At 39.1% G+C, this 230686-nt stretch carries 227 protein-coding genes, 10 pseudogenes and 4 riboswitches; of the genes and pseudogenes, 156 read left to right on the forward strand and 81 right to left on the reverse strand.

Annotation, left to right across the window (positions count from 1 at the left end; translation table 11 throughout):
- Positions 1–232: 232 nt before the first annotated feature.
- Positions 233–1096 carry a serine hydrolase gene (locus ACESZG_RS04315; RefSeq protein ID WP_173698259.1) on the reverse strand — a complete coding sequence of 288 codons (864 nt, stop codon included), beginning with the start codon at positions 1094–1096 and terminating at the stop codon, positions 233–235.
- Between the two features lie 393 nt (positions 1097–1489).
- On the opposite strand from ACESZG_RS04315, the gene ACESZG_RS04320 reads away from it, so the two are divergent.
- The 3 genes from ACESZG_RS04320 to ACESZG_RS04330 are packed head-to-tail and all read left to right on the forward strand — an operon-like array spanning position 1490 to position 3190.
- The gene (locus ACESZG_RS04320; protein ID WP_373217645.1) at positions 1490–2215 is read left to right on the forward strand and encodes a hypothetical protein; all 726 of its coding nucleotides are present in this window, start codon (positions 1490–1492) and stop codon (positions 2213–2215) included.
- A gap of 8 nt (positions 2216–2223) precedes the next feature.
- The gene (locus tag ACESZG_RS04325) at positions 2224–2802 is read left to right on the forward strand and encodes an SOS response-associated peptidase (protein ID WP_373217647.1); all 579 of its coding nucleotides are present in this window, start codon (positions 2224–2226) and stop codon (positions 2800–2802) included.
- Positions 2803–2818: 16 nt separating this feature from the next.
- Positions 2819–3190 (forward strand): DUF4186 domain-containing protein, encoded by a 372-nt coding sequence (locus ACESZG_RS04330; protein ID WP_062807667.1) that lies wholly within the window; start codon positions 2819–2821, stop codon positions 3188–3190.
- A gap of 13 nt (positions 3191–3203) precedes the next feature.
- Here ACESZG_RS04330 and ACESZG_RS04335 read toward each other — a convergent pair whose 3' ends face one another.
- Positions 3204–3398, reverse strand: a complete 195-nt coding sequence (locus ACESZG_RS04335) for a hypothetical protein (RefSeq protein ID WP_008704297.1) — start codon at positions 3396–3398, stop codon at positions 3204–3206.
- 182 nt (positions 3399–3580) lie between these two features.
- Between ACESZG_RS04335 and ACESZG_RS04340 the strand changes: the two genes are divergently transcribed.
- Positions 3581–4972: an MATE family efflux transporter gene (locus tag ACESZG_RS04340; protein WP_330380932.1), complete on the forward strand. Its 1392-nt coding sequence runs from the start codon at positions 3581–3583 to the stop codon at positions 4970–4972.
- On the opposite strand, the gene ACESZG_RS04345 is transcribed toward ACESZG_RS04340, so the two are convergent.
- Positions 4960–5685 (reverse strand): LysR substrate-binding domain-containing protein, encoded by a 726-nt coding sequence (locus ACESZG_RS04345; protein ID WP_368210886.1) that lies wholly within the window; start codon positions 5683–5685, stop codon positions 4960–4962. The genes ACESZG_RS04340 and ACESZG_RS04345 overlap by 13 nt on opposite strands.
- A gap of 53 nt (positions 5686–5738) precedes the next feature.
- Positions 5739–6674, reverse strand: coding sequence for an AEC family transporter (locus ACESZG_RS04350; protein ID WP_055058694.1), 936 nt, complete (start codon positions 6672–6674; stop codon positions 5739–5741).
- Between the two features lie 143 nt (positions 6675–6817).
- Here ACESZG_RS04350 and ACESZG_RS04355 point away from each other — a divergent pair, with 143 nt between their 5' ends.
- The 6 genes from ACESZG_RS04355 to ACESZG_RS04380 all read left to right on the forward strand — a co-directional run bounded on the left by ACESZG_RS04355 (position 6818) and on the right by ACESZG_RS04380 (position 10209).
- Entirely contained in the window at positions 6818–7747 is a 930-nt protein-coding gene (locus tag ACESZG_RS04355; RefSeq protein WP_008704291.1) for an AEC family transporter, read from the forward strand.
- A gap of 351 nt (positions 7748–8098) precedes the next feature.
- Positions 8099–8563, forward strand: a complete 465-nt coding sequence (locus tag ACESZG_RS04360) for a nucleoside deaminase (protein WP_195990784.1) — start codon at positions 8099–8101, stop codon at positions 8561–8563.
- Positions 8564–8578: 15 nt separating this feature from the next.
- Complete coding sequence (locus tag ACESZG_RS04365) at positions 8579–8800, forward strand: response regulator (protein ID WP_373217726.1); 222 nt, start codon at positions 8579–8581, stop codon at positions 8798–8800.
- A 593-nt stretch (positions 8801–9393) separates the two neighbouring features.
- Positions 9394–9531 carry a hypothetical protein gene (locus ACESZG_RS04370; RefSeq protein WP_182437640.1) on the forward strand — a complete coding sequence of 46 codons (138 nt, stop codon included), beginning with the start codon at positions 9394–9396 and terminating at the stop codon, positions 9529–9531.
- Positions 9532–9555: 24 nt separating this feature from the next.
- Positions 9556–9771, forward strand: coding sequence for a hypothetical protein (locus tag ACESZG_RS04375; protein WP_055059027.1), 216 nt, complete (start codon positions 9556–9558; stop codon positions 9769–9771).
- Positions 9772–9792: 21 nt separating this feature from the next.
- Complete coding sequence (locus tag ACESZG_RS04380) at positions 9793–10209, forward strand: hypothetical protein (protein WP_195990780.1); 417 nt, start codon at positions 9793–9795, stop codon at positions 10207–10209.
- 50 nt (positions 10210–10259) lie between these two features.
- Here the strand turns inward: ACESZG_RS04380 and ACESZG_RS04385 are convergent, their stop codons facing one another.
- Positions 10260–10775, reverse strand: coding sequence for a helix-turn-helix transcriptional regulator (locus ACESZG_RS04385; protein ID WP_195990781.1), 516 nt, complete (start codon positions 10773–10775; stop codon positions 10260–10262).
- Between the two features lie 386 nt (positions 10776–11161).
- Here ACESZG_RS04385 and ACESZG_RS04390 point away from each other — a divergent pair, with 386 nt between their 5' ends.
- The 18 genes and pseudogenes from ACESZG_RS04390 (at position 11162) to ACESZG_RS04475 (ending at position 28324) form a co-directional block, all read left to right on the forward strand.
- The gene (locus ACESZG_RS04390; RefSeq protein WP_243283643.1) at positions 11162–11476 is read left to right on the forward strand and encodes a hypothetical protein; all 315 of its coding nucleotides are present in this window, start codon (positions 11162–11164) and stop codon (positions 11474–11476) included.
- A 49-nt stretch (positions 11477–11525) separates the two neighbouring features.
- On the forward strand, positions 11526–11744 hold the full coding sequence (locus ACESZG_RS04395) for a hypothetical protein (RefSeq protein ID WP_055054355.1): 219 nt from the start codon (positions 11526–11528) through the stop codon (positions 11742–11744).
- Positions 11745–12085: 341 nt separating this feature from the next.
- Positions 12086–12733, forward strand: coding sequence for a flavodoxin family protein (locus ACESZG_RS04400; protein WP_055054354.1), 648 nt, complete (start codon positions 12086–12088; stop codon positions 12731–12733).
- Between the two features lie 99 nt (positions 12734–12832).
- The gene (locus tag ACESZG_RS04405) at positions 12833–14755 is read left to right on the forward strand and encodes an ATP-binding protein (protein ID WP_270401581.1); all 1923 of its coding nucleotides are present in this window, start codon (positions 12833–12835) and stop codon (positions 14753–14755) included.
- A 193-nt stretch (positions 14756–14948) separates the two neighbouring features.
- Positions 14949–15083 (forward strand): hypothetical protein, encoded by a 135-nt coding sequence (locus tag ACESZG_RS04410; RefSeq protein ID WP_265107675.1) that lies wholly within the window; start codon positions 14949–14951, stop codon positions 15081–15083.
- On the forward strand, positions 15071–15241 hold the full coding sequence (locus ACESZG_RS04415; protein WP_008371604.1) for a helix-turn-helix domain-containing protein: 171 nt from the start codon (positions 15071–15073) through the stop codon (positions 15239–15241). Before ACESZG_RS04410 ends, ACESZG_RS04415 begins: the two co-directional genes overlap by 13 nt.
- A 24-nt stretch (positions 15242–15265) precedes the next feature.
- The gene (locus tag ACESZG_RS04420) at positions 15266–15550 is read left to right on the forward strand and encodes a hypothetical protein (RefSeq protein ID WP_173698237.1); all 285 of its coding nucleotides are present in this window, start codon (positions 15266–15268) and stop codon (positions 15548–15550) included.
- 16 nt (positions 15551–15566) lie between these two features.
- Positions 15567–16478: an ABC transporter ATP-binding protein gene (locus ACESZG_RS04425; protein WP_120062653.1), complete on the forward strand. Its 912-nt coding sequence runs from the start codon at positions 15567–15569 to the stop codon at positions 16476–16478.
- Complete coding sequence (locus ACESZG_RS04430) at positions 16478–17380, forward strand: ABC transporter permease (RefSeq protein ID WP_055057976.1); 903 nt, start codon at positions 16478–16480, stop codon at positions 17378–17380. Before ACESZG_RS04425 ends, ACESZG_RS04430 begins: the two co-directional genes overlap by 1 nt.
- 239 nt (positions 17381–17619) lie before the next feature.
- Positions 17620–17695, forward strand: a riboswitch (cyclic di-GMP riboswitch).
- Positions 17696–17873: 178 nt separating this feature from the next.
- Entirely contained in the window at positions 17874–20741 is a 2868-nt protein-coding gene (locus ACESZG_RS04435) for a response regulator (protein ID WP_368211072.1), read from the forward strand.
- Positions 20742–20811: 70 nt separating this feature from the next.
- On the forward strand, positions 20812–23643 hold the full coding sequence (locus ACESZG_RS04440; RefSeq protein ID WP_368211073.1) for a transporter substrate-binding domain-containing protein: 2832 nt from the start codon (positions 20812–20814) through the stop codon (positions 23641–23643).
- Between the two features lie 179 nt (positions 23644–23822).
- A pseudogene (locus ACESZG_RS04445) lies at positions 23823–24125 on the forward strand (Hpt domain-containing protein); the annotation flags it as partial.
- A 279-nt stretch (positions 24126–24404) separates the two neighbouring features.
- Complete coding sequence (locus ACESZG_RS04450; RefSeq protein WP_120062651.1) at positions 24405–24617, forward strand: DUF6219 family protein; 213 nt, start codon at positions 24405–24407, stop codon at positions 24615–24617.
- Between the two features lie 3 nt (positions 24618–24620).
- Complete coding sequence (gene bcp, locus ACESZG_RS04455) at positions 24621–25076, forward strand: thioredoxin-dependent thiol peroxidase (protein WP_055057979.1); 456 nt, start codon at positions 24621–24623, stop codon at positions 25074–25076.
- Positions 25076–25837, forward strand: a complete 762-nt coding sequence (gene yaaA / locus ACESZG_RS04460; protein ID WP_120062650.1) for a peroxide stress protein YaaA — start codon at positions 25076–25078, stop codon at positions 25835–25837. Before bcp ends, yaaA begins: the two co-directional genes overlap by 1 nt.
- A 42-nt stretch (positions 25838–25879) precedes the next feature.
- A pseudogene (locus ACESZG_RS04465) lies at positions 25880–26062 on the forward strand (transcriptional repressor); the annotation flags it as partial.
- A gap of 48 nt (positions 26063–26110) precedes the next feature.
- On the forward strand, positions 26111–27163 hold the full coding sequence (locus tag ACESZG_RS04470) for a GGDEF domain-containing protein (protein WP_161234089.1): 1053 nt from the start codon (positions 26111–26113) through the stop codon (positions 27161–27163).
- A 378-nt stretch (positions 27164–27541) separates the two neighbouring features.
- Positions 27542–28324, forward strand: coding sequence for an EFR1 family ferrodoxin (locus tag ACESZG_RS04475; protein ID WP_373217654.1), 783 nt, complete (start codon positions 27542–27544; stop codon positions 28322–28324).
- A 280-nt stretch (positions 28325–28604) separates the two neighbouring features.
- Here the strand turns inward: ACESZG_RS04475 and ACESZG_RS04480 are convergent, their stop codons facing one another.
- Positions 28605–28808: a hypothetical protein gene (locus tag ACESZG_RS04480; RefSeq protein WP_020993865.1), complete on the reverse strand. Its 204-nt coding sequence runs from the start codon at positions 28806–28808 to the stop codon at positions 28605–28607.
- An 83-nt stretch (positions 28809–28891) separates the two neighbouring features.
- Between ACESZG_RS04480 and ACESZG_RS04485 the strand changes: the two are divergent.
- Both ACESZG_RS04485 and iadA read left to right on the forward strand, forming a co-directional pair.
- Positions 28892–28975, forward strand: a pseudogene (locus tag ACESZG_RS04485) (ATP-binding protein); the annotation flags it as partial.
- 175 nt (positions 28976–29150) lie between these two features.
- Entirely contained in the window at positions 29151–30290 is a 1140-nt protein-coding gene (gene iadA / locus ACESZG_RS04490; protein WP_008704262.1) for a beta-aspartyl-peptidase, read from the forward strand.
- A 78-nt stretch (positions 30291–30368) separates the two neighbouring features.
- Here iadA and ACESZG_RS04495 read toward each other — a convergent pair whose 3' ends face one another.
- On the reverse strand, positions 30369–31211 hold the full coding sequence (locus tag ACESZG_RS04495) for a MurR/RpiR family transcriptional regulator (RefSeq protein WP_008704261.1): 843 nt from the start codon (positions 31209–31211) through the stop codon (positions 30369–30371).
- 204 nt (positions 31212–31415) lie between these two features.
- On the opposite strand from ACESZG_RS04495, the gene ACESZG_RS04500 reads away from it, so the two are divergent.
- From ACESZG_RS04500 to ACESZG_RS04535, 8 genes are all read left to right on the forward strand, one after another.
- Complete coding sequence (locus ACESZG_RS04500; RefSeq protein WP_118409680.1) at positions 31416–31664, forward strand: hypothetical protein; 249 nt, start codon at positions 31416–31418, stop codon at positions 31662–31664.
- Positions 31665–33143 (forward strand): sodium/pantothenate symporter, encoded by a 1479-nt coding sequence (locus ACESZG_RS04505; protein WP_118409679.1) that lies wholly within the window; start codon positions 31665–31667, stop codon positions 33141–33143.
- A gap of 21 nt (positions 33144–33164) precedes the next feature.
- Positions 33165–33926: a creatininase family protein gene (locus ACESZG_RS04510; protein WP_008704256.1), complete on the forward strand. Its 762-nt coding sequence runs from the start codon at positions 33165–33167 to the stop codon at positions 33924–33926.
- Positions 33927–34219: 293 nt separating this feature from the next.
- Entirely contained in the window at positions 34220–34405 is a 186-nt protein-coding gene (locus ACESZG_RS04515) for a hypothetical protein (protein WP_020993868.1), read from the forward strand.
- A gap of 15 nt (positions 34406–34420) precedes the next feature.
- Positions 34421–36106 carry a recombinase family protein gene (locus ACESZG_RS04520; protein ID WP_008704253.1) on the forward strand — a complete coding sequence of 562 codons (1686 nt, stop codon included), beginning with the start codon at positions 34421–34423 and terminating at the stop codon, positions 36104–36106.
- A gap of 98 nt (positions 36107–36204) precedes the next feature.
- Positions 36205–37494 carry an SANT/Myb-like DNA-binding domain-containing protein gene (locus ACESZG_RS04525; protein WP_008704252.1) on the forward strand — a complete coding sequence of 430 codons (1290 nt, stop codon included), beginning with the start codon at positions 36205–36207 and terminating at the stop codon, positions 37492–37494.
- A 317-nt stretch (positions 37495–37811) separates the two neighbouring features.
- Positions 37812–41234 carry a hypothetical protein gene (locus ACESZG_RS04530; RefSeq protein ID WP_008704251.1) on the forward strand — a complete coding sequence of 1141 codons (3423 nt, stop codon included), beginning with the start codon at positions 37812–37814 and terminating at the stop codon, positions 41232–41234.
- Between the two features lie 468 nt (positions 41235–41702).
- Positions 41703–41793, forward strand: a riboswitch (cyclic di-GMP riboswitch).
- Positions 41794–42475: 682 nt separating this feature from the next.
- Positions 42476–42622 (forward strand): hypothetical protein, encoded by a 147-nt coding sequence (locus ACESZG_RS04535; protein ID WP_167338145.1) that lies wholly within the window; start codon positions 42476–42478, stop codon positions 42620–42622.
- Between the two features lie 106 nt (positions 42623–42728).
- On the opposite strand, the gene ACESZG_RS04540 is transcribed toward ACESZG_RS04535, so the two are convergent.
- Positions 42729–43082 carry a cupin domain-containing protein gene (locus tag ACESZG_RS04540; protein WP_020993869.1) on the reverse strand — a complete coding sequence of 118 codons (354 nt, stop codon included), beginning with the start codon at positions 43080–43082 and terminating at the stop codon, positions 42729–42731.
- Positions 43083–43222: 140 nt separating this feature from the next.
- On the opposite strand from ACESZG_RS04540, the gene ACESZG_RS04545 reads away from it, so the two are divergent.
- The 5 genes from ACESZG_RS04545 to ACESZG_RS04565 all read left to right on the forward strand — a co-directional run bounded on the left by ACESZG_RS04545 (position 43223) and on the right by ACESZG_RS04565 (position 47134).
- Positions 43223–43555, forward strand: a complete 333-nt coding sequence (locus ACESZG_RS04545) for a helix-turn-helix domain-containing protein (RefSeq protein ID WP_020993870.1) — start codon at positions 43223–43225, stop codon at positions 43553–43555.
- Between the two features lie 321 nt (positions 43556–43876).
- Positions 43877–44113: a DUF6061 family protein gene (locus ACESZG_RS04550; protein WP_008400163.1), complete on the forward strand. Its 237-nt coding sequence runs from the start codon at positions 43877–43879 to the stop codon at positions 44111–44113.
- A gap of 464 nt (positions 44114–44577) precedes the next feature.
- Positions 44578–45252 (forward strand): response regulator transcription factor, encoded by a 675-nt coding sequence (locus tag ACESZG_RS04555; RefSeq protein ID WP_044944580.1) that lies wholly within the window; start codon positions 44578–44580, stop codon positions 45250–45252.
- The gene (locus ACESZG_RS04560; RefSeq protein ID WP_055156874.1) at positions 45240–46562 is read left to right on the forward strand and encodes a HAMP domain-containing sensor histidine kinase; all 1323 of its coding nucleotides are present in this window, start codon (positions 45240–45242) and stop codon (positions 46560–46562) included. The genes ACESZG_RS04555 and ACESZG_RS04560 overlap by 13 nt, the downstream gene beginning before the upstream one ends.
- Before the next feature lie 56 nt (positions 46563–46618).
- Positions 46619–47134: an immunoglobulin-like domain-containing protein gene (locus ACESZG_RS04565; protein ID WP_008400157.1), complete on the forward strand. Its 516-nt coding sequence runs from the start codon at positions 46619–46621 to the stop codon at positions 47132–47134.
- Positions 47135–47503: 369 nt separating this feature from the next.
- Here ACESZG_RS04565 and ACESZG_RS04570 read toward each other — a convergent pair whose 3' ends face one another.
- From ACESZG_RS04570 to ACESZG_RS04590, 5 genes and pseudogenes are all read right to left on the reverse strand, one after another.
- The gene (locus ACESZG_RS04570; protein WP_117677647.1) at positions 47504–48214 is read right to left on the reverse strand and encodes a DUF6040 family protein; all 711 of its coding nucleotides are present in this window, start codon (positions 48212–48214) and stop codon (positions 47504–47506) included.
- The gene (locus ACESZG_RS04575; RefSeq protein ID WP_026076987.1) at positions 48192–49913 is read right to left on the reverse strand and encodes a MobA/MobL family protein; all 1722 of its coding nucleotides are present in this window, start codon (positions 49911–49913) and stop codon (positions 48192–48194) included. Before ACESZG_RS04575 ends, ACESZG_RS04570 begins: the two co-directional genes overlap by 23 nt.
- A pseudogene (locus tag ACESZG_RS04580) lies at positions 49883–50241 on the reverse strand (hypothetical protein). Before ACESZG_RS04580 ends, ACESZG_RS04575 begins: the two are co-directional and overlap by 31 nt.
- On the reverse strand, positions 50241–50555 hold the full coding sequence (locus tag ACESZG_RS04585) for a relaxasome subunit MobC (protein WP_072522126.1): 315 nt from the start codon (positions 50553–50555) through the stop codon (positions 50241–50243). Before ACESZG_RS04585 ends, ACESZG_RS04580 begins: the two are co-directional and overlap by 1 nt.
- A gap of 140 nt (positions 50556–50695) precedes the next feature.
- Complete coding sequence (locus ACESZG_RS04590; RefSeq protein WP_004843519.1) at positions 50696–50926, reverse strand: helix-turn-helix domain-containing protein; 231 nt, start codon at positions 50924–50926, stop codon at positions 50696–50698.
- Between the two features lie 171 nt (positions 50927–51097).
- Here ACESZG_RS04590 and ACESZG_RS04595 point away from each other — a divergent pair, with 171 nt between their 5' ends.
- The 7 genes and pseudogenes from ACESZG_RS04595 (at position 51098) to ACESZG_RS04625 (ending at position 57487) form a co-directional block, all read left to right on the forward strand.
- Positions 51098–51727 carry a helix-turn-helix domain-containing protein gene (locus tag ACESZG_RS04595; RefSeq protein WP_072522125.1) on the forward strand — a complete coding sequence of 210 codons (630 nt, stop codon included), beginning with the start codon at positions 51098–51100 and terminating at the stop codon, positions 51725–51727.
- 86 nt (positions 51728–51813) lie between these two features.
- Positions 51814–53108: pseudogene (locus ACESZG_RS04600) on the forward strand (tyrosine-type recombinase/integrase).
- Between the two features lie 243 nt (positions 53109–53351).
- Complete coding sequence (locus tag ACESZG_RS04605) at positions 53352–53789, forward strand: radical SAM mobile pair system MarR family transcriptional regulator (RefSeq protein WP_008704238.1); 438 nt, start codon at positions 53352–53354, stop codon at positions 53787–53789.
- Positions 53786–54475 (forward strand): radical SAM mobile pair protein A, encoded by a 690-nt coding sequence (locus tag ACESZG_RS04610; protein ID WP_008704237.1) that lies wholly within the window; start codon positions 53786–53788, stop codon positions 54473–54475. Before ACESZG_RS04605 ends, ACESZG_RS04610 begins: the two co-directional genes overlap by 4 nt.
- Positions 54463–55371, forward strand: coding sequence for a radical SAM mobile pair protein B (locus tag ACESZG_RS04615; protein ID WP_118759675.1), 909 nt, complete (start codon positions 54463–54465; stop codon positions 55369–55371). Before ACESZG_RS04610 ends, ACESZG_RS04615 begins: the two co-directional genes overlap by 13 nt.
- A 191-nt stretch (positions 55372–55562) precedes the next feature.
- Positions 55563–56507 (forward strand): annotated as a pseudogene (locus ACESZG_RS04620) (ABC-three component system middle component 6); the annotation flags it as partial.
- Positions 56508–56935: 428 nt separating this feature from the next.
- Entirely contained in the window at positions 56936–57487 is a 552-nt protein-coding gene (locus ACESZG_RS04625; protein WP_118568899.1) for a prolyl-tRNA synthetase associated domain-containing protein, read from the forward strand.
- A 389-nt stretch (positions 57488–57876) separates the two neighbouring features.
- Here the strand turns inward: ACESZG_RS04625 and ACESZG_RS04630 are convergent.
- A pseudogene (locus ACESZG_RS04630) lies at positions 57877–58062 on the reverse strand (small, acid-soluble spore protein, alpha/beta type); the annotation flags it as partial.
- Between the two features lie 289 nt (positions 58063–58351).
- Here ACESZG_RS04630 and ACESZG_RS04635 point away from each other — a divergent pair.
- From ACESZG_RS04635 to ACESZG_RS04650, 4 genes are all read left to right on the forward strand, one after another.
- The gene (locus tag ACESZG_RS04635; RefSeq protein WP_008702973.1) at positions 58352–58747 is read left to right on the forward strand and encodes a methylglyoxal synthase; all 396 of its coding nucleotides are present in this window, start codon (positions 58352–58354) and stop codon (positions 58745–58747) included.
- Positions 58744–59295 (forward strand): 16S rRNA (guanine(966)-N(2))-methyltransferase RsmD, encoded by a 552-nt coding sequence (rsmD, locus tag ACESZG_RS04640; RefSeq protein ID WP_020993877.1) that lies wholly within the window; start codon positions 58744–58746, stop codon positions 59293–59295. The genes ACESZG_RS04635 and rsmD overlap by 4 nt, the downstream gene beginning before the upstream one ends.
- A 126-nt stretch (positions 59296–59421) precedes the next feature.
- Positions 59422–59916, forward strand: a complete 495-nt coding sequence (gene coaD, locus ACESZG_RS04645) for a pantetheine-phosphate adenylyltransferase (protein ID WP_055058006.1) — start codon at positions 59422–59424, stop codon at positions 59914–59916.
- A 58-nt stretch (positions 59917–59974) separates the two neighbouring features.
- Positions 59975–60607 (forward strand): hypothetical protein, encoded by a 633-nt coding sequence (locus ACESZG_RS04650; protein WP_008702979.1) that lies wholly within the window; start codon positions 59975–59977, stop codon positions 60605–60607.
- 107 nt (positions 60608–60714) lie between these two features.
- Here the strand turns inward: ACESZG_RS04650 and ACESZG_RS04655 are convergent, their stop codons facing one another.
- Positions 60715–61641 (reverse strand): hypothetical protein, encoded by a 927-nt coding sequence (locus tag ACESZG_RS04655; protein ID WP_055058007.1) that lies wholly within the window; start codon positions 61639–61641, stop codon positions 60715–60717.
- Positions 61642–61810: 169 nt separating this feature from the next.
- Here ACESZG_RS04655 and ACESZG_RS04660 point away from each other — a divergent pair, with 169 nt between their 5' ends.
- The 7 genes from ACESZG_RS04660 to ACESZG_RS04690 all read left to right on the forward strand — a co-directional run bounded on the left by ACESZG_RS04660 (position 61811) and on the right by ACESZG_RS04690 (position 69274).
- The gene (locus ACESZG_RS04660) at positions 61811–63262 is read left to right on the forward strand and encodes an aminoacyl-histidine dipeptidase (protein ID WP_020993878.1); all 1452 of its coding nucleotides are present in this window, start codon (positions 61811–61813) and stop codon (positions 63260–63262) included.
- A 350-nt stretch (positions 63263–63612) separates the two neighbouring features.
- On the forward strand, positions 63613–64425 hold the full coding sequence (locus ACESZG_RS04665; RefSeq protein ID WP_025576989.1) for a GTP pyrophosphokinase family protein: 813 nt from the start codon (positions 63613–63615) through the stop codon (positions 64423–64425).
- A gap of 102 nt (positions 64426–64527) precedes the next feature.
- Complete coding sequence (locus ACESZG_RS04670) at positions 64528–66474, forward strand: YgiQ family radical SAM protein (protein ID WP_025576990.1); 1947 nt, start codon at positions 64528–64530, stop codon at positions 66472–66474.
- Positions 66471–67124 carry a hypothetical protein gene (locus tag ACESZG_RS04675; protein WP_008702984.1) on the forward strand — a complete coding sequence of 218 codons (654 nt, stop codon included), beginning with the start codon at positions 66471–66473 and terminating at the stop codon, positions 67122–67124. The genes ACESZG_RS04670 and ACESZG_RS04675 overlap by 4 nt, the downstream gene beginning before the upstream one ends.
- 81 nt (positions 67125–67205) lie before the next feature.
- The gene (locus tag ACESZG_RS04680; protein WP_173704242.1) at positions 67206–68231 is read left to right on the forward strand and encodes an RluA family pseudouridine synthase; all 1026 of its coding nucleotides are present in this window, start codon (positions 67206–67208) and stop codon (positions 68229–68231) included.
- Positions 68155–68715 (forward strand): signal peptidase I, encoded by a 561-nt coding sequence (lepB, locus tag ACESZG_RS04685; RefSeq protein WP_008702987.1) that lies wholly within the window; start codon positions 68155–68157, stop codon positions 68713–68715. Before ACESZG_RS04680 ends, lepB begins: the two co-directional genes overlap by 77 nt.
- A 25-nt stretch (positions 68716–68740) precedes the next feature.
- On the forward strand, positions 68741–69274 hold the full coding sequence (locus ACESZG_RS04690; protein WP_120062353.1) for a Holliday junction resolvase RecU: 534 nt from the start codon (positions 68741–68743) through the stop codon (positions 69272–69274).
- A 167-nt stretch (positions 69275–69441) separates the two neighbouring features.
- On the opposite strand, the pseudogene ACESZG_RS04695 reads toward ACESZG_RS04690, so the two are convergent.
- A pseudogene (locus ACESZG_RS04695) lies at positions 69442–69573 on the reverse strand (DUF6783 domain-containing protein).
- On the opposite strand from ACESZG_RS04695, the pseudogene ACESZG_RS04700 reads away from it, so the two are divergent.
- The 15 genes and pseudogenes from ACESZG_RS04700 to glmS form a co-directional block, all read left to right on the forward strand.
- Positions 69523–69648: pseudogene (locus ACESZG_RS04700) on the forward strand (DUF6783 domain-containing protein); the annotation flags it as partial. The pseudogenes ACESZG_RS04695 and ACESZG_RS04700 sit on opposite strands and share 51 nt — an antisense overlap.
- A gap of 642 nt (positions 69649–70290) precedes the next feature.
- Positions 70291–71409, forward strand: coding sequence for an ATP phosphoribosyltransferase regulatory subunit (gene hisZ, locus ACESZG_RS04705; protein ID WP_118341748.1), 1119 nt, complete (start codon positions 70291–70293; stop codon positions 71407–71409).
- Positions 71410–71412: 3 nt separating this feature from the next.
- Positions 71413–72060: an ATP phosphoribosyltransferase gene (gene hisG / locus ACESZG_RS04710; RefSeq protein WP_008702990.1), complete on the forward strand. Its 648-nt coding sequence runs from the start codon at positions 71413–71415 to the stop codon at positions 72058–72060.
- A 2-nt stretch (positions 72061–72062) separates the two neighbouring features.
- A complete protein-coding gene (hisD, locus tag ACESZG_RS04715; RefSeq protein ID WP_008702991.1) occupies positions 72063–73367 on the forward strand; it encodes a histidinol dehydrogenase in 1305 nt (434 codons plus the stop codon).
- 107 nt (positions 73368–73474) lie between these two features.
- Positions 73475–74062, forward strand: coding sequence for an imidazoleglycerol-phosphate dehydratase HisB (gene hisB, locus ACESZG_RS04720; protein WP_373217664.1), 588 nt, complete (start codon positions 73475–73477; stop codon positions 74060–74062).
- A 78-nt stretch (positions 74063–74140) separates the two neighbouring features.
- A pseudogene (gene hisI / locus ACESZG_RS04725) lies at positions 74141–74467 on the forward strand (phosphoribosyl-AMP cyclohydrolase); the annotation flags it as partial.
- A gap of 193 nt (positions 74468–74660) precedes the next feature.
- Positions 74661–74838, forward strand: a riboswitch (cobalamin riboswitch).
- A gap of 200 nt (positions 74839–75038) precedes the next feature.
- Positions 75039–76436, forward strand: a complete 1398-nt coding sequence (locus ACESZG_RS04730; RefSeq protein WP_196027386.1) for a sirohydrochlorin cobaltochelatase — start codon at positions 75039–75041, stop codon at positions 76434–76436.
- Between the two features lie 324 nt (positions 76437–76760).
- Positions 76761–77780 carry a hypothetical protein gene (locus ACESZG_RS04735; protein WP_022381097.1) on the forward strand — a complete coding sequence of 340 codons (1020 nt, stop codon included), beginning with the start codon at positions 76761–76763 and terminating at the stop codon, positions 77778–77780.
- Between the two features lie 150 nt (positions 77781–77930).
- Complete coding sequence (locus tag ACESZG_RS04740) at positions 77931–79070, forward strand: ABC transporter substrate-binding protein (protein WP_120062355.1); 1140 nt, start codon at positions 77931–77933, stop codon at positions 79068–79070.
- A 172-nt stretch (positions 79071–79242) separates the two neighbouring features.
- The gene (locus tag ACESZG_RS04745; protein ID WP_370865700.1) at positions 79243–80229 is read left to right on the forward strand and encodes a FecCD family ABC transporter permease; all 987 of its coding nucleotides are present in this window, start codon (positions 79243–79245) and stop codon (positions 80227–80229) included.
- Positions 80230–80307: 78 nt separating this feature from the next.
- Complete coding sequence (locus ACESZG_RS04750) at positions 80308–81465, forward strand: ABC transporter ATP-binding protein (protein WP_008702999.1); 1158 nt, start codon at positions 80308–80310, stop codon at positions 81463–81465.
- Between the two features lie 235 nt (positions 81466–81700).
- Positions 81701–82420 carry a glycosyltransferase family 2 protein gene (locus ACESZG_RS04755; RefSeq protein WP_008703000.1) on the forward strand — a complete coding sequence of 240 codons (720 nt, stop codon included), beginning with the start codon at positions 81701–81703 and terminating at the stop codon, positions 82418–82420.
- A 298-nt stretch (positions 82421–82718) separates the two neighbouring features.
- The gene (locus tag ACESZG_RS04760) at positions 82719–82982 is read left to right on the forward strand and encodes a hypothetical protein (protein WP_008703001.1); all 264 of its coding nucleotides are present in this window, start codon (positions 82719–82721) and stop codon (positions 82980–82982) included.
- 78 nt (positions 82983–83060) lie between these two features.
- Positions 83061–84683, forward strand: a complete 1623-nt coding sequence (locus ACESZG_RS04765) for a hypothetical protein (protein ID WP_173698801.1) — start codon at positions 83061–83063, stop codon at positions 84681–84683.
- Positions 84684–84946: 263 nt separating this feature from the next.
- Positions 84947–86788, forward strand: coding sequence for a glutamine--fructose-6-phosphate transaminase (isomerizing) (gene glmS / locus ACESZG_RS04770; RefSeq protein WP_373217667.1), 1842 nt, complete (start codon positions 84947–84949; stop codon positions 86786–86788).
- A gap of 87 nt (positions 86789–86875) precedes the next feature.
- Here glmS and ACESZG_RS04775 read toward each other — a convergent pair whose 3' ends face one another.
- Together ACESZG_RS04775 and ACESZG_RS04780 are read right to left on the reverse strand one after the other, a co-directional pair.
- Positions 86876–87952: a glycosyltransferase family 2 protein gene (locus ACESZG_RS04775; protein ID WP_196049245.1), complete on the reverse strand. Its 1077-nt coding sequence runs from the start codon at positions 87950–87952 to the stop codon at positions 86876–86878.
- A gap of 60 nt (positions 87953–88012) precedes the next feature.
- On the reverse strand, positions 88013–88504 hold the full coding sequence (locus tag ACESZG_RS04780) for a collagen-like protein (protein ID WP_195284565.1): 492 nt from the start codon (positions 88502–88504) through the stop codon (positions 88013–88015).
- An 869-nt stretch (positions 88505–89373) separates the two neighbouring features.
- On the opposite strand from ACESZG_RS04780, the gene ACESZG_RS04785 reads away from it, so the two are divergent.
- From ACESZG_RS04785 to spoIVA, 20 genes are all read left to right on the forward strand, one after another.
- Positions 89374–90969 (forward strand): AAA family ATPase, encoded by a 1596-nt coding sequence (locus tag ACESZG_RS04785; RefSeq protein WP_195284571.1) that lies wholly within the window; start codon positions 89374–89376, stop codon positions 90967–90969.
- A 206-nt stretch (positions 90970–91175) separates the two neighbouring features.
- Entirely contained in the window at positions 91176–91976 is an 801-nt protein-coding gene (locus ACESZG_RS04790) for a DUF4866 domain-containing protein (protein ID WP_008703013.1), read from the forward strand.
- Between the two features lie 68 nt (positions 91977–92044).
- Positions 92045–93376, forward strand: a complete 1332-nt coding sequence (locus ACESZG_RS04795; RefSeq protein WP_196049219.1) for a threonine/serine exporter ThrE family protein — start codon at positions 92045–92047, stop codon at positions 93374–93376.
- 264 nt (positions 93377–93640) lie between these two features.
- Entirely contained in the window at positions 93641–94591 is a 951-nt protein-coding gene (locus ACESZG_RS04800; RefSeq protein WP_008703016.1) for an L-lactate dehydrogenase, read from the forward strand.
- A gap of 596 nt (positions 94592–95187) precedes the next feature.
- Positions 95188–95982, forward strand: a complete 795-nt coding sequence (locus tag ACESZG_RS04805) for a CoB--CoM heterodisulfide reductase iron-sulfur subunit B family protein (RefSeq protein WP_118521581.1) — start codon at positions 95188–95190, stop codon at positions 95980–95982.
- Complete coding sequence (locus ACESZG_RS04810) at positions 95979–96368, forward strand: 4Fe-4S dicluster domain-containing protein (RefSeq protein WP_008703021.1); 390 nt, start codon at positions 95979–95981, stop codon at positions 96366–96368. The genes ACESZG_RS04805 and ACESZG_RS04810 overlap by 4 nt, the downstream gene beginning before the upstream one ends.
- A gap of 6 nt (positions 96369–96374) precedes the next feature.
- Positions 96375–98363 (forward strand): CoB--CoM heterodisulfide reductase iron-sulfur subunit A family protein, encoded by a 1989-nt coding sequence (locus tag ACESZG_RS04815; protein ID WP_022380681.1) that lies wholly within the window; start codon positions 96375–96377, stop codon positions 98361–98363.
- Positions 98354–98797 carry a hydrogenase iron-sulfur subunit gene (locus ACESZG_RS04820; RefSeq protein ID WP_008703025.1) on the forward strand — a complete coding sequence of 148 codons (444 nt, stop codon included), beginning with the start codon at positions 98354–98356 and terminating at the stop codon, positions 98795–98797. Before ACESZG_RS04815 ends, ACESZG_RS04820 begins: the two co-directional genes overlap by 10 nt.
- On the forward strand, positions 98785–99759 hold the full coding sequence (locus tag ACESZG_RS04825) for a 4Fe-4S dicluster domain-containing protein (protein WP_022380682.1): 975 nt from the start codon (positions 98785–98787) through the stop codon (positions 99757–99759). Before ACESZG_RS04820 ends, ACESZG_RS04825 begins: the two co-directional genes overlap by 13 nt.
- Positions 99760–99762: 3 nt before the next feature.
- A complete protein-coding gene (locus tag ACESZG_RS04830; protein WP_196049220.1) occupies positions 99763–100794 on the forward strand; it encodes a 4Fe-4S dicluster domain-containing protein in 1032 nt (343 codons plus the stop codon).
- Positions 100794–101648, forward strand: coding sequence for an FAD/NAD(P)-binding protein (locus ACESZG_RS04835; protein ID WP_022380684.1), 855 nt, complete (start codon positions 100794–100796; stop codon positions 101646–101648). The genes ACESZG_RS04830 and ACESZG_RS04835 overlap by 1 nt, the downstream gene beginning before the upstream one ends.
- 178 nt (positions 101649–101826) lie before the next feature.
- The gene (locus ACESZG_RS04840; RefSeq protein WP_008703029.1) at positions 101827–102504 is read left to right on the forward strand and encodes a 2Fe-2S iron-sulfur cluster-binding protein; all 678 of its coding nucleotides are present in this window, start codon (positions 101827–101829) and stop codon (positions 102502–102504) included.
- 14 nt (positions 102505–102518) lie between these two features.
- Positions 102519–104132, forward strand: a complete 1614-nt coding sequence (locus ACESZG_RS04845; RefSeq protein ID WP_025576996.1) for an FAD-dependent oxidoreductase — start codon at positions 102519–102521, stop codon at positions 104130–104132.
- Between the two features lie 170 nt (positions 104133–104302).
- Entirely contained in the window at positions 104303–105145 is an 843-nt protein-coding gene (locus tag ACESZG_RS04850) for a fumarate hydratase (protein WP_118521580.1), read from the forward strand.
- Position 105146: 1 nt separating this feature from the next.
- The gene (locus ACESZG_RS04855) at positions 105147–105713 is read left to right on the forward strand and encodes a Fe-S-containing hydro-lyase (protein ID WP_022380686.1); all 567 of its coding nucleotides are present in this window, start codon (positions 105147–105149) and stop codon (positions 105711–105713) included.
- A 322-nt stretch (positions 105714–106035) separates the two neighbouring features.
- The gene (locus tag ACESZG_RS04860; RefSeq protein ID WP_025576998.1) at positions 106036–106737 is read left to right on the forward strand and encodes a YoaK family protein; all 702 of its coding nucleotides are present in this window, start codon (positions 106036–106038) and stop codon (positions 106735–106737) included.
- 323 nt (positions 106738–107060) lie between these two features.
- Positions 107061–107540: an NAD(P)H-dependent oxidoreductase subunit E gene (locus ACESZG_RS04865; protein WP_008703034.1), complete on the forward strand. Its 480-nt coding sequence runs from the start codon at positions 107061–107063 to the stop codon at positions 107538–107540.
- Positions 107537–109408: an NADH-quinone oxidoreductase subunit NuoF gene (locus ACESZG_RS04870; protein WP_055199478.1), complete on the forward strand. Its 1872-nt coding sequence runs from the start codon at positions 107537–107539 to the stop codon at positions 109406–109408. The genes ACESZG_RS04865 and ACESZG_RS04870 overlap by 4 nt, the downstream gene beginning before the upstream one ends.
- Positions 109409–109423: 15 nt before the next feature.
- Entirely contained in the window at positions 109424–111112 is a 1689-nt protein-coding gene (locus ACESZG_RS04875; RefSeq protein WP_055058024.1) for a [FeFe] hydrogenase, group A, read from the forward strand.
- A gap of 125 nt (positions 111113–111237) precedes the next feature.
- A complete protein-coding gene (gene spoIVA / locus ACESZG_RS04880) occupies positions 111238–112707 on the forward strand; it encodes a stage IV sporulation protein A (RefSeq protein WP_008703041.1) in 1470 nt (489 codons plus the stop codon).
- A gap of 81 nt (positions 112708–112788) precedes the next feature.
- Here spoIVA and ACESZG_RS04885 read toward each other — a convergent pair whose 3' ends face one another.
- Positions 112789–113160, reverse strand: coding sequence for a NusG domain II-containing protein (locus ACESZG_RS04885; RefSeq protein ID WP_173680806.1), 372 nt, complete (start codon positions 113158–113160; stop codon positions 112789–112791).
- A gap of 370 nt (positions 113161–113530) precedes the next feature.
- On the opposite strand from ACESZG_RS04885, the gene glpK reads away from it, so the two are divergent.
- The 15 genes from glpK (at position 113531) to ACESZG_RS04960 (ending at position 128759) form a co-directional block, all read left to right on the forward strand.
- Entirely contained in the window at positions 113531–115027 is a 1497-nt protein-coding gene (gene glpK, locus ACESZG_RS04890; protein ID WP_025577002.1) for a glycerol kinase GlpK, read from the forward strand.
- Positions 115028–115206: 179 nt separating this feature from the next.
- Complete coding sequence (locus ACESZG_RS04895; RefSeq protein ID WP_020993888.1) at positions 115207–116076, forward strand: phosphoribosylaminoimidazolesuccinocarboxamide synthase; 870 nt, start codon at positions 115207–115209, stop codon at positions 116074–116076.
- A 216-nt stretch (positions 116077–116292) separates the two neighbouring features.
- Entirely contained in the window at positions 116293–117273 is a 981-nt protein-coding gene (locus tag ACESZG_RS04900; protein WP_173680805.1) for a transglutaminase domain-containing protein, read from the forward strand.
- Between the two features lie 39 nt (positions 117274–117312).
- Positions 117313–117558, forward strand: a complete 246-nt coding sequence (locus tag ACESZG_RS04905; protein WP_020993889.1) for a TM1266 family iron-only hydrogenase system putative regulator — start codon at positions 117313–117315, stop codon at positions 117556–117558.
- Positions 117559–117573: 15 nt separating this feature from the next.
- Positions 117574–118623: a [FeFe] hydrogenase H-cluster radical SAM maturase HydE gene (gene hydE, locus ACESZG_RS04910; protein ID WP_055149624.1), complete on the forward strand. Its 1050-nt coding sequence runs from the start codon at positions 117574–117576 to the stop codon at positions 118621–118623.
- Positions 118624–118750: 127 nt separating this feature from the next.
- Positions 118751–120172 (forward strand): [FeFe] hydrogenase H-cluster radical SAM maturase HydG, encoded by a 1422-nt coding sequence (gene hydG / locus ACESZG_RS04915; protein ID WP_173680804.1) that lies wholly within the window; start codon positions 118751–118753, stop codon positions 120170–120172.
- A gap of 51 nt (positions 120173–120223) precedes the next feature.
- Positions 120224–121432: a [FeFe] hydrogenase H-cluster maturation GTPase HydF gene (gene hydF, locus ACESZG_RS04920; RefSeq protein ID WP_173680803.1), complete on the forward strand. Its 1209-nt coding sequence runs from the start codon at positions 120224–120226 to the stop codon at positions 121430–121432.
- Between the two features lie 337 nt (positions 121433–121769).
- A complete protein-coding gene (locus ACESZG_RS04925; protein ID WP_008703057.1) occupies positions 121770–122045 on the forward strand; it encodes a DUF2325 domain-containing protein in 276 nt (91 codons plus the stop codon).
- Between the two features lie 194 nt (positions 122046–122239).
- Complete coding sequence (locus tag ACESZG_RS04930; RefSeq protein ID WP_008703058.1) at positions 122240–122449, forward strand: FeoA family protein; 210 nt, start codon at positions 122240–122242, stop codon at positions 122447–122449.
- A gap of 58 nt (positions 122450–122507) precedes the next feature.
- Positions 122508–122729, forward strand: coding sequence for a ferrous iron transport protein A (locus ACESZG_RS04935; RefSeq protein ID WP_025577007.1), 222 nt, complete (start codon positions 122508–122510; stop codon positions 122727–122729).
- A 166-nt stretch (positions 122730–122895) separates the two neighbouring features.
- On the forward strand, positions 122896–125055 hold the full coding sequence (gene feoB / locus ACESZG_RS04940) for a ferrous iron transport protein B (RefSeq protein ID WP_025577008.1): 2160 nt from the start codon (positions 122896–122898) through the stop codon (positions 125053–125055).
- 213 nt (positions 125056–125268) lie between these two features.
- Positions 125269–125400 (forward strand): FeoB-associated Cys-rich membrane protein, encoded by a 132-nt coding sequence (locus ACESZG_RS04945; RefSeq protein WP_025577009.1) that lies wholly within the window; start codon positions 125269–125271, stop codon positions 125398–125400.
- Between the two features lie 149 nt (positions 125401–125549).
- Complete coding sequence (locus ACESZG_RS04950; RefSeq protein ID WP_008703065.1) at positions 125550–125960, forward strand: transcriptional repressor; 411 nt, start codon at positions 125550–125552, stop codon at positions 125958–125960.
- Between the two features lie 346 nt (positions 125961–126306).
- On the forward strand, positions 126307–126663 hold the full coding sequence (locus ACESZG_RS04955; RefSeq protein ID WP_118409390.1) for a DUF6110 family protein: 357 nt from the start codon (positions 126307–126309) through the stop codon (positions 126661–126663).
- A complete protein-coding gene (locus ACESZG_RS04960; RefSeq protein WP_055058860.1) occupies positions 126663–128759 on the forward strand; it encodes a heavy metal translocating P-type ATPase in 2097 nt (698 codons plus the stop codon). The genes ACESZG_RS04955 and ACESZG_RS04960 overlap by 1 nt, the downstream gene beginning before the upstream one ends.
- Positions 128760–128995: 236 nt before the next feature.
- Here the strand turns inward: ACESZG_RS04960 and ACESZG_RS04965 are convergent, their stop codons facing one another.
- Positions 128996–129388 (reverse strand): metal-dependent transcriptional regulator, encoded by a 393-nt coding sequence (locus ACESZG_RS04965; RefSeq protein ID WP_020993892.1) that lies wholly within the window; start codon positions 129386–129388, stop codon positions 128996–128998.
- Between the two features lie 325 nt (positions 129389–129713).
- Here ACESZG_RS04965 and ACESZG_RS04970 point away from each other — a divergent pair, with 325 nt between their 5' ends.
- From ACESZG_RS04970 to ACESZG_RS04980, 3 genes are all read left to right on the forward strand, one after another.
- Positions 129714–129932 (forward strand): cation transporter, encoded by a 219-nt coding sequence (locus tag ACESZG_RS04970; RefSeq protein WP_008703069.1) that lies wholly within the window; start codon positions 129714–129716, stop codon positions 129930–129932.
- A gap of 113 nt (positions 129933–130045) precedes the next feature.
- A complete protein-coding gene (locus ACESZG_RS04975) occupies positions 130046–131911 on the forward strand; it encodes a heavy metal translocating P-type ATPase (RefSeq protein WP_173680802.1) in 1866 nt (621 codons plus the stop codon).
- Positions 131912–131970: 59 nt separating this feature from the next.
- Entirely contained in the window at positions 131971–132333 is a 363-nt protein-coding gene (locus ACESZG_RS04980) for a metalloregulator ArsR/SmtB family transcription factor (RefSeq protein ID WP_008703071.1), read from the forward strand.
- A gap of 55 nt (positions 132334–132388) precedes the next feature.
- Here the strand turns inward: ACESZG_RS04980 and ACESZG_RS04985 are convergent, their stop codons facing one another.
- Entirely contained in the window at positions 132389–132871 is a 483-nt protein-coding gene (locus ACESZG_RS04985; protein WP_008703072.1) for a Gx transporter family protein, read from the reverse strand.
- A gap of 381 nt (positions 132872–133252) precedes the next feature.
- Here ACESZG_RS04985 and ACESZG_RS04990 point away from each other — a divergent pair, with 381 nt between their 5' ends.
- The 10 genes from ACESZG_RS04990 to eno all read left to right on the forward strand — a co-directional run bounded on the left by ACESZG_RS04990 (position 133253) and on the right by eno (position 145810).
- On the forward strand, positions 133253–135229 hold the full coding sequence (locus tag ACESZG_RS04990) for an Ig-like domain-containing protein (protein WP_173680801.1): 1977 nt from the start codon (positions 133253–133255) through the stop codon (positions 135227–135229).
- A 213-nt stretch (positions 135230–135442) separates the two neighbouring features.
- The gene (locus ACESZG_RS04995; protein WP_055052801.1) at positions 135443–136039 is read left to right on the forward strand and encodes an FMN-binding protein; all 597 of its coding nucleotides are present in this window, start codon (positions 135443–135445) and stop codon (positions 136037–136039) included.
- A complete protein-coding gene (locus ACESZG_RS05000; protein ID WP_173680800.1) occupies positions 136036–136812 on the forward strand; it encodes a 4Fe-4S binding protein in 777 nt (258 codons plus the stop codon). Before ACESZG_RS04995 ends, ACESZG_RS05000 begins: the two co-directional genes overlap by 4 nt.
- Before the next feature lie 131 nt (positions 136813–136943).
- Complete coding sequence (locus ACESZG_RS05005; RefSeq protein WP_173680799.1) at positions 136944–137978, forward strand: FAD:protein FMN transferase; 1035 nt, start codon at positions 136944–136946, stop codon at positions 137976–137978.
- 250 nt (positions 137979–138228) lie between these two features.
- Entirely contained in the window at positions 138229–140118 is a 1890-nt protein-coding gene (locus ACESZG_RS05010) for a penicillin-binding Tp47 domain C-containing protein (protein ID WP_173680798.1), read from the forward strand.
- A gap of 173 nt (positions 140119–140291) precedes the next feature.
- Entirely contained in the window at positions 140292–141794 is a 1503-nt protein-coding gene (locus tag ACESZG_RS05015) for an FMN-binding protein (RefSeq protein WP_368208130.1), read from the forward strand.
- 72 nt (positions 141795–141866) lie between these two features.
- Positions 141867–142127 (forward strand): heavy-metal-associated domain-containing protein, encoded by a 261-nt coding sequence (locus ACESZG_RS05020; RefSeq protein ID WP_055059764.1) that lies wholly within the window; start codon positions 141867–141869, stop codon positions 142125–142127.
- Positions 142128–142421: 294 nt separating this feature from the next.
- Complete coding sequence (locus tag ACESZG_RS05025) at positions 142422–142808, forward strand: hypothetical protein (RefSeq protein ID WP_026648658.1); 387 nt, start codon at positions 142422–142424, stop codon at positions 142806–142808.
- A gap of 31 nt (positions 142809–142839) precedes the next feature.
- The gene (locus tag ACESZG_RS05030; RefSeq protein ID WP_373217730.1) at positions 142840–144114 is read left to right on the forward strand and encodes a M56 family metallopeptidase; all 1275 of its coding nucleotides are present in this window, start codon (positions 142840–142842) and stop codon (positions 144112–144114) included.
- A 394-nt stretch (positions 144115–144508) separates the two neighbouring features.
- A complete protein-coding gene (eno, locus tag ACESZG_RS05035) occupies positions 144509–145810 on the forward strand; it encodes a phosphopyruvate hydratase (RefSeq protein ID WP_173680795.1) in 1302 nt (433 codons plus the stop codon).
- Positions 145811–145938: 128 nt separating this feature from the next.
- Here the strand turns inward: eno and ACESZG_RS05040 are convergent, their stop codons facing one another.
- On the reverse strand, positions 145939–147795 hold the full coding sequence (locus tag ACESZG_RS05040; protein ID WP_368211171.1) for a serine hydrolase domain-containing protein: 1857 nt from the start codon (positions 147793–147795) through the stop codon (positions 145939–145941).
- A 191-nt stretch (positions 147796–147986) separates the two neighbouring features.
- Entirely contained in the window at positions 147987–149366 is a 1380-nt protein-coding gene (locus ACESZG_RS05045) for a citrate/2-methylcitrate synthase (protein WP_368211170.1), read from the reverse strand.
- A gap of 367 nt (positions 149367–149733) precedes the next feature.
- Here ACESZG_RS05045 and ACESZG_RS05050 point away from each other — a divergent pair, with 367 nt between their 5' ends.
- Positions 149734–150213 carry an acyl-CoA thioesterase gene (locus ACESZG_RS05050; protein WP_025577026.1) on the forward strand — a complete coding sequence of 160 codons (480 nt, stop codon included), beginning with the start codon at positions 149734–149736 and terminating at the stop codon, positions 150211–150213.
- Positions 150214–150246: 33 nt separating this feature from the next.
- Here ACESZG_RS05050 and ACESZG_RS05055 read toward each other — a convergent pair whose 3' ends face one another.
- Both ACESZG_RS05055 and ACESZG_RS05060 read right to left on the reverse strand, forming a co-directional pair.
- Positions 150247–151374: a ComEC/Rec2 family competence protein gene (locus tag ACESZG_RS05055; protein WP_368211169.1), complete on the reverse strand. Its 1128-nt coding sequence runs from the start codon at positions 151372–151374 to the stop codon at positions 150247–150249.
- Between the two features lie 155 nt (positions 151375–151529).
- On the reverse strand, positions 151530–152048 hold the full coding sequence (locus ACESZG_RS05060; protein ID WP_118610720.1) for a hypothetical protein: 519 nt from the start codon (positions 152046–152048) through the stop codon (positions 151530–151532).
- Between the two features lie 325 nt (positions 152049–152373).
- Between ACESZG_RS05060 and ACESZG_RS05065 the strand changes: the two genes are divergently transcribed.
- The 14 genes from ACESZG_RS05065 (at position 152374) to rsfS (ending at position 165040) form a co-directional block, all read left to right on the forward strand.
- Positions 152374–154122 carry an alpha-amylase family glycosyl hydrolase gene (locus ACESZG_RS05065; protein ID WP_368211168.1) on the forward strand — a complete coding sequence of 583 codons (1749 nt, stop codon included), beginning with the start codon at positions 152374–152376 and terminating at the stop codon, positions 154120–154122.
- Between the two features lie 165 nt (positions 154123–154287).
- Positions 154288–154662 (forward strand): RidA family protein, encoded by a 375-nt coding sequence (locus ACESZG_RS05070; protein WP_008703111.1) that lies wholly within the window; start codon positions 154288–154290, stop codon positions 154660–154662.
- A 175-nt stretch (positions 154663–154837) separates the two neighbouring features.
- On the forward strand, positions 154838–156262 hold the full coding sequence (locus tag ACESZG_RS05075; RefSeq protein ID WP_055058686.1) for a DNA/RNA helicase domain-containing protein: 1425 nt from the start codon (positions 154838–154840) through the stop codon (positions 156260–156262).
- Positions 156263–156383: 121 nt separating this feature from the next.
- Positions 156384–158255 (forward strand): TIGR03960 family B12-binding radical SAM protein, encoded by a 1872-nt coding sequence (locus ACESZG_RS05080; protein WP_347456967.1) that lies wholly within the window; start codon positions 156384–156386, stop codon positions 158253–158255.
- Positions 158239–158946: a TIGR03936 family radical SAM-associated protein gene (locus ACESZG_RS05085; RefSeq protein WP_055151199.1), complete on the forward strand. Its 708-nt coding sequence runs from the start codon at positions 158239–158241 to the stop codon at positions 158944–158946. Before ACESZG_RS05080 ends, ACESZG_RS05085 begins: the two co-directional genes overlap by 17 nt.
- Positions 158930–160144 (forward strand): ribonuclease E/G, encoded by a 1215-nt coding sequence (locus tag ACESZG_RS05090; RefSeq protein ID WP_373217684.1) that lies wholly within the window; start codon positions 158930–158932, stop codon positions 160142–160144. The genes ACESZG_RS05085 and ACESZG_RS05090 overlap by 17 nt, the downstream gene beginning before the upstream one ends.
- 285 nt (positions 160145–160429) lie before the next feature.
- Positions 160430–160735, forward strand: a complete 306-nt coding sequence (gene rplU / locus ACESZG_RS05095; RefSeq protein WP_020993901.1) for a 50S ribosomal protein L21 — start codon at positions 160430–160432, stop codon at positions 160733–160735.
- A 12-nt stretch (positions 160736–160747) separates the two neighbouring features.
- Positions 160748–161068, forward strand: a complete 321-nt coding sequence (locus ACESZG_RS05100; protein WP_008703122.1) for a ribosomal-processing cysteine protease Prp — start codon at positions 160748–160750, stop codon at positions 161066–161068.
- Positions 161069–161072: 4 nt separating this feature from the next.
- Positions 161073–161360 (forward strand): 50S ribosomal protein L27, encoded by a 288-nt coding sequence (gene rpmA / locus ACESZG_RS05105; RefSeq protein WP_008703124.1) that lies wholly within the window; start codon positions 161073–161075, stop codon positions 161358–161360.
- Between the two features lie 235 nt (positions 161361–161595).
- On the forward strand, positions 161596–162891 hold the full coding sequence (gene obgE, locus ACESZG_RS05110; RefSeq protein ID WP_173701678.1) for a GTPase ObgE: 1296 nt from the start codon (positions 161596–161598) through the stop codon (positions 162889–162891).
- A 73-nt stretch (positions 162892–162964) separates the two neighbouring features.
- Positions 162965–163261, forward strand: a complete 297-nt coding sequence (gene yhbY, locus ACESZG_RS05115) for a ribosome assembly RNA-binding protein YhbY (protein ID WP_008703127.1) — start codon at positions 162965–162967, stop codon at positions 163259–163261.
- A 13-nt stretch (positions 163262–163274) separates the two neighbouring features.
- Positions 163275–163910, forward strand: a complete 636-nt coding sequence (gene nadD, locus ACESZG_RS05120; RefSeq protein WP_025578441.1) for a nicotinate-nucleotide adenylyltransferase — start codon at positions 163275–163277, stop codon at positions 163908–163910.
- A 7-nt stretch (positions 163911–163917) separates the two neighbouring features.
- On the forward strand, positions 163918–164508 hold the full coding sequence (yqeK, locus tag ACESZG_RS05125) for a bis(5'-nucleosyl)-tetraphosphatase (symmetrical) YqeK (protein ID WP_020993903.1): 591 nt from the start codon (positions 163918–163920) through the stop codon (positions 164506–164508).
- A gap of 172 nt (positions 164509–164680) precedes the next feature.
- Positions 164681–165040, forward strand: a complete 360-nt coding sequence (rsfS, locus tag ACESZG_RS05130; protein ID WP_008703130.1) for a ribosome silencing factor — start codon at positions 164681–164683, stop codon at positions 165038–165040.
- Between the two features lie 360 nt (positions 165041–165400).
- On the opposite strand, the gene lexA is transcribed toward rsfS, so the two are convergent.
- Positions 165401–166021 (reverse strand): transcriptional repressor LexA, encoded by a 621-nt coding sequence (gene lexA, locus ACESZG_RS05135; RefSeq protein WP_008703132.1) that lies wholly within the window; start codon positions 166019–166021, stop codon positions 165401–165403.
- 371 nt (positions 166022–166392) lie between these two features.
- Here lexA and ACESZG_RS05140 point away from each other — a divergent pair, with 371 nt between their 5' ends.
- The 13 genes from ACESZG_RS05140 to ACESZG_RS05200 all read left to right on the forward strand — a co-directional run bounded on the left by ACESZG_RS05140 (position 166393) and on the right by ACESZG_RS05200 (position 178772).
- Positions 166393–167844, forward strand: a complete 1452-nt coding sequence (locus ACESZG_RS05140; RefSeq protein WP_243282958.1) for an HlyD family efflux transporter periplasmic adaptor subunit — start codon at positions 166393–166395, stop codon at positions 167842–167844.
- 15 nt (positions 167845–167859) lie between these two features.
- Complete coding sequence (locus tag ACESZG_RS05145; RefSeq protein ID WP_026648676.1) at positions 167860–168561, forward strand: YggS family pyridoxal phosphate-dependent enzyme; 702 nt, start codon at positions 167860–167862, stop codon at positions 168559–168561.
- A gap of 19 nt (positions 168562–168580) precedes the next feature.
- The gene (locus ACESZG_RS05150; protein WP_008703136.1) at positions 168581–169240 is read left to right on the forward strand and encodes a cell division protein SepF; all 660 of its coding nucleotides are present in this window, start codon (positions 168581–168583) and stop codon (positions 169238–169240) included.
- Positions 169241–169246: 6 nt separating this feature from the next.
- Positions 169247–169999: an RNA-binding protein gene (locus tag ACESZG_RS05155; RefSeq protein ID WP_196027394.1), complete on the forward strand. Its 753-nt coding sequence runs from the start codon at positions 169247–169249 to the stop codon at positions 169997–169999.
- Between the two features lie 27 nt (positions 170000–170026).
- A complete protein-coding gene (gene aroB, locus ACESZG_RS05160; RefSeq protein WP_195658903.1) occupies positions 170027–171118 on the forward strand; it encodes a 3-dehydroquinate synthase in 1092 nt (363 codons plus the stop codon).
- Positions 171115–171639, forward strand: coding sequence for a signal peptidase II (gene lspA / locus ACESZG_RS05165; protein WP_025578432.1), 525 nt, complete (start codon positions 171115–171117; stop codon positions 171637–171639). Before aroB ends, lspA begins: the two co-directional genes overlap by 4 nt.
- Positions 171640–171643: 4 nt before the next feature.
- Positions 171644–172558, forward strand: a complete 915-nt coding sequence (locus ACESZG_RS05170) for an RluA family pseudouridine synthase (RefSeq protein WP_008703141.1) — start codon at positions 171644–171646, stop codon at positions 172556–172558.
- A 66-nt stretch (positions 172559–172624) separates the two neighbouring features.
- Entirely contained in the window at positions 172625–173263 is a 639-nt protein-coding gene (locus ACESZG_RS05175; protein WP_020993906.1) for an AAA family ATPase, read from the forward strand.
- Between the two features lie 244 nt (positions 173264–173507).
- Positions 173508–174965, forward strand: a complete 1458-nt coding sequence (locus ACESZG_RS05180) for an AI-2E family transporter (protein ID WP_055052782.1) — start codon at positions 173508–173510, stop codon at positions 174963–174965.
- Between the two features lie 39 nt (positions 174966–175004).
- Positions 175005–176558: a peptidoglycan DD-metalloendopeptidase family protein gene (locus tag ACESZG_RS05185; protein ID WP_243282959.1), complete on the forward strand. Its 1554-nt coding sequence runs from the start codon at positions 175005–175007 to the stop codon at positions 176556–176558.
- A gap of 133 nt (positions 176559–176691) precedes the next feature.
- Positions 176692–177117, forward strand: coding sequence for a thioesterase family protein (locus ACESZG_RS05190; protein ID WP_173679562.1), 426 nt, complete (start codon positions 176692–176694; stop codon positions 177115–177117).
- The gene (locus ACESZG_RS05195; protein WP_334297592.1) at positions 177107–177301 is read left to right on the forward strand and encodes a DUF5052 family protein; all 195 of its coding nucleotides are present in this window, start codon (positions 177107–177109) and stop codon (positions 177299–177301) included. Before ACESZG_RS05190 ends, ACESZG_RS05195 begins: the two co-directional genes overlap by 11 nt.
- Positions 177302–177689: 388 nt before the next feature.
- Positions 177690–178772: a tyrosine-type recombinase/integrase gene (locus ACESZG_RS05200; protein WP_373217691.1), complete on the forward strand. Its 1083-nt coding sequence runs from the start codon at positions 177690–177692 to the stop codon at positions 178770–178772.
- Between the two features lie 160 nt (positions 178773–178932).
- Here the strand turns inward: ACESZG_RS05200 and ACESZG_RS05205 are convergent, their stop codons facing one another.
- The 41 genes from ACESZG_RS05205 to ACESZG_RS05405 form a co-directional block, all read right to left on the reverse strand.
- The gene (locus ACESZG_RS05205) at positions 178933–179190 is read right to left on the reverse strand and encodes a hypothetical protein (RefSeq protein ID WP_173682951.1); all 258 of its coding nucleotides are present in this window, start codon (positions 179188–179190) and stop codon (positions 178933–178935) included.
- A gap of 147 nt (positions 179191–179337) precedes the next feature.
- On the reverse strand, positions 179338–179757 hold the full coding sequence (locus ACESZG_RS05210) for a twitching motility protein PilT (RefSeq protein WP_173720287.1): 420 nt from the start codon (positions 179755–179757) through the stop codon (positions 179338–179340).
- A 382-nt stretch (positions 179758–180139) separates the two neighbouring features.
- Entirely contained in the window at positions 180140–181345 is a 1206-nt protein-coding gene (locus ACESZG_RS05215) for a tyrosine-type recombinase/integrase (RefSeq protein ID WP_368210941.1), read from the reverse strand.
- A 108-nt stretch (positions 181346–181453) separates the two neighbouring features.
- Positions 181454–181654 carry an excisionase gene (locus ACESZG_RS05220; protein ID WP_117677564.1) on the reverse strand — a complete coding sequence of 67 codons (201 nt, stop codon included), beginning with the start codon at positions 181652–181654 and terminating at the stop codon, positions 181454–181456.
- Between the two features lie 83 nt (positions 181655–181737).
- Positions 181738–182043 (reverse strand): hypothetical protein, encoded by a 306-nt coding sequence (locus ACESZG_RS05225; protein WP_368210942.1) that lies wholly within the window; start codon positions 182041–182043, stop codon positions 181738–181740.
- Positions 182044–182091: 48 nt separating this feature from the next.
- Positions 182092–189582: a hypothetical protein gene (locus tag ACESZG_RS05230; protein WP_368210943.1), complete on the reverse strand. Its 7491-nt coding sequence runs from the start codon at positions 189580–189582 to the stop codon at positions 182092–182094.
- Positions 189579–190718, reverse strand: a complete 1140-nt coding sequence (locus tag ACESZG_RS05235; RefSeq protein WP_368210944.1) for a phage tail tape measure protein — start codon at positions 190716–190718, stop codon at positions 189579–189581. The genes ACESZG_RS05230 and ACESZG_RS05235 overlap by 4 nt, the downstream gene beginning before the upstream one ends.
- A 322-nt stretch (positions 190719–191040) precedes the next feature.
- Positions 191041–191586, reverse strand: coding sequence for a type II toxin-antitoxin system PemK/MazF family toxin (locus ACESZG_RS05240; protein WP_368210945.1), 546 nt, complete (start codon positions 191584–191586; stop codon positions 191041–191043).
- Positions 191587–191671: 85 nt separating this feature from the next.
- A complete protein-coding gene (locus ACESZG_RS05245; RefSeq protein ID WP_368210946.1) occupies positions 191672–192046 on the reverse strand; it encodes a hypothetical protein in 375 nt (124 codons plus the stop codon).
- Between the two features lie 46 nt (positions 192047–192092).
- Positions 192093–192254, reverse strand: a complete 162-nt coding sequence (locus ACESZG_RS05250) for a hypothetical protein (RefSeq protein WP_347044524.1) — start codon at positions 192252–192254, stop codon at positions 192093–192095.
- 24 nt (positions 192255–192278) lie between these two features.
- Positions 192279–192428, reverse strand: coding sequence for a hypothetical protein (locus ACESZG_RS05255; RefSeq protein ID WP_373217695.1), 150 nt, complete (start codon positions 192426–192428; stop codon positions 192279–192281).
- A 285-nt stretch (positions 192429–192713) separates the two neighbouring features.
- On the reverse strand, positions 192714–195440 hold the full coding sequence (locus tag ACESZG_RS05260) for a hypothetical protein (protein WP_368210947.1): 2727 nt from the start codon (positions 195438–195440) through the stop codon (positions 192714–192716).
- Positions 195424–196275: a hypothetical protein gene (locus ACESZG_RS05265; protein WP_368210948.1), complete on the reverse strand. Its 852-nt coding sequence runs from the start codon at positions 196273–196275 to the stop codon at positions 195424–195426. The genes ACESZG_RS05260 and ACESZG_RS05265 overlap by 17 nt, the downstream gene beginning before the upstream one ends.
- Before the next feature lie 84 nt (positions 196276–196359).
- Positions 196360–196731: a hypothetical protein gene (locus ACESZG_RS05270; protein ID WP_368210949.1), complete on the reverse strand. Its 372-nt coding sequence runs from the start codon at positions 196729–196731 to the stop codon at positions 196360–196362.
- Positions 196732–196809: 78 nt separating this feature from the next.
- The gene (locus ACESZG_RS05275) at positions 196810–197526 is read right to left on the reverse strand and encodes a hypothetical protein (protein WP_368210950.1); all 717 of its coding nucleotides are present in this window, start codon (positions 197524–197526) and stop codon (positions 196810–196812) included.
- Between the two features lie 72 nt (positions 197527–197598).
- Positions 197599–198849, reverse strand: coding sequence for an ATP-dependent Clp protease ATP-binding subunit ClpX (gene clpX / locus ACESZG_RS05280; protein WP_368210951.1), 1251 nt, complete (start codon positions 198847–198849; stop codon positions 197599–197601).
- A 137-nt stretch (positions 198850–198986) separates the two neighbouring features.
- Positions 198987–199355, reverse strand: coding sequence for a hypothetical protein (locus ACESZG_RS05285; protein WP_347044531.1), 369 nt, complete (start codon positions 199353–199355; stop codon positions 198987–198989).
- A gap of 317 nt (positions 199356–199672) precedes the next feature.
- Complete coding sequence (locus ACESZG_RS05290) at positions 199673–200929, reverse strand: DEAD/DEAH box helicase family protein (protein ID WP_373217697.1); 1257 nt, start codon at positions 200927–200929, stop codon at positions 199673–199675.
- Between the two features lie 52 nt (positions 200930–200981).
- Positions 200982–201356, reverse strand: a complete 375-nt coding sequence (locus tag ACESZG_RS05295; RefSeq protein WP_347044533.1) for a hypothetical protein — start codon at positions 201354–201356, stop codon at positions 200982–200984.
- Between the two features lie 102 nt (positions 201357–201458).
- Complete coding sequence (locus tag ACESZG_RS05300) at positions 201459–202151, reverse strand: hypothetical protein (protein WP_373217699.1); 693 nt, start codon at positions 202149–202151, stop codon at positions 201459–201461.
- Between the two features lie 56 nt (positions 202152–202207).
- Entirely contained in the window at positions 202208–202444 is a 237-nt protein-coding gene (locus ACESZG_RS05305) for a cold-shock protein (RefSeq protein WP_368210915.1), read from the reverse strand.
- 77 nt (positions 202445–202521) lie between these two features.
- Positions 202522–202842: a hypothetical protein gene (locus ACESZG_RS05310; protein ID WP_368210916.1), complete on the reverse strand. Its 321-nt coding sequence runs from the start codon at positions 202840–202842 to the stop codon at positions 202522–202524.
- 70 nt (positions 202843–202912) lie between these two features.
- Entirely contained in the window at positions 202913–203563 is a 651-nt protein-coding gene (locus ACESZG_RS05315) for a hypothetical protein (RefSeq protein WP_368210917.1), read from the reverse strand.
- A 65-nt stretch (positions 203564–203628) separates the two neighbouring features.
- On the reverse strand, positions 203629–203940 hold the full coding sequence (locus ACESZG_RS05320) for a hypothetical protein (RefSeq protein ID WP_347044538.1): 312 nt from the start codon (positions 203938–203940) through the stop codon (positions 203629–203631).
- Between the two features lie 69 nt (positions 203941–204009).
- A complete protein-coding gene (locus ACESZG_RS05325; RefSeq protein WP_368210918.1) occupies positions 204010–204426 on the reverse strand; it encodes a cold-shock protein in 417 nt (138 codons plus the stop codon).
- Between the two features lie 3 nt (positions 204427–204429).
- Entirely contained in the window at positions 204430–205197 is a 768-nt protein-coding gene (locus ACESZG_RS05330; protein ID WP_368210919.1) for a hypothetical protein, read from the reverse strand.
- 17 nt (positions 205198–205214) lie between these two features.
- Positions 205215–205859, reverse strand: coding sequence for a hypothetical protein (locus ACESZG_RS05335; protein ID WP_025578420.1), 645 nt, complete (start codon positions 205857–205859; stop codon positions 205215–205217).
- 77 nt (positions 205860–205936) lie between these two features.
- Positions 205937–206638 carry a hypothetical protein gene (locus ACESZG_RS05340; RefSeq protein ID WP_368210920.1) on the reverse strand — a complete coding sequence of 234 codons (702 nt, stop codon included), beginning with the start codon at positions 206636–206638 and terminating at the stop codon, positions 205937–205939.
- 20 nt (positions 206639–206658) lie between these two features.
- Complete coding sequence (locus tag ACESZG_RS05345; protein WP_368210921.1) at positions 206659–206949, reverse strand: hypothetical protein; 291 nt, start codon at positions 206947–206949, stop codon at positions 206659–206661.
- A gap of 92 nt (positions 206950–207041) precedes the next feature.
- Positions 207042–208091: a hypothetical protein gene (locus ACESZG_RS05350; protein WP_368210922.1), complete on the reverse strand. Its 1050-nt coding sequence runs from the start codon at positions 208089–208091 to the stop codon at positions 207042–207044.
- Positions 208084–208338 carry a hypothetical protein gene (locus ACESZG_RS05355; protein WP_368210923.1) on the reverse strand — a complete coding sequence of 85 codons (255 nt, stop codon included), beginning with the start codon at positions 208336–208338 and terminating at the stop codon, positions 208084–208086. The genes ACESZG_RS05350 and ACESZG_RS05355 overlap by 8 nt, the downstream gene beginning before the upstream one ends.
- 165 nt (positions 208339–208503) lie before the next feature.
- Entirely contained in the window at positions 208504–208755 is a 252-nt protein-coding gene (locus ACESZG_RS05360) for a hypothetical protein (RefSeq protein WP_173720835.1), read from the reverse strand.
- A gap of 507 nt (positions 208756–209262) precedes the next feature.
- A complete protein-coding gene (locus ACESZG_RS05365; RefSeq protein WP_173720834.1) occupies positions 209263–211038 on the reverse strand; it encodes an N-6 DNA methylase in 1776 nt (591 codons plus the stop codon).
- A gap of 193 nt (positions 211039–211231) precedes the next feature.
- A complete protein-coding gene (locus tag ACESZG_RS05370) occupies positions 211232–211444 on the reverse strand; it encodes a hypothetical protein (RefSeq protein ID WP_243874292.1) in 213 nt (70 codons plus the stop codon).
- A gap of 36 nt (positions 211445–211480) precedes the next feature.
- The gene (locus ACESZG_RS05375) at positions 211481–211696 is read right to left on the reverse strand and encodes a hypothetical protein (RefSeq protein WP_173720833.1); all 216 of its coding nucleotides are present in this window, start codon (positions 211694–211696) and stop codon (positions 211481–211483) included.
- A gap of 8 nt (positions 211697–211704) precedes the next feature.
- Positions 211705–212247, reverse strand: a complete 543-nt coding sequence (locus ACESZG_RS05380) for a Uma2 family endonuclease (RefSeq protein WP_173720832.1) — start codon at positions 212245–212247, stop codon at positions 211705–211707.
- A gap of 314 nt (positions 212248–212561) precedes the next feature.
- Positions 212562–213968 carry a hypothetical protein gene (locus tag ACESZG_RS05385; protein ID WP_368210924.1) on the reverse strand — a complete coding sequence of 469 codons (1407 nt, stop codon included), beginning with the start codon at positions 213966–213968 and terminating at the stop codon, positions 212562–212564.
- Positions 213969–214050: 82 nt separating this feature from the next.
- Positions 214051–215115 carry a hypothetical protein gene (locus ACESZG_RS05390; protein ID WP_368210925.1) on the reverse strand — a complete coding sequence of 355 codons (1065 nt, stop codon included), beginning with the start codon at positions 215113–215115 and terminating at the stop codon, positions 214051–214053.
- 239 nt (positions 215116–215354) lie between these two features.
- Positions 215355–215522 (reverse strand): hypothetical protein, encoded by a 168-nt coding sequence (locus tag ACESZG_RS05395; RefSeq protein ID WP_368210926.1) that lies wholly within the window; start codon positions 215520–215522, stop codon positions 215355–215357.
- 233 nt (positions 215523–215755) lie between these two features.
- Positions 215756–215941, reverse strand: coding sequence for a hypothetical protein (locus tag ACESZG_RS05400; RefSeq protein WP_368210927.1), 186 nt, complete (start codon positions 215939–215941; stop codon positions 215756–215758).
- 40 nt (positions 215942–215981) lie between these two features.
- Complete coding sequence (locus ACESZG_RS05405) at positions 215982–216578, reverse strand: hypothetical protein (RefSeq protein WP_368210928.1); 597 nt, start codon at positions 216576–216578, stop codon at positions 215982–215984.
- A gap of 195 nt (positions 216579–216773) precedes the next feature.
- Here ACESZG_RS05405 and ACESZG_RS05410 point away from each other — a divergent pair, with 195 nt between their 5' ends.
- Positions 216774–217202 (forward strand): hypothetical protein, encoded by a 429-nt coding sequence (locus ACESZG_RS05410; protein WP_373217704.1) that lies wholly within the window; start codon positions 216774–216776, stop codon positions 217200–217202.
- Between the two features lie 825 nt (positions 217203–218027).
- Here the strand turns inward: ACESZG_RS05410 and ACESZG_RS05415 are convergent.
- From ACESZG_RS05415 to ACESZG_RS05465, 11 genes are all read right to left on the reverse strand, one after another.
- Positions 218028–218582 carry an HNH endonuclease gene (locus ACESZG_RS05415; protein WP_368210930.1) on the reverse strand — a complete coding sequence of 185 codons (555 nt, stop codon included), beginning with the start codon at positions 218580–218582 and terminating at the stop codon, positions 218028–218030.
- Between the two features lie 19 nt (positions 218583–218601).
- Positions 218602–219045, reverse strand: a complete 444-nt coding sequence (locus ACESZG_RS05420) for a hypothetical protein (protein WP_368210931.1) — start codon at positions 219043–219045, stop codon at positions 218602–218604.
- A gap of 83 nt (positions 219046–219128) precedes the next feature.
- On the reverse strand, positions 219129–219602 hold the full coding sequence (locus ACESZG_RS05425) for a hypothetical protein (protein WP_368210932.1): 474 nt from the start codon (positions 219600–219602) through the stop codon (positions 219129–219131).
- A gap of 114 nt (positions 219603–219716) precedes the next feature.
- Entirely contained in the window at positions 219717–220532 is an 816-nt protein-coding gene (locus ACESZG_RS05430; RefSeq protein WP_368210933.1) for a DUF6017 domain-containing protein, read from the reverse strand.
- 12 nt (positions 220533–220544) lie between these two features.
- Positions 220545–220709, reverse strand: a complete 165-nt coding sequence (locus ACESZG_RS05435; protein ID WP_368210934.1) for a hypothetical protein — start codon at positions 220707–220709, stop codon at positions 220545–220547.
- Positions 220710–220827: 118 nt separating this feature from the next.
- On the reverse strand, positions 220828–221007 hold the full coding sequence (locus ACESZG_RS05440) for a hypothetical protein (RefSeq protein ID WP_368210935.1): 180 nt from the start codon (positions 221005–221007) through the stop codon (positions 220828–220830).
- 39 nt (positions 221008–221046) lie between these two features.
- A complete protein-coding gene (locus ACESZG_RS05445) occupies positions 221047–221316 on the reverse strand; it encodes a hypothetical protein (RefSeq protein ID WP_368210936.1) in 270 nt (89 codons plus the stop codon).
- Between the two features lie 37 nt (positions 221317–221353).
- Entirely contained in the window at positions 221354–221527 is a 174-nt protein-coding gene (locus ACESZG_RS05450; protein WP_173720819.1) for a hypothetical protein, read from the reverse strand.
- A 192-nt stretch (positions 221528–221719) separates the two neighbouring features.
- A complete protein-coding gene (locus ACESZG_RS05455) occupies positions 221720–222124 on the reverse strand; it encodes a hypothetical protein (RefSeq protein ID WP_347044559.1) in 405 nt (134 codons plus the stop codon).
- Between the two features lie 110 nt (positions 222125–222234).
- Positions 222235–222441 carry a hypothetical protein gene (locus ACESZG_RS05460; RefSeq protein WP_347044560.1) on the reverse strand — a complete coding sequence of 69 codons (207 nt, stop codon included), beginning with the start codon at positions 222439–222441 and terminating at the stop codon, positions 222235–222237.
- 101 nt (positions 222442–222542) lie between these two features.
- Positions 222543–222863, reverse strand: coding sequence for a hypothetical protein (locus ACESZG_RS05465; RefSeq protein WP_173720815.1), 321 nt, complete (start codon positions 222861–222863; stop codon positions 222543–222545).
- 351 nt (positions 222864–223214) lie between these two features.
- Between ACESZG_RS05465 and ACESZG_RS05470 the strand changes: the two genes are divergently transcribed.
- Both ACESZG_RS05470 and ACESZG_RS05475 read left to right on the forward strand, forming a co-directional pair.
- Positions 223215–223472, forward strand: coding sequence for a helix-turn-helix transcriptional regulator (locus ACESZG_RS05470; protein WP_173720814.1), 258 nt, complete (start codon positions 223215–223217; stop codon positions 223470–223472).
- 187 nt (positions 223473–223659) lie between these two features.
- On the forward strand, positions 223660–224508 hold the full coding sequence (locus tag ACESZG_RS05475) for a zincin-like metallopeptidase domain-containing protein (protein ID WP_347044561.1): 849 nt from the start codon (positions 223660–223662) through the stop codon (positions 224506–224508).
- Between the two features lie 1288 nt (positions 224509–225796).
- Here ACESZG_RS05475 and ACESZG_RS05480 read toward each other — a convergent pair.
- The 3 genes from ACESZG_RS05480 to ACESZG_RS05490 all read right to left on the reverse strand — a co-directional run bounded on the left by ACESZG_RS05480 (position 225797) and on the right by ACESZG_RS05490 (position 229915).
- Positions 225797–226498: a hypothetical protein gene (locus tag ACESZG_RS05480; protein WP_347044562.1), complete on the reverse strand. Its 702-nt coding sequence runs from the start codon at positions 226496–226498 to the stop codon at positions 225797–225799.
- A gap of 67 nt (positions 226499–226565) precedes the next feature.
- Positions 226566–227894: a fibronectin type III domain-containing protein gene (locus tag ACESZG_RS05485; protein WP_347044563.1), complete on the reverse strand. Its 1329-nt coding sequence runs from the start codon at positions 227892–227894 to the stop codon at positions 226566–226568.
- A gap of 44 nt (positions 227895–227938) precedes the next feature.
- Complete coding sequence (locus tag ACESZG_RS05490) at positions 227939–229915, reverse strand: peptidoglycan-binding protein (protein ID WP_368210937.1); 1977 nt, start codon at positions 229913–229915, stop codon at positions 227939–227941.
- 78 nt (positions 229916–229993) lie between these two features.
- Positions 229994–230074: riboswitch (cyclic di-GMP riboswitch) on the reverse strand.
- Positions 230075–230277: 203 nt separating this feature from the next.
- Between ACESZG_RS05490 and ACESZG_RS05495 the strand changes: the two genes are divergently transcribed.
- Positions 230278–230496 (forward strand): helix-turn-helix transcriptional regulator, encoded by a 219-nt coding sequence (locus ACESZG_RS05495; RefSeq protein WP_082419112.1) that lies wholly within the window; start codon positions 230278–230280, stop codon positions 230494–230496.
- Positions 230497–230686 lie beyond the last annotated feature (190 nt).

The following is a 230686-nucleotide window of genomic DNA, read 5'->3' on the forward strand; positions in this document are numbered from 1 at the left end:
AGGCCCTCCTAATGATATTTATTGTATCATAGAAGAACCTTATAAACATTATTTTACAGAAAAAGTTTCATACTCTCGCCAAATCAGAATCGGGTTCTGATTGTAGTATTATTTTCTCAAATAATCGGCGATTGCCTTAAAACAGGAAATTGGATTCTCTCCGCGGAAACTCCCATATCCACTAACTCAGCATTATAGAAAGAGAAGATTGTTTTTCCGCGGAGAAAAGATATTATAATTTTGCGCAGACAAGCTCATAAACTGTCTTCAGAAGTTCGTCTCCCCTGCGACATTCTGAAACAAACGAAACGACTGCGTTTTTTTTCGGAAGGATCATAGATATCTGGGAGTATTTTCCGTCCGCCCGGAAAGAATTATATTCACCACGCCAGAAAAGATAACCATAGTATCCAACATCAGCTGCCTTTGTACTTTCTTCTATCCATTTCTCAGACAGTATCTGTTTTCCATTCCACTTGCCTTTGTTAAGATAAAACAGTCCAAATTTGTGAAGTTCAGAAAGGGTCAGAAATAATCCGCCGGCTCCAAAACTGTTTCCAAGTGGATCAGTTTCCCATGTAGGACGTTTTATTCCAAGTTTGGAAAAAAGCCTGGGTGTAAGGTAAGAAACAAGATCGCAGCCGGAGCGTCTCTGTACAAGAATGCCTGCCAGATAGGGACCAACGTTATTATACACAAAATGCGTACCCGGCTTATACTTAAAGGGAATAGCCAGAGACATTTTTACCCAGTTATCTTCTTCATAGAATGGTCGTTGTTCTCCCATCAGACTGCCCTTCTCCTGTCCAAGGCACATGGTAAGAAGATCACGAACAGTTGCTTCTTTCAGGTTCTCATCTATACACTCCGGCAAGTCACCTGAAAATGCTTCTGTTAGTTTTTCATTAAGATCGATCAGCCCTTCCTGAACAGCAAAGCCAACTGCACAGGATGTGAAACTCTTTGTTGCAGAATAAATATTCCTTCTGCATTCCGGTTCGCTGTACCACTCTGCTGCAAGTTCATTATCTTTTGAAATTTTGATTCCAAGAACATTATATTCTTTTGCTTTCTTAACAAAATCTGAAATATCCATAATATTTACACCCTTCTTGTCCTTAAATGTATTTTATTACTTTTATATTAACACAAAAATGGTGGATAAACCAGTTATTGCAGAAGGTGGTATATTACTATATTTCATCTTTAGACAAATTTCAATATTAAATATTGATTTTGTCTTTTTGTTATACCCGAATTTCAGCAAGACATTGCATCTTAATCTCTCAATATTCCCTTTTTTATCATAATTAAATCCTTCTGCTGATATTTTCATCAATGCAGTATTGGCAAATTGCTTAAGTTAATGACATTGTGTATGAACAGTAACAAAAATGTCATCAATTTTTTCGATAAAAATATATATCTTTGTCTTGCCTTGTCAATGTGTGGTATATTTAAGACAGCAAAATACAGAAAGGCGAAAGTCATGGGAAACGAAGCAGGGGAATGGATCATTCATGGAGTAACATGGGATGATCCGAAATGCATCCACGATGTGGATGAAGCAGTCGAATATATCAACCGGGTTGGTTTTCTTCCTCTTTTTAAGAACGAAATTCCGGGGTTTTCTCTGGAGGAACGGACAGTGGCAGAATATTGGTGGTCTGATGATCCGGTGAGGGATCCGTGGAGATGGAGGATTGCCATTGCCAAAAGACATGATGTTCTTTACGGAAAATTCTTTGCCAAAAAAGCCGGGTTTATTTCCAAAAAATGGCTGCCGGTATTTGCCAACTACCGCAGGGACGGCTATGATTTTGATGCTCTGTTTGAGGATGAAAAAGTACCGATTAAACATAAGAATATTATGGATCATTTTATGGAAAATGATGCAGAAATCTACTCCTACGAATTGAAAAAATTGGCTGGATTTGGAAAAGATGGCGAAAAGGGATTTGACGGAGCCATTACCAGCCTTATGATGCAGACATATCTGTGTAACTGCGACTTTCGGAAAAGGATCAATCAAAAAGGCGTGGAGTACGGCTGGGATGTGGCTGTGTATTCTTCTCCGGAACACATTTATGGATATGACCATGTTACTTCCTGTTATAAGGAAGATCCGCGGACATCCTGGGGAAAAATTGTTGATTATATGAAGCGGCTTTATCCGGAAGCTAAGGATATGCAGATAAGAAAGATTCTAAAATAGGAGAGAATATGTGCAGCAGATATTATATAGATCTCGATATGATGGAGGAGATTTCCAGAGTGGTACAGAACATAGATGGGAGGATCCGGCTGACACAAGGAGATATCCGTCCGACCGATGTCGCACCGGTCATTGGACAGTCAGAACATGGACTGGAACTGGGTATGTGCAGATGGGGATATCCCCTGTCAAAAGGCAAAAATCCGGTCATCAATGCAAGGGTGGAAACCGTCATGGATAAACCTTCCTTTCAGAACGGAATCTTATATCACCGGCTGTTGATTCCGGCAGGCGGGTTCTACGAATGGAATTCCCTGAAAGAAAAGAGTTCCTTTACCAGACCTGATTCCTCTGTGCTGTACATGGCAGGGTTCTGTGACTGGTTTGAGAATGAACGAAGATTTGTGATCCTGACTACCACAGCGAATGATTCCATGAAAAAAATCCATGATCGTATGCCTTTGATCTTGGAAAGGGAACAAATTACAGACTGGTTTGATAATAACAAAATGCCTGTACTTCTGTACCAGACACCGACTCAGCTTAATCGACAGACGGAATATGAACAGCAGAGTCTGTTTTCATAGAAAGTGGTGAGTTTTAATGACAAAGGATGAATGGTACAAGCAACTGTTCGAGAGACTTGAAAACTCCAGATTTCGGAGCAGATTTCATCTTAAGCAGAAGGATATTGATTATATTCATGAAAAAGGACTGGATACGATCCGGAAACACGCAGAGGATTTCATTACAAAACGGGAAGCTCCTGCATATATCCCCAATGATGGGAAGCAAACACCCATGCGCGGACATCCGGTATTCATCGCACAGCATGCAACTGCGACCTGCTGCCGGGAATGCATCCGCAAATGGCACAAGATACAACCCGGCCGGGAATTGAGTCAGGTGCAGCAGGAGTATCTTGTCGATGTGATCATGACATGGATTGAGAGAGAATTGGAAAACGCACGATAAAAGGGGGCTTTAATTACATGAAAAGAAAAAGAATTTCATTCCTGACAATGCTGATGCTGGCAGTCATACTACTGATGCCGGCATCCATATTTGCCTGTGCATAGCCACGGCACATTCCTGCAGTGGGGAAATCAATAACTCCTTTGCGGATCAGTTCACGAACTTTCTTTGGGGACATATCTACATAAGGTGTGATATCAAAAGCCATAATAAATTACCTCCTGTTTCGTACTTTACAATATAAAAGTATTGTACAGTAAACTGACAGGAAATGCAATGCTATAAATAGTGGCGGCTTGATTTTTATATAAAATATTTTATAATAGGAATGCCGAAGGGTGTTGCCGGACGCGTTGTGAACAGCAATAATATATGAATGGGGGAATGAGAGTGGCAGCATATGAAAAGAGTAAGAGTGTGAAGTTAAAATCGATCAGTACCATGACAGAAGGGACCATCTGGAGACAGATCCTTCTGTTTTCTATTCCATTGATACTGGGAAATCTGCTCCAACAGATGTACAATACAGTGGACTCAATTATTGTAGGAAATTTTGTGGGCAGCAATGCACTGGCTGCAGTTGGTTCCAGTACGTCGCTGATTTGTCTGCTGATTGCATTCAGTATGGGGGCATCTGCAGGTGCGGGAGTTATTGTATCCCAGTTTTATGGAGCAGGAGATGAGAATGGCGTTCAGCGTTCTGCACATACAGCCTTGATGCTTGCGCTTATTCTGGGAATTGTTCTTACTATCGCTGGAATTGTATTTTCACCTGCAATTCTCAGGTGGATGAGAACTCCGGAAGAAGTAATGAATCAGTCAGTTCTGTATTTGAGAATTTATTCTTATGGACTGGTTTTTAATGTCATCTATAATATGGCAGCGGGGATCCTGAATGCAGTAGGTAACTCCAGACGTTCGCTGATGTATCTGGCAGTAGCTTCGTTTTCCAATATTTTTCTGGATTTATGGCTTATCGGCGGAATGCACATGGGAGTCGAGGGTGCTGCAATTGCAACAGATATCAGCCAGGTACTTTCCTGCATTTTTGCATTATGGTTTTTGATGAGAGTTCCGGATATTTACCGCATAAATCCGAAGAAACTTTCCATTGATAGAACAATGGCAGGACGGATTATCCAGGTAGGTCTGCCGACTGCAATTCAAAACACGGTAATCTCCTTTTCAAATGTACTGGTACAATCTGGTGTCAATGGATTCGGAGCCAGTGCAATGGCGGGTTTTGGTGCATACCTGAAAGTAGATGGGTTTAACATTCTGCCGGTAATGAGTTTTAGTATGGCAGCAACGACTTTTACCGGTCAGAACTATGGTGCGGGAAAAACAGACAGAATCAGGAAAGGATTGAGAGTAACTCTTGGAATGAGCGTGCTTTATACGATCGTGACAGGAATTCTCCTGCTGACCTTTTCCAGACCGATCATAGGGATTTTCAGCAGTGATAAAGAAGTAATCTATTATGGGGCACAGGCAATGAAATATTTCTGCCCGTTCTATTTCCTTCTGGGAATTATGCATTCCCTGGCAGGAACCATTCGCGGAACAGGAAAGACGGTACCTCCCATGGTAGTGATGCTGCTTGCATTATGCCTGTTCCGTATTCTGTGGATTCAGTTTGTGGTTCCACATTTCACCAGCATTGATATTATATATGTACTGTATCCTGTTTCATGGGCTGTAGGAATGGTACTCATGCTTATCTATGCATGGAAGGGAAATTGGATGCCAAAAAAATATCAGAATATTAATCAGACTGTCTGATAGTATTCTTTTACATAGTGAATGAACTGGCGTACATGGGATTTCAGAATTCTATTTTTACTGTAAACAATATAAAAACTGCGTTTGTGAGCAGATTCTTCTAATGGAAACAGAAGAATCTGCTTTGTTTTTTGCAGGTCAACGACAGATCTGGCAGAAAGAATGGAAAATCCAAGCCCGTTTACAATAGATTTTTTGATTGATTCGAGGTCATTCATGCGGGCTACTACATTCAGACTGGAAGGTTCAATACCGGCATTTTCCAGAAAAATATCCATTTCCTTTTTGGTTCCGGAGCCTTTTTCCCTGATGATAACAGGATCCTTGATAGAGTCCTGAAAAACAACAGGTTGTTCTTTTTGTTTTAAGTTTAAATAATGATCATTCACAGGGGTAGCAATCACCATATTATCCTGACAGAAGGGAATAAATACACAGCTGTCGTCTCCTGTATTCTGTCCTGTCAAAGCCAGATCTACGGTCCCATCCAGTACACGGTTAATAGCGCCGGAACTGTCTGTCTGCCAGGAATGGAAATATACATCAGGATACATTCTGCCAAAACCTGCGAGAAGTTCAGGAAGGAGATAAGAAGAAGGAATGGTGGAGGCTGCCAGATCAATGATCTGCTTTCTGGAACCGGTGAAATTCTCCAGAAGATTGTTGCGGATATCCAGAATGCGGAAAGCGCTGTCGTAGAGTTGGTATACCACACTTTTTTATAAATGAAATTTATAAATATTTATAAAAAAGTATTATATTTAAATCATCCGATAAAATGAAAAATCCAGTAAATAAATGGAAGTGTAAAAACAGAACAGATAGTTGTAACAAGAATTCCACCCATTGCATAATCGCCATCTGATCCGTAGGCATTTGCCATCATTACCACAGAGGACATAACTGGCATTGCAGAAGTCAGAGCCATGGTAGTGCGGATTTCTGAAGAAACCGGAAGATATCCAAGTAATACATAGAAGAAAAGCGGAAACAAAAGCATTTTTAGGATGACAATTCCATAATAATCCAGTCTCCGGATATTTTTCAGTACATCGATACAGGCGAAAACACCGCCAAGATAGATCATTGCGAGAGGTGTGGCGGTCTGGCCGATTTTCTGAAGGGAATTGTTCAGAACTTCAGGAAGCCGGATTCCTGTCAGCACACAGATCACAGCAAGAAAGATGGAAACAGTAACAGGATTGATCAGCTTCCGGAAATCAAAACGGTTTTTTTGACTGTCTGTACCTGAAGTAAGGCGTACACCTGCTGTCCACAGCATGAGCTGATCAATAATGGTAAATACACAGATGTAGAGCATACCGTTTTCCGGATAAATACTGGTTACTATGGGAATACCCATAAATCCCACATTTCCGAATACGCTCATGGCACTGTAAAGCTGCCTGTGGTTACCATGCAGATGAAAAAAAATACCAGATATGTAGCTGAGTAAAAACAGACATATATACATAATTCCCGCAATCAGAAAAATGCTCAGTGAATGAAAAAGAGTTTTACGTTCCACTCCGTTTACAGTATTGATAAAAATCATTACAGGAAGCGCCAGTTTTATTACAAATTTTGAAATGACTTCAAGATTTTCTCTGTTCATAACCCGTGTGCGGATCAGGATCACGCCTGCAAGCATGTAGATCACGAACATTCCGATCTGAGCAGTCAGAATGCTGAAAGTATTCATTTGAGTTCTCCTTTTTTTTCGTAAATTCACATAAAATTATAACTGCAAAAAAGTGAAAATACAACAGAAAGTATAGGTGGCGAAAAATGTTTTTTTGAGTTACAATAAACAAAGCTGAGTTATATATTAGGAGGAGTAAAAAAGTGAATGTATTAGAAATTGTTCTGCCTGTACTGGTTATGATCGTGGTCGGTATGCTGTGCAGAAAATGGAAGATTCTGACCAGAGACGGAATCAATAACATGAAGGTGCTTGTAACGAATGTTATGCTTCCGGTTGCTATTTTTCATGCTCTGGCAACAGCGGAATATAATAAAGAAACCGGAATCCTGATTTTGATCATGTTTGTAATGCTGGTAGTATCCTTTGGTCTGGGCTTTTTGCTGAAGCCATTTCTGAAAGGAACCTATCAGAAATATCTACCGTTTATGGTAAGCGTATATGAAGGGGGACTTATGGCCTATCCGTTATATACAAGCCTCTGTGGCAGTGAAAATCTTTCCCGTATTGCAGTTCTGGATATTGCCGGACTGCTGTTTGGATTCAGTGTATATATGGGAATGCTGGGACAGGTGGAAAACGGTGAGAAGATTGATGTGAAAAAACTGTTTTTCAGTGCATTAAAGACTCCGGCATTTATTGCAAGTATCCTGGGAATTATTGCAGGATTATCGAAGGTGATCCTTGCAGTTTTAGACAGTCCTTTCGGAGGCGTGTACCAGAGTGTGGAAAATATTCTCACCACATCTGTGACTGCCATTATTTTACTGGTAGTGGGATACAGCATGGAACTGAATGCGAAATTATTAAAGCCATGCATTGCCACGATCATCTTACGTGTATTGCTTCAGGCAGTGATGATCGCAGGAGTTCTTGTTGCTGTACATTATCTGGTAGGTGATGATCGGCTTGTCAATCTTGCAATTATCAGTTATATGTCAGCACCGGCCACATTCAGTATGCAGACTTTTATGAAAGATGAAGAAGGAAGCGCTTATGTTTCCACAACAAACTCCATGTACTGTCTGGTATCTATTCTTGTATATATAATTATGGCAGTGACAATCTACTGATCATGAAATCTGAATAACAGAAAATGAAAATTACCGCGGATTGAAATAGACCTGGCGGTAATTTTTGTATGTCGCAGGAAATTACTTCGTAATGTACCTGTGATATATAGTGCTCCGCATGAGGCGTAGAATCCTGTAAACGGGAAAGGGGTTGCAGATATTTAAATAATTTGGTAAAAACAACTAAAATATATTGAATGATGGCAAAAAATATTGTAAAATAAAACGAAAACAAAGACTTGTGGAAAGGGAGCATACGTATGGAGAAAAGGTATACGATTGGTGTAATGATCGGAAATGTAAATTCACCGCATACGATGAATCTGATGCAGGGTACAGATGGGTAATACGATGCAGGATGAAGTATTTATGAAAAAAGCGATTGAACTCTCCAAACTGGCAGTGGAGCATGGGAATGAACCCTTTGGAGCAGTGCTGGTAAAAGACGGAAAGGCTGTGTTCTGTAATGAAAATCAGATCTATACAAAACATGATCCGACCTTTCATGGAGAAGCGGGACTGATCCGGGAATTCTGCGCACAGACAGGCATTACGGATCTGCACGAATATACGCTTTATTCCAGCTGCGAACCATGTTTCATGTGCAGTGGCGCAATGGTCTGGGTAAAATTGGGAAGACTGGTCTATGGTGCGAGCAATACGGACTTGGAACATATCCTTGGCAATGCCGGGTGTAACTGTTCCGGCATGGTGTTTAAAAATTCTTTCTGGAAACCGCAGGTGACATCCGGTGTATTACGAGAGGAGAGTCTGGCGGTTCTGAGGGAATATTTCGAGAAGCATGAGAAGGGCTGAAAAGGATATTGTAAAATATATCCGGAGATTGAGCTTGAAGATAAGATACAGGGAAATCTGTTGACAATAACAAAGTATATTGAAAAAAGTAGGGAGGTTCCTATTATTGCAATGACAGCAAATGCATTTGCAGAGGATGTACAGGCTGCCTTGAATGCCGGAATGGATGATCATGTGGCGAAGCCAATTGATATGGATATTTTAATTTTTGCTGTCGAAAAATGTGTGAAACGATGATTCATTTGATGAAGAAGATGTCTGCCCAGATTGTCATAAGAGTAATGGTAGAAGTGGGAGTATGGAATTTTGGAATTCACCTCTTTCAGATGAAGATACAAAATGATTACAAGATAATTAAGGTACAGCAGAGAAATCTGAGGTGTCTTTGGATACGAAAATTAATGAAGTTGAGAGTCTGTTGGTATTACGCTGGCAGACTTTCTTTGATTCTTAAAATAGTAAATCGTATTCTCTCCGCGGAAGCCCCCATATTCGGTAACCTGGTATTATAGAAAAGAAGAGCCTGGTTTTCCTTGGAGAAAGATATTACAGTTTTGCACAGACAAACTCATAAATAATATGAGCTTTATCACCGAAGGTTTTGCCAGTTTCCTGGATGATGCGGTTAACAGGGTAAATAGGAAGCCCAGATTTTAATATATCATTTTTCTATAATAAAAAACAACTTTGGCAGAGAATTATTAAAATAGAATTCTTGAAATTCGAGAAATATAAAGGTTCAATTCTTCATAATGGGTGTTTATTATGAAAAAATATTTTGCTATACTGACAATGTCAACAGTAAAGAAGAATATAAACGAGGTGATCAGATGGAAGCAGCACAGAGAATTCGATTGATTCGAATAATAGAAAAAATGGAGAAAAATCCGGAATTCAGTAATAAGTTTGGAATGAAGAACACATCTGAATATTTAGCAGAAAAAGAACCAAAAAAAGGCATTTATTAGAATAAGTTTCAGGAGGGGTAAAAAATGTTATCATTATTGTTTACAATTTGTATGATCTGGTTTGTAGGAAAATTTTTTGTTTTCGGGTTAAGAGCATCCTGGGGAATTATGAAATTACTTTGCACAGTTATTTTCTTCCCGGTGATATTGATCGGTATGGTTTTGGGTGGACTGATGTATATTGCTTTTCCATTGTTGATTGTCGGTGGCATTATAGCACTGGCAACCTCACATTCATAATGGATCAGGAGGAGAAGACGAATGGGGTATGATATTGAGAAAGAAAAGAGAGAAGCTATTGAAGCCGGCCGAAGAGCACTGAGTAGTCTTCGTACGGCAAAAGAAAATCTGAACAGTGCAAAGAACTGGGGTCTGGTAGATATGTTTGGCGGTGGATTTTTTACTACAATGCTAAAACATTCCAAAATGGATCAGGCGAAACGGAATATGGAACAGGCAAAGTATGATCTACGTAGTTTCAGCAGAGAATTAAATGATGTAAATATGGCATGTAACTTAAATATCAATACTGGAGATTTTCTTTCATTTGCGGATTATTTTTTTGATGGATTTGTTGTGGACTGGGTGGTCCAGGATCGGATCAATAATGCAAAAAGACAGGTAGAAGAAGCAATTCGAAGAACCGAAAGCATAGTCAGTCAATTACAGCGTATGTAAGGTAAAGGCAATGAATCAGAAATGGTCCATTGCCTTTCGTGCAGTATGGATTATTTTAGTTTTGCTTTTTCGGCATTTAAGAGTTCAAGATTGAGCGCCTGCTTCCCGGCTGTTTTATCTACCCAAAGATTCAAAGAGTCTATAGCTAAAGAAATTTCATCAAGTTTTTTACTGATATAAGCAAAATCCTTCATTTCATCATCGCTGATTTTACCGTCACGTGCAATTTGGATTAGGCGGCCGGTAAGAGGATTGATTTCATTTAAGCTGGCAATTGTCTCCAAAATGATATTTGATAAATTAGTCACTTCTATTTCAGGAACATAACGTTGACCTATTTCGCATTTGTGAGAGCAGTAATAATTGCAAAGATCTGGTCTTTTATAGGCATCTGCCATCTGGAGGATATCATAAGGCGTTGGTTCTTGTGTTTCATATTCGAATTTTTCAATTTTTGAATCAGAGACAGCAGTCATTTTTTCACTGGCCTCTGCTCTTGTAAGTCCTGCCGCTTCTCGGCAAAGCTGGTAAATAGTTTTGTTTTCCCTGGTGGATTGTTTACCCATGAGAATTCCTCCCTCGTATATCGCTAGGCATGAGGATTACCTGTCTTCCAGGCCACATGCTGCGCAGTTATTTCATAATATATTTTATTATACTTGATTTGTAAGCTAACAACAAGTAATTGATGGTATAATGTCCATAGGCGTTACTGTTCACTGGTAATATCCCGCGAGGTGTTTTTTGTGAGCGAAGGTCACAGAAAACCCGAGACATACTGCGCGAATTTATGCGATTAGCATAAATTCTGTGCATCGCGAAGCGTGTTGCTGGGAACGGAGTGAACAGTAACCCATAGGCAAATGAGTGAATGTCGCCTGTTATGCGATTTCAAAAAGAGAAAAGAGTGTTATTCTGAGATATAAGAATAAAGAATCAGGAGGAGAATGATATGAGTAAAAAAGGATATAGCAAATCAGGATTATTTGGTTGCATCAACCATTATGATGCAAATGGAAAGAAGGTAGGTGAGAGTCGACCGGGATTTTTTGGCAGTATGAATGATTATGATGCTAATGGTAATAAAATCGGACATAGTTCTCCGTCTTTTTTGGGAGGCATGAATCACTACGATAATAATGGTCACAAAGTAGGCGAGAGCCGTCCTGGATTCTTTGGCAGCATGAAGCATTATGATAATAAGGGGAATAAGCAGGGACATAGTGAGCCAGGATTGTTTGGTGGATATAATCATTACGATGAATAAGAACTGTAAAGGCGGTACAGATATGGCACAGCAGAAAGAAGGCGATAGTATGGGATTGTTCAAAAAGAAAAATGTTAAAAAATCTTATGATAGAGAATGTATGAAACCAGTAATTCGTGCAAGTATTTGCACAGGTGAGCAGGTGGCAGGATTCAAAGATATGCAGACTGGAAAACTGGAAGAAATCATGCTGATCAAGTCTCCCAAGGATTTAGATGACTTTAAAAATATGTTTGGGATAACAGAAGAAATCGAGAAAGAATACTGAATGAGGACAAATATGCAGAGGGCGGATAAAAACTATAAGGATTTAAAACAAAAACAGAAAAGTGTAATAGCTGATAAAACATACAGTATGTATTCAGATTTTTCTTTATTGCAGGTTACACTTCCGGAGGTACACCATATGGTGTCACCTGGGAAGAAATGGGGATGAAACCATGGGAAGATTTGGAAGAAAATGAGTAAACAGATAAGCGTAAAAAATCTGGAACTGTATCAAAAAAACAGCAAGACGTACGCTTATGTCCATGCGGTATAACAGGATTATATCCTATGGACGTGGTGCTTTGCCAAAACTGATAGAAAAATCAACGGAGGTTAAATTCAATGAAAGTAATGCTTGTTAACGGAAGCAGTCATCTGCATGGAACAACAATGACAGCTTTGGAAGAAATGATAAAGGTATTTCATTCAGAAGAAGTAGAGACAGAGGTTGTTCAGCTTGGAGGAAAGCCGATAGCGGATTGTCTTCAATGTAATGTCTGTCAAAAAACAGGAAAATGCGTGATTAAAGATGATGGTGTGAATGAATTTGTTGAAAAGGCCAAAACAGCAGATGGCTTTGTATTTGCAACACCAGTATATTTCGCACATCCAAGCGGACGTATTTATGATTTTTTGGACAGAGTTTTTTACAGTGCCGGAGGTTATGACGCCTTCAAATTTAAACCGGGTGCTGCTGTTGCAGTAGCAAGAAGAGGAGGAACCACGGCAGCTCTTGATGGGATCAATAAATATTTTGGGATTGCACAGATGCCAGTCGCCGGTTCTACCTATTGGAACATGGTACATGGTCTTTACGGAGAAGAAGCTTCTCAGGATGAAGAAGGTATGCAGACCATGCGGAATCTTGCACGAAACATGATATGGATGATGCGCTGTTTTAAACTTGGAAGAGAGAGTGGTATTCTGTATCCGGAAACAGAAACTGATGCTTGTACCAATTTCATAAAACGAAGTGATACGTTACGTTAAGCCGATGGCTTTAATTGGAAGTTTTGGAATTAAAAACTGCATGAAAATGTGCTATGATAAAATTGATAAATTAGGATTTAGAGGATGTGAATGAGCAGCATGAAGAAAACAAAAGAAGGAATTAATTTGAAAAAACTCCTTAGGCTGAAGAATACAGGCAGTATCTTTGTGATTGCGGGGCTTTTGATGATTTTTGTAATAGCGTCGTACACATATATTCTGCAAAGTTCTTACACTAAGACCGCCCTTGAAACAGAAATCACACGTGACACAGCGAGTGCAGATGCAGTACACAAACTTGTGGATGGAAGAATCGGCAAAGAAGATTTTGATCAAATCAAAGATCAATCTGATGAAAAGAAGCAATTATATAAGGATATTTCTTCATATTTCAATGAAATCAGAACACTGAATTCTACTCGATATATTTACACCGCTAAAAAAAATGAAGAAGGAAAACTCGTTTATGTGGTAGACGGTTTGAATCCGGATGCGGATGATGTAAGACACCCTGGAGATTATATTGAGGAAGAAATGGTTCCGTATATTGATAGGGCTATTTCTGGGGAGAATGTGTACTCTCAGGATATCATTGATACAACATGGGGTCCGATTTTTACGGCTTGCTATCCTGTAAGCGCAAATCTTGATGGGACAGGAGAAATCATTGGCGCATTTTGCATTGAAATGGATATGCAATCAGCTTATGGAATGGTTGAAAAGACGAATCATATTTCCATCATCTGCGGTTTAGTCGCAGGAGCTATATTGCTTTTAATTTGTCTATATACCTATTATGTTTACCAGAAAAGCAAGGCAGAAGAGCAAAAACAAAAACAATTATTAATGACCGCCGCTGAGGAAGCAGATGCTGCCAACAAAGCAAAATCTGCGTTTTTGCTTAGTATTAGCCATGACATCAGAACGCCGATGAATGCCATTATTGGATTTACAAACATTGCGCTTCACCAGAACACGGTTTCAGATATTCATGGTAGCTTGGAGAAAGTTCAAAAAAGTTCGAATCATCTTCTCTCTTTGTTGAATGACGTTCTGGATTTTACTCGCATTGAAAGTGGAAAAGTTACTATTTCGCCCGAGCCAATGGACATTACTCAATTGACAGATAACGTCCAGGCGATTATGAATGGACTTCTTTATAATCGAGATCTTAAGTTTGAAGTACATCGAGAAATCTCAAAGAACCCATATGTCCTTGCGGATGTTGTGCGTATCCGAGAAGTTTTGGTGAATCTTCTTGGCAATGCTGTGAAATTCACAAAGGACGGCGGAAAGATTACTTTGGATATCAGCAGTTACCCAGGAGCGGATGAGAAACATATCATAACTCGTTATGTTGTTCGAGATAACGGTATTGGCATGAGCGAAGAGTTCCAGAAAAAATTATTCGATCCGTTTTCACAAGAAGATGATGCTAATGCCAGAACCCAATATAAGGGAACCGGTCTTGGTATGGCCATCACAAAAAAATATGTGGATATGATGGGCGGTTCAATTGCTGTTGAGAGCAAAAAAGGTGTAGGTTCTACATTCACAGTGGAGATCCCACTGGAGTTGACAGAACAGGTTATTCAATCAGAACAAAAACAACATCTACATAGAGATTTGACGGGTATTCATGTTCTTATGGCTGAGGATAATGATTTAAATGCTGAACTTGCTACGATAATGCTGGAAGATGCTGGTATGACCGTAACACGCGCATCAGACGGAAAAGAAGTTGTGAATTTGTTTAAAAATCATCCACGAGGCACATACGATTTTATTTTGATGGATATTATGATGCCAAACATGGATGGACACCAAGCAGCAAAAGCCATTCGAGCCTTGGGTATAGAGCGGTCTGATGCAGTTACGATTCCAATTGTAGCTTTGTCTGCAAATGCTTTTATAGATGATATTCAGGAATCCCTGGATTCAGGCATGAATGACCATATTTCCAAGCCGATTAACATGGAGGAATTAATCGATACTATCACTAAATACATTAAACACGATTAGGAAAACAAAGAAGTTAATTCTGATGAAAAGTTTGCACTGGTCTTGCACTGACTTTTCTATTTCGATGTGATATTATTATAATCGCCAGAAAAGCAATGAGGGTCTACGGAGTTTTCCGTAGGCTCTTTTTTCTTGGCCGGATGCGTCTTTCATCCTTTCACGCATCCGTACATACGAAAGGAGGATTTTTTTTGTGAAAATCTTAGAAAACAATAACAAATCAAACAACCTAGAAGAAAACTTAATTTTGGTTGAAACTATTCCGATAAAAGAATATACTTATAATAGGCTTGTTGTATCGTTTGGAGGAAAATTATGGATTATATAACAACGATCGAAATGTCAAAAATATGGGGAATTTCATCTAGAAGAATTTCTCTTTTATGTAGCCAGGGAAGAGTGCCTGGAGCAGAGAAAAAGGGAAAGACTTGGCTAATACCAAAAGATGCGGTAAAGCCAACAGATCCTCGAAAGAAAAATAGATGACGTATTGGAGGTTATAATGCTTATGTGAAGACCAGAACATTGGTATATTTTAAGGATAAAATTTGTGAAATAAAGAATAAGCTTGTGAAGGCTATTTTTTATTATATAACAGTAATTATGCTGGTATTGGATCCAATATATTTGTGTTTACTCAGTGGAGCATTTGGTGGTGGAGATGTAAACGGAATCCTTTATTTAATGCCACAGGCATGGATATGGACGATTTTCGCCTTCATATTACTTTTTAACATATGGATTCTATTAAAAAAGGTAAATCCAACGTATACTGCGTCATTTAAGGAAAGATGAAACAAAAGGAGAAGATATGGAATCAGATATCATTAAAATCAGTCATCTGAATAAAAGCTTTAGCGAAGTAAAAGCGGTAAATGATTTGAGCTTTCGTGTGAAAAAAGGAGAATTGTTTGCGTTTCTTGGAGTAAACGGTGCAGGGAAAAGTACAACCATTTCCATTCTCTGCGGATTGCAGAAAAAAGACAGCGGAACGGTTCAAGTAAACGGAATAGAAACTGACAAAGTCGGCGCACAGACAAAAAGAATGCTTGGTGTTGTGTTTCAGGATAGCGTACTTGATAAACCGCTTACGGTGAAAGAAAACCTAAAGAGCAGAGCTGCTTTATACGGCATTACAGGAAATGCCTTTGATAAGAGATTACAGGAGCTGGTCGAGATTCTGGATTTTGACGAGTTTTTAAACAGACCTGTAGGTAAGCTGTCGGGAGGTCAGAGAAGAAGAATTGATATTGCCCGTGCATTATTGCACAGACCGGAGATTTTGATTCTTGACGAGCCTACTACAGGGCTTGATCCGCAGACAAGGCAGTTAATCTGGAATGTTATCGAGAAACTTCAGAAAACTGAAAATATGACAGTATTTCTGACTACACACTATATGGAAGAGGCTGCTAATGCCGGGTATGTTGTGATTCTTGACAAAGGAAGTATTGCAGCGGAAGGTACACCATTTGAACTTAAAAATGATTATGTACAGGATATAGTGTCTGTTTATGGTATTTCCGAAGATGAAATAAAGTCATTGAACAGAGAATATAAAAAAATACGTGACGGATATCAGATAAAAGTAAGAAATACGAAAGAAGCTACGAAGCTTATTGTAGAGCATCAGGACCTATTCACGGATTATGAAGTAGTAAAAGGCGGTATGGATGATGTATTTCTTGCAGTCACAGGAAAGAAGCTTGGAGGTGAACGCTGATGAGAACAGTATTGGCATTAATGGACAGGAACAGGAAACTGTTTTTTAAAGATAAAGGTATGTTGTTTACATCAATGATCACACCAGTTATTCTAATTGTTCTGTATGCTACATTTCTTGCAAAGGTTTTCAAAGATTCTTTTACAGCAGCAATTCCGGATATGATTACAATTTCGGATAAGCTTATTAATGGAACCGTGGCAGCACAACTGACAGCATCACTTATGGCAGTGAGCTGTATCACTGTAACATTTTGTGTGAATCTGACTATGGTGCAGGACAAGGCAAATGGAACAAGGAAGGATTTTAATGTTGCACCGGTCAGCAAGGAAAAAATTTATTTGGGATATTTTCTGTCAACAGTAGCTAATTCATTGATGGTCAATGGACTTGCGTTTGTATTATGCCTGGGATATTTACTTAAAATGGGATGGTATATGAATACAGCAGACATATTATGGGTTTTATTTGATATGATATTGCTCGTCCTATTTGGAAGTACGCTTTCAAGTATCATTAGCTTTCCGTTGACAACACAGGGACAGCTTTCGGCTGTAGGTACAATTGTCAGCGCAGGATATGGTTTTATATGTGGTGCTTATATGCCGATTTCAAATTTTGGACCAGGTCTTCAGAAGGCACTGTCTTATCTTCCGAGTACATATGCCACTTCATTGATTAAGAATCATATGCTTCACGGAGTTTTCAGAGAGATGGAGAGAAAAAATTATCCGGATGAAATGGTTGAAGCGATAAGAGACACGCTTGATTGCAATCCGGTATTTCATGGAAATGTGGTGAGTATAAATCAGATGATTGGCATTATGATGGGAAGTATAGCTGTATTTGGAATTATTTACTATGTGGTTACATTGTTGTTAGCGGGTGAAGGCAGACGATAGGAAATATTGTTTTTAGCGGGTGAAAGTTCTAGGGATATGGAACGATCTGAGTACAAATGAGCAGGAAACAGTAATGTCAATGCTGCGTGGTCTTCGGAAGTAGAAGAACAGTTCGAGTATATGTATCGGCTGTTCTTTTTTTTATTTTTTGGCGTTAAAACGGTAATGTTTTTCTTGTGTACAGTAGAGTGCTATAGTATAATAAAACCAGTTTTTTTGCATAAGTATTAAAGCTATAATATGGAAATTGGCAAACCAGATGAAAGTCTGGGACGCAAAGCTACAGGGCCTGTAAAATGGCAGCCAGTTGCATGAAATGAGGTGCACTGTCTGTTTGACAGTGCTTTTTTATGGTAGAGCACTTGAATAAGTAATACAGAAGCTGTTTGGAAAAATATTGTGAAAAATAGTGTGGAGGTTATTGATAATTAATGAATGTAAAATTAAAATCTGGAAGCAAGCAAGCAACTGTAGCCTAGAGGAGGGGAGAAAGATGAAGAAGTGCAAATTAGTACAGAATATAATGAATTTCAAATTTTGTTACATTATATTTTGCACAATTATATGTTTTATTGTTTTATCCGTTCCTGCATCTGCCAAAGAAAACTCTGACAATGTTATCCGGGTAGGATCTTTTGAGGAAACTTATAATGTAGTCAATGAAAAGGGAGAAAGAAGCGGCTATGGTTATGAGTATCTTCAAGATATTGCAGGTTATGCAGGATGGACATATAAATACATAACAAGTGATTGGAAAAACTGCTTTACACAGTTGGAAAATGGAGAGATTGATATTCTTGGTGGCATTTCCTATACAGACGAACGTGCTGAAAAAATGCTTTTTTCCGATATGCCTATGGGGGAAGAGAAATATTACATCTATACGGATGCATCCAATATGGATCTTACAGCAGGAAATTTGGATTCTTTTGAGGGAAAAAATATTGGTGTGTTTAAAGATAATATAGTGGAGGATGTGCTTAATGAATGGGAATCAAAATATGGTCTGTATACGAAGCATATCAATGTTTCTACAAACACAGAAATTATGGACAAACTGTCGAACCATGAAATTGACTGCTTCGTTTCGCAAGAAGACCCCCGTTGGGAAGAATCGGATATTTCACCGCTTACAAGTATTGGAGAGACAGAAATCTATTTCGCTATAAATCCAGAACGTCCGGATATCAAAGAATCACTGGATAGTGCTATGCGCAGAATCAAGGATGACAACCCATTTTACACAGATGATCTCTACAGGCGTTATCTTTCTGCACAGAGCAGCTCGTTTCTTTCAAAAGAAGAAAGTGAGTGGATCGGGCAGCATGGTGCAATCCGGATAGGGTATTTGAATCAGGATGGAGGTATCAGCAGTGTAGATCCATCAACAGGTAAACTGACAGGTGTTATTACAGATTATGTGGATCTTGCAGAAAATTGTCTGCAAGGTCAGACTCTGGAATATGAATTAAATGGATATGAGACAAGAAGTGAACTGCTTCAGGCATTGCAGGATGGAAAAATAGACCTGATTTTTCATGCAAACCAGAATCCATACTTTGCAGAAACAAATGGATTTGCTTTGTCGGATACGCTATTGACTCTGAATATGGAAGCAATTACGGCAAAGGATTCTTTTGATGAAAATAAAGAGAATATAGTTGCCGTTGAAAAAGATGATTTTGCATTGAAAGCATATCTTTCATACAATTATCCGCAATGGAAGGTTGTGGAATATGAAACATCAGATGCAGCAGTAAAAGCAATGCAGAAAGGGGAGACGGATTGTATTGTAAGCAATTCAGGTACTGTTTCAGACTATTTGAAAAATAATAAGCTTCATAGTGTTTTCCTGACAAAAGAAGCTGATGTTCCATTTGCTATTCAGCAGGGAGAACCGGTTCTTTTGTCCATTCTGAATAAAACACTGACATCTATGCCTACAACTCAATTTTCAGGTGCAGTAGTTTCGTATAATGTTTCCTCACGAAAAGTTACAGCGAAGGATTTTATTCAGGACAATTTACTGACAGTATTACTTATCGCTGGAATTTCTTTTTTCGTTGTCCTGTGTATAATTCTTGATTCTTTGAAAAAATCAAAACGTGCGGAAGAAAAATCCAAGAAGTCTGCTGAGCAGGCATTGAAGCTGAATCAGGAGCTTGAAGAAAAACAGCAGGAATTACAAAATGCACTTGTAGGAGCACAGAGTGCCAATAAGGCTAAGACTTCCTTTTTAAATAACATGTCTCATGATATCAGAACACCGATCAATGGTATTATTGGTATGCTTACGATTCTTGAGAAAAGCGGAAATGATGCTGAGCGGGCAAAGGATTGCATGAATAAAATATATGAGTCATCGAAGCTGCTACTATCATTGATAAATGATGTTTTAGATATGGCAAAGTTAGAATCAGATACAGTGGTTTTTGGTGATGAATCCATCAATCTGGATCAGGTATGTCAGGAAATCACGGAGTCACTATCTTTTCAGGCAGAAGAAAAAGGACTTCATGTTATAGGAGAACATGATGATTACAGTGGTATATATGTTTGGAGCAACGCAGTTCATCTGAAAAAAATATTGATGAATCTGTTTACAAACAGCATGAAGTACAATAAGGTGAATGGTTCTATTTACATGAGTATGAGAACGATTGAAAGATCAGAAGATCACATGACATGTGAATTTAAAATAAAAGATAATGGAATTGGAATGTCAGAAGAATTTATAAAAAATGAATTGTTTACTCCATTTGTACAGGCAGATAATTCCCCACGTTCTGATTATAATGGGACAGGTCTGGGAATGCCTATTGTGAAACAACTTGTAGAAAAGATGGGCGGAACCATAACAGTTGAAAGCAAGCTTGGTGAAGGGAGCTGTTTTACTGTAGTACTTCCATTTAAAATTGATACGAATGCACGGCCGGAAGAAAAAGAAGATTTCAATGCAGATATATCAGGTGTCCGGATATTATTGGTTGAAGATAATGAGCTGAATGCGGAAATAGCAGAATTTATACTGACGGAAAATGGGGCTAAAGTAGAAACAGTGAAAAATGGGTTAGAAGCTGTTCAGCACTTTGAAGCCTGCGAATCAGGAACATACGATGTTATTTTAATGGATGTCATGATGCCGGTGATGGACGGGCTTACTGCCACAAAAACAATAAGATCCCTGGAACGGCAGGATGCAAAAACAATCCCTATCATTGCTATGACTGCAAATGCATTTAGGGAAGATGCAGAAAAGTGTATGGAAGCAGGAATGAACGCACATCTTGCAAAGCCATTAGATGATAAAACAATCAAGCAGACTATATGCGAAGAATTGAGAAGCAGTAGGGACAGGTGAAAATTTATTAAACCAGGAGGTTGACAAGGAGACGTATAGAGAAATATATTTGACAGACAGGAGATTTAATATGATTTCGAGAGCAAAGAAATATGTGGCAGTGTTACTGGTTTTTGTATGCGTGTGTATGATATTTTCTCCCCAGACTGCATATGCAGCCGAGGACAGTTCGCAGCATGAAACTGTCAAAGTCGGTTTCTTTGCCATGGATGGATACCATATGATGGATGAAGAGGGGAACCGCAGCGGTTATGGCTATGATTTCCTTCGGCTGATGGCCCGTTATTGGGATGTAGATTACGAATATGTCGGATACGATCAGAGCTGGGATGATATGCAGCAGATGCTTGAAGATGGCGAGATCGACATGGTAACATCTGCCCGCAAAACACCGGACAGAGAAGAAAAGTTTGATTTTTCACGTCCGATCGGAACCAATTATGGGATGCTGACCGTCCGCAGTGACAACAGCACGATTGTGGACGGCAATTACAGCACTTACAACTGTATGCGTGTGGCGCTTTTGAACGGAAACACCCGGAATGAAGAGTTTGCGGATTTTGCAGACAACAAAGGATTTACATATGTTCCATCTTATTTTGATACGACCGCAGAGATGGAGGAAGCCCTTCAGAGCGAAAAAGTTGATGCGATTGTTACCAGTTCTCTGAGAAAAACAAACAATGAGCGAATCGTGGATAAATTTGGCAGCAGCGATTTCTATGTCATTGTTAAAAAGGGCAATACAGAATTGCTGAATGAGATCAATTATGCAATCGATCAGATGAATGCGGTTGAGGGTGACTGGAAAACGACGCTTTACAATAAAAATTATGAAAGCATAGAAACTAAGAATCTGGAATATACGGAGCAAGAAAAAAGTATTATTGCACAATATTCCAAGGACAACCCAATTCGTGTTCTGTGTGATCCGACCCGTTATCCATATTCTTATAATGAAAATGGTGAGATGAAGGGGATTATCCCGGATTACTTCCGGAAAATTGCAGACTATGCCGGGATTTCCTATGAGTTTCTTACACCTGCCACCAGAGATGAGTATATTGCTTATCAGAAAAATAAGGAAGCCGCAGATATGAGTATCGATGCACGCCTGGAAACAGATAACTATGCTGAGACGAAAAAATGGGGGCTTACTGCACCTTTCATTACAATGCAGCTGGCAAGGGTGACACGGCGTGACTTTGATGGAGAAATCAATGTTGTTGCTACGGTTGACCAAACAGCATCAAATTCAATTGCAGATGCAATGGCACCCGGCGCAGAAAAGCTGATGTGCAGTACCCGGCAGGAAATGATGGAAGCTGTCCGTAAGGGTAAAGCCGATGCTGCCTTCGTCTACTATTACATGGCACAGGCGTTTGTGAATAGTGACACTACGGGCACCATGACATATACGCTGCTGGGACAGCCTACATTCACCTACCGCATGGTAGTTTCGTCAACAGAGAACCATGCGCTGGCTGGTATTCTGACGAAAGCAATGTATGCCATGCCAAAAAATCTTGTCGAAGATCTAGCAGCACGGTATACCACATACAAAGCAGCAGAGCTGACATTTGTTGACTGGATCCGTCTGCATCCTGTTGCTACTGTTTGGGTTCTTCTTATTTTCGGATGGCTGCTGACTACTATGGCTATGATAGCAATGCGTCTCAGTGCAAGAAAAAAAGCTCAGAAGGCAGCCCAGGAGAAGGCTGAGGAAATGGCGGAACTGGCAGAGCATGCGCAGGCTGCAAACAAGGCAAAAACAGCATTTCTGTCACATATGTCCCATGATATGAGAACACCGATGAATGCAATCATGGGATTCACCGGTATTGCAATGAAAAATAATCCGTCAGACGAAGTGAAAAATTGTCTGGAAAAGATTGATGAAAGTTCAGAGCATTTACTGTCGCTGATCAATGATGTATTAGATCTGACTCGTGTGGAAAGTGGAAAAGTGAAATACAATCCGGTACCGACAGATTTGAAAAGTATCACAGATTCTGCACTGGATATTACAAAAGGCTTTCTTACGAACAGGGATATCAGCTTTAAGATCCAGCGTGAAGAAGCAAAGATCCCCAATGTACTTGTGGATCCTGTACGTCTGCGAGATGTGCTGGTTAATATTCTGAGCAATGCCGTGAAGTTCACTCCGGATGGAGGGACGATTACATTTGAAGCCCGGTGTCAGGAAAAGGGCGGGGATGGATATATAAATATGCATTACCGCATTTCGGATACTGGTATTGGCATGAGTGAGGAATTTACAAAAGAAGTTTTTGAGAAATTTGCACAGGAAGATTCCGATGTGAGAACGCAGTACCATGGAGCTGGACTGGGGATGGCTATCGTAAAGAAGTATGTAGATATGATGGGTGGAACCATTTCCGTGCAAAGCAAAAAGCATGAGGGAACCACTTTTACTGTGGATATTCCTCTGGAAATTACTGATAAGGAATGTAATAAGTCAGACACAGGTTTTTCTGAAAAGGTAAATCTTACAGGTGTGAAAGTCCTTCTTGCAGAGGATAATGAGCTGAATTCAGAAATTACGACCGTGCAGCTGGAAGAGTTTGGAATGAATGTAGAAAGAGCTGTAGATGGAAAGAATGCTGTTGAGATTTTCAGAAATCATCCGGAAGGTACATTTGATGTAATCCTGATGGATATCATGATGCCTGAAATGAACGGTTATGAAGAGGCAAAAGCAATCAGGACGATGAATGACAGACCGGATGGAAAAAACATTCCTATTATAGCAATGACAGCCAATTCATTTGGTGAAGATGTTCAGGCATCACTGGATGCAGGAATGAATGCACATTTGTCAAAGCCGATTGTGATTGAGGAAGTTATAAAAACGATTTTAAGGTATGTTCATAATGATTAGCAGAGGTTCATGAATTAGTGGAATACAATTGACAGGGCTAAAAGATGACAATGCAGGAGTGCTATAAAGCTATCGGAGGAAACTATGAGGCTGTTTTGGGACGCCTTCACAGCGAAGCACTGATTTAGAGATTTACATTAAAGTTCCTTGAAGACCAGAGTTATCTACAGTTAAAACAGGCATTGGAAAATAAAAATTATGAAGATGCTTTCCGCAGTGCGCACACATTGAAAGGGGTGTGTCAGAATCTTTCCTTTGACCGTCTGTATGAGGTTAGTGATAAATCCTTACCGAACCAGATTTATTCACAGAATCTTATCAAGGTTATGCAGGAAAAAATCGATTTCTTCAAATCGAACAGTGGCATAAATTCGATTGATTACAATGCAAGTTCGGGGCAATTAACTATAATAAATGAAAAACAGAAGATAATATACCAGAGAGAAGATCCGGGATTTGATGTATTCAAAGTGTTTGAATAACTGCGCGTCGCATTCTCGTTACTTCAGTAATAGATAAGATTCTATAAAAGATAATACTATCTGATTTAAAATAATTCAACTACTTTCGACATTACTATAAATCAAAACAAATTGATTGACAAAGAAAACCTAGAGTTTATGCGGGATTAATGGACTTTATAATCGATGTAACTGTCAAAGACCCGGCTGCCCTGATTGTTTCATTATCAAATTGACATCTGATTATTGTATAGTATAATTACAATTAAAAACACCGAAGATAAAAGACGGAGGAATTATATGAAAGCACATAAATATTGGTCAGTAGGAGCATTGATCACAATGATTGGTACTTTTTACACTGGACATAAAGGGTTAAAATCAAGCCACAAATACTTTGCGTTAAGCTCTATACTATGTATGACAATGGCGATATATACAGGGCATAAAATGATTTCCGGGAATAGGAAGAAAAAGGTGAATAAAGAGAAAGTTACAGAGAGGGAGGAATAATTAATGTTGGAAGTAGGGGTCAAGGCACCTGATTTTGAGTTGCCAGATCAAAATGGAAAAATACACAGATTATCGGATTATGCAGGAAAAAAAGTAGTATTATATTTCTATCCCAAGGATAATACAGCGGGATGTACGAAACAGGCATGTGGTTTTTCCGAGAGATATCCTCAGTTTATTGAAAAAGGTGCAGTTATTCTTGGGGTCAGTAAGGATTCTGTATCCTCTCATAAGAGATTTGAGGAAAAATATGGACTGGCATTTACACTTTTAGCAGATCCAGAGCGGAAAGTTATTGAAGCTTATGATGTATGGAAAGAAAAGAAAAATTATGGCAAAGTCTCTATGGGTGTGGTAAGAACTACATATCTTATCGATGAACAGGGAGTTATCATCAAAGCCAATGATAAAGTCAAAGCAGCAGATGATCCTGAAAATATGCTTAAGGAATTAGATTAATGAAGATAATATTATCCCCTGCTAAAAAGATGATTACAGATACTGACAGCATAGCGCCGGATGGATTGCCTGAATTTATTGAAAAGACGACAGAGATACAAAGTTGGTTGAAAAGCAAGTCAAAAGAAGAACTGAAGACTATCTGGAAATGTAATGACAAAATTACAGAACAGAACTTCAATAGATTGGAAAACATGGATCTTTATCATTTACTTACTCCAGCTGTCTTATCATATGAAGGAATTGCTTTTCAATATATGGCTCCATCCGTGTTTGAGGACAGTCAGTTTGAGTATGTACAAAATCATTTGAGAATACTATCTGCGTTTTATGGCGTTCTAAAACCGTTGGATGGCGTGACACCTTACCGCTTGGAAATGCAGGCAAAAGTCGGCATAGGAGATGCAAAAAACTTATATGAATACTGGGGAGATATGTTGTATTGTTCAGTGATCGACAACAGTAGGATTATAATTAACCTGGCATCAAAAGAATATTCCAAATCTATAGAAAAGTATCTGACATTACGGGATAAGTATATTACAATTGTATTTTGCGAGTTATCAGGAGATAAACTGGTGACAAAAGGTACATATGCGAAGATGGCTCGTGGTGAAATGGTTAGGTTCATGGCTGAAAATAGTATTGAAAATCCTGAGGATATAAAAAAATTTGACAGACTTGGCTATGCGTTCAGGTATGATCTATCGTCAGATACGGAATATATTTTTGAACGCAGAATAGAGATAACATCTTATTAAAAAGGTACTTATTGTAGGTATTTTTTTAATAAAGTGATTCGATTTAACTTAAAAAATCATTACAATGTCAGGTGTGTAAAATGCGGTGAGGTATCAGGTGTAGACGTGGATGAAATATCAGACTTGATAGAAATGATTCATGACACGAATGGAATAAAATATTTAGATTATGATATTTCATTTAAAGGTATTTGCCCAAAATGCAGGGAGAAAGTAAAGGAATAGCATAGTTATTGAAATGAATATTATTTAAGGTTCAGGATAAATTGCAAAATGCAGACAAACAAGAAAAAAGGTAAAAATATAATAGGTATTATACAGAGTTTCCTTATATTGATATTAGTAGTTCTTATTATTTTTATGATGATTCAGATTAGTAGGCTACAGGGGACAGCACGCGTAATAAATTATGCAGGCCTAGTACGTGGAGCTACACAGCGCGAAGTAAAATTAGAAATTACAGGAAACCAAAATGAAGAATTAATTAAATATTTGGATGATATTTTTCTTGGATTAAGATATCAGGATGGACATTATGATCTGGTAAAACTCAATGACGAAGAATATCTGGAAAAATTGCAAATTCAGAGTGATTACTGGGATAAATTGAAAAAAGAGATTGAAGCAGTAAGAAACAAGGGATACGAAAATACAGACATTGTTAATATGAGTGAAATATATTTTACGATGGCAGATGAAACTGTCTCTGCCGCAGAAAGCTATTCAGAAAAGATTGCTATAAAGATTCGTACCATAGAGCTTCTGTCGGCACTTGATATGTTGAGTCTGGTGATATTGGTTATTATGCAGACTCTAAGGGCAATGCAGATGGCAATGCAAAACAGACTGCTGGAACAGAAAGCATTCATAGATGCCTATACTGGACTGCCAAATAAAAATGCCTGTAATGAGCTACTTAATAAAAAAGATATAATTACAGATCCTACAGCATGCATAATGTTTGATTTAAATAATCTAAAAACTGTAAATGATACAATGGGACATTCCGCAGGAGATCAGTTAATATTGAATTTCGCAAAGCTTTTGCGCAGTGTTATTCCAGAAAAGGATTTTGTTGGAAGATATGGCGGAGATGAGTTTATAGCAGTCATTTATCATACAAGCGAGGCGGAAATTAAGGTGATATTAAAATCATTGTACAGAGAAAAAAACAGATTAAATAGTTATGAAAATCAAATACCAATCGACTATGCCTGCGGATGGGCATTATCCTCCGATGATATGTCGGGTACAATGCAGATGTTATTGGATGAGGCAGATGCTTATATGTATAAAAATAAACAGTTATGCAAGAAATATAATTAGCTTTCAGCTCAGAGTAGATGAATCTTCTTAAATGAGTAATCGATAGAACCCTGTTGGAAAAACCAATAGAGTTTTTACTATGTTATTGTGTGATAATATCACGAAAGTCAGTTTATAATACAGTCATAAATTAAGCAAGTAAGACTCCGAAAGATTTTTGAACAATTCCGTATTGGTATGAAGATTTGTCATGAAGTTATCGCTATACTTCCGGGCTGCACCGCAGAGAAATCTGTGGTGTTTTTTGACTTTCTGTATATGGTGAGTTTGATGGAAAACAGATCAATGATACTGGAGCAGGGCTTCCGCGGATATTGAGAAAACGGAACGAATGTGATATCTTTTTATTAGGATAAAACGGCGCGAGGAGGAAATGACATGGTTGTTTATTTTTCAGGAACGGGAAACAGTAAATATGTAGCAGAGAGGATTGCCGGCAGCTTGCAGGAAAAACTGATCTGTATGAACGAACGGATCAAATCGGGTGATACCGGGTCTGTTAAGACAGGAGAGAATCTGGTAGTGGTGGTACCGACTTATGCATGGAGGATCCCGCGTGTGGTTTCTGACTGGATCGGACAGACAGAATTTGTCGGGGCGAAGAATGTCTGGTATGTGATGAGCTGCGGAAGCGGTATTGGTGGCGCAGATATATACAATCGAAAACTGAGTGAGAAAAAAGGATTAAAGCATATGGGGACGGCACAGATCATTATGCCGGAGAATTACATTGCCATGTTTAATGCTCCTGATGTGGAGAAAGCAAAGAAGATTGTTGTGGCAGCAGGTCCTGATATTGCTAAAGCTGTGTTGGCAATCAAACATGGAGAGAAGCTTCCATCAAAAAGTGGCTTCGGTGCATCTTTTGAGAGTGGTCTGGTGAATGATATCTTCTATGCGGCATTTGTAAAAGCAAAGGCATTTTATGCAGATCAGACCTGTACCGGATGCGGCAAATGTGTAAAAGTCTGTCCGTTAAACAATGTGACAATGAAAAATAAGAAACCTGTATGGGAAAAGCATTGTACGCATTGTATGGCCTGCATCTGCTATTGTCCGGCTGAGGCAATCGAATATGGCAGGAAGAGTGTTGGAAAGCCCAGATATTGTTTTGAGAATCTGGGGCTTGAGAAATATGACTATAGCAATCCTCTAAAATAATGCATCTTAATCCAGTCCATCAGAGTGTGAAATCTGCGTCAGATATTTTTGCCTTGCGTCAGCACGCCTGCAGATATCTTCCTTGTCTTTCGCACTCTGCTGAACTGTCTTAAATGCATTATTTACGAGGATTGCTATAGACGGTCGTAAATTGTAGGCAAGATATGGAACATAAAAAAGTATCTGATAAGGGGGTATTAGATCATGTCTGCTTATCAGATACTTTGTTTATGCTTCTGGCTGTGTTCGTGTCATCAGTTGATTAGTTTGATATTTACGATCAATTCTCGAAAAATGTGACAGTAAAACCATCAGTTCCTATAGTTACGTCAGAAATAGTATCATTATCCCAGAGAGCATCCGTAATGACCGACTTTAAGGCTTCGTCCAGAATAAGATTAAATTCTTCTTCGATAAGTGAGAATGGAACCAATTTCTGGACTTCTGCACATTCCAGAATAAAATTAAGTATTTTTTCTTCCATGATAAATCCTCCTCGTAAAATTCCATACAGCATATATTACAATAGACAAAGCAATCTGTCCACCTTAGATTTTATTTTTGATAATTCATTATGGTACGATACAGGTGGCGGTATATGACAACCGATTAGAAATTACTTCTCCAGGAAAGCTGCCAATGGGACAAACATTCATATCGGATGTACCTTGATGGTGGAAATATATAGCTAATTATTCAGAACTTTCATAGACAAAACGGATTCCATCGTATATACTTTGAGTAGAAACGAAAAAAGAAAAGTAACTGTTCATGATAGTTTGGAGTATCTGCGTAATGAACAGCTACGGGAAAAAGGGGAACAGTTATGTTATTGGTAAAGAATGCAGAGATTTACGCACCGGAATATCTCGGTAAAAAGGATCTTTTGATTTGCGGGGGAAAGATTGAATGTATACAGGATTCCATCAGAGAATTGCCTGTGGAGTGCGAGGTGCTGGATGCAGAGGGCAAGATTCTTACTCCCGGATTTTTAGATCAACATGTACATATCACCGGAGGCGGTGGAGAGGGAAGCTTTCATACGCGGACACCGGAATTACAGATGTCAGAACTGGTAGAGAACGGTATCACAACAGTGGTGGGACTTCTGGGTACGGATGGTATCACCAGGAGTGTGGACAATCTTTATGCGAAGACCCGGGTACTCTGTGAGGAGGGCGTGAGTGCTTATATGCTCACAGGTGCTTACGGATATCCCAGCCCGACTATCACAGGTGAAACAGACAGGGACATCGTATTCGTGAATGAGATTTTGGGTGTGAAGCTGGCGATATCTGATCACCGGGCACCTAATGTGACTGGTGATCAGTTGGTTCAGATTGCAAGTAAAGCTCGTGTGGCGGGAATGCTCAGTGGAAAGCCAGGCATTGTGGTGCTTCACATGGGAGATGACAAAGATGGTCTTGCGCCGGTATTCCGGGCATTGGAGGTGAGTTCTGTTCCTGTACGGATTTTCCGTCCCACTCATGTCAACCGGAATGAAAAGTTGCTGGAAGAGGGCTACGAATTTCTGAAGCGGGGAGGTTATATTGATCTGACCTGCGGTATGCACACTTCACCGGGAGAATGTGTTCTGGAGGCTAAAAAGCGGGGACTGCCCACAGAGCATATCACAATGAGCTCTGACGGACACGGAAGCTGGTCTAATTATGCTGAGGACGGCAGCCTTCTGGAGATAGGTGTATCTGGTGTGGATGCACTTTATAAAGAGTTGAAATATATGGTACAGGTTCTGGGAATGACTCTGGAGGAAGCACTGCCTTATATGACCTGTCAGGTGGCAGAGGGGCTGGATTTACTGGGAATCAAGGGAACTGTGGCAGAGGGGGCCGATGCGGATCTGTTGCTGTTTGATCAGGATCTGACGCTGGATACTTATGTAGCCAGGGGAAAGATCTTTATGAAGCATGGAGAGGTGATTCGAAAAGGCACCTATGAGAAGTAAAAAGAAAATAAAAACGAAACCGGATATATGGCTTTCTGTTGGAAACCTGTATATCCGGTTTTGTTTTTGGGCTAAAAATCAGGATGGCAAAGTGTCGATAAAAATCTGCCGTTCAGATGGTGATACACTATCGATGACAAGACAGGATGCCAGAATATTGAGCATAGCCATAGGTGCAGTCATAGAGTTATAAAACAGCTTCGTAGATGTGGGACAGAGAAGCAATAGTGTGCTGTGCGCAGCTGCCGGTGAAGTATCACTGTCTGTGATGGTCAGAATCGGTACCCCTGATTTAGCTGCTTTTTTAGCAATATTTCCAATCGGAAAATAATAGCGGGGGAAAGAGAAAAAGATTACCAGGTCACCATCCGTCAGCTGTTGGATAATCTTCTGGGTGACTTCCAGATCCGATAAATCAATCAACGCAGAATTCAAGTACAGAATTTCCAAACGGCTCTGTAAAAATTTGCCGGGAACCAGAGAAATATCATGGGCAAAGATGTAGATACGGGTGCTTTTCCGGATTTCATCAGAAGCCTTTATGACAGATTCCAGATTGATGTTGGTAATAAAATCAGAGAAAACTGCGGCCTCTGTATTGCAGATTTCATGAAGCATTTGTTCCCGCTCGGTGTCTTCGCCTGAGGTACGCTCTGGCAGAAAAAAGGAAGAAGAGGAGGCCTGCTTAATCATTTTTTGGGTATAGTCCCGAAACTGCTCCTTTAAGTCCAGAAAGTTGGAGTACCCCAGTTTTTGACAAAAACGAAGCAAAGTCAGCTCGGAGGTACCGGTCTGATGGCTTAGCTGTGCCAGTGTAATGTAGCTGATTTCCTCCGGATTAGCAATTAGATAATCTGCGATTGTTTTCTGCTTTTTTGTCAGGGCAGGATAAAGTTTTTGAAGATGCTCTAAAATATCCATAGATATTACACGATGTCCTTTCTTTGCATGGCGCATGCAATGTTTTATATTTTTTTTATAAAAATATAAGTAAAAACTTTACAAATTTATTATAGCATGTATAATGGAAAATATAAAGTAAAGTATATACTTAACAAAAAATCGAAAGAAAATCATAGTATATATTACATGATTTTCTTTCGAAAGCAAAGGAGGAAAAAGGTTATGAAGAAACTTTTTGAGAAACACTTCGAACGGACATGGTTGATTATTTTTCTGGTTATGTTTGTATTCATTATGATTCCGTTCCCGTTTTTCTACAGCGAGACGTATATTCCCGCATTTGGTGGTGTTCCGCTTTATATATTCGGATGGATTGTTCACACTGCCATTACATTTGCGCTGATTATTATCTATTACCGCATGTGTATGAAGAGAAAAGAATATCACACTTATGATGAGGAGGACAAATAAATGAATGGAGCAGCAGTAATTCAGCCATCACCAATTCCTTTCTATACAGTGTTAGTACTTTATCTTGGAATTATGGCATTTATTGGTTGGTATGCAGGACGTAAGACGAATAGCATTGGCGATTTCTTTGTATTGAGCGGAAAGGCTGGTGTATTAGTAAGTGGTATTGCATATTTCTCCACCCAGTTTTCTATGGGAACCTTTCTTGGTACACCGGGAACCATTTACGGCGTAGGCTATGCAGGAATGGCTATCTCTGTACCTGGAGCTGTGTTCTGTATGATTCTTCCGGCTCTTCTTATTGGCCGTAAGCTGATTACTCTTGGTCATAAATATGGTTTCCTGACCATGGCCGATTACCTGACAGACCGTTATCACTCCAAGAAGATGAGCGGTGTTTTGGGCGTAATGATGCTCTTCTTCCTGGTTCCGATGATGGGCGCACAGATTATCGGAGCAGGCGTTATTGTACATGTATTTACCGGACTGCCTGAATGGGTAGGTGTTGTGGGAATGGGTATTATCGTTATTCTCTACTGTATGAGCGGTGGTATGAAAGGTGCCATGATGACGGATGTTATCCAGGGATCTCTGATGATTGCTACTGCAGTGGTTACATTTATTGTATCTGTAGTAATGGGTGGAGGTTTCTCTAACATTAACCATACACTTCAGAGTATGAATGAGGCTTATCTGACCTTCCCGGGTGCTAACGGTTATATGCCTTGGACTTATTATGTATCCAACATTGTGCTATGGTCGTTCTTTACCATGGGACAGCCTCACCTGTTTACCAAGTTCTTTGCCATGAAGGATCATAAGACCATGTTCAAAGCAATTCTTCTTGGTACTGCAGGTATGTTTTTCTCTGCAACTCTGATTGAGTGGGCCGGTGTAAATGGTATTGCTTCCATTCAGAATATTGAGAAGGCAGATCAGATTATTCCTATGATTCTGCAGAGAGGCATGAATCCTTTCCTGGCTTCCATTTTCATCGCAGGTATTGTGGCAGCAGGTATGTCCACAATCGATGGTATTCTGGTAACGACTACCGGTGCTGTTACCCGTGATATTTATCAGAAGATTATCAATAAGGATGCTACAGATGAGAATGTTATGAAGTTGTCCAAGGTAGTAACTGTAATCATCGGTATCATCGTAATTTGCTTTGGTGTATTCCAGCCAGGCAGTATTTTTGAAATTAACCTGTTTGCATTTTCAGGAATGGCAATTTTTGTAGTGCCGATTCTGTTTGGAATTTACTGGAAGAAAGCAACAGCGAAGGGAGCAATCGCATCGGTTATAGTAGGTATTATTTCACTGTTGCTCTTTACACTGAATCCGTCTGTCAAGGCGTTAGCTATGGGATTCCATGCACTGTTTCCAACTACGATCATTGCTTCTATTGTAATGATTGTAGTAAGTAAATTTACAAAAACTCCGCCGCAGGAGACTATTGATCGTCATTTTACAGTATAAAAGTTAGGAGGCGTATTTAAAATGTATCTTGCAAAAATGACTACAGCACAAGCAAAAGAGGCTTTTGAGAAGGATCCGATTATTGTGATTCCGGTGGGAAGCACCGAGCAGCACGGAACACAGGGTGCGTTGGGAACGGACTTTATGGTACCGTCCTATCTGGCGGATCATGTGGAGGATGTAGATAACGTAATCGTAGCACCTACTGTTCCATACGGTGTATGTCCTTATCACTTAAGCTTTGAGGGAAGTATTAATATTGGTTATGAGGGACTGTATATGGTTCTGCATGGCATTATGGACTCTTTGATGCAGCATGGCGCAAAACGTTTTGTAGTTCTGAATGGCCATGGCGGCAATACTCCATCCATTGATCGGGCGGCTCTGGAGGTATATCACAAAGGGGGCGTATGTGCAAGTGTAGACTGGTGGAGTCTGGTGGCTCAGCTGGACAAGAAATTTGATGGCGGCCATGGTGATGTTCTGGAGACCTCAGCTATGATGGCAATTGCTCCGGAATCAGTACATCTGGAGCTCAGCAAGCCTATCAATGCGCAGGATCCTTCTGAGAATATGAAAGCGGCTTATATCCAGGCAGTTAATTTCAAGGGTGGTATCGTACGTCTTGTGAGAGATACCAAAGAAATTGCTCCAAGCGGCTGGTTTGGACCTTTTGATCCGAAAGATTCTTCCGCAGAACTTGGACAGGAGGCCCTTGATTTGGCAGTATCCTATATCCGTGATTTTCTGGAAGAAATGAAGCAGATAGAACTGTCTTCCTGATATATATCTGAAGGGATGGGGGTGTCGTAAAATCATCAAATTAGATGATTGAGCGATGCCCTCGCTTTATATGTGTAAAAAACCGGAAAGAATCTTTTGAACTGTTAGATCTTTCTGGTTTTTTACGTACTTTAAGCAGTTAGTCTATGAAAAATAGGTTAGCTGCTTTTTTTTCGCCTCAAAAACAGTTATTTTTGAATCAGTTATAATTATTTTATAAAATTCATCATATTACCGCTGGATAGTTCTATGCCAAATTGCACATTATAACATACAGAACAGGAGGAATGCTTATGACATTGGAACAGGTTGTACTGACAATGATTAATGACAAAATGCTTGATAATGGACAGATTTCCGAAAAACTGCACAGCAGTATCCAGAAAGACATTATAACCTTGAGTACATTCAATACAGCAGTCGCGAAGAATGGAGAACAGATGGACAGTTCAGATGAATATTGCCAGCGAATCAGTTGATTGGAAAGGAATAAGATGGATATTTATGCAACACGTGAGGAACTGAAATCCCGGCAGAAAAATATATTTGATCTGAAACTGAATGTGGCGTATTATGCCCGAGTCAGTACGGATAAGGAGGAACAGAAAACCTCTATTGAGCATCAGTGGACTTTTTTTGAACAACTGATTTCAGACGTAAAGAATTGGACGCTTGTGGATGGTTATATAGACGAAGGAATCTCCGGTATTACCGTAACCCACAGAGAGGAATTCCAGAGAATGCTCCAGGATGCAAAAGCCGGGAAAATTGATCTTATCATAACTAAAGAGATTACCCGTTTTGCCCGAAACGTATTAGACAGTATACGATATACAAGAGAGCTTCTGGACTGTGGAACTGCTGTCTGGTTTAGGAATGACAATATCAATACATTAGATGAGGATTCGGAACTCAGGCTGTCAATTATGTCCGGTATTGCACAGGAAGAAAGCAGAAAACTTTCAAGTCGTGTGCGTTTCGGTCATGCAAGATCCATACAGAACGGTGTGGTTCTTGGTAATTCACATATATATGGATGGGACAAGCGAAACGGAAAATTGTTTTTGAATCCCGAAGAGGCAAAAATGGTACAGCTTATTTTTGAAAAATATGCTCTGGGAAACTGGTCTACCCATTCACTGGAACAATTTTTATGGGAATGTGGATACAGAAATTATAAAGGGGGAAAGATTGACAGCCATGTGATTGCCAATATTATCCGAAATCCTAAATATAAGGGTTACTATGTTGGTGGAAAAGTAAAAATAGTTGATCTCTTTACTAAGAAACAGAAATTCCTGCCTGAAGATGAATGGGTGATGTATAAAGACGATGGTACCCATGTCCCTGCAATTGTGGATGAAAAACTGTGGGAAGATGCAAACAGGATTATGGAAGAAAGAAGTAAAAATATCAAGTTGAAAAAAACTTCCTATAAGCAGGACAACCTTTTTACCGGACTTATACATTGTGCGGAAGATAAAGCTGCATACTGGCTGAAAGTCAGAACTGTCCGCGGAAAAGCTGCAAAGACCTGGGTATGCAGTCATCGCATAAAACAGGGCGCAGTTTCCTGCAGATCAAAACCGGTAAAAGAAGAAATCCTGCTGGAGATGATATCGGATGTTTATAACAATCTGGCTCAAAGCAATAAAAGTATATTGCATAAGTATCTGGAACTTTATGAGAAAGAGATTAACAAAACAGAAGGAACTGAAGAAAAAATTGACAACATACAGCATGAAATAACAGTACTGGAACAGAAGAGAGATAAGCTGCTGGATTACAATATGGGCGGCTACATTTCTGATGCGGAATTTTTAAGCAGAAACAAGGTTTTTACACAGCAGATAGCAGAGAAAAAAGCGAATCTGGAACAATTGAAAAGCATGAAACCTCTTTCAAAAACAGAATTGACAGATCAGATGGACAGGATATTAGACTATGCAAAGGAATATTCCTGCGTAAAACCCAAAGATATCACCAGGGCCATGATTGAAAACACAATCAATAATATAGAAATAACTCCGGTTAATGAAAAGAAAGCAGAAGTGATGATCGTATTTAAAAGTGGAAGTCTGCACAGCCCTGAATCTGTTATTCCGGCACTGGGACAGGAAAAAACTTATACTACGGAGACAGGGTATGAATATGTTGTACATTCAGGAATTTCTATGTAGATATTGCATTCACATATGGAATTCTTTTGCGAAGGTTACGAAAAGTAAGAAGTAGTGAATATTTCAGTTTGAAATAATATATAAAACAGGTGTAAGACATGGCAAATACGAAAAAAAGATGGACAGCCGATGAAATCGAAATATTAAGAAAGTACTATCCCGCAGAAGGAGATCAGGTCTGTGAAAGATTATCCGGAAGAACTGCAAAAAGCTGCAGGATCCAGGCATCAAAAATGGAAATATCCAAAAACATTTCCTCTTCAGCAACTGTACAGAATGATGTTAAATATGTCAGATTATGGACAGAGGCAGAGGATAAAATACTCAGAGAGTATTATGCTGCGGAGGGCAGTAAGGTACGTTATCGCTTAAATCAGAGATCAGCAGAATCCTGCAGAGGAAGAGCTGCTGCATTAGGACTTACTTATTCCGGGGCAAACAGAAAATGGAGCAGCAGCGAAGATGAAATTCTGAGAAATTATTATCCGACAGAAGGTGCTGAAGTTCAGAAAAGACTGGAGGGAAGATCCAAAGAGGCATGTAATAAAAGAGCTGCCAAATTAGGTCTTTGCATACAGGGAAGAAAAGAATGGACTGCAGAAGAAGATGAAATTATAAGAACATATTACAAAGCGGAAGGCAGGAAGGCAGCAGAACGATTGGAAGGGAGAACTCTGACTGCCTGTCAGTCCAGAGCTAAGTACTTAAATGTCAGATCAGACAATAACAGACTTCCATGGACACAGGAAGAGGATGCGATCATTTCCCGATATTATGAAGAAAAAGGTGCCGGATATGTGCATACTCTTATTCCTGAAAGATCTCTTCAGGCATGCAAATACAGAGCGATGATTCTGGGATTAAGCAGGAAAACCAATGATCCATGGACAAAAGCCGAAGAGAAGATACTGAAGAAATACTACCCGGTTGAGGGCAGCAATGTTTATAAACGTCTGAATAACCGTACCAGAAATGCTTGCATCAGCAAGGCGGCCCAATTACATCTGCAATATGGACTTCCTATGTATAAAGGACCTGTATTGGATGAATGGATCATACTGGCAGTGAAACAGGGAATCACAAAAGTAAGACAATCTATGACATACAGTGAGATAACCTTTAAACCCGGAAAACTCCCTGAACTGCATCTGAGACTGGAATGTGATGAAACCGGAAAATTCAGGGTTTATGAGAAGTCTGTTCTTTTGGATGAAAAAGAATATGACAGGCAACGGGTTGAGAATCTCGCGGATACAATGGGGCTTCAGATAGAAGGAAACAAAATTACTTTAAACAGCAGCGAAAAAGAGATAGAAGATGATATTTTCAGACTGATAGCAGGATGTTACCTGATTTATTACCTGCATTATTTTATGGAATTGCCATAATTGCTCTATTCTGTCTTATCTTGCTGTGAAATGATAAAAATTTGTCAACAGGATACTGCTTGATTTATGAGATACTTTCTCAACAGATGCAGAATAATTCTCTTGCATTTTCACGCAGGTTAGAATATACTAACCAACAGAGTTAACCAAAGCAAACTATTGCGTGATTTGATCATTTAAACTTCCACTGAAGAACTGAGATGAATCGGAGGATTTTATCCGCTTCATCTGAAATGAGATGATACACAGATAGCTTCAAGTCAGGGACGAAATATCTTTTGCCCCTGATATCATATTACAGGAGGATAAAGAAACAGATGAAGAAAAGAATGGCAATTCTGATGTCTATGGCAATTGCGGCAAACATGATTGCTTCTGTACCGGTATGTGCAGCAGACATATTTACAGATTCAATGACTACGGATTCAGCGATCACACAGGAGGCAGATGATGATTCCTTTAGTGATGGATTGGGAACACCGGATTTTGCGGATGAGCAGGAGAATGTACAGGCGGCTCAGGATGAGGGTACACAAAGTGCGAAAGAACCGCCGGAGGTGATAGCAGAATATGAAAGTGGTTCTTTTGCGAATGTTTGTAAACTAAAAACTTCTCTTAACTCAAGGTATGTTGAGCAAATTACAGGAATATCTATTAATGGAACAGAGTGGAATGAAGTAACTTATTCGTGGGATCTTACAGGAACAACATATATTAAAAAAGACTCAGACGGTTATGTTGGACTATCTCCAGATAGACTTGAAGTGGGTAATGAGATTGTAATCACCAGTACCGGATACAAGGATCTTACTTTAAAGGTAACAGGAACCGGAAAACACTGGAACGTTGAAAAAGTAACTTCACAGTCTGAACCTGAACAGACCAAAGATGCGCCAACATTTGCGGGAGATCAAGTGGAAATTTCAGGTACAGACTACAAGATCATTAAACCAGCTGATGAAAATAATGTTTCTGATTATATCAGTAAAATCAAAGAAATATCTGTAGATGGGACAGTATGGGATAAAACAGATTATGCAATAGCATTATATGGCAGAAAAGCATATTGTCCAGACAGCAGTAATAATCGTGTTGTATTTGATTCAACTGTACTTCATACTGGAAATGTCATTACAATAAAAAGTGATGGATATAAAGAACTTTATCTTAAGGTAACTGCAGAAGGAAATGACTTCAAAGTTGTTACAGCTGATTCTGGTGAAACTAATATTAACGGTGCATCTAACGGAGTGAACACTCTTCATGTCAGATTAAAAGGATACTTCGAAAGCGCTGTTACAGGGCAGCAGAAATACGATGCAGTTTCAGGGGCATCCACTTCTGTTTCATCCAACAAAAACAGTAATGTAGTTGTGGAAGCAGCTGATCTTCCGGATGGGCAGGAACCTGTTGAAGCTGACTGGAAGGAGTTAAAAGAAACAGGTGTAAAAATTGACACAAAGAATACAAAGGTAAACATTGACAGTGAAAGTGGGATGGCAGGGATGTATTCCACATATGACAGTTCTCTGTCTCTCAGCGGAACTCCTGCTAAAATCGGTACATATCCTGTCAATGTTACAGTAACTGATGAATCAGGGCGTACAGTAACAAGTAATGAGCTTACTTTCAAGGTTTACAGTACTAAGGAAAAACTGGCAGATCATCTGAAGCTTGAAAATGCAACCAAGACTGCAGATGGAAAATACATGTATGATATGGATCCATGGGTAATTCCTGATTTTAATGATACAGATGATATTGTAACAGTCCCGGCAGAGATTAAAGCCTGGTATGGCTCTCACACCAGCGGTACATATGGAGAACTGGGATATGCTGTTTCAGAGGGAGAAGCTACAACCCAGACATTGATCATACCGGCTGGATGTGATCTTACAATGGTCAATATGAAGGTTCTCAGCAGTGTGAAGATAAAAGTAGAAAATGGCGGAACATTGAATCTGAGAGATTCTTCCATATATGGACAGATTGAAGTAGAAAATGGTGGAACAATATCTGTCAATCACGATGATTATAGCGGAAAATTCCTGACAGGTACTTCCATTAATGGACAGCTGATTCTGAATGATGGAGCGACCATAAGGAATTCCATGATCTACTCCAACACTAATTTCCTTCCCAATGGAACACAGGCACGTCACAATACATCACCTGTTGTTGTGATAAGCGGAAATGTAAAGGTAGAAGGAAAAGTATATATCAAAGGTGATGAAGCTGCCACAGGAACAGATCCTGCCACAGGAAAAAGCTACAGCGGACAGCCAGCCTTGAAAGTCAGCAGCGGAACACTTACTATTGGCGAGGGCAGCCAGCTTGCAGCATACGGCGGAGGAAACATAGCAACTACTTCAGTTGGCGGTGCAGCGGTGATTCTTGACAACGGAACGATTTCCGGAGCAGGAACGTTGATTGCTGTTGCAGGACGAGGAGATGGTGATAACGGTGGCAATGCAGTTGAGGGCACCGGAAATGTAGAAATAGCAAAAGCATATCTGGAGGGAGGTTCTACTTCCGTTATGAACAAAAATGCGGAACCAGGTAAAGCATATACTGAATCTGTCACTATATCTCATTCTACAAAAGGAACAGCGGTAAATGGTAAAAAAATAACTTCCAACAGTGAATCTGCTCCGGATACATATTGGAGTGACATTACAGAAACACCGGATAATAAAATTCAGAACTGTACTATATCAGATACCACAATCATACAGACAGTAAATCCAACACCATCAGTAAATCCAACACCGTCAGTAAATCCAACACCGTCGGTAAACCCGTCACCGTCGGTAAATCCGTCACCGTCGGTAAATCCATCACCATCGGTGAATCCAACAGTAACGCCGGTACCAACTGTCGCTCCGATACCGGATACTTACCCGGAGGGAACTGAGAAAGATAAAAATGGAAATCTTGTTACACCGGAAGGAATCGTGATCAGCTCAGACGGAACTGTAACACTTCCGGATGGCACGGAGCTGACACCTGATGCAGATGGTAAAAAGCCAACTGTAAATAAGGATGAAACTGTAACCGATACCAAAGGAAATACCTACAGTACAGACGGAAGTATCACAGATTCAGACGGAAATTATACCAGACCTGCAAAAGCAGTTATAAAGAATGTATCTGTTTCCAAAAACTCCGTAAAAATGGTGCTGAATGAAGAGTGTAAGGGTGCTCTGAAATATGATTATGTGATCGGTACCTCTGAGGATATGCTCAAAACAGGACAGTATACAAAGGTCCTGAAAAATCAGGAAGAACTGAAGTCTGCGTTTGCATATATGGATAAGGGAACCTGGTATGTGGCGTGCCACGCATGGTTTAAAGGTGAAGATGGCAAAAAAGTATTTGGACAGTGGTCTGAAATCCATCAAGTAGATGTAAGTACCATTACGCCACAGACACCTGTGATCAGTAAAGTAACTGTGAAAGGTTCCACAGTGACAGTAAAATATACGAAGAGCAAAAACTCTCAGGGATATGATGTGGTTCTCAGTGACACCCTTACCAGAACTAACGGACAGAAACGCCCTGCTGTTTCAGGAGAGAATTATTACGTAAAGAAGATAAAAGGAAATACAGTAACTGTTACATTTAAGAATGTTAAATCAGGCACTTATTATATTGGTTTACATGCATGGAACCGTACTTCTGAGGATAATTCAAAAACATTCAGCGAATGGTCAAATGTCAGAAAAGTTAAAATGAAATAAAAAATTGTGAATAATGGTTGAGTAAATCAGAGGGGATACCGGCAATGCATATTATACATTGCAGTATCCCCTCTGATTTGTCAGGAATGTTGCAGAGATTTCGCTTTTAAGAAAAAAGATACCAGTTTTACTAACAGTTTATGTGGAAAACTGGAAAGAACCATACGGAATAAAAAGTGTGTATTGGAACCGTTACTGTTCAGGGGTTCACTGGACAGTAACTTTCCATGTTTATAGATTCGATTTTATTATAGGCGGTATGAAAGAGGGTATGTTGGAAATGGCGAATGGGCATTTTTTCCGCGGGATTAGAAAAATAAACAGCAGGTCCTCACCCACTGCTTATTGCTTTTCGCAATCTCCACAGGGGAGTTACTTGATTCGGTTAAAATATATGTAAATTTTCCACCAAAATATTATTGACGTAAGAAAAACCACATGGTATTTTATTTTTGGAAAAAATGAACATTATTTTAAAGGCAAACCTGTTGAAAGGCAGGGACGCAAAGCCAGAAGGGACTAAAGTCAGAAAGTTTGACCATGTCAGCCGGTTGCCACTGTTTCCATATCATCATAATATATGGAAAAGATATTTGAACAGAAGAGATTCCGATACCTTTTATACTATATAGATGTGTGATTAAAAAAATATAGTAGGGACACTGGCAGATTTTGGCAGGTGTCCTTTTTGTATGCAAAAATGGGTAACAAAACTAGTGTACCAACAAGTTGATTTCTAGAACAATCTTGCGTCTAAATTTCTTATTTCCGCGTTGTCGTCGGTCGCCGTAGCCACCGCTACGCCTCCTTCCTCCGTCTTGAAATAAAAAAATTTATCCTGCAAGATTGTTTCAAGAATCAACTTGTCGGTACACTAGCACTAAGCACTGACTATAACGGTCAGTGTTTCTTTTTTGATTTCATAAAAAATCGTCTGACATTCTTCAAAGTCACCACGTGTGCTTAGTAGGAAAATAAATTTTTCTGCGAAAGTACCGTCCAAAGATAAGGTCAATGCTATTTTAGATATCGAGAACTGGGAAAAAGTAGAGAATATAGATAAAAACATCAATCCTATATACACCTTAGAATTATATTATGATACTACGAAACGTATTATTGTTTATATTGAAGCGAATGTTACTATGAGGAGCCGTATGCGGGAAAGCCGCACGTACGGATCTGTGAGGGGCTAAGATTGAGAGGTCTTAGTCTACTCGACTGTAACGAAGGTATTTGCGATGAAAGGAATTAAGATTGAGTTATTGGGGATTACAATAATACCTTTAGGAATTGCTGTGACAACAAATAATTTTTGGGGATATGTCCTAGGTGTTCTTGGATTTGGCGTCGCTGTAGTTGGCTGTTTTCTAAAAGATAATCACTGATAACTTCTTGTTTGAAAAATTGAGAAAACGTAATATTGAACAAAAAAGAAATGCACAGTTCTTAGCTTATCGTGAACTGTGCATTTTTGTAAATAAATACTTTTAATTAGCCGATTACGGCATCCTCTGCTGTAAAATGTTCCAGAGAGTTTTCTTTTACCTGAATGCAGATATAAGTAATTCCAGAAATATCGGATGCAAAAAACTGACGCTTTGCAGTAGGTGCGATTTTTAGCCAGTCTCCAGTTGAAAGGCTAATTTCTTCTCCATCAATTATGGCTTTGCCGTTACCTGAAAGAATTCCATAGATTTCTTCATTTTCTTTATGAGAATGAACAAATGGGACATTTGCTCCTGCAGGTAGTTCGTTTAAACTGATTTCTGCACCTGTTAAAGACAACTTTTCATGCAGCTCAATTCGGTTTTCCTTTCCAATAGTTGTTTTTGTGTAATTTGCCATAATAACCTCCATAGTTAATTTGTAGTTTCTGGTTGCTTGGTATTAGTATAGTGTGAGACACATACAAAAACAAGTACGCACTTTTTTGTAACTGTACACTCAAAAATGAATGTGTTACAATAGACTCGGAGGTGAGAATTATGCGAGCAAAAGAAGAATTACCGGAATGCCCAGTTGCAACAGCAGTATCTCTTATCGGAGGAAAATGGAAACTGCTGATTTTGCGTAACTTAAAAGAGCGTCCATGGAGATTCAATGAGCTACAACGAAGTATAGATGGTATTTCACAAAAGGTTTTGACAGATAGTTTAAGACAAATGATGAGTGATGGGCTGGCATATCGCCACGATTACCATGAGCAGCCACCGAAAGTTGAATACGGCTTAACGGAACTCGGAACAAAAATGCTTCCAATTGTTAATTCACTTGCTGACTTTGGTAACTACTATAAATCAATTATTGAACAGAATTAAGGACGTTAGTATTTGAAAAGCTTGAACAATTCCAGTTGATATTTCACTTATTTTAGGAAATTTAATAACTGTTATATTTGATTATCAAATTCCTCACAAACCCTTGAAAATACTAAGTTTGTAGCAAGTGAACTTTCCCTTACTCTTTCCCTTGTATTATATTCTCTCATTGGTTTTCATGAACCTTAATATGGGAAAAATTAAGGGAAAGAAAAATTCGTACATAGTATAACATATAACAATAACGACATGGTGAACTGAATGAAATGTTTTCGATATTTAACTCTGTAAATGATTATTAAAAAATGGAGATAAGATACAATGAGAACAATTTATGCAGAATACAACATAAACCACGATAGTATTGATGTTTACACAAGTGCCGGATATATGCTTCGCATTAATTGTTGGGAAGCTGAAAAAAATTTAAAAACCACATATGGATCAGAATGTGCGCTTACTTCATTGGCTGTGGATGAGCCTTTGGAATATGCAAGATTATATCTTGATGGCAATTTACAGATGTGGGTGGATGCAGAAGATTCACTTGAATTATAGGCAATTTAAACAAAAGTTTATATCTGATTTTCGATTATCCATATGAACACTTTACTTTCAAGCATTTTGAGAAATATAGAAAAACGCTAATTTTACCACTAATAAATGAGCCTTGATATGACACTAAAAACAATATGGGAGATAGCACAATATCTGTGTATCTCCCGTTTTTCATTTTTGTAATATAATTACTTCACTCTAATTTTTATATTTTCTTATTTTTCAATAATCATAGGACTTATTTCTAAATCTGCCATAGACTGCTTTGTTTGGTATGGCTTTCGGGATATGATTACACACATCATAGTGTGGATAGTAATAGAGCATAAAACATGTAGAGTAAGGTTGCTACAACTCATATTGCCATATATAATAACTAATGACATCGAAAATTAAAGAAATTGATTAGAAATAGATTTTTGTTTGATAATCTTAAATCAGATATTCACAATGGAGGCATATTTATGGCGCAGAGTATTTTAATTGTAGACGATGAAAAAGAAATTGTATCAATGCTGTATTGCTATTTCAGCAAACTTGGATATACGGTATATACTGCAACAGCAGGAAATGCTGCATTAAAAGAAGTAGAAAAAAAACCTGACATTATTTTGTTAGATGTCAATATGCCAGATATAGATGGATTTACTGTTTGCGAAAGGATACGGGATTATGTTTCATGCCCTATAATTTTTTTAACAGCACGCATTGAAGATAGTGATAAAATAAAAGGATTTTCTATTGGCGCAGACGACTATGTAATAAAACCATTTTCTGTTGATGAATTAGAAGCTCGCATTGCAGCACATCTTCGCAGAGAAAAAAGACACAATATATCTTCAAAGGTGCAATTTGATGAAGATATGGTTATAGATTATTCCTCACGTATTGTGTTTTATCATAATAAGGATATGGCTTTTACCAAAAAGGAATTTGATATAATATCTTTCCTTTCGCAAAACAAAGGAATTGTTTTTGACCGGGAAACTATTTATGAAAAAGTTTGGGGATTAGACGGCATTGGTGATAATACAGTTGTTACAGAACATATCAGACGTATTAGGGCAAAATTTTTATCTTTAGGCGATAGACCTTACATTGAAACTGTTTGGGGGTGCGGATATAGATGGAAAAATTAAAGAGAAGCAGATTGTTCAATCGGTTAAATAGCATGAGTATTAGAATGACCTTTGTTCTTTATGCTTTGTTTTCGTTGTTGATTGGAATAATTATTTGTATACTTTTAATTTCAATGGTTGACAGATACAGAATAAATTTAAACTATAAGTATGAAAATCTGTCAACGAGGTATGATATACCGGAAAATGGCTCATTTACCGCCACTTATAGTAATGACCAAACAAAATACACAATATTTGACACGAAAGGAAACGAGATATGCAAGTTCAATGTTGATTATCAAAAAGAACGCCCAGTACACGAATATGTCTATCCGAACCATGTTTCATATATCGAAGTTTTACCTAATTTTACAAACCGGGATAGGCTTATTGACAGTGCTTTAGGTTCATTAAATATTGCAATTATTCCTATCGTATTATCTATTAGTATGATATGTTGTGTAACATTTTTTTATAAAAAAAAATTATCGAAACCTATTAAGCTATTAACTAATGCGTATCATAAAATTGAAGCAAATGACTTAGATTTTACGTTATCATATCCATTAAATGATGAAATGGGGAAACTTTGTCATGCCTTTGAAAAAATGAAAGACTGTTTGTCGAAAAATAATGAAACTATGTTTCGACAATTTGCTGAACAGCGCCGTCTAAATGCTGCTTTTTCGCATGACTTACGCACTCCTTTGACTTTACTAAAGGGTCATGCTACTATGCTGCTTTCCTTTATTCCCAAAGGCTTAGTATCACAACAAGAAATATTAGATGAAATATCAGTAATGTCAAAAAATATTTCACGTCTTGAAAAATATGTAAATGCTATGACGAACTTATACAGGTTAGAGGATATTGATATTCCACGACAACAGATTACATTTCATTCACTTATTGATAATTTTAATAACACAGCAGAAGCACTTTGTTATGACAAACATTTTTCAATTACTACAAGCGGTAATAATATAACCTTGTTTATCAATTTAGATACAGTCATGCAGATTTATGAAAACTTACTCTCTAATAGTATTAGATACGCAAAAAGTGATATTGCTATTAGCGTAGTAATAGAGAATGATAATTTAGTTATATCTGTTTCAGACGATGGTTGCGGGTTTAAAAATATTGATATTGAAAAGGCGACATTACCATTTTATAAATCATCGAAAGATATAGCTACTGAACATTTGGGGTTAGGGCTGAATATTAGTAAGATTTTAAGTGAAAGACATGGCGGAAATATCCAAATTGCTAATAATAAAGCAGGGGGAGCATGTGTTACAGTGAAAATAAATTGCAATGAAAGTTGATTGAAAATAGACATTTTATTGCTATTATAAATTTAAAAGAAAGGAGATAAGGACAAATGAAAAAAATAATATGTATGTTTCTAACCTTATTGTTATTGGTGTGTATTGTTGGGTGTAGTCAAGCAAAGGACAGTGATAATCATGTAGTACAAGATTATTCCGAAGAATATGAGGTTTCTCCTTATGGAAGTGAAGAAGCGCTTGACACTTTGGGCGATTTGAAGATTTCAATGAGTACAGAAAAGGATTTAGACTTAAAGCACCTTTCATTTCTAATAGAAAATACTTCTGATAAAGAATACCAATATTCACCAGATTATTTTGAAATAGAAGCTGAACAATCCGGCACTTGGTATCAACTTAAACAGCTTGATGACCCCTCAAAGAGCAATGAAAAGGATTGCTTTATTAAGCCTAACGAACGATTAACATTAGAAATTGATGTTAAAAGTTTTTATGGAGAATTGCCTGCTGGACACTATCGTTTGATTAAACAATTTGCGTTCTTTGAAAGTGAAAGAGATTGGGATTACGATACATATAATTTATCTTGCGAATTTACGATAAGGTAAAAATTCTCTACTTCATAAGCATGAAAAAAAACCGCTTATGAAGTAGAAAGTTCTCATGCCATTTTAACGGCGGTTTTGAAATAACAATCAAAACCGCCGTTTTCTTTTGTAAAAATGAGAATACGGAGGGTGTGTTAAAGTCGCCCTTTTTCAAGGATACGGTGGTATCAAGGAGGTATTGCCATGTCCTTTTTTATGTACCATGTGGAGCATATTTATGTCTAGGAAGAAATACAGTAAAGCATTCAAACTAAGGCTTTTAAAAAAGCATAATGAAACAGGCATATCCTACTAGAAATTGGAAAAGGATAATATAATAGTAGGGGACGATGTTTTATCCCCTGCTATTATACGTTTTTTAGCATGTTTTCACCAATATTGCTTGGTACCTAACCGATTTTTCAAATAACATCTGATTCCAAGATATACTCCCTGAGAAAGTACGAAAAGCAATAGAAGATTTACGGAAAGTGCTTTTTTAATTGCTTCTCCAAAATAAATGATGACAGCAGTACTTGTCAGTATCATCAGTAGAGTAATAACATCCCAACAGTTTTTCTTATATAATTCTATAACCTTTATTTCTATCAGTATCGCCAGTATCCCTGTCCCTGCCACACATATTCCGACAACCAATATCAGAAATAACCAATATACCATTCCGGCTATAAAAGGATTTGGAATTTTTGTGCTAATCTGTGCCACAGATTGCCCGGCATCAATTGTCCAACCGATAAAAGTTTGTAGGAATGACGCTGCATCATGGAAGAATGATTTACAATCGGAAAGGAACACATTGGACTGTACTGCCTGAAAAAGAGTGGTTGTCAGCGAATACCATGCAAGAAGGAACAAGGTTGTTTGGAACATTACCGTTTTTGCTTTATACTGTCCGGCAAGTCGCTCTTTTTGTGTTCCGTATTTCGCTTTTGCATTCTGATAGGCTGTCCGGTCACAGGATTCACATTTTTCATAGAGTACCGGCTTTTCTACCGGTATCTCTACGATTTTCTGATGTGTCCGGGCATAATCCCGTTGTTGTGTTAAACAGCGTATTTTATTTTGATATTCCCCGATCATGACGTTTGCGCTTCGCAGCTTCTCTTTCTCGTTCCGCAATGCTCTGTCTGCCAGCTTCAAGTCGTTCTTTAATGCTTGAATATTCCCGGCTCTGTTCTCTTTGTTTAATTTCTCGTTCAAGATCAGAGATTCGTTGAGCTGCGTCTTCAGTTCCACGATAAGCTGGTCTTTCTGTTCCAGTTCTTCTTGTATCTCCTCGGTCAGGAGCAGAAGCTCTTCCAACTGTTCGGCGTTCTTTAATTCTCTGGATTCGTTCATCTATATCACGTCCTTTCTCTATCTGCTGTTCCAGTTCAGCAATTCGGTGTTCTGTTTCAGTAATAAACTGTTTTCGCTGTTCAGCTTCTGTGCCAATTTCTGCCATTGCTGATTTTCGTTTTCCAAAAGTTCTATCTTCGTTTTCTGTTCTTCCATCTTGGAAAGCAGTTCCTCGGTATTTGGCAAAATGTTGAGCAGCCCGGATAACTCGTTGTTTAATTTTTGCAATTTCTGATTCTGTTCCTGCATAAGAGAGAGTTGGGTGTCCCGGTTCTGCATTTCCAGAATCATTTCTGCCATTAAGGTCTGCTGTTCTTCGATTTGCCCAATCATGGATTCCATTAAGGGTATAATTTCCCGGCTTTCTTCTAATGTCATTTAATCGCTCCTTCCATAATGATAATGCACCCGATACTTTCCCAAAGGTGTCCAGTATCTTTTGCAATAACGTGTTTTGTTGTTTTATGATTTGATTTTCCGCTACTTTCCACGAACCTTTTATTTCCTGCCCGGCAAGAAACTTTTGTTCAATCTTTCTTGCGTCAGCGCCTTCATGGATGGTAGGAATCTGGAGTTTTCCCTGTTTTTCATAAGAACGGTGATCGACCTGATTCTGCAAAGGCAGATGTTCATTACATACCTTTGCCCATTCACTCCGCCATAGTTCACAGTTTTTTGGATTGTTCCATCCAGTAGCATCGGTCAGCACCCGTTTCCATTGCAAGCGGTTTCTTGCACCAATCTTCTGGATTCCGTTTTCGTCTAATACAGGGATACGGATTCCATGACGGTCAGGGTTTTTCTTATCCTGCCACCAGTTCGGATGGGATTCATCAATCACGATATTTCCGTTTTTATCTCTGACAAATTCCCAATCCTTGACTTCTTTCTTTCCCCAAGAATGATCCGGGTTAAAAGGGCGCATAGTCAGAAGCAGATGGACATGAGGATTGCCATCCCCTTTGTCGTGGATACTCCAATCAGCGCACATTCCTTTATCCACAAATGTTTTTTGGATATAGTCGGCTGTATATTGAATCTGTTCTTGTCTGCTCCATTCTTTTGGAAGGGCAAATTCAAATGACCTGCCAAGTTGGGCATCCGCACTTTTTTCAATCTTCAATACCTCATTCCATAACCTCTGTTTTTGAAATGTGATTTTAAATTTTTTTATAGCAGCTTCTTTATCTTCTGACCTTTTGTATCGGACAGACTTTTGAAAGCGTTTTATATTTTCCTCTGGTACTATCTGCCATTCAGAAGGTGCGTTTTCGCACATCATCAGACTGGTGTAGACCACTTCTTTTTTAGAAGTGTAATAACTGATACTCCCGGTTTCTTCGTTTTTCATCACATCCCCATTGAGATATGCAGAAGCGGAGATAACAGATTTTCCTTTACTTCGTCCGACTATTTTGATTGTGTAATGAAAAATCGCCATGTCTGGATTCCTCCTTTCTGCACATCCGGCATAGATTTCCGGCAACATTGCTTTCAATTTTAGAAAAAGCAGCATTGCCGGAACGCCCTCTGCGTAAGAGTGCCCTGCGCATAGCAGTCTGCATGGAATGCGCCCCTCTGGCGAAGAGTGCCTCCTGCGGCATGAGCAGGTCTGGCTGAAAGCCCCGCCGACGGAACGAGCCCGGCAAGCGTGAGCGCAGACCGGTTGCCACTTGTGGCAAACTTATTGGGACGACCTCTGGTTGTCCATAAGTGCGCCCTTCATGAAAAAGCAATGAAGGGAATGAAAAACTCATCCCCTCCGCCATTACACTTCCTCCATATCGGTATTGGCTTCTTTCTGCATTGCCTTTGAGAAAAACTTCCCATTGGCTTCCTGCCTTTTCAGAAAACCAATCAGCTTTGGGATGTCTTCCTCCTCAATAGGTGCACCAAGAACGGATTCCACTGCACCGCCAATCTGACAGAGCCTATGGGTTCGTTTTTTACTTTCTTCGGCTTTCTTTCGTTTCAGAAGTTCTTTCTTCTGTGTTGCATATCTTTTCGCCTTTTCAAGGCTTTCCTGTTCCTTCTTTTCCATTTCAAGCATTCGTTCTTCATAACTTTTTGTTGATTTTGCCATGATTACATTCCCCTTTCTTTTGCAAACATAAGTTCTCGGTTGCGTATCAGAAGAAGCACATGGTATAATCTTCTTGCGTGTAGGTATATCATGGCTTCGGTCTGATAGAACCTTTGGCGGTTTCTTCGGAAGCCGCCTTTTTAATTTGCCGCAGTTCTTGTTACGGCTTTTACATTTCCTCTATCCCTCAAATCACGACCTTCATTAGCTTCCATAAACATTTCCAGAATATCGGTTTTAATCAGGACTTTGCGACCAACCTTTAATACTGGAAGTTTCTTCCATTCTACAAGCTGTCTTAAGGTATTTCTGCCGATTCCCGTATAGTCAGCAGCTTCTTCGATGGATAATGCAATTTTTCTTTGCGTCATATAATCACCTCCTTATAAATTGCATTATGCAATTCTTGTGATGTAAGTATATCCTTTCCAAATCTTTTTGTCAAGCGTTACGAAATATTAAAAATAATTTTTATATTGCATATTGCAATTTCGGAAAAACAATGCTATAATTCATACATACCGAAAAAGGAGGCAGTCAGCATGAAAGATAAAGAACTACGCAAGCTGATAGGCAGCAGAGTAAAACAGCGCCGTCTGGAATTGAATCTGACACAGCCTTATGTCGCAGAAAAGATGGGGGTTACCGCTTCTACAATCCTGCGTTATGAGAATGGTTCGATTGACAATACGAAAAAAATGGTGCTGGAAGGTCTTTCGGAAGCACTCCATGTATCTGTGGAATGGCTCAAAGGGGAAACAGATGAATATGAAACCGACATTACGGATAAGAGAGAGTTACAGATTCGTGATGCGATGGGAGATATTCTGGAACAGTTACCGCTTGCCCTTACCAAAGAAGAAGATGCTTTTTCAAAAGATTTATTACTGCTGATGTTAAAACAATATGGTCTGTTTTTGGATTCCTTCCAGTTCGCCTGCAAAAACTTCAAGGGAAATGCTGGTCAGACGGATATTGCCAAAACAATAGGGTTTGAATCGAATGATGAATATAATGAGATTATGTTCTTAAGGGAAATCACTCCTACCATCAATGCTTTTAATGAGATGGCAGACATTGTAAGGCTCTATTCCAAGAAACAAAAAACAGCAGAACAAAGGCTTGCAAATCTTTTATCAGAAGTCTTATACGAAGATTCCGAATCGGTATAGTAAGACAACCGGAGTTATGATATACTTACACGCACGAAGCATTTCATCAGTTCCGATTGTCTAATATCGAAAGGAGACATACGATTATGGCAAAAGGATCTGTAAGAAAAAAGGAAAGAAATGGTACTACCGCTTCTATGTAGAGGACGCAAGCGGCAATCTTGTTCAGAAAGAATGCGTTGGAACAGAAAGCAAAAGTGGAACTGAAAAGCTGCTCCGTCAGGCAATGGATGATTATGAGAAAAAGAAATTTGTTGCCAAAGCGGAAAATCTCACAGTCGGACAACTTCTGGATGTGTGGGCAGAGGAGGAATTAAAAACAGGTACGCTCAGCAATGGTACGGTGGAGAATTACCTCGGAACAATCCGAAATATTAAGAAACACCCATTGGCAGAACGTAAACTGAAAAATGTAACCTCTGAACATTTGCAATCTTTCTTCGATTTGCTTTCCTTCGGGGGAGTTCATCCCGATGGAAAAGAGAGAAAGGGTTACAGCAAAGATTACATCCATTCTTTTTCCGCAGTCATGCAGCAATCATTCCGCTTTGCAGTATTTCCAAAGCAGTATATTACGTTCAATCCTATGCAGTATATTAAACTGCGGTATCAGACGGATGAAGTGGATTTGTTTTCTGATGAGGATATGGACGGAAATGTCCAACCAATTTCACGAGAAGATTATGAAAGACTGCTTGCTTATCTGCAAAAAAAGAACCCAGCCGCAATACTTCCAATCCAGATAGCCTATTATGCCGGGCTTCGTATTGGAGAAGCCTGTGGTTTGGCATGGCAGGACGTAAATCTGGAAGAACAATGCCTTACCATAAGACGCAGCATCCGATATGATGGCTCAAAGCGCAAATATATCATCGGACCAACCAAGCGGAAAAAAGTAAGGGTTGTTGATTTTGGAGATACACTGGTAGAGATTTTCCGTAATGCCCGGAAAGAGCAGTTAAAAAATCGAATGCAGTATGGAGAACTTTATCACACGAACTACTACAAAGAGGTCAAAGAGAAAAACAGAGTGTACTACGAATATTATTGCTTAGACAGAACGCAGGAAGTCCCGGCAGATTATAAAGAAATTTCTTTTGTCTGCTTAAGACCGGATGGTTGTCTGGAACTTCCGACTACTTTGGGGACGGTATGCAGAAAGGTGGCAAAAGCATTAGAGGGATTTGAAGGCTTTCATTTCCACCAGTTACGTCACACCTATACAAGCAACCTTTTAGCAAATGGAGCAGCCCCAAAAGATGTACAGGAATTGTTGGGACACTCAGATGTCAGTACCACAATGAATGTCTATGCTCACTCCACAAGAGATGCGAAACGAAAATCGGTTCGGCTTCTTGATAAAGTGGTAGGTAATGACTAAAAAAATTCCCTTATTTCCCTTGTGATTATCTCATAAGGGCAAAAATAAGGGAAACTACATATCATTTCACTAATGGACAGGCGGAAAAGCCTGTAAAATGGGGAAAGTTAGAGGAATAATTATATAAATTCCAGTTTGGAGAATTGAAAAAAAACGGAATTTACCTATTAAGACATATAAACTGTTGACAATAAAGCTCCTATATAGTATGTTTTTAATAAACTACTATATAGGAGCTTTTGCATGGAAATGAATGGAGGATTTCTTGTTACCAAAATAAAACAGCTTGGAGACCGGATTTTCGAGAAGATTCTCAGTGAAAAGAATATTGATGCGTTTAATGGAGCCCAGGGGCGTATTCTTTATGTGCTGTGGCAGAAGGATGGTATTTCAATCAGGTCACTCTCGACTAAATGCGGATTAGCGATAACATCTCTTACTACGATGCTGGAAAGAATGGAAAATCAAGGGCTGATAAGTCGTGTTCAGTCTGAAACGGACAAAAGGAAAACGCTCCTGTTTCTGACTGAGAAAGCACATGCCTTAAAGGGCGAGTACGATTCTGTATCTGATGAGATGGGCAGTATTTACTACAAAGGTTTTTCAGAGGAAGAAATTATCCGGTTTGAGGAATGCCTCGACCGCATCAGAAAGAATCTTGAGGAGTGGCAGAAGTCATGAGTATTTGTATCAAAGATCAGATTCAGAACATGAATATCGTCATTGGCTGCACAGTGGGGTGTACATATTGCTATGCCCGCAACAACGTGAAACGCTGGCATATGATTGATGATTTCGCTGACCCTGAATTCTTTCCGGGTAAGCTCAAGATGATGGAAAAGAAACGTCCGCAGAACTTTCTTCTTACCGGCATGAGCGATCTCTCTGGATGGAAGCCGGAATGGAGAGACGAGGTATTTGCAAAGATTCGTGAAAATCCACAGCATCAGTTCCTGTTCCTTACCAAGCGACCTGATTTGCTGGATTTTGATACCGATCTGGAAAACGCATGGTTTGGCGTTACGGTGACGAGGAAAGCAGAACGGTGGCGTATCGACGCCCTTCGGAAAAACGTCAGAGCAAAACATTACCATGTTACCTTTGAGCCGTTATTTGATGATCCCGGCACAGTTGACCTTTCCGGAATCAATTGGATCGTTGTCGGCACCATGACCGGAGCTCAGAGCAGGAAGATTCATACGGAGCCGGAATGGGCATGGTCTCTGACGGACCAGGCACATAAGCTCGGCATTCCGGTGTTTATGAAGGAAGACCTTGTCCCTATCATAGGGGATGAAAATATGATTCAGGAAATGCCGGAAGAATTTAATAAAGTGTTAGAGGTACAGAAATCATGGAAGAAGTAATAAATGGAATCCTCATTCGTGAGGTGGAAACAAAGAACATCATGACTAAGTCTAGTCTGCCGGTAGGCGGTTACTCGGTCAATCCCTATGTGGGCTGTACACATGCCTGCAAGTATTGCTATGCTTCTTTTATGAAGCGCTTTACCGGGCACAAGGAGGAATGGGGCACTTTCCTTGATGTGAAGCATTGGCCGGAAATTAAAAATCCGAAGAAATATGCCGGACAGCGGGTGGTCATCGGTTCTGTGACAGATGGCTACAATCCACAGGAGGAGCAATTCGGGAATACCAGAAAACTTCTGGAGCAGCTGATCGGCAGTGACGCAGATATTCTGATCTGCACAAAGTCGGATCTTGTGGTACGGGATATTGATCTGTTGAAGAAGCTTGGACGTGTAACCGTTTCATGGTCGATCAACACACTAGATGAAAATTTCAAGAACGATATGGATTCTGCTTCGAGCATTGAGCGCCGTATCGCTGCTATGAAGCAGGTATATGAAGCAGGTATCCGTACAGTCTGTTTCGTATCCCCGGTATTCCCCGGTATCACGAATTTTGAAGCAATCTTTGAGCGGGTAAAGGATCAGTGCGATCTGTTCTGGCTCGAAAATCTCAATCTTCGAGGCGGTTTCAAAAAGACAATTATGGATTATATCGCCGGAAAATATCCTGATCTTGTACCACTTTACGACGAGATCTATAACAAGCATAACCGCAGCTACTTTGAAGCACTTGAAGTAAAAGCTGAGAAAATGGCTAAGAAGTATGATTGTGCCTTTGTGGATAATGAAATGCCTTATGGCAGAGTCCCGCAGGGGCATCCGGTGATCGTAGATTATTTCTATCATGAGGAAATCCGTGGGACAGAGAATACCGGAAAAAGAAATCGCTAACTTCCAGTTTGCCGAACTGGCGAAATACAGAAAACAGCATAAGAATAATCAACAGGCAGGTAGTCTTATAACGAGACTGCCTGCCTTCTTTTATGCCTGCAAGTGCCATTTCTCAAGGGGGTGTTCAAATGAACCCCCTTTGAACACCCCTAGGGGAAACAAGGTTAAATTGTATCAAGTTCAGTGTTCCAACGAAAGCAGATCTGTGCGAGTATTATGTGAATCTGGAAGCGAATATTTTTGATACTTTTAAGGTTGAACCGTCCCTGATGACCGTCTTTGAACAGAGTCATACATGGGATGAACTGATACAGCATTTTGTGGATTCCTATGTTATGGAAACAGATAAGAAGGCGGTATCCGCTTTTTATGACCGTGATTATATTGCAGAAAGGCTGAAGGGGCTGGAAACTGAATTGTCTTTAGAGTGTCGAATCACTCTGAATGGAGAAGAACGATGGGTTCGCAATGTGATCATACGTGGAGAGATAGAGGATTCAGAATATGCCATGATTTTCTTGCGTGATATCACAGAGGCAAAGGTAGAGAGCGCACGGCATCTGCAGATGGCAGCAGATAATGCTTCCATGGAGCAGCTGATTCAGAGTATCGTACGTCTGGTTGACCGCTTTGTTGTCTGTGATCTGGAAAATGACAGATATGAGTCCTACAACCTGAATGGACAGATGATATATAAACCTCTGGGCTTTTATCATGATTTTCAGATGCAGGTTCTTGAAAGGTATAAGACACTGGAACCACTGGAAGCTATAGATATCCTGATAGCCCCGGATAATATTCGGAAAAAACTGAAAAGTGAAAATGATATTTATAAGTTTGAATATTGCAGCCTGGATGAAAAGACTTATAAAATCGCTTCTTATATTCCCTTGGAATGGAAGAATGGAAAGCTGGAAAAGGTATTGCTGGCATCCATGGATGTGACACAGGAGAAGAAAGCAGAGATTGAATCTCGTCAGGCACTGAAAGAGGCTTACCGGTCCGCAGAAAATGTAAATCGTGCGAAAACAGAATTCCTTTCCAATATGTCCCATGTTTTGTTATGTTTAGATTGGTTGTATCTTATAGATGCGGCAGAGGTCGATAAGAAAGGGCGCATAAACTTATGTATATAAACTACTACGGCTATTGAATAGCCGATTTTGTTAAACTCTTTGATATCCGGCAGTTCCATTGCTGTGAGTACCGTTTTATCCCCATGGAGGCTTTCTATGTAAGTATCTACAGCATTGTGGATAGGATGGGGGAATAATCCATGTCAGGATGCAGGGATGCTGGCAGTAGATGCAGTTGGATGAGATGTTGTTTCAGCGGATATATAGCGGGTACTGATGGGTACTATGGAGCATCACATGATATTCCTGCTGCGGATAAACCGGTTGGTATCATAAGGTGGGGAGAGCTGGAGTGCTGGTGATCTATTCCGCGGAGGTGGTAGAATGTACAGGATACCAGAAAAATATTCTGGATATTTGCTCTTCTGTTGACATTCCGCTTACAAAAGGATTACACTTTGATAAATGAAAAAAAGGAGAGTTATGAAATGAAATTACAAAAGGGAAGACCCGAAAATACAGATAACCGTCTGAACAAAGAAATCCGCGTCTATGATTTTTTAGACAAGCTAGGTATTCAATATCAGCGTATTGACCATGAGGCTGCTATGACTATGGAAGCCTGCGAAGAAATTGACCACGCCCTTGGCGACAACACCACGATCTGCAAAAATCTGTTCCTGTGCAATCGTCAGGAGACGGATTTTTATCTTCTTCTGATGCCTGGTGATAAACCGTTTAAGACAAAAGATCTCTCTGCGCAGATCCATTCCGCCAGATTATCTTTTGCCAAACCGGAATATATGGAGAAATATCTTGATATCACCCCTGGATCCGTCAGTGTATTGGGACTGATGAATGATTCTGAGAAGAAAGTACAGCTTCTTATTGATGAAGACGTCATGAAGGAGCCATACTTCGGCTGTCATCCCTGTATTAATACCTCGAGTCTCAAATTCACAACTGAAGATCTGATGCAGAAAATTATTCCAGCACTGGAGCATGAGCCTGTCACAGTGACTCTGCCGGTTCCGGAATAAGGAAAATACATAACCAAAGACACAAGAAAGCCCTCAGCTATAGATTTTGTCTATATCTGAGGGCTTTCTGAATATGGACTATTTTAAAATGCCATAATCCTGCATGAATTCCTGCTATCCTTGATACTCCAATCGCATTAGACTCACGCACTGCGTCCAGACGATTACATATGATCACTCTGGGACAGCGAACACCAAGTTCCGGTTCCGGAAATGTCGGAGAATCTTATCATAAGACCGGCCGAGAATAAAGGCTATAATACAATTATTTCGGGGGTTATATGTCTCGGGATAGTGGTGCGTAAACAGTAACAAATACCTGGGAATGTTGTTCTGTAGTTGACAATGACTCTGGGAATGATATAAAATATAGAATTGAAATTCAGCGGTTGTTCTGATACTATTTTCTTGACCATATAACCTCCGACAGAACCATTCTGTTTAGAAGTCAGGTTACCGTTGTACCCGTCTGTAAGCGGTACGCCTAATTCATTTGCAACCTCGAATTTGAAACGGTCTAACGCACCTTTTGCTTCCGGTACAGCTGTCTGGTTAGAAGATTTTGTGTTTGACATATCAATTTCCTCCTTGGTTGTTGTTTTCTTTTGAAAGTGTTTTTGTGTTGCAATGCTAGTATATGAAGATGCAGAAATAATACACTGGAAGTTTTCGCATGGACAGGAAGAGCATGGAAACAGGAAAACTTGCATGATGACTGTAAGAAAAATATTAATAAATTATGAATTATGTATATTTTTTAAGTTTTAATTGCGTTTTATTTAGTGCTTTGTTATAATTACAGTTAGGATTGTGGATAAAAGATAAAATCCGCAAAATAAATAGGAGAAACGGAGAGGAGAAACTATGAACTTAGGTATAATCGCACATAACAGTAAAAAAGTACTGATAGAAGATTTCTGCATCGCTTATAAGAATATACTTGCCAAACATGAGGTCTATGCCACAGGTACAACCGGACGGAGAATAGAAGAAGCGACAAGCCTTCATGTGCATAAATTCCTTGCCGGCAGTATTGGTGGAGACAAGCAGTTTATGGAGATGGTAGAGCGTCAGGATCTTGATATGGTCATTCTGTTCTACAATCCGGTCATGATTGATCCTAAAGAACCGGATATCACAAGCATCGTGAGAAGATGCGACCAGTACAATATTCCTGTAGCGACAAATATTGCCACAGCAGAACTTCTTATTTTAGGGCTTGCAAGAGGAGACCTGGATTGGAGACTGAATCTGAAATGAGAGTGATCGCAGGTAAAGCCAGAAGGCTTAATTTGAAAACAATTCCGGGGATAGACACAAGACCTACTACTGACAGAATCAAAGAAACATTATTTAATATACTTCAGCCGGAGCTTTTGGAATGCCGTTTCCTGGATCTTTTTTCCGGAAGTGGCGGGATCGGAATCGAAGCTCTGAGCAGAGGAGCTTCTTATGCAGTGTTTGTGGAGAAGAATCCAAAAGCTGCTGCATGCATCAGAGAAAATCTTGCATTTACAAAACTGGCAGAAGATGGTAAACTGCTGAACATGGACGTGTTGCAGGCATTGCGTTCCCTTGAGGGAAAAGGTGTTTTTGACATTATTTTTATGGATCCCCCATATAATAATGAACTGGAAAGACAGGTGCTGGAATATCTGAAAGACAGCACAGTTGCAGATAAGAATACACTTATTATTGTGGAAGCGGATCTTCAGACGGATTTCAGTTATGTGGAATCTCTCGGTTACAGGCAGCTGCGTTCGAAAGAGTATAAAACAAATAAGCATGTATTTTTAGAACGTGCATAATTAACTATAATAATTTCAGAATGAATACATTGCTTCCTGAAATTATCATAAGATTGCTGCCTGCAGGCAGCATTCGTGTTGTTATGCATATGTGTATGTGCCAGAGGAAAGAGAGAGTAAAAATAAATGAAAATAGCAGTATATCCCGGCAGCTTTGATCCGGCTACCTATGGACATCTTGATGTGATCCGGAGAGCAGCAGTTTCTTTTGACAAAGTGATAGTGGGCGTTTTACATAATTCTTCAAAAAGTCCGTTGTTTTCTGTGCAGGAACGTGTTAATATATTAGAAAAGGCGACTCAGGACGTTCCTAATGTCGAGGTAAAACCATTTGAGGGATTGTCTGTGAATTTTGCCAGAGAGAATCACGCTCAGGTGATCATACGTGGACTTCGTGCAGTTACAGATTTTGAGTATGAGCTCCAGATGGCTCAGACCAATCGTGTACTTGCACCGGATGTAGATACTGTATTTCTGACTACAAGTCTGGAATATGCATACCTGAGTTCTACAATATTGAAGGAAGTTGCACATTTTGGAGGCGACCTGAGTAAGTTTGCACCGGCCGAGATAACGGATGCAGTTATTGAGAAGATTCGTCTTACAGCAGACAACAAATAAGTTATTGTTCACATAGAGCGTACAGTAACAGAAATAGAAAATAAGGAGTGTATATACTATGAGCAGCAGAATTGAACAGATTATCGGTGAGATTGAGGAATATGTGGACAGCTGTAAATTCCAGCCACTGTCAACTACTAAGATTGTGGTAAATAAAGAAGAAATTGAGGAACTTCTGAGAGAACTCCGCCTGAAAACTCCGGATGAGATTAAACGTTATCAGAAGATCATTAACAATAAGGACGCTATCCTTGAGGATGCTCAGACTAAGGCAGATGCACTGATCGCAGATGCACAGGCAAGAGCACAGGAACTGGTAACACAGCATGAGATTATGCAGAAAGCATATGCACAGGCAAATGATACGATCAATGCAGCTAACAAACAGGCACAGGAGATTCTGGATTCTGCAACACAGGATGCAAACAGCATTCGTCTCAGCGCGATCACCTATACAGATGATATGATGGCCAATATTGGCAGTGTGCTTAATACAACATTAGAGGATGCAGGTGTGAAATACAAAACATTTATTGATTCCCTGCAGAGCTGTCTTGATGTTGTAAACCACAATCGTCAGGAACTTGCACCTCAGACAGCACAGGCTGCAGCAATTACAGGCTCTTATCATGATAATGACGGAGCGAAAGATGATGATGACGATCTGTTAGATGATCTGGGAGAGAACTAAAAATAAATCAGTTATAAATATAGAAGATGAGAAAACAAGGGGCAGGAAAATTTCCTGCCCTGATTTTGTATAATGAAATGATGACAGTTCCCGGAAAGAATTTATTTTCACAGATAGGAAATCAGACAGTAAAGAATACTTGCTGTAAGGAATGTGCAGATACACTTGGAAATAAAATAAGGCAGAATGCTGAGGTCATGGTGGAGAACACCTTTTGTCTGAGCAAGGATGCACAGACCGCCGGATGCGGTGGCTGCAGCGGACAAAAGTATACGAGTCATGTATGGCAGTCCGGAAACTGAAATAAGAGAAAGTCCGGAAGTGATCTCTGTAAATCCGAGCAGCAGGTATTGATAGAGAAGTGGAAAAGGCGCATAATATCTGATACATCCTGCCAGAATGGAGAACAATAGAATATATCCTCCGAGACGTGTAATGGTTTCAAAACCGTTCATTATAGAAAAATCAAGTATATTTTTTCGAGAAGAAATCTCGGGTGAAAATCCTGGGGAATCTGAGATGGTGGCATTTTGGTACACAAAAAAACGAAAGAACAGCATACATATCAGATTTGCTGAAAAAATACTCGCAAAGACCATGCCGGCAGGTACTGTATCCTTAAGACAGGACTTACAGAGATAGGTAATGATAAAGGCAGGGCTTGGATTGTTGCAGAAGGTGGTGAGATAAAGAGCTTCTTTTTTGCTGATTTTATGTAATCCATACAGATCAGAGGCAAGTTTGGCTCCCAGAGGATAACCACACAGCATTCCGAGAACGAAAACATAACCACCCCAGATGCTGACACCCGGAAAAATATGAAAGAATGATTCAAATGGCAGGAGAAGTTTCCGGATATGACCGGTATGTGTAAGCATTCCTGTGAGAATAATAAATGGGAGAAGCGTTGGGATTAATGTATTCAGCCACAGAGTCATTCCGGCTCTGGCACAGGACAGACTTTCAGCAGGATGCAGCAGAAGAAAGACAAGAAGAAAACAAATACCACCGGTGAGTATGGTGTTTTTGGACATACAACAACCTCTTTGCAATTGTTTGCCATTCTTTATAAAATTTATATGGCGCAGAATGAAAATAAATGCTATAGTATTTGGGTAAAATATATCTGGAAAATTTGTCGTATATCGGGAAAACAATGGTATATTATAAGACAAATGTGTGATTTTTGGAGGTAATATAATTATGGCAGTTTTAGAGAATTGTGAACCCAAAAGAGTGTTCCATTATTTTGAGGAGATATGCAAAATTCCTCATGGCTCAGGAAATACAAAGCAGATCAGTGACTATCTGGTTCAGTTTGCAAAGGATCATGATCTGAAATATGTTCAGGATGAGATGAATAATGTGGTTATTTATAAACCGGGCACAGCGGGATACGAGAATGCTCCTGTAGTGATCATTCAGGGACATATGGATATGGTATGTGAGAAACGTCCGGATGTAGAGCATGATTTTACAAAAGACGGATTAAATCTTTCTGTAGAAGGTGACTATGTATCTGCAAACGGAACAACCCTTGGTGGTGATGACGGAATTGCTGTTGCTTATGGCCTTGCACTTCTGGAAAGTGATACAATTGCTCATCCGCCGCTTGAGGTGTTTATTACTGTAGATGAGGAAATCGGTCTTCTGGGTGCAGTTGGATTTGACTGCAGTGTATTAAAAGGAAGAAGATTTATCAATCTGGATTCTGAAGCAGAAGGAAGCCTCTGGATCAGCTGTGCAGGCGGACTTTCCGGAGTCAGCCATATTCCAGTGACAAGACTGGATGCAGAGGGAGAGAAGCTGACAGTTAAGATCAGCGGACTGATGGGCGGTCATTCCGGAGCTGAGATTGACAAGAATCGTGCAAACGCAAATTCTCTTCTCGGAAAATTTCTCCATGGTCTGGATGAGAAAACAGATTTTGAACTGATCAGTGTGCAGGGCGGACAGAAAGATAATGCCATTACAAGGGAGGCTACAGCAGAAATCCTTGTTCTTGAAGAAAATGTAGATGCTGTCAGAGAATATGCGGCTTCTGTGCAGGGAGCATGGAGAGAAGAGTATGCAGGAACTGATGAGGGTATCACAGTAACTGTTGAAGATGAGGGAAAACAGGAAGTAAGGGTTCTTCATCCCACAAGTAAAGAAAAAGTAATTTTCTTCCTTGTAAATGTACCTTATGGTGTTCAGAAAATGAGCGGAACGATCAAAGGACTGGTAGAGACTTCTACGAATATTGGTATTCTGAAGACTTCTGAGAATGAGGTAATGGGAAGTTCCAGTATCAGAAGTTCTGTGGAGACAGCCAGAGATTCCCTTTCTGACAAGATTGCCTATCTGACGGAGTTCCTTGGCGGAGAGTATGAGAGACAGGGCGTTTATCCTGCGTGGGAGTATCGCAAGGATTCACCGCTTCGTGATAAGATGGTGGAAGTATATGAGGAAATGTATGGACAGAAACCGAATGTGGTGGCAATCCATGCAGGACTTGAGTGTGGACTTTTCTATAAGAAGATGGAAGGACTTGACTGTGTGTCTCTGGGACCTGATATGAAGGATATTCATACGTCTGAAGAGGTGCTTAGTATTTCTTCTACAGAGAGAGTCTGGAAGTATCTGGTGAAAGTTCTGGAGGCTCTTAAAGAGTGATGTTGGAAGCATCCCTGTTGCGCTTTGGCGGCAGGGGTGCTTTTTTGAATGTTCTATATGTCCGGTGCTTTGCATATACTGTATCAGAATGCGGAACTAGGCATTTGTTACTGTTCACTCCGTTCTCAGTAACATAGCCAAAATTCATTCCAGATTGCCTGCGGCAATGGAATTTTGGCTTGTATGTCTCGGGATTTTGGCATATTCATGCCAAAACACCTCGCGGGATAGTGGTGTGTGAACAGTAACAAGCATTTCTAAAAAAAACAGAAACTATTCATATTAGCGAGATATTTTTCAAAATCTATGCTATAATAACAAAATGTATGAAATGCAAGGAGCGAGTGAAAATGGAAATACAGTTATGGAGAAGCATTTTGTGCCCGTATGAACTGGCTGTGAGAGAGCTGGAAGTGAAATTCAATCACATTATTGATGAATGTAAAGAGAATGATGTTTACTGCCCGATTGAGCAGGTGGAGGGCAGGGTTAAGAGCGTGAGCAGTATTCTTGAGAAAATGCAGCGCAAGCATATTCCTATGGAGAGAATGGAAGAAGAACTGGAGGATATTGCCGGTGTTCGTATTATCTGCCAGTTTGAGGAGGATATAGAGACGGTTGCTTCCCTGATTCAGAAGAGAAGCGATATGGTTATAAAGAGTGAGAAGAATTATCTGAAGCATATTAAACAGAGTGGTTACAGAAGTTATCATCTGATTATTTATTATACAGTGGATACGATCAAAGGGCCAAAGAAGCTGCAGGCGGAGATACAGATCCGTACAATGGCTATGAACTTCTGGGCGACGATTGAGCATTCCCTGCAATATAAATATAAAGGGGATATGCCGGAGCATGTGGCAGAACGTCTGAGCAAGGCAGCAGATGCCATTAATGCTCTTGACCATGAGATGTCTTCTGTGCGGAATGAGATTATGGATGCACAGAATTCGTCACAGATGCAGTCTAATCTGGTGAAGGATATTCTGATCAACATTGAAAATCTATACAAGATTGCAAATAAGCGGGAGATTATGAAGATTCAGGATGAGTTCCTGAGAGTATTTAAAACAAAAGATCTTCAGCAGCTGAAGCGGTTCCACAGACAGCTTGATATTATATCCGAAGGATACCGGGCACAGGCAGTGTATCATCATGTCTGATTATTATCCGGAAATGATAATTTGAAAGGTTTGCTGCAGATGTAGAACTGTGTGGCGGATGATCGTATCCGCATGACTATAATACATACGAGGAAAATATAAATGCAGGATTTTTTACCGGTAACAAAGAAAGAAATGAAACAGAGAGGGTGGGAGCAGGTAGATTTTGCCTATATTACAGGTGATGCCTACGTGGACCATCCTTCCTTTGGTACTGCGATCATCAGCAGACTGTTGGAGAGTCGTGGGTATAAAGTGGGGATCATTCCTCAGCCTGACTGGAGAAAGAAGGAGAGTATTCAGGTATTTGGAGAGCCTCGACTGGGATTTCTGGTATCTGCGGGAAATATGGACTCTATGGTAAATCACTATACAGTCTCTAAAAAGCACAGGCAGAAAGATTCCTATTCACCGGGAGGCCAGATGGGACTTCGTCCTGACCGCGCGGTGATCGTGTACAGCAATCTGATCCGTCAGACTTATAAAAAGACACCCATTATCCTAGGTGGGATTGAAGCCAGCCTGAGACGACTGGCACATTATGATTATTGGGAGAATAAAGTAAAACACAGTGTACTCCTTGATTCCGGGGCAGATATGATTTCCTATGGAATGGGTGAGCATTCGATCATAGAGATTGCAGATGCGCTGGCGAGTGGACTGCCGGTAGAGGAACTTACCTATATTGCAGGAACTGTATTTAAGTGCAGGGATTTGTCGAGAGTTTATGATCCGATTATTCTTCCTTCTTATGAGGAAGTAAAAGTAAATAAGAAGGTTTATGCAGACAGCTTTGCCATTCAGTATCAGAATACAGATCCATTCAGCGCCAGACCAATGGCAGAATCTTATGGGACAAAGGGATATATTATACAGAATCCTCCTGCTCTGCCCCTGACGCAGGAGGAAATGGATGATGTATATGCCCTGCCTTATACGGAGAAAGTTCATCCCATGTATGAGAAGCTGGGCGGAATTCCAGCACTGGAAGAAATCAAGTTCAGCCTGACAAGCAACAGAGGGTGCTTTGGCGGCTGTAATTTCTGCGCCCTGACTTTTCATCAGGGAAGAATTCTTCAGACCAGAAGTCATGAGTCTCTGATCGAAGAAGCTACCAGAATGACAAATGATCCTGAATTCAAGGGTTATATTCACGATGTGGGTGGTCCCACAGCAGATTTCAGACAACCATCTTGTCAGAAACAGCTCACGAAAGGGGTCTGCAAGAATAAGCAGTGCCTGTTTCCCACGCCATGCAAAAACCTGACTGTAGATCATTCGGATTACGTTTCTCTGCTTCGGAAGCTGCGGAAGATCCCGGGAGTGAAGAAGGTATTCATCCGCTCCGGTGTACGCTTTGATTATGTGGTGGCAGACAGGGACAAGACTTTTTTGCGTGAACTGGTGGAACATCACGTAAGCGGGCAGTTGCGTGTGGCACCGGAACATGTGTCTGATCAGGTTCTGAAGTATATGGGAAAACCAAGTCACAGCGTCTATCAGCAGTTTCTTAAGGAATATGATGCGGCAAACAGGCAAACAGGAAAGCAGCAGTATGCTGTCCCGTATTTCATGTCCTCCCATCCGGGATGTACCATGAAAGAGGCAGTAAAACTTGCGGAATATGTCCGGGATCTTGGCTTTACCCCGGAACAGGTACAGGATTTCTATCCAACCCCGTCTACTCTTTCTACCTGTATGTACTATACGGGAATCCATCCTCTTACAGGTGAGAAGGTATATGTTCCGAAGAACCCCCATGAAAAAGCAATACAGAGAGCTTTGATGCAGTACAAGAATCCTGCAAACAGAGAACTGGTGCTGGAAGGCCTCAAAATGACCGGAAGAATGGACCTGGTAGGTTACGGCCCTAAATGTTTGATCCGGCCGCTTCGAGAGAATCATGGAGGCCAACAGCATACTCAGGGCAGTAGTCGGAATGCGAAAAACAGCAGAAATAGCAAAAATAACAAAAACAGTTCAGCATCTGCAAAGAAGAATACTATCAGAAATATACATAAGAAAAATTCCAGAGGAGGACGTAAGTGACAGAAAAGAAAAACAGAAATAAAAAACAAAGTAAAGCAAAAACATCTTCAAAAGTATCCAAAGGGAATTTCGGATATTTCAGAAGTGAAAAAAGACGCCGCCTGATCATCACTGCAATTCTTTTTGCAGTACCCTTATTCATCTTTTTTACATCCTGGTTCTATTTTAAGACAAGAATGACTGTCTGGACAGTTGTAACTGTAGTCGGCTGTCTTCCGGCATGTAAATCCATGGTGAATCTGATCATGATCCTGAAATGCAGACCAATGGATGCCGGATTATATCAGAAAATCCATGAGCATCAGGGCAGTCTGGATATGGCATATGAACTTTACATGACTTTTTATGAAAAAAGTGCCTATATTGATGCAGCAGCAGTATGCGGAAATACAGTAGTGGCTTACAGCAGTGATCCGAAAATCGATGCATCTTTCATGGAAACCAATTCCCAGAAGATCATCCGTAAAAACGGTTATAAAGTGACGGTGAAAATTTTTACAGATCTCCGTCCGTTCTTAGAACGTCTTGATTCCATGAACGATCACAGAGAAAGTCTGGAAGAAGGAATCAAATTTACCCCGGACGAAAAATATCCGGATCTTTCCAGAAACGAACTGATCCGACAGACCATTCTGGCATTGTGTCTGTAGTCGCCGGAATTCAATTACAAAATATATCTATAGCAATGTGTTATTTCGGAGTTTGGTATAATTATACAGGAACAATTAAATATGAAAGAATTTATTATAGAAGAAAATGAAGCGGGCCAGCGCTTTGATAAATATCTGGCCAAGCTTCTCAGAGAAGCACCTAAAAGTTTTTTTTACAAAATGCTCCGCAAAAAGAACATCACTCTAAATGGAAAGAAAGCCACAGGAAACGAAAAACTTCTCAAAGGCGACACCATCAAACTGTTTCTGAGTGATGAAACTTTCGATAAATTTGCAGGAAGCAGTCAGGCAGCAAGAGCATACTGCGAACTGGATATTGTTTACGAGGATCCTGATATCATTATCATCAATAAACCGGCAGGGATGCTTTCACAGCCGGCAGATGACGGGGAACCGTCCCTTGTAGAATACCTGACCGGCTACCTTTTAAAGAAAGGTGACCTTACAGAAGAACAGCTCAAAACCTTCAGACCTTCTGTATGTAACCGACTTGACCGTAATACCAGCGGAATGGTCTGTGCAGGGAAAAGTCTTGCCGGTCTGCAGTTTCTGTCCAGGATATTCCACGACAGAACACTTCACAAATACTACATCTGCCTCACAAAAGGCAAAATAGAAAAACCGGATCATATCAGGGGTTATCTGCACAAAGATAAAAAAACAAACAAAGTAATCGTAAGCAGACAGGAATTCAAAGATTTCCTGCCGATTGAAACGAAATATCGTCCTCTTGGCAGCAACGGAAAAATAACTCTTCTGGAAGTTGAGCTGATCACAGGCCGTACTCACCAGATTCGTGCTCACCTTGCAGGAACAGGACATCCATTGCTTGGAGACACCAAATACGGAGATTCTGAATTTAATAAGCAATACATCCGCCATGGAGTCAGGCATCAGCTTCTCCATGCATACAGGTTAGTAATTCCGGAGACAGACAAGACCTTTGTGGCGCCGGCACCGGAGCTTTTCTGTAAAATCATCAAAGAGGAAAATCTTGAGGAGGCTTATCATGAGAATCTGGAAAGAAATATGGGATTATGCAAAAATGATCATCATAGTAGTAGTGATCGTAACGCTTGTGAATAGCGTAGTACTGATCAATGCCAAAATTCCTTCCGAATCAATGGAAAAAACCATTATGACAGGAGACCGTATTTTCGGATTCCGCCTTGCATATGGACTCAATCTGGATTTCTTCGGACATGAAATATCAAAAAAAATAAAAGATCCGGAACGCTTTGACATTGTTATTTTCAAATACCCGGATGACGAAAGCAAGCTTTTCATCAAACGAGTCATCGGACTTCCGGGAGAAAAAGTACAGATTAAGGACGGCAAAGTCTATATCAATGATTCAGAGATTCCTCTGGATGACAGTTTCGTTCCGGAAAAACCAAGGGGCAGCTTTGGCCCGTATGAAGTTCCCGAAAACAGCTATTTCGTCCTGGGTGATAACCGCAATCATTCCAAAGACTCCCGTTGCTGGAAAAGCACCAGTTTTGTGACCTTTGATGAGATTGTCGGAAAGGCAGTTATCAGGTATTATCCGTCGGTAAAATTATTGAAGTAGAAAATAAAATTTACGGAGAAATAAAGTGGCAACATGGAACAGCAGAGGTTTGCGGGGATCCACTCTGGAGGATCTTGTAAATCGTACAAATGAACAATACAGAGAAAAGGGACTGGCACTTATCCAGAAAATTCCCACTCCGATCACACCTGTCCGTATGGATAAGGAAAACCGTCATATTACGCTGGCATATTTCGAGCAACGAAGCACTGTAGACTATATCGGAGCAGTACAGGGCATCCCTGTCTGCTTTGATGCCAAAGAATGTGCGGCGGATACTTTTCCGCTTGCGAATATCCATCCTCATCAGGTGGAATTTATGCAGGCATTTGAAAAGCAGGGAGGGGTGGCTTTTTTTCTTATATTCTACAGCCATGAAAACCAGTTCTATTACCTTACACTGCGCAGTCTCCTTACTTTCTGGAACCGGATGCAGGAAGGCGGCCGCAAGAGCTTTCGGCGCGAAGAGCTGGAATCTCAGTATTATTTGAATAAAAAAAGCGGGTTTCTTGTGCCCTTTCTGGATGGGATTCAGATTGATCTTGATGAGAGGGAATAGAAGAGGGACGCGCAGAAATTTATTTTATTTCCGGTGCGGTTTCGGCATCTAAGAGTTTCTAAGGCAAAAAAATCTGCTAAAAGCATGAGCCGTCTTCTCAAACTCGCTCCGTCGCCGACTTCGCTCAGACAGTGAAAAAGCCGGCTCATAACGCAGATTTTTTTTGCCTAAGAAACTCTAGAGTGTGTCTGAAAAATCATTCCCGCAATCTGCACGCCCCACTTTGCGGGATATTTCACCCGAATTCAGTTGCCGTAGCCCGCTACGGCGCCCTCATCCGGGCAAAATATCCCACAAATTGTGACGCACATCTTGCAGAAAGCCTTTTTCAGACACGCTCTAAGATACCTGCAAATGCACCGGAAATAAAATAAATTTCTGCGCTGTGTATTGGCAGTAACCATGAAGAAATCAACTTGTTGGCATACTATAGCAAGCCTCTTATAATGTATATTGAATCAGTTCATCAGAGCGTAAAATCCTGCGTCAGATATCCTTGACGTGCATCAGCACGCCTGTAGGTATCTTCCTTGTCTTTCGCACTCGGCTGAACTGTCTTAAATGCATTAGTTAATAGACTTGCTATAGCCATCATAATCTTCCACATTGCGAAAACCAGCTCGGAAACATATTGTATTTGAGGTGCATTTGCAGGTGTCTTAGAGATTCTTAGTTTTCAGGAAATCTGCGTTATGAGAAGAAAAGCCCCTTGTCTGAGCGACAGCGAGTAATTCCGGGCTTTTCTTCTCATGGTTTTAGCAGATTTTCTGAAGACTTAGAAACTCTTAGGTACCGAAACCGCACCTCAAATACAATATGTTTCTGAGCGTCCCTCTGAATACACATAATGAACAGACAAAACAACAATATAATACATTAACTGTACTTGACATTTTTTTGAAAACCTATTATAATTCTATCTAGTTTCACATTACTTTAGTAACACGTTACTATACTAAAGTAAATATAAAGTAATAATAAAAAGAATCACAACATAACCAAGAGGAGGACCACCCATGCAGCGTATTTTCCACACCCCTGAAGGTGTAAGAGACATCTACAACGGCGAATGCAGCCAGAAAAGAAAGGTACAGGAGAAAATCCATCGCGTCTTCCACCAGTATGGCTATGAAGACATAGAAACCCCGACATTCGAATACTTTGAAGTATTCAGCCGCGAAGTAGGAACCATCCCATCCAAAGAACTTTATAAATTCTTTGACAGAGAAGGCAATACCCTGGTACTCAGACCTGACTTCACCCCGTCTGTATCCAGAGCCTGTGCAACCTACTTTTCCCCGGACAAAGAACCTGTAAGCCTCTGCTACACAGGAAACACATTTATTAATAACACCAGCTACAGAGGACATCTCAAAGAAACCACACAGATGGGAGTAGAACGGATCGGTGATGAATCCGCAGATGCAGATGCAGAACTTCTTGCCATGACAGTGGAATGCCTTCTGGCAGCAGGTCTTACAGAATTTCAGGTCAGTGTCGGACAGGTAGATTACTTCAAATCCTTATTAAAAGAAGCCGAACTCGGTCCGGAAGCAGAAGAACGTCTTCGTGTTTTGATCTCGCAGAAAAATTCTTTCGGAGTAGAAGAGTTTGTAGAAGAACAGAAACTCAAAGACAGTATGCAGAAAGCCTTTACTGAAATCCCACAGATGTTTGGTTCAGAAGAAGTCTTAAAGAAAGCCAGAAGTCTGACAAACAACGCCTGCGCACTGGAAGCAGTTTCCAGACTGGAAGAAATCTATGAGATTATGAAAAACTACGGATATGAAAAGTATATCTCTTTCGATTTTGGAATGCTTAGTAAATATCAGTACTATACAGGTATCATTTTTCAGGCATACACCTATGGAACCGGCGAGCCAATGATCAAGGGCGGTCGTTACAATGGCCTGATGAAACACTTCGGTAAACCGGCGGCCTCTATCGGATTTGCGATTGAAGTAGACAATCTTCTTCTTGCACTTTCCAGCCAGAAACTGCTCTCTGAGAAAGAAGAGAAGCCGGAAGTGATCGAATATGAGCCACAGGATCGTGCACAGGCGATCAAAGAAGCACAGAAACTTCGCGCAGAAGGCAAATGTGTGGCATTACGTTTGAAAAAGGAGGCCAGATAAGCCATGAGATACCTGACAGTTGCCCTGACCAAAGGCAGACTTGCCAACAAAACAATGGAAATGTTTGAGAAAGCAGGAATCACCTGCGAAGAAATGAAAGATAAAGATTCCCGTAAACTGATCTTTACCAATGAAGAACTGAAGATGAAATTCTTCCTTGCAAAAGGGCCGGATGTTCCTACCTATGTAGAGTATGGTGCGGCAGATATCGGAATTGTGGGAAAGGATACGATCCTGGAGGAAGGCCGTAAGCTTTATGAAGTGATGGATCTTGGATTTGGAAAATGTAAGATGTGTGTCTGCGGACCGGAGAGTGCCAGAGAAGTTCTGGAGAACAACCAGCTGATCCGTGTGGCGACTAAATATCCAAATATTGCCAAGGATTACTTCTTTAACAGAAAACACCAGACAGTAGATTTGATCAAATTAAACGGTTCCATTGAACTGGCACCCATCGTTGGTCTGTCTGAAGTGATCGTAGATATTGTGGAGACCGGAAGTACACTGAAGGAAAACGGACTGAAGGTGCTGGAAGAGGTCTGCCCGCTGTCTGCCAGAATGGTAGTCAATCAGGTGAGCATGAAGATGGAAAATGAGAGAATCCGTAAACTTATTGAAGACTTAAGAAGAGTTCTTCAGGAGGAGATGTAAAGATGCGTACAGTAAAATTAACAAAAGAATCAACAAAGGATATTCTTGAGAATCTGCTGAAAAGAAGCCCGAATAACTATGGGAAATTTGAATCCACAGTAGCTCAGATCCTTGATAAAGTAAAAAATGAAGGGGACGCAGCCCTTTTTGCTTATACAAAAGAATTTGACAAAGCTGATGTGACAAAAGAGACTATCCGCGTCACAGATGCAGAAATTGAAGAGGCTTATGCGCAGATTGATCCTGCACTTCTTGGAGTGATCCGCAAAGCTCTGGTCAATATCCGTCAGTATCATGAAAAACAGATCCAGAACAGCTGGTTTACAAGCACAACAGATGGAACTATGCTTGGACAGAAAGTAACACCGTTAAATCGTGTGGGTGTCTATGTACCCGGTGGAAAAGCAGTTTATCCGTCTTCTGTACTGATGAATATTGTACCTGCGAAAGTGGCAGGAGTCCCGCATATTGTTATGACAACACCGCCCGGAAAGGATGGCAAAGTATGCGCTTCCACACTGGTAGCAGCCAAAGAAGCAGGAGCAGATGAGATTTATAAGGTGGGTGGTGCACAGGCGATCGGTGCCCTTGCTTTCGGAACAGAGAGTATTCCGAAGGTAGACAAGATCGTAGGTCCCGGAAACATTTTCGTAGCTCTTGCAAAGAAAGCAGTATATGGCTATGTAAGCATTGACTCCATTGCAGGACCGAGTGAGATCCTTGTTCTTGCAGATGAGACAGCTAATCCGCATTTTGTGGCAGCTGACCTTCTTTCCCAGGCAGAGCATGATGAACTGGCATGTGCTATCCTGATCACTACAAGTGAGGAATTTGCGAAGAAAGTAGATGAAGAAGTAAAAGGTTTCGTGGAGGTTCTTTCCAGAAAAGAAATCATTCAGAAGTCTCTTGATAACTTTGGATACATTCTGATCGCAGAGGATATGGACGAGGCGATTGAGGCAGCCAATGAAATCGCTCCGGAACATATGGAGATCGTGACAGCCAATCCCTTTGAAGATATGATGAAAGTGAAGAATGCAGGTGCGATCTTTATCGGAGAGTACAGTTCCGAGCCACTGGGAGATTATTTTGCAGGTCCGAACCATGTACTTCCTACAAACGGAACAGCCAAATTTTTCTCAGCCCTTTCCGTAGATGATTTCATCAAGAAATCAAGTATTGTATATTACTCAAAATCCGCACTGCGTAATATACACAAAGATATCATTCAGTTTGCAACTTCTGAGCAGCTTACTGCACATGCAAATTCTATTGCAGTTCGTTTTGAGGATGAAGATAAAGAATAATGGTAAGGCTTTGAATCTGAAATCTGCTATAATGTAAACTGTAGTTTGCGCATTAAAACAATGGATTCAGAGTGTTTGAAAATAAGTAAGACAGAGAGGACTTAACCATGGCAAGAGAAGCCTCAGCAGAAAGAAATACAAAAGAAACAGAAATCAAATTAAAAATAAATCTGGATGGAACCGGATATTCTGATATTGAGACAGGTGTGGGATTTTTTAACCATATGCTGGATGGATTTACCCGTCATGGGCTCTTTGATCTCAGTGTCAGAGTCCATGGTGATCTTCAGGTGGATGACCATCACACCATCGAGGATACAGGAATTGTTCTGGGAACTGCATTAAAAGAAGCAATTGGTGACAAAAAGGGGATTAAGCGCTATGGAAGCTGCATCCTTCCCATGGATGAATCCCTGGTGCTCTGTGCGATCGATCTGTCCGGAAGACCTTACTTTGTATGGGATGCAGAGTTTACCACAGACAGGATCGGTGACATGTCTACGGAAATGGTAAAAGAGTTCTTCTATGCCATTTCCTATGCCTGTGGCATGAATCTTCATATCAGGGTTCTGGCAGGTGGGAATAATCACCATGTAGCAGAAGCAATGTTCAAAAGTTTTGCCAAAGCACTGGACGCAGCCACATCCTATGATCCAAGGATCACAGATATTCTGTCTACCAAGGGCAGTTTGTAAAATTTGAAAATTTACGAAATGATTTATGGCAATCAATAAATTAGATGGAGACAGAAAATGGAAAATACAGTGAATTTAAAAAGCAGCATCGCATGGTCTGATTTTAAATTAAACAGTGATGGAATGGTACCTGTTATAGCCCAGGATTATCAGACAAACGAAGTGCTGATGCTGGCGTATATGAATGAAGAAGCATTTAATACCACTCTTGAAACAGGTAAAATGACTTACTGGAGCAGAAGCCGCAATGAACTCTGGACGAAGGGACTCACATCCGGACATCTCCAGTTTGTAAAATCCCTTACACTGGATTGCGACAATGATACGATCCTTGCTAAAGTAGAGCAGATCGGTGCAGCCTGCCATACCGGAAACAGAACCTGTTTTTTCAAAACCCTGACAGAAGTGTAATGAATAACGCGATAATATACAAGCCAAAATTCCATTGCCGCAGGCAATCTGGAATGAATTTTGGCTACGTTACTGTGAACGGAGTGAACAGTAACACTAATGCCAAACATTAAAGGAAAATATACACGAATTGTATTGACATTTTTGGTAAAATGTGATAAAAAAAGAATATCCGAATTGAATATGTGCAATGTTATAACGCAAAGGTTGCATCGTACTTGATGCGCAAAAGAGAATCCGGTGAGAATCCGGAGCGATACCGTCACTGTGTATGGGAGCTGCTTTTCAGAAACCACTGGGAAACCGGGAAGGGAGAAACAGCGATGATCGAAGTCAGGAGAACTGCCTTGGCGTAGAATTTAAGGTCTGCGGTATACAGAACCTGTATTCTCATAACGATACATAGCTCTTTTATTAAATGAATCAGACAGAATCGGAAATTACAGATATATCTGGTACATATAAACCATGTATTTATGGGAAGGCGGTAGCTGCAGAATATGCAGTTGCCTTTTTTGTGCATACAATTGTCCGGAAATACGAGAAATAAAAGAGGAAAAACGAAATGAAAAGAAAATCCATGTTAGCCTTATTACTGGCAGTATCCATGACCTGTTCCATGACAGCAGCAACAGGTACAGTTGCTTTTGCATCTGATGATGCAGCAACAGAAGAGGCTGCAGATGACACAGAAGCAGCTGCAGACGATGCAGATGCAGCAGATACAGAGAAAGCATCTGATGATACAACAGAAGCTTCTGATGATGATCAGAAAGCCGCAGACGAAGTTGGTGCCCTGATCGATAAGATTTATGTTCAGGAAAGAACAGACACAACTGACGAAGACTGCAAAGCAGCAAAAGAAGCATGGGACAAACTTACAGATGCTCAGAAAGAACTGGTAACAGGTGAAGAAGCAAGCCCTGAATACTTTGGACGTGACACAGGTGATGCTTCCAAAGATGATCCTCGTAACCAGGATGAGATTGGTGAGAATGAACTTCTTGTAGTAAGTTTTGGTACATCCTTCAACGACAGCCGTGCAGAGGATATCAAAGGAATCGAGGATGCCCTTGCAAAAGCATATCCGGACTGGTCAGTAAGACGTGCATTTACAGCACAGATTATCATCAACCATGTACAGGCAAGAGATGATGAAGTAATCGATAATATGCAGCAAGCTCTTGACCGTGCAGTAGCTAACGGTGTTAAGAATCTTGTTGTACAGCCGACACATCTGATGCATGGTGCAGAATATGATGAAATGACAGAGGCAATTGATGGATACAAAGACAAATTTGAATCTGTTGCAATTGCAGAGCCAATGCTCGGTGAAGTTGGTGATGACGCTACAGTGATCAATGATGACAAGAAAGCAGTTGCTCAGGCGATCACAGATGAAGCCTGCAAGGAAGCTGGATTTGATGATATGAAAGCAGCAGCAGATGCAGGCACAGCATTTGTATTCATGGGACATGGTACATCCCATACAGCTAACGTAACCTATGACCAGATGCAGACACAGATGGATGATCTTGGATTCACAAACGCTTTCATCGGAACTGTAGAGGGAGAACCGGAAGACACAGCATGTGACAAGGTTATCGAGAAAGTAAAAGAAGCAGGATTCAAGAATGTAATCCTTCGTCCTCTGATGGTTGTTGCCGGAGACCACGCTAACAATGATATGGCTGGTGATGATGCAGATTCCTGGAAATCTCAGTTTGAGGCATCCGGTGATTTCGACAGTGTTGACTGTCAGATCGCAGGTCTTGGAAGAATCGCAGCAGTAGAAGATCTGTATGTGGCTCATACAAAAGCAGCAATTGATTCTCTTGGAGCATCTGACGATGCAGCAGCAGAAGATACTGATGCCAAAGCAACAGATGACAGTGCAGACGATGCACAGGCAGATGACGCAGCTGAGACAACAGCTGATACTGCAGAGGCTGACGCTGAATAAAAAATATTGTTCAAACAAGATAAACTGCCCGGAGAACTTGCAAAAGTTTCCGGGCAGATATATTATATGATAAGAAAAAAAGAAGTCATAGCAATTCCATAAAATACTGCAAACAGTTCGCACGTTTCTGTTCATTCCGTTCACAGTAACGTGCGCACATCTGAGAAAGATCCAGAGGAACTGTCTTAATTGCATTATTTTCTGGAATTACTATAATATATTTGCCATCACCTGTTCAAAAGCCTGTTGCTCTGCAGCAGATGGGTTGAACAGCACGATAGAAAAAACTATAAAAAATATGAAGATAAGGGAGAAGAAATAATCATGAAGAAACGTTCATTTACATTATTAATGTCAGCACTTACTATTTCAGCTACTCTGATCGGTACAAGCCCGGTTGCTGCAAAGACAGATACTGATACGGCAACAGAAGAAACCACTGATAAAGAAGAAACAACTGCAAAAGATGCTGATTCAGAAAACACAGATAATAAAGAAACAGATGCATCCAAGAGTGATACATTAGAGGATGGCACCTACACAGCAGAATTTGATACAGACAGCGGAATGTTCCATGTAAATGAAGCAAACGATGGAAAAGGAACCCTTACAGTAAAGGATGGCAAGATGACTATCCATGTAAGCCTTGCTTCTAAGAAAATTGTAAACCTTTTCGTCGGAAAGGCAGAAGATGCACAGAAAGACGGGGCAGAGGTTCTTGAGCCAACCACAGATACTGTTACATACAGCGATGGAATGAGTGAGGAAGTATATGGATTTGATATCCCGGTACCCGCAATTGATGAAGAATTCGATGTAGCTTTGATCGGAACAAAAGGAAAATGGTATGACCATAAGGTAAGTGTCAAAAATCCTGTAAAATCCGATGATACAGATGCAAAAAAAGATGATAAAGAAAATAAAGATGCAGATTCCAAAGCAGATGACACAGACAAAGATGCGAAAGACAGTAAGACAAGTGAAGGTAAGACTCTGGCAGATCTGAATCTTGAAGACGGCGATTATACCATGGATGTAACTCTTACAGGCGGTTCAGGAAGAGCAACCATTGATTCTCCTGCAGCCATTAATGTAGAAGGCGATAAAGCTACAGCAACTATCGTATGGAGCAGTCCGAACTATGATTATATGCTTGTGGATGGTGAGAAATATGAGCCGGTTAATAAAGACGGAAACTCCACTTTTGAAATCCCTGTCAGCGTATTTGATGCAGAGATGGAGGTAACAGCAGATACAGTAGCAATGAGTGAGCCTCACGAGATTGACTACACCTTAAATTTTGATTCCACAACTGCCAAAGAAGCAGAAAAAACAGCAAAATAATCATATCAAATTTCCATTTCCAAAAGTGATTTTTGATGTATTTTGACTCGTAACTGTGAAGGTACTGAACAATTACAAACAAAGAAAGAAACAATTATAAAGATGAAAAACATAATAAAGAAACAGCAAAAAACAATATTTATCGGTTTTATGTCAGTTGCATTATTTATTATCTGTATATGCACTGTCTGTACAGCATACGCAGCAGATAAAGACAATGCAAAAACTCCTGTGGATATCCCGGGACTTACCTATGATCACAGTATGGAACTTTCCTACGCAGAAGAATTCAGCGTAGACTATTACAATGATGGCTATGCTCTGATTACTATCGATCAGGAAGGACAGTTTCTTGTAGTTCCAGAGGGAAAAAAGGCTCCAAAGGGGCTTGAAAAAGATATCACAGTTATTCAACAACCGCTGAACAACATCTATCTGGTAGCAACCTCTGCCATGGATCTTTTCCGCGCAATTGACGGTATTGACAGCATTCGTCTTTCAGGAACTCAGGAGAATGGATGGTATATCCAGGAAGCAAAAGATGCCATGGAATCCGGAAAAATGATTTATGCAGGCAAGTACAATGCACCGGATTATGAACTGATCCTGGATGAAGGCTGTGGTCTTGCCATTGAATCAACTATGATCCATCATAATCCGGAGGTGGAAGAGAAACTGGAACAGTTTGGTATCCCGGTAATGGTAGAACGTTCCAGTTATGAGAGCCATCCTCTGGGAAGAACTGAATGGATGAAACTCTATGCTGTGCTTCTCGGAAAGGAAGATGTAGCTGAGAAGGCATTTAAGGAGCAGACAGACAAGCTTGACAAAGTTCTGACCTCTGATGATAAAGATACAGGTAAAACAGTAGCATTCTTTTACATTAATTCCACAGGTGCTGTCAATGTGCGAAAGAATGGTGATTATGTTTCAAACATGATCGAGCTGGCAGGCGGCAAATATGTTCCCGAAGATACAGGAGAAAGTGATAACGCTTTGTCTACCATGAATATGCAGATGGAAGAATTTTATGCCAAAGCAAAAGATGCGGACTATATCATCTATAACAGTACTATCGACGGTGAACTTTCTACTATTGATGAACTGTTGGCAAAAAGTAATCTTCTGGCAGATTTTAAGGCAGTGAAGGATGGAAATGTGTGGTGTACGGGTAAAAATCTTTTCCAGGAAACCACCGAACTTGGAACCATGATCGAAGATATTCATACAATCCTTACTACAGATGATGATTCGCTGGATGAACTTGCATATATGCATAAGTTAAAATGATATTTATAACTTTTCGGCACACTCGAATCCGCATCCTATGCGATTGGTATAGTTATTTACGAACGGCACTGAAATATGTTTGCGGGATTCTGCATAACTGCCAAAAGCAGGAAATATAAAAACAAAAGGAACAAAAAATATGGATGACAAAAAACGTACAGCCAGATACTGGATGGCATTTCTTATACTGGCGGTGTTTCTGATGATTTTATTTGTCTGGAATGTAAATGCCGGAAGCATTCATCTTTCAGTGAGTGAGATTCTGAATATTATTTTCAGACATCAGGGAGATGCGACTGCTTACAATATAATATGGGAAATCCGTCTTCCCAGGATTCTGTCAGTGATCATTCTTGGAGGAGCACTTTCTGTATCCGGATTTCTTCTTCAGACATTTTTTAATAACCCTATTGCAGGTCCCTTTGTACTTGGAATTTCTTCAGGAGCCAAGCTGGTAGTTGCACTTCTGATGATTTATTTTCTGAGCAGATCTATTTCCATGGGTTCTGCAGCCATGATCATTGCAGCGTTTATCGGTTCTATGATTTCCATGGGATTCGTCCTGCTGGTTGCAAAAAAAGTCCACAACATGTCCATGTTGGTTATCAGCGGTGTCATGATCGGTTACATCTGTTCTGCAGTTACAGATTTCGTAGTTACCTTTGCGGATGACTCCAATATCGTCAATCTTCACAACTGGTCACTGGGAAGTTTTTCAGGAATGTCCTGGGGTAATGTGAAAGTAATGGCAATAGTAGTTCTGCTCACAATGGTGATCGTGTTCTTTATGTCTAAGCCTATCGGTGCCTATCAGCTGGGTGAAGTTTATGCCCAGAATATGGGAGTGAATATCAAGCTGTTCCGCATAGGACTGATTCTCTTATCCAGTATTCTGTCTGCCTGTGTGACAGCTTTTGCAGGACCAATTTCTTTTGTTGGCATTGCAGTGCCTCACATTGTAAAAAGCCTGCTGAAAACAGCCAGACCGCTCCTTGTGATCCCGGCTTGCTTTCTGGGAGGGGCAGTATTCTGTCTTTTCTGTGATCTGATCGCCAGAACCGTATTTGCACCTACAGAACTCAGTATCAGTTCCGTAACAGCAGTGTTTGGCGCACCGGTTGTAATCTATATCATGATCCGCAGACAGAAGAGAAATTGATATAAAAGGCAGGAGCAGAATACGCTATCCGGGCAGATTACTATAAGATGCAGCATAAAAAGGAAAACAGGAAAAAATATGTCAGAGAAAATAGCAGATGTAATAAAGGAAACAGAAAATAACAAAGCAGACCGGCAGGAACAGTATTTTTTCCGTACGGATCAGCTGACTGTGGGATATGACGGAAAACCTCTTATCAGAGAAATCAATATTCAGCTGAAAAAGGGAGAAATCCTCACTCTCATCGGTCCTAACGGTGCCGGAAAATCCACTATTCTTAAAAGCATCACCAGACAGCTTGCCACGATCAGCGGTACTGTTTATCTGGATAAAGAGAAAATGGCAAAGATGACCAATAAAGAGGTCTCTCAGAAACTGGCAGTCGTGCTCACAGAGCGTATGCGTCCGGAACTGATGACCTGCGAAGACATTGTAGCCACAGGGCGTTATCCTTATACAGGAACTTTGGGAATACTCTCCGCAGAGGATAAGACAAAGGTAAAGAAATCAATGGAAACCGTCCATGCATGGGATTTAAAAGACAGGGATTTTACAGCCATCAGTGATGGTCAGAGACAACGAATCCTTCTTGCCCGGGCTATCTGTCAGGAGCCGGAGATCATTGTACTGGATGAGCCGACTTCTTTTCTGGATATCCGTCATAAGCTGGAACTTCTTACCATTTTGAAACAGATGGTGCTGGATCATCAGCTTACAGTGATCATGTCGCTGCATGAGTTGGACCTTGCACAGAAAATATCTGATAAAGTTATCTGTGTACATGGAGAATATATAGAAAAATATGGTGCTCCGGAAGAAATCTTTACTTCTGAGTATATTCGGAAGTTGTATGGAATTACCAGAGGAAGCTATAATGCTGCTTTTGGATGTGTGGAGATGGATCCGCCCAGAGGTGAACCTCAGGTGTTTGTAATTGGCGGTAATGGAAGCGGAATTCCGTATTATCGAAAACTGCAGAGACAGGGAATTCCGTTTGCGGCAGGAGTGCTTCACACGAATGATGTAGACTGTCAGGTAGCCGGTGCACTTGCAGACCAGGTGATTACAGAGAAACCTTTCGAAAGTATTTCACAGGAATCTTATGATAAGGCTGTGGAATTGATGAAAAAATGTCAGAAAGTTATCTGTCCTCTGAAAGACTTCGGAACAGTGAATGCCGCAAACAGGGAACTGCTTCGCCTTGCGCGGGAGCTGGGAATACTGGCAGAGCTATAGGTTACTGTTCACTCCGTTCCCAGCAACACGCTTCGCGATGCACAGAATTTATGCTAATCGCATAAATTCGCGCAGTATGTCTCGGGTTTTCTGTGACCTTCGCTCACAAAAAACACCTCGCGGGATATTAGCAGTGAACAGTAACAGCTATAGTACATCGTTTTCGAAATAATATTATTATTTCATGTATATGTATGCTATAATGGATACCATCAATCATCCAAAGGAGAGAAATATGGATAAGTTATACATTGTTATCCCGGCATACAATGAGCAGGATAACATTGAACAGGTCATTAATGACTGGTATCCTGTTATAGAGAAGCATAACGGAAACGGTCAGTCACGTCTGATTGTCATTGATGACGGGAGCAAAGATTCTACATATGAAAAACTGAAACAGTGTACAAAGACACGCCCTCTGCTGATTCCGATAACAAAACCAAACGGCGGTCATGGTGCAACTGTGCTTTATGGCTATAAGTATGCACTCAAAAATGGTGCAGATTACATTTTCCAGACAGATTCAGACGGCCAGACACTGCCGGAAGAATTTGAACCGTTCTGGAAACGAAGACAGAAATATGATATGGTCATCGGCTGGAGAAAAGACAGACAGGATGGAATATCACGTGTTTTTGTAACAAAAACTCTGAAACTGGTTATCCGTATCTGTTTTGGGGTAAATCTGACAGATGCCAACACTCCGTACCGTTTGATGAAAGCAGAGACGATGGCCAGGTACATACATCTGATCCCGAAGGATTTTAATCTTTCCAATGTACTTCTGGCTGTTATTTATAAGAAGAAGGGATGCAGCATCAAATTTCTTCCTGTCACATTCAGACCTCGTCAGGGCGGGGTGAATTCCATTAACATGAAGAAAATCTGTAAGATCGGAAAACAGGCGGTAATAGATTTTGTGAAATTGAACAGGATTATCCGCCGAACATAAAAAATGATGAAAAAAACTGTTGTTCCTACAGTGATCGTGAGGAACAGCAGTTTTTTTGTTGTTATATTTTCAGATAAATGTCGAATCATATCATAAGATGTCGGACGAAATAAATTGACATTTTCTTTAAACAAAATTACAATTATAGTTGTAATAAGACAGAAAACGGTATGTACCGATCTGCACACATCGGGTACATAACACACATAACACAACAAATCAACATATAACAAAACAACACACACAGGTAACAAGGTTACCACAAATGTAAAAATAATAATAGGGAGAAAAGAATAAGATGAACAAAATGAATGAATTGTGCGAAATGGAATTAACAGGTCGTTACGAGGAGAAACTTTCTGCTCTGAAAGCGGAAATCAGTGCAGCAGATGAGTATATCAGGCAGGATAACAGTGACCTGACGGAATTTGAGAACCGATATGAGCGCTTAGATATCCCGTATCGTGTAAAAAGATTTCTGGATGACTATATTGCGTGTATGCAGACAAAATATGAACGTCTTGCAGACCTGTGCTATCTGGCGGGAGAACAAGGATTATAAAAAAATCTTGTTTTATCTGTCGAAATAAAGTATTGTAGTAATATACTATATTTACGACAGATAAGGAGAAAATGCGTTATGTACAGAAAGAAAAATTTCATAAGTCTGGGAATGAGCCTGGTTCTGGCAGCAGGAATTACGGTAACACCTGTAACAGCAGCAGATTTCACAGATGGTACAGTTTCTGAATTTAATTCAGATGATGCAACAGAATTTGATGTACAACAGGAAACTGCGGATAATGCGGAGTTTGCATCAGATACAGAGGATAGCATTTCGGACAAAGCAGGTTCAAATGAAGCAGATTCAGACGAAGAAGTCTTTGCAGAGGCTGTAATTCCGGACGAAAACGGTGCTGTGGATAACAGACAGCTTCTGGAGAAATATCTGAATGACATTCTGTACGGACAGGATCCGGACACACAGCCAGCAGCTTCTCTGGGTGAGGATGTACTGAATGGACAGCAGCAGACCTTATATGAGGAACTTAAGAGTAAAATCAGCGCAGTGGCATCGAAAGGTGGTTCTACCAGGTTTAAAGTCAGTTCAGATCTGGGACTGACCTGGCAGACAACAGCAAGCGGTAATGCGCTCAAAAGAGAAGTAGCCGCACACCTTAATGAACTGGATATTTCAAAGATTATCGATTGCCTGGCTGTAGATTGTCCATATGAATTGTACTGGTACGAAAAGACTGCAGCTACTACCTGGCAGTATGGTTACAGCACAAAGGCAACAGGAAACAAAACAACTGTAAAAATTGAAAATCTTTCCATATCTATGCCGGTGATCAGCAGTTATGCTTCCGGTAAATATAAAGTAAATGCAGGGATTGTACAGCTTGCAAAAAGTGCAGCAGAAAATGCCAGAATGATCGTAAAAGAATTTCAGGGTTATACAGAGACAGAAAAGCTGTACGGATATAAAGAAATGATCTGTTACCTGACTTCCTACAATGATGATGTGACGGAGGATGATGAATACGGAGATCCATGGCAGTTAATCTATGTTTTTGACGGAGATGACAGTACTAATGTGGTCTGTGAAGGTTATTCCAAGGCATTTCAGTATCTGTGCGATCTCAGTGACATTACCTGCTATACAGTGACCGGTATGATGAATGGCGGTACAGGTGAAGGTCCTCATATGTGGAATATTGTGGCAAATAACGGTAAATATTATATGGCAGATATCACAAACAGCGATGAAGGAACAGTTGGAGAAGACGGAGGTCTGTTTCTGGATACTCCGATTTCAGGAAGTATTTCCCGGGGCTATACATATGCGACAGACAGTGCGAATATATATTTTGCATATGACAAAGAAGCAAAGAGCTTATATGGAACTGGAAAAAATTCCATTCTTTATATGACGCAGGAAACGTATTCTGCTGATGATCTGACTGCAAAACCGGCAAAAACTTCAATTACAGGTATATCAAACAGGACTGCCGGAAAACTTGTGATTACATGGAAAAAGGCAAAGAGTGCAGATGGATATGAGATCTATCGCCGGGCAGGAACCACTAATCCATACATAAGAGCAGCGGTAATTAAATCCGGTTCAACTACAAAATACACAAATGCAAAACTGAAAAAAGGACATATATATTATTACAGAATCCGTTCATACAGATATGATGAGAATGGAAGAAAGATATACAGCGGCTGGTCAACAGTAAAGAAGCAGAAAGTAAAATGAAATCGGTAATCAGAAAAAGACACAAAGGATAACGTGGATAAAACAATGATGAAAGTACTTTCGTAAAAACAGAGTACACAGTTTCAGGGGATTTTCTTGCCATATGTGGAACATCATGATACAATGAGACACGATATGACAGAGAGAACCCCTGAAATTTTATTATATTATAAGAAATTACTCCATAATGCTCTTATAATATAATAAAGCAGTATTTTTATAATGCTGTAAATATCTGGAAAATATGGGAGGAATAAATATAAATGTGTGGAATTGTTGGATTTACAGGTAATCATCAGGCAGCACCTATATTATTATATGGTCTGTCCAGACTTGAATACAGAGGTTATGATTCAGCGGGACTTGCAGTTCGCGACGGCGAAGGTGATACAGAGGTTATTAAAGCGAAAGGCAGACTGAAAGTTCTTGCAGATAAAACTAATAATGGAGAATCTGTACCTGGAACATGTGGTATCGGACATACCCGTTGGGCGACACATGGAGAACCATCTGAGACAAATGCGCATCCCCATATGAGTGATGACGGTAACGTAGTAGCAGTTCATAATGGAATCATTGAGAATTATCAGGAACTGAAAGACAAACTGATCCGCAATGGCTATGAGTTTTATTCATCTACAGACACTGAAGTAGCAGTTAAACTTGTAGATTATTATTATAAGAAATATCTCGGAACACCGGTAGATGCCATTAACCATGCAATGGTCCGTATCCGCGGTTCCTATGCTCTTGTGATCATGTTTAAAGACTACCCGGGAGAGATTTATGTGGCAAGAAAAGACAGCCCGATGATCCTTGGGGTGGAGAACGGTGAATCTTACATTGCATCCGATGTTCCTGCAATTTTAAAATACACCAGAAATGTATATTATATTGGAAATCTGGAGATGGCTCGTATCAGAAAAGGGGAGATCACGTTCTACAATCTGGATGGTGATGAGATCCAGAAAGAGCCGAAAACAATTGAATGGGATGCAGAAGCGGCGGAGAAAGCGGGATTTGAACATTTCATGATAAAAGAAATTCATGAACAGCCGAAAGCAGTTCGGGATACTTTGAATTCTGTACTCAAAGATGATCGTATTGATCTCTCAGAAGTAGGTCTTACAGATGAGGAGATCAAAAAGATCAGCCAGATCTATATTGTAGCCTGTGGCTCTGCTTACCATGTGGGAATGGCAGCCCAGTATGTGATTGAAGATCTGACAAGGATTCCGGTACGTGTGGAACTGGCATCGGAATTCCGATACAGAAATCCGATTTTAGATCCGGAAGGTCTTGTGGTCATTGTCAGCCAGTCAGGGGAAACAGCAGACAGCCTTGCGGCACTTCGTGAGGCGAAACAGAGAGGTATCCGTACACTGGGAATTGTCAATGTGGTAGGTTCTTCCATTGCCAGAGAAGCGGATAATGTTTTTTACACTCTGGCGGGACCGGAAATTTCTGTAGCAACTACCAAGGCATACAGTACTCAGCTGATTGCCTCCTATGCACTGGCAGTGCAGTTTGGAAAAGTCAGAGAACAGATTACAGAAGAAAAATATCAGGAGCTGATTGCAGAGCTGAAAACACTTCCGGATAAGATTGCCAAGATCATTGAAGATGACAAAGAGCGTATCCAGTGGTTTGCGGCTAAGCAGGCAAATGCCAGGGATGCTTTCTTTATCGGGCGTGGTATTGACTATGCCATCAGTATGGAAGGCAGCCTTAAGATGAAAGAAGTCAGTTATGTACACACAGAAGCTTATGCGGCCGGAGAACTGAAACATGGCACAATCTCTCTGATTGAGGACGGAACTCTTGTGATCGGTATTCTCACGCAGAATCATCTCTATGAGAAAACAGTCTCCAATATGGTAGAATGTAAGAGCCGCGGTGCATACCTGATGGGACTCACCACATATGGACATTATAATGTAGAAGATACTGCAGATTTCACAGTTTATATTCCGAAAACAGATCCACACTTTGCAACTTCACTGGCAGTTATTCCTTTGCAGCTGCTTGGCTACTATGTCAGCGTAGCCAAAGGCCTGGATGTAGATAAGCCGAGAAATCTGGCTAAGAGTGTAACTGTGGAATAGTGCCGGTTCACCAGTAACGAAAACAATATAATATGTAGCGTAATGCCACAGACTGTAAAGGACTAATACGGTCTGTGGCATTTTTTTTCAAAATCCCAGAATCTCATGAAAATAGATCTGATTTTGAATAACAGAAGGATGTTCCGGTTTCAGTGTTCTGGCTTTCCGGTGAAATTCAAAAGCTTCTTTGTGCATTCCGGATTTGTCCAGACATACACATAATTGCAGAAATGGTATGAAATTATGGCAGTCCGGAATATAGAATCCTCCGTTTTGGTTGTTGTCCGGTGCAAGAAGTGCCTGATGATACCAGTGAGCTGCCATGGAAAAGTTCTGTTTCATAAAAAATATTTTCCCAATCTCACAGCATATTTCGGCTCTTGGAATATCTGACATGAAACTGTGAAACAGTATCTCAAGAGCATGCTGGTCATTGCCTGATGCCTGATAACAATAGGAGAGAACCAGACAACTGTCCAGTCTGTTTTCAATCCAGCCGTCTGGCTCTTTCAGAAATTTTTTCAAAACACAAATGGCATACTCGTATTGCTTATGGTAAAAAAGTTCCCGGCCATAATAAAATAAGTCTCTGGGTTCCAGAGTCTCTCCTTCTTCGATCATCTGTTGATAGATGTGCAGATTTCGAAAGGAAGAGCGGGGTTTTATTTTGCGATGTTCAATCTGTATGGGAGAATAAAGGATGTTCCCGGTGGGAATGATGGATTCATGAACTCTTCCACGCCATCTGAAATTTCGGGAAGTTTTTAAGATGCGTTCTCTGTAACAGGAGAATGCAGCATGATTCCATTCATCGAAATCTGTGACATAATCCATCATAACCATATCTGTGTTCGGACTCAGTGTTTCTTTTAATTGTTTTAGTCTGTACAGATTTTCCTGAGTGATCATGTCGTCTGCATCCAGCCACATCCAGTAATCAGTACTGACTTTTTCCGAAATAAAATTCCGGGCAGCAGAAAAATCATTTTTCCATGGAAAATCATAAACTTCTGCTGTAAATTCTCTGATAATTTCTTTGGTCCTGTCTGTAGAACCGGTATCACAGATAAGAATTTTGTCTACAATTTCTTTCATGGGTTTCAGGATACGCGGCAATACTTTTTCTTCATTTTTTACAATCATACAAAGGCTGAGAGAAATCATGGAAGACAATTTAAAGCACCTTTTGAGAAAATCAGGAGGAGCATTTGCCCCTCCTGAGGTTTAAGTTGCAAGAAGTCCGGCTGCGCGGAGATTTGCGAGAAGCTGATTAAACTGGGTTACAATATCTGTCTGACCTGTGGCATCTGCTACGGCCGCTGCCGGAGCTACAGTACCGGCAGGTCCGGTAGCACCAGTGGCACCAGTAGGTCCGGCAGCACCAGTAGGTCCGATAGGCCCGGCAGGGCCAGTAGGTCCGATAGCTCCGGAAGGTCCGGCAGCGCCAGTGGCTCCGGTAGCTCCGACAGGTCCGGTAGCGCCAGTGGCTCCAACAGGTCCGACAGGACCTGGGTAGCCTTGAAGTCCGGGTTCACCCTGGGGGCCCTGAGGTCCCATTGGACCAACGGGACCGGGACAGCCTCTGGGTCCGGTAGGACCAGGACAACCGCGCGGCCCCTGAGGTCCCTGACAGTCACAGCTGCAGCGATTGTTATTGTTACAACAGGATGTACCGGATAATTCCGGATCATCTGAGGTATGATGACTAAACAGCATAGAAAAGTATCACCTCTGGAAAAATCTTATATCGTCAGACTAGACAGTCTGCCTGGCAGACTGTAATTTTACAGGACATTCCGGCAGTTGTTGTGGAATCTGACAATAATAGATTGCAGTTCTCGATATTAGTATATGTTTCATATGTGAGTTTGTGACTTACTATTGTATAACTGTCAACTACCCATTACCTAAAGGCAATGGGCTTGTAACTGCCCAGTCGTAGTAACGGTTTACGCCTTCGACCTTTTATCCCCAATAGGTATTGCTACCTAAAGTGGTGCTACATCATAGGGTGGTTGACAGCATCCTTTACAGACAAGATATACTCATCTGTAACCGTATCAGGTACTAAACTTCCCATGCTATACAGCAAACATTCTTTTACGGGTAAGATTTTACGCAATACGCGAGTTTTTTAATTTATAGGAAAGACCACCGATGGCGGTCTCCTGGCGGAAGTGGAAAGAAATATAAAAACTGCTGTGGAAAATAATTATATTTTCCTGACAGGATAATTATCAAAAATGAAAAGAGTCTGATGCATAAAACATATAGGTTTATGCGTTGGATTCTTTTTTGTCTCTTGCCCAATAAGTTCCGGTATGCTATGATAAACAAAAGCATATTTTCTAATTATCTAAATCTATGTAATTGCCTGGTATTTTCGACAGTTACAGCCAAATCTCAATTCATATACAGATCATGAATCTGTTCTTTCAGAAAAGTCATGCTTTAATTTTCACTATTTATTTCTAGCAGGAGTTTTCTAAAAGACAGGAACTCCTGAACATATTTATTAAGGAGGTTATAAGATGCTGTATAAGAAGACAGAAAAGCTATCAATAATAAAGAGGGAGGGTGAGATAATGGGTATGTTTGTAAATCCGAATGCTGCAGCATTTCAGTGTGCAGTCAATTCAGAAGTATATATAGACAAAACGGGATTATTGGAATATACAAATAAAGTATTGGGCACAAATGCCAGGTTTATATGTAACAGTCGTCCGCGCAGATTCGGGAAATCTGTTACTGTAGATATGCTGACTGCATATTACAGTAAAGGATGCGACACTGAAAAAATGTTTTCAGGACTGGAAATCAGCAAATGTCCGGATTTTTACGAACATTTAAATAAATATGATGTCATTCATTTTGATGTACAATGGTGCTGTATATCAGCAGGTTCCAGTGAGAATTTAATTTCATATATCACGAATATCGTTGTTTCCGAATTAAGAGAGACTTATCCTGAAGTCAATCTGGTGGAAAACAGCACTATATATGGAGCAATGGCACGCATTAATACTGTATTAGGAAAACAGTTTATTGTAATCATTGATGAATGGGATGTTCTGATTCGTGATGAAGCCCATAATCAGGCAGCACAGGAAATGTATATTGACTTTCTCAGAAACATGTTTAAAGGAATTGAGGCATCAAAATATATCGCACTTGCATATCTGACCGGAATTTTACCGATAAAGAAATTAAAAACCCAGTCTGCCTTAAATAATTTCACCCAGTTTACAATGCTTAATGCCGGCCCATTGACACCATATATCGGTTTTAATGAAGATGAAGTAATCGATTTGTGTGAAAAATATGAGATAGATTTTGCAGAAGTGAGGCGGTGGTACGATGGTTACCGTCTTGGAGATTACCATGTATATAATCCAAATGCGTTAGTAAATCTGACAATTATGCGGACATTCCAGAGCTACTGGTCACAGACAGGAACCTATCTGTCAATCCTGCCACTGATCAACATGGATTTTGATGGTCTGCGGACATCCATCATAGAAATGCTGTCCGGTTCCTCTGTAGAAGTAAATGTCAATGAATTTCAGAATGATATGGTCAGCTTCGCAGACAAAGATGATGTATTGACTCTGCTGATCCACCTGGGTTACCTTGCCTACGACCAGAGAACCCAGAGAGCTTACATTCCTAATGAAGAAATCCGTCAGGAATTTCGTGCCGCAACCAAACGAAATAAATGGAATGAACTGATCGAATTCCAGCAGGAATCTGAGAAACTACTGGAAGCCACCTGGGAAATGGATGCAGAAACAGTTGCTGAACAGATAGAGAAAATCCATGCAGAATACACATCAGTGATTCAGTACAATAACGAGAATTCCCTGAGCAGCGTACTCAGCATTGCCTACTTAAGTGCAATAAAATACTATTTTAAGCCAATCCGGGAACTCTCGACAGGAAGAGGCTTCGCAGATTTTGTCTTCATCCCCAAACCACTGTACAGAGACTATTATCCTGCATTACTCGTCGAACTGAAATGGAACAAAGACGCAGAAACTGTTCTGAATCAGATAAAAGAACGAAAATATCCAGAGTCATTACAGCAGTATACAGGAGATATTTTGCTGGTGGGGATCAACTACGATAAAAAAGAAAAAGTACATCAGTGTGTAATCGAAAAATGGTTTCCACTGTGTATATAGAACGTAACTTCAAAAGAATCATATAAGTTATGAGAAAAGACATTCTACCCCAGTGGATGGAATGTCTTTTTTATATAATTTTTAGCTTGCATCTATGTAAAATTGATATCAGAAAATTCCCTCTTTTTATGTTGACATTACTAAAAGCAAGACTATAATGAAAACCGAAAAAAGAATCTGACTCGATTGGAAAGGGGAAGTTAATTATGAGTACAGTTTTGCCAAGAGAAGAAGCAGTAGAAACAATTTTTTCTAAAATTTTGGCTTCGCCGGAAGCATCCGGACGATTAAGCGGAGTTTTTTATGACCATATAGATGACGACCATCGTCTGACAGATAATGACAGAGATCATTTCCTGCAGGTATTGTTTCATGCGTACCAGAACGGTGATATCAGTGCACTGCTGTTGGAATTATGCGGCAGAAGTATGTTTGACCTGTTAAGGGAGGCTTATCTGATCCCGAAGAAATTCCACGGAAAAGCAGGAGAGAACCCGGTGCTCCTTACAGATGCAGCCGGAGAACTTCTTCCCGGGGAAAAGGTTTCAGCCAGAGAATATGCAAAATTCAAGGAAACATATGAACATCATGAATGTGCCCCCAGATCTGCACTGTATCTTGCAGATGGTTATGATCTTGTCCGTACCTATACAGAAGGTCTGAACATTACAGAAGAAAAAGATAACCGTAAACGTGGTGTCCTGGCTCTTTATGCACTTCCCGACACCTGTAAACTGGGTCTGACAGAAGCACAGGCATATGCCGTTGTATGGGATGCTTTCCAGAAGATTCAGGAAGAAGCCCCAAGAGCCATGGTATACTACGGACAGGAAACAGGTCTGAAGAAAGAGAATCCGGATAAACCCTATGATGAAATTGGAATTCTTCTTCCTATCCATGAATTTGAGAAAAAAATGCTGCAGCATTTAGACGAGATTGACGGAATCGTACTGGCATGCAGAGAGAAAATGATGGAGAAAGCAGGAAATGACAGTCTGCAGCTTTAACAAATCAAGCAAGTAGCAAAGCGGATGATTTTATCCGATTGACAATATAGAATGAGGAAGTGAGAAAAATGCCGCAGGAAGTGATTAAAAAGAACCATATGGATGTTGCCTGGCATGAGTATACAGATGAAAATGGGGAAAATGTACCAGTTGTAGATTCCAGCATCGCAGAGAAAGCATCCGTTATCGGACGTGTGGGGATTATGTTTCTCTCATGCGGTACCGGAGCATGGAGAGTGAGAAGTTCCATGAATACACTGGCAGAAGCACTTGGCATTACGTGTACGGCGGATATTGGTCTGATGTCCATTGAATATACATGTTATGACGGAGAAAATGGTTTTACCCAGTCGTTGTGCCTGACTAATACAGGCGTAAATACTTTGAAGTTAAATCGTCTGGAACACTTTATCCGAAACTTTGAAAAAGAAGGAAAACATATGTCAGGAGAACAGCTGCATACATTTCTTGACAATATTGAAAAAACACATGGTCTATATTCCCCGCCTGCACTGGGACTTGCTGCAGCGATCGCATGCTGCGGATTTACATTCCTTCTTGGGGGCGGTCCGATCGAGATGTTCTGTGCATTTGTCGGGGCAGGAATTGGAAATTATCTCCGCTGCAAACTGACCAAACACCATTTTACATTGTTCTTATGTATTGTGTCTTCTGTATCTCTGGCATGTTTTGCATATGCAGGTCTGCTCAAACTTGGAGAAATATTATTTGGTATTTCTGTTCAGCACGAAGCGGGATATATCTGTGCAATGCTCTTTATCATACCGGGATTTCCGTTTATTACCAGTGGTATTGACCTTGCAAAACTGGATATGCGTTCAGGAATAGAACGTCTGACTTATGCTTTGATCGTTATTCTGGTAGCTACTATGTCAGCATGGATCATGGCACTGATCCTGCATTTGAAACCTGTAGATTTTATAAAATTTTCACTGTCAACAGAGCAGTGGATCTTATTCAGGCTTCTTGCAAGTTTCTGCGGAGTGTTTGGATTCTCTATCATGTTTAACAGCCCGGTTCGTCTGGCAGTCGCAGCAGCCGGGATAGGAGCAGCTGCCAATACTCTGAGACTGGAACTGGTAGACCTTGCAAATATTCCTCCTGCTGCAGCCGCATTTATTGGTGCACTTACTGCGGGACTTCTGGCGTCCCTGCTGAAGAATAAAGTCGGATATCCAAGGATATCTGTAACAGTTCCCTCAATCGTTATCATGGTTCCGGGATTATATTTATACAGAGGATTTTATAATCTTGGTATTATGTCATTATCAGTAGCTGCATCCTGGTTTGCGTCTGCGATCCTTATCATTGCAGCGTTGCCATTAGGGCTAATCTTTGCACGTATTCTGACAGATAAAGCTTTCAGATACTGTACTTAACCGAATCAAAAATCAGGGAAATCCCCAACCACTGTTTAAATTGCAAAAAGCAATAAGCAGTGGTTGGGGATTTGTTCGTGCAAGTATCTACTCCAATAGGAAAATGTGAAAATTATATCAAACTAACAAACAATTTTATGCTTCCAAACAAATATTTAAACGAAAAAATTGTTCAGATTTCTGTACAAAAGCTCTTGTCAATTTTTTGACAATGTGTTATCATTAAGACGTCAATTTTGTTAGGAGAAAAGGAGTATTAAGATTATGAGCAGTAAAATTACTATCATTGGAGCCGGCAGCGTCGGATCTACCATCGCGTACACTTTATCAAGCCAGGATATCGCATCTGAAATTGTTCTGATCGATATCAACAAAAAGAAAGCAGAAGGTGAAGTTCTGGATATTATCCAGGGAACCTGCTTCAGAGATCCTATTTCCATCATTGCCGGAGACTACGAAGATGCTAGGGATTCTGACATCGTTATCATCACATCCGGTATTGCCCGTAAACCAGGACAGACAAGACTTGAACTTACACAGACAAATGTAAATATCCTCAAATCTATCACACCAGAGATCGTAAAGGCAGCTCCAAATGCCCTTTATCTGATCGTAAGCAATCCGGTTGATATCATGACTTATGTATTTACAAAGATTTCCGGACTTCCAGAAAACCAGATCCTTGGTTCCGGTACAATTCTTGACTCTGCACGTCTGCGCTGCGGATTATCCGAACATTTCCAGATTGCACAGAGTAATATCCATGCCTATGTATTCGGTGAGCATGGAGATACATCCTTTATTCCGTGGTCTGGTGCCTATATTTCAGGTGTAAGTGTGGATGAATATTACGACCTTGAGAAGAAACTCGGTAAGGATATTGAACCGATTGATAAAGAAGCAATGCTTCAGTATGTACAGAAATCTGGCGGTGAGATCATTTCCAAGAAAGGTGCAACTTTCTATGCAGTATCCTCTTCTGTATGCAAACTTTGCAGCCTTCTTGTATCTTCTTCAGAGTCTATCTCTACAGTATCTACTATGATGCATGGAGAGTACGGAATCGATGATGTATGCCTGAGTACATTAACTCTGGTAGGACCAAATGGTGTACAGGGCAAAGTTCCAATGAGAATGACAAAAGCTGAGATCGAACAGCTTAAGAAGAGTGCAGATGCACTGAAAGAAATTATTGCTCAGATTGACCTTAATTAATAATATATCAGACAAAACATTCAGAAGTACAGGTACAGCCTGTTCTTCTGAATCCATATTACTGTTTACTCCTTTTTAATTATTAGCCAAAATTCTGTACTGTAAGCGGAAACAGACGAATTTTGGCTTACATATATCAAAAGCAAAAAAATATATAAATAATATTTATATTAATTTTTTGAAAGATACTATGATTGTGAGTAAATAGAAAAGCGGAAGATTTTATCTGCCTGAAAAAGATTAATTTAGATCAGAAGAATTGAGCAATGATGCGTGATAAAAAAATTATCAAAAACCTCTTGTTAAAATGTTGTCAATATGATATAATATTTTTCGGAAATCGAGCTGATACACTCCTTTAATTGCGGAGGAAGGGTGTGCGAACTCTTTTATTTTCTATGTCTCAACAAAGATATAAAAAGTAATTGTATTAGACTTGATTTATATTTTTGTCCATATATTGTTAAAAAAAAGACAAGGACTAGCGACTGTTATTTACGGGCGCTATATATCGGGGCAAATTGCTTTTGGACCCTGATATCATTATTTGAGCAACATGAATTTATCTGAACAACTAAGAAAGGATAATGTTAAGTATGAAGTACAGTTATTATCCGGGTTGTACCCTGAGAAACAAGGCGAAAGATCTGGACGAATATGCCAGAGCCAGCGCCAGAGCACTTGGGTTTGAACTGGAAGAGATCGAAGACTGGCAGTGCTGCGGAGGTGTTTATCCGCTGGGAACTGACGAAATTGCTACGAAGCTTTCTTCTGTACGTGCTCTTAATCAGGCCAAAGAAAAGGGCCAGGATCTGGTAACAATCTGCTCTGCCTGTCATCACGTGATCAAACGTGTCAATGATGATATGAAAAATGTGGAGGATATCCGCACCAGAGCAAATAATTACATGCAGCTTGATGAGCCTTATGAAGGCGAGACAACAGTGCTCCATTATCTGGAAGTACTTCGCGACAAAGTCGGTTTCGACAAGCTGAAAGAGAAGGTAGTAAACCCGCTTACAGGAAAGAAAATCGGAGCCTATTACGGATGTCTCTTATTACGTCCGGGCAAGATCATGGCTTTTGATGATCCGGAGAATCCGACAATCATGGAAGATTTCATCCGTGCACTTGGGGCAGAACCGGTAATCTATCCATACAGAAATGAATGCTGCGGCGGTTACATTTCTCTGAAAGAAAAAGATATGTCTCAGAACATGTGTCAGAAAATCGAAGACAGTGCGAAAGGCTTTGGCGCAGATATGCTGATCACAGCCTGTCCATTGTGTAAATATAATTTAAATAAAAACGCTTCCAGCGAACTGCCTGTATATTATTTCACAGAGCTCCTTGCAGAAGCCCTCGGAGTAAAAGAGGAGGTGGCAAAATGAGAAACCAGCATTCAGCAGCAGAAAAGATCAAAGAGATCTCTGGAACCAATCCGCTGAAATGTATGAAATGTGGAAAATGTTCTGCTACCTGCCCATCTTTCAATGAAATGGATATCAAGCCACATCAGTTTGTATCCTATGTTGTAAATGAAGATATCGAAGCACTTGTCAATTCAAAGTCTCTCTGGAAATGCCTTTCCTGCTTCGCCTGTGTAGAGCGTTGTCCAAGAGATGTAAAACCGGGAAAGATCATCGATGCAGCAAGACAGTTAGTTGTCCGTGAAAAAGGCGGCGATTATCTGAAAGCAGATGAGATACCACAGCTTCTTGATCCGGAACTGCCACAGCAGCTTCTGGTAAGTGCATTCAGAAGATACAGGAGGTAAGCCAGCGTGCAGAGAATTGGTGTATTTGTCTGTCATTGCGGAAGTAATATCGCCGCTACGGTAGATGTAAAAAAAGTTGTTGAATTAGCTGCCAAAGAGCCGGGTGTCGTTCATGCAGAAGACTACCAGTACATGTGCTCAGAAGCAGGCCAGGCTAAAATTCAGGAAGCCATTAAAGAGAAAAACCTGACAGGCGTTGTTGTCTGTTCATGCTCTCCACGTATGCATGAGGCAACATTCAGAAAAGCAGCTGAAAGAGCTGGCCTGAATCCATACATGGTGGAGATTGCAAATATCCGTGAGCATTGTTCCTGGATCCACAAGGATATGGAAGAGGCTACAAAGAAGGCCGTGATCCTTGCCAGGGCAGCAATCGCAAAAGTAAACTTAAACACACCTCTTCAGCCAGGAGAGAGCCGTGTTACAAAGAGAGCCCTGATCATCGGCGGCGGTATTGCCGGAATCCAGACAGCCCTGGATATCGCAGATGCAGGATATGAAGTAGATATCGTAGAGAAGACTCCAAGTATCGGTGGAAGAATGTCACAGCTTGATAAAACATTCCCGACACTTGACTGTTCTGCATGTATCCTCACACCTAAGATGGTAGAGGCAGCAGCACATGAGAAGATCAATATCTATACATACAGTGAAGTAGAACATGTCAGCGGTTTCGTAGGTGATTTCACCGTTGATATCAGAAAGAAAGCAAGAAGTGTAAATATGGACAAATGTACAGGCTGCGGTGTCTGCCAGGAAAAATGTCCGTCCAAGAAGATTCCGAACGAATTTAACAGAGGATTAAATAACAGAACTGCTATTTACACTCCATTTGCACAGGCAATCCCGAATGTTCCGGTTATCGACCGTGAGAACTGTCTGAAATTTAAAACAGGAAAATGTGGTGTCTGCTCCAAAGTATGTCAGGCAGGAGCCATTGATTACGATCAGCAGGATGAGATCGTAACACAGAAATACGGTGCAATCGTAGTTGCTACAGGTTTTGATACCATCAAACTTGACAAATATGATGAATATGCGTACAGCCAGAGTAAAGATGTTATCACATCCCTGGAACTGGAACGTATCATGAACGCAGCAGGTCCTACAAAAGGACACTTAGAGCGTCTTTCCGACGGAAAGGCTCCGAAAGAGCTGGTATTTATCCAGTGTGTGGGAAGCAGATGTTCTGATGACAGAGGAAAGCCATACTGTTCCAAAATCTGCTGTATGTACACAGCAAAACATGCAATGCTGATCCGTGATAAATATCCGGATACAAATGTAACAGTCTTCTATATTGATGTGCGTACACCCGGTAAGAACTTCGATGAGTTCTACAGAAGAGCCGTAGAACAGTACGGCGTAAACTACATCAAAGGCCAGGTAGGAAAAGTTATTCCACAGCCGGACGGAAGCCTTCTTGTACAGGGATCTGACCTGATTGACAACAAACAAATCCTTAAGAAAGCAGATATGGTCGTTCTTGCAACAGCCATTGAACCGAACCCGGATGTTCGTAAGATCGCTACTATGCTTACAGCAAGTATTGATACAAACAACTTCCTCACAGAAGCCCATGCAAAACTCCGTCCTGTAGAATCTCCTACAGCAGGGATCTTCCTTTCCGGTGTATGCCAGGGACCGAAAGATATTCCGGAGACAGTTGCACAGGCTGGCGCAGCAGCAGTTAAGGCAATCGGCCTTCTTGCCAAAGATAAACTGACAACCAACCCATGTACAGCAAAATCCGATGAACTGTTATGTAACGGATGTTCTACATGTGCAAATGTCTGCCCATATGGAGCAATTTCCTATGAGGATAAACAGGTAAATGACCACGGTATCCGTGAAACAAGAAGAGTAGCCGTTGTAAATACAGCACTTTGCCAGGGATGTGGCGCTTGTACAGTAGCCTGCCCGTCTGGTGCTATGGATCTGCAGGGCTTTTCCAACAGACAGATTATCGCGGAGGTAGATGCAATATGTCGATAGAAACAAACGAAGAATTCAGACCTAAGATTGTAGCATTCTGCTGTAACTGGTGTAGTTACGCAGGTGCAGACCTTGCAGGAAGCAGCCGTCTTTCTTACCCGGCTGACGTAAAGATCATCCGTGTTCCATGTTCCTGCCGTGTCAATCCAATGTTCATCCTCCGTGCTTTTGAGAAAGGTGCTGACGGTGTGATCATGTGTGGATGTCATCCTGGAGACTGTCATTACAGCACAGGTAACTACTATGCAAGAAGACGTATGACACTTCTTTTCTCCATGCTCGACTACATCGGTGTGGAAAACGGAAGAACACGAGTAGAATGGGTTTCCGCTGCTGAAGGTGTGAAATTCTCCCAGACAATGAATGAGTTTGTAGAGAAGATCCATTCACTCGGTAAGAACGTAAGATTGGAGGATTTAAGATGCAGGAGCTGATAAATCGTGCAAAAGAACTGCTTGCTGACGGTACAGTTGCAAGAGTTCTGGGATGGAAAGCCGGAGATCTGCCTTACAATCCGGAACCGGCTTACTTTGAAACAGAAGAATCTCTGAAAGATTTTGTATATAACGGATTCTGCGGTGCAAACTTAAGCAAATATATGATCGAAGCTTCCAAACTGGAAGGCAAGACACTGGTATGTTTAAAACCATGTGATACATACAGCTTTAATCAGCTGATTAAAGAGCATCGTGTAGACCGTGAGAAAGCTTATATCATTGGTGTTGGATGTAAAGGAAAACTGGATATCGAGAGAATCCGCAAACAGGGAATCAAAGGTATCGAAAGCATTTCCGGTGCAGAGATCACAGATGAGGCAGAAACACTGACTATTCAGACAATCTATGGTGAGAAGACCTGTGCATACAAAGATGCAATGCTTGAAAGATGTCACGTATGTAAAGGAAAAGAACATAAGATTTATGATGAACTTATCGGTGAGTCCAAAGACACAAAAGATGCAGATCGTTTTGCAGAAGTAGAGAAGATCGAAGCAATGAGCCCGGAAGAAAAATTTGCATTCTTCCAGAGCCAGTTAAGCAAATGTATCCGCTGCAATGCCTGCCGTAATGTCTGTCCTGCATGCAGCTGCCGTAAATGTGTATTCGACAGCAATAAATTTGACAGTGCGCAGAAAGCAAACGTGGACTCTTTCGAAGAGAAGATGTTCCATATCATCCGTGCATTCCATGTGGCAGGAAGATGTACAGACTGCGGCGAATGCAGCAGAGTATGTCCTCAGGGAATTCCGCTTCACCTGTTCAATCGTAAATTTATCAAAGATATTGATACATTCTATGGTGAATATCAGGCAGGAGAGGATTCAACATCCAAGGGACCTCTTACAAACTTTACATTTGAAGATGTTGAGCCGAGTATCGTGGCAGAAAGGGGATAATGTATGTATAAGATAGCAGCAGAGAATCTGCAGGCATTATTCCAGAAGATTGCCGCAGATCAGGATTTATATTTACCGGTCAAAGTCAGTGATCAGGTAAACTTCAAAGCATGGAGCGAAGATGCAGAAGTTTGTCTTGATACTTTAAAAACTGTAAAATCACCAAAAGATGCTTTTTTTCCACAGAGTGAAAACCTCTACACCTGTAAGAAAGAGGAGAAGAATATCTCCATTGAGCCACAGGCATTACAGGAAAAGAACTTTGTTGTGTTCGGAATGAAAGCCTGCGATATCCAGGGTGTAAAAGTACTGGATAACGTATTCTTAAGTGATCCGATCGATACTTTCTATGCAGCCAGAAGAGATCATGGTACGATTGTAGCACTTGCATGCCATGAGCCGGAAGAAAGCTGTTTCTGTAAAGCATTCGGTATTGACTGCGCAGACCCTGTTGCAGATGTTGCAACATGGATGATCGAGGGAGAGCTTTACTGGAAACCTCTTACAGAGAAAGGGGAAGCCCTTACAAAAGCAGTTGCAGAACTTCTCAACGATGCTGACGAAGCAAAAGTAGAAGAAGAGAAAGCTGCGATCCGCGCAATCGTAGAGAAGCTTCCGTACTCTAATCTTTCTCTGGAAGGATGGGGACAGGAAGATTACATGGATCGTTTCAATTCTCCTGTATGGGAAGAACTTTATAAACCATGTCTGGCATGTGGTACCTGTACATTTGTATGCCCTACCTGCCAGTGCTATGATATCAAAGATTATGACACAGGACACGGCGTACAGCGTTACCGCTGCTGGGATTCCTGTATGTACTCTGACTTTACAATGATGGCACACGGAAATAACCGTAACAGCCAGATGCAGCGTTTCCGTCAGAGATTCATGCATAAACTTGTTTACTATCCGGTAAACAACAATGGAATGTTCTCATGTGTAGGATGCGGCCGCTGCGTTGAGAAATGCCCATCATCCTTAAATATCGTAAAAGTCATCAAAGCTTTTGAAAATCAGGGAGGTGAAAAATAATGAGCGAATGTACCTGCCATAAAAACTACACATTAGACACACTGATCCCGAAGGTTGGTGTGATCACAGATATCCGTCAGGAGACACCGGATGTTAAAACATTCCGTGTAAACGCTCCTGAAGGAGGAAAACTTTTTGAACATATGCCTGGCCAGTGTGCAATGGTCTGCGCACCAGGTGTAAGTGAAGGTATGTTTTCCATTACTTCTTCACCTACAAATAAAGAATATCAGGAATTCAGTATCAAGAAGTGCGGTGCACTGACCGATTATCTCCACAGCCTTCAGGTTGGAGATGAGATCACAGTCCGTGGACCATACGGAAATCATTTCCCTGTAGAAGATAAATTAAAAGGTAAAAACCTTCTGTTTATCGCAGGTGGTATCGGACTTGCACCTCTTCGTTCTGTTATCAACTATGTACTGGATAACCGTGCAGATTACGGAACAGTAGATATCCTCTATGGTTCCCGTTCCGCAGATGACCTGGTACAGTTAAAAGAAATCCAGGAAGTCTGGATGAAAGCAGAGGGAGTTAATGTTTATCTGACAATCGACCGTGAACAGGAAGGCTGGGACGGACACGTTGGATTCGTTCCTTCTTATCTGAAAGAGATTGGATTCGATACAAACAAAACAGCACTTGTCTGCGGACCGCCGATCATGATCAAGTTCGTTCTTGCAGGACTGGAAGAACTGGGCTTCTCCAGAGAACAGGTTTACACAACTCTGGAGCTTCGTATGAAATGCGGTATCGGTAAATGCGGCCGTTGCAATATCGGTTCCAAATACGTCTGCAAAGACGGTCCGGTATTCAGATGCGACGAGATTGATGAATTACCTGCAGAATATTGATAAGCAATGAGCAGTGCAGAAAGTGATGTGAAGGAATGCGTCATGCTTGCATATAAGCATTCTTTCACAGAACATTCTGTAGGGCGAACGCCCTCAAGCGAGAAGTAGCGTAGCGGATTCGAGCTTGTATGTGCTGCTGACGACAGATGATATATATAGAAAGGACTGGTAATCTCAAATGGAAAAGAATATGGTAAACGTATATTTTTTCGGTAAGAAATACAGCGTACCTGCAGAACTTACAATTATGACTGCCATGGAATATGCCGGTTATACATTAAAGAGAGGATGCGGCTGCAGACACGGATTCTGCGGAGCCTGCGCAACAATCTACAGAATCAAAGGTGAAAACGAGCTGAAAACATGTCTTGCCTGTCAGACACAGGTACAGGAAGGAATGTATGTAGCAAGCATCCCGTTCTTCCCTACAGATAAGAGACTCTACAACATCGAAGACCTGAAACCGAATCAGCAGGTAATGATGGAACTCTATCCGGAAATCTACAGCTGTATCGGATGTAATGCCTGTACAAAAGCATGTACTCAGGACTTAAATGTAATGCAGTACATCGCATATGCACAGAGAGGCGAACTTGAAAAATGTGCAGAGGAATCCTTCGACTGCGTAAGCTGCGGATGCTGTTCCGTAAGATGTCCGGCCGGTATTTCCCATCCGATGGTAGGTCTTCTTGCAAGACGTCTCACAGGTAAATATATCGCGCCTAAGAGCGAACATCTGGAGAAACGTGTAGAAGAAATCCACGAAGGTAAATATGATGATCTGATCGAGCAGATCATGCAGAAACCAATCACAGACATGCAGGAACTTTACAACAACAGAGAAATTGAGAAATAGGGAGGGCGTAAAACATGTATGCACCATATCCAGAAAATATGATGGAATCCATCAAAAAGGTAGAGGCTACAAGAGCACAGCGTATGGCAACAGAGCCAAGACGTCTGACAGCTGAAGAGAAAGACGCTCTTCTTGAGAAATTTCATCCGGATTATAATCCAGACGCGTTTGCAGAAATCAAAGTAGGACCGAACAAAGGACAGAAAGCTCCTCTGGAACTGGCAGAGATGCTCCATTCAACAAGCCGTCTGATCAACGAAAAAATTGACCTTACAAAAATTGATTATGACGTAGATGTACTTGTGATCGGCGGTGGCGGTGCAGGTTCTTCCTGTGCCATTGAAGCACACAATGCAGGTGCAGACGTTATGATCGTTACAAAGCTTCGTATCGGTGATGCCAACACAATGATGGCGGAGGGCGGTATCCAGGCTGCAGACAAAGAGAATGATTCTCCAGTACAGCATTATCTGGACTGCTTCGGCGGCGGACATTTTGCAGCAAAGCCGGAACTGGTAAAGAGACTGGTAATGGAAGCTCCGGATGCCATCAAATGGCTCAATGACCTTGGTGTTGAATTTGATAAAGCAGAAGACGGAACCATGGTTACCACACACGGCGGCGGTACTTCCAGAAAGAGAATGCATGCTGCAAAGGATTATTCCGGATCTGAGATCATGCGTACCATCAGAGATGAAGTTCTGAATCTTAAGATTCCGGTAGTTGAATTTACTTCAGCTGTTGAACTTCTGAAAGATGAAAAAGGACAGGTTGCAGGTGCAGTTCTTCTTAACATGGAAACAGGAGATTATTCTGTTGCAAGAGCCAAAACTGTTGTAATTGCAACAGGTGGTGCAGGAAGAATGCATTATCAGGGATTCCCGACATCCAACCACTACGGTGCAACTGCAGACGGACTTGTACTTGGATACAGAGCAGGTGCTTCCCTTCTTTATCAGGATTCTATCCAGTACCATCCAACAGGAGCAATCTATCCATCACAGATCATGGGTGCTCTGGTAACTGAGAAAGTTCGTTCCGTTGGTGCACAGCTTGTAAATGCAAACGGAGAAGCTTATATTCATCCGCTTGAAACCCGTGACGTAAATGCTTCCGGTGTTATCCGTGAATGCGAAGAAGGACGCGGCGTAGAAGTTCCAGGCGGACTGAAAGGTGTATGGCTTGACACTCCGATGATCGAGATCCTCGGTGGCGAAGGAACCATCGAAAAGAGAATCCCGGCTATGTTCCGTATGTACATGAACTACGGCATTGATATGAGAAAAGTTCCTATCGTTATTTATCCGACACTTCACTACCAGAACGGTGGTCTTGAGATTAACGGAGACGGATTCACAAAAGAAATTCCAAACCTGTTAGTTGCAGGAGAAGCCGCAGGTGGAATCCACGGAAGAAACAGACTGATGGGTAACTCTCTTCTGGATGTAATCGTATTTGGAAGAAATGCCGGTAAAAAAGCAGCTGCAAAATGCAAGAATGTAGAGCTTGGTGAAATGAACCTGGATCATATCTACAAATATGCAGATGAACTGGACAAAGCAGATTTACATACTGACAAAGTATCTCCATTACTGCTTCCAAAATATGCCCGTCACGAGCAGCGCTGATAAAAGGTCAGACAATCAGAATATAAAAGTTACTGTAACCAGTATACGATAAAAATGTTCCGGTATCGGTGCCGGGAAATTGCCGTTACCGGAAACCTTTGATATAATGAAAAAGGGAATATGTCATTTCTTAATGGCATATCCAGAAATAGAGAAGGGAGCTTACCAGAATGCGTGAAGTAGAAGTAAGCAGACTTACAGATGTCATCGAAAAACTCTGTATCGAAGCAAATGAACATCTTCCGGAAGACGTAAAATGTGCGATCAAAACATGCCGCGCATGCGAAGACGGAGAGATTGCCAAGGGTATCCTTGACAATATTATTGAGAATTTTGATATTGCAGATAACGAGAACGTGCCGATCTGCCAGGATACAGGAATGGCATGTGTATTCCTTGAAATCGGACAGGATGTACATTTTGTCGGGGGAAATCTGAACGATGCCATCAATGAAGGTGTACGTCGTGGATATGATAAGGGATATTTAAGAAAATCTGTAGTAAAGGATCCGGTTCGCCGTGGAAACACAGGCGACAATACACCGGCTATGATCTACACAGAAATCGTTCCCGGAGATCAGGTAAAGATCACAGTAGGCCCCAAAGGCTTCGGAAGTGAGAACATGAGCCAGATCCGTATGTTCAAACCATCTGCAGGATTACAGGGAATCAAGGATTTTATCCTTGAAGTAGTAGAGACCGCAGGTCCCAACCCATGTCCGCCAATGGTAGTCGGAGTTGGTATCGGAGGAACCTTTGACAAATGTGCACTTCTTGCAAAGAAAGCACTGATGAGACCTCTGGATACTCAGAACCCGGATCCGTTCTATGCTGATCTTGAGAAAGAAATGCTGGAAAAAGTAAACAAGCTTGGAATCGGACCTCAGGGATTTGGCGGAAAGACAACAGCCATCGGCCTGAATATCGAAACAATGCCGACTCATATTGCAGGTATGCCATGTGCAGTTAATATCAACTGCCATGTAACCCGCCATAAATCGGAGGTGATCTGAGATGGAAAGAAAGAAAATTACGCTTCCACTTACTAGAGAGCTGGCAAGAACTCTCCATGCAGGTGATCAGGTATTATTAACAGGTACTATTTATACATCACGTGATGCAGGACACAAGAGAATGTGTGAGGCCCTTGCAAAAGGTGAGAAAATTCCATTTGATCCTACAGATGCAACCATCTACTATGTAGGACCAACTCCTGCAAAACCAGGCGCAGTCATCGGCTCCGCAGGCCCTACAACCAGCGGACGTATGGATGCCTATGCACCCACAATGATGTCTGTGGGAGCAAGAGGAATGATCGGTAAAGGTGCCCGCCTTCCGGAAGTAGTAGACGCCATGAAGAAATATGATGGTGTATACTTCGGAGCTATCGGCGGTGCAGGTGCGCTTCTTGCAAAATGCATCAAAAAGGCCGAACTGATCGCCTATGAAGATCTGGGAGCAGAAGCACTTCGTAAATTGTATGTAGAGGATATGCCTCTTGTAGTCATCATTGACTCAGAAGGCAATAATCTGTACGAGATGGGAAAAGCAGAATATCTCAAAGAACACGGAGATAAGTAATTCTGCAGATACATAAAAAAATAACTTCCATATGCTGTAGACATACAGTATATGGAAGTTGCTTTATATAGCCAAAATTATATATATATTGTATCCAATATATAAAAATCATATATACAATAATATGAATTATATCTTTTACATTTGACCTATAAACGTATAACATGATAATCAGGGTCAAAAAGGGACCCGCCAAACATGAGAAAGCAGCGATTTACGCAGTAAAGCAGCGGATTTCGAATGTTTGAAAATAAACGGTAAAAGAATAAAGGCAGTTATCCGTACAGGAGATAACTGCAAATAAACTTGAACGGGGAAAATCATGAAAGATCATAATCAACACGAAATACAAATGTCGGAAGCCTTTTTAAACAGTGCATTCCTGGCACTGTCAGGAGGTTTTCAGGATGCTTACACCTATAATGCAAGAAACGAAGTATTCTGTAATGCACAGACAGGAAACGTCGTTCTTATGAGCCAGCACTTTATGGCAGGAGAACTGACAGCAGGACTGGGATACTTCTTTCCTATTATTTTCTTTGCACTGGGCGTATGGGTTGCGGAGAAAATACAGGCAAATTATAAATATGCGCAGAAGCTCCACTGGAGACAGGGTGTTCTGCTGGCAGAAATCCTGATCTTATTTACAGTAGGTTTCCTGCCAACCGAATACAATATGCTGGCAAATGCCATGGCATCTTTCGCCTGTGCAATGCAGGTACAGTCCTTCCGCAAGGTAAACGGATATTCCTATGCAAGTACTATGTGTATCGGTAATTTGCGCAGTGGTACAGCTGCGTTGTCAGTTTATTTTCGTGAAAAAAAATCAAAACAGCTAAAACAGGCGATGTATTATTTTGGAATCATCCTTATGTTTGCCTTGGGTGCCGGCATTGGTGGAAATCTGTCCATACGCTATGGAATCAGAATGATCTGGGTTTCCTGTGGATTCCTTATGATCAGCTTTCTGTTGATGTTTATAGAAAAATATAAGCATTTCCATGAGGAACATGAAATTAAATAATGCAGCCATTTCCAGAAAGGTCATTGAGAAGAAGATAATATTCTTTTCAATGATCTTTTTTTGTTTTGATATTGCTATTAAATTAACAATCCTGTTAAAGAAATTGCTTTTCATTTATATACATTTATGAATACTATACATCTATAACAAATTGTTATAAATTAATTTCAGAAAATTTCAAAAATGATATTGTGCAAAACAACTATATAATGTATAATATCAACAGCACATATGTTGAAAATAACTAAAGCTGCGTGGGAATCGATATATCGGTACTATATTAAAACCGATGTATCAAAATTACTATTTAAGGAGGGAACCGAATGTTAGACCAGTCTTATTACAGAAAAGCGGATGAGATCATCGAGCACTACGGACGTACAGCAGCATCGCTGATTCCGATCATGCAGGATATTCAGGCGGAATATCGTTACCTGCCGGGAGAATTGCTGACTTATGTAGCGAAAGAAATCGGAGTAAAAGAAGCCAAGGCCTACAGTGTAGCCACATTCTATGAGAATTTTTCTTTTGAGCCGAAAGGGAAATATGTCATTAAAGTGTGTGACGGAACAGCCTGTCATGTGAGAAAATCCATGCCTGTAAAAGAGGCTTTGATGAAGGAACTTGGACTGAGCAACAAGAAACACACTACAGATGACATGCTTTTTACCGTAGAAACAGTATCCTGTCTGGGTGCATGTGGACTTGCCCCCACACTGACTGTCAATGATGAAGTACATCCGAAGATGACTCCTGAGAAAGCTGTAGAACTTTTGAATAAACTGAGAGGAGAGTGCGTATGAGTATTAAGAGTAAAGAAGACCTGTTAAATAAGCAGGCTGAAGTAAATGAGCAGATTAAATCTTATACCTGCCGCGTTCTTGTCTGTTCAGGTACCGGATGTATCGCATCCGGAGCGCAGAAGATTTATGAAGAGATGTCAGTACTCTGTGAGAGAATTGATGGAGTAACAGTTGAAATGCAGAAGGATGTGCCTCATGTAGGCGTGATCAAGACAGGGTGCCAGGGCTTATGTGAACTTGGACCTCTGATGAGAATTGAACCATATGATTATCAGTATGTTCACGTACAGCCGGAAGACTGTAAGGAAATTGTGGAGAGAACTATATTGGAAGGGAAACCTGTAGAGAGACTGTTTTATCGTGATAATAATACAGTCTGTCCACATCCTGATGATATTCCTTTCTTAAATCAACAGACACGTATCGTTCTTGAAAACTGCGGAAAAATCGATGCGGAATCTATCGAAGAGTATATTGCTGTGGGAGGCTATCAGGCACTTGCAAAAGTGATGGGAAGCATGTCCCCGCAGGAAGTTATTGATGAAGTAACTAAATCCGGGCTTCGCGGTCGTGGCGGTGCAGGATTCCCGGCAGGCAAGAAATGGTCTCAGGTTGCACGCCAGGCAGAGAAAACCCGCTATGTTGTATGTAATGGTGATGAGGGTGATCCCGGTGCATTTATGGATGGTTCCGTCATGGAAGGTGATCCATATAAGATGATCGAAGGTATGACTATTGCAGCCTACGCAGTCGGTGCGGAGAATGGATATATTTATGTTCGTGCAGAGTATCCTCTTTCTGTAAAGAGACTTAGGATGGCGATTGAACAGGCAGAAAAATATGGCCTGTTAGGTGATAATATTTTAAATTCCGGTGTAAACTTCCATTTACATATCAACAGAGGTGCCGGAGCTTTCGTATGTGGAGAAGGTTCGGCACTTACCGCATCTATCGAGGGTAACAGAGGTATGCCTCGTGTAAAACCGCCCCGTACAGTAGAGAAAGGTCTGTGGGGTAAGCCTACAGTTCTTAATAATGTAGAAACCTATGCTAATGTACCGAAGATTATTCTTCAGGGAGCAGACTGGTTCCGCACTATCGGTACAGAGGGAAGCCCCGGAACAAAAACCTTCTCACTGACCGGTTCTATCGAGAATACCGGTCTGATAGAGGTTCCTATGGGAACCACACTCCGCCACATTATCTATGATATCGGTGGTGGCTTAAAGAGTGGCGCCGCATTTAAAGGTGTCCAGATTGGCGGTCCGTCCGGCGGATGTCTGATCCTTGACCAGCTGGATGCACCTCTTGATTTTGATTCTGTCAAAAAATTAGATGCGATTATGGGATCTGGTGGTCTGGTAGTTATGGACGAGAATACCTGTATGGTTGAGGTTGCCAGATTCTTTATGAACTTCACCCAGCGTGAGAGCTGCGGTAAATGTGTACCGTGCCGTGAGGGTACCAAACGTATGCTGGAGATCCTGGAGAGGATCGTAGATGGCAAGGGTGAGATGTCCGATCTGGATGAGCTGGAAGAGCTTGCAAATATGGTTCAGAACATGGCTCTGTGCGGACTTGGCAAGAGTGCACCTCTTCCTGTTATCAGTACTCTCAAACGCTTCCGCGATGAATATGAGGAACATATCTGCGATAAGAAATGCCGTGCAAAAGTATGTACTGCTCTTCGTCAGTTCCACATCAACCCTGAGTTCTGTATCGGCTGCGGTAAATGTGCAAAGAACTGTCCGGCAGGTGCAATCTCAGGTAAGATCAAACATCCATATCACATTGATAACGACATCTGTATCAAATGCGGTGCATGTAAGGACAACTGTAACTTTGATGCAGTATATGTGGAAGCATAGAAGGGAGGATACACTATGGGCCATATGATAATTGACGGTAGAAAGGTAGAATTTACCGATGAAAAAAATGTCCTGTCTGTCATCCGCAAGGCAGGGATCAATATTCCGACACTGTGCTACCACTCAGAGGTATCCACTTTTGGTGCCTGTCGTTTATGTACAGTTGAAGACGAGAGGGGAAAAACATTTGCCTCATGTTCTGAACAGCCAAGAGATGGAATGGTGATCTATACCAATTCCGGAAGAGTCAAGAAATACAGAAAACTAATTGTAGAATTATTGCTTGCAGCACATTGTCGTGACTGTACAACCTGTGTTAAGAGTGGTGAGTGTGTCCTTCAGGAACTGGCACACAGGCTGGGCGTACAGACAATCCGTTTCAAAAATACCAGGGAATATCATGAGTTGGATACAAGTTCTCCTTCTCTGGTTCGTGATCCAAACAAATGTATTCTGTGTGGTGACTGCGTACGTGCCTGCGAAGAACTTCAGGGAATCGGAGCTTTAGGATTTGCATTCCGGGGAACTGAGGCCATGGTAATGCCTGCATTTAACAAAAAAATCGCAGAGACAGAATGTGTAAACTGCGGTCAGTGTCGTGTATATTGCCCAACAGGTGCGATTGCGATCAAGACACATATGAACGAGGCATGGGAAGCACTTGCTGATCCGAATATACGTGTAGTTGCTCAGATTGCTCCTGCAGTACGTGTCGCAGTAGGTGATCATTATGGACTGACCAAAGGCAAGAGTGTTATGGGTAAGATTGTCAATGCTCTCCACAGAATGGGATTCGATGAAGTTTATGATACTTCATTCAGTGCTGACCTTACTATTATGGAAGAGAGTGCCGAGTTCCTTGACAGAATTAAGAAGGGTGAGAAACTTCCGCTTCTTACTTCCTGCTGTCCTGCATGGGTGAAGTTTATCACAGACCAGTACAAGGAGTATATTCCTAATCTTTCTACCTGCCGTTCTCCACAGGGAATGCTCTCAGCAGTAATCAAAGAGTACTTCCGCGATCCGGAACATGCCGGCGGCAGGAAAACAGTTATGATCTCTATTATGCCATGTACAGCCAAGAAGGCAGAAGCAGTTCGTCCGAACAGCTTCACAGACGGTGAACAGGATACAGATATCGTTATTACAACTACAGAGCTGCTCCGCATGATCGATAACTTTGGTCTTGACTTTGCAACTCTTGAACCGGAAGCCTGTGATATGCCGTTTGGCTTCGGCTCCGGTGGTGGTGTTATCTTCGGTGTTACAGGAGGTGTTACAGAAGCAGTTCTCCGCCGTCTGACTCCGGATCACAGCAAAGAAACCATGCATGAGATCGCAGAATGCGGTGTTCGTGGAGATGAGGGAATCAAGGAATTTACAGTTCCTTATGAAGGAATGAACCTTAATATCTGTGTTGCCAGCGGCCTTGCAAATGCAAGAACCGTTATGGAACAGGTTAAGAATGGTGAGAAAGAATATCATCTGATCGAGATCATGGCATGCCGCCGCGGATGTATCATGGGTGGCGGACAGCCGACAAGATCCGGCGACAGAACCAAAGCTCTGAGAGCTAAGGGCCTGTATAATGCAGATAATACAACTATCATTAAGAAATCCGATGAAAACCCGTTAGTTCTGGAACTTTACAACGGACTTCTGAAAGGCAAAGAGCATCATCTGCTTCACAATGATTCCTATTAAGAAACATCTGTGATACCTGACAGTAACAATATGTCCAAATGATAAATAGAATATTTTAAAGCTTCCTTGCATATTTTATAACAATACATGAAGGTTATGTGTAAATATGCAAGGGGGCTATTTTTATGGAAAATTTTCAGGTGTATCGTGATATCCAGGCCCGTACAGGGGGAGATATATACATAGGGGTCGTAGGACCTGTCCGCACAGGAAAATCTACATTTATCCGCAGATTCATGGAACTTGTTGCATTGCCGCAGATGTCAGATACAAAGCAGGCAGAGATCAGAGATCAGCTTCCTTTAAGCGGATCAGGCAAAATCATCACCACAGCAGAAACAAAATTTATTCCCAAAGAAGCAGTTCCCATCACTCTTGGAGAAGATCAGCAGGTAAAGATCCGCCTGATCGACAGTGTGGGTTTTCTGGTAAAGGGTGCATCCGGGCAGACGGAGGACGGGAAAGAACGAATGGTAAAAACTCCCTGGTTTGAGCAGGCAATCCCATTTCGCGAGGCCGCACGCATCGGAACACAGAAAGTAATTCAGGAGCATTCCACAATAGGTATTGTGGTCACAACTGACGGAAGTTTCGGTGAACTTCCCAGAGACAATTTTCCGGAGGCAGAAGAGAAGACTATTCAGGAATTGAAAAAACAGCAGAAACCATTTATCGTGCTGGTAAATTCGCAGATGCCATATAAAGATGCGGCTCTGAAAACAGCGGAAGAAATCCAACAGAAATATAAGGTAACTGCTCTGACAGTAAACTGTGACCAATTGAGAAAAGAAGATATTGCCAGGATTCTGGAGAAAGTTTTATATGAATTTCCTGTCAGTCAGATTCAGTTTTTTATTCCGCGCTGGGTAGAAATGCTTCCCCTGGAGCATGAGTTAAAACAGCAGATCCTTTCACAGATCAGGGATAAAATGAAAAGTATGCAGCATATACGTGATATCACAAAGGAATCTGTAAAATTATCCGGACCTTATGTACAGGATTCCCTTCTGGAAGATGTAGGCTTATCCGATGGAACAGTAAAGGTAAGAATACGCATAAAGGAAGAATATTATTACAGGATGCTCAGTCAGATGAGTGGAATCGAAATGGAGAGTGAATATGAACTGATCCATACAATGCAGGAACTGGTACATATGAAAGAGGAATATGTAAAAGTGCAGGCTGCACTGGAAGCAGTGCGTGGAACCGGTTATGGTGTGGTTGTCCCGAATCTGGATGAGATTGAGATCGCACAGCCTGAAGTGATCCGACAGGGAAATAAATATGGAGTAAAGATAAAATCAAAAAGTCCGTCTATCCATATGATAAAGGCAAATATAGAAACTGAAATTGCTCCCATAGTAGGAACAGAACAGCAGGCAAAGGATCTGATCCAGTATATTGACGAAGGCAGCCAGAGGGGGGAGAGTATCTGGGAGACTAATATTTTCGGTAAATCCATTGAGCAGCTGGTACAGGATGGCATCCGAAGCAAGATTGCAGCTATCAGCGAAGAAAGCCAGGTAAAGCTTCAGGATACCATGCAGAAAATTGTCAATGACAGTAAGGGCGGGCTGGTGTGTATCATCATATAGCTGCCGTATAATATGGTTCCTTTTAATTTTGCTTTTTAGCCGAACTGTGAAACAGTTATTCAGTTACAGGCAACGGAGAGCTCAGGTTACTGTGTCAATTACCGGTTCGTCAGTTTTTTTACTGTCAGTACTTTTTTCCCCTTCAATAACGACTTTATTAGGGAGGCATACGATGGTGCCTCCTTTTTCATCGATTGCCTTCTGTTTCATACACAGATGATCGGGGCATTGTGCAGAGATCATACGTGCCTGACCGTCTTTGATCTCACAGACATTTGTATCGTTGATTTTAATCGTCTGATCCTTTTCCAGAGAATAAGTTCCATATTCTTTTCCGTCTACAGTAATACGGATGGAACCATGACTGCCCTTATTTATAAGAGACATTCCTCCCCACATCGCAAGTGCAAGAATAAGGATACCACCTATAAAAATAAATTCTTTTTTCTTCAAAATATTGTACTCCATCTTTCTATAATAGCAGTAAGGTTTGTGTTACTGTTCACTGATAATATCCTGCAAAGCGTATTACTGAGAACGGAGTGAACAATAACAGGTTTGTTTTGTCTGCATCATAACATGAATAAAAAAGAATAGCAACCTTCAGATGTTTGTGGTATGGTTATAATAATAAAATGTACTCTCGGAGTCTTTATTGCACTTGCTTTTGCGGCTGATTTTTTGTTAGCTGCACCCGAATTTTATCAACGTACGCACCGCGTACGCCTCAAAAATTTGGGCACATCTAACAAAAAATCTTCTCGCAAAATCAAGTACAAAAAGATTCCGAGAGTACATTGAAAGAGAACGGAGGAAATCTTTTATGGGAAAATATATTATGGCACTGGATGCCGGGACGACCAGCAACCGCTGTATCCTGTTTAATGAAAAGGGAGAACGTTTAAGTGTTGCACAGAGAGAATTTACCCAGTATTTCCCGAAACCGGGCTGGGTAGAACATGATGCAGATGAGATATGGGCCAGTATGCTGGGTGTGGCAGTAGAGGCAATGACTAAGATCGGAGCAGATGCTTCAAAGATCGCTGCGATCGGAATCACAAACCAGAGAGAAACTGCAATCGTATGGGATAAAAATACCGGCGTACCTGTCTATCATGCGATCGTATGGCAGTGCCGCAGAACATCGGAATACTGCGACTCGCTGAAAGCCAGAGGACTGACTGAGAAATTCAGGGAGAAAACAGGGCTTGTGATCGATGCTTATTTCTCTGCAACAAAAATAAAGTGGATTCTGGACAATGTAGAAGGAGCCAGAGAGAAAGCGCAGAAAGGGCAGCTTTTGTTTGGAACTGTGGAAACCTGGCTGATCTGGAAACTGACAAAGGGCAGAGTCCATGTTACAGATTATTCCAATGCATCCAGAACCATGCTTTTTAATATCAATACTTTACAGTGGGATCAGGAAATTCTGAATGAACTTGACATTCCAAAGTCCATGCTTCCCAAACCAATGCCATCCAGCTGTATTTATGGAAAAGCAGATCCGGCAGTCCTTGGCGGTGCTATCCCTATTGCAGGTGCAGCAGGTGATCAGCAGGCTGCTTTGTTTGGCCAGACCTGCTTTAATGCCGGAGAGGCAAAAAATACTTATGGCACAGGATGTTTCCTTCTGATGAATACAGGAGAGAAACCTGTCTTTTCAAAGAACGGACTGGTTACTACGATTGCGTGGGGATTGGACGGAAAGGTAACCTATGCATTGGAAGGATCAATTTTTGTTGCAGGTGCAGCTATCCAGTGGCTGCGAGATGAATTAAAGGTAATTGATTCCTCTGAAGATTCCGAGTATATGGCAAATAAAGTATCAGATACACATGGATGTTATGTTGTGCCGGCCTTTACAGGACTGGGAGCTCCCCACTGGGATCAGTATGCGAGAGGTACGATCGTAGGAATTACCCGCGGTGTGAACAAATATCATATTATCCGCGCAACGCTGGAATCTATTGCCTATCAGGTAAATGACGTACTAAATGCCATGAAAGCAGATTCAGGCATTAATCTGGCGGCATTAAAAGTTGATGGCGGAGCCAGTGCCAACAATTTCCTGATGCAGACACAGGCAGATATTATCAATGCACCGGTCAACCGTCCATGCTGTGTTGAGACAACTGCAATGGGGGCTGCTTATCTGGCAGGTCTGGCAGTAGGCTACTGGAGCAGTAAAGAAGAAGTGCGCCACAATTGGTCCATTGACCAGAAATTCTACCCGTCTATCACCGAAGAAACAAGAGAGCAAAAGATCAAAGGATGGAATAAAGCTGTGAAATATTCTTACGGATGGGCGAAGGATGAATAAAGCCATTTCAGGATATGAAATGGAATTCATATTTGCTTACATTTTATCAGCAAAGCTAAATAAAATTCAGTGTATTGACAATCTTACAGAGATAGTGGTACGGTAATACAGTAATTTCGGCAAAGGCCGATGATTTTGGAGTTTTACAAATTACATAACGAATATTGAGGTGCGAAAAAATGCAGGAAATGAAACCAATCAAAGAAGGTAAAGTACGTGAGATTTATGACAACGGTGACAGCCTGATCATGGTTGCGACAGACCGCATCAGCTGCTTTGATGTTATCCTGAACAATCAGGTAACCAAGAAGGGAACTGTACTGACTCAGATGTCCAAGTTCTGGTTTGACATGACAGAAGACATTCTGCCGAACCACATGATTTCTGTAGATGTAAAAGATATGCCTGAATTTTTCCAGCAGGAGAAATTTGACGGAAACAGCATGATGTGCCGTAAGCTTGAGATGCTGCCTATTGAATGTATTGTTCGTGGATATATTACAGGAAGCGGCTGGGAAAGCTACAAAAAGACAGGTAAAGTCTGCGGCATTGAATTACCGGAAGGACTGAAGGAATCTGACAAGCTTCCTGAGCCGATCTATACTCCGTCCACAAAGGCTGAGATTGGCGATCATGACGAAAATATCTCCTATGAGCAGAGCATCGCTCACCTTGAGAAATATTTCCCGGGCAGAGGAGAGGAATTAGCTGCAAAACTTCGTGATAATACAATTGCACTTTATAAGAAATGTGCGGAATACGCATTAAGCAAGGGAATCATTATCGCAGATACCAAATTTGAATTTGGTCTGGATAAAGATGGAAACATGGTGATCGGTGATGAGATGCTCACACCGGACAGCTCCCGTTTCTGGCCTGCTGAAGGATATGAACCGGGACATGGTCAGCCATCCTTTGACAAACAGTTTGCACGTGACTGGCTGAAAGCAAATCCGGACAATGACTGGACACTTCCGCAGGACATTGTGGATAAGACAATTGGAAAATATCTTCAGGGTTATGAAATGCTTACAGGTAAGAAATTATAATAATTCAGAGATGTAGCAGATACTGCTGTTCGAAACATTGCTAAAAGTCCGGACAGCAGTATTTTTTTGCTAAAATACCACAAAAATATGGAAATCAGATAAATTTTTTGTTACACTAAAGTGAAGAAGGTAATGGAAGAGACAGGATTGTAGTTATGGTATGTAGTTATATTTTTGTTTCTGAGATTATGAAAATGTGTAAGGAGAAAAAGGTTTATGAAAACATTGAAAAAGTTGCTTTTTATCATAATGGCAGTTGCTGTTTTAGCTATGCCGGTATTTGGTGTACAGGCTGCGGAAAATGATATTCCTGTTACAGAGCAGTCCGGGGTATCCCCGACGTCATCTCCGGTTCCCATAAGAGAACTGGTTACAAAGGGAAACAAGATTTACTATTATTATAAGGGAAAAATGGTTAAGAACAAATGGAAGAGATATAATGGCTATAAGTATTATTTTGGCGCAAATGGAAATGCTGTGCGAGGAGGACAGCGTATCAACAATGTAGTTTATGTTTTTGATGAGAAAGGACGTTTATTTGAGAATAAACAGAATAAAATTGTAAAATCCGGATCCAATATTTATCATATAAGGACAGAACACGGCCGTGCCAGCATTGGATATTTTATCTATAAGAATAATCTGTATTATGCGGATCCAAAAGGAAGGCTGTATCAGAAGAAATCCAGACAGAACGGCCAGCTTTATTTTACCAATTCCGGTGCTGCAAGAAAAGATTATAATGCTCTGCTGAAAATGCGTGTGATGCAGATTGTATCGTCAATCACAAATTCAGGTATGAGTCAGAGCCAGAAGCTTTATGCATGTTGGAAATATGTTGTTTACGGAGGATTTTACTATGGTGGTCCGGATCCTAACATTTACCAGAGTGGCTGGGCGCGCAGTGAGGCATTGAGGATGTTTCGTACAGGATATGGCAACTGTTATGGATTTTCCTGTATTTTTGCTGCTCTTGCAAGAGAAATAGGATATACACCGTATATGATCTGTGGCCGGGTACCGGGAAGCAGAGATGGAGCGGCAGATGGATTTACCCGTCATTGCTGGGTAAAGATCAATGGTCTTTATTATGATCCGGAAGCACAGTATGCCGGCTGGATGAAAGGGGTTTATGGTTATGATTCCTATCCGATCAGTCACCAGATTCAGAGAGTTGTTAACTTTTGTAAATTCTGATGTGCAGATAAGTTGATTAATTATATGAGAGGTGTTTCTATGGAAAGCAGAATTGCAGTGATCAGTATTATAGTAGAGAATTCAGATTCTGTAGAATGTCTGAACAGGATTCTTCATGAATATGGCATTTATATCATCGGCAGAATGGGGATTCCTTACAGGCAGAGAGGGATAAGCATTATCAGTGTGGCAATAGATGCACCTCTGGATATAATCAATGCACTGACTGGAAAAATTGGCCGGCTGGCAGGGGTTTCAGCAAAAACAGTCTATTCGAAAGCTTAGAGGAAATGAAAATATATGGCATCAGCAGAGTTGCAGATACCTGAACACATTCAGGAGACACAGAATATTACCAGAGAAGAACTGGAAATGATTTTACATACACAGAATCCACTGGTAACGGAAGAACTACGAAGAAGAGCACAACAGACCGCAAAAGCAATTTATGAAAATAAAATTTATGTCCGCGGTCTGATCGAATTTACAAATTACTGCAAGAACAATTGTTATTATTGTGGTATACGCTGTTCAAATACGGATGCAGACAGATACCGGCTTTCTTTGGAACAGATTCTGTCCTGCTGTGAAACAGGATGGAATCTTGGTTTTCGGACTTTTGTTCTGCAGGGCGGAGAAGATCCGCATTTCACAGATGAACATATTTGTCAGATTGTCCGCACGATTAAAGAAATATACCCTGACTGTGCAGTGACTCTTTCTATCGGAGAAAAGAGTGAAGAAAGCTATCAGGCGTATTTTGATGCAGGTGCTGACAGATATCTCTTGCGTCATGAGACAGCAGATGAAGATCATTACAGAAAACTTCACCCGGAACAGATGTCCCTGGTTTTCAGAAAAAACTGTCTGAAAACCCTGAAGAAAATAGGATATCAAACCGGATGTGGATTCATGGTAGGATCTCCGGGACAAACTGCAGATACACTTTACAGCGATCTTTTATTTATTAAGGAATTAAAGCCTGAAATGATAGGAATCGGACCGTTTATTCCTCACAAAGACACCCCGTTTGCTAAAGAATCACCCGGAACGCTGGAGCAGACTCTGCGATTATTGTCAATTATCCGCCTGATCCACCCACATGCGCTTCTTCCGGCAACAACAGCCCTTGGAACCATAGATCCCAAGGGCAGAGAGAAGGGAATTTTGGCAGGGGCCAATGTAGTAATGCCCAACTTATCACCGGTCAATGTCCGGGATAAGTATACCCTTTATGATAATAAGATCTGTACAGGTGATGAAGCTGCTGAATGCAAAGCCTGTATGGCAGCACGTATGAAGAGCATTGGTTATGAAGTAGTGACAGACAGAGGCGATTATAAAGCATGACTGCAGTTCACTCCTGAATAACTTAAGCACCCGCGATAAGCGGAACATAAAACTGAATATAGAAAAAAAACTAATCGGAAAGCGGCAGATAAGGAAGCCCCTGACCGAAAAGAAAGGAAACAAATCTATGTATAATCCAAAATCATTAAAAGCAGAGGAATTTATTTCCGACGAAGAGATCAGAGAAACCCTTGCATATGCAGATGCAAACAAAGAAAATATGGAGCTGATCGACCAGATCCTTGCGAAGGCAAAAGAATGTAAAGGACTTACCCACAGAGAAGCTTCTGTCCTTCTTGCCTGTCCCATTCCTGAGAAGCTTCAGGAGATGTATGATCTGGCAGCGGAGATCAAGAAAGAATTTTACGGAAACAGAATCGTTCTGTTTGCCCCTCTGTATCTTTCCAACTATTGCGTAAACGGCTGTGTGTACTGTCCGTATCATAAGAAAAATCAGCATATTGCCCGCAAAAAACTTACTCAGGAAGAAATTGTAAAAGAAGTAACTGCTCTTCAGGATATGGGACATAAACGTCTTGCTATTGAAGCCGGAGAGGATCCGATCAATAATCCCATTGAGTACATTCTGGAATGCATCCAGACAATCTACAGCATTAAACATAAGAACGGTGCCATCCGACGTGTCAATGTAAATATTGCGGCCACAACTGTGGAAAATTACAGGAAATTAAAAGATGCAGGAATCGGTACCTACATTCTTTTTCAGGAGACTTATCATAAAGAAAGTTACGAAACACTTCATCCAACAGGTCCGAAACATAATTATGCCTATCATACAGAAGCAATGGACCGCGCAATGGAAGGCGGCATTGATGATGTAGGACTGGGTGTATTATTTGGTCTTGAACTTTACAGGTATGAGTTTGCCGGGCTTCTGATGCATGCGGAACATCTTGAGGCAGTTCATGGAGTAGGTCCTCATACTATCAGTGTGCCTCGTATCAAACATGCGGATGATATTGATCCTTCTGCTTTTGATAACAGTATCAGTGATGAAATTTTTGCCAAAATCTGTGCACTGATCCGGATTGCTGTGCCATATACGGGAATGATCATTTCCACAAGAGAAAGTAAAGCAGTTCGTGAAAAAGTACTTCCTCTGGGAGTTTCTCAGATCAGCGGTGCCTCCAGGACAAGTGTTGGCGGGTATGACGTTCCTGAAACAGAAGATGAAGTGACATCTGCACAATTTGACGTCAGTGACCAGAGATCTCTGGATGAAATCGTAAACTGGCTGATGGGTATGGGAGATATCCCGAGCTTCTGTACTGCCTGTTACAGAGCAGGAAGAACAGGTGACCGTTTTATGTCTTTGTGCAAAAGTAAACAGATTTCCAACTGCTGCCATCCCAATGCGCTGATGACATTGATGGAATATCTCCAGGATTATGCAAGCCCTGAGACGAAAAAAGTCGGACTAGAGTTGGTTCAAAAAGAACTGGAAAATATCCCGGGCGAAAAGATAAGGAAACTCACAGAGGAACATCTTGCAGATATTGTAAACAGACAGAGAGATTTCCGATTCTGACATTCTCTGCACTTTTAACGATCAATACAACACCTGAAAGAAGGGATTAATATGGCAGTGACATTGAACGAAACACCTTCCGGAAACCGTCTGCATATAGGAATCTTTGGCAAAACCAACAGTGGAAAATCCTCATTTATCAATACTTTTTCCGGACAGAAAGTATCGATTGTTGCGGATGTTGCCGGAACTACCACAGATCCTGTATATAAACCAATGGAAATCTATCCTCTTGGTCCCTGTATCCTCATCGATACGGCAGGATTTGATGATGAAGGAGAACTGGGTGCATTACGAATAGAAAAAACCAGTCTGGCTGCACAGAAAACTGAACTGGCGATCATCCTTTTCTGCGAGGATGAAATGGTACAGGAATTAAAATGGTATAACTATTTTAAGAAACGGCAGACACCGGTAATTCCGGTGCTTGGTAAAGCTGATCTATATACACAGGAACAAAAAGAATATCTGATTCAGATGATTCAGAAAAATACAGGAGAAACGGTCTGTCCTGTCAGTTCTGAAACGGGAGAGGGAATCCGGAAATTAAAAGAACTTCTGGCAGAAAAAATCCCGGAAGGCTACGGTAACAGAATGATCACCGGGAATCTGGTTTCCAAAGATGATCTGGTACTCCTTGTAATGCCACAGGATATCCAGGCACCAAAGGGACGGCTGATCCTGCCCCAGGTACAGACTCTACGAGAACTGCTGGATAAAAGATGTCTCATAATGAGTGTAACTACTGACCGGTATCCGGCTGCATTGCAGACTCTTTCCAGACCACCGAAGCTGATCATCACAGATTCTCAGGTGTTCCCATACATCTATGAGAACAAACCAAAAGAGAGCATGCTTACTTCCTTTTCTGTACTGTTTGCGGCATACAAGGGAGATCTTTCTTACTACATAGAGGGAGCAAAAGCAATTGACAGTCTGAAAGAAACTTCTCATGTACTGATTGCCGAATGCTGCACACATGCACCTCTGAAAGAAGATATTGGCAGAGTGAAAATTCCCCGGATGCTGAAAAAACGATTTGGAGAAAACCTGCAGGTAGAGCTGGTAAGCGGAACCGATTTTCCGGATGACTTTACCGGATATGATCTGATCATCCAGTGCGGAGCATGTATGTTTAACCGGAAATATGTGATGTACCGCATCGACAGGGCAAAGAAGCAACAGGTACCTGTGACCAATTATGGGATAACCATTGCACATCTTACCGGAATACTGGATCATGTGGCATTGCCGGAATGATGATTCCAATCCCGAAAAATAACAGATATTAACAAATACATAAAGACTGCTGTACAGTTAGATTACTGTATGGCAGTTTTATTATATTACAGGAAATTAATCCTGCTAATCCTGCAAGCAGGATTCTTTTTTATAAATAATTGCTTCACAATTTGGATGAATTTCGCAAAATTTTCATGAAGATATTGACAAGCAGCCTATGTTAGTTTATACTAACTTACAGTTAGAGAAAGTTAACCATACCCAAAGTATTATCAATGCCCGATTATCAGGCAAGGGATAAATACTTTCCAATCCCCACATTAATATATCTAAAAGAACAAAAGGAGGATAATACATGAGTATTGTAATCGTAGGCGGACATGACAGAATGGTAGGGCAGTACAAAAAAATCTGTAAATCTTATAAATGTAAATGCAAAGTCTTCACACAGATGGAAGCCGACTTCGGAAAAAAGATAGGATGTCCGGATCTTCTGGTACTTTTTACAAATACCGTATCCCACAAGATGGTAAAATGCGCACTGGACGAGGTTGGCGCTTCTACAGATATTGTGCGCTGCCATACCAGCAGTGGAAATGCACTCAACGGTATTCTCGAAGCACGTTGCTGATAAATACTTTTCTTGTATATATTGCATAATATAGTGATAAATTAATGAAAAAAAATATTAATGTTTTAAACTGAAAAACTTTATCATTAAAAATTTCAATAAAGTTATTGACATCTAACCAAAATTAGAATACACTAACCACATGATAAAGATAATGTTTATCATTAATTAAATGCAAAGGAAGGGATGAAGAAATGCCGTTATCAATGGTAAATGCAGGTGAACCTTTTACAATCAAAAGGATCGGAGGCAAAGAAGAAGTGAAGAGACATCTTGAGGAGCTCGGCTTCGTAGTAGGAGGAGTTGTCACAGTTGTTTCTGAGATTAACGGAAGCCTGATCGTAAATGTTAAAGAATCCAGGGTTGCCATTGGAAAAGATATGGCAAGTAAGATTATGGTCTGAACCATAATTCTTCCTGTGAGAAAAGCATTAAAATTCTAGGGAAAGAAGGGAAATAGGCTTGAAGACATTAAAGGAAGTACGTGTTGGAGAGACAGTCCGGGTTCAGAAACTTACCGGTGAAGGTCCGGTAAAGAGAAGAATCATGGACATGGGAATCACTAAAGGCGTGGATATTTATGTAAGAAAAGTTGCACCTCTGGGAGATCCTGTTGAAGTAACTGTAAGAGGATATGAATTATCCTTACGTAAAGCAGATGCCGAAATGATTGTCGTAGAATAATTTTCTTGACATCGTGTCAGGTCTTTCTAACAATTAGCGTTATCTAATAGTTAACAAAAACTAAGTATTAGTGATGACTAATAACTGTTGAGAATGATATCGACAGCAGAAAGATTGGGTAAAGTGATCAAAATGAGAAAGATCAAGAAATCAGAGGAGAGAGATTATGTCAGTAAAAATTGCACTCGCAGGTAATCCGAACTGCGGTAAAACGACATTGTTCAATGCACTGACCGGATCAAATCAGTTTGTAGGTAACTGGCCAGGTGTAACTGTCGAGAAAAAAGAGGGTAAGCTGAAAGGACACAAAGATGTTATTCTCACTGACTTACCTGGTATTTATTCTTTATCACCATATACACTTGAAGAGGTAGTTGCAAGAAATTACATTCTTCAGGAAAAACCGGATGCGATCATCAATATCGTTGATGGTACCAATATTGAACGTAACCTGTATCTTACAACACAGATTCTGGAACTTGGGATTCCGGTCATCATGGCAGTCAACATGATGGATATCGTTGAGAAAAACGGCGATACAATACATATTGATAAACTGAAAAAGAAACTTGGCTGTGAAGTTGTTACTATTTCCGCGCTGAAAGGAACTGGAATCACAGAAGCTGCAAACAAGGCAGTTTCCATTGCCCAGAGCCACCGGAAAGTAACACCTGTCCATGAATTCTGCGATAAAGCAGAAGAGATCATCGGAGCAGTTGAGAATAAACTGACCGGTGTGGTACCGGAAGAACAGAAGAGATTCTTCGCAATCAAGCTTCTTGAAAGAGATGACAAGATCATTGAGCAGATGAATACATCCGTAAATGTATCTGCCGAGATCAAAGAAATGGAAAATGAGTTTGACGACGATACAGAAAGTATTATCACAAATGAGAGATATGTTTATATTTCTTCTATCATTGGTCAGTGTGTGACTAAGGCAAGAAAAGATAAGCTTTCCACATCTGATAAGATCGACCGTATTGTTACCAACAGATGGCTGGCACTGCCAATCTTTGCAGTTGTAATGTTTATCGTATATTATGTATCTGTAACTACAGTTGGTGCTTTCGTAACTGACTGGACAAACGATGTTCTGTTTGGTGAGATCATTCCTCCGGCAATTGAATCAGGGCTGAATGCGATTGGCTGTGCAGCATGGTTACAGGGACTGATCCTTGACGGTATTGTAGCCGGTGTGGGAGCTGTTCTCGGTTTCGTACCTCAGATGCTTGTACTGTTTGCATTCCTTGCATTCCTTGAGTCCTGTGGTTACATGGCTCGTGTAGCATTCATCATGGACAGAATTTTCCGTAAATTCGGTCTTTCAGGTAAATCCTTCATTCCAATGCTTATCGGCAGTGGATGCGGTGTTCCAGGTGTTATGGCTTCCCGTACGATCGAGAATGACCGTGACAGAAAGATGACAATCATGACAACTACATTCGTTCCCTGCGGAGCTAAACTTCCGATCATTGCCATGATCGCAGGTGCATTCTTCGGAAACAGCGGATGGGTTGCAACAAGTTGTTACTTTGTCGGTATCGTAGCAATTATCTGCTCCGGTATCATCTTAAAGAAAACAAAAATGTTTGCCGGTGATCCGGCTCCGTTCGTTATGGAGCTTCCTGCATACCACTGGCCAACAGTCAGCAATATCTTAAGAAGTATGTGGGAAAGAGGCTGGTCCTTCATTAAGAAAGCCGGAACAATCATCCTTCTTTCAACAATCATTCTGTGGTTCTTAATGAGCTTCGGATGGGAAGGCGGAAGCTTCGGTATGGTTGAAGAACTTAACGAGAGTATCCTTTCTAAGATCGGTACAGCAATCGCATGGATCTTTGCACCTCTCGGTTGGACAAAAGCCGGCGAAGGATGGAAGATGGCAGTTGCAGCTGTTACAGGTCTGATCGCAAAAGAGAATGTAGTAGCTACATTTGGTATGCTTTATGGATTCGCAGAAGTTGCAGAAGACGGTGCTGAGATCTGGGGTAACCTGGCAGCAGCTATGACACCGATCGCAGCTTACGGCTTCCTGGTATTCAACCTTCTTTGTGCTCCTTGCTTCGCAGCTATGGGTGCGATCAAGAGAGAGATGAACAATACAAAATGGTTTTTATTTGCAATCGGATATCAGTGTGGACTTGCATATCTTGTGTCTCTGTGTATCTATCAGATCGGTACACTGGTTACAGGCGGCGGTTTCGGTATCTGGACAGTGGTTGCATTCGCAATTATCATCGGATTTTTATATCTGCTGTTCAGACCTTATAAGGAAAGCGGCAGCCTTAATGTAAAGGTAAAGGGTATGGCAAAAGCCAGATAAAACAGTAATAAGATCAGAGCCTGCGTCCCATCTGGTGGTGCGGGTTCTGATAAACAGAATTGCAACTGTTTCATACCTTTTTCATCGCGGAGCGTGTTACTGAGAACGAAGTGAACAGTAACGTATCTTCACAGTTAGTGGACTGCTGATTATCAGATTGCAGTATAGTGATTATATGTGTATGATAATGATATAAAGCAGGAGGTGTCATTTATGGGAACATTGATTGTAGGAGCAATTTTGATTTTAATTGTCGGACTGATCATAAGAGGAATCGTCAGAGACAAAAAAAGCGGCAAGTCATCATGTGGCGGAGACTGCAGCCACTGCAAAGGGTGCCATTGAGAATCAGGCATATTACTGAAACCTGATGCCAAACAGCATCCATATGTCAGGAAACAGAAATTAACAAGCGGAAGGATGATGTGATTTTGGGAGCAGCAGCATTACAGAGACAGGAAAATTGTAAAGAGCCCAATTACCAGAGAACCCGAATGCAGAAAGATGTTGTAATCCAGGAATTAAAGAAGCGAGGATGCAGGATTACCAAACAGAGAAGAATGCTGTTGGAAGTCATTCTTGAAAATGAGTGTTCCTGCTGTAAAGAAATCTATTACAATGCATCCCGCCTGGATCCGGGCATCGGATCAGCTACGGTGTACCGTATGGTAAACCTTTTGGAAGAAATTGGTGCGATCAGCAGAAGAAATATGTATAAAATCGTGAGAAATCCGGATTGTAAAGATGAAAGTGTATGCACCATCGAGCTGGATGATAATACAGTCCAGAAATTATCAAAAGACAGTTTTAATAATGTAGTCCTGACAGGACTGAAGGCCTGTGGATACATTGACAAACAGGAAATCGAGCGGATGTTCGTAAATTCCTGTGATTTTAAACATTGAAAACAAGTAAAAATTTAAATAGAGAACGAACTGATGACCGCCGGGAAATACTGAAGAGTATAATTTCCGGTGGTTTTCTTATATTTCTTCAGTTTTTTACTCTCTTTTGGCAATACGGTTTCCGGTAACCTTCTTAACATGTCTGAAATGAGAATATTTCTCAACAAGAAGAAAAAAGTAGAAATCCAGAAATTTTGGTTGTATAATACATGAAATATAAATAAGCTGATGTCGCAATAATGCGTTTGCCCATCATATTTATCTGAAAACAGTTCATAACTGTTCAGTACCGAAAGGGTGCTGAGTGGTTACAATAAATTAAAAATCACAACAGGAGGATACATCAATGATCAAATTTGACGGTAAAAAAACAGGAATCTTTGCAGCAGGAGTAGCTTTTGGTACAGCAGGTATCAAGATTCTTACAAGTAAAGATGCAAAGAAATTATACACAAACTGCACAGCAGCCGTTTTACGTGCAAAGGCATGTGTAATGAAAACAGCTTCCGCAATTCAGGAGAATGCTGAGGATATTTATGCAGAAGCACAGCAGATCAACGAAGACAGAGCAGCAGCTGAGGAAGTGGTAGAAGATACAGCTGACGAAGCAGCAGAAGAAACAGAAGAGACAACAGATTTCAAAGAAGAGACAACAGATTTCAAAGAAGAGACAGAAGAAACAGAAGAAGGCAGCGAGGAATAATGAAATTTGCTATTAAGCATGAAATAAAAGGACGAATCCGTATTCACCTTGCCCAGAAACACATGACCTACAGACAGGCAGATATTCTGCAGTGTTATCTGGAAAAACAGGCAAATATCAGCAAGGCATCGGTTTATGTAAGAACTCAGGATGTCGCTGTTGTCTACACCGGCAGCAGAGACGGGCTGATTCGTTTACTGAGCAGATTTTCCTATGAAACTGCTCAGGTATCTGAATCAGCACTTGAGAATTCCGGACGTGAATTAAACGAAACCTATAAAGAAAAACTGATCAACTCTGTAGTAATGCGTACATTAAATAAAATGTTTCTGCCATACCCGGTACGTGTAGCAATCACTACAGTGAAATCAGTAAAATACATTTATCATGGTGTACGTACTCTGATGAAAGGCAAGCTGGAAGTACCTGTTCTGGATGCAACAGCAATCGGTGTATCTATGCTCCGCGGTGACTTCAATACTGCAGGTTCCACCATGTTCCTGCTTGGAATCGGTGAGATCCTTGAGGAATGGACACATAAGAAATCCGTCAATGATCTTGCAAGAAGCATGTCTATCAACGCAGAGAAAGTATGGTTTGTAAACGAAGACGGACAGGAAGTCCTTATACCTGCTTCTTCTGTTAAAGCAGGTGATCTGATACGCGTACATATGGGCAATGTGATTCCGTTTGACGGAAATGTTGCAGCAGGAGAGGCAATGGTCAACCAGACTTCTCTGACAGGTGAATCTGCGCCTGTACGTAAAGCAGAAGGCAGCTTTGCCTATGCAGGAACTGTTCTGGAAGAGGGCGAACTCACTGTTAAGGTTAAAGAAGCAGCAGGTTCCAGCCGCTATGAGAAGATCGTCAACATGATCGAGGATTCTGAGAAGCTGAAATCCTCTGTGGAAAGTAATGCAGAACATCTTGCAGACAGACTTGTACCATACACTCTTGCAGGTACAGGGATAACTTATCTGCTTACCAGAAACATGACGAAAACCCTTGCGGTACTTATGGTAGATTTCTCCTGCGCACTGAAGCTTGCCATGCCTGTTTCCGTATTATCCGCTATACGTGAGGCAAGTACTCACAGTATTACTGTAAAGGGCGGTAAATATATGGAAGCAATGGCTGATGCCACGACGATTGTATTTGACAAGACGGGTACACTTACAAAAGCAAAGCCTGTAGTTTCAGATGTGGTATCTTTCAGTGAAGAGCTGAGTTCAGATGAGCTTCTGCGTATTGCAGCATGTATGGAGGAACATTTCCCTCATTCCATGGCAAGAGCAGTTGTCAATGCAGCCAAAGAGAAACATCTTGTTCATGAGGAAATGCATTCAAAAGTAGAATATATCGTAGCTCATGGTATTTCTACAACTATTGAAGGCAAAAAGGCAGTGATCGGAAGCTGGCATTTCGTAATGGAAGATGAAAAGTGTGTAATTCCGGAAGGAATGGAAGACAGATTTGAACACCTGCCATTAGAATGTTCTCACTTGTATCTTGCAATCGAAGGAAAACTTGCAGCAGTTATCTGTGTAGAAGATCCGCTTCGTGAAGAGGCTGCAGATGCAGTACGTGAATTAAAAGAAGCCGGCATTACAAAAGTCGTAATGATGACCGGCGACAGTGAACGTACAGCAGCAGCTATTGCGAAACGTGTAGGAGTAGATGAATATTACTCCGAAGTTCTGCCGGAAGATAAGGCATCTTTTGTAGAGAAAGAAAAAGAACTGGGTCATAAAGTTATTATGATCGGTGATGGGATCAATGATTCACTGGCACTTTCTTCTGCAAGTGTGGGAATTGCTATCAGTGATGGCGCAGCTATTGCACGTGAAATCGCAGATGTTACAATTTCTGCAGATAATCTCCATGAGATTGTTACGTTAAAGAGACTGAGCACAGCGCTGATGAAGCGTATCCATAATAATTACAGAACTATTATTGGTATAAACGGTGGTCTGATCGCACTTGGAGTTACAGGTATCATTATGCCCACAACATCCGCACTGCTTCATAACATGTCAACACTGACTATCAGTTTAAGAAGTATGAGAAATCTTCTTCCAAAAGAAGAGGAAGCATAAAGATAACCATAAAAAACCATATCCGGGATTTCATGATAAAGCAACAGATGCTTAGTCTCTGAAAATCCGGGATATGGTTTTTATTATGTTTTTATTTATAGCAATCCTCTAAAATAATGCATCTTAATCCAGCCCATCAGAGTGTGAAATCCTGCGTCAGATATCTTTGCCGTGCGTCAGCACGCCTGCAGATATCTTCCTTGTCTTTCGCACGCTGCTGAACTGTCTTAAATGCATTATTTACGAGGATTGCTATAATTTTCATGCGTGCCTGCAATAGATTTCTTAATGGCAGCAAAACTCTCTGCGCTGATCGCATGCTCCATCTTACAGGCATCCTCGGCTGCAACCTTCGGGTCAACTCCGATAGAAGTCAGCCATCCGGTCAGAAAGGTATGTCTTTCATAAATCTTATCTGCAATTTCCTGCCCGGTTTCCGTCAGATTGATAAATCCATTTTCATCAATCGTAATGTAATTACTGGCTTTCAGATTCTTCATTGCAACACTGACACTCGGTTTTGAAAAAGACAGTTCATGCGCAATGTCGATAGAGCGGACATTACCGTTTCTTTTTTTGATCATAAGGATCGCTTCGAGATAATCTTCTCCTGATTCATGTATCGCCATATTGATACTCCCTCCTTTTTTTCTTTCCGGTATTGCTGCTGTGAACTGCTGTACGCAAACAGTACAGGCAGTTATGTTCTGTCAAAGAATATCATATTTCTTTTTATGATTTTGATACCTGCCGGATAATAATATCCTGTTTTTTAAAACATTAAAGCAACACGTTAAACTATAATAACATGGATTATAACATAACTTTTGATTTCCGTAAAGAAATCTCCTCAAAACTATTGACAGAAGAGAAAATAATGCTATAATAAAATCAAACAAATGAACAAGTGCTCATATGTTAATATAAAAGAGATGAGCGGAAAGGGAAAATATTATGAAGAAAACTTATAAAATCGATGTAGACTGTGCAAACTGTGCTAATAAAATGGAGGAAGCTGCCAGGAATACAGCTGGTGTTAAAGATGCAACAGTTAACTTCATGATGCTGAAGATGATCGTTGAATTCGAAGACGGACAGGATCCAAAAGCAGTTATGAAAGACGTATTAAAGAACTGCAAGAAGGTAGAAGACGACTGTGAGATCTATCTTTAATTCTGAGTTATCCGGAGAATGGACTGTTGCATAAAACGTATCCTGGCACTGAGCTTTTCGCCGGAAAGTTTTTTGCAGCAGTCCTGCTTTTATAAGAAGAGAGAGGTATTGATATGAACAAGAAGCAGAAGAAAATGCTGATCAGAATTATCATAGCAGCAGTGCTGATCGTGGTCTTTTCCTTACTGCCGGCAGAGGGATACCTGAGATTTGTTCTTTTTATGATCCCATATCTGGTCATCGGCTATGATATCTTGAAGAAAGCATTTAAGGGTATTTTAAATAAACAGGTGTTTGACGAGAACTTTCTGATGGCTGTAGCCACAGTAGGTGCAATTCTCCTTGGCGATTATTCCGAGGGTGTTGCAGTTATGCTTTTCTACCAGATCGGAGAGCTTTTCCAGAGCTATGCAGTGGGAAAGAGCAGACGAAACATCAGTGAACTGATGGATATCCGTCCTGATTATGCGAACATAGAGAAAGACGGAACACTGGAACAGGTTGATCCTGATGAAGTTGAGATCGGAACCATTATTGTTGTTCAGCCGGGTGAAAAAGTACCGATTGATGGAGTGATCACCGAGGGAACTTCTACATTAAATACAAGTGCACTGACAGGTGAGAGTCTTCCGCGTGATGCAAAAGCAGGCGATGAAGTGATCAGTGGCTGTATCAATATGACAGGTCTGCTGAAGATCCGTACAACTAAGGAATTCGGTGAATCTACAGTATCCAAGATCCTTGAACTGGTAGAGAATTCCAGCTCCAGAAAGTCAAAATCTGAAAACTTTATTTCCAAATTTGCGAAATACTATACACCTGCAGTATGTTACGGAGCCCTTGCTCTTGCGCTTATCCCGCCAATCGTACTTCTTATTATGGGAAAACCTGCCATGTGGGGAGACTGGATCTACAGAGCCCTTACCTTCCTTGTAATCAGCTGTCCATGTGCGTTGGTCATCAGCATTCCGTTAAGTTTCTTCGCAGGAATCGGTGGAGCCAGCAATCAGGGCATTCTGGTCAAGGGTTCCAACTATCTGGAAACACTGGCTCAGACAAAATATGTTGTATTTGACAAAACAGGTACTATGACTCAGGGTGTCTTCGAAGTAAGTGGTATTCATCACAATGAAATGCCTGATGAGAAATTGTTAGAATATGCAGCACTTGCCGAGTGTTCTTCCTCCCATCCGATCAGCAAGAGTCTGCAGAAAGCATACGGAAAACCAATCGACAGAAATCGTGTTACTGATATTGAAGAAATCAGTGGTAATGGTGTGATTGCCAAAGTTGACAGCATATCTGTAGCTGCCGGTAATACCAAATTAATGAACAGACTTGGCATTGCTTATCAGGATTGCCATCATGTAGGAACTGTTGTGCATATGGCCATTGACGGCAAATATGCAGGACATATCCTGATATCCGATATCATCAAACCTCATGCAAAAGAGGCAATCGCTGAACTGAAGAAAGCCGGAATCAGCAAGACTGTTATGCTGACAGGCGATTCAAAACGTGTTGCAGATCAGGTTGCCGGGGAACTGGGAATCCAGGAAGTATACAGCGAACTTTTACCTGCTGACAAAGTTTCCAGGGTAGAAGAACTTCTTAATCAGAAATCTGAAAAGGATAAACTTGCATTCGTAGGTGACGGTATCAATGATGCTCCTGTATTATCCAGAGCCGATATTGGTATTGCGATGGGAGCACTTGGTTCAGATGCAGCTATCGAAGCAGCAGATATCGTTCTGATGGATGATGATCCTCTGAAGATTTCCAAAGCAATCAAAATTGCACGTAAATGTATCCGTATTGTATATGAGAATATTTATTTTGCAATCGGCATTAAAATTCTCTGTCTGATCCTTGGAGCTTTAGGTATTGCAAACATGTGGGTGGCCATTTTTGCAGATGTAGGTGTTATGATCCTGGCAGTATTAAACGCAATCCGTACATTATTTGTAAAGAATTTATAAGAAACAGGCAAATCAGCAGAAACCTTTTGTGATAAGCCGGAAAGGTAACAGGTAAGAAAATGGAAGTATGCAAAGAAGAATTATGTGAGAGTAATGAAATACATGAAGATCTGCTTAAAATTGTAGATGAAACCCTGCCGGAAGAAACAGAACTTTATGATCTGGCCGAATTATTCAAGGTTTTCGGAGACTCTACCAGAATACGCATTTTGTTTGTTTTGTTTGAGGCAGAGGTATGTGTCTGCGATCTCGCTAAAGCATTGAATATGACTCAGTCTGCGATTTCTCATCAGCTTCGTATTCTGAAACAGAATAAACTGGTAAAGAGCCGCAGAGAGGGAAAATCTATTTTCTATTCTCTGGCAGATGATCATGTCCGCACGATCATCAACCAGGGACGGGAACATATAGAAGAAGATTGAAAAAAGCATCAGTTATCTGAAAGATTATAAATTCAGATAACTGATGCTTTTAAAGTTATAGATGAACTCTTTTCAAAATCTCGTTAGTAAGTCCGCCGATTACTACCCCGGCAGCAACACCTGCCACCAGAAGTGCCGGTGCGTATACAAACACACTTGCATTTTGTACGATCAGCATGGCAATGATCAACTGACCGATATTATGGGAAACACCTCCTGCAACGCTGACACCGATCAGACTGAAGGAGGTTTTTTTCAGCATAAGTGTCATAACTGTCATACTAAGCGCGGCCCCTGCCAGACTGTACAGGATACTGAACAGATTTCCGAACATAAATCCGATCACCAGAATGCGGACAACAGAAACCAGGGCAGCCTCCCTAAATGAATATTTCTTCAAAATAAAAAGTACTCCCAGATTGGCAAGTCCAAGTTTAATCCCCGGAATCCCCGCAAAAACCGGCACCAGTGATTCCACATATCCCAAAATAATCGCCACAGCTGAAAAAAGCCCAAGGCAGGCTGTTTTTTGCTTCATAAATCTATTTTCTCCTCTCAAAAAATCCAAAATGGAATTATCAGAATTCTTCAGACATTTTAACATAGAAAAAATATTCCCGCAACCACAAGTTAGATGTAACTAATACTGATTTTTACTGAAAGCATTTATTGAGAAAAAATGACGAATATCCCCGGTAAAAAAGTGTGGATTTTTTCAGACAGACATGTTACTATTTCATAAGTTAGTAGTGACTAATTCACATGATTACTGCCGACAGCTTACCTATAGCAATCCTATATGAATATCTTTGGCAGAAGTCACACCCTTTTGGTAAAAGTAAAATCCCTTTGGTTAATAAGTTGATTAACCCTCTGGTAAGAGTGATTCCGCAAAAAAATTTTAGAAGAGGAGAAAAACATGACAAACAAAAAACTTATGAAAAAAATAGCACCTGTTGTAATGAGTGCCGCAGTTGCTATGACCAGCATGCCATATGCAGTTCTGGCATCTGATTTCACAGACAGTGAGGTACTTACAGACAGCACAGATTTCTCTGTTTCCGAAGAGTTTGCCGCCGAGGATGCGCAGGAAGAATTTACCACCGAAGATGTCCAGGATGCTTTTGCTGCAGAAGCACAGCAGGGCGAAGCTTATGTGCTTATGAATATTCCATACGATGATTTCTACAAGGCAGAACTGAAAAATAATGATGTAAAAGTTGATGCTTTCACATCTGCAACTCTTAATAAATCAAGAACAGCAGGTATGATGAACGGAAATTCCGCTTATCACGTAGACCCCAATGGAACCGATGTAACAGGTGTTACTTTCCCTGTAAAGGTCAGTGATCTTTCCCTTTTGAAAGACCAGAAGCAGGTCACAGATTCCGACTCTGTAACGATCACAGTGACAAACAGAGGACAGACAAGCAGCAACACCTATACAGGAAAAGATTCCCTGATTGAAAATGCCTCTTATTCTTATTACATTTTAAGCGAAACACCGTCTTATTACAAAGAACTTACTGTAAATGCAGATGGCAGCTATTCTTTCTCAGCAATGAAAGGTGCCCAGACAAAAAACGTTACTATTGATGCTACATTAAAAACAGAAACAAAATACGGTGATTATGAGCTTGATCTTAACAATGAGGCTTTTGCAGCAGTAATTGATACAAACACAGATAAAATCTATGGTGTAACTGTAAATACTACAGACGGAACCAACTATGGCCTGCGTCATCTGGAGAATATCTGGCGTGGAAGTATGCTTGCCTGGGGTACAGGATATACAACAGAAGTTCACGGATGCCCTGTTTCTTCTGCGCATTATAAATCAATCATGGGAAAAACAATTGACAGCGTTACTTATTACACAGATAAAGGCATGATCACTTTTGATGTTCCGGATGTAAAGGTGCAGACAACTACAGGAATCAAGGCAACAGTGGCAGATATTATGAATACAGACTCATCTGCAGCAGTTACCTTTGACCAGGCTCTGCCGGCAGACTTCAAGGCACAGTATACTGTAGACGGAACAGCGGTTTCCTGCACAGACGGAAAACTTGCAGTTGGAGCTCTTGCATTGGGAACACATAAGGTTGAAATTGCAGATGCCAGCGGAAAATATGCAGCCATTGTAACTGAATTTACAGTAAATACAGACAAAATGCCGGCTTCTTATGACAGTAACGAGACAAAACTGGTTGCAGCAAAAGGCATTACAGCAGAAGAGTTCTCTGCATACATTAAGAGCATCAGCAAAGTAAAAGTTGATGATACAGAATATGCCGCAACAGGAAGAGGAAGCAAAATCATTGTAAAAGAAGATGGAACTCTTGATCTCACAGATCTTCAGGTGACAGACACAACTGTTTTCGAAATAACTGCTGTGGGATATAAGAATAATCTTACTTTTACTTACAAAGAAGCAGAAAACACATTTGAATTAAATACTTCTTCCAAGACTCTTTATACAAAAGGCAGCACAAAAACTACTCTCAAAGTTACAACAAACCTTACAGATAAAATCACATGGAAGTCCAGCAACACAAAAGTGGCTGCTGTAAACAGCAAAGGTGTTGTAACTGCCAAGGCAAAAGGAACAGCAGTGATCACAGCATCCTGCGGAGAATACAAAGTAACCTGCAAGATAACAGTTAAAAATCCATCCCTGAAACTTACCAAATCTTCAGCAACTGTAAAAGTTGGAAAAACAACAAAGATTTCCGCAAAGGCAACTCCATCCGGAAAGATTACTTACAAATCCAGCAACACCAAGATTGCAACAGTAAGCTCCAAAGGCGTTGTAAAAGGAAAGAAAAAAGGTACTGCCAAAATCACAGTAACCTGCAATGGTGTTAAGAAGGTATTTACAGTAAAAGTAAAATAAACGATAACAGGTAAATAATTCACACAATAAATGACCTCGGATTTTGTTCCGGGGTCATCTTAATGAGAAAAAAACAACATTAGCAGAATCTGTTATATATAGATTTTTGTATACGAAAATGATACACTTTTAAAGTTAGTTATGATTAAGTTTTGCTTCATTTAAAAACAGATATCATATCCGGCAAAAATAAAATGAAGGAGAGGAAACAACGTGAATAATCAAAACTTTTATCTGCGTCTGATCGCACTTTTGCTGATCATCATGGCGGTATTTTTCTATAACGGAACAGTAAAAGATAAGGAACAGGCTCAGGATATTGCAGACCTGACTGCAAAAACAGAGAGCCTGGAGAAACAGCAGGACCAGATCCTTACAGCATTAAAGGAAACTTATGAGGAACAGAAAACAGCAGCAGAAAGTAATGCTTCTTCTGATGTATCTTCGGAAGCTGATAATAAATCTGAAAAGGATTCTGCAGAGGATAAAGAAAATGCAGATCAGGCAGATTCTGAAGAAACCGATGATTCTGACAATGTATATAAAAATGGCACCTTCGAAGGTTCAGGAACCGGATACGGTGGAACGATCACTGTTCAGGTGACTCTGGAAGATGATACCATTACAGCAGTCAGTGTAGTCAGTGCGCCGGGTGAGGACAGTGCTTATCTGTCACAGGGCGAGAATGTCATAAACAGCATCATCAGCGAGCAGAGCACAGATGTTGACACCATTTCCGGAGCAACTTTCAGTTCTACCGGTATCTTAGAAGCAGTAAATGACGCATTATCAAAGGCGGAAAACGCATGAAAAAGAAACAACGAAAGGTACGGCTGATCCGTGCCGCCATACAGCTTATATTTTTTATAGCAGCGCCCTCCCTTTTTTCTACGGCATTTGCAGGAATCAAATCCATCTTTCTTGCAATCGGAGGACAGCAGAGCGTAACCTGGAACTCTTTTCTGGATATTACGGCATTACTGTTGATCATTACTATTTTGTTCGGACGTCATTTCTGCGGTTATGCCTGTGCGTTTGGCTCACTGGGAGATGCTCTGTATGAGCTTACCGCGTTTATCCGTGCGAAATGCTTTGGAAAAAAGAAAAAACATGGATATCCGGAGGAATGGGTACACAGATTGCAGAAAGTAAAATATGTACTCCTTGCGTTCTTGCTTCTTTCCTGCATGACAGGATTCTATTCTAAATTACAGGGGATGAGTCCATGGGATGTATTCTCCATGCTTACAACAGGCAGACTGCCGAAATCTACCTACATTGTGGGAATAGTTCTGCTGATCCTGATCATGGCCGGAATGTGTACACAGGAGCGTTTCTTCTGCCAGTTTCTCTGTCCCATGGGAGCAGTATTTGCAATCATGCCGATTATTCCGGGAGCACTTTTCAAACGAAATCGTCCAAACTGTGCATCAAAGTGTACTCTCTGTAAGAAGAGATGTCCGGCACATCTGGATATTGACGGCGATACTGCACATTCAGGGGAATGCATCTGCTGTCACGCCTGCACTGCAGTCTGCCCAAGGAAAAATATTCATACAGGCACTGTTATTGATAAAAAATAGCAACTGCTAACTTATTGAGAAAATTTGATTAGTAAGAACTAACTATATTGGTAGACATACTATCCATACAGTGATATAGTCTATAGAGTTAGTTGGAAACAACAATAAGAGGATAAGGAATCAGAAAATATATGACAAACAGACACTCTTTTGTACTGGGACTTTTTATTACAGCCTCCCTTTTATGCGCATCCCGGACTGTATGGGGAAACTCTGAAATAAACACATACACCAAAACAGACTTTGCTATGGACACCGTAGTATCAGAGACTCTTTACACAACAGGTGAGGACATCACAGCAGACGTAATCTCTGCATTAAAAGATGTAGAAGAGAACTGGATCTCCTGGACAAAAGAAAGTTCTCAGATATACCAGATCAATCAAAATGCCGGGAATACAACAACGGTATCTGATGAAACTGCCACCTGTTTAAAACAGGTACTGGATTTGTCGAAAGCTTCTGGCGGAGCCATGGATCCTACTATGGGAAGAGTGATCCGCCTGTGGGACATTGACGGAGAGGACCCACACATTCCTTCAGATGATGAATTAAATTCCATGCTTGAAAATGTAGGATATGGTAAGGTGACTCTGGATGGAAATAAAGTTACCATGCCAAAGGGAGTAACTCTTGATCTGGGGGCTGCAGGTAAGGGAATTGGCTGTGATGCAGCAAAGAAAGTTCTTGATGCAGATAAGAATGTATCAGGCATGATCCTGAATCTGGGCGGCAGCAGTGTTATGAGCTATGGAAGCAAACCCGACGGCTCAGCCTGGCAGGTAGCTGTCACTGATCCGCGGGACACAGAAGGTGATTACCTTGGAGTAGTTACTCTGAACGGTACTGAATTTTTATCTACTTCCGGAGATTACGAAAAATACTTTATAGAAGATGGTGTTCGATATCATCATATACTGGATCCGGCTACAGGATATCCTGCAAGAAGCGGTCTCACATCTGTGACGGTTGTGTGTGATGACGGCCTGAATGCAGACGGACTTTCCACTGCATGCTTTGTACTGGGAAAAGAAAAGGCAGAAGAACTTTTGAAGAAATACAATGCAGACGGTCTGTTCGTAGATGATTCTGATCATGTCTGGATGACGGAAGGCATGAAAGAAAGATTTCAATTACTGAAAGATACTTATTCCATCGGTGAATAGGTTTATCTTATATAAAGATCTCTGAACTGTCAAAAATTTCAGTTTTCCGGACAGTTTGGAAATATATTTATTGTTACTGTTCACTCCGTTCACAGTAACATAGCCAAAATTCATTCCAGATTGCCTGCGGCAATGGAATTTTGGCTTGTATGTCTCGGGATTTTGGCATATTCATGCCAAAACACCTCGCGGGATAGTGGTGTGTGAACAGTAACTATTTATTAACTCATATTCAGGAGGATTTAAAGGTATGCGCAAGGGAAATTTAATCAAAATGGCAGCTCCTGCAATTTTAAGTGCAGCAATGATGGTTTCAGGATTACCGGTTATGGCTGCGGATTTTACATCTGATACTGCTGTGGAGACTGAGGCACAGACAGATGAGTTTGATGCAGCAGATGACACCGCTGATGCTTTTGCAGGCGATGAGGAAACACCTTTTGTTGACGATCAGGCAGCAGCAGAAGATGAATTCGCTGCAACAGCAGAAACAGGCTACAAATATGTCTATGCAGGTCTGACATGGGCACAGTACTGGGCATCTGAGGGAGTTTATAATGCTGCAAACACAGCTTCCAATGGAACAAAAGACAGCCATGATGAACTTGACAAAGGCGGTTTCGACACAGTAACCAGAGCTACTGTAAACCATGGCCTGCACAGAGGAAGCTACCAGTGTGAAGCAATCATGTATGACAAAAACGGCGGTTCTTATGAGATTTCCTACTGGACCTCAGCTAATGATGCAGTTCTTACGGACGGAACAACTGTAAAGCTGAATCAGCCTGAGCGAGGACAGATCACAAAAGCTGACGGAAGCGTTGCAGAATTCGACCATTACAGCGTTGTAGGTCTGAAATATGTGCCTGTCGCAGTAAAGGCAGAAGATTATGAAGCCTTCAAATCCCAGTTCAAGATTGTGGAAGACGGAAGCACAATTGCCGGAGGATTTGGAGAAAACAATTTGCAGTCCTATAGTGCAGTTGCGGATGTTACCGCTGAAACAAACGGCTTAAAAGAAGCTGTAAAAGGTTCCGATGGAACATTCACATTCAAGGCCAGAACAAACGGTACAGGTTCCGGACTTAAAGATCAGGCACTCCAGACAGCATCTAATGTTACCGCAACAGTAAAAGAAGCAAGTGGAAGTTACGGCGAATTCTTAAGAGTAGATATTACAGGTGACGGATATGGTGCTCTTGGTGCTAAAATGTATGCTGTAAAATGGGATTACTACGGAAATGGTAATAAAGTTCTGGCATCTTACGGAACAAAATTTGCAGCAGATAACTGGATGCACAAGGCAATGGGAATCCAGCTTGGTCTGACAGATTCCTACCGCTGCCAGCTTCCAAAAGGAACAGATGGAACCGGCAAATGGAAAATCACCGTATATGCAATGGGATATGCAGATACTGTATTTGAAGTTAATGCAACAGATGCAAACATCGTAAAACCGGAAGCAGGAGAAGCAGATACAACAGCATTAAAAGCAGCAGTAGAAAAAGCAGAAGCCTTAAAAGAAGCAGATTACACAGCAGATTCCTGGAAGGCAATGCAGTTAGAGCTTCAGGAAGCAAAGGATCTTCTTGCAAAAGAAAAGCCAACTCAGGCAGAGGTTGATGAAGCTACAACTCATCTGAACGCAGCAGTAGAGGCTCTTGTTAAAGCAGATACTAAGGTAACAGTAACTCTCAACAAGAAAACAGCCACTGTTTACAAAGGAAAAACAACTACACTGAAGGCAACTGTAACAGGAGCAGATGCACCAAAAGTTACATTTACTTCCAGTAACCCGAAAGTTGCAGCCGTAAACAAAACAACCGGTAAGGTTACTGCAAAGGCAAAAGGTACCGCAGTCATCACAGCTAAATGCGGAGATGTAAAGGTAACCTGCAAAGTAACAGTTAAAAATCCAACTCTTACACTGAACAAAACATCTGCATCTGTAAAAGTCGGCAAAACAACTAAGATCACAGCAAAAGCAGCTCCGTCAGGAAAAGTTACATACAAATCCGGCAACAAGAAAATTGCTACAGTATCATCCAATGGTACAATTAAGGGTATTAAAAAGGGTACTGCCAAAATCACAGTAACATGCAATGGTGTAACCAAAACAGTTAAAGTAACTGTAAAATAATCTGACCGGACTGAAGTCAGGTGAACATTTGCAATCGGATTCGCAGACAAGAGAAAAGAAATCCTGTATCCCACAGAAAGGGCAGGATTTCTTTTCAACTGTAAACCTTTATACAGTTATTACAGTAATCACCAGAATATGATTTCCTGAAACTATTGAAGAAGGAGGAATTTATGGACAAAAATAATGAGCAGAAAAATAATAAGACTCCGGAAATGAAACCCAAACAGGACAGTTTCCGTCCATGGTTAAAGCTTATTCCTGCGGCAGCAGTTTTTGCAGCAGTCTGTGTAACCTGTTATCAGGCAGATAAAAGTCCTGTGGAGACTACATCGGTTTCCAATAATAATGTTATGTCTACTGATGAGATTAAAGAATTGATTTCACAAGGAACTGCAGGTAAGGATTTTGATTCAGAAGACTCTTCTGAAACCAATGGAACATCAATTTCAAAAACATCAAAAAAGACAAAAAAAACAAGTAAGATTAAAACAGGAACAAAGAAAAATTCATCTACAGGTTCCTCTGCAAATGGAGGTACAGCAGGGGGTGGTGCAGGAAGCACAGTCACACCAACTACAGAAGTTCCTGCTGGTGGATATGCAGACGGTACCTATACAGGCTCCGGAACCGGTTTCGGAGGAACGATCACTGTTCAGGTAACTGTCACTGACCATAAAATTGCAGCTATCAATATTGTAGATGCATCAAGTGAAACAGCCTCCTATTTTGCAAATGCACAGGGTGTGATCAGCAAAATTCTTGCAAGCCAGTCTCCGAACGTAGATGCAGTCAGTGGTGCCACTTATTCTTCAAACGGAATTATTACTGCGGTTCAGAATGCATTGTCACAGGCAATTCCATCAGGAAACCAGGCAGTTGTTACGCCAACTCCCACTCCATCACCGAAACCGACAAAGAAACCTTCTCCAACACCGAAGCCGGGAGACGAACAGATTTACAAAGACGGAACCTATACAGGAACCGGTAAAGGATACAGTGGGACAATTACGTTGACAGCTAAGATTAAAAAAGGTATGATCAAGTCTCTGGAAGCAGAGCATACAGATACGCCTATGTTCTTTAAGAAAGCATGGGATATCCTGGAAAATGAGATCATTCAGAATCAGTCTGTCGATGGCATTGATACTGTCAGTGGTGCAACCTACTCTTCAAAGGGTATCATAAACGCAATGAAAGATATTCTGAAACAGGCAGAAAAAGACACCACAAAAGTGACACCAACTCCAACACCAGAAGTAACAGTTACGCCAATTCCTGAGGCAACCCCAACCCCGACACCGGAAGAAACTCCGATTCCAGAAGTTACTCCAACACCAGAGGAAACACCGGCTCCCACACCAACACCGGAAGAGACTCCGGAGCCTACGCCGGAACCTACAGGACCATATATTGACGGAACTTATACAGGCTCAAGCTACGGATACAGTGGAAGAGTAAATGTAACCGTAACGATTCAGGGCGGTCAGATTGCATCCATTGAACAGAGTAACAGTGATTCACCTGAGTACTTTGATTATGCATGGGAAACTATTTATCCTCAGATTATGGGAAATCAGTCAGCAGACGGAATTGATGCTGCAAGCGGTGCCACTTATTCCTCAGAGGGAATCCTTGGAGCAATTCAGAAAGCTCTTGCCCAGGCATTGGCATAAAATTATTGTAAGAGAAAAAATCATATGCTCTGGCTATTTCTAACTTATAACGTAAAAATGGAGGACAACAATATGATTAAAACAACTGTAAAAGTAGACGGTATGATGTGCGGAATGTGCGAATCTCACGTAAACGATGCAGTGAGAAAAGTCTTTCAGGTAGATAAAGTTACTTCTTCCCACAGCAAAGGGGAAACTGTGATCATTTCAGAGAAACCTGTAGACGAAGCAAAGCTAAAAACAGCCATCAGCGCAACAGGATACGAAGTAAAAGGTATCAGTTCAGAACCTTATGAAAAAAAGAAAGGTCTGTTTTCATTTCTTCATAAATAATGAGCATGTTCAGTAAATATCATTAAATCATAAACCTATTAAAAAAACAGGCAGAAACTTTGCAGATTATACTGCAGTTTTTGCCTGGCTTTCTCTGTACCAACAAATTGATCTCTCGACAAATCTCGAATAATGGCGTTAAAAAGTCTGAAAAATTCCCAAAAATCAGTTGCTTAATTTGTACAAAACATGGTAGACTATTTGTAGTTAAGAAGTGACAGAAATTTACAATTACTTAACCGAATCAGGTGAGACAAATGACTCTATCTGCCTGATTAATCAGGAGATGAAAGAATGAAAAGAAAAATAGAACTTGTCTGCTGGATTTTATTTACCTTATGTTCCGGTATTTGCTTCTTTATCAATTTTATGAGCAAACCTCCTGTAGACGATACACATAAATTTACCTTATATATGATCGGTGCTGCAACAGTATCTTTACTTTATCCGGGAACTATGTTTATCCTTGGACTGAGAAACAGTTATCTGTATGATAAATTAAACAAATTTGCTAAAGAAAAGGGCGAGACGGAAACTGTCAAATCTACACAGATTTCCAAACCATCCGTATCAGGATATACAGTCTCTGATATGAAAACCCTTGTCAGCGCTCTAATCTCTGATAAGAAACTTACAGAGGAAGAGAAAGAATTCTTATTAGAATACATTAAGAAGAAATGATGTGATGTTTTAAATGGAACTGTTAGTCTGTATGTCCATTTCAGGAAGTATTCCTGTTGTGATCTGTTTGCTTTTATATGTGATTCAGTGTGAAAATTATAATTACATTCTTGGAAGAAGATTGCTACTGACAGGCATATTCTTTTATCTTGTGCCGATACAGTTGATAAAATATCTGATACCTGAAGAAGTCTATCCAGAGGCTCTTTTTAACGAAGAAGCTCAACTGTACTTATCCAACTCCTTATCTTTCTGGACTGAGCGAAAGGGAGAATACATATGGATGCCGCAATGGTTTGATATTGTGTCTAAGCTCTGGCTTAGTGGAATTGTTATCTTTGCGGTTTATGAAATCATCAAATACTGGAGAAGTGCACATTCTATCAAGAATTTCATTTTTGAAAAAGAAGAAGATTCGGAAAACAATCTTACCTATTATCTGATTCCGGATGATACTTATGGACCATGTACCATCGGCTTTTTTCGTCAGAAGATTGTGATTCCGGAGAGTTTCCCTCTGCATCCTGATTTTGTCATGGTATATAAACATGAAGGTGCCCATCTAAAGAATCATGACAATTTAGTAAAACTGTTATGTCTCCTTGTCCTGTGTGTACACTGGATGAACCCTGTGGCATATCTTTTACTTCTCCTTTACATCGATACAGCAGAAATAGTCAGTGACAGCGCGGCGGTAGAAGGCTGTCCAAAAGAAAAACGCAAAGACTACGCCAAACTGCTGGTGTTAGAAGCCTCAACTTCGGACATACGTCCGGTTGTATGGAAAAATAATCTTTCCGGACATAAAAAAGATAAAGAAGGAAAAGATTTTAAAACAATAAAAAGGAGGATCAACTACATGATGAAAGAAAAGAGAAAAGGGTTGTTGCAGAGAGGTATTATGGTGGCAGTGTCAGCACTGACAATTGTGGCTGGAGCCGGGACGGTGTTGGCGTACAGTCCAGTTCAGTCATCTGATATGAGTTTTGAAGATGTTGTATTGGATTTTGAACCCGAACAGCTTTTATTTAACGATTCAGATATGACTGCATTTATTGATTTTTCAGAAAGTGATAAAGTATTTACCGCTGAAGATGGAACTCAGATACCTTTAAAAAATGATTATTCTCCATATGCAATATGCACACATAGTATGGTTGATGGAACAGTTAGTGCACATAAAAGTAATGGATCCGGTGGCTGTACTGTAAAAGTATATACTTGTCAACGTTGTAAAAAATGTGGCTATTTAGCAAATGCCGTGTACAAAAACACTATTACTTATGCAGTATGTCCTCATAAATAAGATTTGATGAGAAATAAGATATTATAAGCTTCAGTTAATTGCAATATATGTAAGTAATTGAAGCTTTTTTATGGCTACTTTTGCTAAAAAATAAAATATAATAACCCTCTACCAATTCTGAAATACTTTCTCAATATCCTCCCGATTATCCTCTTGCATTTTTATTAAAGTTAGAATATACTAACTAATAGAGTTAGATACAACAAACTCTAGCGTGAATTAATCATTTGAACTCCATCCGAAGACCTGCTGAAACCTTCGGAACAATGGATCGCATCTGTGCTTGCTGAACTCACGGCTATGCTGAAAGCCGTACCTCAGATATGATCCACCCGGTACATCCCAGTTGCGGTGTACCAGGAGTCCAAATGCAAAACCAGAAAGGGGATTTATCATGTACTTAGAAATTGAGAAAGTAATTGGAAGAGAAATTCTGGATTCCAGAGGAAACCCGACAGTAGAAGCTGAAGTATATCTGATGGACGGCACTGTTGCAAGAGGAACTGCTCCAAGCGGTGCATCTACAGGAGAATTCGAAGCTCTGGAACTGAGAGATGGAGATAAAGCTCGCTATCTTGGAAAAGGCGTACAGAAAGCAGTAGAGAACATCAACACAACAATCAACGAAGCAATTGAAGGTCTTGATGCAGGCGATATCTATGCAGTAGATGCAGCTATGATTGCAGCAGACGGAACAAAGGACAAATCCAAACTTGGAGCAAATGCAATCCTTGCAGTATCTATCGCATGCTGCAGAGCAGCGGCAGCTTCTCTTGAAATTCCGTTGTATCGTTTCCTTGGCGGAGTATCCGGAAACCGTCTCCCTGTACCGATGATGAACATCGTAAACGGCGGATGCCATGCATTATCATCCGGTCTGGATGTGCAGGAATTCATGATCATGCCAGTTGGGGCACCTTCCTTCAAAGAATGCTTAAGATGGTGTGCAGAAGTATTCCACGCGCTTGCTTCTATTTTGAAAGAGCGCGGACTTGCCACATCAGTAGGTGACGAAGGTGGTTTCGCACCTGCACTGAAATCCGATGAAGAAGCAATCGAGACAATCCTCGAGGCAGTGAAGAAAGCCGGATATGAACCAGGCAAAGACTTCAGGATTGCCATGGATGCTGCTTCCTCCGAATGGAAGAGTGAAAAAGGAAAAGGATACTACAAACTTCCAAAAGCAGGCACAGAATATACATCTGAAGAACTTATCGAACACTGGGCTAAATTATGTGAGAAATATCCGATTATCTCCATCGAAGACGGTCTGGATGAAGAAGACTGGGAAGGATGGCAGAAACTTACAGCCAGACTTGGCGACAAAGTACAGCTTGTCGGTGATGACCTGTTTGTTACAAATACAGAGAGACTTGCAAAAGGTATCAGCCTTGGCGCAGGTAATGCAATCCTGATCAAATTAAACCAGATCGGTTCCGTATCCGAAACACTGGAAGCAATCAAAATGGCCCACAAAGCAGGCTACACCGCAATTTCTTCTCATCGTTCCGGCGAGACAGCAGATACAACAATCGCAGACCTTGCAGTAGCACTGAACACCTGCCAGATTAAGACTGGAGCTCCCAGCAGATCCGAACGTGTTGCAAAATACAACCAGCTTCTCCGTATCGAAGAAGAGCTCGGCGCAAGCGCAGTATATCCGGGAATGAAAGCCTTTAATGTAAAACAGGACTAAACAGAACTATAGCAATCCTCGTGAATAATTCATACCATAAATAAAATCAACCTGTAAAATGCAAAATGCATTTCTCATCTGAATCGTTTAGTGAGAAATGCATTTTTGTATATGAGACTTTATTATATTCACTCATCTGTATCAATACTGTTTGTTTCTTTCGGACTCTTCAGATATCCCCTTACAACAGGCTCAATCGTCTGTTTCATAAGCCGGTGCAGCAGTTCTGTCGTAATATTATGATCTCCCAGAAGCGAATTATACAGGAAGTTTCCTGACAGTTCTTCAGTAATAGAACTCAGTCCTGCCAGGATCATTTTTTTACCGGGTGTTTCGTTCCATCTGATCTCAATTTCATCATCTTCATGAAAGAAAATGTGCGCCTTTCGTTTCACACATTCTTCGATAAAAGTAATCTCCAGCTTTAATACTGGGATGTCGTTTTCATCCCTTGCAAATTCTCCCAGTGTAGCTACAAGGTAATGTTCTCCATGAAGATCAACACATCCATCCGCAGCCCTTCCAAATCCAACAGGAAGTTTATGGATCACCTCACCTTCGGTAAAAGAAACGTAAAAGTTTCCCGCATCATAAGTAAAAGAAATTTCAGAAATACCATCTGTCATATTATTGTGGAATACCTGCACAAACAACGGCGCAATTCCAATATTCTGCTGTTCCATAACATAAGTTCTGCCGCTTACAGCCCGCATAAAACTGTGATGATCAGATGGGCGATCAACGGCTGCTGAAATACGGTAGCTGTATTTTTTATCTGAATGCTTCCTTCTGGAAACTACATTTCTTTTCCATCCCCCGCGCAGAGAAGTACTTCTGTTATTATTTTCTCCATTTTCCAGTTCTCCGCACAACCGTTTCAGAAGACTATAGGAGAGTGGATTCTCAGGTAGAACATCGGCGGGATGATAATTAACAGGGAAATATTTCCGAATGATATTCAGCATGATACAGTCCTGAAACATTTCTTTATTTCCGGCATTTGTGACAAGAACCATATCCATATCCGGATAAATAATAACATTCTGTCCCAGCATTCCATTATATTCAAAGCTTCCCGGGCGCTGTTCCATCCATAGCTGATATCCATATCCATAGGTGTCATTCTGAGTTTTCAGATGTCGTGCCGTAGATATTTCTATCCAATATTCAGACACCAGCTGCTGACCATTCCATTTTCCCCTCTGAAGATACAGCTGGCCAAGTTTTGCCATGTCTTCTGCACAGAGAAACAGTCCCCAGCCACCTTTTGTAATTCCTTTCGGACAGGTTTCCCAATAATATTTCGTGATACCAAGAGGACCAAACAGTCTCGGAGTCAGATATTCGGTCAGGGTTTCTCCTGTACGTTTCGTCACGATTGCAGAAAGAACATAAGTATTCAGACTGTTATATTGAAACTCTGTTCCGGGTTTTCCATTGACAGATGCATTCAGAAAACTTCCAAGCCAATCATTTCCGGACACGATACCTGATTCATTAAAAGTTACGCCGCTTGTCATGGTCAGCAGATTCTCTACTGTGATCGCAGGGCGGAAAATCTTTGAAAAGGCATTTATATGATCCGGAAAAATGTCATAAATATTTTCATCGAGTTTTAATTTTTCCTCTTCGATCAACATGCCGATTGCCATACCTGTGATGCTCTTGCACATGGAATGTGTAATATGCCACATTCCTTTAGGGTATGGTGCAAAATTACATTCACAGATTACCTTGCCATGACGCAGTGCCATAAAATGATGCATTTCCGTATCTTTGGAAGCATCCAGTTCCCGAAGAAGGGCAGCAAACAGATCAGAGGAGATTCCTTGACTCTCCGGTGTGGCACGTGCAAATGCCTGCTCATAAACTGCATCAAACGGAAAATCCGGTTTCTGTGGGAAATAATCTACCCGTGTACCGCCTGTCTTTCCAAGGATCATATTTAAAACCAGTTCTGCAACCGCAATCTGTTCTTTTGCCATAGAGAATACCTCCTTTTTCGGATTTATTTTGATTATACAGACCTCATACAACAAATGCAAATTATATTTTTACGAGAAAGGATATTACCAGTGGACAGTAGCGCAGGATTCTCTTCCTGCGGGAAGCTCACTTTAGTGACATAATAAAACGGCTGCGGAATGAACCGCAGCCAGTAATAAGTTTCATCTGTTTACCTTTCGTCAAAAGCAACAAAATCTGTATGATGTCCTACATATTTGTAAGCAGGACGAATAATCTTATTTGCATTGATCAGTTCTTCCAAGCGGTGAGCACTCCAGCCCGGCATACGTGCAATAGCAAAGATCGGAGTAAATAATTCTTCCGGAATACCAAGCATGCTGTATACAAATCCACTGTAGAAGTCCACATTTGCGCAGACATTCTTAAACAGTTTTCTATGTTCCATGATCAGCTTACCTGCAATACCCTCCACACGGTCATAAAGTTTGAATTCCTCGGTCATTCCTTTCTCTTCAGCCAGTGCCTGAGCAAAACGTTTCAGGATTACTTCACGAGGATCGGAGAGAGTATAAACGGCATGTCCCATGCCATAAATCAGCCCGGCATGATCAAATGCTTCCTTATTTAGTACCTTCTTGAGATAATCAACAATCTCATCTTCGTTGTCCCAGTGTTCTACATGAGCTTTCAGATTTGCAAACATGTTCTGAACTTTCAGGTTCGCACCACCATGACGCGGTCCCTTCAGAGATCCGATGGATGCAGCAGTGGAAGAGTAGGTATCTGTACCTGAAGAAGTTACCACGTGAGTTGTGAAAGTGGAGTTATTACCACCACCATGCTCAGCATGAAGAATCAGTGCGATATCCAGAACCTTAGCCTCCAGTTCTGTATATTTACCATCCGGACGAAGCATAAGAAGAATATTTTCTGCAAGGGAAAGTCCTTTCTGTGGATTACGGATGAATAGGGTCTCATCTTTACGAAAATGACGATATGCATGGTAAGAATATACGGCAATTTCAGGAAGCTTTGCAATCAGTTCCAGTGACTGGCGAAGTACATTCTCAGGAGAAATATCTTCCGGATTGTCGTCATATGTATAAAGAGCCAGAACACAGCGCTGCATAGCATTCATAATGTTGGCATTGGTTCCTTTCATAACAACATCGCGTACAAAACGACCGCCAAGATCTTCCATGTCAGCCATCATATCCAGAAATCTGGAAAGTTCCTCTTTACTTGGAAGCTTACCAAAGATCAGAAGATAAACTGTTTCTTCAAATCCAAAACGTCTTCCGTTCAGACCACTGATGATATCCTGTACATTGATTCCCTGATAGTATAAACGTCCATCAGCCGGAATCTGTCTGCCGTTGATCAGATTATAACCATTAACATCAGAAATCTCTGTAAGACCTGTCAGGACACCTTTACCTGCGGAGTCACGAAGACCTCTTTTTACATTATATTCTACATACAGATTTGGATCGATATGATGATTCTTGAGCAGTTCCTGTTCAAAGAATCTCATTTTGTCACGAAGCTGTCCGGAATCTTCCAGACTCATCATTTCATGTTTTTCCATAATATCATTCCTCATTTCCCCGTTATTTATCTACAGCAATACTCGCAAATTCACTTATAGCAATACTCGTAAATAATGCATATTATAGTGAATTTTATTAAAAAACACTGATACAGTGAATTGCAGATGCATCCTTGCGATCAGTGTTTTACTATGGCGAACATTTGTATTTGTACCTATTTAAACATTGTACAGTAAAGTGATGGGAAAGGCAAGATAAAGATTGTATTTTTTTTCATACAATCATATTAAAGTGATAGCGCTTTAAAATTATACAGAAGGAAAATTATGAAAAATATAACACAAAATCATGGAACGTGCTATAATAGCCAACAGAAAGCATGATAAAGGGGAAGTGAGAAAAGAAATGTCAGAAAGAAAAATGAAACGAGTTGAGGACTCCTTAACAGAGCAGTCTCATTTATTAATGCCAAAGTGTCTGAATGCCGCAGGTTATCTGTTTGGCGGACAGCTGCTTGCATGGATTGATGAAACAGCAGGTATTGTTGCCAAGCGTCATGCGGAAATGAATGTGGTAACTGTTGCAGTAGACAATATGTATTTCAAGGCCGGAGCCAGAGTGAACGATACCATCGTTCTCATCGGACGGCTTACGCATGTGGGACGTTCTTCCATGGAAGTCCGTATTGATACTTACTGTGAAGCCCTTGATGGAACCAGAACCATGATCAACCGTGCATATTTTATTATGGTTGGAACAGATGAACATCAGCATCCTGTGGAAGTACCGGGACTTATCATTGAGGGAGTTACTCAGCAGATAGAGAATGAAGCTGCACAGAAACGTGCAAAACTCTGGAAAGTACGCAGACAGGAAGGATTTTAACAAAACAGCCGCAAATGCGGCTGTTTTTGTTTATCAGTAACATTTACTGCAAGGTCCGTATCCCATAGCCTCGGCTTCTGATCTGGATACCTGTCTGGCTGTATCCGGGTTCATTCTTCCACAGTTGGGAATGCTGTGATATTTTTCGCCGGTTGCAGGGATCCATACCATTGTTCCTACATCTGCATTGTTGGATTCTTCCTGTTCAGGTACCGGATTAGAAGTGGTAGTTTCTTCTTGCCAGGAGTTTCCACCAGTGCCACCTGCAGAAGCATTTACAGAGGAGTCTCCGGAAGAATAATCATTGCATGGCTCCTGTGACCAGGAAATATTTGTTCCATCGGAGACTGCAATGATCGTACCCTGTTTATCTGTTCGGAATACAGGGATTCCCATATCTGATAAACGTCCCATTGTATCTGCTGACGGATGATTATACTGATTATTGATTCCGCAGCTTATGACTGCGTAAGATGGAGAAGTCGCCTCAAGGAAATCCCAGGTAGTTGAACTTGCAGACCCATGATGACCAACAGAAAGAACATCGCAGTCAAGGTTCATACCAGTACTGATCATATCCTGTTCACTGGTTTCCTCTGCATCTCCGGTAAAAATAAAGCTATTTGAACCATTTTCAAGTTTGATTACAAGAGAGTTATCATTACTGTTCTGGCTGATACCATTCGGTGCAAGAACAGTGAAACTTCCGGTGCCAAAATCAAATGTTTCACCTACAGAAGGATACTGTACGATAATTGCATTTGCAGTGGCAGTATTCATAAAATTATTGAATAAATTTGAAGTATGTACATAGTCTGGTCCGAATATATTACTTACAGAGAAATTGTCTATACATGGAACAAGACCGCCGATATGATCTTCATCATAGTGAGAAGCGATCATATAGTCAATGTTTTCCACATTCTGTTCCTGTAAGTAGGAGATGATCAGATCAGCATGGCTCTGATCCCCGCCATCGTACAAAAGATTTTGTCCTCCGGACTGTACTAAGATGGCATTTCCCTGTCCAACGTCAATAAAATGAACTGCCATCTCACTGTTGCCTTCAGCTTTTACCGTCAGTGCTGATTGCGGAACTAAGGTAAACAGCAGAAGGAACAGAGATAGAATTAGTGATAGTAACCTGTTTTGTTTCTTCATAAAAAGCCTCCTGAATGTTAATAACAGTTTGATTATACCATTTATTGAGAAACAAAAACATAATTATAGTAATTTCGTAAAATAATACAAATAATCCAGTCTATCTTGGAGCGGGTTTGAAAAATGCTTTAGCGTGAAGTCCTGCGTCAGATTGATTAATACTCTATCTGCTGAACTTCCTCTCCATTGTCTTCCCATGTATCAGAGTTATCCAGAGAACCATCTGTGCTGTCACCGGAATTGTCATCGCTGGGATAATCAATCTGATCGGAAGAATCATCCCCTGTATCGTCAGACGATGTCTGATCACTGCTTCCATCATCAGAAGATCCATCTCCTGTATCTGTATTATCATTCTCCTGCCCTGTATCATCCAGAGAACCGTCCTGCGTCGTATCAGTATTGTAAGAAGAGTCATTGTAAGAAGTATCATTATAACTGTTGTCATAATCAGAATCATAGTTACTTTCCTGAGTATAAATGGTAAATCCATCCTCCTCAGCCTGAGCTTCTGCCTGTGCCTGAGCCTCAGCAGCAGTTTCCGGAGCTTCCGTAAAGTTTGTAACAGCTTTTGACACTGTATTACCGGTAGGTGCCACAGCAGAAACCGCAAACATCGCGCCACAAAGCAGGATTGCAGTTCCGGCAATCTGAATTTCATCTATATGTCTCATAGTTTATATTCTCCTTGCTTATCTATGTTTGTTTCTTTCTATTTCTATGCATATCCAGATTATTTACAGCAATATTATATACCTTAAGTAGATTTTTTTGTAGAGTAAATTTTAAGTTACTGTTCATACATCACTATCCTGAGATATACAAGCCAAAATTGAAAAAAAACTGGATTCTGTCTGAAAAATCTGTTATTATAAGAATCGTATGAATATAATTTCAACTTTAATACAGTTTATCTAATTATTTTCTTTCCTGTATGATATCAGGGTAAAAAATCCCCATAAAATTGAAATTATAAATTTAAAAACAGAGGTGTCATTTATGAGCTGGTATAATGAGGCAATTTTCTATCACATCTATCCACTGGGTTTAACCGGTGCGCCGAAGCACAATGACTACAGTGCTCCTGTTTCCCGTCTGAACACATTACTTCCATGGATCGACCACATCAGAGAAATCGGATGTACAGCATTATACATCGGACCTTTATTCGAGAGTGTAGGACATGGCTATGAAACCACAGATTACAAAAAGCTGGATTCCCGTCTCGGAACCAACGAAGACCTTAAAAACTTCGTGGCAGCCTGTCATGAAAAAGAGATCAAAGTTATTTTCGATGGTGTATTCAATCACACAGGCCGTGATTTCTTTGCATTTAAAGATATTCAGCAAAACCGCGAACATTCCAGATATCTCAACTGGTACTGCAATGTGAACTTCGGAGGGAATACGGAATACAATGACGGCTTCTCCTACGAAAACTGGGGTGGATACAACCTTCTGGTAAAATTAAACCAAAGAAACCCGGAAGTACAGAATTACATCTGTGATGTGATCCGTTTCTGGGTATCAGAATTTGATGTAGATGGAATCCGTCTGGATGCGGCAGATGTCCTTGATTTTGATTTCATGCGTGCCATGCGCCGTACAGCAGCAGAAGTAAAGGAAGATTTCTGGCTTATGGGCGAAGTGATCCATGGCGATTACAGCAGATGGGTAAATGGAGAAACGCTCCACAGTGTAACAAACTATGCCCTGCATAAAGCACTCTACAGCGGACATAACGATCATAACTATTTCGAGATCGCACATACTGTAAAATATCTCCAGAATATGGGAAATCTTGATCTCTACAACTTTGTGGACAACCATGATGTAGAACGTATTTATACCAAGCTTTCAAATAAAGCACATTTTGCACCTGTTCATGTCTTACTCTATACACTTCCGGGTGTACCAAGTATCTATTACGGTTCTGAGTTCGGTATTGAAGGAAAGAAAGAGAAATTCTCCGATGACAGCCTCAGACCGGCTCTGGATATCAAAGACTATGCAGATGCAGTACAGAAGAATCCATGTACAGCCCTGATCGCAGCTCTTGGAAAGATACGACAGCATACACCTGCATTAAGCTACGGAAGCTACGCTGAACTTCAGCTTACCAACCGCCAGTTTGCATTTGCCCGTGACCTTGACGGAATACGTGTGATCGTTACCGTAAATAACGATGATAATGCAGCAGATATGAGCCTTCCGGCAGGAAACTGCGCAGAATATATCGGAACCCTCACAGGCCGTAAAGTACCTGTTCAGGATGGACGTATCAATGTAACAGTAGCCGCAAACAGCGGTGAAATCTGGGTTCCGGCGGGTGAAATGCCAGAATATATACCGGTAAAAACAGAAATTGCAGATATCGAAAAAGTACAGGAAGAAACAGAAGAAACAACTTCCACACAGACTGAGTCTCCTGCACAGAAAACAATAACCGCAACAGAAAAAACCGCAGCAGCAAAAGCAGAAGATATTCAGCCTGAAAAAACTGCCGATACTTCAGCCATATCAGCAGAAAACAGTTTTCCGGAAAATACGGAAGCCGCTGCTGAAAAGGAAAAGACAGTAATTGTAGATATGAATAAATCCCCGGAAGACATGACTGTAGATGAATTACAGCAGGCAATCCTTGCCAAAATGGCAGGTAACGGCCTTGTTACAGACCAGATGAAGAAAACAGTATATGATAATATCTGGCATGATTCTCTGGTAAACTGGCTCAAGAGCTTCCACTGATCAGATTATCGTCAGTATTTTTCATCTTTTCTTTCATTAATAAAAGAGGAATTTCTTATGTGACAATTTTTTTGCCGTTGACTAAATATTTTTTTGGTGGTAAGATATGGATACAGATACAGACAATCAATCAATCACACTAAATCGTACGGGAGGAATTCACTCATGAAAACACTTGAAACAAAAAAAGCACCAGCAGCAATCGGACCATATTCTCAGGCAAAAATGACAGGAAACTTCTTATTTGCATCTGGTCAGATTCCGGTAGACCCGGCTACAGGTGAAGTTGCAGGCGATAAAATCGAAACACAGGCAGAGCAGTCCTGCAAGAACGTAGGAGCAATTCTTGAAGAAGCCGGACTTACATTTGACAATGTTATCAAGACTACATGCTTCCTTGCTGATATGGCAGATTTCGCTGCATTCAACGCTGTGTATGAGAAATACTTCACAAGCAAACCGGCCCGCTCCTGCGTCGCTGTAAAACAGCTTCCGAAGAACGTACTCTGCGAAGTGGAAGCTATCGCTGTAGCTGAGTAATTCAGCCAAACCACAATATAATAGATATTTCAAAACAATTTCTGAATCTGATTCAGATGGGGAAAACAGCCAGGGAAAAATCCACCTGGCTGTTTTTGGTTTTCAGGCTACCTGCAATTGCTGATATTTGCTATAATAGTATAAAAGAATTCCGGCAAAATGAAAGGTAAAAGTTATGAGATCAATATCCATATATGCACTTACGAGAAATCAGAATACAGATTCTCTGTCAAAACTGGAACGTCAGTTATCCGGTCGGGAATATTTCCTCAAAATACGGGAATGGGAACTTCAGAGTATGAAAGCACTGGTACGCCAGTTAGAATCACATATGACTAAAGTCTGTTCCCTGCGCTTTTTCTATTCCTACCAGATTCCAAAACTCGGGAAAGAATTTGATCTTCTCCAGATCAAAGACGACCAGATCATAAATATTGAACTGAAAAGCGGAGCTGTATCTGAGGAGGCAATTCGTAAACAGCTTATGCAGAACCGTTATTACCTTTCCGTTCTCGGACGCTCCATACAGTCTTATACGTATATCAGCAGTCAGAATCGCCTTGTCAGGCTTACCAATCATGATCATATTGCAGAAGCCGACTGGACAGAACTGTGCGGATCACTGCAAAAGGAGAGCAGTGATTATCAGGGGAATATTGACGATCTGTTTCAGGCCGAACTATATCTGATTTCCCCCATCACAGAACCGGCCCGTTTCCTGAAAAAAGAATACTTCCTGACTTCCCAGCAGCGGGATATCCAGCGCCAGATCTTAAAGAAACTCCGTATCAGCCGGTTCGAATATTTCTGTTTTACCGGACTTCCCGGAACAGGAAAAACATTGCTTCTCTATGATATCGCCATGAAACTGTCCAGGCGTCAGCAGATATGCATGATTCACTGTGGCAATGCCGGAAAAGAATGGAAAATACTGCATAAACGTTTACAACGTATTGCTTTTCTTTCGGACAATCAGCTGACCGAAAATACAGAGCTGAAACATTACAGTGCAGTTCTGGTAGACGAAGCACATTTGCTTTCTTCAGAAAAACTGCAGATTCTGTTAACGCAATCGGAGGGGGAGTTTCCTGTAATATTTTCCAGCGATTCCGAAGATGCCATATGTCCTGAAGAATTAGGGGTAAATACATTAAAACTCATAGAAAACCTGCCGGAAATCCAGATGTTTCACTTAACCAACCGCATCCGTACCAATGCGGAACTTTCCTCATTTATCCAGAATATGATACACCTTACAGACAGAAAAACCTCAAAACCCTATCCGCATGTTTCTGTTGTATATGCAAATAATGAAGAGGAGACTGCTGCCTTACTGGAAGATTATATACATCAGGGTTATGAATATGAGATTACTGCCGTGAGAGACATAAAACGTCTTGTTATCATATTGGACGAACGATATTACTATGATCAGAACAGATATCTGCGTTCAAAACATTTCAAAGAAGGCAGATCTGATGTCCGTAATTTATTTCACCAGCTGAATCAGGCCAAAGAGGAACTTTCTATAATCGTCAGAGAAAATACATATGTATACGAAACATTACTCACGCTTTTACAGCCTGATACTGTCAGATAAAAACTGCAAACTATCCGACTCTCCCTTGAAATCCCCCACCATTCCGTATATAATAGGAATATTGTGGGGGATTTTCCCTGCTTAACACAATGTTGATACAATAACCTCTGAAAGGAATACTATGAGAACTCTAGCTTTAAGCGATGAAATTTTAATGAAAGTTGACAAGGCTGCCCGTTACATCGGTGGTGAAGTCAACTCTGTAATGAAAGATAAGAATGACGTAGAGATCCGCTTTGCCATGTGCTTTCCGGATGTTTATGAAATCGGTATGTCCAATCTGGGCATGATGATCCTCTATAACATGTTCAATGAACGTGAGGACGTCTGGTGTGAGCGTGTCTTTTCTCCGTGGATGGATCTGGATAAAATTATGCGTGAGGAACATATTCCTCTCTTTGCCCTGGAATCCCAGGAGCCTGTAAAGGAGTTTGATTTCCTTGGTATTACCCTTGGATATGAGATGTGCTATACCAATGTGCTTCAGGTACTTGACCTGAGCCATGTTTCACTTCTGGCAAAGGATCGTAAGGAAGATGACCCTATCGTCATCGGCGGCGGTGCATGTGCATATAATCCGGAACCGATCGCAGAATTTTTTGATATGTTTTATATTGGCGAGGGTGAGACTGTCTATGATGCTTTGTTTGATGCATATAAGGCAAACAAGGCAGCAGGCGGCTCCAGAGCAGACTTCCTGTTTGCAGCTTCCCAGATTCCCGGAATTTATGTTCCCTCTTTATACAATGTAACCTACAAAGAAGACGGCACCATTGCTTCCTTTACACCTGCAAAAGAGGGCGTACCTGAGAAAGTCTGTAAACAGCTGATCACCGATGTCACTAAAGACTACCGCGCGATCAAAGCTCCTGTAGTTCCATTTATTAAAGCTACTCAGGATCGTGTTACCCTGGAAATCCAGCGTGGCTGTATTCGCGGATGCCGTTTCTGTCAGGCAGGTATGATCTACCGTCCTACCAGAGAGCGCAATGTGGAGGATTTAAAGGCAAGTGCCAGAGAAATGCTTCAGAATACAGGACATGAGGAGATTTCCTTAAGTTCTCTAAGCTCCAGTGATTATTCTGAGCTGAAGGAACTGGTAAACTTCCTGATCGAAGAATTTCATGGCAATGCTGTCAATATCTCTCTGCCATCCCTGCGTATCGATGCTTTTGCCCTGGATGTTATGAGCAAGGTACAGGATGTAAAGAAGAGCAGCCTTACTTTCGCACCGGAAGCAGGCTCCCAGCGTCTGCGTAATGTTATCAACAAAGGTCTGACTGAAGAGAATATTCTTCATGGTGCAGGTGAAGCATTCAAAGGTGGATGGAATCAGGTAAAGCTTTACTTCATGCTCGGACTTCCAACTGAAACAGAAGATGATATGAAAGGTATTGCTCATCTTGCTCAGAAAATTGCAGAAACTTATTATGAAGAAGTGCCGAAAGAAAAACGTAATGGCAAGGTTCAGGTCAATGTAAGTACCTCTTTCTTTGTACCGAAACCATTTACTCCATTCCAGTGGGCAGGCATGTACAGAGAGGAAGATTTCGTGGAGAAAGCAAAGGTCGTAAAAAGCGAGATCCGCGCACAGTTAAACCAGAGAAGTATCCGCTACAGCTGGCATGAGCCGGATGTAACGATTCTTGAAGGGTTCCTTGCAAGAGGTGACCGCCGTTGTTCAAAAGTTATCCTCAGAGCATATGAAAAAGGTGCGATCTACGATGCCTGGTCAGAGAGTTTTGACTATAATATATGGAAAGAATCTTTTGCGGAAACCAACACAGATATTGATTTCTATACTCTCAGAGAACGTTCCACAGATGAGATCCTTCCGTGGGATTTCATTGATGCAGGAGTGACCAAGAAGTTCCTGATCCACGAATGGGAACAGGCAAAGAAAGAAACTGTAACACCAAACTGCCGTCAGAAATGTTCCGGCTGTGGTGCTATGCGTTATGGCGGAGGTGTATGTTATGAAGGTAAGAATTAAATTCAGCAAAGAGGGTCCTGTGAAATTTGTGGGACATCTGGATACCATGCGTTATTTCCAGAAGGCTATCCGCAGAGCCAATCTTCCGGTTGCTTTTTCCGGTGGATACAGTCCGCATATGATCATGTCTTTTGCCGCACCATTAGGAGTTGGTACGGAAAGTCTGGGAGAGTACTTCGATCTGGAGCTGGCAGAGACAGTTCCTACTTCAGAGATCACAAGACGTCTGGATGCAGTGATGGTAGAAGGGGTACATGTACTCAGTACCCGTCAGGTTGAGGACGGAAAGGCGGGTAAGGCAATGTCACTGGTGGCAGCAGCCGATTATTATGTAGAATTTCGTCCGGGAAAAGAGCCTGAAATTTCCTGGAAAGATAAAATCAGTGATTTCCTGGCGCAGCCGGAGATCACAGTAATGAAAAAGACCAAACGAAGCGAAAAGGAAATTGATATTCGCCCGTTTATCTATAAGATGGAACTTCAGGGAGACAAGATCTTTATGATGCTTGCTTCCGCAAGTGCCAATTACACAAAACCGGAACTGGTAACAGATACATTCTTCTCATGGCTTGGCATAGAACTTCCGGAATTTGCTTATTCCATCAAACGTCTGGAAGTATACGCAGATAAAGGAACAGAGGAAGAACATAAATTTGTAACTCTGGAAGCACTGGGTGAAGAAGTTGAGTAAACTGATTATTACCCAAATGAATATCCGGCAGATTCCATGCTATGTATGTGCGTATGAAGAAGACGGTAAAGTAATGGAACTGCGCTTCGAACCTGTTGGGGAGAAATCTTCTCTTGGAAATATTTATGTTGGACAGATAGAGAATATAGCTGCCAATATCGGTGCTGCATTCGTACAGATTTCTGCCGGGGAAAAATGCTACCTGCAGCTTTCCGATGCTCCAAATGCGATTTATGCTTCTGTAAAAAAAGGTGACCGCCCATTAAAGGCAGGAGATGAAATCCTTGTGCAGATCAGCCGGGAAGCAATGAAGGGAAAACTACCGGCTGTAACCACGAATCTGAATTTTACAGGCAAATATCTGGTTCTTACAACCGGCGATAAGAAATTTGGTCTGTCTTCCAAACTTTCCAATGATGACAGAAGCCGTATCAGTAAGTGGATGGAAGCAGAAGTTAACCGTCCGGATAAAGAGTTTGGTATCATCGTTCGTACAAATGCAGCAGATGCATCAAAAGAAGAAATACTGAAAGAACTGGAATACCTGAAGGGCCTGTATCATAAAGCTGCTGTAGACGGAAGATCCCGTACCTGTTTCAGCTGCGTATATAGAACAGAGCCTTTTTATATCTCTGCAGTCCGTGACGCCAACAGCCGGAACCTGGAAGAGATCATAACAGATATCCCTGAGATATCCCGACAGATTTCTGACTATCTTAACAGTAACAGCCCGGAGGAAAAAGAGAAGCTGCGGTTTTATGATGATAAACTTCTCCCTCTTTACAAACTTTATCGCCTGGAAACTGTCTTAGAAGAAATCCAGCATGAGAAAGTCTGGCTGAACAGTGGTGGATTTCTGGTAATCCAGCAGACAGAAGCCTTTGTATCCATTGATGTAAACAGCGGAAAGTTTACAGGCAAAAAGAAAATGCAGGAAACTTACCGAAAAATCAATTTGGAGGCAGCAAAGGAAATTGCCAGACAGTTGCGTCTCAGAAACCTGTCCGGAATTATTCTGATTGATTTTATTAATATGGAAAATCAGGATCATCAGGATGAACTGTTCCATGTCCTGCAGAAATATCTGCGCAAAGATCCGGTAAAGGCAAAAGCAGTGGACGTCACTCCACTGCACATCCTGGAACTTACCAGAAAGAAAGTGCGAAAACCTGTGATTGAGGAAATCAGAGAATTATAGTTTGTCATAAAATAATTATGTAAACTAAATGAGCATCTGCAATTCTCATTGATATTTTTCCGTAACTGAATAACTGCTCTGCAGTTTGTATTTTATCACAGATCCTGACGGATACCGGATTGAAATTGTACCTGTAAAATAAAAGAAAAAAATTCAAAGAAATTGAAAAAAACTTATTGACAAATCGAATTTTGTCCGCTATTATAAATGAGATGCCGCACAGAGAGGTACAAGCACCGAAAGGTCACCATATCTGGCGAGTAAAGATTATAGGAGGTGCCACAGATGTACGCAATTATTGCAACAGGTGGTAAACAGTACAAAGTTGCTGAAGGCGACGTAATCAGAGTTGAGAAACTCGGTGTTGAAGCTGGTGAAACTGTTACTTTTGATAATGTTATTGCAGTAAGCAATGACGGATTAAAAGCTGGTGAAGATGTGAAAGATGCCAGTGTTACCGCTACTGTAGTTGAGAACGGTAAAGCAAAAAAAGTTATCGTTTACAAATACAAGAGAAAAACTGGATATCACAAGAAAAACGGTCACAGACAGCAGTACACTAAAGTAAAAATCGAAAAGATTAACGGTTAATCTGGTGTCATTATGATTACAATTACAGTTAAGAAGAGAAATGGAAATTATCTGGAATTTGTTTCGAAAGGTCACGCCGGATATGCAGAGGAAGGACAGGATATTGTCTGTGCTGCTGTTTCTGTACTGGTGATCAATACTGTAAATTCTCTTGAGACATTTACAGATGATCAGTTTGAAGTGCAGGAAGATGACGGCTATGTATCTTTTCATTTTACGGCTCCGGTTACTGAGAGGGGAACCCTTCTCATGGATTCGCTGATTCTCGGATTAACAGAAATTGAACATAGTTATAACAATCGATATTTGACAGTAAAAGTCAAGGAGGTGTAACAACATGATGAAAATGAACCTTCAGTTATTCGCACATAAAAAAGGAGTTGGTTCTACAAAGAACGGTCGTGATTCCGAATCCAAGAGATTAGGTGCGAAGAGAGCAGACGGACAGTTTGTTAAAGCTGGAAATATTCTTTACAGACAGCGCGGAACTAAGATCCATGCTGGTGAGAACGTAGGCTGCGGTAAAGATTATACTTTATTCGCACTTAAAGATGGTGTCGTAAGATTTACCAGAAAAGGACGCGATAAGAAACAGGTTTCTATCGTTCCAGTAGAAGCAGAATAATCTGGTTAAGCGAAGGCTTCAAATCTAATATGGGTTTGGAGCCTTTCTTTTATAGTAGAATTACTATAGATTAAAAGAGTTATATGATATAAAAGAAACCATAGCAATCCATGTAAATAATGCATATTGATTCGACTCATCAGAGCGCGAAATCCTGCTGAACGGTCTCAAATGCATTAATTTAAGAAGATTACTATTACGAAATGATCATTAGTAAAGGACAGAGGTGTGTCATATGTTTGCAGACAGAGCGAAAATCTATATCCGCTCCGGTAAAGGCGGCGACGGCCATGTAAGTTTCCGCAGAGAATTATATGTTCCGAATGGCGGTCCTGACGGCGGCGACGGCGGTCGTGGAGGAGACGTGATATTTGAGGTAGATGAAGGCCAGAACACCCTTGGCGACTACCGACACAGAAGAAAATATAAAGCAGAAGACGGACAGGAAGGCGGCAAAAAACGCTGCCATGGTGCCGATGGAAAAGATGTTGTATTAAAAGTTCCGGAAGGAACTGTTATCATGGATGCAGAATCCGGTAAAGTAATTGCTGATATGTCCGGTGAAAATAAACGCCAGATCGTATTAAGAGGCGGAAGAGGTGGCAAAGGAAACCAGCATTATGCGACTGCAACCATGCAGGTTCCGAAATATGCACAGCCAGGACAGCCTGCGCAGGAACTGGAAGTTCTTCTGGAGCTGAAAGTAATCGCAGACGTAGGTCTGGTTGGATTCCCGAATGTCGGAAAGTCCACATTCCTTTCCCGTGTTACCAACGCACAGCCGAAAATTGCCAACTATCACTTTACAACCCTGAGCCCAAATCTTGGTGTTGTAGATACTGAAAACGGTGGTTTTGTAATCGCTGATATTCCCGGTCTGATCGAAGGTGCTTCCGAAGGTGTGGGACTTGGACATGAGTTCCTCCGCCACATTGAACGTACCAGAGTCATTATCCACATTGTAGATGCAGCATCTACAGAGGGACGTGACCCAATCGATGATATTTACAAGATTAATAAAGAACTGGAAGCTTATAATCCGGAAATTGCTGCAAGACCACAGGTGATCGCAGCAAACAAAATCGACTGTATCTATACAGAAGACGGCGAAGAGAGCCCGGTTGACAAACTTAAGGCAGAATTTGAGCCAAAAGGAATCCAGGTATATCCGATTTCCGCTGTCAGCGGTCAGGGTGTGAGAGAACTTTTATTCCATGTGAAAGAACTTCTTGACAGCTGCTCACAGGAGCCTGTAGTATTTGAACAGGAATTCTTCCCTGAAGATATGCTGATCGGAGAAAATCTTCCATATACAGTAGAGCAGAGCCCTGAAGATCCGACAATTTTTGTTGTCGAGGGACCGAAGATTGAAAAGATGCTTGGCTACACAAATCTTGATTCCGAAAAAGGTTTCGCATTCTTCCAGAAATTCCTGAAAGAGGGAGGCATCCTGGAAGAACTTGAGAAGGCAGGCATTCAGGAAGGTGATACTGTGCGTATGTACGGATTTGATTTTGATTACTATAAATAGATTCAATAATGAAACAGATGTGGTAAGACGGATGACTTTGTCCGTTTGCAGAGAATAACAGAGGAAAATAAAAATGACAAGTAAACAGAGAGCTTATTTAAAAGGTCTTGCAATGACCATGGATCCAATCCTTCAGCTTGGAAAGGGTGGTCTTACTCCTGAGAACACAGCAGCAGTAGATGAGGCGCTTGCAGCCAGAGAACTGATCAAGATCAGTGTTCTTCAGAACTGCCTGGAGGATCCGCGCCAGATGGCTGAGGTTCTGGCAGAACGTACACGTTCCCAGATCGTACAGGTTATCGGCAAGAAAATTGTTTTATACCGTGAAGGCAAAAACGAAAAGAAAAAAATTGAATTACCCAGAAAATAATACGGAGTTTTTTATGGCTGACATCAAACACAGAATTGGTATTATGGGCGGTACTTTTGATCCCATCCACATGGGGCATCTGATTCTGGGAGAGAAAGCATACGAACAGTTCCGACTGGAAAAGGTACTGTTCATGCCTTCCGGAAATCCGCCTCACAAGAGAAACCGTCAGGGACGTGCCACAGATGAAGAAAGAGTTGAAATGGTCCGCAGGGCGATTACCGGAAATCCTCACTTTGAACTGTCGCTGACTGAAATGCATGAAAATGGTTATACTTACACTTATCATACACTGGAAATGCTAAAAGAGAAGAATCCGGATACTGATTATTATTTTATAATCGGCGCAGACTCCCTGTATGACTTTGATACATGGCGTGAACCGGAAAGAATCTGCAGAAACTGCATTCTGGTAACTGCTGTAAGAAATCATTCCACAATCGCAGAGCTCGAAGCAGAAATGAACCGTCTTTCACTTAAATATAATGGCACATTTCTGACACTGAATACCACAAACCTTGATGTATCCAGCGAAATGCTCAGAAACTGGATCAGCGAAGATAAAAGTGTGCGTTACTATATTCCTGATCCGGTGATTGAGTATATCAGAGAAAACCAGATTTACAGTCTGGCCGAAAAGAAAGGATGATCTTCCGATGGCAGAGTATGATTTTATAAAAATGCAGAAAAAATTAGCAAAATATCTGGATGAGGATCGTTATGAACATACGTTGGGAGTTATGTTTACATGTGCAGCACTTGCCATGGTTCATGACTGTGATCTGATCACAGCCCAGACTGCCGGACTGCTCCATGACTGTGCAAAATGTATTCCTAACAAAAAGAAGCTGAAAATGTGCAGCCAGCATCATATTTCGGTATCTGAATTCGAACAGGAGCATCCTTTTTTACTTCATGCCAAGCTTGGAGCTTACGTAGCTAAGGCTAAGTATGATGTTACAGATGAAAATATTCTTTCTGCCATCACCTGGCATACTACCGGAAAGCCGGAGATGACACTGTTGGAAAAAATCGTCTATATTGCCGATTATATTGAACCAAAACGTGATAAAGCTCCTAATCTTGCAATTGTACGTAAACTGGCTTTTCAGGATCTTGACGAATGTATGTATAAGATTTTGGGTGATACACTGGCTTATCTGGAGGAAAATCCGAAAGATATTGATAATGCTACGAAAGATGCTTTCTTGTATTACAGGGATTTACACATGAAAAGACAGTCCTGAGTATAAATTGTCTCGACTGGCAGAGTTTTACATATAGGGGACAGCACAACAGGGAGAACAGATTACGGATATAAATATTTATTTAGAGAAGATATATGTAGCTATTCAATAGCCTGTTAATCATGAAGATATTGAACAGTTACAAAAGCAGATAGAAAGAGAGGTTGTTTCCATGAACAGAGAACTTGAAATGGCAAAACTTGCCTGCCGCGCACTTGATGAGAAAAAAGGAAAAGATATTAAAGTAATAGATATCCATGAAGTATCTGTAATTGCCGATTATTTTGTAATTGCAAGTGCTTCCAACCAGAATCAGGTTCAGGCTATGGTTGACAATGTAGATGAAACACTTGGCAGAGCCGGATTTGAAGCAAAACAGATTGAGGGAACCAGAAACTCCAGCTGGGTTCTTATGGATTACGGCGATATGATCGTCCACGTATTTGACGAAGAGAATCGTCTTTTCTATGACCTCGAAAGAATCTGGAGAGATGGTAAGGTTCTTGACGTTAATGAATTTCTTGAGAAATAAGTAGAAAAAATTGTTACTGTTCACTCTGTTCACAGCAACATGCTTGCGATGCACAGACTTTATGCTAATCGCATAAATTCGCGCGGTATGTCTCGGGTTTTCTGTGACCTTCGTTCACAAAAAACACCTCGCGGGATATTACCAGTGAACAGTAACGAAAAATTTACAGTTATTCGGTGTAGAACTGCGTAGCGAGGCGGATGATTTTATCCGCCTGACTTTGTGAAATTTGCAAAATAAAATACAGAGGAAATCAGATATCATCATCAAGAGATACCTGATTTCCTCTGTTGTTTTTTTGAATTGATATACCATACACTGATAAATGCCGCAAAATTTAATATTCACGTATCAGTTATATTACTCATACAAACGGAACACACCAAATACTTTGCCAAGAATCTGAAGACCTTCATGTACAAGGATTGGCTCCATTGTATCATTTTCCGGCTGGAGACGATAGTATCCTTTTTCTTTATGGAAAGTCTTAACTGTAGCACCGTCATCGATCAGCGCAACAACAATATCTCCATCCTCTGCTGTGGACTGCTGTTTTACCAGAACCTGATCTCCGTCAAAAATTCCGGCGTTTATCATACTTTCCCCTTTTACTTTCAACAGAAAGCTCTGTGAATTAGGCATAAACTCTGCAGGGATAGGGAAATAGCCTTCAATATTCTCAACTGCCAGAAGTGGCTGTCCGGCTGCCACAGTTCCTATGATGGGAACATTCACAACCTCTCTGCGGACCAGATTAAAATTGTCATCAATGATCTCAATCGCACGTGGTTTCGTTGCATCTCTGCGGATATATCCATTTTTCTCCAGTGCTTCCAGATGTGAATGAACGGAAGAAGTAGATTTCAGGTTGACTGCCTCGCAGATTTCACGAACTGCCGGCGGAAATCCCCGGTTCAAAATCTCATTCTTTATGTAATCAAGAATCTCCTGCTGCTTTGGCGTGATTCTTCCATATGGCATAATTATACCCTCCTTTTTAAGTTATTTTTTGTTCGTACACTCTTCATAACCATTCAGCAGTCTGCTATTCTATGAGATACTGAACAGTTTCTGATTTTTTTATCATATCATAATTCCTGACAAAAAGCAAACTTATATTCTGAAAATGTGTTCTTACTTATGTGCTCCCGTTACTGTTTACTCCATTCTCAGTAACGGGATAGTGGTGTGTGAACAGTAACGATTATTGTGAATTCTTTATGAATAAACTTGTTTTTAAATGTGCAAAGTGTTACAATATTTTGGAAAATGGTGTAACTATTCAGCAGTCACTGTGAAATCGCTGAACAGTTATAGAATGATTATGAACTGCACAAAAAGGAGACATCCCATTGTCTGATAATAAATCAAAAAAAATGCCGGGAATCCTGGCAAGGCTTCGCATGGTCGTGGGGCTGAATATCGGAACGATCATGTTTGGCATCTTATTCATATATATGGCATTCAGTGCCATATTATATTTTACAACTAGTCATATTGAGTCCTATCAGGTTACATCAGGACCTTTATCCCGCAACGAAACATATACCGGTCTTGCCATACGTGAAGAAAGTTTATGCAAGGCAGATTCATCAGGCTATATTACTTATTATGCAAGGGAGGGCAGTAAGATCAATGCTTCCGGAGCGGTGTACGGACTTAGTGATACAAAAACAGCTTCTGCTCCGGCATCTCTTGCCCCGGAAGAACTTTCAAAGGTACGGACTGATATGATGAGTTTTTCCAAAGGATTCAGTTCAAGTAAATTTAACAGCACCTACAGCTTTAAATATGAACTGAAGGGAAATATCCTTCAATATGCAGAGTCTGGCAATACCTCATCTGCTCCTCTTACTTCAGATGAGGACGGTGAAGAAAATGACAGTGGTGACAATGACAAAACAGCAGATATTTATCCCGGAAATCAAACTATCTGCCAGTCCCAATCTGATGGTATCGTTTTATATTCCATGGATAATTATGAAGGAAAAACAGTAGATGCTGTAAAGGCAGAAGATTTCGATCAGAATTCTTACCATGAAACAGATTTGAAAACTTCCGACAAGGTAAAAGCAGGAGATGATATTTATACCATTATCACAGATGAACGCTGGAGCCTTCTGATTCCTTTGAGCGATAGACAGGTTGAAAAACTGAAAGACCGTTCTACAATACGTGTCAAATTTTTAAAAGACGATATGACACAAAACGGAGATTTTTCCATTATTACCATAGACGGTGACAAATATGGACAGATTGATTTCAATAAAGGTCTGATTCGTTATGCATCTGACCGTTTTTTGGACATTGAACTTGTAACCAACACAGTTGTAGGTCTGAAAATCCCTCTTACCTCTATTGTAACCAAGGATTTTTATGTGATTCCATCCAGAATGGCCACTACACAGGATAATCAGACAGGTTTTACCCTTTATGAGGGGAAAAATAAAACAACATTTAAAAATGTGAGCATTTACGCAAGCATTGATGATTCATCTGTCTCCAAACTGGCAGTGGACGAAGCAGAACAACCTCAGATTTATTATGTTGACAAGAGTTCATTTAAGGAAGGGGATGCCCTGATCAATACGGATACCGGTGAAAAATATGTGATCGGAGAGACAGATACCCTGGAGGGAGTATACTGTATTAATAAAGGCTATGCGGTTTTTCGCCGTATTGAAATACTTGATGAGAACGAAGAATATGCTATTGTATCTAAAAACACCACCTACGGTCTTTCCAGATATGATCACATTGTTCGAAACGCTGATAAAGTAAAGGAAGAAGACATTTTATACTAATTAAGGAGGCTTAATATGTTAGCTGATAAACTAAACCTTGTAAAAAAGAATATTGAAGAGGCCTGCGATACTGCAGGGCGTTCTCCCCAAGAGGTAACTCTTATTGCGGTCAGTAAGACCAAACCGGTGGAAATGCTGAAAGAAGCATATGATGCGGGTGCAAGAGTGTTTGGGGAGAATAAGGTTCAGGAGATCGTAGATAAATACGATCAGATGCCATCAGATGTACAGTGGCACATGATCGGACATTTACAGAGAAATAAAGTGAAATATATTATTGATAAAGTATCTATGGTACACTCTGTAGATTCTGTCCGCCTGGCAGAGGCCATCGAAAAAGAGGCAGCAAAAAAAGATATCTGCATGCCGGTTCTGATCGAAGTAAATGTAGCAGGAGAGGAAAGTAAGTTTGGCCTTTCAGTCGAAGAGGTATTACCATTTCTGGAAGAAATTTCTTCTTATGAGCATCTTCAGGTAAAAGGACTTATGACAATTGCACCATTTGTAGCAAATCCTGAAGAAAACAGAGAAGTTTTTCAAAAATTAAAGAAATTAAGTGTTGACATTGCGGCCAAAAACATTAATAATGTTAATATGAGCGTCCTGAGTATGGGAATGACAAATGATTATCAGGTCGCAGTTGAGGAAGGGGCCACTATGGTGCGCGTGGGAACGGGTATCTTTGGCGAAAGAGATTACTCAATAAAAGAAGATTAAAATAAGATTGGAGATTAAAATGGGCGTTTTAGATAAATTTTTAGATGCCATCAAATTAAACGATGATTACGATGATGATGGATTCTTAGATGATGATCTGTTAGATGAGGAAGAAGATGATGACTTTCTCGATGACGATTTCGATGAGAAACCAAAGAAGAAATTTTTTGATAAATTCTCTAAGAAAAAAGAATCCGACGATAATGATGACTTCGATGATGTAGAAGAGAAAGCAGTAAAGACAGCTCCTAAACAGGCATCTGCTCCAAAACAGACCGCTTCGGCTCCGTCTAAGGTTACGGTCAAACAGGAACGCGCCGAACGCCAGACACGTCCTGCAGCATCTTCCAAGATTACTCCAATGAGAAGCAGCCGCAAATCAAATCAGGGCCCAAATATGGAAGTCTGTGTGATCAAACCTTCTTCTATGGAAGATACGCGTGAGATTGCTGACACTTTAGTAGATAATTCTACTGTTATTTTGAATCTGGAGGGAATTGATGTGGAACTGGCACAGAGGATCATCGATTTCACGTCCGGTGCATGCTATTCTTTAGGCGGCAGCCTTCAGAAAGTATCTAGCTATATCTTTGTACTTGGACCGTACAATGTAGATATTACCGGTGACCTTCAGAATATTCTGGGAGGCTCTGCTCCGTCTGTAAGAGCAGGATATTGATCCAGGATGAAAAAAGACGAATTTTTTCTTAAGAGAATCCGGGAATTGGCAAATCTCTCCTGGCAGAGAGATATCGTTACATTTTCGGATTTTCTTAATTTAAATGAACAGAATATAGTCAGTAGCCTGAAACATCAGTTTCCCCAGATTGTTATGGAGACGTCCGGAGGCTATGAGAATGCGGAGCGTCAGATGGTTGCATTTCATCCTGATGCTCTTGCTTTTACATGGGAATATCCCATCGACTGTCTGAGGATTGAACCAAAGGCTCTTAAATTCTCTGAAGAGCTTTCTCATCGTGATTATCTCGGTGCACTTCTCAATCTTGGAGTAGACAGAAGTGTGATCGGTGATATTGTTGTTCAGAAAAAAGCTGCCTGGTTTTTCTGCCAGAACAAAATGACGGAATTCTTTCTTGAAAATCTGTGCCGGGTCCGTCATACCAATATTCTGATCACAAAAGTGGAGGATTCTGATGAATTTCCACGCCCTGTCCTTGAATCTGTCAGCGGTACCTGCGCTTCGGTACGTCTGGATTCATTGATCTCGCTTGCTTTTAAGACATCCAGAAGCAGTATGGTATCTTATATTGAAGGCGGGCAGGTTTTTGTCAACGGAAAACTGATCACCAGCAACGGATATGAGCCGAAAGATGGTGACATTATATCTGTACGTGGGAAAGGACGGTTCATTTTTGACGGTGTTTCTCACCAGACAAAAAAAGGACGCTGCAGTGTGCGTATTATGCGCTATGTATAAATTTTGTAATAAAAGGAGAACAGGAAAATGGCAGAACAGAAATTACTTGTAAAACGGGAAGGAGATTTCCATTATCCTATTTATTTTAAAAATGACTTTCAGGATCTTGCCGGTGCGATCAGAGAAGAAGGACTTGAAAACCGGAAAATCTGTATTGTGACAGACAGTCATGTTGCACCTCTTTATCATGAAGCAGTTAAATTAGCTCTTCAGGAAATTTCCTCTGAAATATTCTCTTTTGTATTTGAAGCTGGTGAAAAGAACAAAAACCTGAATACAGTACAGGAATTATATAAAACTTTGATTGAGAATGAAATGGACAGAAAAGGTCTGCTGGTTGCGCTGGGCGGCGGTGTTGTAGGTGATCTGACAGGTTTCGGAGCTTCCACTTACCTGAGAGGGATTGATTTTATCCAGGTTCCTACTACGCTTCTGGCACAGGTTGACAGCAGCGTAGGAGGTAAAACAGGTGTTGACTTCCTTCAGTACAAAAACATGGTAGGAGCTTTCCATCAGCCCCGACTTGTATATATGAATATGAGTACCCTGCAGTCTCTTCCGAATCGGGAATTCACCTGTGGAATGGGTGAAATTCTTAAGACAGGACTGATCTGCGATGAAGAGTTCTTCCGTTTTGTATGTAAGAATCAGCCTGAGATCAGTAAATTGGATCTGAGTATGCTTTCCAGAATGATCCGCAGATGCTGCGAGATCAAGGCAGGTGTGGTAGAGCGTGATCCGAAGGAGCAGGGAGAACGTGCACTTTTAAATCTTGGTCATACAGTCGGACATGCAGTCGAAAAAATGAAAAACTTTCAGCTGCTTCATGGACAGTGTGTTGGAGTCGGTCTGATCGCTGCCGCTTATCTTTCCATGCAGAGAGGATTATTAACAGAAGAAGAATACGAAGAGATCAGAAAAGGGTGCCATTCTTATAATCTTCCTCTTTCTGTTGATTCACTGAATGCCGGGGATGTCTTGGCAGCAACCAAAAAAGACAAAAAAATGGAAGCCGGTCATATTAAATTTATCCTTATGGACGGGATCGGTAAAAGTTTTATAGACAAAACTGTCACAGATGAGGAACTGCTCCAGGCAATCCGGGAGATTCTGATATGACAGCTGTTTCCTCCGTATCTTCATGTATGCACTGGATTAGAGGCTGTATTATTATCCTTTTGCTGACAATCCTGGATCAGGGAAGTAAATCTCTTGTTCTGGCACAGCTGAAAGATCAGCCTGATATCTCTCTCATTCCGGGAGTTCTTCAATTACGGTATCTCGAAAATCGTGGAATGGCCTTTGGATTGTTTGAAGGTAAAATTCCGGTGTTTGTGATTTTGTGCCTTTTGTTTTTTGGTGTATTTATCTATGTATATGCCAGAATCCCGAAAAACAGATATTATCTGCCACTGTCAGTAACTGCACTGGTAATGGTTTCCGGTGCTCTTGGAAATTTTATTGACAGAGTATGCAGAGGCTATGTTGTGGATTTTATCTATTTTTCACTGATTGATTTTCCGGTATTTAATATAGCTGATATGTATGTGGTATGCAGTGGCATATTACTTGTTATGCTGGTGTGTTTCAGATACAAAAATGATGAAGATTATGACTTCTTAAGAATAAAAAAGGATTAGTATTATGGAAATTCTTAATTATCAGGTTTCTGACGGTCAGTCAGGTATCCGGATTGACCGCTATCTTTCTGAAATGAACGAAGAACTGTCACGTTCTTATATTCAAAAGCTGCTTAAAGAGCAGAAAATAACCGTCAATGGTTCTGCTGTAAAAGCCAACTACAAAGTTCAGGAAGGAGATGAAATCTCCGTAGCAGTTCCTGACATAAAAGAGCCGGATATACTTCCGGAAGATATCCCTCTGGATATTCTTTATGAAGATGATGATGTACTTATTGTAAATAAACCAAAGGGGATGGTGGTTCATCCCAGTGCCGGACATACTTCCGGAACATTGGTAAATGCTATTATGTTTCACTGTAAGGACAATCTGTCGGGGATCAATGGTGTTCTGCGTCCTGGTATTGTCCACAGAATCGATAAAGATACCACAGGTGCACTTCTTGTATGCAAGAATGATAATGCACACCGCAACCTGGCAGAACAGTTAAAAGAGCATTCTATCAGGCGTAGATACCGGGCAATCGTAGCAGGAGTACTGAAAGAAGACGAAGGGACGATCGAAGGTCCCATCGGGCGCCATCCGATTGACCGCAAAAAGATGGCTGTCAACTATAAAAACGGCAAGGATGCTGTCACACATTATAAAGTTCTGGAACGTTTCAAAAATGCCACTTATGTGGAATGCCGTCTGGAAACAGGCAGAACGCATCAGATTCGTGTGCATATGACAAGTATCGGTCATCCACTTCTGGGTGATGAAGTGTACGGTTCCGGTAAGAATCCTTATCATCTGCAGGGACAGACGCTTCATGCAATGATTCTTGGCTTTGTTCATCCATCAACGGGCGAATATATGGAGTTTACAGCTCCTTTACCTGAATATTTCGTTAAATTATTAGAAAAATTACGAAAGTAGTTTGCATTTTTTTGGAAATATTGTATAATATGTCTATCGAATATGTAACAGAAGGGAGTGCAGACTATGAATAGTACGAGTTCAATTATTACAATTGGTCGTGAGTACGGCAGTGGAGGAAGACAGATAGGTCAGGAAGTTGCCAAATATTTTGGTATTAAATGTTATGATAAAGAACTTCTCGAACACGCAGCAAATGAAAGCGGTATCTGCAAAGAACTTTTTGAGAATCATGATGAAAGACCAACTAACAGCTTTTTATATTCTCTGGTTATGGATACCTACTCATTTGGTTATTCTTCTTCAGGATTTACAGATATGCCTATGAACCACAAAGTATTTCTTGCACAGTTTGACGCAATCAAGAAACTGGCCTCCGAAGGTCCATGCGTTATGGTCGGAAGATGTGCAGATTATGCGTTGTCAGAGTATAAAGACTGTTTCAGTGTATTTGTACATGCAGATACAGACTGGAGGATTAACCGTCTTTCACAGAAACATAATAAAACTGCAAAAGAAGCAAAAGACATGATCAATAAGACAGACAAGAGCCGTTCCAGTTACTATAATTACTACACCAATAAGAAATGGGGTGCTGCTTCAAGCTACAATCTCTGCGTAGACAGCAGCAAACTTGGAATTGATGGTGCAGCAAAAGCAATCATTCAGGCAATTGAGATTTTTGATTCCATAAAAAATAAATAGGATTATATTTTTACAGATACTTTACCACATCCTTGGTAAAGTATCTGTTTTTGGATGAGTTTATAACAGTCTTTTCAATTCATTCCAGATTGCCTGCGGCAATGGAATTTTGGCTTGTATGCCTCGGGATAGTGGTGTATGAACAGTAACAAGACTGCTATAATTTTTTTTAATATATATTAAATTTTCATGACATTTGTTAAAATATATGCTATAATCATACCATGTTAAAAAGGAGGACATTATGAAATTTCGTTGGGACAACCGATATTTACACTGGGGTGTAACCGCTTTTCTGGTAATTGCCGCCAGTATGCTGTTTTATTATGGCATATTTCACATGAAAACCCTGATTGTGGGAATCAAAACTTTTCTGGGAATTATGGCGCCTATTATCTATGGTGTAATCCTTGCTTATATTCTCAGTCCGCTGATCAATCTCTTTGAGCAGAAGCTGATCTATCCGCAGCTGGAAAAGCATAATATTAAGTTACAGAAAAAAGGAAAACGGGCTATTCGATGGGGATGTGTCCTTTTTTCCATGTTCCTGTTCTGGATTATCATTTATGCATTACTGATGATGGTGCTTCCTCAGTTGATCCGAAGTATCATGAGTATTATTTACAGTTTTCCGTACTATGTAAAAGTTATTGAAAAGTGGCTCAATTCATTTGTTGAGCATGGATGGAAACTGAATCCTGAAATGCTCGATATGATCAACCAGTATTCTGTAAAAGCACAGGAGTATCTTACTACCGATATTCTTCCGCAGATGCAGGATATGCTCAAAAATGTTTCAGCAGGTATTTTTGATATCCTGATCTTTATGAAGAATTTTCTGATCGGTGCCATTGTAGCTTTGTATGTACTTGCAGACAAAGAGAAATTTGTTGCCAAAAGCAAAATGATGGTATATGCCATATTGCCTCATAAATGGGCAAATATGCTTATACGCGTTATGCGTTTTACAGACAAGACTTTTGGTGGTTTCATATACGGAAAACTTCTGGATTCTGCTATTATTGGAATTTTGTGTTATTTTGGAATGTTGCTTTTGGATTTGCCGTATCCAATTCTTATCAGTGTAATTATCGGTATGACAAATGTCATTCCGTTTTTTGGTCCTTACATCGGAGCCATTCCATGTATTTTGCTTATTTTAGTAGTAGATCCCATAAAAGGTCTGTATTTTGCAATTTTTATCCTGCTTCTTCAGCAGTTTGATGGAAATATCCTTGGTCCGAAAATTCTCGGAGAATCTACCGGACTTTCCAGTTTTATGGTTATTGTTGCCATCATGATCGGGGGCGGTCTCTTTGGGGTTCCGGGAATGATTGCAGGAGTTCCTGTATTTGCCGTACTTTATGCTCTGATCTGGAGATTGATCAATCATTCTCTTAATGACAAAAAAATGCCGGCAGAAGAGGAGACATATATAAATATTGACTGTCTGGATGAACAGACAGGTGAAGTACTTCCTCTTTGCAAGGAAGAAAAACACAAGGTTTCACCGGAAGAACTGGAAGCGAGAAAAAATAATTTCTTTATGAAAATATGGAATCCGCTTTCCGGACTGGTCATAACCATATGGAAATATCTCCTGCGGATTTTAAACATAATATGGGGATATATCAAAAAAGCAGGGATTTTCCTGAAGAACAGATATGTTGAATTAAAGAATAAACGAGAGAAAAATAAGTAAACCTTCACAGTTACAAAAAAAACACACACAGGAGTTACTATGAAGAAAAAAAAGTTATATTTGACAGCTTTTCTTTTGGTTCTGGCACTGGCTCTGCAGGGTGGAATCTTTTCCGGTTTCTCTGTACCGGTTCAGGCTGCAGCAACTTCCAAAAAGCAGACAGGATTTGTGAAAAAAAACGGAAGTTGGTACTATTATGATAAGAACGGAAAAAAAGCTACCGGCTGGTACAAAAGTGCTGCAGGAAATCAGTACTATTTCGGAAAGACCGGTGCAGCCAAAGCCGGAATTCTGACCATCAGTGGAAAAAAGTACTGTTTTAATGAAAAAGGTAAAATGCTTACTACCTGGCAGACAGTAAATGGAAAAACGTATTTCTTTGATGAAAAAAAAGGATATATGCATACCGGATGGGTTACTACAGCTGCAGGGAATAAATACTATTTCTGGAATGACGGGGTGATACGATCCGGTTTCCATAAAGTAAATAATGTATATTACTGCTTTAATGAAAAAGGAAAAATGTATAAAAACTGTTTTCGCAAAAGCGGGAATTCCACCTATTATCTTCAGGCCAATGGCACTATGGCAAAAGGGCGTCTGAAAGTAAAGGGAAGCTGGTATTCCTTTAACAGAAATACCGGTCAGCTGGTCAGAAGCGGATGGTATAAAGAAACAGACGGTTCTTATTATTATGCAGCTTCAAATGGTAAACTTGTCAAAGGCTTCTATAAACCGGATTCCTATTATCGGTATTTCAGGAAATCAGATTGTAAACTGGTTACGGGATGGCAGACGATCAACGGACACAAGTATTATTTTAAGAAAACTAATGGAATCCGTTACGATGATATTATCCTGAAATCGTCATCTGGGAAAAGATATTATTTTGAGTCTGACGGAAAACTTTCCATCAGTAAGTGGATCACGAAAAACAGTGCTCATTATTATGCGAAATCGGATGGGGTGCTGGCCTCTGGATGGCTGACAGTAGACGGAAAGAAATATTATATGAATCCTTCTACATGCGAACGTGAAAGTGGGTGGGTTACTGTAGATGGAGAGAAGTATTACCTGAATTCCTCCACAGGTGCTCTGGTTACAAATCAGTGGATTGATGATAACCATTATGTTGGAGAAGATGGTTCTCTTATTCCTGACTATCAGAACGGAGTTTCTTTCCGGTGGCCTTTAAGCTCCGGTTATTCCTATATCAGCAGTTATTTTGGAAACAGGGAATCTCCGGGAGGAGTCGGTTCTACCAATCATAAAGGAATTGACATTCCTGCTCCTACAGGAACACCGATTTATGCGGCAGCATCAGGAACCATTGTTGCCATGCTTTCACCGGCAGCGTCAGGCGGTGCCGGATATTATACCAAGATCAATCATGATGGAAAGGGACTTATCACAGAATATATGCACCAGTCTAAATTTAACCCAAATCTGAGTGTAGGAGATAAGGTCAAAAAAGGTGATATCATCGGATATGTAGGAAGCACCGGGAACAGCACCGGTCCTCATCTTCATTTTGGGGTTATGGTTAATGGGGTAAATCAGAATCCTCTGAATTATGTGAAGAGACCGTCATAATTAACCGGTTTCAGCTAGAGCGTGTCTGAAAAATCATTCCCGCAATCTGCACGCTCTAGTACATCGTTTCGCAGACAAGCGAGTGGTATAGTTATTTTCATTTTATAAATATATAAAAAAGGATATATGGTATATGAAGGAAGAATCAGAAAAAACATACACTTATTACAGAAAAGCGCAATATCATGAAACAGACCAGATGGGCATTATCCATCACTCTAATTATGTAAAATGGATGGAAGAGGCTAGGATTGGATATATGAGCCGGATGGGTTTCAGCTATAAGAAAGTAGAAGAGTTGGGAGTGATCTCCCCTGTTGTGGAAATTTCAGTTGCATATAGAAAGCAGGTTTTCTTCGATGATGAAATCCGGATCCGCGTTGGCATTAAGCAGTATAATGGAATTTCTCTGGAATTTAATTATGAATTTTTTAATGCGAGCAGAAATGAAATCTGCACAACCGCTTATTCCAGACATTGTTTTCTAAAAGAGGGGAAACTGATCGCTCTCAAAAAAGAGCTTCCGGAATTGAATCGCATTATTACAGATTGTCTGTAAAACTAATGACTTTGGAAAATCACGCATAGTAGTGATCAAATCCCGGTTGGGACAGCCTATAGCGGCTTTTTCGGGAGATGACGTGTACTGGGACCTTCCAAAAATGACGAAACTTATGGTTGACGGAAAAGCCTTGTATATACATCGGGCAAACTACCAGATTATTGATAAAAAATTGCTGTAGAAAAAAATTTAAATTGAACGCTAAGTAATTCAATCAATGTTTTTGATATGAAGGCAGAAAAAAGTTATTATTTGATAAATACAAACAATTAGCACGCAAAAATAAATCCGGAAACAATAAATGGATGTACTGGTTGGCAACAATAAGATAACATAAAAACATACGAAAGTAGTATGTTTTTATGTTATCTACATCTATACGACAAACGCGAGTTTTTCATATAGATGTAGGCTGCAGCTGTCTTTGCGCTGTAATCGTTTATTGACAAAGGCATTTTCTCTGCAATTATTAATCATTATCAACTTTGATGATTTATATGTCTTAAATATTCTCAACAATATTCTTAACATTAAGAAGTTATAAAATAATTTTTTTAAGGAGATTTTTTATGGATAAATATATTGATTATTATAATGATAGCAAGAAAGTCACTTATCACGAACAGACCGATATTTCAAATATTTTGAAGCTTCGAGCTGTTTTGAAAACACTGCCTGATTTCTGCAAGGATTATTTTCGTGCTATGGATCCGCTTACTACTACCAAAACACGAATTTCCTATGCGTATGATATCCGAATCTTTTTTCAGTTTCTCCTGGATGAAAATCCTGCCTTTAAGGACTATTCCATGAAAGATTTTACCGTTGATGTTCTGGATCAGCTTAAAGCTATAGATATCGAGGAATATCAGGAATATCTTAAAGTATATAAAAATGGTGATAAAACAGAAACCAATGGTGAACGTGGCCTGAAAAGAAAAATTTCTGCATTGAGAAGTTTTTATGCATATTATTATAAACATGAATTTATCCAGACGAACCCAACTGTTCTTGTAGATGTTCCGAAAACTCATGAAAAAAATATTATACGTCTTGATGCTGATGAAGTTGCCATGTTATTGGATTATATAGAACATTGTGGCGATGAGCTTACCGGTCAGAAACGTGTTTATTACGAAAAAACAAAAGAACGCGATCTTGCTATTGTTACTCTCCTGCTCGGCACAGGAATACGTGTATCTGAATGTGTGGGACTTGACATTGAAGATGTTGATTTCAAAAATAATGGAATTAAAGTCACCCGAAAAGGTGGAAATGAAATGGTTGTATACTTTGGAAATGAGGTAGAAAAAGCTCTGAAAAAGTACTTGGAAGTTCGTAAGAATATTGTTCCTGTATCTGGTCATGAACACGCTCTCTTCTACTCTACCCAGCGAAAAAGAATTGGTATTCAGGCTGTTGAAAATCTGGTAAAAAAATATGCATGTGCCATCACGACCACCAAAAAAATCACACCACATAAGCTTCGCAGTACTTACGGTACTACTTTGTATCAGGAAACAGGTGATATTTACCTTGTAGCCGATGTATTAGGTCACAGAGATGTAAACACCACAAAGAAACATTATGCAGCCATGGATGATGCAAGACGCCGCAAAGCGGCTACAGCGGTACATTTACGCGAAGATTAAACCTGAATTATTCATGGAACAATATCTGACTTGATAATTGTTCCATGAAATTTAAAAATGATCCATGCAGTCATAACACTGTTCAATTTCTCCGTCAAAAGAGCGCACAGCAACATTTGCTAAAGAATAGGTTTTGTCAAATATTTCAAGATTTAACGTTTTATTTATCAAAATCAGTTTCAAATACGCCTTCCGGAGTACGCATTATCAGTAAACCGAGATTGAATTCATCATCCATTACAGTAATATGATATTCGAAAATAACATCATCTTCAAATTTAGAAAGTAAAACGTAAGAACCATTCTCTTTTCCCTCAATTTGGTCGCAGATATCTCCGTAAACCGTTTCACCGAAAATTGCTCTTGGATATCCTGCATCTTTAATTTTTTGCTCAATTATTCTGTATAATTCTTCCATTATCTCTCATCTCCTAATATTTATTGTTTCTCCATGATAACAGGTATGATTGCAAAATGCAATAAAAAGGATATCTGCTGAAAATATTTTAACAGGTATCCTTTTTATTTATGTTATGTAGTTTTTAGTATTAATAATAAAAGATGGTTATAAAGCTACACTGATCTTATCGTGGAGCATTTCAGGAATCTCTTCTTTGTCTAAAGATACGCTAATTACAAAAGTAACATTAAATTGTTTACCAATCTCATCTAACTGTCCCAGAGTGCCTGTAATGTCTTTATCTTCCAATTTTGCTACTTTAAGGAAACTGTCAAGATAAATCTGCTCAAGATCGTGATCCTGAGAAAGGATACCACAGATAAATCCTACAAATTCATCTGCATTCTTAATAGGGAATCCGGATACATCAATAAGACGTACTTTATTGTTGAGTTCATACATATGTTTTGTGCTCTTGTCTAAGTAGACAATACTTCCATTTGCCTCTTTTACTGCACCATTTACTTTATCTAACAGTACTTTTGTTTTGCCCTTGCCTTTCTTTCCTACAATCAGTTCAACCATGCTGTTTTCCTCCTTAGACACATATAATATTAATTTAGACTAAAAACTTTAATTAATATGTTTTATATTATAGTGCATATTATTCAAAAACACAAGTGGTATTTACATTTTTTTGTGAAATTTTGTTGAAATTATAAAAATTATATGTTTTTACTGGATTTTTGGAGATATTTATCACTATGAGATATTTCTATTCTATTTCATAACTCTATGTATTTTCTTATATCTTCTTACATCTTGGTATGTGTTTGGTGTAAAATTGGTGTAGTAAAGCCCTTTTTGACCGTTTCAGAATCAAATTGGTGTAGTGAATTATTACAAAAATGTTAATTTTGGTGTAGTAACTCTGATTTTCATCTGAAATTGGTGTAGTAATACTATTTTATGAAATACGTCTATCATTTAGCTTCTGAATTTCATTCATTAAACGTTCATCTGTAACATGATTGTACAGTTCCATCGTCATTCTCATAGACGCATGACCCATGATATCCTGTAAAGTTCTTGGATCAATCCCGGCTTCTGCCATACGAGAGCAAGCTGTATGTCTCAGGAGATGTGGATGAATATGCGGTAATGGCTTTAAAGTATCGCCAAACTTTTTAATATCAGCATTGTAATCATCTTCAATACGACTCAAAATACGACCAATGGTCTGAGTAATAAATGGTTTACTCTGCCTGTTAGAAAATACAAAGTCTTTATATCCATCTACTTCAATCTCTGTTTTCTTATCCATTTCAATCTGATTCTGCATTTGTTCCATAAGTGCATCCCTTGCCGCATTTGATAACGGAACATTACGAATACCAGATTTAGATTTAGGAGTAAGCATCTGATACTGGCAAGCATCTTTTCCTGCATTGCTATATTGAAGCTGATGAGTAATATTTACAAAGCCATGTTCTAAATCTACATCATCCCATGTCAAACCACAAACCTCTCCAACTCTCAGAGCAGTTTCAAGCATAAATACAAACAATGGATAATAATATGCATACTTGCTATTTTTAATGTATGTAAGAAAATTGTCCTGCTGCACCACTGTCAATACATCTTCTGGCTCTGTATCTTCTCCACGAATTTCTTTTCTACAATTAATACATGGATTGCTTCTTATTATATTATCCTCAACTGCCATTTTCATACATGGAGATAATACACCTGCAACAATCGTATTAATAGATGGTTTTCCTAATCCCTTTTCAGACATTGATTTTAACAGAAGAATAACATCTGACTTAGTAATATCCTTTAATGTCATGTTCCCGAATCTGGTATTCTTAATATAGTTCTCCCAACTACGTTTATAATTACGCTTGGTAGATGGAGATATGCTTCCTTTTAACTCTAAATATTTCTCAAAATATTCATTAAAAGTTGTTGTTCCTGCCTTATATCCAATACCATCATCAATGTCTCGTTGGATAAGTTTTTCCTGTTCTCTTAGATCATTCAGATTTGATGTATATATCGTTTTTCTTGAACCATCAAGATCCGTATAACGATACATATAAATACCGTCTTTTCTTTCACTCTCCCCTTTCCTCAGAACTCTGCCTTTACTATCTTTTCTTTTATTACTCATTTAAACATATGCTCCTTTCATTTTTCTTGAAAGAGCATTACATCTATGCGTTTACCTTATCATACGCATTATGCTTTTTCAAGAATATTATTTTAAAATTGTTCTATATTAAATCACAGTAATCTTTTCAAGATATTGCTCAAATAGCTTTCGTTTGATAAGCTTCTTTTTACCAACATTCAGCACAAAATCATCTAATCCATTGTTAATTCTGTCTCTCAATGTAGACTCTCCAATGCCAGAATACTCTGATGCTTCTTCTATTGTTAAATTCAGTTTCATCCACCAAGGGATATTTTGCTTTTCCATTGAATCACCTTTCCATATATAAGAAAACAGGTTACAACCTATTAAGCTATAACCTGTTACAATTTATTACATTCCATATAATTTTATCTTGCAAGCCAACGAGCAATCCTGTATCGAAGCCCGCTGCCACCGTAAATTCTTTTGCATTCTTCTTTAATATCACGAATCTCTTTAATCAATAAAACGTATTCATCTCTCATATTTTTCATATTTTCATTTAATTGTTGCCATTTATTCAATTCTATAAGACATTTCTTAGATATATATTTATCAAATGTCTTTTGTACTGCGTTAATAAAATCTTCATTGCGTTCCAATTTTTCGGATAACTCCTTATAAAATTGTTTTTCTTCTTCTTCACTTAATTGTTTATATTCTTCTATATTCATGTTTTATCACCTCTATCAAAAGAGGGACTTATACAAGCCCCTCATACATTAATGTTTATACTTATATTTAGCCAAAGAGCTTCCACCTCTGATTCTATCAATAGTCATTGCTTGAATGGCTCTTTCCGCCTTTTTGTTGGTAACAAGTTCTCTAACGAATGCTTGGGAATCGATCACATTTGGTAAATTAAATGTAACATTGTCAAATACACTCGCAATATTCACATTTGATTCTTCATTCTTAGTAGAATATTTTTCACTGTTTACAAATCCATCACTATAATCACTCAAGAATGAACCAGGATTACCCATGAAGTCCCATAAGTTCTTAGTCATATCTGCATTTAGTACAGACACATCTCTACTTAATGGAGTCAGAATACTACCATCATTTCTGACAATAGCTTCTTCACCTTGTTCCTGTGTCCAAGCTAACTGGTCATTCGGAACTCTCATGATACCAGAAGCATAGCCTTTCAACTGATTAAGTTTTACCCAACCAAGTTCAGTACCATCCGTAGCATCAATAGCATATGGATATTTAGAACCTTTATTGATTCGTGTAATCTTAACTTTTTTGCCAAGATACATATTACCAGACGCACCAGAACCATCAGATGCTTCATAATATCTACCAGAAGAAAAAGTAACTTTATCACCTACTTCGGCTTTGTTGTTACCTGTCTTGTCTTTATTTGGCTTTTTCTTTGGTTCATCAGGATCAACCAGCACCGCATCTCTAATGGATTCATCATCACTAACTTTTGGTGGTTCTGGTGTTGGATTTCCTTCTGCAACGTTATCTTTATCTGGCTTTTGTTCTACTTCTTCAAGAACTCCTTCTGTTTTAGTAGGTGGTTGCAACATCTGGTCTGCTTTAGCAACTAATTTTTCAGCCATAGCATCAATCATGTCTTTCTGTCGATCATAGACATTTCCAATAGCAGTTGTAATGCCTGTAAATCTGGTATCAAACTTGCCATCATACATAGAAAGAGCCTGACTCTGACTTGTCCAGATGGTCTGCATCTCACCAGATAATGTATATCCAACATTCTTAGATTCTGTCTGTAATGTCTGAGAAATATTAGATGAATTACTATTGATACTTGCGATAGCATCAGAAAGTAAAGCATCAACATTATCCATTCTGTCATCGAGAGCTTTCTTCATTGAATCTCTAAAATCATCAATAAGTTTCTCTTGGTCAGAAATGTATTTGTCATACTGGCTTTCTTCCAAGTCATCCTGTGCAGACTTTAAATCCTCTTTGAGTTTTTGAAGTTTTGCTTTGGCTTCCTCGGAATTATCACCTTGCAGAGAAGATAACTGTTTCTGTAGAGAAGCAATCTTTTCGGACTGTTCACCAATCTTTTTCTGATAATCGTATAAATCCTTTTGACTTCTAAGGGTTTCTAAATACTTGTCAATCAAATCATCCAGAGCATCCAACTGTTTATCAATACCGTCCTGAATCAAATCCTTGATAGAATCTTTTTCATCCTCGGCAGATAAGATGGCTTGTTGCTGTGCATCAATCAGTTCATTCTTACGGTCAATGAGTTTCTGATTGTTAGGATCATTTGCAAGTTCAGCACTGATTTTTAGCATTTCTTCCTTATACTTATCTGCTTGCGCCATATAAGTATTGTAGTTGACACCATGTAATCCCATAGTAGCAAGACCTTGTTCTGTCATTTTACCATCTTTGTCATACATATCCTTATGGCTCATAAGGTCAATAAGGAAATCTGACTCACTGGTAATACGACCGATTGCATCCTGTAACTGGTCAAACTGTTCCCATTTAAGGTCACGGATAGATGCTTGAAACTCAACCACTTTGTTTTGTGCTTCTTTAAGACTAATTGCAACTTGGTCAATCTCATTCTGCATCTCATAGTATTCTTCCGTACCTTCTTTGATCTTACCATCCTGTACTGCCTGTGCAAAGTTGCGTTTCATTGCGATATACTTCTGAGACAAATTGTCAACAATTTTCTGTTGCTGTCCAATCTCTGCTTCGTAAAATTTCGTACTCAGATTGTAACCCTGTGTCTGCATCCTATCCATGTATGCTTCATACATAGAGTTTCTGTTTTCCCATTGAGAAGTAAAGGAATCATAATAGTTTGCAATATTCTCAAGTTTCTTCTTTGCGTTTTCTACGATAGACTGTGCGTATTCTGCCTGAGATTGTGCTGCTTCGCTTGTTGCTTTATCCAAAGCTTCCTGTTCAATGCGAAGTTTCTTGCTTAAATCAGCAGATTTCTTGACTTTTTCATTATAGTCTTGAATCCATTTCAGTACTTTAGGATCAGTGATACCTTTTGTGCTTACTGTTTTACCTGCCTTTAATGCCTTTTGTTGAGTTTTATTCAACTTAGACATGACAGTTTTATTGTTCAGAAGTTTATTCTGAGATTTCGTTTTATCGGCATCAGCAGTATTATACTTGCTTTTTGCTTTCATGTAGCTATCACGAGTCTCTTTTAAAGCTTTCTGACGCTGTTTATTCTGTTCCTTGAGATTCTTAGTTTCCTGTGTAAGAAGCATATTCTGGTATACATATGATTTCTTACCTTTTGTTGTCGCAAGAATCTGTTGTTCCTTAGTAGAACCTGCATATAACTTCTCTTTATTCTTCTGAGCCTTAGTCAGATTGTCCAAAGCTTTTTCGTCTGCTTTCTTAGCAGTGTCATATACTTTCTGTGCAGAAGCTTTCTCTTTTGCATCAGCGTTATATACCTGTGCTGTAGACTTCAATATATTTGACATTCCAGAAATCTTAACAGTTTTACCTGCCTTAACCTTGGAAGAAATAGTATTACCTTGTTTTAAAGAACTGTTATATGATTTCGCATATTTCAGTGCAGAACCTTTCAGTCCCTTTGTATTAACTGTTTTACCTTCACGAATTGCCTGTGCAATTGCATTATAAGTAGCCTTATTTGCACTAGACTTTGCGGCATTTTTCAGTTTCTTGCCTATGGATTTTGTCTGTTTCTCACTTTCCTTGATAAGTGTATTTCCTGTAGACTCTGCATCAGCCGTAGCAGATTTTAAAGTCTTACTTGCTCTAGCACGAGTTTTCTTAGTTGCATTTCTAGCAGTTTCTGCCTTATCAAGCTTCTTCTGTGCATTGCCAAGACCAGGATTATCCACTTTAATCTGATTCTGCATTGCTGCAATCGCAGATCCACCTAATGAAATTGCATCAGAAACAGAATTGAGAGATTCAAGTTTAGTCTTTAATCTGTCAATCTTTTTCTCTGCCTTTTCTGTAGGCATATTTACGATTGTTTCATATAATTCCAGAAGTTTGTTGTTTAACTCCTGAACTGTATCTTTACAATCTCTGGATGCATCATAATAATTTTCAAAGTTTTTAATATCTTTTGCTAACTGCTTACCAGAATCAGAAGATGTGTCAATTTCTTCTACTGTAAGAGTGCCATTAATTACTTTGTTCTTATATTCTTCGCTGAGTCCGATTGCCTCTGCTTTTTTCATATAAGCATCAGAAGCTTTTTCATTTGCTGCAATCTGCTTCTCAGTTGCTTTCACCTGTCTCTTCAATAAAGATGTCTTGAAAGCAGAAGAGATATAATCTGTAATCTGATTAGAAATTTGTTCTACGGCTTTTGCAAACTTTTGAGTGTATCTCTTGATTCCATCAAATGCTTCTGTAGAATCTTTCGTTGCTTTAGTATTATCTTCTGTAGCGGATGTATTATTGCTTACTGCACCAGAATTGTCATTATAAGATTGTTGAGATGATGATGAACCACCACCAGATGATGAACTTGTATTCTTGCCAGCCCAAGGATTCCTACCAGTGCCAGAAAAACCACTACCAAAAGCATTGGAGAGTGGTGATAAATCACTTAAACTTCCCTGTGCATAGGCTCTTGCGTGACCAGGTGTTGCACCACGTTTCAATAAATCTTCTGTCTGTTGTGCAGAGAATATGATGTCACCCTTTTTCAAGTTCTCCATATGTGCGCCACCAGGAATAAGTGACCATACACCATCACGCACTATGGATTCAGAATGACCATTGATGTACTCTTCGTTTACTAATGCTTTTTGGTCATTAGGAAGTGAAACACGACCATCACCATAAGCAGGGAAATCTGTAAGACTTCCTTTTGCGTATGCTCTGGCTTGTCCAAATGTTCCCATTGCTTTACCAGGAGTCGCAACTGTACCTAAAGCATAGTTGATCGTACCGCTTGCCACCATACCAGTAGGAACAGCAACCGTACCTAAATCATAATTGATTGTACCTGTAGAAACCGTTCCATCTGCTTTCTCAACATCACCTTTATCATAATTAATGATACCTTCGGATGTCTCACCGTCAGCAGATTCTACTGTGCCTTTATCATAATTAATAGTACCTTCGGCAGTTTCTCCATCAGCAGAACCTTCTACTTGTGGCTCATAATATGCAATGCCACCTTGAATATCTGGAAGGTCAGGAGTATCTACCGTTGAAGTATAGGTAATTTCCTTACCTTGAACATCTGGCACATCAGGAGTATCAACTTTAGAAGGGTATTCTACAGTTTTACCTGATATATCTGGTATTTCTGGTGTTTCTACCTCAGCAGGAACTTCTACTGCTTCACCCGTAAGACTTTCAATCAAGCTATTGAATTGTCCTTCGTCAAGCTTAACAGTAACAGGCACCTCAATATTCCCTGTATCTTTCAGAGTTTGTAATTGCTGTCTTGCTTCTGCGACTTGGGAAACATCAATTTGTAATTTGGCAGCCAGTTCTGCATCATCTGTAATAGCAAGCAGTTCATCGACAGTCGCACCGCCCTCTAACTGTGTGCCAATAGACACCATGATTTTTTGAGATTGTAGAGAAGCAATCTCATTATCTAATGCAGATATTGCTTGTTGTCCTTCTTCTGTGTCAGCACTGACACTGATTTCCTCACGCTTGCCAGATAGTTCAGCAATCTTAGAATCCAGTTGGTCAATAGACATAGAAGCTTTGTCATAGTTGAGATCAATTCCAGATAGTAAACCTTCGCCAGATTCACCGCTTGTAGCACTCTGTACTTCTTTTAATTTCTCTTGAGTAGTATTTGCAGTTTCCTGTAACTGCTTCATCTGTTCGTTATAATTCTTCACATCAGAAGAATCAAAACTTACATTTGCCCCTGCATCCGCAAGTGCTTTACCCATTAATTCAACAAAATCTGTAGTTGTATTAAATGCATCCGCAACCTGATTGATTTTATCACCTGTCAGATCAAATGCGTATTCGCCATCTTCACCAACCTTAACAAAATCATCACCAAGTTTATTTGCAACATCATCTACAAAAGACCATGCACCTTGAGATGTGAAGTTGCCATCATCATCGAAAGTCATATAATCTTTAAGACTATGACCTGTACCTTCGATTGTCTGTCCTAACTGCTCATATGCCTGTTGGGAATCTTGGATTCTGTCTGTACCCAGTAATAAGTCAAGATAATTTGTAACGGAATCATCTGTTGTCCATCCCTGTTCAATCAACTGTCCGATACTTTCATAACTTTTTGCTACATCCTCAAATGAATCACGTTCATTAGCAGAAGATGCAGCAGTCACAAATTTATTATAAGATGAAGTTGCACCGTCATACTGAGCAGATAATAACTGTAATGTCTGTACTTCTTCTTGAAGCCCATCAATCACATCTTGAGATTTATTCTGTGCAATCGCATCATTTAATTCTTGCTGCTTGTTGGTAATAGCTTCTGCAAAGTTATTCTTTGTCTGCTGTTCCAACTCATCATTGTACTCTTTTAATGCCTGAGTATTCAGATGAACACCTGTAGCAGTTTCCTCAAAAATAGAAGCCGGATCAAAATTATCAAGGTCTTTAAATGCGGATGTTACATTATTGATATCATCTTTTGTAAGACCAGTGGCAGAACGGGAATTTCCCAATGCATCAATAAGATTTGTCTGTTTTTCTTTAGCAGAATCCAATGCATCAGACATAGTATCTACAGATGAAGCTACTTCTTCTGTCGCATCTCCTACTGCTTCTCCTGTTGTAGAAGAAATCACACCCAAGGAAGATAAAACACTTACCAATTTAGATACCTGCTCACTGGATGTATCAGAAATATAGCCACATTGAATTGCAGAATCTACAAGAGAATTAATCTGATCCTCGCCCTCTTGAATACCGTCTGTCTCAAAAGCATACTTAAAATCTGTATCTGTCAGTCCAAGTTCTTTTAGAGCATCCGCACTCTTCTTAACTTGTTTACCAAATTTAGATGAATCATTTCCTGATAAAGCTTCATTGAATTTATTCGCAGATATAGCAGATTCGTTTAACTGGTCTTTTACTTCTGTAAACTGATCTGCATACTCTGACATTCCAGAATTTTTCAACAATGACTGTACTGCACTGTCAACTGCTTCAAACTCAGTAGATGCCTGTTTAATCGCATCAGAATTACCTTCTGACAATGCATCATTATATGCTTCTACTGCTTTTGTCTCATCATTAAGCCACTTAACAGCAGTTTGTTCCTTACCAGATGGAGCCTTATATGTATCATCATCTGCTACAAGTTTTGCTTTCTGTGCCTGATTGTATAAATCACCATACTCATCCAGAACTTTGTTTGCCTTTGACAACCCAGCAGATGCATTATCACCTAAAAGATTCAGTACATCTGATTCTCCATATTGCTTTTTAATATCAGAAATATCTGTCTTAAAATCATTTAAAGCTTCTCTTGCTGTACTCGCATCCGCATTAAAATGAAGATCCATTGTAATTCCATCGGCTTCCAGTTCAGTTGTGAATACATCATCCCCATACTTATCCTGTAAATCCTTAATGGACTTCTTGATATCTTCAGATTCTTGGGTGCCATTATCATAGAACTGACCAAGATACTCATGTCTCTCTTTTTCTATCTCTTTTGTGGCTTTATCAATTCCCTTTTCGTTCTCATTCTGGAACCTTTCTGCTTCTTTTGCTGATACTTTATCCAACAATGCAATTTGTTCTGTAAGAGAACCATTTACAAGGTCAATACCTGCAACCTGTGAACCATAAGACTCACTCAAAGATTCCTGAATAGATAACAATTCACTTTTAGCGGAAGCGGCTTCCTGCTCAGATAATGTGCCAGAATCTAAAGCAGTTCTCAGTTCTGATATTTTATCAATTTGTCCTTGCAGATTCTCTTGACCGCTTTCCCATTCATCACCTGCTTGTTTCGCAGATTCAACCATTTCACTAACAGATTTCTGATATGCAGATATTGCAGCAACTGCACCACCTACTGCAATAGTTCCAATACCTAACGGGCTTGTAATTGCAGAAAGTAATCCTGTCCAGTTAGAAGCAATCGTACTGATTATCTTCGCACCACCAACAACACCTAATGAAGATAATGCACCTTGGAATAATCCAAAATTATCTACAACCTTTGCAACTGCCGTAGCAAAATCAATCATTCCTTCAATTGCTTCTTCTGGCATTGCGTCAGAATAAAGTTGTGTCATCGTAGCAGACAGTTTCTCCATCTTACATTGATGGAATCTGCACGTTTTTCATTTATCTTCATGGCTGTGCCATCAGAATTAAGTGCATCCTGTTCTAATTGTAAAGCCTTATTATAAGAATCCATTGCTGCTTCAAAAATATTTTTCTGTCTTACCCCAGCCGCCATTTCTGCAACATAAGATTTCTGAGAATGATTTAATGTTCCCCATACTTTATTAAGATCGTCAAGTGTATCACTTATATCTCGTAAATCACCATCTGCTCCACGAACAGAAACACCAACACTTTTAAGTGCTGCCTCTGCATCTGACATCTCAGCATCTGTAGTAAGTCCATCCTTACTACGGGATATTCTTGAGAAGATTGTCTTAAAGGCATTACCAATCTGAGAACCAGATACTCTGGTCTTTTCTGCTGTTGTTGATACCAATGCCGCATACTTTTCAAAACTCATACCTGCTTCATTTACAACTGAACCAGAAGTTGCAATTGACTGAGAGATTGTGTCACAACCTTTTGAGAAATCTAATGCAATCTCTGAACTGAGTTTTTCAACTGTATCCGCAACGTGCATTGCCTGATCTTCTGACAGATTGAACTGATTCAAAATACCTTGAATAGCATCCGCAGAAGATGAAGAACTCATGCCAGAAGCAGAAGATAACAATACTGTAGGTTGTGCCTTATTCAGCATGGAACTTACACTTTCGTTCTCATTTGCATAAATTGTAACCGCATCTGTGACTGTTTTTGTAGCGGCACTTAAATCTTTTGCCATACTAAGGGATTGTTGTTTCAAAGAATATAGAGATGAGCCAGACATATTACTCATAGTCATATTAACCAGAGTCATAGCCTTATTAAGATCTGTCACTGAACGTACTGCATTTTCAGTTTGATTCTTTAGAAAATTCAATGCATCTACTTTTAATTTTGTAGTTGCAATGCCTTTTAGACTTGCAGATACATTATTTGCATTGTTCTGTATCTGTTGCAAACTATTATTCATATTGCTCAAACCATTACCATTGGCATTGGCTTGTATCGTTATTTTTCTATTTTGCAAAGCCATTAGCTTCGCTTCTACTTGTGACGTATCAAGATCTGCCGTCACTTTTATTTTAAAATCTGACATGTAAAACCTCCTTATGTATTATTATATTATGATATTACTTTAAAAAATTGTATGAGAAAAGAGACTACTTGTTGAGATAGTCCCTTATATACTTAATATTTAAAAAGGAAAAACGCCTAATATGAATTAGACGTTTCCCAAGCAGTTTATAACCATTGGAATGATTTTAGTTTCACTCTTATAATAAGAAGTGCAAAATCATTATCCCCAATGTACAACAGAGAAACTTAGATTTAATCAAAATCTCTCTGCAACAGTCTTAACTTTTATCATTATAATATAATATATGATTTAGTTTGTCAAGTGTTAATTTGTAAATCACTTATAAATTATATACCATTTTTATTTTTTCCTTTATTTCGCTTATTGTATTCTCATCAAGATCACACATTTTTTCTGTTAGCCTAGATTTAGAAATACATCTTGCATGTTCTACTTTAATATATGACGCTTTTGTCATTTTATCATTTAAAAATTCTACTTGTGTATCTAATTTCCGCTTTTTATTTCCGTCCTTATCATAAGCCGAAGTAAATGGAGCAACCAGAACAGTTGGGCTATGCATTGATTCTCTAGTGTCTTGAACAATTACTACTGGACGACTAACCCCATTCTGCTCACTTCCAATATTTTTCCCCAATGCACATCCATAGACTTCCCATTGTTTTACAGCTCTTGGACGATATTTTCTATATTTAGTTGATTGATATTTTTCGTGTCTGTTTTTTTCAACTGTATCTAATCTAATTTTTTCTTGTGTCCACTTTAAAATAGGAATTGCTATATCCGCATTTCGACTTGTAATTGTAGCTTCTATGTCATTTAATAAATTTAAAACTTGTTGTTTCTTTGTAATATATTTTCCCATAAGTTTTTCCATCCCATAATAGCTTTTTTACTATTATACGACAGAGTACGATATATTACAATTCAAAATATGCTATTGTAACTGTTTATTTAAACCGTTTCCCAAACGATGCATCTATATTTTTCTGTACATCTGCTTCTGTCTTCGCCCAGAATCCACCATTACCAAGTAAGCTACCAGATTCTGCATAATTGTAAATAGTATTTGTATCTCTTCCTGCCGGTGAATACCCGTAACCTGTATTTAATGATAACTCACCAGACATACCAGAAACAGACATTGTTGGTGATTCTCTCAATGCTCCTGTCCTATGATAGTCACCTTCTGGTGCAGCATAGAAATTCCCAACATTATCTTTTGCATCTTTATAGGATTTCTCCATTGTCTCTTGCATTGCTTCTTCAACTTCTTTTTTTATAGCCGCCTTGAGTGCGCCTAATGATGTAAATGTACCACCCATTTGTTTTCCTCAACTTTCTTGAAATATTGGCAGAAATGCCAGGATTTTACTTGATACGATTAAGCCAGGATTCTGACTTGAATTTTAATTGTTTATAAATAGAATTGATTTGTTTAAGTTCATGAATGTCAGTTGTCTGATAATACTTTTCATTTAACAACTGGATCAGATATGTGTAGTCGTGCTGATTTAATTCACATAATATCATGCAATCACTCCTATAGGTAAGAAATCACTGTGTAAGATAGTTCTGTAATCTTTTAAAACATGCAGGACAGAGATCAATTTTATCGTGTGCAAACTGAGATAAAAGGCTTCCATTGATTCTTGTCACTTTTGCAATATAAGTCTGTTTTTCTCTAATAGTTCTTTCTCTGTACATTTTTCTTAAGTCGTCCTGTGTCAATGTTCTTTCACCTCCGAGATTAAATGATTTTTTAGTAAAATATTTTTTAAAAATATATACCAGATATAAGCATCTGGCATATATTTCTAACGTAGTTTACATATGGGAGTTATATTATAACGACATAATGTCGATAATATCAGCGATACAGCCACAATTGCTTTGGGATTCAACTGTGGCTGTGTGGGAAGAAGTACTAGGCTTACGGTCTTTTCTTTCTCCCTCATAGAGAGATATTCAGAAGCCCGTAAAATCAATGGTTTACGCAATTTTAGGTGGAGTTTTTTGTATATTTTGATCATTTATAAAGCATTCCAAGAATGTGTTTTTGTTATATTCATACAAAGAAACTAATAACTTAGTTCTAATATTACAATGCTGACTAAATGCGTATTGGATTAATGCTCCCATTGTAGCTTTATTAATTTTCAGTTTCTTTAATTTTGCCATACATCCTTCAAATTCAAATAACACCTGCTCAGAATAATCTTTTTCATTTGTACTAATCCGTTTCACACGTCTATAATATTCTTCAACAATTGATGTTATTTTGTAATATTGCTTACTGTCTCGCTTAAATCCTGCAAATTCATTTTTGTCATATCGGAAAACATAAGAAATCCCATCTGTTACTGTCTGATATTGCTTTTGTTTTCGTGTATCAATTACTTTCTCATCAATGAGTTTATATATAATATCCATAGGACAGATAAACTCTCCAATCTGTTTATCTGGAATATTCTTTTTAGAATCTTTCATTTCCATGATTTCCGCATAGAATCGAGGATAATAAACACCTTGCTTGTCATCTGTCCATTTACTCTCAATAATTTCCTTACATATTATACTTAATCTTCTTAACTCTGATGTGACTTCTACGTCAAAAATGCGTTTTGCAGAATCAATTGCCACTTGTGCCAAAACAGAGCAAATAACAAATATATTCAATAATCTATTATCTTTAAAGCCATCGTCATAATAATAGCTTAATGCCAACTGAGCCAAGTTGCTTGCATATCCTACATCATTCTGGGACAGAGCAATTTTATAATCCATATCATAATATGACTTCATATCTTTACCATATTTACTGGCTCCCAGTAGTGGAATTTCATTAATAATTGTTGCATATTCACTATATGATTTTCTCGCTAAATCAATAATATCTTTCTGATTGGTAACAAAAACGCTGTCTGTGTCCAGATCCTGCCCGTTGAGACGATCTTGTACATCTGTATATATCCCATTAATCACAATTACATTGTTACCCAGTTTAGGAAAATATTTTTGTAATATATCAGGATGCTTATTAATCAAGTGTACAATATTATTAGGGCTGTTGTGTGGGCTTCGGAAACCTGCCAGACATTCACCATCATTAAATCTTGTGGTATAACATTCAATCCCTTCATCCCTTTGAGTAAAGCAACTGAAACAGTCATCCTCTACATATCCATCATTTGTCTTTAATTCACCTGTAATATATTTTAAAAGTGCAACAGGATTACCGCATATTGTTAGATTGTCCCCATACTGCAAGAGTTTTCCTAATTTTAATCGTTTGTTCTTGAATTGTGACAGCATATCACTCTTTTTCTTTTTAAAAAATGGTGTATACCTAAAGTGGGAATTGATTTTATCCAGATCAATCAGCATATTATTGATGCTGTATTTTTTTGACGCACCAATTTTTAGATACTCAATAAAAGCATCATCATCTATAATCATATTATTATAATAATCAATGCTTGTTTTAGCTATACTCTCTAACACTTTTCTGTCTACTGTTGGCAAGCTATTATTCATCTGGTATGAACTACGTTGGAGATCACCATACTTGCTCTTATGTGCCGTCTTTACAATCGTAAATTGCTCTCCATCTTTTTTCATAAAGCGTTTGTAATACTTATAAGCTTCGGCATCTGTATTTCCCATCAGTTCCTTAAATTTCAGCCATTTGATAGAGTTATCCGTTACGATCACCTTTACATCAGATACTTTCATGACATTTCCAAACATATCCGTAACTGTTGCTGTCTCGTATTCAGTTTTGTAATAATCTTTAAAATACTGTTGGATATTGCCCCGAAACAGGCACGATTTAAAGAAGTGACTTCTGCAATAGATAAAGCCTTCCATGCCCTCTGGGAAGATAGAATCATCAATTAGTCCCATTCCATCCCATAAGGTATTTGTTACTTTGTAATCATCTTGCGATTCCACAAGACATTGTTTATCATTATTTATCTTCACAAGCAATGCAGGAATGTTGACTGCTGCCTTTAAGTCCTTTACAATCAGCATATTTTTTAATGGAATATGAATATAATCCAATGCTGTTGCTGTGATCAGTGTACTGTATGCAGATAGCTCTACAATTTTAGCATTCTTATCTGGCATTTTTTCATATAATCCCATTGTCAAATAATTTCTTGCTGTATCCAGTAACTTATCTTTTATAAAAATGCACTCGCCTTTTTTAGCTTTGCCAGGACTCCGCATAAGCATTTTATAACAGATATTTTCATCTGCTTCTGGAATTGGCATCCCTGTTGTTTTATCATATTTATGCCATGTAATATTAACACCATTGGTATAGTAATCTTTTCTAAGATTTTTTGTGGATACTCCATTTTGTACATCGTCTGGTTTCTCGTTTTCATCACAGCATAATTCTTTTTCACTGTATTGCGGAACAGAGTATTCAAACTTCATTGAAATAAGATCAACACTTTCTTTTTTAGAAACTCTAACCCCATGTTTAAGCATATATCTGGAAAATATGCTGTCGTTTATGACAGCATTTCTCCATGTTAATCTACAATCCTGTATATCTTTCTCTTGAATTTCTTTCTTGCTATTCTTATCATATTTATAACCATTATTCACCTGATAAACCCTATTCGCTTGCACACTCCGGATTTTAAATGTGCAATCTTCTGATTTCTTACTTATGACAACCGCCTCCACTTCATTCTCTGATTTCAATATTTATATTACATTCATCCATTAATCTTAATAACGATTTCTTTGACATTATTTTTATATCTCCATGATTGTTAAAGATATATGCGTCCCAAGGCTCTGTGATAAATTCACCTTCATACCACTTATTGTTATGTCTGATTGTCAAATCATCATCAAATTCATCACAATATTTACGTTCTTTCTGATGTTCTTCTTCTGATATTTCTTTAATCCAAAATGTAGGTACTGCAATTTGAACATAGTTACATTTACCACTACGCACATATGTCATAGCTTCTTCTTTTGTTCTAAAAATTAATGACGGACGACTGTCACCAGAAAATAGACTCCACCCATCTTCCATATCTTCTTCATACTTAACTGCATAGAATCCTGTTTTATCTTTACGCATTTCAGCAAACAAACTACCACTTTCCATGCCAAATTCAGGATCAACACGCTCTCTATTTGCCAATTCATCCTCTGGCTCTGGCTCATCTACTGATAGAATTTCATATTCATAATATTTCTGCTTGTCACCTTCACCATCCATAAGTGTCATGCTTCCTGCACCATATCCTTCTCCAGATCCAGGATATGCAAAGAACATAGCAACAGTATATCTGTTATGCCGCCTACTCCAAAATTCATCTTTTGAAATCTCATGTACAAGAACAGGAAGAGGTGTACTATCAGTAATATCCATTATCTTTCCATGTTTTTGTATATATTTCAATGCTTTCTCATATGTTTTAAATAACTTATCAACAGGAACTTCCTTTTTATCTAAAATAATAAATCCATCTTCTTTACCTGTCTGGTATTTTGAATTATATTCTACTTTCTTATTATTCATCTGATTTTCCTCCGTATTCTTATTCAATATCCTTTACAAATTTCCATAGCAAACTCTTTACACGCATCATTAGCAGCTTCTTCATCACAATATGCCTGAGCTTCTTCGATAGTAGCAAATAATTCTTTTTCTAATTGCTCCTTTACTAGAACAATATCCTTGTGGTGCATCTAATGTATATCTTAATAATCCATCTTTATTTTTGTCTGCAATCAATCTAATAGCAGTTACTTTGCGTGGTACATCAATTTCTCTAAGCGTTACTTCTTTGCTATCAGTAACAAGTTCCCCTCTGCCGTTACATTTTGGACAATTACATTTATAACCCTTATATGTAATCTTTCCTGTACCAAGGCACACATCACAAGTTACTTTCTGTTCAATGTTCTTTCGTGTCTCATACACACGATATACTGTCTGTCCTACTTCAAATCTGGTATCTGCATATAATTTCATAAGTTCATCCTCCATCTTTTCATTCTTCAAAGAAATACCGATTTCATCGTGAATAAATATCCAATTCAGCAGCAGAAATCATTTAACTATCTTAATATGACTCTGTTTCTTACTATCTATTTTAATAATTTCACCTGTCTGATTATCCTGTATAAGTCCTGCATCTTTATTGATACTATAAGATGGAACATCATACATTTCAGAAAATACTTCTGCGAATCCTTTACCAGTTTTCTTCTTATGCAAATCACTGATAAGACACATATATTCCATCAAAATGCGTTCTAAATCTTCATTGCAATAATCCCACATAAGACTGAATACATTATCTCTTCCAATTGGCTTGTCCCAATCCATCTTAGATAAGACATCTACGGTATAAAAATAATCCTTACACTGGTATAATTCTCCATCGTAATCTTTTCTTATAGGAAATATAGATAACAGGTCACGAATAGTCAGGAAACCGATAAAATTATATAATTGGTCAATAGTATCATGCAAATTCTGACTTACTTCTTCTGACTGCTCATATCTTTTGCCATCAACCTTATATAGTTCTTCGCCCTGTCTATCAATATCAAGTAAACTGATCACATACTTAGTACCGATAAAAGCTAACTTAACCGTCTGTTCATGAGAGAGATCACCTTTATCTATGCATTCTGCCAATCCTTTTTGTAGTTCTCTGTTGTAATACTTCGACCAAACATCAGCATATTTTAAAGCTCTTCTGCTATTCTCAATTATATTCTGATGTTGACCGCCATTAATCATTTTAATGTTATTACTCATGCCACGTTCCTTTCATCTTTCACTTATCCTTCTTTTTGAACCCGTACTTGGTACAAGTTTAAATAATCCCTCTCACGCAATCTTCTTATTTCTTGCACCGTATACAACAGGTTCAGAATCACCATCAACGCACTCAGCATTTACAACTACTTTCTTTGCACTCTTCATATCAGGCAACTCAAACATAATCTTTTGTAATACATTCTCCACAATGCTTCTTAATCCTCTTGCACCAATACGCTTCTCATTTGCTATAGCAGCAATCTTCATTAAAGCATCTTTCTCAAATTGTAGTTTGACATCATCCATAGCAAATAGCTCCTGGAACTGTCGCACAATTGCATTCTTTGGTTCAGTAAGGATTCTTACCATATCATTCTCTGTCAATGGTGCAAGTGTTGTGATTACTGGTAAACGTCCGATAAACTCAGGCATCATGCCATATCTCACAAGATCATGCTGTTGTACATTTTCAAGTGTAAAATCTTCTTCATTAGATATATTCTCTGTACTAATACCAAAGCCAATAGTTCTGTTTACCTTCTTATCTTGATTAATAAGCTTCTCCAATCCATCAAATGCACCACCACAGATAAACAGAATATTTGTTGTATCAATATTTACACATTCAGCATTAGGATGTTTACGTCCACCACCAAACGGAACTCTTGCAATTGTACCTTCCAGAATCTTCAGAAGTGCTTGCTGAACTCCCTCACCAGAAACATCCTTTGTAAGAGAAGTATTCTCACCACGAAGCGCAAGCTTATCAATCTCATCAATATAAATGATACCCTGTTGTGTTTTCTCTAAATTACCCTCTGATTTCTCATACAGTTTTAATAAAATATTTTCAACATCATCTCCGACATAACCGGCTTCTGTAAGAGATGTAGCATCTGCAATGGCAAGTGGAACACCAAGATATTTTGCCAAGCATTTAATAAGAAAAGTTTTGCCGCATCCCGTATTACCAATCATAAGAATATTAGATTTCTCAATCTCAACATCTGATTTCTTTTTCTGGTGCATACGCTTATAGTGATTATACACAGCAACAGATAAAGCTTTCTTTGCATCATCCTGTCCAATCACATACTGATCCAGATAAGATTTAATCTGTGAAGGTGTTGCATCTATATGTTCCTGATGTTCTCTTAATTTTCTTTCTCTTTCTGCCCTCTCAGATAACATATCATGAGCATTCTCTACACATTCATCACAAACATATCCATAGTTGCCTTCAAGCAAATGCAATACTTGTGACTTACTTTTACCGCACATATAACAGATTTCATTTGGATTCTTAATTCTCTTTGCCATAATCTATTATTCTCCCTTAAACAATCAAATTAATATATCAACTGCTTTTCTCTCTATGATATTTTTCTTGCGTCAGCAAGGAAAATAATTCGGTAAGTTGCTTGTCAACTTGCCGTCTACCTGTCGGGGACTATATATTAAAGAAGCAATACATATTTACCAGTATCAATTAAATCAATAACTGTCTTTACCATTGTCTTAGGTGCAGTATCCGTATATACCTTTGTAGACTTAGTATTTTGTATGATTTCTCTCATAGAATGTTTAGTCAGCAGCAGGGATTGTAATTTCTTTCTATATCCCATCCATTCAAGTCGATTTATCTTATAAGTATTAGCATCTGCTGATCCAGTAAGATCCTCATACCATTTGCTCCATTTCTTCTCTAAATATGCATTCTTACTGATAACCTTTTCACATGTCATCAGACAGGCATATATTAATTCTTCACTGATTAGTCCATTGGATAAATTCTCTTTCTCATGCTGTATCGTTTTTCTATACATATGTGTTCGCCTTTCTGTTTGCATCTTATGTCTCTGACAGTAGACTCCTAATTTCTGCCCACAAGCAAGCTTGTGAACAGAGAATTAGTAGCATCACAATGTGCAATTTTTTACATTTCTCCGCTACGCTACGAAATATAAAAAATATGACACATTCTGAACATATACTTTTTAAGCAGATTATTTATGATATTATGATTAAATTAATATAGTATTACCTTATCCTTTTCTTTACGGAAAGACCCCTGAAACCCTTGTAAATAGGGCATTTCAGAAGCCAAATGTGGATTTTAAGAAGCTCATTTTCCACATTTTTATCATGCTGCTTCACTCATTGTCTTGCATTCATTAATCCATATTTTTAATAATTCTCTCATTCTTTCACTGGGAATATAAAGATCTATTGATTTACCATCTCTTATTTGACTTCTCCAAATCCATTGTAATAAAGCGGATAAAGAAAATAAATTATCATCAAATTCAATATGGTAATGCTCTACGAATTGTTTTATATCAGGTGACATAAAAAAGTTTATTAGATACGCTAAAGACTTTTTATTTTTAAACTCATTGGTTCCCCTTGCATTACAAGAAACAAATCCTTTTGTATATCCTTCACCTTTCACATATTTACAGTAAGGTTTAAAAACTGTATACATATTATCTATGGATTTTGTTTTAGTAACCGTTCTAAAATAATTCTCTGTATTGTTCTTCAACTGTGAAAATATGGATCTGTTCTTTTTTCTCTTATCTTCATACCATGATTTTGATAATGGATTTGATTTTCCTATTTTCATCCCAATTTTGTTAAATTTGCCATCGTATATATTAATTAAATCAACAATATTTTTTCTCTTCTCATATTCAATTTCTTTACAATGCGGAATCAATTGTCTATCATAATCCAACATATATTTTTCGTACTTAATTCCATGAATATCAAAATAAGATTTCTGAATACTTCCTTCCCACAAGTATGTAAAAATATAACTTTCATCAAAACATTTGAAAAAGTCAACAGGAAAATTCCACATAATAATCCTTGCCAATTCATCACTGTTCTCTTTTTTAAATCCCATTAACGATTTAAAACTGCAAAGTCGTTTAATGTCACCATAAACACCTTTATATGGTTTTCTTTCTTCATTCCAAACTAAAAATCCATCTTCATCCAGTGATACAAGTTTTTCATTGAATATAATTTTTAAGTCATCCTTGCTGATTTTATATGTATCCAGAACATCTAGGCATTCATCAATCATCAGTACATAGTTCTTGCTTTTTAATAATTCCAACATATCCAGATCCATCATTTTTATTAGAGAATGAGTTGTTACAATATTTTTATCATTCTCAACTAACCATCTGAAATTCTTCCACTTACTTCCCCATTTTTCTGGATCAATAATATCAATATCTGTTTTCTCTTTAAATCTCTCACATTCTGATAAAAGCGGTACTATACATAAAAACTTTTTGTCAGGATTCTGATTGATGTGATTAATTGCCCATGTACTTTTCCCACTTCCCATAATGTCATCTACAATTTTAATTACTGATTCTTCAATCATAATGCATTCCTCCTTATGCCAAAACTTTATTTGTCTGTTATTTATTCTCTTCTTATCGTTCTTCTGGTAAGAAAATTGTTGTTTGTGGATCTTCATTTAAGTCCGTTTGAATCCAAACTTCTTTACCATCAAGTCTATAAATTCCTATAACATCACCATGTCCAGATCTTATAGCTGCTTCATTTATTTTTGCATCTTCCCATCCCTCACCCCAATCACATGACTCATATGTTTTAAGCAAAGATTGAATTTCTGTGGAATCCAGATTATATCCCATTGCCATTACTCCGTTAGAAATATTCAATTCTCCAAGATAAAATCTCTTTCCTGTATTTGCTACTCTTTTGAGATTTGCTGCTCCTACTTTTCTGGATTCTTTTCTCATATAATCTAAAAATTCTTTACTGGCTAAAAATTCCTCATTCATTCGATTATCCTTTCCCATTTTTATTGGTAGAACTAAGGAAATCCCTTATGATGTTCTTTACCAGTTCACAAACTGACCTTTTTATTTATAGTTCTCTGTTATTTAGTTATGTTTCTTAAAGAACAGCATATCAATCTCCATGAACGGCTGATTATATGGCTTAACAATGATTGATCTGGATTCTGCATTATCCTTAACATAGATTTCATTGATTGAATCATCAGTTACAGGCACTTCAAATGATGTAAAATCATCACTGATATGTAACTTCCAATCACTATCATCCAGTGTATTAACATAAGTACGGATACAGTTACGCATTTTCAGGTCAAATCCAAAGACATCTGTGATTCTGGTGAATACACAGTAATACTCATTTTTCTCATGCAGCACATCCTCTAAGAAGTCATTCAGTTGATATACATCCATCTCATCATACTTATCTGTGCGGTTTTCGCTTCCAGATACATTAATAATCATGAAATATACTGTTAAACTGTTTTTCAATTTGCAAGTAATATACAGTGTATCTGCATCTGTATTGTATTCACCTTCGGCACTGATGATATCGTCCTTTTTCAGATGATACGCTACACCATCAAAGCCAATACAGGTCTGAGAAAATTCATATTCATTCTCGTATTCTTCGCATTTATTTACCTGCATAGATACAATATTGTCACCATCAGATGTCTTAACTGCAAGTCTTGTAAGGCAAAAATCATTCACCACACTGAATAAATCCTTTGTCTCAATTTCTCTTCTTTCTTTTACTGCTTCTACAATTTTGTTCATGGTCTTATGATCTCCTTTTTCTTATCTGTTCTATAGTTCTCTGTTGCTCATTCTGGTTAAGCTAAGATTACATTTGTTGCATATGAACCTTTTTCATTCTGTCCTATATCAAACTTAACAACTTCTTTCTCTTTGAGAAAACGGTATCCTTTTCTTCCATCAATACTAATTCCTGTATAATGGATAAAATACTCAGTACCATCATCTGCTGTAATAAATCCATATCCTTTTTCTGGATTGAACCATTTAACTGTTCCTGCTGCTCCTGTTAATACTCTCTTCTCTTCTGACATTTTCAATTTTTCCTTTCTCTCTATATATAATCAGTACGGGAATCGAACCCGTGTTACCTATTAGTTCTCTATTTCATTTAGTAATCTGTATACAGCAGCATATCTTTAATCTCTTGTGGTGTGACACCATCAGCGATGTCAAGTTGCATTAATGCATAGATATCCTTTGCACACATCCGTCCAATGTCTAACAATACATGTCCCACAGCAACCTCATATTTAATATCAATCATCTCTGCAAAGCATCCTGATTCACAAAGGAACTCTAATTCTTCAACAAATTGATCTGGTGGGTAGTTTCTTACCATATCAACTGAATAGATCTTGCCACCGATAACGGATAACTTCTTATTATTAATAGCATCCAATAATTTCTCAGGTGTTGTATTTCTCTTCATGTTTTTTTGCTCCTATATTTTGAGTGGTACATTGCACCAGATAATACCGATGCAATGTACTATATATTAGTTAATTCTCTGTTACATGGCCAAATAAGGCTATTACATAACTTTTATTTCGTACTCCACCTAATTCTTCCGCAAGAATTGATTTTTCACTCTTAGTGAGATCAGTCCACTTGTTAGCAATAATCTCAATTGCAGCCTCATATGTGGTATCTTTCAAACTGTCTCCGAAAATATTTGTCACATATGTATTCGGATTTTCACCTTTGCTTAAAGCATCCAAATTCTCTGCTACAGCATTTACTACATGTTTAGATATATCTTGACTTGCACGTGTTTCTTCGGAAATGATTTCTATTGTCTTTTCTTTGGTTAAATCTCTTGCATTGTTTCCTGTATCAATGCCAAGATTAAAATATTCCGAAGCAATTCTATGTAAATATTCATAGCATGCTTCAATAATTCTAGCTCTATGCTCTGGTTCAATAAGGTCTAAGCCTTTTGAATTGATACATATAAACATATTTTCATTGTCAAATCTGACACTTACATGATTTATCACTTCGATAAAATCTTTCTCAGAAATCATATTCTGAATCTTTTTATGATTTCTGTAATATGTATCAGATGAAGCTTTAAATTTCTCAGTAATACATTTTTCGATTTCCTGATTATCAATGATTAGTCCAATACCTGCTACGATTTTTTCTGACATAATTTCTAATCTCCTTTTTACTCAATATATCTTTATGCTACTTATTTCTCTGTCACAATTTCTGATTAGTTCTCTGCAAAATATTCAGATACCGCCTGTTCAAAAAATTTATTGCATAAGTCATCAAATTTCTTCTTATCGTCACCAGAAACAGCATCTTCATCTTTTGGATTTACTGATACGTTCAGATTCCCATTTCTAAAACTCACGTTGACATTTTTAATAACATTGGCAAAATCTTCTTTGGAAATCATGCTCTGAAGCTTTTTATTACCGTTATAGTATTTACCACATGAGCCACTAAGCTTCTTAGCAATATCTTTCTCAAGTTTTTTACCTGTTTCTTTCATAATTCCACTCATAATACTTTTTGACATAATTTTAGTTCTCCTTTTCTTATTCTCTTACAATTTCAAATCCTGCATATTCTGCGACTTCGGTGACACCTAACATCCACATGGATATTTCATGCTATCATCTAATAATTCTTGACAATCATTTACATAATCCCAAACTTCTTCAAGTGACATACCCTTATCAGATGTTTGAATAGCATTGTTATCATCCAGCACAAGCCAACGTCTATTGCCGTATTCATCTTTCATTGATTTCAGATGAAGATGCTCTTTACCTAATGCCTTGCGCACCATGTTTAATGTGAGAATTGGCTTTACATTATATGCACACACTGATCCTTTATCATTTGGCTCACTTACCTTAAATTCTACGTTGTCATCAGCATTTGGTTTACCGCCGTAGTTCTTATTCAGACCGCTGATATGAAAGAAATACTCCTTCCCATCACTTGTACCAATGAATCCGTAGCATTTTTGCTGATTGTAATATTTAACAGTTCCGTACATTTGTTAGTTCTCCCCTTTTCTTATCGAATAATATATCTGGCAATTGGAAGATGGAATTACACATCCCGATTCCACCACTTTTGCATTGTTCAATAAATCAATTGCACATCGTACCCGCCCTTGATAAACGCTTGGAATATGTATATGATATATGTGAATTGCATCTTCATTTTTCTTTTGACATTCAACAACATATTCTCTTTGATAATTAAGATTGTTTCTGTTTTTATATATCTTGCAAATGTTTATGTCTCTTTCTTCGCAAAAATCATTAAACATAGTTATTGCATTGTTGATATACTGAACATCAAACTTTGTCAGATGTTCAATAATTAAACAGTTTTTATACCACACCTTAATATTAAGAACATTCGGCACCATTGTTGACACTCTAAGATCAACTTCATCTATGAGTTGGCTCTTACACTCTTCTACTTGTTCACTTAAAGGCTTAATTCCAGAATGTGCCAATGACTTATAATATTCGTTAGCTTCATCATAGGTTGAAAATATATCGCACAAATTATATGGTGGATAACTTATAGCAAAATCGCAGCATTGATCTTCAACCCAAACGATATATTTGCCTTTATATTTTGTCATTACAACATAAGCAGGTATATGATTCTCATTGTACGATGACTCTTCCTCAAAGAATCCATAAACATCACTTTTAATTTCTTCGGTATCTTCCAAATCATCAATATAATCAATGAACTCTGTAATTTTATCTTCCGTATCTAATCCAATTGCCCGAAATTTTTCATTCATATGAATTGATTCTCCTTTTATCTATCCGCATTGAAATCAACAAAAAATATCTGTCTCTCACATTCATCCTTATATTTCGGATATGTATTAGCAATTTTTTCAAGTACCGCAATTTTAACTTCTGGATAAGCTTCTACTGATCCTACTTTTCCATCAATACTGCCAAGAAAATTATCATAACTTACCAAATTATGTCTGATATAGTTTACAATCCAACGATTGATAGTTTCTTCATCGGCTGTATAAGCATTTTTCATATATGGCTCATCAATCCAATCACCATTTAAAGAACATGGATGACATTGATACCACTCTTGTTTTGCTTTTAGTGCCTTAGTCTTTAATTCTTCATCCGATAAAACTTTTATAGTAATTGAATCTATAAACAACTGAACACTATGATTCATATTGCTATACTTAGTTTCGACTGCTTTACTTGCTGATTTCTTACGCTTATTAGCTTTCTCCATAGCATCTTGAAATTCTGATGTTGTCATTACCTGCTTAACGGTATCTTCATCCCACAATCTCATAGGAGCAGCCTTTCTATAATGAGGATTCGCTTTCAATACTGGATCTGGAAGAAATTTACTGATTAAACTTTTCGTCCATCCATACTCTTCAATAATTCTTGACTGAGTAATCATTTTATTATCATTCATACTACATAGCTCTCCTTTCTCTCAGTGGACAGATGCAACTCCATCCACTGATATTGATATATATTTCTCTGTGTGTCTTAAAGTTCCACTACATATTTACGTGATGGAATCTCAATCTCTTTATCCAGTTTGATTGACTGATTCACAATCATTGTAAGAACTTTGCAAACATACTCTTCATCACCTCTGATTTCAGAAGGCTTTATCAGTATCAGATATGGATCAAGTTCATTCGCATGCTTTACAAGAAAATCAGCATACATATCATCAATCTGTTCTGCCTTTGGTAATGTCTGAAATTCAAGCCCTGTGTTAATTATGGAAGGAAGTTCAACCTCTCTTCTATTTGCCTTGTGACAATCATCAATATAATCCTGTAATGATTTATTGAGACCATCGGCACACGCACCCATAAAGAAATTACAAGTATTTGCCATATGGTACACTGTATCTCTGACATAGACTCTATCTTCCATCGGAATCAGGTCAAATTTCAATGATGTCAAAGTGTCCAGATACTCCATTCCCAGTGTAATAAGCACTTTGGAATATAGATTCTTGACCAATGTACTTCCCATCCATTTGGTATAAACTTCGTTGAATAATTCCATAACTTCTGGATCTGCGTTAGGATCTTTCAGATTCTCATCCTGTTTTAATTCATTTATTGGGATATCCCACTTTCCCATATCAACAAAATTGTGCTTGCTGTTGGTGTTTCTTCCTATATTATTGTTTCTCTGCTCTTTCGCTGCTTTTCTTCTCTCTGCTCTGTTCATGCTCTTACCCTCCGTATAAATTATTTAATTTCTGGTGTCTTTGTTACTGTGAATCTCATTTCATTCTCTTCTAAAGTAATAAAATAGCATTCATCATTTACAGGTGTGATACTGTCAATACAATATGTTTTAAGTGTCAAACTTGCATTACATCCATAATAAAATGTCAGTTCCTCTTCTTCATCATCATAGGAAACGCTTGCATTACTTATCTGCATTGCAGCACCACCGTATACACTTGGCTCAATATCTACGTGTGAACTGCCAATCTGTTTCATAAATTCCTCGACTGTGATATAAAGATTTCCCATTACTATATCCTCCTGTGTTCTTACTTGTTGTTTTGTTATAGGTTACTTGTATATTCCCTATCTGTTACTTGTTCATAGTTGTTCGTAACTTCTCAATCTAACCCTTCCAATAATTCCAGACTTGTACGTTTACGCTTACTTACTGACTTATTATCTGGAACAACTGGACTTTTAATCTCTTCTAAATCATCAAGTAGAGTTAAAGATTGTCTACGATTGAGCCTAGCACGTTGTTCATCCGAAGCATCTTTACCAAGTTTTTTAATATATTCAACTGGAAAAGATAATCCTGATGCACAGGCTATATTGACCGCTCCATTAGATCCTGTAAAAATGTTCTCTGGAACACCAATAGCTTTTTCAATTTCATGCTCGTCAATCTTATTTTTGCCTTGATTGATGATTCCAAGGTTTCCAACAATACCATCTGCATTGATAGGAAGAAAAATATTTTTTACAGTTAATGCTTTTACCATATCAGACGTAGTTACCTTGTTATTCTCTGAATTTTTATCAGATAACATAGCGATCACAAATGCACCGTTATCTTTCAGCATCTTCATCTTTTCAGAATCATCAAAGTTTGATCCACTGGAATAGGAAGTATCACTTAAAAACGCATCCAACATATTTACCAGAATCGTATTAATCTTTTTCAAATCTGAGTAAGCTTCATTATTTACAAAGATGATGGCACCCAGTTCTTCAATCTGCATAAGTTCTTTTGCTACGTTATACGCATTCAGTCTTTTCTGAATTGACTCATCTTGTCTTGGCATAAGAATTACTGGAACAACAATTTTATCTGGATTTTGCACCAGAATTTCACTTACAAATGTAATACATCCTGATCCTGATGAACCGCCTCCAGAAGCAATCACAATATTGATTTTTTTCTCTATTTCTTTAAGTTTCTTCAATATATGCTTGTTACGTTTTAACGCTTCATAGGCAAGCTCTCTATTTCCTGCAAGACCGTCATATCCTTCAAGCCTCATACTATTTTTAGCATTAGGAATACTTTTAATATCTTGTTCTGATCCGTTTACCGAATATGTAAGATAATTTCTCTCCTGGAACTCATAAGTTACAGTCATACCGCCTAAACCTAAACCAATAACTGCCGTTGAATCTTTAAGCATGTTCGTTCTCCTCTTCATTCTTTATTAATTTCAAGCCTTTTTCTGTGATGTAGTATGTGTATGCTTGCCAATCTCCGCATCCACGCTCTACATATCCTTGCTCTCGTAATTTTTTTATTTTTCGAGAAGTTGTTGTTCTGCATGATTTTGACATTTCCATGATTTCCTGTAATGTCATGCTGTGAAAATGACTGGTACAGTTTTTCTTTTTCAAAATCTTTAGAATCACATAACCCAATCTGTTCATTTGATAAATCACCTCCCGTATTTATCACTTTCCTGTTTATTAGTTAGTCCATAGTGTGCTATAGGATGGTAATACAATTTCAATAGTGTTGTATAACTGACCACTGAAAGGTAAAAATTTTTGATTTCATCCATATAATCAAGATGAAATCCAAGTTTCAAATTATCACTTCTTTTTGTTCTTTTTTGCAGATTTCTTGCGTTTTCTCTCAAAACTCTCCCATGCTCTACGGCTTGTATTTGCATCTTTAGCAGTATTGAACATATACTGTATAGAACGTACAAATATAGATTCACCTGCTTTTACGCGTACTTTCCCCTTGGGTAATACTTCAAGAATCTTTACCGTAGTCACACCACTCCATGAAGGAGTATAGTAGTTCTGCTTCTCGAAAACGATTTTCTCAGCGTTAATCATAATGATCCTCCTGTTATTCAGTTTTCATAGTACATTTGGGTGCAGGAAATAAACCGATCTGCAAATGTACAAAAGTACATAGCTTACCTGTCATATCTCGCCGCTCTTAAATTTTTTTATGGGAAATAAATTGTGCAGACTTGCACAAAAATGAAATTAATGATATACTTATTCTTGTCTAAGGAAAAGTATAGACTTCATTCGTGATGCCTGTACAATACATACTGGATTGAGTTTAGAACTCATCCTATAAGATAGAGATGATGGTATCGCCAAATACCGTTGTCTCTTTCTTTTTATCCGTAACATCATTATACACCCGAACATTCGTTTGTGTCAACCTATAATGTTACGATTTGATTAAGTTCCGTTTACCTGTTCCAATGTGTCTGTTATCCCATCAACAGAGCAGTTATGTTACTCTGTACTGCTCTGTATCTTGTTTACATTCTGAATTATAGCACATAGAAATAGGTTTTGCAATACCTATTTTAGGTTTTTAAAAACCTATCTTTTGTATATTGTTCCAAGACTCTTTGTTTTCACATATAAAGTATTCTTCAAGTCTTGAATTTCCTGTATTGTTTTTTTACATAATGCAGCAATCTTCTTTTGATCTTCTATAACTTTTAGAGGAATCATCATTTCTTCTAGTCTTTTAGGATTTATAACCTTTATCGTAGTACCTGTTTGAATGCTTTTTATTTCATTCTGTCCATCCTCACTATTTAAAAACGCCTGTAGATAATAAGGATCACATTTATTCTTATCTAAACGAATCACAATAAGATTACCAGTCAGAATAATCTTTTTATTATCTTCCGCTTTATAAACAGCCGTTTTTACAATTGAATTTTTTGCAGTAATAATCAAATCACCATCTTCTAAATAATACTTACTTAATTTATCACCCACATCTGATCTAATACCTTGAAGATTACTTACAATATATCCTTCTGGTTGAACATCAGATACATTTACTATATAAAATTGTGTTTCATTTTTATCTAATGACACTATCTCATCCAATTCCTTTGCGGTAATCTGATATCCTCGAAAAATGTTTTCAGTAACACTACCTAATGCTGTTGCATTTTCTAAGATATGTCTCTTTATATATATGGTAAATTCAAAATTGTAATTTTGCTCCGCAATCTCTTCTTTGCTTACAAATATTACATTTTCATTAACCGTATCACTTTTATACCATTCAAAGATTTGTTCAATATTTTCTTCTGTAAATTCTAAATGTCTTCTTTTTCTTTCATAAAGCTCTCTAGCATTTATCATTTTAATATGTTTCTTTGAATCTCTATTTTTCTTTGCAATTAATAATGAACAATTCACACCTGTACCCGGTATAATTCCACCAGGTAAGAATATTATTGTATCTAAATAATTCTTTTCAATTAAGTACTTTCTTATATCCTTATCTGTACAGTTAAATAATCCTCCATCTGGAATTAATGCACCAAGAATACCATTAGAGCTTAATATTTGCAGACCATTAATTATACCAAGCATACTTAAAGAGTATCTTTCTACATGTGATTTGAAATATTTATCATCTGTAGATAAGTGTAACATATGATACATTTCATTAACATCGTCATGAAATAATCCACGTCTTACTCCAAATGGATTTATTGTATAGATCATATCATATTTATTTAAGAATAAGTTATCTTTGAAATTCTGATCATATATACTAATCCTTGTTTTATAGGAATTAGACTCATCAAATTCTTTTATATATACATAGGCTTTTGCAGTAATATATTCTTCATATATAAATGTATATCCTATATACTTTTTTGCAATATTCGAATCATGTGCAATAGTCAAAAATCTTCCAGAACTGCTATCTAAATTTAATAAAATATCTCCTTTGTTTTCTTTAAAAATTTTTACAATTAAATCATTTATCCATTTTGCAGAAGGGATATTATATATATTGGGTGGAAATATGATATTATCCTGTAAAATATCCGCACATTTTTTTAATTCTTCTTTAGTATATTCCATTAAAAGATAGAATAATTTATCCATAACAGGAATAGGTATATTTTTATTTATAATTTCTGAACTCAACTCACGATACAATCCATTATCGTTATGTTGGGAACTGTGCAGTATAGAGAGAGAAATTTGATCTAACGCAATATTTTCTTTTTCAACTAATAAAAGTAAAGCAATTGCATCTATAACAATATGTCCAGTGTTATAGGGTACATATTCTCTTATAATGTCACAAGCCATATATATTTTTTTCGTATTATCCATATCTTTTCTCCATTTCATATCATATACATTAAGAATACAATTATACGCTTTCAAAGTCAAGGTTATTAATAACCTATTTTGTGTATCAACGAACTACCAAAAGCCCCCAGGATTAACTCCCGAGGGCTTTCATGCTGTCTCATATTAAATTATGATTACATTATTCAAGCAATCAGATTATTAATGGATTTTTTCAATATGACAATAAATCTTTCATCATCCCGTCTATATCTGTATATGATTTTCCAAGAGAAGAATTCTGCTTCATCTGTTGTACTTCATTAATTGCTGATATAGTCTCACTGTTTGGTGCTTCTCTGATTACTTCTTTTGAAGCAATTCTACCTTTTTCAATTGCAACAGTTTCTAATAGTCCCTGTATTGCACTACCAAAAAGCTTACTCATATGTTAATCCTCTAATAGAATCTCACATTCTGCTACTTACATCATTTTCAATTCTGGATTATTATAATCCTCATATACGAAATCTGCATTCATTTCAATATCATCATGTATGGTTTCATCTACATAATATAACAATGAGTCATACAAAAAAGATGATTTCACAGCCTTGTATGCTTCAATTTCAGTCATATTATATTTTGTCTGTAATGTTTCAATTACTGCATTCATATATTCTTTTACACGTTTTGCCATATTATCACTTATAATTCTATACTTCCGAAATCAATCACAAGATCATCATAAATTCCCACTTTGACAGAATCCTGTAAGGTATATTGTTCCGTCTCACCTTGTTCAAAATTGTATACGACGATCAGATTTTTCGATGGATCAACAATCCAATATTCACGTACTCCTGCATTCCTGTATTTGAATAATTTTGTATAATAATCCATCTGTTTACTTGCCGGTGATACGATCTCAATAATCCAGTCAGGCGCACCCTTGCATCCTTTGTCATCAAGCTTATCTGGATCACAGATAACAGAAATATCTGGCTCTACATAGGTATTACTTCTTTCATCCAGATATACAGCAAACGGTGCTGCATATACTTTACATCGTCCACCATGAGAACGAATATACTCTTTAATATCTGCATACAATTCCCCTGATATCTCCTGATGTTTTCTACTAGGTGGAGCCATATAGTAAATATGACCATCAATCAGTTCTGCTCTTTCTCCCTCTGGTAATGCATATATATCATCTATAGTATAAGTTTCTTCTTTAAGTAATGGCATATTATCACCTCCCAGTGTTTTGCTATAAACATATTATAATATAGATGATACCTATTCAGCAACTTATTTTTCTGCTTCTGACAAAACAGATATAGATATCGGTACAGCAGCAGTCATCTTATACCCATTTCTTCACAATATATTAATAAAATAACCATCAAATTTCAACGATAATGCTTCAAGGGTAAAGTTGTTAGGGTAGATGGTTTTCGTCCAGAATTTAAGGCTATATATAAGGAATTTCAGCATAGAATTGATTCTGTGAAGGACGGGGATGGTTATACGGATGACTGTTTTAGTTCCCTTCCGTTATCCTACTGTTGTGCTACCTGTTCCATTACAAATTCCACATCTATATTGTTCTTATCTTTATGCGCTGTATAAGTACGATATAAAGAATCTGGAATATAGGAAGATTTACATACTTCACAATGATATGATGTCAACAAGTTCCGTTTGTTCTTCCCATTTTCCAAATAATTAACAATTAATGATTCCTTTTTAGTTCCAATTTTGCATACAGGACACAGTTTTATATCATTCTTTGGAATTACTTTTATTACTGGTTTCTTTTTTATAGTAGATTCCGTATCATCATTTTTTATTAATGTTTCTTCCCTATAATATTTACAGTGACTTGATCCACCACATTTCAATAAATAATTTGCTGAATCTGTACACATACAAATGTCTTTCTTGTTATCATACTCTATACATCTGCTCTTATGACGTTTTGTATCATTTTCTTTCATATGCAAATATTCTAAATGAGAAGGTGTTCCCATTCTCTGAGATAATCCATTCATTGCAGGATCAGATTGTTTCACATATGAATCTTTTATAAATCTATAATCATCTGGATTAGATTTTGTACTTGATTTAGAATCAATTTTCGTAGTTACTGATCTATTGTTATCAGGTTTACTCTCTGTTTCTGCTTGATGTAACGGTGTATAATCCGCTTTTAAATATATCTGTAGCGCAGCATAAGGAATACGATACTTTCTAAATAATATGCTAACAATGTCACATATTGTATTTGCACTATGTGTTGTTTCAATATATATATTACTATTGGAAATTTTTCTTCCATCATACATCGCCGTATATACTTCTTTATTATTAGAAAAATATGCTCTTGTTTTTCCCTGCATATCTTTTTCCATAACAATAGATTCAAATTGTGCATGATTCTTATTATACATAATTTCACAAATCATCAGTAAAAACTGTTTCCAGTCCTTAACTGAATATTGAGTACCGTCAAATTCAAATGCTACAGGTCTTTTATGCGTAAAATCTTCTGATAAAAAATGCGGAACTGTATCATCTACTCTATAATTAGCATAATTAACTCTCCCGCCTTTTGCAGATATCTCATCCTCTTCATCTTTATCTATAAGAGATTCTTCTGGTACATCTACTTCTGACAACTTCTCCGGCATTATTTCTGATTCTTTTGGTATATCTATAGCACCTGCTCTCTCAGACTCAGGAAATAAATCGCATATCTCTTTTATCTTTTCCTTAATCTGTTTTAGTTCTTGCCCCATTGCATAATATTCTCCAATTTTGGTATAATCTCCCTTAATAGTAGGCAATCTCTTATCAACTTCTGAATGTACCTTATCCATGCAATTGTATATGTGTTGTAAATCTGTCTGTATTTCTTTTGCATCATCTGAAAATTCTCTTTGTAAAAAATCTATAAGCTCTTTCATTTGTATGTTCCCCCGATACTATTATCTATTTATTATAGTACCATGTTGAGAGCATCCATACAACAGATTATATTATATATATTCATACGATTTCTTCTGACAAATCCTCACTCTCATCCAGTGGATCAGGTTCTCCCCATTGTTCCGCTGTGATTCCCAACGATTCCAGAAGCTTATCAATCGGTGCTTCATCCCTGAATTGAGATTTTAATTTTTCAACATATTCTCGCTCACTATATGATAATGGTGTACTGCGCTTTGGAGTATATTTATTATCAATTTCAGATTGCAAGTATGTGTTCTTATTATGAATATACTTTTTAACTTGACGCACTATTTCAATAGAATATTCAGTTCCCATACATATCTGATTGTAATATGCAGCATACCGCCTATTGTTATCCGCTTCATCTTTACGTTTCTTTGTTTTTATAATAGTATGAGCATATCCGTATAGATTCTCATAATCTGTTGCGAATTTGATACACAGGTCACGATCCTTATATCTACTGTAGCAATTATTGATTTGCTTCAAGCTATTATCAAATTTGATTTTATCATTGCTTCTATATACATAAATCAGATGTAACTTCTCTAAGGTTTCATTGTAGCGGATGCAAGTCATCTGATTATTAATACAAGCTTGATTTGCTATGTAATCTATTGACATACCGCCAACCTTACCAGACATTTCTCCCATATAATCGGAATGATTGAATGTACTAATCAATGCAAGAAAATATCTCAGCAATGGAATCTTTTTCCTTGTCTGTTCCCCGGAGGACATAATAACTTTTATCTCAGAGTTTTCTACTCTAATAAAAAATTCCTTTGATGTATCAATTTTTAGCTTTGAGAAATCCACCAGATATTCTTTGCAGAAATCCTTTAATGTTATCCAATGGTTTTCTTTAAGTTCCATAAGACCACTTTTAATCGCATCCATCAAAGATTTTTCAACATTATCTGATTCGTTTAGTTCATAAGCTATCCTTGCCAATGAGACAGGTGCTATAGTAGATTCTTCACCAAATAACAAGACATCACGACTCATAATCATGCGAAGTCCTACATAAGCCAAGATAGCATTGTGAGATAAGTCTTGACTGGTTACGATTGCTTTGTTTAAAAAGACTACATTTTTCATCCGTTTGTGCTCCTTTTATTGAATTGTAGTTTACGGGTATTTTTTAAGATTTTCCTAGACTAACAAAAGTCATACTTTTTTGATTTGGTTTGTTAGTAACCCCACTAACAAACCCCATATAAAAATCAATACATTTGTAAGACTTATAAGTAATAGATAATAATAAGTAATAGATAATATTTTACATACTCTAAAGAGTAAAACTTTGATATTTTTTGATTTGTTTTGATATTTACATATCACATTTCCTCCAGATATTGTTGTATTCTCTCATCATATCGAAATACAAATACTGATCTCATATGTGTTTTATCTTTACGATCAGGCTTGATATCAATAATCTGAAATCCTGCTTTTAATAATTGTCTTGCTCTTGTAGCGGAAAATATTACAATAGAATCTTTCATAGTTCGGTTTCCTTTCCTATTATAATGTGGTGTTATTGGTTGTATGGTTCTTCCTTATGAAGAACGTTCGCCTTTTATGGTTAATGATATATATGTTTTTCTTCATCAGGACGAATACCTATATAGTTTTCGTTGTGAATGACGATAACCTGTTATAGTATTCTCCATTAGGGCGAATACAGATATAGTTTTTACCATCTAGTGTGAATACTGTTTGAGTGCTTGACAAAATGTCACATACTGAAATCCAGTACTGGACAAATTGTCCAATTGTTCTTGATTTCAGGAATCATGTCTGCAAGAAGTTTGTAATTTTGAAGGGTACGGACATCCATTCCCATATCTGAAGCTAAATGCTCTTGGGTCTTTAATTGCGAATTTTTTTCGTAATTAGGTTTTCCAACTTTAATTCCATACAATCTTTCCAATTCCTTGATCCGCTTTCCAAGTTTTCCTTAATCACATATCAGAAGAAGCATCCTTTTGTATTATTCCTATATTCTCCAAAAATTGATTATATCTATGACAAATTTCTGGTGATAAGATTCCTGCATATTGATGAGTAAGCCTTTCTCTGTCAGATGCATAATATCCACCTGCTCCAATAAGGACAATAAAGTATCTGAGTAACGGAATACATTCTTTTACTTTCTCATTTGAATACATAAGGATATTAATAGATGATATCGGAATATCAATATATGATTTTGCATATAATTCTTTTTCGTATAAATAATAATTTTCTAACCTAGGAAATAGTTTCTCTTTGTAATGATGTCTTAACCTTTTTTTATTTTTAGGTTCGTCAACTGTAATAATGTTGTTTTCTTGTAGATTTTTCAATCCTCTACTGATTCTATGCAATGCATACCACTTAATTTTTTTGAATCCTAAATAATGTGCTATATCCTCTATGGAAATACACAAGCAATATTGTTTATCAAGTTGTGACCTTGCTATACATAAACCTGTATACGCCAATATAGCATCATGTAACAGGAATGTACTGGTAATAACTTTTTTATTTAATTTTACAGTTCCGTCAATCAATTTCATATTTTGTATTCTCCTGTTCTGTTGGATAGTTAATAGTTTCCTATATAGATTCTTCTCTTTTGGTGATGCTATGGTTGTTATTTGTTCATAGAATGACTGCTATAGTATTTCTGTGAACTGATGCAGCGTTCCCAGATTTGGGAATCAGGTTCAGATTTGAATATTGTTTCACTACACAGTTTTGTGGAGTCAGATGTGATCACAATTCTCGTTATGCAGCGTTTCCAAATTTGGAAACGGTTATATATACTGATTCTCTTTTTTCCAGTTAATTCTTTATATCCTGCGTTGATGCTCTTTTCACCTGAAAGAACTTCTTGTTTTAGTTTCTCATTATTTGAATCCAATATCTTCTTTCCTTTAAAGTATGTATCAGTTGATACACCCGCTGTTTCTGCTAATTTAGCACGTACATCAATTTTATTTTTAGAATCGACAGTTGTTGAAGAAATCTGCGAAAACTGTTCACTAATAGGGTTTACCAATTTTGGTAAAGGCTTTGAAGAAATCTGCAAAGGCTATTTACAGTTTCCACCAGAATTGGGGGAATCTGTTTCACTTGGACTTACACCAATTTTAGGGGAAGTCCACTTATCATCCTATGACGATTTTGTCACACCTTGATTTTCAGTCAATCAGGTTTACCAAATTTGGTAAAGGCGATTTGTCTCAATCGCTTCCACCAGAATTGGTGTAACTGATTCTGTCCGTTTGACTGAATTTTATTTAAAGGTTTCTCCATTTGGAGAACCCTTTTACTCGTTCTGGTAAAACTACCAAAACGTTACTATTTCGCTTTTCTCCATTTGGAGAAGAGCTATTTTTTCACATCGGTTGTCACTTGGTGACAATTATTATAAGCAGGAATAATAATGTGTTGATGTTGCAGCAGGGATGATGTTTGTGTTTTATATGCGTATGTTGTATGTAATTCGTTTCTGGTATGCTATATATTGTGTATGATTTGTGTTTTGTATACTATATATTGTGTACTGTCACTCTCTTGTAACTCAAAAATATTTTAATCACGAACTATAATCCCTGATATTTACTTTGGTTATCAAACTATTTCTTATAAACTGTAAAATCCCAGATAGCCTTATAAATCAAGGCTTTTCAGCACTTTTTCTATCTTTCTGCAATACACAAATACTACGTGGAATAGTTCGTATTTAATTTCGTTTTTCATTGTATTTTTAACGCAGTCAGTTTTTTCGCCTTATTAATTCCTACTAATTTACTATGAAATATCCTATAATCCCTTGCTATTACTGACTTTTCTCGAAGTTTGCATAATATCCCATATCTATATACCATATGTAGTAAAACTATTCCTTGCAATACTGTCAGATATCACAAAGAATAGTTTATTTCCTACTATTTTGGCATGAATTAATATATATTATCTATGCTTTTAATTCCTGCTATTATACTATGAATTGCTTGATCCTATGCTCTACTGTATAACTCTGTCATTTGCTTATCCAGATACCTTTTTACAAATCTCCACATGAACTTATTTCCAATCTTATCATTCATCTGGTGCATGTATATGTTGCTTATCTTATTCCCAAAATCACCTGAGTAGCTATCTGCTTTCCATTGATTACATTCTTTACAGCATGGCATTAGATTTTCTAAACAATCCGCTCCACCCTTAGCCAATGGCACTACATGATCTAATGTCATTTCTGACAGTAGTAAATCTTTTCCACACAGATAACATTTACAGTTACCTTTGCGATAAATCATTTCCCTCTCATAAGCAGTATAGTTTTTTCTTTTTATCTTTTTAGTAGCATTTTTATCAGCAAGCGGATCATTCATGAAATCATCTGTATCATATGGGAAAAAACCTTTACATTTTTTTGGATTGTGTATCACTTTTTGCATTGCGACATTACATGAAGAGAATGTCTGTGCTTTCTCAATGTCCTGTATCTTCTTAATCTTTCCAGAAGCGTCCGTAGTAATATAATGCTGTCCGTTAGTCAATACAATCACGTCTGCTGCACCTCCATCTTTATTTAAGAATAAATTGTTTCAACGAATCATATGCATAAATCTTGCAGGATTTATATAATAATCCAGAGCCTTTTACATTGTGAATTTCCATTGTATTTTTCAGATTACAAGTTTCGCCATTCATTTTCTTAACAGTTACGCACAGAATATAATAGATTTCCGTTTTAGGTTTCCGCTTGCTATTACGATCAAATACCTTCTGCAACTCTACATTAATGGTTACATCTGCATATGATGTCTGTTCTGCATCTACATACTTCTTTAACAGTGTCAAGATAGCTTTCTTCATATCATTTGAGATGCTTACTTTTCTGTTCTGAGTGAACATATCAAATCTGATAATTGCTTTATTAGTTTTAAAATCTTCGCCCTCTGATTTTACTGACCAGTCAAATGCTGATTCCTTTTTTAATTCATTAAATTCTGGATATTTTACTGCCATTTCTTAATCCTCCTGTTCATGTACGGGGAGAACACAGTCAAGCATTCTCCCATATGTATATGTTTCTCTGTTTCCTATCTTATTTACTGAGACAATCTGCTTCTGATTGCATCAACAATAATTTCCTTTAATGCAACATCATCAGCAATGTTAACTTTGAAATATACTGTTCCAAACATGTAATCCTTTTCCTTATCTTCATAGTAAACTTCCAAGCGTATAGATACTTTCCAACTAGGATTAATTGTTACATGTAAACGTATTAATGTATTCACTCCTGCATCACACCAATCAGCACCATATCTGTTGGCTTCTTTGTTATTAAATTTGTCAATATAAACAGCCCTCTGGATAACTTCTATCCATGCATCAGATACTTCTGAAACATTAATATAAAATTCCATTCCACTTGATTTATCTATTTCCGCTGATGTTACATTCATATATCCTAATGTTGTGGTTATAGGTTTAGGTTTTGCCTGTTCCATTTCCGCTAATGCATTCTTTACTGCTTTGTTTGTGATTTCTTCAATGATTCTCTGATCTTCTGATCTCATGATAATTTTCCTCTCTATATGGTATTGTACAGGGAGAATACCACCAATTATTCTCCCATATGTTCTCTGCTGCATTGTTGCAATAATCTTTATGTATCAGTCACAGTGATGATTTCACTCATTTGACTGTACCCAGTTTGTATAGTGTGCGTTTCTCTCCAAGCGTGATTGATACAGCATGGATAGAATATACTGTGATTTCTTCTTGATACGCTCTTTCTGCTGTTTAAACTGCATCATGACATATTCCACATCAGCATATTCCAACTTGGCAATCTGACTTTGTATCAGTTCCCTTGACTTTACTTCCCCGTTTATTCGGATCACACCACCCTCAGATAGAAGCACATCAAGCATCACATTAACAAACTCATCAATCAATCCTATATCACCTGGATATGTCTGCTTAAACTGCTCATAGCCAATATTCTCATGGATTGCATCAAGCGTTTTATTCAACTGGCTTGTCCCATCATTTATAGACAGACTGGTATTATGATTATTAGTAATATTATTATTAGTATAATAATTATTATTACGTTCCCGATTTTCTTGATATAGATTTCCTTTATCTTGATTATCTACTTCTTGAAAATCGGTAAGTAGAGAAATCGGCACTTCATACACTGTACTTTCCCATCTGATGATACGGGTTCCTTGCTCATTTCTAACAGGTACTTTCTCGTAATATCCGCATTCCTTTAACTCTTTAAGTCCTGCATATACAGATGCTTTTCCGTCCTTAGAACTGTTTACAAGGTTCCCAACTATCACCTTCCAGTCATCAGGTTTACTGAGCAGATATGCCAATAATCCCTTTGCCTTATAAGACAATCTATCATCTTCCAGAAATGTCTTATCCATCATTACAAAATTACTTGGACGTTTCTTCACTCTGATGACCTCATTCAGTTTCTTATCTTCGCTCATGTTATTCTCTTATCAGATTCCTTTACATATTTCTGTTTCCTTGAGCCAACGTCTAAAATCAAAACTTTCTACGCACTCATCTATTTCCGCATAGTTTCCATCATTGAAATGAAAGTAACTATTCAGATTTCTTTTATCCTTGTCCCATTTTCCTGCATATTTAGGTGACTGCTTCATTTTCCATCACTCTTTCCGCTCTTTACTGGAATAATTTGGCTCTCACGCTCTTATATTTTCCCATCCCTTATGTTGTGTTGTCTGAACGAATAACGGTCAAAAATGACCGCTTTCCGTTTTACTTCTTCTTTAACAGTTTAGTATCATCAAACCATTTCATAGGTTTTCCGCTGAATTTAACATTCGGCTGCATGATGGCACTATATGCAATATTAGTCACAATGCCATGATCTGTTTCCACTACAAATGTTCCAGTGACTTTTGTATTTTCCAGTTCTTTATTGTCTTTCTTACTCATTCTGCTCACGCTTCCTTTCTGATTTATTTCCATTGCTGTCTAATAGGTTCTAAATTTTCCATTGATGAACATTTCCATGATTTCATCAAATGACATAGGATCAAAATATCCTTCTCTCTTATCAAGTAATATCCCCTGAATCAGATTGAATCCCTCAATACGAATACGTTCATATGTAAAATAACCTGTTGGTGTTATCTGAATTTTATCTTTCAGCCATGCACGATACATAGCATGATGTATTGTTCTGACTTCCTCCTGCGTTCCAACATAAACAATGTTTCCGTTTTTACATGCAAGTTTTCTCATGTCTGTTTCCTTTCCAATGTTCCAGAAGGAATATATTTCAATACCCTCTCAAGATGTAATCTATAAACATCCAGATAGGCATTGTAATCAGGAAGAACATAACCAGATACATAAATGCTCTATTTAATTTCCTCTTGACATATCTTTTTACTTGTCTCTTAAATCTGCGCTCCCACTGGTCATAGGTCATCACTGTTTCTGTTCTTCTCATGGTTTCCGTCCTCCCTGTTACTTATCTGTTAATGTTTGGTTGAATCATCCTTTCTCTGATAGCTAATAAGTGATATAACGTCACATACAAGCTTTACAATCAGAAGTATCAATGTGATTCTTCTAAGTTTCTTATTGTCTTTCACTTCTGTATGTCCTCCTTGCCCGTCATGCCGATAGCACAGCCATATGATTAGATGTTCAGAAGCATTTTGCCAAGTGCATCCCAGATAAGTTTCTTTACTGTACGTGTTCCCTCTTCGCCTAAGTAAAGCGGAATATCATCGTAATCTTCTACTACATCCTCGTTTGATTCCTGCCAGAGATAAATGTCAAGAATAAAATCTGAATTAATCCCTGTAATCCATCCACCGAAAGTATACTGTACATTCACATCAACACAGATTTCTTCTTCGTCAACGTCTGGATGCTTCTCAAGAAAGTCTTTGTACAACTTATTCACAAGATCTTCTAAACCTTCATTTGCATGTGAAATTGGAATATGTACCAGAAGATTCCCATTGACTGCTTCAATGTTATTCAGATTAATGGCTCCGATTTCTTTTACTTCTACTGTCTTGATTGATTTTGCTTTCATTTAGTCCTCTTTCTCCCCGTTATGCCGTTAGGACAGCGAATTTGATTTATGTTATCCAGACTCCCTTATATGGGGAGTTTCGTCTTAATTCTCAAAGACTCATCAGTGGATTATGATCTTGTATAATACTTTTGAACATCAATTGTGTCCTCAATGTCACACATCTTACAGCCTTTAACGTTTTCAAGTTGTTCTTCAATGTCTACTGGAAAAGCAAGACTTTTGAAAGTCTCTTCACATTCTGCAAGAATTTGATTCTGAATCATATCTGGTAATTCACATACATATGTATGGGCTGTAATTTTTGTTGTTGTCATTGTCTGTTGTCCTCCTGTTCTTTTGACTACCTCCCACCCTGTAAGAGTGGGAACGCTCATAGCTTAAAGCCCTGTTTATAGTGGCTATGACCACTCATTATTTAATTACTCTTTGCAACTTTTACAGTGACTCTTTCAACTGGAATATTCTTTGAATATTTTTTATAGCTTTCTTCACCGTTTTCTTCGATGAATGCATCTTTATCAAAAGAAGATCTTACAAATGCTGTGAAAAGAACTGTCAGACCTGCAACTGTTAATTCGTTTTTCTGACGTTTCTTCATATAGGAAGAAGTCTCACTTTTCAGTTCTTTAATTTCTTTTTCAAGAGCATCCATCTCTTTTTTCTTTTTAGCTTTCTTCTGTTCAAGTTCATAGATTCTTTCTGAGATTGTCTGTAATTCTTTCATTGTTCTACACATATTCTTTATCCTCCTGAAATTTGATTTTCTTTTTTTGTAGGAGCATCAGCCTTGGCAGGTCTTAAACCAATCTCGATAACTTTATGTATCTTTGCTTACCCTTATCCAATGTTATGTGAGTGTCTCTGGTGTGCTTTCGCTACTTCATTTTCACCCTTCGCTGTTGCTCTTGTGTGTTGCTGTGTTTCATTTGATGAGTTTATTATATACCCTAGATGTAGTGATGTCTATTGACAAATATCACAATGTTTAGGGTATGTTTTGGCACACGTTTTATTCACTCTGCACAATGTCTAGGGTATAGTTGATTTTTATATAAATATATGGTAAAATTACATAGAGGTGAAGTGCATGATTAGTTATGAAAAGTTAGTTCTTAAATTAAAAGAAAATGGTTTTTCTCAATATAAATTAAAACAAGAAAAAATACTGGGATCAGCAACCATTACAAAAATATTTAAAAACAATGGTTTAAATGGTGAATCTATAGATATGAAGGTTTTAGACAAAATGTGTAAGTTATTAGATTGTCAACCAGGTGATTTACTTGAATGTGTGAAAGACCTAGAAGGATATTCAGACACATCAGAACGAGGTGCAAAAAAATAGGAAAGAACATATTTATATGTGTTCTTTCTTTTTTTATACCCTAAATATTGTTACATTTTATATAAAAAAGCATACCTAAATCTAGTGATATTGTATATTGACCATCACTATCTTTAGGGTATATAATAACCTTATCAAAAAGAACAGAACCAAACAAAAGATGCACAAAAGATGGAGGTTATTAGTTATGACAACAAAAGAAAATGTATATGAAATGGTAACAGATAGAATTATTGCAGAACTGGAAAAAGGGAACATCCCTTGGAAACGTCCTTGGACAGGAGTTAGATCAGGAGCATACAACAGAATTACAAAGAAACCTTACAGCATTATCAATCAGATTCTTCTGAAACATTCTGGATCATATGCAACATTTAAACAGTGGTCAGACTTAGGTGGACATATTAAAAAAGGTGAGAAATCAGAAATCGTTGTATTCTGGAAGATATACCAGAAAGAAGAAACAAACGAAGAGACAGGAGAAAAGGAAGTCAGAAAGATACCTGTATTAAAATATTATAACGTCTTTCATATCTCACAGGTGGAAGGTGTGAAACCTTTAGAAGTACCATTTAAAGAGGTTGAGCCAATAGAAGAAGCAGACAAGATCATCACAATGTATGTGAATCGTGAACATCTTGACTTCAAAGAACTGCCAAGCAATAAAGCCTTTTATAGCCCATCCTGTGACAGAGTAGTTGTACCAATGAAAGAACAGTATGAAAATATCAATGAGTATTACAGCACAACATTTCATGAACTGACACATAGCACAGGACATAAAAGTAGACTCGACAGATTGGAAACAGGAGCCATTGCAAGTTTTGGAAGCGAAACCTATAGCAAAGAAGAATTAGTTGCAGAGATTGGAAGTGCTTCACTCATGAATATGTTAGGAATTGAAACACCTCAGACCTTTAAGAACTCAACAGCATATATACAGAACTGGTTACAGGTTTTGAAGAATGATAACAAGTTTATCGTATCTGCAAGCAGTAGAGCAGAGAAAGCAGTCAATTATATCCTTGGTAAATGATACAGAGGCGGTTGAAATATACCGCTTCTTTTTTATGTCCTTCTGCCGTATGTCTGCTGTTGTCTATCCTGCTTCTGAATCAGATTATATATGTATGATATATTATAATATAAGGCATGGCAGAAGGTGACGCATATACAGGTGTGATGTGTATATCTTTATGGAGTAATAACAGATCATGTGATGGTGTGGTAGCATCAGAGTATATGAGCGCATGAGTATATATGCATTATACTATATAGTATAGTATATAACAGTGTGTGCAGGTATAGTATATATAGTGTATATAATAGTATGTATCGTACAGTGCAGTGCAGTGTATAATGTATGTATTATGTATAATAGTATATATCAGTATGTCAGTTATGTGATGTGTGACTGAATGAAGCAAGGCACATTTGACACATTGACAGGGTCACAGAGCAATGACAGAACCTTGAGCAAGTGTCTATATGATTCTCTGCCAGTGTGCCAGATCATAAAGCAATTTGCTATCTGCTGTTGTCTCATGCTATTCTGTATCTGTGCGCTTTCTCTGTGTCTGCTGTCTGGTTATCTGGGGCGTAGCTTTCTATTGTGTTGCTGTGAAGGTTCTGTGCTGTCTCTGTGAGGATTTTTGTTTTCTGGTGCTGTTATGTTTGGTGTTGTGTCTGGTGATTCTGTTATATTATTCCGATTGTATTATTGTGTTTCTTACTATCTGATATTTATTATATATTATTATTTGTAATACTATCCAGTACAGAAAAAATTTAGGCTAAGAGAATTATGTGTGTGATTCTCCTAGCCTTTTTATATTAAGTGTGTTGTGTGTTGTCGTGTCCATCTCTGGACGGTTATACTTTTGTATCTTCTCCTGTGATCCGCTGTTGTTTCTGTCTGGTGTTCTCTGTCCATCTCCACAAGCAATAGGGGCTTTGCTATTTCTCCATGCTGTCTGGTGGGATGGTCAGAAGCTTATAAGATTTTTGTATTCTGGCGGTCACATGATGGAATACTGTTTATTGTGTTGTGTATTCTCTGGTGCTGTTGTGTATTCTCTGGTGCTGTTGTGCTGTCTCTGGTGCTGTTGTGCTGTCTCTGGTGCTGTTGTGCTGTCTCTGGTGCTGTGTTGTGCTATCTCTGCTGTCTGCTCTGGAAATGTTTGAAGTACCAGGACATAGGGGAGACACACCCCCGGGTGGTTTACATTTCTGTAGAAAGGGCGTGTGGCGTGTAGGGCGTGATGTGTTCAATTCTCATGATACGGGTAAAATTTGAATGTTCCGAACGTCTGCTGCTTTACTACTCAATCATAATAATTTCTATTTGGGAAATTCCCACTACCATATCCAAGATTTAACACTTGCACAACTCCTGTTTTAGTATTCTTAAAATAAGCATATAAACCTGTTCCTGTCCCTTTAATGGATAAGGTTACTTTTGAATTATTTTTTACTCTTTTTGTACCATCATACATATTCTGTACTTCTATCTTGGTTAATTTCCATCCTTTTTTCGGTACTATCTTTATAGTTGCTGTAATATCTTTCTTTCGATTATTATGATTGAAGTGTCTGGATTTTTTAAAATATTTAGTATAATTCGTACTTCCTATTTTAAATGATTTACAAGGATCTTCATATTTCACTACTGTAATCTTCTGTGTAAAAGTTTTTCTCGCATATCGGAAAGAAACTTTTGAAGTCCCTTCCTTTAAAACATTCACCCTTATAGCTCCAAACTGCTCATCTAATTCGACTTTGACAACATTTGGATTGGAATTTTTAATGTTAGATATCTTGCCGTTTGGAAGAGGATCATAAACAATGATAAAACCACCAGACGGTCTTTGATTTTCATATAAATAATAACTAACATTTTTCTGTATAAAAGGATTTGCTGCCTGTACATCAACGCAAGTTCCAATTTGCGGAATCGTTATTGTACTTGCAAGTCCAAACGTCAGAACAAATAATAAAATGCCTATAAACTTTTTCATTCTCTTCATAGTGATTACCCCTTTTATTGTAAAATTTGTAGTTTAATGTATTCTTCCTGAATGCCTGCCGCAATCATCAATCATATGGGATTTCAAAATTCTTCTCGTATAAATATTTCCACATATTTACTGCCGCTTTATTGTTCACCCATACTCCATTCATACCTGGATTATGAGAAAATGCTGATGTTGTATAGTAATATCCATTATATTCAAATGCATTAGAATAATGTGTATTTGTTTTAGAACGAATTACTACTGAATAAATATCTCCATAACCACCAAATGAATTTTTAGCATAAGCATGGACAACTAATCTACTGATATTATCACCGTATCCATTTCTAAAACTTTCCTCATATGCAATATTTCTTATATGTAAAGAAGATGGAAACTTAGCCGAGTTATATGCTTTTTGAATACCCATAGCAGCCATTACTAATTGAGTATTATTATCTTCTTCTACAACAACTGTAATGTTTTTGTAAACATTAGGATAGTCTGTACCATATAAATGAATTGTCGCAGTTCCTGTTCCTATTGCGTGAATTTTCAACAAATAATCGCTGTCTGTTGCATCCTTAAAATAGGAATCAGTTATATTTGAATTATTATCAGAGCATGATAATTTATCCAAATCACTGTCTATTTTTAATTCATAATATTCGCCTTTTTTCATCTCAATTTGCGTGGTCTCTGGATTTATGATATCAAAAACCGAATAATCTACGTTAGGATTTCCATATTCATCATATTGAAATACTGTTCCTTTTTTATCATATCCACTGCGATATACCTTTCCAGAGTACTTAACACACGCACGTACCGCATATAAATTTTCTCCCATGGTAGATGGGACTTGCTTGGCATTTAATCCATTGCTTTTTTCAACCATCTTCCACTTGCTATTTGGGGTTTTGAATAAAATTTCATAATATTGAGCACCATTGCTTTTACTCCAAGATATATCTACGGTTCCTGTTCGATGACCATAATCAATATCATTAATTTGTGGCATTTCCATCTTAGTTACTGCAAAAAGCTCCTTACCCGCTTTACTCCAAACATTTGAATTTGATACTTTCTTGTATGCTTTCACAGTATAAAAATATTGTTTTCCAGGATTTAAACCATTATCCGTATAAGCCGTTACATTTTCACCTTTAACTGTTTTTATTGCTTTCCAACCACTATTATCATTTTTTCTATAGATTCTATAACCAGAAACACCATTTACTTTTTTCCATTTAATTCGGATTTCAGAAGTTCCTGTAGTTTTTACTAATACTACTTTAGGGGGTGAGATTTTTGATGAAGTTGAAGCCTGTATATTGCTTACATTTATCATACATCCAACCATGATTACACAAATCAAAACGTATAATACTTTTCTTACTTTTCTCATGTAATTAGTTCTCCTTTTATTTTCAAATAAAAATTTTTAGAATATTAAAATCCTGGGAATTTCTCAAATGTTCCAAAAGATGTATCCATTCTTTCACAAGTAATAGTTGGCAGTGTAATTTTCTCACCTGAAATTGCTATATAATCTTCTGTTCCCATTGCAATTCCATACACCGTAACTTGATCTCCTTCCATCAAATTGCCGCTCATATCTAGTCTTGAATAAGAACACCAAATTGTTTGACTAGAATCTGAATTAATTGCCAGTCTAATATTGTTTCCCCCTCCTTCATTAATCACTTGGACAACAGAACCAGAGAACTTTACTGGTGTATTTATATAATCGACTGGATTTCTCATGAGCATTTCATAACTAATATCTGTACGATATCTGGATAATTCTTTTGCACTTTTAATCTCGTCATTTACGTTTAACATTCCCACTAATTCTTCTGTAATTTCACCTTTGGAAGCTTTTCCATTATTTTCCATATAACTCTTTACAGCATTCTTTGTTCCATCTCCAACTATACCATCAGGAATACCACAATCGTATCCCATATCATTTAGAGCCTGTTGTACTACTTTTATTATTTCTATATCATTAATTACAGCAGCACTTGGACTAGTACTAGCATATTCCAGTTTACTTGTATATAAGAAATCCCCTTTGTGATAAAAGGTTTCTTCTATTTTTATATTATTTTCATATTTCCACTCAGTTCTTGTACCATCGTTTCTCGTCTGCGATATAAGATTTCCATCTGCATCATACGTGTAATCTTCATATCTTTCATTGTCCCTTTCGCTATATATAATATTGCCGTTATCATCATAAAAATAATTTGTGGTAGCTTGATTATCATATTCGATATTTTCAAATTTTTCTTGACATAAACGATTTTTATCATCATATGAATAAGACGTTGTATATTTTACACTATCATCTGCAACATTATACGTGGTTGATTCTATTAAGTCATCGCCTTTATACTTATGAATTGTATAATATGAATAGCTTGAATCTTTATTGTCCTCATGATCTATTCTAATGTTATTGCCATCTTTATCATATGTGTACTTTTCATCATTGTTTACGGTACCATCTGGATATACACATTGTTTCTCAATTAACCGATATTCGTCATCATATTCATATTGATATGTAAAAGATAACTTACCATCGTCTCCAAACACCTCTTCTTTTTCAATATATTGGTCTGGAATTAAAGTTTTCTGTATATTTTCATTTGACTTGTCTTCATCTTCTGTAGCTTTGGCTTTTTCCTCTTCTGCATCAGCAGCAGGTGTGGTTTCTTCCTGTACTGTCTCTTTATCAGATTCGTTCTGAGATGCTTGTTTTTCTTCAAGAGCAGAAAGTCTTTCTTCTATACCATCAGAACTGTCTTTGTTAGAATCACTTTTTGCATCAGACTTTTCTTCTGTTGCTTCTGATGTAGCATTATTTGAATCTGTACTTTCAGAGTCAGATGTTTCTTCATCATCTTCATCCATAACAGATTTGAAAGCTTCTCTCGCTATGGTAATTTCTTTTTTTAATAATTCAGTACCATCATTCAACGTCCCTACCATAGTAAATGACAATTGTTTAAAGTCCGTATTATTTACTTCTTGTAAAGTTTCAAGCATAATATACCAAGCAGAAGAAAAAGATGTTCCTGCCTTATAGTCGTTAGAATCCCATTGAAATGCAACAGTTGTATCATCAACTTTAGCATCTTGTACTTTCAGCGTCAAAATATTAGGATACGAATTTTTTATAGACATATTTAATATGATATCAGAAGCATCTAAAGTATATTCTGCCGAATCCATTTTAATTGTTACTTTTTTATCTTCATATATTGATGTCTCTGCACCTTTTTCAGATATACTTATTGAATCTGATTCACCACTTTTCTGCTCAGTTGTTTCAGTATCACTCGCCCATGTTATCACTGGCGTCCCTACTGATAATGAAGCTACCATACACATTGCTAATAATTTTGTTTTCTTCTTCATGTTCATATCCCCTTGATCTTTTTGTATATAAAAAAGACATTACCCCAAACATACTTGAAGCAATGCCTTAATTATCATAGTTGCAACTGGCTGTCATACATTCGCTTAGACCCTGTAGTTTTGCGTCACCAGATTTCTCTGGCTATGCCGTATTTGATTGTATAAACATTTCACATAAAATTCACAATTTGATTATACTACTGCTATATGTAATATGCAATTCTTTTTGTCAAATTTGTTCGACATTTCGTACTTACTATCACATTTCTGTAATACTTACATTATATTCGTTATTACGAAGATATTCAAGTATAAGAATCTATTTTATGATAATAATATCAAATATCTTTAAAGGAACAGCCATGATAGATTACAGCCCATTCTGGGAAACATTAAAGAAAACAAATGAAAACTGGTATACTTTGACAAGCAAGCATCATATGTCTCATAGCACTTTGCATCGTCTTAAACATAACCAAGACATTTCTATGAAGACAGTCAATGACTTATGCCGTATTCTGCACTGTCAAATACAGGATATTTGTGTCTATGTTCCTTCTGATGAAGATCAACCTTTATGATAATATATCATGTTCTCAGAATGCTTCTCAAAGCTTGTATTTCGCTTTATAATGAATTTTTATATAGCGTATGAAGATTTTCTCATGTGTGCATCATTCGTTCTTAAAATTTAATATACGTGTTTATAGGGGCGGTAGTTTTACATTAAAGAGTACCGCTCGGCAGCAGCCATATAAAACGTAAAAAAAT

This window comes from Blautia sp. Marseille-P2398, from assembly GCF_964240315.1.
In the GTDB taxonomy this organism is placed as follows: Bacteria; Bacillota; Clostridia; order Lachnospirales; family Lachnospiraceae; genus Blautia_A; species Blautia_A wexlerae.

What these genes read in the sequence shown, in the direction of transcription:
- ACESZG_RS04315 (WP_173698259.1), bottom strand. Translation starts at nt 1,096, where the DNA reads ATGGATATTTCAGATTTTGTTAAGAAAGCAAAAGAATATAATGTTCTT.
- ACESZG_RS04320 (WP_373217645.1), top strand. Translation starts at nt 1,490, where the DNA reads ATGGGAAACGAAGCAGGGGAATGGATCATTCATGGAGTAACATGGGAT.
- ACESZG_RS04325 (WP_373217647.1), top strand. Translation starts at nt 2,224, where the DNA reads ATGTGCAGCAGATATTATATAGATCTCGATATGATGGAGGAGATTTCC.
- ACESZG_RS04330 (WP_062807667.1), top strand. Translation starts at nt 2,819, where the DNA reads ATGACAAAGGATGAATGGTACAAGCAACTGTTCGAGAGACTTGAAAAC.
- ACESZG_RS04335 (WP_008704297.1), bottom strand. Translation starts at nt 3,398, where the DNA reads ATGGCTTTTGATATCACACCTTATGTAGATATGTCCCCAAAGAAAGTT.
- ACESZG_RS04350 (WP_055058694.1), bottom strand. Translation starts at nt 6,674, where the DNA reads ATGAATACTTTCAGCATTCTGACTGCTCAGATCGGAATGTTCGTGATC.
- ACESZG_RS04360 (WP_195990784.1), top strand. Translation starts at nt 8,099, where the DNA reads ATGCAGGATGAAGTATTTATGAAAAAAGCGATTGAACTCTCCAAACTG.
- ACESZG_RS04370 (WP_182437640.1), top strand. Translation starts at nt 9,394, where the DNA reads ATGGAAGCAGCACAGAGAATTCGATTGATTCGAATAATAGAAAAAATG.
- ACESZG_RS04375 (WP_055059027.1), top strand. Translation starts at nt 9,556, where the DNA reads ATGTTATCATTATTGTTTACAATTTGTATGATCTGGTTTGTAGGAAAA.
- ACESZG_RS04380 (WP_195990780.1), top strand. Translation starts at nt 9,793, where the DNA reads ATGGGGTATGATATTGAGAAAGAAAAGAGAGAAGCTATTGAAGCCGGC.
- ACESZG_RS04385 (WP_195990781.1), bottom strand. Translation starts at nt 10,775, where the DNA reads ATGGGTAAACAATCCACCAGGGAAAACAAAACTATTTACCAGCTTTGC.
- ACESZG_RS04390 (WP_243283643.1), top strand. Translation starts at nt 11,162, where the DNA reads ATGAGTAAAAAAGGATATAGCAAATCAGGATTATTTGGTTGCATCAAC.
- ACESZG_RS04395 (WP_055054355.1), top strand. Translation starts at nt 11,526, where the DNA reads ATGGGATTGTTCAAAAAGAAAAATGTTAAAAAATCTTATGATAGAGAA.
- ACESZG_RS04400 (WP_055054354.1), top strand. Translation starts at nt 12,086, where the DNA reads ATGAAAGTAATGCTTGTTAACGGAAGCAGTCATCTGCATGGAACAACA.
- ACESZG_RS04405 (WP_270401581.1), top strand. Translation starts at nt 12,833, where the DNA reads ATGAAGAAAACAAAAGAAGGAATTAATTTGAAAAAACTCCTTAGGCTG.
- ACESZG_RS04415 (WP_008371604.1), top strand. Translation starts at nt 15,071, where the DNA reads ATGGATTATATAACAACGATCGAAATGTCAAAAATATGGGGAATTTCA.
- ACESZG_RS04425 (WP_120062653.1), top strand. Translation starts at nt 15,567, where the DNA reads ATGGAATCAGATATCATTAAAATCAGTCATCTGAATAAAAGCTTTAGC.
- ACESZG_RS04430 (WP_055057976.1), top strand. Translation starts at nt 16,478, where the DNA reads ATGAGAACAGTATTGGCATTAATGGACAGGAACAGGAAACTGTTTTTT.
- ACESZG_RS04435 (WP_368211072.1), top strand. Translation starts at nt 17,874, where the DNA reads ATGAAGAAGTGCAAATTAGTACAGAATATAATGAATTTCAAATTTTGT.
- ACESZG_RS04440 (WP_368211073.1), top strand. Translation starts at nt 20,812, where the DNA reads ATGATTTCGAGAGCAAAGAAATATGTGGCAGTGTTACTGGTTTTTGTA.
- ACESZG_RS04450 (WP_120062651.1), top strand. Translation starts at nt 24,405, where the DNA reads ATGAAAGCACATAAATATTGGTCAGTAGGAGCATTGATCACAATGATT.
- bcp (WP_055057979.1), top strand. Translation starts at nt 24,621, where the DNA reads ATGTTGGAAGTAGGGGTCAAGGCACCTGATTTTGAGTTGCCAGATCAA.
- yaaA (WP_120062650.1), top strand. Translation starts at nt 25,076, where the DNA reads ATGAAGATAATATTATCCCCTGCTAAAAAGATGATTACAGATACTGAC.
- ACESZG_RS04470 (WP_161234089.1), top strand. Translation starts at nt 26,111, where the DNA reads ATGCAGACAAACAAGAAAAAAGGTAAAAATATAATAGGTATTATACAG.
- ACESZG_RS04475 (WP_373217654.1), top strand. Translation starts at nt 27,542, where the DNA reads ATGGTTGTTTATTTTTCAGGAACGGGAAACAGTAAATATGTAGCAGAG.
- ACESZG_RS04480 (WP_020993865.1), bottom strand. Translation starts at nt 28,808, where the DNA reads ATGGAAGAAAAAATACTTAATTTTATTCTGGAATGTGCAGAAGTCCAG.
- iadA (WP_008704262.1), top strand. Translation starts at nt 29,151, where the DNA reads ATGTTATTGGTAAAGAATGCAGAGATTTACGCACCGGAATATCTCGGT.
- ACESZG_RS04495 (WP_008704261.1), bottom strand. Translation starts at nt 31,211, where the DNA reads ATGGATATTTTAGAGCATCTTCAAAAACTTTATCCTGCCCTGACAAAA.
- ACESZG_RS04500 (WP_118409680.1), top strand. Translation starts at nt 31,416, where the DNA reads ATGAAGAAACTTTTTGAGAAACACTTCGAACGGACATGGTTGATTATT.
- ACESZG_RS04505 (WP_118409679.1), top strand. Translation starts at nt 31,665, where the DNA reads ATGAATGGAGCAGCAGTAATTCAGCCATCACCAATTCCTTTCTATACA.
- ACESZG_RS04510 (WP_008704256.1), top strand. Translation starts at nt 33,165, where the DNA reads ATGTATCTTGCAAAAATGACTACAGCACAAGCAAAAGAGGCTTTTGAG.
- ACESZG_RS04515 (WP_020993868.1), top strand. Translation starts at nt 34,220, where the DNA reads ATGACATTGGAACAGGTTGTACTGACAATGATTAATGACAAAATGCTT.
- ACESZG_RS04520 (WP_008704253.1), top strand. Translation starts at nt 34,421, where the DNA reads ATGGATATTTATGCAACACGTGAGGAACTGAAATCCCGGCAGAAAAAT.
- ACESZG_RS04525 (WP_008704252.1), top strand. Translation starts at nt 36,205, where the DNA reads ATGGCAAATACGAAAAAAAGATGGACAGCCGATGAAATCGAAATATTA.
- ACESZG_RS04530 (WP_008704251.1), top strand. Translation starts at nt 37,812, where the DNA reads ATGAAGAAAAGAATGGCAATTCTGATGTCTATGGCAATTGCGGCAAAC.
- ACESZG_RS04535 (WP_167338145.1), top strand. Translation starts at nt 42,476, where the DNA reads ATGAAAGGAATTAAGATTGAGTTATTGGGGATTACAATAATACCTTTA.
- ACESZG_RS04540 (WP_020993869.1), bottom strand. Translation starts at nt 43,082, where the DNA reads ATGGCAAATTACACAAAAACAACTATTGGAAAGGAAAACCGAATTGAG.
- ACESZG_RS04545 (WP_020993870.1), top strand. Translation starts at nt 43,223, where the DNA reads ATGCGAGCAAAAGAAGAATTACCGGAATGCCCAGTTGCAACAGCAGTA.
- ACESZG_RS04550 (WP_008400163.1), top strand. Translation starts at nt 43,877, where the DNA reads ATGAGAACAATTTATGCAGAATACAACATAAACCACGATAGTATTGAT.
- ACESZG_RS04555 (WP_044944580.1), top strand. Translation starts at nt 44,578, where the DNA reads ATGGCGCAGAGTATTTTAATTGTAGACGATGAAAAAGAAATTGTATCA.
- ACESZG_RS04560 (WP_055156874.1), top strand. Translation starts at nt 45,240, where the DNA reads ATGGAAAAATTAAAGAGAAGCAGATTGTTCAATCGGTTAAATAGCATG.
- ACESZG_RS04565 (WP_008400157.1), top strand. Translation starts at nt 46,619, where the DNA reads ATGAAAAAAATAATATGTATGTTTCTAACCTTATTGTTATTGGTGTGT.
- ACESZG_RS04570 (WP_117677647.1), bottom strand. Translation starts at nt 48,214, where the DNA reads ATGATCGGGGAATATCAAAATAAAATACGCTGTTTAACACAACAACGG.
- ACESZG_RS04575 (WP_026076987.1), bottom strand. Translation starts at nt 49,913, where the DNA reads ATGGCGATTTTTCATTACACAATCAAAATAGTCGGACGAAGTAAAGGA.
- ACESZG_RS04585 (WP_072522126.1), bottom strand. Translation starts at nt 50,555, where the DNA reads ATGGCAAAATCAACAAAAAGTTATGAAGAACGAATGCTTGAAATGGAA.
- ACESZG_RS04590 (WP_004843519.1), bottom strand. Translation starts at nt 50,926, where the DNA reads ATGACGCAAAGAAAAATTGCATTATCCATCGAAGAAGCTGCTGACTAT.
- ACESZG_RS04595 (WP_072522125.1), top strand. Translation starts at nt 51,098, where the DNA reads ATGAAAGATAAAGAACTACGCAAGCTGATAGGCAGCAGAGTAAAACAG.
- ACESZG_RS04605 (WP_008704238.1), top strand. Translation starts at nt 53,352, where the DNA reads ATGGAAATGAATGGAGGATTTCTTGTTACCAAAATAAAACAGCTTGGA.
- ACESZG_RS04610 (WP_008704237.1), top strand. Translation starts at nt 53,786, where the DNA reads ATGAGTATTTGTATCAAAGATCAGATTCAGAACATGAATATCGTCATT.
- ACESZG_RS04615 (WP_118759675.1), top strand. Translation starts at nt 54,463, where the DNA reads ATGGAAGAAGTAATAAATGGAATCCTCATTCGTGAGGTGGAAACAAAG.
- ACESZG_RS04625 (WP_118568899.1), top strand. Translation starts at nt 56,936, where the DNA reads ATGAAATTACAAAAGGGAAGACCCGAAAATACAGATAACCGTCTGAAC.
- ACESZG_RS04635 (WP_008702973.1), top strand. Translation starts at nt 58,352, where the DNA reads ATGAACTTAGGTATAATCGCACATAACAGTAAAAAAGTACTGATAGAA.
- rsmD (WP_020993877.1), top strand. Translation starts at nt 58,744, where the DNA reads ATGAGAGTGATCGCAGGTAAAGCCAGAAGGCTTAATTTGAAAACAATT.
- coaD (WP_055058006.1), top strand. Translation starts at nt 59,422, where the DNA reads ATGAAAATAGCAGTATATCCCGGCAGCTTTGATCCGGCTACCTATGGA.
- ACESZG_RS04650 (WP_008702979.1), top strand. Translation starts at nt 59,975, where the DNA reads ATGAGCAGCAGAATTGAACAGATTATCGGTGAGATTGAGGAATATGTG.
- ACESZG_RS04655 (WP_055058007.1), bottom strand. Translation starts at nt 61,641, where the DNA reads ATGTCCAAAAACACCATACTCACCGGTGGTATTTGTTTTCTTCTTGTC.
- ACESZG_RS04660 (WP_020993878.1), top strand. Translation starts at nt 61,811, where the DNA reads ATGGCAGTTTTAGAGAATTGTGAACCCAAAAGAGTGTTCCATTATTTT.
- ACESZG_RS04665 (WP_025576989.1), top strand. Translation starts at nt 63,613, where the DNA reads ATGGAAATACAGTTATGGAGAAGCATTTTGTGCCCGTATGAACTGGCT.
- ACESZG_RS04670 (WP_025576990.1), top strand. Translation starts at nt 64,528, where the DNA reads ATGCAGGATTTTTTACCGGTAACAAAGAAAGAAATGAAACAGAGAGGG.
- ACESZG_RS04680 (WP_173704242.1), top strand. Translation starts at nt 67,206, where the DNA reads ATGAAAGAATTTATTATAGAAGAAAATGAAGCGGGCCAGCGCTTTGAT.
- lepB (WP_008702987.1), top strand. Translation starts at nt 68,155, where the DNA reads ATGAGAATCTGGAAAGAAATATGGGATTATGCAAAAATGATCATCATA.
- hisZ (WP_118341748.1), top strand. Translation starts at nt 70,291, where the DNA reads ATGCAGCGTATTTTCCACACCCCTGAAGGTGTAAGAGACATCTACAAC.
- hisG (WP_008702990.1), top strand. Translation starts at nt 71,413, where the DNA reads ATGAGATACCTGACAGTTGCCCTGACCAAAGGCAGACTTGCCAACAAA.
- hisD (WP_008702991.1), top strand. Translation starts at nt 72,063, where the DNA reads ATGCGTACAGTAAAATTAACAAAAGAATCAACAAAGGATATTCTTGAG.
- hisB (WP_373217664.1), top strand. Translation starts at nt 73,475, where the DNA reads ATGGCAAGAGAAGCCTCAGCAGAAAGAAATACAAAAGAAACAGAAATC.
- ACESZG_RS04730 (WP_196027386.1), top strand. Translation starts at nt 75,039, where the DNA reads ATGAAAAGAAAATCCATGTTAGCCTTATTACTGGCAGTATCCATGACC.
- ACESZG_RS04735 (WP_022381097.1), top strand. Translation starts at nt 76,761, where the DNA reads ATGAAGAAACGTTCATTTACATTATTAATGTCAGCACTTACTATTTCA.
- ACESZG_RS04740 (WP_120062355.1), top strand. Translation starts at nt 77,931, where the DNA reads ATGTCAGTTGCATTATTTATTATCTGTATATGCACTGTCTGTACAGCA.
- ACESZG_RS04745 (WP_370865700.1), top strand. Translation starts at nt 79,243, where the DNA reads ATGGCATTTCTTATACTGGCGGTGTTTCTGATGATTTTATTTGTCTGG.
- ACESZG_RS04750 (WP_008702999.1), top strand. Translation starts at nt 80,308, where the DNA reads ATGTCAGAGAAAATAGCAGATGTAATAAAGGAAACAGAAAATAACAAA.
- ACESZG_RS04755 (WP_008703000.1), top strand. Translation starts at nt 81,701, where the DNA reads ATGGATAAGTTATACATTGTTATCCCGGCATACAATGAGCAGGATAAC.
- ACESZG_RS04760 (WP_008703001.1), top strand. Translation starts at nt 82,719, where the DNA reads ATGAACAAAATGAATGAATTGTGCGAAATGGAATTAACAGGTCGTTAC.
- ACESZG_RS04765 (WP_173698801.1), top strand. Translation starts at nt 83,061, where the DNA reads ATGTACAGAAAGAAAAATTTCATAAGTCTGGGAATGAGCCTGGTTCTG.
- glmS (WP_373217667.1), top strand. Translation starts at nt 84,947, where the DNA reads ATGTGTGGAATTGTTGGATTTACAGGTAATCATCAGGCAGCACCTATA.
- ACESZG_RS04775 (WP_196049245.1), bottom strand. Translation starts at nt 87,952, where the DNA reads ATGATTTCTCTCAGCCTTTGTATGATTGTAAAAAATGAAGAAAAAGTA.
- ACESZG_RS04780 (WP_195284565.1), bottom strand. Translation starts at nt 88,504, where the DNA reads ATGCTGTTTAGTCATCATACCTCAGATGATCCGGAATTATCCGGTACA.
- ACESZG_RS04785 (WP_195284571.1), top strand. Translation starts at nt 89,374, where the DNA reads ATGGGTATGTTTGTAAATCCGAATGCTGCAGCATTTCAGTGTGCAGTC.
- ACESZG_RS04790 (WP_008703013.1), top strand. Translation starts at nt 91,176, where the DNA reads ATGAGTACAGTTTTGCCAAGAGAAGAAGCAGTAGAAACAATTTTTTCT.
- ACESZG_RS04795 (WP_196049219.1), top strand. Translation starts at nt 92,045, where the DNA reads ATGCCGCAGGAAGTGATTAAAAAGAACCATATGGATGTTGCCTGGCAT.
- ACESZG_RS04800 (WP_008703016.1), top strand. Translation starts at nt 93,641, where the DNA reads ATGAGCAGTAAAATTACTATCATTGGAGCCGGCAGCGTCGGATCTACC.
- ACESZG_RS04805 (WP_118521581.1), top strand. Translation starts at nt 95,188, where the DNA reads ATGAAGTACAGTTATTATCCGGGTTGTACCCTGAGAAACAAGGCGAAA.
- ACESZG_RS04810 (WP_008703021.1), top strand. Translation starts at nt 95,979, where the DNA reads ATGAGAAACCAGCATTCAGCAGCAGAAAAGATCAAAGAGATCTCTGGA.
- ACESZG_RS04820 (WP_008703025.1), top strand. Translation starts at nt 98,354, where the DNA reads ATGTCGATAGAAACAAACGAAGAATTCAGACCTAAGATTGTAGCATTC.
- ACESZG_RS04825 (WP_022380682.1), top strand. Translation starts at nt 98,785, where the DNA reads ATGCAGGAGCTGATAAATCGTGCAAAAGAACTGCTTGCTGACGGTACA.
- ACESZG_RS04830 (WP_196049220.1), top strand. Translation starts at nt 99,763, where the DNA reads ATGTATAAGATAGCAGCAGAGAATCTGCAGGCATTATTCCAGAAGATT.
- ACESZG_RS04835 (WP_022380684.1), top strand. Translation starts at nt 100,794, where the DNA reads ATGAGCGAATGTACCTGCCATAAAAACTACACATTAGACACACTGATC.
- ACESZG_RS04840 (WP_008703029.1), top strand. Translation starts at nt 101,827, where the DNA reads ATGGAAAAGAATATGGTAAACGTATATTTTTTCGGTAAGAAATACAGC.
- ACESZG_RS04845 (WP_025576996.1), top strand. Translation starts at nt 102,519, where the DNA reads ATGTATGCACCATATCCAGAAAATATGATGGAATCCATCAAAAAGGTA.
- ACESZG_RS04850 (WP_118521580.1), top strand. Translation starts at nt 104,303, where the DNA reads ATGCGTGAAGTAGAAGTAAGCAGACTTACAGATGTCATCGAAAAACTC.
- ACESZG_RS04855 (WP_022380686.1), top strand. Translation starts at nt 105,147, where the DNA reads ATGGAAAGAAAGAAAATTACGCTTCCACTTACTAGAGAGCTGGCAAGA.
- ACESZG_RS04860 (WP_025576998.1), top strand. Translation starts at nt 106,036, where the DNA reads ATGAAAGATCATAATCAACACGAAATACAAATGTCGGAAGCCTTTTTA.
- ACESZG_RS04865 (WP_008703034.1), top strand. Translation starts at nt 107,061, where the DNA reads ATGTTAGACCAGTCTTATTACAGAAAAGCGGATGAGATCATCGAGCAC.
- ACESZG_RS04870 (WP_055199478.1), top strand. Translation starts at nt 107,537, where the DNA reads ATGAGTATTAAGAGTAAAGAAGACCTGTTAAATAAGCAGGCTGAAGTA.
- ACESZG_RS04875 (WP_055058024.1), top strand. Translation starts at nt 109,424, where the DNA reads ATGGGCCATATGATAATTGACGGTAGAAAGGTAGAATTTACCGATGAA.
- spoIVA (WP_008703041.1), top strand. Translation starts at nt 111,238, where the DNA reads ATGGAAAATTTTCAGGTGTATCGTGATATCCAGGCCCGTACAGGGGGA.
- glpK (WP_025577002.1), top strand. Translation starts at nt 113,531, where the DNA reads ATGGGAAAATATATTATGGCACTGGATGCCGGGACGACCAGCAACCGC.
- ACESZG_RS04895 (WP_020993888.1), top strand. Translation starts at nt 115,207, where the DNA reads ATGCAGGAAATGAAACCAATCAAAGAAGGTAAAGTACGTGAGATTTAT.
- ACESZG_RS04900 (WP_173680805.1), top strand. Translation starts at nt 116,293, where the DNA reads ATGAAAACATTGAAAAAGTTGCTTTTTATCATAATGGCAGTTGCTGTT.
- ACESZG_RS04905 (WP_020993889.1), top strand. Translation starts at nt 117,313, where the DNA reads ATGGAAAGCAGAATTGCAGTGATCAGTATTATAGTAGAGAATTCAGAT.
- hydE (WP_055149624.1), top strand. Translation starts at nt 117,574, where the DNA reads ATGGCATCAGCAGAGTTGCAGATACCTGAACACATTCAGGAGACACAG.
- hydG (WP_173680804.1), top strand. Translation starts at nt 118,751, where the DNA reads ATGTATAATCCAAAATCATTAAAAGCAGAGGAATTTATTTCCGACGAA.
- hydF (WP_173680803.1), top strand. Translation starts at nt 120,224, where the DNA reads ATGGCAGTGACATTGAACGAAACACCTTCCGGAAACCGTCTGCATATA.
- ACESZG_RS04925 (WP_008703057.1), top strand. Translation starts at nt 121,770, where the DNA reads ATGAGTATTGTAATCGTAGGCGGACATGACAGAATGGTAGGGCAGTAC.
- ACESZG_RS04930 (WP_008703058.1), top strand. Translation starts at nt 122,240, where the DNA reads ATGCCGTTATCAATGGTAAATGCAGGTGAACCTTTTACAATCAAAAGG.
- feoB (WP_025577008.1), top strand. Translation starts at nt 122,896, where the DNA reads ATGTCAGTAAAAATTGCACTCGCAGGTAATCCGAACTGCGGTAAAACG.
- ACESZG_RS04945 (WP_025577009.1), top strand. Translation starts at nt 125,269, where the DNA reads ATGGGAACATTGATTGTAGGAGCAATTTTGATTTTAATTGTCGGACTG.
- ACESZG_RS04950 (WP_008703065.1), top strand. Translation starts at nt 125,550, where the DNA reads ATGCAGAAAGATGTTGTAATCCAGGAATTAAAGAAGCGAGGATGCAGG.
- ACESZG_RS04955 (WP_118409390.1), top strand. Translation starts at nt 126,307, where the DNA reads ATGATCAAATTTGACGGTAAAAAAACAGGAATCTTTGCAGCAGGAGTA.
- ACESZG_RS04960 (WP_055058860.1), top strand. Translation starts at nt 126,663, where the DNA reads ATGAAATTTGCTATTAAGCATGAAATAAAAGGACGAATCCGTATTCAC.
- ACESZG_RS04965 (WP_020993892.1), bottom strand. Translation starts at nt 129,388, where the DNA reads ATGGCGATACATGAATCAGGAGAAGATTATCTCGAAGCGATCCTTATG.
- ACESZG_RS04970 (WP_008703069.1), top strand. Translation starts at nt 129,714, where the DNA reads ATGAAGAAAACTTATAAAATCGATGTAGACTGTGCAAACTGTGCTAAT.
- ACESZG_RS04975 (WP_173680802.1), top strand. Translation starts at nt 130,046, where the DNA reads ATGAACAAGAAGCAGAAGAAAATGCTGATCAGAATTATCATAGCAGCA.
- ACESZG_RS04980 (WP_008703071.1), top strand. Translation starts at nt 131,971, where the DNA reads ATGGAAGTATGCAAAGAAGAATTATGTGAGAGTAATGAAATACATGAA.
- ACESZG_RS04985 (WP_008703072.1), bottom strand. Translation starts at nt 132,871, where the DNA reads ATGAAGCAAAAAACAGCCTGCCTTGGGCTTTTTTCAGCTGTGGCGATT.
- ACESZG_RS04990 (WP_173680801.1), top strand. Translation starts at nt 133,253, where the DNA reads ATGACAAACAAAAAACTTATGAAAAAAATAGCACCTGTTGTAATGAGT.
- ACESZG_RS05000 (WP_173680800.1), top strand. Translation starts at nt 136,036, where the DNA reads ATGAAAAAGAAACAACGAAAGGTACGGCTGATCCGTGCCGCCATACAG.
- ACESZG_RS05005 (WP_173680799.1), top strand. Translation starts at nt 136,944, where the DNA reads ATGACAAACAGACACTCTTTTGTACTGGGACTTTTTATTACAGCCTCC.
- ACESZG_RS05010 (WP_173680798.1), top strand. Translation starts at nt 138,229, where the DNA reads ATGCGCAAGGGAAATTTAATCAAAATGGCAGCTCCTGCAATTTTAAGT.
- ACESZG_RS05015 (WP_368208130.1), top strand. Translation starts at nt 140,292, where the DNA reads ATGGACAAAAATAATGAGCAGAAAAATAATAAGACTCCGGAAATGAAA.
- ACESZG_RS05020 (WP_055059764.1), top strand. Translation starts at nt 141,867, where the DNA reads ATGATTAAAACAACTGTAAAAGTAGACGGTATGATGTGCGGAATGTGC.
- ACESZG_RS05025 (WP_026648658.1), top strand. Translation starts at nt 142,422, where the DNA reads ATGAAAAGAAAAATAGAACTTGTCTGCTGGATTTTATTTACCTTATGT.
- ACESZG_RS05030 (WP_373217730.1), top strand. Translation starts at nt 142,840, where the DNA reads ATGTCCATTTCAGGAAGTATTCCTGTTGTGATCTGTTTGCTTTTATAT.
- eno (WP_173680795.1), top strand. Translation starts at nt 144,509, where the DNA reads ATGTACTTAGAAATTGAGAAAGTAATTGGAAGAGAAATTCTGGATTCC.
- ACESZG_RS05040 (WP_368211171.1), bottom strand. Translation starts at nt 147,795, where the DNA reads ATGGCAAAAGAACAGATTGCGGTTGCAGAACTGGTTTTAAATATGATC.
- ACESZG_RS05045 (WP_368211170.1), bottom strand. Translation starts at nt 149,366, where the DNA reads ATGGAAAAACATGAAATGATGAGTCTGGAAGATTCCGGACAGCTTCGT.
- ACESZG_RS05050 (WP_025577026.1), top strand. Translation starts at nt 149,734, where the DNA reads ATGTCAGAAAGAAAAATGAAACGAGTTGAGGACTCCTTAACAGAGCAG.
- ACESZG_RS05055 (WP_368211169.1), bottom strand. Translation starts at nt 151,374, where the DNA reads ATGAAGAAACAAAACAGGTTACTATCACTAATTCTATCTCTGTTCCTT.
- ACESZG_RS05060 (WP_118610720.1), bottom strand. Translation starts at nt 152,048, where the DNA reads ATGAGACATATAGATGAAATTCAGATTGCCGGAACTGCAATCCTGCTT.
- ACESZG_RS05065 (WP_368211168.1), top strand. Translation starts at nt 152,374, where the DNA reads ATGAGCTGGTATAATGAGGCAATTTTCTATCACATCTATCCACTGGGT.
- ACESZG_RS05070 (WP_008703111.1), top strand. Translation starts at nt 154,288, where the DNA reads ATGAAAACACTTGAAACAAAAAAAGCACCAGCAGCAATCGGACCATAT.
- ACESZG_RS05075 (WP_055058686.1), top strand. Translation starts at nt 154,838, where the DNA reads ATGAGATCAATATCCATATATGCACTTACGAGAAATCAGAATACAGAT.
- ACESZG_RS05080 (WP_347456967.1), top strand. Translation starts at nt 156,384, where the DNA reads ATGAGAACTCTAGCTTTAAGCGATGAAATTTTAATGAAAGTTGACAAG.
- ACESZG_RS05085 (WP_055151199.1), top strand. Translation starts at nt 158,239, where the DNA reads ATGAAGGTAAGAATTAAATTCAGCAAAGAGGGTCCTGTGAAATTTGTG.
- rplU (WP_020993901.1), top strand. Translation starts at nt 160,430, where the DNA reads ATGTACGCAATTATTGCAACAGGTGGTAAACAGTACAAAGTTGCTGAA.
- ACESZG_RS05100 (WP_008703122.1), top strand. Translation starts at nt 160,748, where the DNA reads ATGATTACAATTACAGTTAAGAAGAGAAATGGAAATTATCTGGAATTT.
- rpmA (WP_008703124.1), top strand. Translation starts at nt 161,073, where the DNA reads ATGATGAAAATGAACCTTCAGTTATTCGCACATAAAAAAGGAGTTGGT.
- obgE (WP_173701678.1), top strand. Translation starts at nt 161,596, where the DNA reads ATGTTTGCAGACAGAGCGAAAATCTATATCCGCTCCGGTAAAGGCGGC.
- yhbY (WP_008703127.1), top strand. Translation starts at nt 162,965, where the DNA reads ATGACAAGTAAACAGAGAGCTTATTTAAAAGGTCTTGCAATGACCATG.
- nadD (WP_025578441.1), top strand. Translation starts at nt 163,275, where the DNA reads ATGGCTGACATCAAACACAGAATTGGTATTATGGGCGGTACTTTTGAT.
- yqeK (WP_020993903.1), top strand. Translation starts at nt 163,918, where the DNA reads ATGGCAGAGTATGATTTTATAAAAATGCAGAAAAAATTAGCAAAATAT.
- rsfS (WP_008703130.1), top strand. Translation starts at nt 164,681, where the DNA reads ATGAACAGAGAACTTGAAATGGCAAAACTTGCCTGCCGCGCACTTGAT.
- lexA (WP_008703132.1), bottom strand. Translation starts at nt 166,021, where the DNA reads ATGCCATATGGAAGAATCACGCCAAAGCAGCAGGAGATTCTTGATTAC.
- ACESZG_RS05145 (WP_026648676.1), top strand. Translation starts at nt 167,860, where the DNA reads ATGTTAGCTGATAAACTAAACCTTGTAAAAAAGAATATTGAAGAGGCC.
- ACESZG_RS05150 (WP_008703136.1), top strand. Translation starts at nt 168,581, where the DNA reads ATGGGCGTTTTAGATAAATTTTTAGATGCCATCAAATTAAACGATGAT.
- ACESZG_RS05155 (WP_196027394.1), top strand. Translation starts at nt 169,247, where the DNA reads ATGAAAAAAGACGAATTTTTTCTTAAGAGAATCCGGGAATTGGCAAAT.
- aroB (WP_195658903.1), top strand. Translation starts at nt 170,027, where the DNA reads ATGGCAGAACAGAAATTACTTGTAAAACGGGAAGGAGATTTCCATTAT.
- lspA (WP_025578432.1), top strand. Translation starts at nt 171,115, where the DNA reads ATGACAGCTGTTTCCTCCGTATCTTCATGTATGCACTGGATTAGAGGC.
- ACESZG_RS05170 (WP_008703141.1), top strand. Translation starts at nt 171,644, where the DNA reads ATGGAAATTCTTAATTATCAGGTTTCTGACGGTCAGTCAGGTATCCGG.
- ACESZG_RS05175 (WP_020993906.1), top strand. Translation starts at nt 172,625, where the DNA reads ATGAATAGTACGAGTTCAATTATTACAATTGGTCGTGAGTACGGCAGT.
- ACESZG_RS05180 (WP_055052782.1), top strand. Translation starts at nt 173,508, where the DNA reads ATGAAATTTCGTTGGGACAACCGATATTTACACTGGGGTGTAACCGCT.
- ACESZG_RS05185 (WP_243282959.1), top strand. Translation starts at nt 175,005, where the DNA reads ATGAAGAAAAAAAAGTTATATTTGACAGCTTTTCTTTTGGTTCTGGCA.
- ACESZG_RS05190 (WP_173679562.1), top strand. Translation starts at nt 176,692, where the DNA reads ATGAAGGAAGAATCAGAAAAAACATACACTTATTACAGAAAAGCGCAA.
- ACESZG_RS05200 (WP_373217691.1), top strand. Translation starts at nt 177,690, where the DNA reads ATGGATAAATATATTGATTATTATAATGATAGCAAGAAAGTCACTTAT.
- ACESZG_RS05205 (WP_173682951.1), bottom strand. Translation starts at nt 179,190, where the DNA reads ATGGAAGAATTATACAGAATAATTGAGCAAAAAATTAAAGATGCAGGA.
- ACESZG_RS05210 (WP_173720287.1), bottom strand. Translation starts at nt 179,757, where the DNA reads ATGGTTGAACTGATTGTAGGAAAGAAAGGCAAGGGCAAAACAAAAGTA.
- ACESZG_RS05215 (WP_368210941.1), bottom strand. Translation starts at nt 181,345, where the DNA reads ATGAGTAATAAAAGAAAAGATAGTAAAGGCAGAGTTCTGAGGAAAGGG.
- ACESZG_RS05220 (WP_117677564.1), bottom strand. Translation starts at nt 181,654, where the DNA reads ATGGAAAAGCAAAATATCCCTTGGTGGATGAAACTGAATTTAACAATA.
- ACESZG_RS05225 (WP_368210942.1), bottom strand. Translation starts at nt 182,043, where the DNA reads ATGAATATAGAAGAATATAAACAATTAAGTGAAGAAGAAGAAAAACAA.
- ACESZG_RS05230 (WP_368210943.1), bottom strand. Translation starts at nt 189,582, where the DNA reads ATGACACAACTTTATTCTGACGCAATGCCAGAAGAAGCAATTGAAGGA.
- ACESZG_RS05235 (WP_368210944.1), bottom strand. Translation starts at nt 190,718, where the DNA reads ATGTCAGATTTTAAAATAAAAGTGACGGCAGATCTTGATACGTCACAA.
- ACESZG_RS05240 (WP_368210945.1), bottom strand. Translation starts at nt 191,586, where the DNA reads ATGGGAAAATATATTACAAAGAAACAACAAGTTTTAAATTTATTAAAT.
- ACESZG_RS05245 (WP_368210946.1), bottom strand. Translation starts at nt 192,046, where the DNA reads ATGGGTGGTACATTTACATCATTAGGCGCACTCAAGGCGGCTATAAAA.
- ACESZG_RS05250 (WP_347044524.1), bottom strand. Translation starts at nt 192,254, where the DNA reads ATGATATTATGTGAATTAAATCAGCACGACTACACATATCTGATCCAG.
- ACESZG_RS05255 (WP_373217695.1), bottom strand. Translation starts at nt 192,428, where the DNA reads ATGTACAGAGAAAGAACTATTAGAGAAAAACAGACTTATATTGCAAAA.
- ACESZG_RS05265 (WP_368210948.1), bottom strand. Translation starts at nt 196,275, where the DNA reads ATGAATAATAAGAAAGTAGAATATAATTCAAAATACCAGACAGGTAAA.
- ACESZG_RS05270 (WP_368210949.1), bottom strand. Translation starts at nt 196,731, where the DNA reads ATGAAATTATATGCAGATACCAGATTTGAAGTAGGACAGACAGTATAT.
- ACESZG_RS05275 (WP_368210950.1), bottom strand. Translation starts at nt 197,526, where the DNA reads ATGAGTAATAACATTAAAATGATTAATGGCGGTCAACATCAGAATATA.
- clpX (WP_368210951.1), bottom strand. Translation starts at nt 198,849, where the DNA reads ATGGCAAAGAGAATTAAGAATCCAAATGAAATCTGTTATATGTGCGGT.
- ACESZG_RS05285 (WP_347044531.1), bottom strand. Translation starts at nt 199,355, where the DNA reads ATGTATAGAAAAACGATACAGCATGAGAAAGAGAATTTATCCAATGGA.
- ACESZG_RS05290 (WP_373217697.1), bottom strand. Translation starts at nt 200,929, where the DNA reads ATGATTGAAGAATCAGTAATTAAAATTGTAGATGACATTATGGGAAGT.
- ACESZG_RS05295 (WP_347044533.1), bottom strand. Translation starts at nt 201,356, where the DNA reads ATGAATGAGGAATTTTTAGCCAGTAAAGAATTTTTAGATTATATGAGA.
- ACESZG_RS05300 (WP_373217699.1), bottom strand. Translation starts at nt 202,151, where the DNA reads ATGAACAAAATTGTAGAAGCAGTAAAAGAAAGAAGAGAAATTGAGACA.
- ACESZG_RS05305 (WP_368210915.1), bottom strand. Translation starts at nt 202,444, where the DNA reads ATGTCAGAAGAGAAGAGAGTATTAACAGGAGCAGCAGGAACAGTTAAA.
- ACESZG_RS05310 (WP_368210916.1), bottom strand. Translation starts at nt 202,842, where the DNA reads ATGAAGAGAAATACAACACCTGAGAAATTATTGGATGCTATTAATAAT.
- ACESZG_RS05315 (WP_368210917.1), bottom strand. Translation starts at nt 203,563, where the DNA reads ATGTCAGAAAAAATCGTAGCAGGTATTGGACTAATCATTGATAATCAG.
- ACESZG_RS05320 (WP_347044538.1), bottom strand. Translation starts at nt 203,940, where the DNA reads ATGTCAAAAAGTATTATGAGTGGAATTATGAAAGAAACAGGTAAAAAA.
- ACESZG_RS05325 (WP_368210918.1), bottom strand. Translation starts at nt 204,426, where the DNA reads ATGTACGGAACTGTTAAATATTACAATCAGCAAAAATGCTACGGATTC.
- ACESZG_RS05330 (WP_368210919.1), bottom strand. Translation starts at nt 205,197, where the DNA reads ATGAATGAAAAATTTCGGGCAATTGGATTAGATACGGAAGATAAAATT.
- ACESZG_RS05335 (WP_025578420.1), bottom strand. Translation starts at nt 205,859, where the DNA reads ATGAATGATAATAAAATGATTACTCAGTCAAGAATTATTGAAGAGTAT.
- ACESZG_RS05340 (WP_368210920.1), bottom strand. Translation starts at nt 206,638, where the DNA reads ATGAACAGAGCAGAGAGAAGAAAAGCAGCGAAAGAGCAGAGAAACAAT.
- ACESZG_RS05345 (WP_368210921.1), bottom strand. Translation starts at nt 206,949, where the DNA reads ATGGGAAATCTTTATATCACAGTCGAGGAATTTATGAAACAGATTGGC.
- ACESZG_RS05350 (WP_368210922.1), bottom strand. Translation starts at nt 208,091, where the DNA reads ATGCTTAAAGATTCAACGGCAGTTATTGGTTTAGGTTTAGGCGGTATG.
- ACESZG_RS05355 (WP_368210923.1), bottom strand. Translation starts at nt 208,338, where the DNA reads ATGAACAGATTGGGTTATGTGATTCTAAAGATTTTGAAAAAGAAAAAC.
- ACESZG_RS05360 (WP_173720835.1), bottom strand. Translation starts at nt 208,755, where the DNA reads ATGATTAACGCTGAGAAAATCGTTTTCGAGAAGCAGAACTACTATACT.
- ACESZG_RS05365 (WP_173720834.1), bottom strand. Translation starts at nt 211,038, where the DNA reads ATGGATAATACGAAAAAAATATATATGGCTTGTGACATTATAAGAGAA.
- ACESZG_RS05370 (WP_243874292.1), bottom strand. Translation starts at nt 211,444, where the DNA reads ATGAGTAAGCTTTTTGGTAGTGCAATACAGGGACTATTAGAAACTGTT.
- ACESZG_RS05375 (WP_173720833.1), bottom strand. Translation starts at nt 211,696, where the DNA reads ATGGCAAAACGTGTAAAAGAATATATGAATGCAGTAATTGAAACATTA.
- ACESZG_RS05380 (WP_173720832.1), bottom strand. Translation starts at nt 212,247, where the DNA reads ATGCCATTACTTAAAGAAGAAACTTATACTATAGATGATATATATGCA.
- ACESZG_RS05385 (WP_368210924.1), bottom strand. Translation starts at nt 213,968, where the DNA reads ATGAAAGAGCTTATAGATTTTTTACAAAGAGAATTTTCAGATGATGCA.
- ACESZG_RS05390 (WP_368210925.1), bottom strand. Translation starts at nt 215,115, where the DNA reads ATGAAAAATGTAGTCTTTTTAAACAAAGCAATCGTAACCAGTCAAGAC.
- ACESZG_RS05395 (WP_368210926.1), bottom strand. Translation starts at nt 215,522, where the DNA reads ATGAAAGATTCTATTGTAATATTTTCCGCTACAAGAGCAAGACAATTA.
- ACESZG_RS05405 (WP_368210928.1), bottom strand. Translation starts at nt 216,578, where the DNA reads ATGAAATTGATTGACGGAACTGTAAAATTAAATAAAAAAGTTATTACC.
- ACESZG_RS05420 (WP_368210931.1), bottom strand. Translation starts at nt 219,045, where the DNA reads ATGGCAGTAAAATATCCAGAATTTAATGAATTAAAAAAGGAATCAGCA.
- ACESZG_RS05425 (WP_368210932.1), bottom strand. Translation starts at nt 219,602, where the DNA reads ATGAGATCAGAAGATCAGAGAATCATTGAAGAAATCACAAACAAAGCA.
- ACESZG_RS05430 (WP_368210933.1), bottom strand. Translation starts at nt 220,532, where the DNA reads ATGAGCGAAGATAAGAAACTGAATGAGGTCATCAGAGTGAAGAAACGT.
- ACESZG_RS05435 (WP_368210934.1), bottom strand. Translation starts at nt 220,709, where the DNA reads ATGAAGCAGTCACCTAAATATGCAGGAAAATGGGACAAGGATAAAAGA.
- ACESZG_RS05440 (WP_368210935.1), bottom strand. Translation starts at nt 221,007, where the DNA reads ATGAGTAAGAAAGACAATAAAGAACTGGAAAATACAAAAGTCACTGGA.
- ACESZG_RS05445 (WP_368210936.1), bottom strand. Translation starts at nt 221,316, where the DNA reads ATGAGAAAACTTGCATGTAAAAACGGAAACATTGTTTATGTTGGAACG.
- ACESZG_RS05450 (WP_173720819.1), bottom strand. Translation starts at nt 221,527, where the DNA reads ATGAGAAGAACAGAAACAGTGATGACCTATGACCAGTGGGAGCGCAGA.
- ACESZG_RS05455 (WP_347044559.1), bottom strand. Translation starts at nt 222,124, where the DNA reads ATGAAAGCAAAATCAATCAAGACAGTAGAAGTAAAAGAAATCGGAGCC.
- ACESZG_RS05460 (WP_347044560.1), bottom strand. Translation starts at nt 222,441, where the DNA reads ATGACAACAACAAAAATTACAGCCCATACATATGTATGTGAATTACCA.
- ACESZG_RS05465 (WP_173720815.1), bottom strand. Translation starts at nt 222,863, where the DNA reads ATGTGTAGAACAATGAAAGAATTACAGACAATCTCAGAAAGAATCTAT.
- ACESZG_RS05470 (WP_173720814.1), top strand. Translation starts at nt 223,215, where the DNA reads ATGATTAGTTATGAAAAGTTAGTTCTTAAATTAAAAGAAAATGGTTTT.
- ACESZG_RS05475 (WP_347044561.1), top strand. Translation starts at nt 223,660, where the DNA reads ATGACAACAAAAGAAAATGTATATGAAATGGTAACAGATAGAATTATT.
- ACESZG_RS05480 (WP_347044562.1), bottom strand. Translation starts at nt 226,498, where the DNA reads ATGAAGAGAATGAAAAAGTTTATAGGCATTTTATTATTTGTTCTGACG.
- ACESZG_RS05485 (WP_347044563.1), bottom strand. Translation starts at nt 227,894, where the DNA reads ATGAGAAAAGTAAGAAAAGTATTATACGTTTTGATTTGTGTAATCATG.
- ACESZG_RS05490 (WP_368210937.1), bottom strand. Translation starts at nt 229,915, where the DNA reads ATGAAGAAGAAAACAAAATTATTAGCAATGTGTATGGTAGCTTCATTA.
- ACESZG_RS05495 (WP_082419112.1), top strand. Translation starts at nt 230,278, where the DNA reads ATGATAGATTACAGCCCATTCTGGGAAACATTAAAGAAAACAAATGAA.